Source organism: Aurantivibrio infirmus, assembly GCF_054767315.1.
Genome location: NZ_BAAFSK010000002.1, coordinates 519,041 through 680,641, shown reverse-complemented (window position 1 = coordinate 680,641; position 161,601 = coordinate 519,041). Strand labels below are relative to the sequence as shown.

The 161,601-nt window shown below is 43.0% G+C and carries 156 protein-coding genes, 1 tRNA gene and 1 riboswitch (1 of these 158 running past the window's edge); of the genes, 88 read left to right on the top strand and 69 right to left on the bottom strand.

All coding sequences use genetic code 11. From position 1 onward, the window contains the following. The 11 genes from ACYUCY_RS06795 to ACYUCY_RS06745 all read left to right on the top strand — a co-directional run. Positions 1-416, top strand: a 416-nt coding sequence (locus ACYUCY_RS06795; RefSeq protein ID WP_460225703.1) for a GNAT family N-acetyltransferase, incomplete at its 5' end; no start/stop codon positions are given. Between the two features lie 126 nt (positions 417-542). Beyond that, a complete protein-coding gene (locus ACYUCY_RS06790) occupies positions 543-1,454 on the top strand; it encodes a hypothetical protein (protein WP_460225702.1) in 912 nt (303 codons plus the stop codon). 111 nt (positions 1,455-1,565) lie between these two features. Then, positions 1,566-2,087, top strand: coding sequence for a GNAT family N-acetyltransferase (locus ACYUCY_RS06785; RefSeq protein ID WP_460225701.1), 522 nt, complete (start codon positions 1,566-1,568; stop codon positions 2,085-2,087). Between the two features lie 110 nt (positions 2,088-2,197). Then, entirely contained in the window at positions 2,198-2,680 is a 483-nt protein-coding gene (locus tag ACYUCY_RS06780; RefSeq protein ID WP_460225700.1) for a GNAT family N-acetyltransferase, read from the top strand. Positions 2,681-2,700: 20 nt separating this feature from the next. Continuing rightward, on the top strand, positions 2,701-3,051 hold the full coding sequence (locus ACYUCY_RS06775; protein ID WP_460225699.1) for a DUF1801 domain-containing protein: 351 nt from the start codon (positions 2,701-2,703) through the stop codon (positions 3,049-3,051). A gap of 108 nt (positions 3,052-3,159) precedes the next feature. Further along, positions 3,160-3,474, top strand: coding sequence for a hypothetical protein (locus ACYUCY_RS06770; protein WP_460225698.1), 315 nt, complete (start codon positions 3,160-3,162; stop codon positions 3,472-3,474). Between the two features lie 80 nt (positions 3,475-3,554). Further along, a complete protein-coding gene (locus tag ACYUCY_RS06765) occupies positions 3,555-3,998 on the top strand; it encodes a hypothetical protein (RefSeq protein ID WP_460225697.1) in 444 nt (147 codons plus the stop codon). Positions 3,999-4,124: 126 nt separating this feature from the next. Further along, positions 4,125-4,520 (top strand): hypothetical protein, encoded by a 396-nt coding sequence (locus tag ACYUCY_RS06760; RefSeq protein ID WP_460225696.1) that lies wholly within the window; start codon positions 4,125-4,127, stop codon positions 4,518-4,520. A gap of 178 nt (positions 4,521-4,698) precedes the next feature. Further along, positions 4,699-4,914, top strand: a complete 216-nt coding sequence (locus tag ACYUCY_RS06755) for a hypothetical protein (protein WP_460225695.1) — start codon at positions 4,699-4,701, stop codon at positions 4,912-4,914. Between the two features lie 76 nt (positions 4,915-4,990). Beyond that, positions 4,991-5,296, top strand: coding sequence for an NIPSNAP family protein (locus ACYUCY_RS06750; protein ID WP_460225694.1), 306 nt, complete (start codon positions 4,991-4,993; stop codon positions 5,294-5,296). Between the two features lie 46 nt (positions 5,297-5,342). Then, positions 5,343-5,774 (top strand): hypothetical protein, encoded by a 432-nt coding sequence (locus tag ACYUCY_RS06745; RefSeq protein ID WP_460225693.1) that lies wholly within the window; start codon positions 5,343-5,345, stop codon positions 5,772-5,774. Positions 5,775-5,789: 15 nt separating this feature from the next. Here the strand turns inward: ACYUCY_RS06745 and ACYUCY_RS06740 are convergent, their stop codons facing one another. After that, complete coding sequence (locus tag ACYUCY_RS06740; RefSeq protein ID WP_460225692.1) at positions 5,790-6,518, bottom strand: glutathione S-transferase family protein; 729 nt, start codon at positions 6,516-6,518, stop codon at positions 5,790-5,792. 288 nt (positions 6,519-6,806) lie between these two features. Here ACYUCY_RS06740 and ACYUCY_RS06735 point away from each other — a divergent pair, with 288 nt between their 5' ends. Further along, positions 6,807-7,142, top strand: coding sequence for a hypothetical protein (locus ACYUCY_RS06735; protein ID WP_460225691.1), 336 nt, complete (start codon positions 6,807-6,809; stop codon positions 7,140-7,142). Between the two features lie 79 nt (positions 7,143-7,221). Here ACYUCY_RS06735 and ACYUCY_RS06730 read toward each other — a convergent pair whose 3' ends face one another. Beyond that, on the bottom strand, positions 7,222-7,920 hold the full coding sequence (locus ACYUCY_RS06730; protein ID WP_460225690.1) for a glutathione S-transferase family protein: 699 nt from the start codon (positions 7,918-7,920) through the stop codon (positions 7,222-7,224). A gap of 220 nt (positions 7,921-8,140) precedes the next feature. On the opposite strand from ACYUCY_RS06730, the gene ACYUCY_RS06725 reads away from it, so the two are divergent. From ACYUCY_RS06725 to ACYUCY_RS06640, 18 genes are all read left to right on the top strand, one after another. Next, the gene (locus ACYUCY_RS06725; protein WP_460225689.1) at positions 8,141-8,773 is read left to right on the top strand and encodes a LysE family translocator; all 633 of its coding nucleotides are present in this window, start codon (positions 8,141-8,143) and stop codon (positions 8,771-8,773) included. Positions 8,774-8,799: 26 nt separating this feature from the next. Beyond that, positions 8,800-9,354 carry a hypothetical protein gene (locus ACYUCY_RS06720; protein ID WP_460225688.1) on the top strand — a complete coding sequence of 185 codons (555 nt, stop codon included), beginning with the start codon at positions 8,800-8,802 and terminating at the stop codon, positions 9,352-9,354. A 95-nt stretch (positions 9,355-9,449) separates the two neighbouring features. Beyond that, entirely contained in the window at positions 9,450-9,860 is a 411-nt protein-coding gene (locus ACYUCY_RS06715) for a hypothetical protein (protein WP_460225687.1), read from the top strand. A 17-nt stretch (positions 9,861-9,877) separates the two neighbouring features. Then, positions 9,878-10,651 carry a LamG domain-containing protein gene (locus ACYUCY_RS06710; RefSeq protein ID WP_460225686.1) on the top strand — a complete coding sequence of 258 codons (774 nt, stop codon included), beginning with the start codon at positions 9,878-9,880 and terminating at the stop codon, positions 10,649-10,651. Between the two features lie 26 nt (positions 10,652-10,677). Further along, entirely contained in the window at positions 10,678-11,178 is a 501-nt protein-coding gene (locus ACYUCY_RS06705) for a DUF7000 family protein (RefSeq protein ID WP_460225685.1), read from the top strand. Positions 11,179-11,517: 339 nt separating this feature from the next. Continuing rightward, entirely contained in the window at positions 11,518-12,399 is an 882-nt protein-coding gene (locus ACYUCY_RS06700; RefSeq protein WP_460225684.1) for an alpha/beta hydrolase, read from the top strand. 36 nt (positions 12,400-12,435) lie between these two features. After that, positions 12,436-13,899, top strand: a complete 1,464-nt coding sequence (locus tag ACYUCY_RS06695) for a flavin-containing monooxygenase (protein WP_460225683.1) — start codon at positions 12,436-12,438, stop codon at positions 13,897-13,899. Positions 13,900-13,936: 37 nt separating this feature from the next. After that, positions 13,937-14,455, top strand: a complete 519-nt coding sequence (locus tag ACYUCY_RS06690) for a GNAT family N-acetyltransferase (RefSeq protein ID WP_460225682.1) — start codon at positions 13,937-13,939, stop codon at positions 14,453-14,455. Between the two features lie 11 nt (positions 14,456-14,466). Further along, positions 14,467-14,649 (top strand): sterol desaturase family protein, encoded by a 183-nt coding sequence (locus ACYUCY_RS06685; protein ID WP_460225681.1) that lies wholly within the window; start codon positions 14,467-14,469, stop codon positions 14,647-14,649. A 224-nt stretch (positions 14,650-14,873) separates the two neighbouring features. Then, positions 14,874-15,911: a hypothetical protein gene (locus ACYUCY_RS06680; RefSeq protein WP_460225680.1), complete on the top strand. Its 1,038-nt coding sequence runs from the start codon at positions 14,874-14,876 to the stop codon at positions 15,909-15,911. Positions 15,912-16,230: 319 nt separating this feature from the next. Beyond that, entirely contained in the window at positions 16,231-18,654 is a 2,424-nt protein-coding gene (locus tag ACYUCY_RS06675) for a putative Ig domain-containing protein (protein WP_460225679.1), read from the top strand. Positions 18,655-18,867: 213 nt separating this feature from the next. Beyond that, entirely contained in the window at positions 18,868-20,259 is a 1,392-nt protein-coding gene (locus ACYUCY_RS06670) for an NAD(P)/FAD-dependent oxidoreductase (RefSeq protein WP_460225678.1), read from the top strand. A gap of 139 nt (positions 20,260-20,398) precedes the next feature. Beyond that, positions 20,399-21,232, top strand: coding sequence for a DUF4349 domain-containing protein (locus tag ACYUCY_RS06665; protein ID WP_460225677.1), 834 nt, complete (start codon positions 20,399-20,401; stop codon positions 21,230-21,232). Positions 21,233-21,251: 19 nt separating this feature from the next. Continuing rightward, positions 21,252-21,854 (top strand): class I SAM-dependent methyltransferase, encoded by a 603-nt coding sequence (locus tag ACYUCY_RS06660; protein ID WP_460225676.1) that lies wholly within the window; start codon positions 21,252-21,254, stop codon positions 21,852-21,854. Between the two features lie 117 nt (positions 21,855-21,971). After that, positions 21,972-22,505 (top strand): DUF2058 domain-containing protein, encoded by a 534-nt coding sequence (locus tag ACYUCY_RS06655; RefSeq protein WP_460225675.1) that lies wholly within the window; start codon positions 21,972-21,974, stop codon positions 22,503-22,505. A 27-nt stretch (positions 22,506-22,532) separates the two neighbouring features. Next, positions 22,533-23,042 (top strand): GNAT family N-acetyltransferase, encoded by a 510-nt coding sequence (locus tag ACYUCY_RS06650; RefSeq protein WP_460225674.1) that lies wholly within the window; start codon positions 22,533-22,535, stop codon positions 23,040-23,042. Positions 23,043-23,102: 60 nt separating this feature from the next. Then, a complete protein-coding gene (rsgA, locus tag ACYUCY_RS06645; RefSeq protein ID WP_460225673.1) occupies positions 23,103-24,185 on the top strand; it encodes a ribosome small subunit-dependent GTPase A in 1,083 nt (360 codons plus the stop codon). A 25-nt stretch (positions 24,186-24,210) separates the two neighbouring features. Beyond that, positions 24,211-24,936, top strand: a complete 726-nt coding sequence (locus ACYUCY_RS06640; RefSeq protein WP_460225672.1) for a hypothetical protein — start codon at positions 24,211-24,213, stop codon at positions 24,934-24,936. Positions 24,937-24,947: 11 nt separating this feature from the next. On the opposite strand, the gene ACYUCY_RS06635 is transcribed toward ACYUCY_RS06640, so the two are convergent. The 3 genes from ACYUCY_RS06635 to ACYUCY_RS06625 all read right to left on the bottom strand — a co-directional run bounded on the left by ACYUCY_RS06635 (position 24,948) and on the right by ACYUCY_RS06625 (position 26,745). Further along, positions 24,948-25,451 (bottom strand): DUF6644 family protein, encoded by a 504-nt coding sequence (locus ACYUCY_RS06635; protein ID WP_460225671.1) that lies wholly within the window; start codon positions 25,449-25,451, stop codon positions 24,948-24,950. Positions 25,452-25,476: 25 nt separating this feature from the next. Beyond that, on the bottom strand, positions 25,477-26,043 hold the full coding sequence (locus tag ACYUCY_RS06630) for a hypothetical protein (protein ID WP_460225670.1): 567 nt from the start codon (positions 26,041-26,043) through the stop codon (positions 25,477-25,479). A gap of 228 nt (positions 26,044-26,271) precedes the next feature. Beyond that, on the bottom strand, positions 26,272-26,745 hold the full coding sequence (locus ACYUCY_RS06625) for a nuclear transport factor 2 family protein (protein WP_460225669.1): 474 nt from the start codon (positions 26,743-26,745) through the stop codon (positions 26,272-26,274). A 529-nt stretch (positions 26,746-27,274) separates the two neighbouring features. On the opposite strand from ACYUCY_RS06625, the gene ACYUCY_RS06620 reads away from it, so the two are divergent. Beyond that, positions 27,275-27,631, top strand: a complete 357-nt coding sequence (locus ACYUCY_RS06620) for a hypothetical protein (protein ID WP_460225668.1) — start codon at positions 27,275-27,277, stop codon at positions 27,629-27,631. A 156-nt stretch (positions 27,632-27,787) separates the two neighbouring features. On the opposite strand, the gene ACYUCY_RS06615 is transcribed toward ACYUCY_RS06620, so the two are convergent. Next, on the bottom strand, positions 27,788-28,759 hold the full coding sequence (locus ACYUCY_RS06615) for a LysR family transcriptional regulator (protein WP_460225667.1): 972 nt from the start codon (positions 28,757-28,759) through the stop codon (positions 27,788-27,790). A 640-nt stretch (positions 28,760-29,399) separates the two neighbouring features. Here ACYUCY_RS06615 and ACYUCY_RS06610 point away from each other — a divergent pair. Further along, positions 29,400-29,858: a DUF4399 domain-containing protein gene (locus tag ACYUCY_RS06610; RefSeq protein ID WP_460225666.1), complete on the top strand. Its 459-nt coding sequence runs from the start codon at positions 29,400-29,402 to the stop codon at positions 29,856-29,858. Between the two features lie 178 nt (positions 29,859-30,036). After that, complete coding sequence (locus ACYUCY_RS06605; RefSeq protein ID WP_460225665.1) at positions 30,037-30,579, top strand: hypothetical protein; 543 nt, start codon at positions 30,037-30,039, stop codon at positions 30,577-30,579. Positions 30,580-30,650: 71 nt separating this feature from the next. Here ACYUCY_RS06605 and ACYUCY_RS06600 read toward each other — a convergent pair whose 3' ends face one another. From ACYUCY_RS06600 to ACYUCY_RS06590, 3 genes are all read right to left on the bottom strand, one after another. After that, positions 30,651-31,511, bottom strand: a complete 861-nt coding sequence (locus ACYUCY_RS06600) for an ABC transporter ATP-binding protein (protein ID WP_460225664.1) — start codon at positions 31,509-31,511, stop codon at positions 30,651-30,653. 75 nt (positions 31,512-31,586) lie between these two features. Further along, positions 31,587-32,510, bottom strand: coding sequence for an ABC transporter permease (locus ACYUCY_RS06595; RefSeq protein WP_460225716.1), 924 nt, complete (start codon positions 32,508-32,510; stop codon positions 31,587-31,589). 202 nt (positions 32,511-32,712) lie between these two features. Beyond that, a complete protein-coding gene (locus ACYUCY_RS06590) occupies positions 32,713-34,107 on the bottom strand; it encodes a CmpA/NrtA family ABC transporter substrate-binding protein (protein WP_460225663.1) in 1,395 nt (464 codons plus the stop codon). 484 nt (positions 34,108-34,591) lie between these two features. Between ACYUCY_RS06590 and ACYUCY_RS06585 the strand changes: the two genes are divergently transcribed. Beyond that, on the top strand, positions 34,592-35,143 hold the full coding sequence (locus tag ACYUCY_RS06585; RefSeq protein ID WP_460225662.1) for an NUDIX domain-containing protein: 552 nt from the start codon (positions 34,592-34,594) through the stop codon (positions 35,141-35,143). A gap of 19 nt (positions 35,144-35,162) precedes the next feature. On the opposite strand, the gene ACYUCY_RS06580 is transcribed toward ACYUCY_RS06585, so the two are convergent. Both ACYUCY_RS06580 and ACYUCY_RS06575 read right to left on the bottom strand, forming a co-directional pair. After that, the gene (locus ACYUCY_RS06580; protein ID WP_460225661.1) at positions 35,163-36,419 is read right to left on the bottom strand and encodes an SGNH/GDSL hydrolase family protein; all 1,257 of its coding nucleotides are present in this window, start codon (positions 36,417-36,419) and stop codon (positions 35,163-35,165) included. A 74-nt stretch (positions 36,420-36,493) separates the two neighbouring features. After that, positions 36,494-36,895: a hypothetical protein gene (locus ACYUCY_RS06575; protein ID WP_460225660.1), complete on the bottom strand. Its 402-nt coding sequence runs from the start codon at positions 36,893-36,895 to the stop codon at positions 36,494-36,496. A gap of 478 nt (positions 36,896-37,373) precedes the next feature. Here ACYUCY_RS06575 and ACYUCY_RS06570 point away from each other — a divergent pair, with 478 nt between their 5' ends. The 3 genes from ACYUCY_RS06570 (at position 37,374) to ACYUCY_RS06560 (ending at position 39,812) form a co-directional block, all read left to right on the top strand. After that, positions 37,374-37,778 carry a DUF4332 domain-containing protein gene (locus tag ACYUCY_RS06570; RefSeq protein WP_460225659.1) on the top strand — a complete coding sequence of 135 codons (405 nt, stop codon included), beginning with the start codon at positions 37,374-37,376 and terminating at the stop codon, positions 37,776-37,778. Positions 37,779-37,853: 75 nt separating this feature from the next. Then, the gene (locus tag ACYUCY_RS06565; protein WP_460225658.1) at positions 37,854-38,267 is read left to right on the top strand and encodes a YidB family protein; all 414 of its coding nucleotides are present in this window, start codon (positions 37,854-37,856) and stop codon (positions 38,265-38,267) included. A gap of 84 nt (positions 38,268-38,351) precedes the next feature. After that, positions 38,352-39,812 (top strand): mechanosensitive ion channel, encoded by a 1,461-nt coding sequence (locus ACYUCY_RS06560; RefSeq protein ID WP_460225657.1) that lies wholly within the window; start codon positions 38,352-38,354, stop codon positions 39,810-39,812. Between the two features lie 75 nt (positions 39,813-39,887). On the opposite strand, the gene ACYUCY_RS06555 is transcribed toward ACYUCY_RS06560, so the two are convergent. Next, complete coding sequence (locus ACYUCY_RS06555; RefSeq protein WP_460225656.1) at positions 39,888-40,337, bottom strand: DUF3465 domain-containing protein; 450 nt, start codon at positions 40,335-40,337, stop codon at positions 39,888-39,890. Between the two features lie 183 nt (positions 40,338-40,520). On the opposite strand from ACYUCY_RS06555, the gene ACYUCY_RS06550 reads away from it, so the two are divergent. After that, positions 40,521-42,323: an acyl-CoA dehydrogenase gene (locus ACYUCY_RS06550; RefSeq protein WP_460225655.1), complete on the top strand. Its 1,803-nt coding sequence runs from the start codon at positions 40,521-40,523 to the stop codon at positions 42,321-42,323. A 293-nt stretch (positions 42,324-42,616) separates the two neighbouring features. On the opposite strand, the gene ACYUCY_RS06545 is transcribed toward ACYUCY_RS06550, so the two are convergent. The 11 genes from ACYUCY_RS06545 to ACYUCY_RS06495 all read right to left on the bottom strand — a co-directional run bounded on the left by ACYUCY_RS06545 (position 42,617) and on the right by ACYUCY_RS06495 (position 56,233). Next, the gene (locus ACYUCY_RS06545; RefSeq protein WP_460225654.1) at positions 42,617-43,654 is read right to left on the bottom strand and encodes a CsgG/HfaB family protein; all 1,038 of its coding nucleotides are present in this window, start codon (positions 43,652-43,654) and stop codon (positions 42,617-42,619) included. Between the two features lie 68 nt (positions 43,655-43,722). After that, positions 43,723-45,282 carry a PilT/PilU family type 4a pilus ATPase gene (locus ACYUCY_RS06540; RefSeq protein ID WP_460225653.1) on the bottom strand — a complete coding sequence of 520 codons (1,560 nt, stop codon included), beginning with the start codon at positions 45,280-45,282 and terminating at the stop codon, positions 43,723-43,725. 257 nt (positions 45,283-45,539) lie between these two features. After that, positions 45,540-46,109 (bottom strand): DUF3833 domain-containing protein, encoded by a 570-nt coding sequence (locus ACYUCY_RS06535; protein ID WP_460225652.1) that lies wholly within the window; start codon positions 46,107-46,109, stop codon positions 45,540-45,542. A 123-nt stretch (positions 46,110-46,232) separates the two neighbouring features. Further along, complete coding sequence (gene pnp, locus ACYUCY_RS06530) at positions 46,233-48,368, bottom strand: polyribonucleotide nucleotidyltransferase (protein ID WP_460225651.1); 2,136 nt, start codon at positions 48,366-48,368, stop codon at positions 46,233-46,235. A 405-nt stretch (positions 48,369-48,773) separates the two neighbouring features. Then, complete coding sequence (rpsO, locus tag ACYUCY_RS06525; RefSeq protein ID WP_460225650.1) at positions 48,774-49,043, bottom strand: 30S ribosomal protein S15; 270 nt, start codon at positions 49,041-49,043, stop codon at positions 48,774-48,776. A gap of 352 nt (positions 49,044-49,395) precedes the next feature. Beyond that, complete coding sequence (truB, locus tag ACYUCY_RS06520; protein ID WP_460225649.1) at positions 49,396-50,343, bottom strand: tRNA pseudouridine(55) synthase TruB; 948 nt, start codon at positions 50,341-50,343, stop codon at positions 49,396-49,398. A 70-nt stretch (positions 50,344-50,413) separates the two neighbouring features. After that, positions 50,414-50,812 (bottom strand): 30S ribosome-binding factor RbfA, encoded by a 399-nt coding sequence (gene rbfA / locus ACYUCY_RS06515; RefSeq protein WP_460225648.1) that lies wholly within the window; start codon positions 50,810-50,812, stop codon positions 50,414-50,416. Positions 50,813-50,982: 170 nt separating this feature from the next. Continuing rightward, a complete protein-coding gene (gene infB / locus ACYUCY_RS06510; RefSeq protein ID WP_460225647.1) occupies positions 50,983-53,580 on the bottom strand; it encodes a translation initiation factor IF-2 in 2,598 nt (865 codons plus the stop codon). A 29-nt stretch (positions 53,581-53,609) separates the two neighbouring features. Further along, positions 53,610-55,112, bottom strand: a complete 1,503-nt coding sequence (gene nusA, locus ACYUCY_RS06505; protein ID WP_460225646.1) for a transcription termination factor NusA — start codon at positions 55,110-55,112, stop codon at positions 53,610-53,612. Positions 55,113-55,124: 12 nt separating this feature from the next. Next, a complete protein-coding gene (rimP, locus tag ACYUCY_RS06500) occupies positions 55,125-55,631 on the bottom strand; it encodes a ribosome maturation factor RimP (protein ID WP_460225645.1) in 507 nt (168 codons plus the stop codon). A gap of 525 nt (positions 55,632-56,156) precedes the next feature. Further along, positions 56,157-56,233, bottom strand: a tRNA-Met gene (locus tag ACYUCY_RS06495). A 536-nt stretch (positions 56,234-56,769) separates the two neighbouring features. Here ACYUCY_RS06495 and ACYUCY_RS06490 point away from each other — a divergent pair. After that, entirely contained in the window at positions 56,770-57,150 is a 381-nt protein-coding gene (locus ACYUCY_RS06490; protein ID WP_460225644.1) for a hypothetical protein, read from the top strand. 40 nt (positions 57,151-57,190) lie between these two features. On the opposite strand, the gene ACYUCY_RS06485 is transcribed toward ACYUCY_RS06490, so the two are convergent. Further along, on the bottom strand, positions 57,191-57,967 hold the full coding sequence (locus tag ACYUCY_RS06485) for an esterase/lipase family protein (protein WP_460225643.1): 777 nt from the start codon (positions 57,965-57,967) through the stop codon (positions 57,191-57,193). 219 nt (positions 57,968-58,186) lie between these two features. On the opposite strand from ACYUCY_RS06485, the gene ACYUCY_RS06480 reads away from it, so the two are divergent. Then, complete coding sequence (locus ACYUCY_RS06480; RefSeq protein WP_460225642.1) at positions 58,187-58,507, top strand: hypothetical protein; 321 nt, start codon at positions 58,187-58,189, stop codon at positions 58,505-58,507. Positions 58,508-58,547: 40 nt separating this feature from the next. On the opposite strand, the gene ACYUCY_RS06475 is transcribed toward ACYUCY_RS06480, so the two are convergent. The 8 genes from ACYUCY_RS06475 to bioB all read right to left on the bottom strand — a co-directional run bounded on the left by ACYUCY_RS06475 (position 58,548) and on the right by bioB (position 65,792). Next, positions 58,548-58,853 carry a hypothetical protein gene (locus ACYUCY_RS06475; protein WP_460225641.1) on the bottom strand — a complete coding sequence of 102 codons (306 nt, stop codon included), beginning with the start codon at positions 58,851-58,853 and terminating at the stop codon, positions 58,548-58,550. A gap of 125 nt (positions 58,854-58,978) precedes the next feature. After that, on the bottom strand, positions 58,979-59,215 hold the full coding sequence (locus tag ACYUCY_RS06470) for a DUF3094 family protein (RefSeq protein ID WP_460225640.1): 237 nt from the start codon (positions 59,213-59,215) through the stop codon (positions 58,979-58,981). A gap of 157 nt (positions 59,216-59,372) precedes the next feature. Further along, a complete protein-coding gene (locus tag ACYUCY_RS06465) occupies positions 59,373-61,175 on the bottom strand; it encodes an acyl-CoA dehydrogenase C-terminal domain-containing protein (RefSeq protein ID WP_460225639.1) in 1,803 nt (600 codons plus the stop codon). Positions 61,176-61,596: 421 nt separating this feature from the next. Continuing rightward, positions 61,597-62,466 (bottom strand): putative metalloprotease CJM1_0395 family protein, encoded by an 870-nt coding sequence (locus ACYUCY_RS06460; protein ID WP_460225638.1) that lies wholly within the window; start codon positions 62,464-62,466, stop codon positions 61,597-61,599. A gap of 14 nt (positions 62,467-62,480) precedes the next feature. Beyond that, positions 62,481-62,756, bottom strand: a complete 276-nt coding sequence (locus ACYUCY_RS06455) for a hypothetical protein (RefSeq protein WP_460225637.1) — start codon at positions 62,754-62,756, stop codon at positions 62,481-62,483. Between the two features lie 84 nt (positions 62,757-62,840). Next, positions 62,841-63,536: a dethiobiotin synthase gene (bioD, locus tag ACYUCY_RS06450; RefSeq protein ID WP_460225636.1), complete on the bottom strand. Its 696-nt coding sequence runs from the start codon at positions 63,534-63,536 to the stop codon at positions 62,841-62,843. 21 nt (positions 63,537-63,557) lie between these two features. Continuing rightward, a complete protein-coding gene (bioF, locus tag ACYUCY_RS06445; protein WP_460225635.1) occupies positions 63,558-64,766 on the bottom strand; it encodes an 8-amino-7-oxononanoate synthase in 1,209 nt (402 codons plus the stop codon). A 48-nt stretch (positions 64,767-64,814) separates the two neighbouring features. Next, the gene (gene bioB, locus ACYUCY_RS06440; protein WP_460225715.1) at positions 64,815-65,792 is read right to left on the bottom strand and encodes a biotin synthase BioB; all 978 of its coding nucleotides are present in this window, start codon (positions 65,790-65,792) and stop codon (positions 64,815-64,817) included. Between the two features lie 238 nt (positions 65,793-66,030). Here bioB and ACYUCY_RS06435 point away from each other — a divergent pair, with 238 nt between their 5' ends. Beyond that, positions 66,031-66,798, top strand: coding sequence for a double zinc ribbon domain-containing protein (locus tag ACYUCY_RS06435; protein WP_460225634.1), 768 nt, complete (start codon positions 66,031-66,033; stop codon positions 66,796-66,798). Positions 66,799-66,891: 93 nt separating this feature from the next. Here ACYUCY_RS06435 and ACYUCY_RS06430 read toward each other — a convergent pair whose 3' ends face one another. After that, positions 66,892-67,332 (bottom strand): hypothetical protein, encoded by a 441-nt coding sequence (locus ACYUCY_RS06430; protein ID WP_460225633.1) that lies wholly within the window; start codon positions 67,330-67,332, stop codon positions 66,892-66,894. Between the two features lie 654 nt (positions 67,333-67,986). Here ACYUCY_RS06430 and ACYUCY_RS06425 point away from each other — a divergent pair. The 3 genes from ACYUCY_RS06425 (at position 67,987) to ACYUCY_RS06415 (ending at position 71,260) form a co-directional block, all read left to right on the top strand. Then, positions 67,987-69,015 carry a serine/threonine protein kinase gene (locus ACYUCY_RS06425; protein WP_460225632.1) on the top strand — a complete coding sequence of 343 codons (1,029 nt, stop codon included), beginning with the start codon at positions 67,987-67,989 and terminating at the stop codon, positions 69,013-69,015. Positions 69,016-69,201: 186 nt separating this feature from the next. Continuing rightward, positions 69,202-70,020: a serine O-acetyltransferase gene (gene cysE, locus ACYUCY_RS06420; protein WP_460225631.1), complete on the top strand. Its 819-nt coding sequence runs from the start codon at positions 69,202-69,204 to the stop codon at positions 70,018-70,020. 70 nt (positions 70,021-70,090) lie between these two features. Then, positions 70,091-71,260: a class I SAM-dependent RNA methyltransferase gene (locus ACYUCY_RS06415; protein WP_460225630.1), complete on the top strand. Its 1,170-nt coding sequence runs from the start codon at positions 70,091-70,093 to the stop codon at positions 71,258-71,260. Between the two features lie 22 nt (positions 71,261-71,282). On the opposite strand, the gene ACYUCY_RS06410 is transcribed toward ACYUCY_RS06415, so the two are convergent. From ACYUCY_RS06410 to efp, 6 genes are all read right to left on the bottom strand, one after another. Beyond that, positions 71,283-72,065, bottom strand: coding sequence for a TetR/AcrR family transcriptional regulator (locus ACYUCY_RS06410; protein WP_460225629.1), 783 nt, complete (start codon positions 72,063-72,065; stop codon positions 71,283-71,285). A gap of 91 nt (positions 72,066-72,156) precedes the next feature. After that, positions 72,157-73,527, bottom strand: a complete 1,371-nt coding sequence (locus tag ACYUCY_RS06405) for a DUF1302 domain-containing protein (RefSeq protein WP_460225628.1) — start codon at positions 73,525-73,527, stop codon at positions 72,157-72,159. Further along, on the bottom strand, positions 73,527-74,348 hold the full coding sequence (locus tag ACYUCY_RS06400; protein ID WP_460225627.1) for an outer membrane lipoprotein-sorting protein: 822 nt from the start codon (positions 74,346-74,348) through the stop codon (positions 73,527-73,529). Before ACYUCY_RS06400 ends, ACYUCY_RS06405 begins: the two co-directional genes overlap by 1 nt. Positions 74,349-74,395: 47 nt before the next feature. Next, on the bottom strand, positions 74,396-76,792 hold the full coding sequence (locus ACYUCY_RS06395) for an efflux RND transporter permease subunit (protein WP_460225626.1): 2,397 nt from the start codon (positions 76,790-76,792) through the stop codon (positions 74,396-74,398). A gap of 242 nt (positions 76,793-77,034) precedes the next feature. After that, positions 77,035-78,006 carry an EF-P lysine aminoacylase EpmA gene (epmA, locus tag ACYUCY_RS06390; RefSeq protein WP_460225625.1) on the bottom strand — a complete coding sequence of 324 codons (972 nt, stop codon included), beginning with the start codon at positions 78,004-78,006 and terminating at the stop codon, positions 77,035-77,037. Between the two features lie 61 nt (positions 78,007-78,067). Continuing rightward, a complete protein-coding gene (gene efp / locus ACYUCY_RS06385) occupies positions 78,068-78,637 on the bottom strand; it encodes an elongation factor P (RefSeq protein ID WP_460225624.1) in 570 nt (189 codons plus the stop codon). Positions 78,638-78,681: 44 nt separating this feature from the next. Between efp and epmB the strand changes: the two genes are divergently transcribed. The 3 genes from epmB (at position 78,682) to ACYUCY_RS06370 (ending at position 83,811) form a co-directional block, all read left to right on the top strand. Beyond that, on the top strand, positions 78,682-79,704 hold the full coding sequence (gene epmB / locus ACYUCY_RS06380) for an EF-P beta-lysylation protein EpmB (protein ID WP_460225623.1): 1,023 nt from the start codon (positions 78,682-78,684) through the stop codon (positions 79,702-79,704). Positions 79,705-79,823: 119 nt separating this feature from the next. Then, entirely contained in the window at positions 79,824-81,560 is a 1,737-nt protein-coding gene (locus tag ACYUCY_RS06375) for a hypothetical protein (RefSeq protein WP_460225622.1), read from the top strand. 157 nt (positions 81,561-81,717) lie between these two features. After that, positions 81,718-83,811 carry an EAL domain-containing response regulator gene (locus ACYUCY_RS06370; protein ID WP_460225621.1) on the top strand — a complete coding sequence of 698 codons (2,094 nt, stop codon included), beginning with the start codon at positions 81,718-81,720 and terminating at the stop codon, positions 83,809-83,811. Between the two features lie 162 nt (positions 83,812-83,973). On the opposite strand, the gene serB is transcribed toward ACYUCY_RS06370, so the two are convergent. Further along, positions 83,974-85,191 carry a phosphoserine phosphatase SerB gene (gene serB / locus ACYUCY_RS06365; protein ID WP_460225620.1) on the bottom strand — a complete coding sequence of 406 codons (1,218 nt, stop codon included), beginning with the start codon at positions 85,189-85,191 and terminating at the stop codon, positions 83,974-83,976. Between the two features lie 324 nt (positions 85,192-85,515). Between serB and ACYUCY_RS06360 the strand changes: the two genes are divergently transcribed. The 3 genes from ACYUCY_RS06360 to pyk all read left to right on the top strand — a co-directional run bounded on the left by ACYUCY_RS06360 (position 85,516) and on the right by pyk (position 89,349). Beyond that, positions 85,516-86,706, top strand: coding sequence for a hypothetical protein (locus ACYUCY_RS06360; protein ID WP_460225619.1), 1,191 nt, complete (start codon positions 85,516-85,518; stop codon positions 86,704-86,706). A 39-nt stretch (positions 86,707-86,745) separates the two neighbouring features. Continuing rightward, positions 86,746-87,705, top strand: a complete 960-nt coding sequence (locus ACYUCY_RS06355; protein WP_460225618.1) for a hydroxymethylglutaryl-CoA lyase — start codon at positions 86,746-86,748, stop codon at positions 87,703-87,705. A 228-nt stretch (positions 87,706-87,933) separates the two neighbouring features. Next, on the top strand, positions 87,934-89,349 hold the full coding sequence (gene pyk, locus ACYUCY_RS06350; RefSeq protein ID WP_460225617.1) for a pyruvate kinase: 1,416 nt from the start codon (positions 87,934-87,936) through the stop codon (positions 89,347-89,349). A gap of 115 nt (positions 89,350-89,464) precedes the next feature. Here the strand turns inward: pyk and ACYUCY_RS06345 are convergent, their stop codons facing one another. Then, a complete protein-coding gene (locus tag ACYUCY_RS06345) occupies positions 89,465-90,388 on the bottom strand; it encodes a hypothetical protein (RefSeq protein WP_460225616.1) in 924 nt (307 codons plus the stop codon). Positions 90,389-90,989: 601 nt separating this feature from the next. On the opposite strand from ACYUCY_RS06345, the gene ACYUCY_RS06340 reads away from it, so the two are divergent. Beyond that, positions 90,990-91,331, top strand: a complete 342-nt coding sequence (locus tag ACYUCY_RS06340; protein ID WP_460225615.1) for a hypothetical protein — start codon at positions 90,990-90,992, stop codon at positions 91,329-91,331. A 392-nt stretch (positions 91,332-91,723) separates the two neighbouring features. Beyond that, on the top strand, positions 91,724-92,194 hold the full coding sequence (locus ACYUCY_RS06335; protein ID WP_460225614.1) for a TlpA family protein disulfide reductase: 471 nt from the start codon (positions 91,724-91,726) through the stop codon (positions 92,192-92,194). A gap of 2 nt (positions 92,195-92,196) precedes the next feature. On the opposite strand, the gene ACYUCY_RS06330 is transcribed toward ACYUCY_RS06335, so the two are convergent. The 8 genes from ACYUCY_RS06330 to ACYUCY_RS06295 form a co-directional block, all read right to left on the bottom strand. Then, positions 92,197-92,562, bottom strand: a complete 366-nt coding sequence (locus ACYUCY_RS06330) for a DUF2750 domain-containing protein (protein ID WP_460225613.1) — start codon at positions 92,560-92,562, stop codon at positions 92,197-92,199. Between the two features lie 90 nt (positions 92,563-92,652). Further along, entirely contained in the window at positions 92,653-94,485 is a 1,833-nt protein-coding gene (gene atzF, locus ACYUCY_RS06325) for an allophanate hydrolase (protein WP_460225612.1), read from the bottom strand. Continuing rightward, positions 94,482-98,192: an urea carboxylase gene (uca, locus tag ACYUCY_RS06320; RefSeq protein ID WP_460225611.1), complete on the bottom strand. Its 3,711-nt coding sequence runs from the start codon at positions 98,190-98,192 to the stop codon at positions 94,482-94,484. The genes atzF and uca overlap by 4 nt, the downstream gene beginning before the upstream one ends. Before the next feature lie 90 nt (positions 98,193-98,282). Continuing rightward, a complete protein-coding gene (locus ACYUCY_RS06315; protein WP_460225610.1) occupies positions 98,283-98,921 on the bottom strand; it encodes an urea amidolyase associated protein UAAP2 in 639 nt (212 codons plus the stop codon). Between the two features lie 75 nt (positions 98,922-98,996). Next, positions 98,997-99,710 (bottom strand): urea amidolyase associated protein UAAP1, encoded by a 714-nt coding sequence (locus tag ACYUCY_RS06310; protein ID WP_460225609.1) that lies wholly within the window; start codon positions 99,708-99,710, stop codon positions 98,997-98,999. 88 nt (positions 99,711-99,798) lie between these two features. Then, a complete protein-coding gene (locus ACYUCY_RS06305) occupies positions 99,799-100,602 on the bottom strand; it encodes an ABC transporter ATP-binding protein (RefSeq protein ID WP_460225608.1) in 804 nt (267 codons plus the stop codon). A gap of 3 nt (positions 100,603-100,605) precedes the next feature. Next, the gene (locus ACYUCY_RS06300; RefSeq protein WP_460225607.1) at positions 100,606-101,430 is read right to left on the bottom strand and encodes an ABC transporter permease; all 825 of its coding nucleotides are present in this window, start codon (positions 101,428-101,430) and stop codon (positions 100,606-100,608) included. 171 nt (positions 101,431-101,601) lie between these two features. Beyond that, positions 101,602-102,690 carry a putative urea ABC transporter substrate-binding protein gene (locus ACYUCY_RS06295; protein ID WP_460225606.1) on the bottom strand — a complete coding sequence of 363 codons (1,089 nt, stop codon included), beginning with the start codon at positions 102,688-102,690 and terminating at the stop codon, positions 101,602-101,604. A 101-nt stretch (positions 102,691-102,791) separates the two neighbouring features. Next, a riboswitch (guanidine-I (ykkC/yxkD leader) is annotated at positions 102,792-102,982 on the bottom strand. Positions 102,983-103,429: 447 nt separating this feature from the next. Here ACYUCY_RS06295 and acnA point away from each other — a divergent pair. From acnA to ACYUCY_RS06260, 7 genes are all read left to right on the top strand, one after another. Further along, positions 103,430-106,087 (top strand): aconitate hydratase AcnA, encoded by a 2,658-nt coding sequence (gene acnA, locus ACYUCY_RS06290; protein ID WP_460225605.1) that lies wholly within the window; start codon positions 103,430-103,432, stop codon positions 106,085-106,087. 78 nt (positions 106,088-106,165) lie between these two features. Continuing rightward, entirely contained in the window at positions 106,166-106,402 is a 237-nt protein-coding gene (locus ACYUCY_RS06285) for a DUF3303 domain-containing protein (protein WP_460225604.1), read from the top strand. A gap of 51 nt (positions 106,403-106,453) precedes the next feature. Beyond that, entirely contained in the window at positions 106,454-107,839 is a 1,386-nt protein-coding gene (gene fumC / locus ACYUCY_RS06280) for a class II fumarate hydratase (RefSeq protein WP_460225603.1), read from the top strand. A 253-nt stretch (positions 107,840-108,092) separates the two neighbouring features. Further along, entirely contained in the window at positions 108,093-108,806 is a 714-nt protein-coding gene (locus ACYUCY_RS06275) for a pseudouridine synthase (RefSeq protein ID WP_460225602.1), read from the top strand. Positions 108,807-108,906: 100 nt separating this feature from the next. After that, on the top strand, positions 108,907-110,094 hold the full coding sequence (locus ACYUCY_RS06270) for an alpha/beta hydrolase-fold protein (protein WP_460225601.1): 1,188 nt from the start codon (positions 108,907-108,909) through the stop codon (positions 110,092-110,094). A gap of 335 nt (positions 110,095-110,429) precedes the next feature. Beyond that, entirely contained in the window at positions 110,430-111,005 is a 576-nt protein-coding gene (gene efpL, locus ACYUCY_RS06265; protein ID WP_460225600.1) for an elongation factor P-like protein EfpL, read from the top strand. Continuing rightward, positions 111,002-111,379 (top strand): PH domain-containing protein, encoded by a 378-nt coding sequence (locus ACYUCY_RS06260; RefSeq protein WP_460225599.1) that lies wholly within the window; start codon positions 111,002-111,004, stop codon positions 111,377-111,379. The genes efpL and ACYUCY_RS06260 overlap by 4 nt, the downstream gene beginning before the upstream one ends. Before the next feature lie 157 nt (positions 111,380-111,536). Here the strand turns inward: ACYUCY_RS06260 and ACYUCY_RS06255 are convergent, their stop codons facing one another. The 5 genes from ACYUCY_RS06255 to ACYUCY_RS06235 form a co-directional block, all read right to left on the bottom strand. Continuing rightward, the gene (locus ACYUCY_RS06255) at positions 111,537-113,120 is read right to left on the bottom strand and encodes a methyl-accepting chemotaxis protein (protein WP_460225598.1); all 1,584 of its coding nucleotides are present in this window, start codon (positions 113,118-113,120) and stop codon (positions 111,537-111,539) included. Then, the gene (locus ACYUCY_RS06250) at positions 113,117-113,632 is read right to left on the bottom strand and encodes a hypothetical protein (protein WP_460225597.1); all 516 of its coding nucleotides are present in this window, start codon (positions 113,630-113,632) and stop codon (positions 113,117-113,119) included. The genes ACYUCY_RS06255 and ACYUCY_RS06250 overlap by 4 nt, the downstream gene beginning before the upstream one ends. A 318-nt stretch (positions 113,633-113,950) precedes the next feature. Then, positions 113,951-114,817, bottom strand: a complete 867-nt coding sequence (locus tag ACYUCY_RS06245) for an EamA family transporter (RefSeq protein WP_460225596.1) — start codon at positions 114,815-114,817, stop codon at positions 113,951-113,953. A 192-nt stretch (positions 114,818-115,009) separates the two neighbouring features. Next, a complete protein-coding gene (locus ACYUCY_RS06240; RefSeq protein WP_460225595.1) occupies positions 115,010-115,390 on the bottom strand; it encodes a hypothetical protein in 381 nt (126 codons plus the stop codon). Positions 115,391-115,644: 254 nt separating this feature from the next. After that, positions 115,645-115,896: a hypothetical protein gene (locus ACYUCY_RS06235; protein WP_460225594.1), complete on the bottom strand. Its 252-nt coding sequence runs from the start codon at positions 115,894-115,896 to the stop codon at positions 115,645-115,647. 126 nt (positions 115,897-116,022) lie between these two features. On the opposite strand from ACYUCY_RS06235, the gene ACYUCY_RS06230 reads away from it, so the two are divergent. Further along, the gene (locus ACYUCY_RS06230; protein WP_460225593.1) at positions 116,023-116,472 is read left to right on the top strand and encodes a nuclear transport factor 2 family protein; all 450 of its coding nucleotides are present in this window, start codon (positions 116,023-116,025) and stop codon (positions 116,470-116,472) included. A 70-nt stretch (positions 116,473-116,542) separates the two neighbouring features. Here ACYUCY_RS06230 and ACYUCY_RS06225 read toward each other — a convergent pair whose 3' ends face one another. Beyond that, positions 116,543-117,574 (bottom strand): alpha/beta fold hydrolase, encoded by a 1,032-nt coding sequence (locus ACYUCY_RS06225; protein ID WP_460225592.1) that lies wholly within the window; start codon positions 117,572-117,574, stop codon positions 116,543-116,545. 407 nt (positions 117,575-117,981) lie between these two features. Between ACYUCY_RS06225 and ACYUCY_RS06220 the strand changes: the two genes are divergently transcribed. The 5 genes from ACYUCY_RS06220 to ACYUCY_RS06200 all read left to right on the top strand — a co-directional run bounded on the left by ACYUCY_RS06220 (position 117,982) and on the right by ACYUCY_RS06200 (position 123,418). Continuing rightward, positions 117,982-118,392, top strand: coding sequence for a hypothetical protein (locus ACYUCY_RS06220; RefSeq protein ID WP_460225591.1), 411 nt, complete (start codon positions 117,982-117,984; stop codon positions 118,390-118,392). 615 nt (positions 118,393-119,007) lie between these two features. Further along, complete coding sequence (locus ACYUCY_RS06215) at positions 119,008-120,939, top strand: outer membrane protein assembly factor BamB family protein (protein ID WP_460225590.1); 1,932 nt, start codon at positions 119,008-119,010, stop codon at positions 120,937-120,939. A 98-nt stretch (positions 120,940-121,037) separates the two neighbouring features. Then, positions 121,038-121,622 carry a YceI family protein gene (locus ACYUCY_RS06210; RefSeq protein WP_460225589.1) on the top strand — a complete coding sequence of 195 codons (585 nt, stop codon included), beginning with the start codon at positions 121,038-121,040 and terminating at the stop codon, positions 121,620-121,622. 30 nt (positions 121,623-121,652) lie between these two features. Then, complete coding sequence (locus ACYUCY_RS06205) at positions 121,653-122,294, top strand: YceI family protein (protein ID WP_460225588.1); 642 nt, start codon at positions 121,653-121,655, stop codon at positions 122,292-122,294. A gap of 182 nt (positions 122,295-122,476) precedes the next feature. Further along, positions 122,477-123,418: a 2-hydroxyacid dehydrogenase gene (locus tag ACYUCY_RS06200; protein ID WP_460225587.1), complete on the top strand. Its 942-nt coding sequence runs from the start codon at positions 122,477-122,479 to the stop codon at positions 123,416-123,418. Positions 123,419-123,492: 74 nt separating this feature from the next. Here the strand turns inward: ACYUCY_RS06200 and ACYUCY_RS06195 are convergent, their stop codons facing one another. Then, positions 123,493-123,678, bottom strand: coding sequence for a hypothetical protein (locus ACYUCY_RS06195; protein ID WP_460225586.1), 186 nt, complete (start codon positions 123,676-123,678; stop codon positions 123,493-123,495). Between the two features lie 62 nt (positions 123,679-123,740). Here ACYUCY_RS06195 and ACYUCY_RS06190 point away from each other — a divergent pair, with 62 nt between their 5' ends. The 5 genes from ACYUCY_RS06190 to ACYUCY_RS06170 all read left to right on the top strand — a co-directional run bounded on the left by ACYUCY_RS06190 (position 123,741) and on the right by ACYUCY_RS06170 (position 128,666). Next, positions 123,741-124,916, top strand: a complete 1,176-nt coding sequence (locus ACYUCY_RS06190; RefSeq protein WP_460225585.1) for a hypothetical protein — start codon at positions 123,741-123,743, stop codon at positions 124,914-124,916. A 71-nt stretch (positions 124,917-124,987) separates the two neighbouring features. Continuing rightward, positions 124,988-125,272, top strand: coding sequence for a hypothetical protein (locus ACYUCY_RS06185; RefSeq protein WP_460225584.1), 285 nt, complete (start codon positions 124,988-124,990; stop codon positions 125,270-125,272). 313 nt (positions 125,273-125,585) lie between these two features. Continuing rightward, positions 125,586-126,518, top strand: coding sequence for a DegV family protein (locus ACYUCY_RS06180; RefSeq protein WP_460225583.1), 933 nt, complete (start codon positions 125,586-125,588; stop codon positions 126,516-126,518). A 25-nt stretch (positions 126,519-126,543) separates the two neighbouring features. Beyond that, positions 126,544-126,735: a hypothetical protein gene (locus tag ACYUCY_RS06175; RefSeq protein WP_460225582.1), complete on the top strand. Its 192-nt coding sequence runs from the start codon at positions 126,544-126,546 to the stop codon at positions 126,733-126,735. A gap of 296 nt (positions 126,736-127,031) precedes the next feature. Next, the gene (locus ACYUCY_RS06170; RefSeq protein ID WP_460225581.1) at positions 127,032-128,666 is read left to right on the top strand and encodes a PKD domain-containing protein; all 1,635 of its coding nucleotides are present in this window, start codon (positions 127,032-127,034) and stop codon (positions 128,664-128,666) included. A gap of 110 nt (positions 128,667-128,776) precedes the next feature. On the opposite strand, the gene ACYUCY_RS06165 is transcribed toward ACYUCY_RS06170, so the two are convergent. After that, on the bottom strand, positions 128,777-130,102 hold the full coding sequence (locus ACYUCY_RS06165; RefSeq protein ID WP_460225580.1) for a hypothetical protein: 1,326 nt from the start codon (positions 130,100-130,102) through the stop codon (positions 128,777-128,779). After that, a complete protein-coding gene (locus ACYUCY_RS06160) occupies positions 130,099-130,761 on the bottom strand; it encodes a PspA/IM30 family protein (RefSeq protein ID WP_460225579.1) in 663 nt (220 codons plus the stop codon). Before ACYUCY_RS06160 ends, ACYUCY_RS06165 begins: the two co-directional genes overlap by 4 nt. A 144-nt stretch (positions 130,762-130,905) precedes the next feature. Between ACYUCY_RS06160 and ACYUCY_RS06155 the strand changes: the two genes are divergently transcribed. Then, complete coding sequence (locus ACYUCY_RS06155; RefSeq protein ID WP_460225578.1) at positions 130,906-131,631, top strand: helix-turn-helix domain-containing protein; 726 nt, start codon at positions 130,906-130,908, stop codon at positions 131,629-131,631. 529 nt (positions 131,632-132,160) lie between these two features. Continuing rightward, positions 132,161-133,279: an alpha/beta hydrolase family protein gene (locus ACYUCY_RS06150; RefSeq protein ID WP_460225577.1), complete on the top strand. Its 1,119-nt coding sequence runs from the start codon at positions 132,161-132,163 to the stop codon at positions 133,277-133,279. Positions 133,280-133,350: 71 nt separating this feature from the next. Here the strand turns inward: ACYUCY_RS06150 and ACYUCY_RS06145 are convergent, their stop codons facing one another. Further along, entirely contained in the window at positions 133,351-134,802 is a 1,452-nt protein-coding gene (locus ACYUCY_RS06145) for a serine hydrolase domain-containing protein (protein ID WP_460225576.1), read from the bottom strand. Positions 134,803-135,141: 339 nt separating this feature from the next. Between ACYUCY_RS06145 and ACYUCY_RS06140 the strand changes: the two genes are divergently transcribed. Continuing rightward, complete coding sequence (locus tag ACYUCY_RS06140) at positions 135,142-135,618, top strand: hypothetical protein (RefSeq protein ID WP_460225575.1); 477 nt, start codon at positions 135,142-135,144, stop codon at positions 135,616-135,618. Positions 135,619-135,685: 67 nt separating this feature from the next. Here ACYUCY_RS06140 and ACYUCY_RS06135 read toward each other — a convergent pair whose 3' ends face one another. Next, positions 135,686-136,765 (bottom strand): cellulose-binding protein, encoded by a 1,080-nt coding sequence (locus ACYUCY_RS06135; protein ID WP_460225574.1) that lies wholly within the window; start codon positions 136,763-136,765, stop codon positions 135,686-135,688. A 3-nt stretch (positions 136,766-136,768) separates the two neighbouring features. Then, positions 136,769-137,452 (bottom strand): hypothetical protein, encoded by a 684-nt coding sequence (locus ACYUCY_RS06130; RefSeq protein WP_460225573.1) that lies wholly within the window; start codon positions 137,450-137,452, stop codon positions 136,769-136,771. A 554-nt stretch (positions 137,453-138,006) separates the two neighbouring features. Between ACYUCY_RS06130 and ACYUCY_RS06125 the strand changes: the two genes are divergently transcribed. The 8 genes from ACYUCY_RS06125 to ACYUCY_RS06090 all read left to right on the top strand — a co-directional run bounded on the left by ACYUCY_RS06125 (position 138,007) and on the right by ACYUCY_RS06090 (position 148,266). Then, positions 138,007-140,931, top strand: coding sequence for a TonB-dependent receptor domain-containing protein (locus ACYUCY_RS06125; RefSeq protein WP_460225572.1), 2,925 nt, complete (start codon positions 138,007-138,009; stop codon positions 140,929-140,931). A gap of 224 nt (positions 140,932-141,155) precedes the next feature. Beyond that, a complete protein-coding gene (locus ACYUCY_RS06120) occupies positions 141,156-141,842 on the top strand; it encodes a hypothetical protein (RefSeq protein ID WP_460225571.1) in 687 nt (228 codons plus the stop codon). Positions 141,843-142,002: 160 nt separating this feature from the next. Further along, complete coding sequence (locus ACYUCY_RS06115) at positions 142,003-143,880, top strand: outer membrane protein assembly factor BamB family protein (RefSeq protein ID WP_460225570.1); 1,878 nt, start codon at positions 142,003-142,005, stop codon at positions 143,878-143,880. A 271-nt stretch (positions 143,881-144,151) separates the two neighbouring features. Then, positions 144,152-144,457, top strand: coding sequence for a c-type cytochrome (locus ACYUCY_RS06110; RefSeq protein ID WP_460225569.1), 306 nt, complete (start codon positions 144,152-144,154; stop codon positions 144,455-144,457). A 155-nt stretch (positions 144,458-144,612) separates the two neighbouring features. Beyond that, positions 144,613-145,002 carry an MAPEG family protein gene (locus tag ACYUCY_RS06105; RefSeq protein ID WP_460225568.1) on the top strand — a complete coding sequence of 130 codons (390 nt, stop codon included), beginning with the start codon at positions 144,613-144,615 and terminating at the stop codon, positions 145,000-145,002. A 53-nt stretch (positions 145,003-145,055) separates the two neighbouring features. Next, a complete protein-coding gene (locus ACYUCY_RS06100) occupies positions 145,056-145,499 on the top strand; it encodes a YtoQ family protein (protein WP_460225567.1) in 444 nt (147 codons plus the stop codon). Positions 145,500-145,645: 146 nt separating this feature from the next. Beyond that, positions 145,646-146,500, top strand: a complete 855-nt coding sequence (locus ACYUCY_RS06095) for a methylated-DNA--[protein]-cysteine S-methyltransferase (protein WP_460225566.1) — start codon at positions 145,646-145,648, stop codon at positions 146,498-146,500. A 182-nt stretch (positions 146,501-146,682) separates the two neighbouring features. Beyond that, on the top strand, positions 146,683-148,266 hold the full coding sequence (locus tag ACYUCY_RS06090) for a PGAP1-like alpha/beta domain-containing protein (RefSeq protein WP_460225565.1): 1,584 nt from the start codon (positions 146,683-146,685) through the stop codon (positions 148,264-148,266). A 51-nt stretch (positions 148,267-148,317) separates the two neighbouring features. Here the strand turns inward: ACYUCY_RS06090 and ACYUCY_RS06085 are convergent, their stop codons facing one another. The 6 genes from ACYUCY_RS06085 to pspF form a co-directional block, all read right to left on the bottom strand. Then, on the bottom strand, positions 148,318-148,536 hold the full coding sequence (locus ACYUCY_RS06085) for a helix-turn-helix transcriptional regulator (RefSeq protein WP_460225564.1): 219 nt from the start codon (positions 148,534-148,536) through the stop codon (positions 148,318-148,320). A 1-nt stretch (position 148,537) separates the two neighbouring features. Further along, positions 148,538-149,047 carry a hypothetical protein gene (locus ACYUCY_RS06080; protein ID WP_460225563.1) on the bottom strand — a complete coding sequence of 170 codons (510 nt, stop codon included), beginning with the start codon at positions 149,045-149,047 and terminating at the stop codon, positions 148,538-148,540. Positions 149,048-149,296: 249 nt separating this feature from the next. Then, positions 149,297-149,869, bottom strand: a complete 573-nt coding sequence (locus ACYUCY_RS06075; RefSeq protein ID WP_460225562.1) for a response regulator transcription factor — start codon at positions 149,867-149,869, stop codon at positions 149,297-149,299. Between the two features lie 27 nt (positions 149,870-149,896). Further along, positions 149,897-151,201, bottom strand: coding sequence for a sensor histidine kinase (locus ACYUCY_RS06070; RefSeq protein ID WP_460225561.1), 1,305 nt, complete (start codon positions 151,199-151,201; stop codon positions 149,897-149,899). Positions 151,202-151,461: 260 nt separating this feature from the next. After that, complete coding sequence (locus ACYUCY_RS06065) at positions 151,462-153,627, bottom strand: TonB-dependent receptor plug domain-containing protein (protein WP_460225560.1); 2,166 nt, start codon at positions 153,625-153,627, stop codon at positions 151,462-151,464. A gap of 148 nt (positions 153,628-153,775) precedes the next feature. Further along, positions 153,776-154,876 carry a phage shock protein operon transcriptional activator gene (gene pspF, locus ACYUCY_RS06060; RefSeq protein ID WP_460225559.1) on the bottom strand — a complete coding sequence of 367 codons (1,101 nt, stop codon included), beginning with the start codon at positions 154,874-154,876 and terminating at the stop codon, positions 153,776-153,778. A 221-nt stretch (positions 154,877-155,097) separates the two neighbouring features. Here pspF and pspA point away from each other — a divergent pair, with 221 nt between their 5' ends. The 7 genes from pspA to ACYUCY_RS06025 all read left to right on the top strand — a co-directional run bounded on the left by pspA (position 155,098) and on the right by ACYUCY_RS06025 (position 158,375). Then, positions 155,098-155,820, top strand: coding sequence for a phage shock protein PspA (gene pspA, locus ACYUCY_RS06055; RefSeq protein ID WP_460225558.1), 723 nt, complete (start codon positions 155,098-155,100; stop codon positions 155,818-155,820). Positions 155,821-155,876: 56 nt separating this feature from the next. Continuing rightward, positions 155,877-156,092 carry a hypothetical protein gene (locus ACYUCY_RS06050; protein WP_460225557.1) on the top strand — a complete coding sequence of 72 codons (216 nt, stop codon included), beginning with the start codon at positions 155,877-155,879 and terminating at the stop codon, positions 156,090-156,092. Between the two features lie 98 nt (positions 156,093-156,190). Continuing rightward, positions 156,191-156,343, top strand: a complete 153-nt coding sequence (locus ACYUCY_RS06045; RefSeq protein WP_460225556.1) for a hypothetical protein — start codon at positions 156,191-156,193, stop codon at positions 156,341-156,343. A gap of 97 nt (positions 156,344-156,440) precedes the next feature. Then, positions 156,441-156,689, top strand: coding sequence for a hypothetical protein (locus tag ACYUCY_RS06040; protein WP_460225555.1), 249 nt, complete (start codon positions 156,441-156,443; stop codon positions 156,687-156,689). Next, complete coding sequence (locus tag ACYUCY_RS06035) at positions 156,676-157,422, top strand: PspC domain-containing protein (protein WP_460225554.1); 747 nt, start codon at positions 156,676-156,678, stop codon at positions 157,420-157,422. Before ACYUCY_RS06040 ends, ACYUCY_RS06035 begins: the two co-directional genes overlap by 14 nt. Positions 157,423-157,484: 62 nt before the next feature. Further along, complete coding sequence (locus ACYUCY_RS06030; protein WP_460225553.1) at positions 157,485-157,715, top strand: hypothetical protein; 231 nt, start codon at positions 157,485-157,487, stop codon at positions 157,713-157,715. Positions 157,716-157,727: 12 nt separating this feature from the next. Then, on the top strand, positions 157,728-158,375 hold the full coding sequence (locus ACYUCY_RS06025) for a DUF1707 SHOCT-like domain-containing protein (protein WP_460225552.1): 648 nt from the start codon (positions 157,728-157,730) through the stop codon (positions 158,373-158,375). A gap of 58 nt (positions 158,376-158,433) precedes the next feature. Here ACYUCY_RS06025 and ACYUCY_RS06020 read toward each other — a convergent pair whose 3' ends face one another. Both ACYUCY_RS06020 and ACYUCY_RS06015 read right to left on the bottom strand, forming a co-directional pair. After that, the gene (locus tag ACYUCY_RS06020; protein WP_460225551.1) at positions 158,434-160,272 is read right to left on the bottom strand and encodes a carboxylesterase/lipase family protein; all 1,839 of its coding nucleotides are present in this window, start codon (positions 160,270-160,272) and stop codon (positions 158,434-158,436) included. A gap of 84 nt (positions 160,273-160,356) precedes the next feature. Beyond that, a protein-coding gene (locus tag ACYUCY_RS06015) for an MFS transporter (RefSeq protein WP_460225550.1) crosses the window boundary here: on the bottom strand, positions 160,357-161,601 show its 3' portion. The gene runs 3 nt beyond the window's last position; the window shows 1,245 of its 1,248 coding nt (coding positions 4-1,248); the start codon falls outside the window, past its right edge; the stop codon is at positions 160,357-160,359.

The following is a 161,601-nucleotide window of genomic DNA, read 5'->3' as shown; positions in this document are numbered from 1 at the left end:
GGAATACTAGGTATCTGCGCATGGAAGTAAAACATTCTCCGCCCGACATAGAAAGCTACTTGCGTTTGAGAAAGATATCTGGCCTTAGAGAAAGAACGCGAGCGGCCGCGGAAATCGGCTTAAAAAATAGTTTATTTGCAGTAACCTTACTTGACGAAAAAGGTGAAGTTATTGGTATGGGTCGTGTAGTTGGCGACGGTGGTTGTAACTTTGAAGTAGTTGATATTGCTGTTGATCCTAACTTTCAAGGCCAAGGGTTAGGGCGAAAAATCATGGAAGAAATAATGGAATATTTAAAAGAGCATGTGCCAGAACAATCTTATGTTTCGCTCATCGCAAATACCCCTTGGCTTTACGAAAAGTTTGGTTTTGAGTATTGCGCTCCAAAGTTTCATGGCATGCAAATAAAATGGTAATTCCTAACAAAGCAACCCAGCGCCCCCAAACCGCAAAAAGCGCGGTTTGCGGCGGACTCGCTACACTACCTTTCGCTCGCCGCTGGTTGCGGCGTTATGTGTTCAAGCCAACGGGGTAATTTAATAATGCGTAAATTTTCTGTCTACGTAGTTATATTCCTTCAGTTTCTTTTAGCGAGCGTTGTGTACTCGCAGTTTGAGCCAACAAGCGAAGAATTGGAGTTCTCTGAGGTATGGACAAAAAGTATTTCCGAAGGAAGCCCAGAAGAAGACGTTTTATTAGCCGCTATGCTTTCCTTGCGTGATGATAGAAGGGAAGCTTTAGACTACCTCTCAGTGCCTATGAAATCGATTCAAAATAAGAAAATTAGACTTAGTTTTCTCGCTGTTTATTGTCTAGTCCAGGAAAGTGTACTGGAGATTTGTGAGGACAATGATTTTGATAGGCAGCTCCAAACTATTGACGCAGACAATATACAACCTTACTTGTATTCGATGGTAAAACAAAGAAAAGATGATGACGCACTTGCTTCTCTACGCCGCGCAAATAATACAACTTCTACCAATGATTACTTGTTCGACAAAATTAATTTTGCTCGTGAAAAACTTGCATCTATTGGTTATCCAAAAGACCGTATAAATTATGCAGCAGAAAACCTTACTGGCGTTCTTTCACTTTATGGTTTTTATTTGAAAGTGCATTCTGTATGTAAAGAAAAGAGCGTAGTGAATGAAAGCTGGAAGCAAAACTGCTTATTACTTGGTCGTCGACTTGAAAGCTATACAAATAAAAATGCATACCAGTATTCTTTTAGCTTTGCGATAATAACGGACTCATTGGGGAAGGCACCTGAAGAAGAAAAAGAAAGAGAAGCTGTTTTGAAGCGAAAAATAGCGTTTGGTAAACTTAGAGATTTAGCCTCTGAAAAATTCGAATGGTGGTCGAACCGGGCACTGACAAGCGACGAATACTACAAGGATATAAATGAATTGGGCGAAGTGCAAGCGATCAGAAAAGCTGTCGAAGAGAGTGAGTAAGCACATAACAAAGCTAGCCAACACCGGCAGTGCAAAAAGCGCGCTGCCTCGACTCACTTCGCGATGCTCCGTTCGTGGTTGCTAGCGGCGTTATGCAACTTTAGGGAAGTCATGGACATTGAAATAAGAGTTCCTAATCCAGACGAAATTGAAGCTGTTTCAAAAATTTCAGCAGCTACTTTTGTGCTCGCGTGCCCATCTAGCTCTGGGAAAGATGAATTAGAAAAATACATATCTAGCAATCTTTCACCCACAATTTTTCAAAAGGCATTAAATTCCAGTTCAATATATTTAATTTCTGCTTTTGCAAATGGTGAAATGGCAGGTTTTGCAACGGTCTTGCTATCTAGTGATTGCTCTCTAAACTCTCGTATCGTGGCTACATCTGAAATTCAAAAGCTTTATGTACTTCCCAAATTTCATGGTGCCTGTGTGGCTCAAAAGCTAATGGGCGCGGCATTAAACCATTTAAAAAATATGGGCATAGCCAATGTCTGGCTTGGTGTGTATAGCAACAATCTCAGAGCAAAAAGGTTCTATTCAAAATATGGGTTTTCTGTCGCGGGCGAAACGCAGTTTAAAATGGGCAGCGAAACCCACCTAGATCATATAATGGTGGCCAGCATTGCATAACAAGCCAAAGCACTATTAGCTGCAAAAAGCACGGCGTGGACTCGCTACACGTTGTTTCGCTCACCCGTGTTTGGAGCGTTATCCGAACCGCGAATCTAGCAGAGTGGCAAGTGGAAATTAGATTAGCTACAAAATCAGATGCAGAGCAAGTAAGAAAAATAGCGTACTCTGCAATGCACACTTTTGGTCTTGTACCTGATCCAGAAGGAATCGATATCGAAGTTGGACGTTTCGGAGAAAGTTTTGAAGGAGCGCTTCTACAACTCGTTGCATGTTGTGGCGATGAAATATTGGGTTGCATCAGTCTTAGTCAAAAAGATTCGAAAACAGCAAAGATTTCGGGTTTCTACGTCGATCCTAGCCATCGAGGTAAAGGTATCGGTGAGAAGCTTTTGGTGAGCACTATAAGACATGCGCAGAAGATTCCACTGAGTGGCATCTATTTGGAAACCTGGGACAAGATGGAGGCTGCAGTTCGCCTTTACGTCAAGTTCGGCTGGTATCGTGTGAGTGATCCTCCAGAAGAAAGTGGCGCCCAGCGTGCATATTACCTATCACTAAATACCGATAACAAACCGCTCCATTTAGCGTAAAACTCTCTAGGACGAGTTATATGGAAAAGAAAGTTAAAGACTACCTGAAAAATATAAAAAAGGACACGAAGCGTGAGGACTGCCTTGCTCTAACTAAATTAATTGAAGATGAATCAGGTTTTAAGGCTAGAATGCAGGGTAGAATCGTAGCATTTGGAGATACATTCTTAATTGGGTTTTTACCGAGAACTCAAGATATTTCTATTTACCTTGTTGGCGACCCCTCAACAGTTAAAAAAGACCTCGATGTATTGGGAAAACACAAACGAACAAAATGTTGCCTATATATAAATAAATTAGCTGACATCAATGAAAAGATACTTAGGAAAATAGTAAAAAAGTCCGTGTCAGCGGCAAAAAAGGTAGCTTAAAATGGCGCGCATAACAAAGTTAGCAACACCGGCAGCGCAAAAAACGTGTTGCCTCGACTCACTACGTTTCGCGCGCCCCTGCTTTGGGTGTTATGCATAGGGTGAGAAGTGAATAACCTTGAAAAGCTAATAGCCCTCGCTATGTTATTTGGGCAACCAATATTTATCTTTATGGCTATTATGGGAGCTGGAAGGCCGGACTCTCCAGCTAATTCGGTTTTTAATGTGGCTTTACCCGTTATAGGAGCATTAAGTTTAGCAACAGTTTTCATAACTATACGGGATATGTATAAAAGAGATTTTGAAAATCCAAACTCCAAACTAAATTGGATTTTAGTTTTTTCATTTACCGGAGGTATCGGATTGATTTTTTATTTGTATAAACATGGGTTTAAACCGAGAACTTCTGAGTTAAATATATAAAAATTTTTCGCAATCGCAGGCACCGGGTAATTTTTTTCGCTACGCTCCAAATTTTCCCGTGCTTTAGGCGTTAAGCCAATATGAGCATCGAACAAATGTCAAATAAGCTGTGGAAAAGTCTCGCGTATACATGTATGGGTATACTCTTAATTTTCATATTTTCTTTTTTGCCACTGAATAAGAATGGTGGCTTATTTGAGTTCAGCTTGATTATTCTTTCTCTTGCTTTGGTCGTATTCGGATTTTTTCTTTTAGTTTCGGGGCTCGTCGAAAAATTACGAATGAGATTCGAATATATGTCAGGACGTATGGCATTGATTCATGTGATGGCTGGCCTTTCTTTTGCCCTCGGCCTAATTATGTTCTTTTGGTTTCACGGAAGAGAGATTGCTGAAGCAAAATGGTATCAATACTATTTTTTGGTAATGCCAACATCAGCCTATGCTATGGCACTTTTAGTAATGATTACCCACCCAATTCAAGCACTAAGAGACAGTGAAAGCAGTGAAAGCAGTGAAGAATAATAGCTTAACAAGTAAGCAAGAAGGGCCTACGTAAATCATGGCCTTGAAAGGCGGGCCATAATTCACATCGACCTCTTTTTACGGCATTAAGCGGATAAAACAATAAGAAGCGAGGAATCATTTAGAATGTCAACACAAAACCCATACACCACACCTACTGCAGATATCCAAAACAATGACAATTTTGAGTTTAGCGAGCGCATGGAAAAAATGGCTGGAGGGCAAAAACTCGTAATTTATGCTGTACTTTTATATTTTATCGCCGCTAGTTTACGTTTAGTGATTGGGCCGTTTGCATTTATTTTATTGTTTATATCTTTAATAATATCTCTTATTGGCCTGTATAAAGTTTTGTCTGCACGTCAAAATCATATTGCTGTTAAAATAATTTTATTTGCACTACTTTTTGTTCCGCTAATAAACATTTTGGTTCTTCTTAGTATAAACAGTCGGGCAACTAAAAGCCTCAGAGAAGCGGGGTACAAGGTTGGTTTTATGGGGGCCTCAAAGCAAACTGCCTAACAAAGCAAATCACTATTCCCCGGTAAAAAGCCGCCAGCCAGGACTCGCTTGACACGTTCCGCTCGCCCGTGTTTGCGGCGTTACGATCAGATAAGAACTAAACAACAAAACTAAAAAACACCCGTTTATTGTCAACGAAATTTTATTTTTCAATGTTTGTAAACACCAGGAAGCAGTCATGAAATTAAGAAGCCTTAGTGCCAGCATAATATTCATTTCACTTTGTTGCGGCTGCTCGAATCAACAAGTTTACGATTCCGTTCAAAATAACCGTAAGTTCAATTGCCTGAAAGCACCAATCTCCGAATATGAAGAGTGTATTCAACAATATGAAATGTCTTATGCCGAATATGAGGCAGAGCGTGAGAAGTTGTTAAGCGATAACAATCCTTAAACTTCAGACAAGGTCGTTTTTAAACTGCTGAATTCTACCCTCGATACATAAACCCTTACTTTTTTAGAGAGACACAATGATCACATGCTATCTGAAGTATAAAGTTGACCCATTCAAGCTGAAAGAATTCGCGCATTATTCGAAGTTATGGATTCCATTGGTTGAGAAATTTGGCGGCCAGCATCACGGGTATTTCCTACCCCATGAAGGGCCAAGTGATATCGCACATGCTTTGTTCTCATTCCCAAGCCTTGCGGATTATGAAGACTATAGAAATAAAGCCAGCAGCGACCCGGAATGCCAAGCAGCTATGAAGTACTACGCGGAAACAAAATGCTTTTTAAGTTTCGAACGATCGTTTACAAAACCAATATTCAAATAATTGGAGAAGGCAATATTAAGAATTTATCAAATATAGAGGCTATATAATGGAAGCAAAAACATTATTAAAAACACTCAAAGAGGCTTCACCATTTGATTTGTTTCTAATTTCTTTTATCGCTTTGCCCTTTGTTTTTGATGCCTGGCTAAGGATATTAGAGGAATTGGAATTTAGCCAGAATGTGAAGACAGTTTCGCTTGGGGTTGTACTATTGGCCTATGTGATCGGTATCGTTGCGATGTTGGTCGGATCTAAAAAAGAAAGGCGGCGGGATACAGCAAAGGATCAAATAATTCACTACTTAAAACGGAATTCATTGGAAATGATGCGACTTATAACCATTAGAGAAAAAATTAATGGGAATTACGACGATGATTTTCTGAACTCACTCCCTAACACTTATCCCGAGGAGATAAGACGCACGAAACTGGAAGGCAACGCTCCCGGTTTAGGTAGGATACTTGACTCCCAACAATAAAAATATTAATTGCAATCAGCGATAAGCCTGATAAATATCTTTTGCCCATTGCAATTGCGGTCCCATCGCGGTCACTTCGGATTGCAATGGCTCTGGCAGTGCTTCTGGCCAATCCAAACCATATTTAGCAGGCATAAACAGTGGCGCCAAGAGTGCCGCGGCACTTAGATCTGCTCGTGTAAATTGTGTACCCACTAAAAATTCTTTACCTACTAGCGCTTCATTCAATCTTTTAAGTGCTTTTTCAATATGTTGTTTTGATTTCGCCGCGCTCTCTTCGTTTACTTCCATATAACTTCGCATTTTTTTCGACAGTTTTGAGAACATAAAACGCAACATGGGTTTTGCCCAAAAAGGCCCTCCGCTTGCGAAAAAACCAATCACCGGATCTGGTTTTTTTAATAAAGTGTGATAAACGTAACGACGTACATGGAGACCAAATTCATTATCTAGGTAACGCTCCCATTCCAGCGCTGCCTGTACATCAAGGGATGACGGCGGTGATAGCTTCTTTTGTGGAAACTTATCGTCCAAATAGCTAATAATTTTCCCAGAACCCTGTATAAATTTTCCATCATGCTCAAGCACTGGGACTGAAGAATTGTTGGCAACTTTTGTTGTAGTCTTTACGTGAAGCCCTGGCAAAAGATTCACCTTTTTATACTCTAATCCTTTGTAATCGAGAGCCCAGCGTACTTTTTCGCAAAAGTGAGAAATAGGAAACTGATAAAGTACTAGCGCCATGATTAACCTCGTCTATGTCAAATAAGATGTGCTGTTCTACCACATTTACACTCGGTTTCCATCTCTTATTTTCAATAGACGGACTAACTTTTTCTCTACACCTGAAATACGTTGTAAATTTGATATTGGATTGGTTGGCCCTACCTTTTGTAGTCGACTATATATTTAATATTTACTATTCCTTACGTGACTCAGATATCGCGCCACACTAGGATTTTATAGCTTAAGTTTTACGGCATGCGTCAAATCACACAACAAAATACGTATCTACATTCGGAGAGTTAACCAATGAAAATACAATTCAAATCGCTCATTATTTTAGCGTCGATAGTTCTTTTTACCGCTTGCGCTTCAACTAAAGTACAAAGCCCAAAAGAAGTCATCATAGGAAAATGGAATGTAGATGCTCAAGGTATGAGTGTGGTAATAGACATCAACGAAACACAAATGGAAATAATGGGTATGGGCATGACCTTTGACTACAAGTGGGCGGAAGATAATAAACTTGCCTTGTCCGGCCAGATGGGAAACATGACGGCGGATATCGCCATCATTGATGAAAACCAGTTTACTTTGACGTCCGCTGAACAGGGAACCCAGATTTTTGATCGAGTTGAAGAATAAGACCTAGAGCTAAGTACTCACGTAAACGATCAACGGGGTAGTATTGCCCCTACCCCGTTTTTTGTCAGTTAAATACTTTTCAATAATATTCTTTCTGAAAGCGATCACAAAAATCAACTAGGGAGGGATAGGATCTCGCCCGTTTATAAAATGGGTTATCAAAATCGGCTAAGATGAACGAAGACAAAAAAGCAAAGGCCGTAGCATCAAAAGACGATACCTTATCGCCGAAAAAATATTTTTTATTCCCCAGCATGCTTGCTAAACTTTTTAACGAATGCTCAAAAATCTGCAACATCTCGTCTTCGGTATGACGACCGACACCCTGTTTTTTAAGCGCCGACTTGACACCTGAGCGAGCAATTATCGGAACGATATATTTCATTGGAATCGGCATCTTGCTAAAAAATGCCTTACTGATGATCGGCCAGGTGTCCTCTCTTATCCAGCGTGAATAAACAACAAACCAGTAAAAGTTTTCATCTAACGATTTAGTTAGCAGGTGGGCCACCCCACGCTGCTCTTCAGTAAGATCCTGATCAATTGTAAGTTGATACTTATCTTGCAAATATTCGCAGATAAAATAGGAATCCGGAATTATTTGACCATCGTCCTCGATCATTGGCAGCTTACCCTTGGGTGCGCGCCGAAAAGCACTAAAATCGTTTACCAGCTCATAAGGAAGCCCCGACAATCGTAAAAATGCATCGACTTTCGCGACGAAAGGACTGGGATCGACAAGCCCAAATGCTGGACCAAAACCGTAAAGCTTAATCATCTGATAATTCCATTTGTAAGTTGAAAGAATAGCTAGGCTACCTGACATTACTGTCAGCTTCTGTCAGTAGTATCGCTGTTTTCACTATTTGACAGCAGCTTTTTTCCGAGGACAATACTACTCAATTTCCCGCTTGCCTGAATTAAGTATTTGTAGCGTAACCTATAAGCTTCCCATCCTTAAACAGGCACGACCCACGCCTCACCAACAAGGAAACTGAATGATGGACATACTTCAGATATTTAGCTTCATCGTGGTGGCAACCTTACTGGTGATATCACCTGGCCCCAACGGGGTTCTTATTGCCAGAACAGTCCCTATTGCAGGTAGAAATGCTGGCTTTGTAAACATATCTGGCTTTGTCGCGGCTTTTTGTCTGCACGGCAGTCTTTCAGTTCTAGGAATATCAATATTACTGGTTCAATCTGCACAACTATTTCTCGTGGTCAAATTATTAGGTGCAATTTATCTATGTTGGATTGGTATCAAGTCTTTAATTAGCGCTTGGAGATATGATGCCACCATCGACATTCAGAGCCAGGCCTATACGAAACCCAAGCTAGGTAACGCCTTCATCGAGGGGTTTTTGACCAATGCTCTTAACCCGAAAGTCTCGATGTTTTATCTCGCTGCATTTCCACAGTTTATTTCAGCTAGTGCTCCCACATCTTCAGCATTTCTTTTAGTATTCATCCACGCACTGATAAATATTCTTTGGTTCTCGGGAATGATTGTATTACTCGCAAAACTGAAAATCGTTGGCTCTAGTGTAATATTTCAGCGCGCGATAAAAACTATTACCGGTTGTGTATTTATTGGCTTCGGCGCAAAACTGGCTACGTTAAAACCCTAAAGAACTCTAAAAGGCACATTATGTCTATGCGATTATTACTATTTTTTGTTATTACTATTTTCACTTTTAACACCTTTGCAGATACTTTTGAATTTGAAAAATGTGGGATTCAAATAGATTTATTGGGCCAATCTACTATTCAAGAACAAACCGTCCCCTTGAACCCTGAAAACACAGCACACATAAGCAATCGAACTAGCGTGCAAGAACTTGCGGAGGGTAGGCTTGTTACCGCGGTGATGTGTGTATTTATCACCGGCGAAGCTGACGCTGAGAAACGTGCCTTTCAGCCCGCGCAATCATTACAGCAAATGATTGCGCGCATGGAACAATCTGGAATTACCGTTGCAGACAGTAAACTGTTAGATGCCGACCCTGATGAAAGTCATCGACGCGGTTTTGAACTCGACGCGAGCCAAGCTGGCCAGCCTATTTACGCGAGAGGCATGTTTATTCAGAAGCCGGATGAAATGTTGTCTTACTCTGTTTTCGTATTGGGCTCTTCCCGAATTAAGGCGAAAATGGTTAAAGAATTGCGAACAACGCTCGCAAGTATCACACCAATACCAGAGAGAAACTAACTTAGGTGTTCAGGAATCGAAAACTCTCAAGACATCGATCATAAGCTCCAAATACAATTTTACATCCCGGATATCATCACAAGGAAAAATTAGCGATGTACATACCTCAAAATTTCGCCCGTATCCTAATTTTATGTTTTGTGTTCCTAATTCTTCCCACCGAAGCTTATAGCCAAAGTAAAGAGCAAGCCCCCGAGCCACAGGAAACCGTAAAGACTAGAGAGTACATGCGCGGTTCCTGGTATAGCCCCGAATGGGAATATGGATTTGCTATTTCGGATTACACAGCGACGATCACCGAGTGGAACAATACTTACAACCCTCAAGATAAAAATGGCCGAGGCGATGTTGTTCTAAAAAATGTAAGCTATTCAGAAACCGGGTTCACTGCGTCACATCTTTTTTATGATGGCAGCTGGATTGATGTTACGGCGGTAATGGTTGATGAAAATACAATAAGATTATCCGGCCGCAGAGAAGTGTGGGAGATGACGCGAAAAAATTAACTAAAGGGAATAAGGTTATGAAACTCAAGGTTTTATTTTTCTTTTCAATGGTATCTTTTTCTATTTCTGGCCACACAAACGAATCGATATTTTTTCTCGGCTCTTCTGAAAAAAATCCGACAGGTTCCGCCGCCATTTCAGGCGAAGGTTTAGTCGCTTCTTATAATTTCGAAACCTACACCGATGACGGCGAGTTAAAAGACTTCAGCGCTTTCGCTAACCACGGAAAAATTAAACAGAAAAATGAAACAACCGGATTGTTTGGCAAAGCCCGCATATTCGAGACCTTAGAAGATGTGATTGATTTACCCGAAAGCGCCAGTCTTGATTTAGATGGCCCGCTAACCATTACTGCTTGGCTACAACTCAGCAAGTCTAATATGCATCAGCATATTTTGTCCTGCGATGACATCTACGTATTGTGGACGACGGAGCAAGATCAATATCGACTTGCCGATACGCAGGGGCACGGATTTGTCACTAACCCCAACACCACGAACACGGGACAGTGGCATAGCGTTACTGCTGTGCTTCATGCAACTCGAGGTGAGGCGTTAAATGGGAACAACATCAAGATCTACATTAATGGCCAAGAAATCGAAGGTAAATATTCGACGCCCTGGTCCCCCGCCAGCTTAAAGCCAGAAAATGGCTGCCTTATCGGCGCTTCATCATCGCTATCGCAAGCTCACCAAGAATTAGAGTTCAAGGGCATTGTAGACGAGCTCCAAGTTTTTTCGAGAGCGCTAAGCGACGCAGAAATTAAAGCCTATGCAAACCGTAAACGATAATTGCCGACGAGATTAGAGAACATAAAATGACTGAATTTTCAGAAGCCATGACGGCATACAAAAAACAAATGGCAAAAGGCAAGCTACCGATAGCCTACAAGGGCCTAATGGAATATTTGATGGGTTTACGAACTCAACTGAAAAATAGTCATCCCGATTTTTATGTGTCGGGAAATTTCTATCAAGGTTACATGGATATGACCTACTTTTCATTTACACCAAACTCATTCAGAAAGAGGAAGCTTAGAATTGCGATTGTTTTTGTTCACAGTACTTGTGAATTCAAGATCTGGCTGGGTGGAATCAACAAAAAAGTCCAAGCCGAATATTGGAAACTGTTTAGAAGCAGAAAATGGAACAAGTACAGTATCCCAGAAACGCTAGAAGGCGCGGAATCTATCATAGAATCTAAGCCGATCCCTAACCCAGACTTCAGCAACTTAGCCAAACTTAGCAAGCAGATCGAAAAACAAACTTTGACCTTCGCGCGCGATATCGAGAATTTTTTGGGCAGTACTAAGCGTTAAATTTTTTTATTCACAAACTATTTTTCACGGCTAAAGCCTCTTCCGATACCAACTACCAAGCCTATAAAACATTCCTTAGCCAGAAAAACATCTCGGTGTTATATCGATTATTTATGCTTGGATATAAATCGATGTGTCTTTAGATGAAGCTGACAATAAAAACAGAAGATCGTGTGGTTCGATGAGACTAAGAGCAACTTTTCTGTCGTAAAATATTTTTTGTAGATTTATACTGCCGTCACTTACTTGGCCAATAAAATATAATTTAACAAAAGATATAGTTGGCGAGCCGGCTTTATAGTTTTCACTACAGTCCCACAAAAATAAAAGGACATGACGATGGCGACCCAAGAAATTGATGCGATACGCACGTTGCTAAGCCATTCTCCGAAGCCAGAGTCTTTAGCGGAGTTTCGAAAATCCTACGACGGCTTTGGGACGCTTTTTCCAATACCTAGTGATGTCGAATTCCAAACTGAAAATATTTCCGGCTTACCTGCCGAGTGGAGCACAACACCTGAAACCAATCAAAACCGTGTGATTTACTATTTGCACGGCGGCGGTTACGTCATCGGCTCGCTTACCAGCCATCGGCCACTGGTTGCAGAGTTAGGCCGCGCAGCGAGAGGGCGAACATTGGCACTGGACTACCGGCTTGCACCTGAGCATCCCTTTCCTTCAGCTGTTGATGATGCGATCGCTGGTTACACGTTTTTATTAGACCAAGGCATTGATGCCTCTTCTATTGCTATCGCCGGTGATAGCGCTGGTGGAGGACTTGCTATCGCGACCATGCTTGCAGCGAAAGAAAAAGGATTCCCTCAGCCAGCTTGTGCGCTTTGCATTTCGCCTTGGGTTGATCTCGAAAACGCCGGTGCATCGATTACAACTAAAAAAGATGTAGACCCTTTGTTACAGGGCGAGCTGTTATCGCAATGGGCGCACGCTTATTTGGGAGACCGTGCAGCGAGAACTCCCTTAGCATCGCCACTCTATGCAGACTTAAGCGAATTGGCACCGCTCTTAATTCAAGTAGGTAGTGATGAAGTGTTACTCGACGATGCGATTCGTTTAGCTGCACATGCAAAAACTGAAAACGTTCCGGTTCAGCTCGAAACCTGGCCAAATATGATTCACGTATGGCATCACTTCTACCCGATGCTAGAGGATGCAAGAAAGGCACTGGCAAGCGCCGGGCATTTTATTCGCGAACACACCTAGGTAAAAATTTATAGTTAAACGTTTTCGGAGTTTTTAATGAGTAAAAAATTTAGCGTTGCAGTAATTGGTGCAGGACTAGGCGGCCTTTGTGCCGGCATCAAACTTAAGCAAGCTGGCTACAACGACATAATCATTTTGGAAAAAGGCGAAAAAGTTGGTGGCACCTGGCGAGATAACACTTACCCAGGTTGCTGCTGTGATGTGCCCGTCGCTTTGTATCAATTTTCTTTTGCTCCCAGTTTGGACTGGAATTACATTTACCCCCGCGCGAATGAAATTCAAGCGTATACCGAAAAACTCGCGGATGACTTTGGCCTGCGACCCCACCTACATCTCAACGAAGAAACACAATCAGCGGTGTGGGACGAAGCTCGATCGCTTTGGGTCATTACGACCAGTAAAGACCAAACTTATGAAGCCAACGTTCTTATTCCTGCCTTGGGTCAACTAAATCGCCCGCAAATTCCGAATTTTGAAGGTAGAGAAAGTTTTCACGGTACGGCTTTTCATTCTGCGCGTTGGGATCACTCTATAGACCTGAAGAATAAAAACATTGCGGTCATTGGCTCCGCTGCAAGTGCGGTACAAATCATTCCAGAACTAGCAAAAGTCGCAAAAAAATTGACGGTATTTCAACGGACACCGAACTGGGTAATCCCCCGCCTCGACAAAGCTATTACTGATGAAGAAAAAGCTTTGATTCTGACGGCGCCACACGTGGCAATGTTGAATCGTGAGTTAATTTATGAGAACGCCGACCATTTATTTTGGCAAGTATTTAGCTGGACCCAAGAAGGCCGCGCCGCATTCACTCGCACTGCAATGGATCATTTGACACAACAGGTATCAGACGCAGAACTCAAAAGTAAACTTATCCCCGATTACCCTATCGGTTGTCGGCGTGTGTTAATCGCCGATGATTATTATCCAGCCTTAACAAGATCGAATGTAGAACTCGTTACCGATAAAATTGCCAAGCTCACAGAGAAGGGAATCGAAACAAAGGACGGCGAACATCATGACGCTGATGTCATCGTTTATGCCACCGGTTTTGAAACAACCGAATGGCATTGGTCGATGAAAGTTCAAGGTAAAGACGGAAAGATATTGAGTGAAGAGTGGCAAGAAACACCGCAAGCCTATCTTGGAATTAACGTCGCAAACTTTCCTAACATGTTTATTCTCTATGGCCCTAACACTAACTTAGGCCACAATTCGATAACTTTTATGCTCGAAAGACAAGTTGAATACGCTTTACTTGCGCTTGAAGAAATGAGAGAAAAAAATATAGCGGCGATAGAAGTAAAACAGAATACGCAAGAGCAATACAACCGAGAACTGCAAGATGATCTCGCGAAAACAACCTGGGCCGATCCGCACTGCAACTCTTGGTATAAGAACGATCAAGGTCACAACACACAAAACTGGTCATCTAATACACGTGATTACGCTAAAATCACGCAGCAGATAAACCTGGATGACTATCTCCTACGACCTTAAACTAGCGCATGCCAAAATAGATAAGCTAACGAGTGTTATGGATATTCGTGACTATCACAGTTCTGAGAATCACAGTTCTGAGAATCACAGTTCTGACAATCAAAGTTCTGACTACCGTGATATAGCGACACTCTTTCATGACGCGATCCATAGCATAGACACGAGAATCTATTCCAAACAACAACTCGATGCCTGGGCACCCTCTCCTATCGACTACGAACATTGGCGATTGAGACTCGACATTAAAAAACCCTTTATCGCGGTAATAGATAAGCTTGTCGTTGGTTTTATCGAGCTCGAAGAAGATGGTCACATCGATTGCTTATACGTCCACAAAGATTACCAACGGCAAGGGATCGCAAAAAAATTACTGACTCACCTTTGTGAAGTCGCAAAGCGAAAAGGCATCCGACAATTAAACGTTGAAGCCAGCATACTTGCCAAACCTCTTTTTGAATCTTTTGGTTTCAAACATTTGGGAGAAAACACTGTCCATCTTCGAGGACAGACGCTTACCAATTACAAAATGGTTCGCCATATTGAAATGCTTAAATAGAAAAATCAAAAATGGGGTTACGTGTAACGAGTACGATATTCTTACACTCTAATTTCACTTTGCGACCAAAAAACTTTCTAGGCAAACAGCTTTCTTTCTATCCAAACTATCACTCCGCACACCATTTATCGGGTAAGGTTAATTTTGGATTTGTTGCTTCTTTGTGGGATCGTCTTTTTAAAACCACCTTGTAGAAATGGTCATCTTGCAAATCTTGAGCAAAACAATCACTTACCTATTTGGTGCCTAAAGCAAACTACCTGTTCTTCTTTCTCGACCGCACTATAAGCGTTACTTCTATCCAAATATTGGGCGAAGTTATTACACCTAGAATTACCTTTCGTAATGTAGATGATCGCCTGGATTCAATGACTGATTACGATTACTATTCGGATCTAGAATAAATCAGGAGAAAACAATGGCTCGCAAAAATTGCAAGAAACTCGTTTTTATATTTGCACTATTAACGGCTTTTACAGCCGCAACATCCGCAAAAGATGCCAAACGACCTGAACTCACTGGTATTTGGACAAACGCGTCTCTAACCAATCTAACTCGTCCTCGCGGCGTCACTAAATTAATTCTCAGCCAAGAAGAAGCTGAGCAGCAAGCTGCAGGAACCGCAGTGGCCGGTATTGCACCTGAAGAAGCGGCGGACGATTCTGTTGTCGACCCCGATCAAGGCGCGCCAGAAAAAGGGGGGCGTGATTTTGGACTGCGTGGCTACAATTCTTTCTGGACCGATCCCGGCTCGTCTTTGGCCTTGGTTAAAGGACAATACCGATCTTCTTATATTGTTGATCCTGAAAATGGTCAGATACCTCGCTTAGCCAACCCTAAAGTTAAATATGAAGACCGTGGTTACGGAGTGAGATACTTGACCGGCGTCGGTGGAAACTCCGACCCTGAAGCCCTGCCCTTAGGTGAGCGCTGCTTGATAGGCTTTGGCAATACTGGCGGTCCGGGTATGCGTGGCACGCTTTACAACAGTACCTACCAATTTGTCCAGACTGACGATCACGTCATGATCATGGTTGAGATGGTTCACGACGCGCGCATTATTCCAACTTTTGCTTCTGCAGAAGAGGCAAGAGCAAATCATCGGCCAAATGTTATTAAGCCTTGGCTTGGCGATTCCGTTGGTTGGTATGAAGATGGTGCTTTAGTCGTGGAAACCATTAACTACAAGCCTTTGTATATGGAACAAAATTCAACGCCAATTTCTGAAGGGGGAAAACTCACCGAGCGTTTTAGTCGTTATTCTGATTCAGAAATTTTTTATCAATTTACTATTGATGATCCCAATATTTATAGCCAACCTTGGACGGCGGAGTTGAGCTTTTACGCGACTGAAGGCCCGGTATTTGAATATGCCTGTCATGAGGGCAACTATTCTATGGAAGGTATCCTGGCTGGAGCGAGACTTAAAGAAAGAGAAGCCGCGCAAAACAATTAGTCACTCAATGTTGAGTTGATAGGAATTATTGGCGGTAGGTGTGTTTTTTAAAAATCAATTACCACAAGCCTGATAACTATTACTAACAACCACCCCAAATAAATAAAAAAGCAATCTTGCATTGAGCGGATTGCTTTTTTTATGCCTGTTTCGTGTCACTACCTTCTCAACAGTGCCATGTCCCCCTGCCCCGCATGTACACGACTGTCATCGTTAGGTTCACTTATTTGAGATGAGGGGATCGCGCGGTAAATCACGCTTAGGTAAATAGAACGGAAATATTTCGTTAATAAATTTACTTATCGAAAGGAGATTCGAGATGCGTTTAAATAACTCAACCTTATCAATTGGACTGATGACTACTATTTTAGTCACTGCCTGTGGTGGCGGGGGCGGCGGTAGCAGTGGTGGTGGTAGCGCGACCCCTCCGCCTCCCCCAGCACCTGCAGCTAACACCCCACCAACGATTTCTGGCTCACCAATTAGCGCCATTGAGATAGGCGAGACTTACTCCTTCACGCCAACGGCCGCTGATCAAGATAACGATACATTAACGTTTTCCGTCGCTAACGAGCCCTCTTGGCTTACTATCGACCCACAAAGTGGTGAACTTAGCGGTGTTCCCTCGGTAAAAGACCTGGGGTCTTTTAGCGATATTGTCATTTCTGTGTCAGACGGATCTGTCTCAGCAGCACTTTCAGGATTTAGTGTTGACGTTGCGCCGCCAGTGCTTGGCGAAAACAAGTTCGTTAGCGAAGGCATTAAAACACCAGTAGATACCGGAAATCCGATGACGACGGGTTATGTTGCTGAAGGAACCATGGTGATCGATTTTCCCGGTGAAAGCATTCGTCTAGAAGAATCGAACTTGCAATTAGAGTTTGATGAAGAAGGTAACTTAATCGATCTATTCGGCGATACGCTTATTCCGCAAAAAGTTTCAGACAATCTCGCTATAACCGGCAATGTAAAAGCCAAAGTGGGTTTGTACAAAGGCTCAGAAATAAATGCCGATCCTGACTTAGATATCGATGTAAAAGATGATTTTTACTACTTCGTTTATTTTATTGGTGTAAGCACAGAAATTGTGGTCGGTGATCGCGATGATCCTAATTTTGGAAAATCGATTACTTTGGATCTGCCTCTGGGTGGCGAAATTTTAATGATCGTCGATCCCTTAGATGTTTTTACTTATTACTATGCAAACACCCCCGCTGGTGAAATTGGACACGGTGAATCTGACAACGGTTTTATTCCTTTTATTCCAAAAGAAAACTTTGTTGGTTTGGATGAATTTGACGGACATATTATCGATCGCGCGGGTTTCGGTATTGGTTTTAAAGTATTTGATTTCTTTAATATTTCAGGTACTCGAATTATTCATCAACCAGAATTCGGTGAGATCGATTGGGACGATCCGCTGAATTCACCCATCGAATATAAAGCCGGATTTAATGGCGATGCCTCATTCGCATTTGCGGTTCTCGGCGTGGGTTTATTCGATTTTTCCTTAGCGACAACCAGTGCTAGTTTTGATGCAGGTTTTGATCGTCAGCATGTTGCAATGCAAACTACAATCGCCCCTGATGTAAGTTGGCAACCCTCTTGGTTTCCGATTTTGCCGACAACGGAAATCATTGGTAGTTGGTTAATCGACGGCAACGGCGATTACTCTGCGCTGCTATCCGGCTCTTACCAATCAACCATACCCGCCGCAAACATTTCTGGTGCCATGTCTATTGATGCAAACGGCGTTACTTTAGCGGGGCAAATTCCAGATGGCGCTTTACCACTAACAGTTAGCGCTAATTTTCTAAACGACACAGCGACTTACAAAATTACAACGACGGTTGACGTCGGTAATGATGTCACAGGTGCAGTGAACCAAGCACTCGATCGTGAGTTAGAAAAATTAACCGATGCACTAGCTGATCTTGAACAAGCAACAGCTGATTATGAACTGGAATTAAGTCTAAATGGTTTACGATCAGCGTTACCCACTATTGTTGATGCCGTCGTTTCTACACTCAATGGCGTTCCCGATACGGTTTATACCAGCGTTCGCCAAGGTGTTATTGATTACGTTGACAACTATGAAACCTGCGTCAATTTGGGATTGGGGACCGTGTGTAGTAATCCTTTAGATCCTTTAGTGAATCAAGCCTCGGTCGGAACAACGGCGGGAAATACTGCACGTAATACCGCAAGAACGAAAATAAAACCTTACGTCGATGCGCTCGAAGAAATTAAAGCCTTATCACTTAGTGCTGACGATGAGCAATACAAAGCAGGTATAAAAGCGGCTTTACTCAAGATTTATAACAATCGTAATTTTGATCAGACCATTACGGTCAGCGTCTCGTTACCTTTAGGTCTTACCAGAAACTTCAGTAAGCGCGTAAATTTTGCAGTGCTCGACACTCAAACCGCAAACCGCGTAAAAGCTGCCCACGACAATGCGCATAAAATTCAAGAGACCAGCGACTTGAAAATTAGCGCACAACAAATCTTCGACGCAATACCGAGTGATGCAATAATTTCGCAAGCGAAACAAGACGTGCAAGATGGCCTCGCGCAAATCCCAGTGTTTAAAGGTGCCGCGTTCACGGTAAGTAATGGCAGTTATTCTGCACAAGTTTTGCTGGGTGACGAGGCTTACGATGTCGACATTAACGTGCTCAGCCCGGTGGAATTGTTGCAAGGTATAGGTGATCTTATCGCCGAAAATCTCACTGCAAATTAATCACAATAGAGACAGGGTATCGACGGTTTAGCCAGCGCCGATACCCGAGTTTCATTAACTCAGTTAATCCCTTCCAATAAAAACGCTACAATCTCGATTTGCCCTTCTGAACTCCCTTCCCTTCGGTTACACTCCTTCATTCCGTTTCACAACAAAACGCATGCAGTAGTTCAAAATCTACTGATCATTTAAGCAATTTATCTGGGTAAAAATATGAAAGCGACGGATTATTTAGTTGTTGGTTGCGGCGCTTCGGCAATGGCATTTATCGACACCATGTTAAATGAATCCGATGCGACATTTACCGTAATCGACCGTCGTCATATGCCTGGCGGACACTGGAACGACGCCTACCCCTTCGTTCGCTTACATCAACCCTCCGCTTATTATGGTGTCGCGTCACGAAATCTTGGCCGCGGGCGAATCGACAAAACCGGATTCAATGCGGGCTTCCATGAGTTGGCGAGTGGCATTGAAGTGACTCACTATTTCCATAGCTTGATGCAAGAAGACTTTCTTCCCTCAGGGCGCGTCGAATACTTCCCGTTGTGCGATTACCGAGGCGATGGTGAGTTCGTTTCGCTGCTTTCTGGTGAGCGTCATCGACGCACGATTAACAAAAAACTCGTCGATGCGACATTGTTACACACCAACATCCCCCTTACTCACACGCCGCAATTCAGCGTCGCCGACGGTGTGGTTTGTATTCCCCCAAATCATCTCCCTCGACTCGCCAGCAATCACCAGCAATTCACCATTCTCGGCTCCGGAAAAACAGGAATTGATAGCCTGACATGGTTGCTCGAAAACGGCGTTCCGCCTGAAACAATTACTTGGGTTATGCCACGTGACCCTTGGCTGTGGAATCGCCGTATCACTCAGCCCGGCTTAGATTTTTTTAACGACGCTTTAGGTGGAATCGCCAAGCAATATGAAGTAATCGCCAAAGCTGAATCAGTACGCGCCTTGTGCGAAGGAATGGAAGCAAACGGTACTTGGTTACGGCTCGACCCAAACGTCTGGCCCAGCATGTATCATGGCGCGACCATCACCGAAAAAGATTTAGAACAACTGCGACGAATTAAAAATATTATTCGCCTCGGCCGAGTAAAAAATATCGAACTCGACAAAATAATTCTCGATAAGGGCGAAGCGGCGAGTGGCTCTGACAGACTTTACATCGACTGTACCGCCAGAGCATTACCTAAACCTGTCGATAAAAATCTACCCGTGTTCGGCGATAAAATAATTTCTCTGCAAATGGTGAGAAACTTTCAACCGTGTTTTAGTGCAGCCATGATTGGTCACCTAGAAGCGACCTTAAACAGCGAAGAAGAAAAACAAGCGTTATCCTCAGTCACAGCAATGAGTGATACCGTCGAAGATTGGATAGAGGCGGAAGCCGTATCGATGATCAACCAAAACAATTGGAATAATCATGATGCGACTAAACGGTGGTTACGACAGTGTAGATTGAATGGCTTCGCTTCAACTATTGCACAAGTCAAAGAAGATGATCACGACAAGCTAGCAATTCTTGGACGCTTATCGGAATTTGCTTTTCCGGCAGTCAAAAACCTAAGTCGACTTGCTAAACAAAACTAGAAACCAAAAACAACAGGCGGATGTTTATTGCTGAATCTTGGTAAATTTTTTGTAAAAAAACGACGGTCGCATAAAACTTAACGATCAGAATGTTACAGTCTGACCTCCTTCGAAGCCCAGATTAAAAGGTCTATTAGTTATGAAGATTAGAATACTTTGCAGCATCGTAATCTGTTTGGTTCTTTTTGGCTGTAGTTCAGACAATTCTGAGTTGGCCAACTTTAGCGCTGAAAAACCCAACGCTCCGATGATGAGAGAGATGGACGCGCTGAGACTGCAAAAAGAAAAAAACCCCTTTCTCGCGTATGAACACAGCATCTCAGCAACGATCGAACGAGCACAATTAAGTGTTGTCTACAACAAACTCATCGAAACCTGCATGAACGATGAGGAACACATCTGCACCCTGATGAACTCCAACCTCAGCAGTGGCGACTACGGATCTGGGTATTTACGCTTGCGTGTCGCGCCTGCAGGCGTACCGCAATATCTTTCCATCGTTTCCGAGGGTGGCGAAATTTCGAATCAGTCCGTTGGCGTTGATGATCTTGAACACGCTATTGTTGATAGCGAAAAGCGTCTAAAGATGCTTTATGACTACCGTGATAAGTTAGAAAAACTAGAAACGACTATTGAGAATGATGTCGATGCGCTGATTCGGGTCGCATCAGAATTATCCACCGTACAATCGAATATTGAATATGCTGTAGGCCAAAACGCCAGTCTATTACAACGGGTACAAATGGATATCGTCAATATTTCGCTGCATGCGAAACACTACGATTCTTTTTGGCGACCCATTAATGAGTCGCTAGACAGCTTTGGTGAGAACTTATCAGAAGGGATTTCAACCGCTTTGACTGTGACTGCGTTTACCTTGCCATGGATAGCAGTCTTCATACTATTATTCCTAGCAGTCAGATTTTTCTGGAAAAAGAAAACACCTAAAGCTATCAATAACAAATCCAAATAGTTATTCCAGGAATTAACAAATGAACAAAGATTTTTTTGCACATAAGGCGGATAGCTACGAAAAAAATCGTAGCCGAGTCGCTAATGTTGAAAACATTGCTAATGCAATACTCGACAAGGTCAAACTGAATAAAGCTATGGTACTGATGGATTTCGGATCAGGAACGGGACTCCTACTAGAAAAAATCGCGCCTACAGTGAAAAAGATTACCGCCGTCGATATTTCCGCGTCGATGAATCGGCAACTAGCCGAAAAACGAGAATTAATTGAATGCGAGCTGGAGATATTGGAACTCGATTTAACAAAATCGACACTGGATCAGCAGTTCGACGGTATTATATCTTCGATGACCATGCATCATGTGCAGAACATTGATGCAATGTTCGTTCGGCTATACTCCCTACTACGTAGTGACGGCATCATAGCAATTGCCGACTTGGATCTAGAAGACGGTAGTTTTCACACGGAAGATACCGGCGTGTTTCACTCGGGTTTTGATCGTCAAGCTTTCATCGAATCTGCCGCAAAAGCAGGCTTTAAAAATTTGGTAACTAGCACGGCGAGTACGGTACACAAAGAACAAGGTGATTACACCGTGTTCTTACTGACCGGCGAAAAATAGAATTATTTCGATAACACTCATTGTCAACTGGGAATAGATGAGCCTTGGTTGAATTGTCAGCTAAATTGGTTTATATAAACGTCTACTCGACACTCAAAACAAACGCTAGGTTACAGCATGTCTCTCTCCCTTCAAGAACAACTCCTAAAAGCTAAACTGGTGAGCGAAAAGCAAGTTAAAGAAACACAAAAACAGCAGCGAAAAAAGAAGAAACAAGCAAAGGGCCAGAAAGAAGTTGATGAGCTAAAGCTTAGCGCTCAGCAAGCATTATTAGAAAAGGCTGAAAAAGCAAAATTACTTAATCAACAAAAAAACGCAGCTGCTGAAAAGAAGGCTTTGCAGGCACAGATTAAGCAACTTATTGAGCTCAATAAAATTAACTGTCATGACGGCGAGTTAGCCTACCAATTTGTTGACGATAAAAACATTAAGAAGATTTTGGTCAATGAGTCGCTTCAAACACAGCTAACGAAAGGCATTATCGCAATTGCAAAAAATGGAAACACGTATGCGATGGTACCCAAAGTCATTGCTGAGAAAATTTCTCAACGTGACAGTTCAGTTGTCATTGTTCAAAACACATCTGATCAGCATGAAGATGACGACGATCCCTATGCAGATTATAAGATTCCAGATGATCTTACGTGGTAGCTATATAATAAAAACTCGACTCAAACGATGAGCATAAAATTGCGCCATTTTACACGCAAGGATGAAATTTCACTTGCACATCATGCCGACAACCCGAATGTAGGACGCTACCTGAGAGATAGATTTCCATCCCCCTTCACCCTTTTGGACGCACGCTGGTGGATAGAAGAAGGTCATTGTGCGGAAGGAAATCTTAATTTCGCTGTCGATCTAGACGGTATTTGTATCGGCAGCATTGGTATTACTTTTTCAGGTGACTCGAACTGCGGCCAAGCTGAAATTGGCTTTTGGATCGGCGAACAATATTGGCGGAAAGGATACACAGCATTGGCGATTTCCGAATTAATTACCTACCTAACTGAAAACACTGACTTTAATACCATCGTTGCTCATGTCGCCGCTCCAAATATTGCTTCGATGAAGGTTTTAGAGAAAGCCGGTTTTAGCCTTAGTCGCGTCAATAAAAATGCAGCGGAAGTAAAGGCAGGAATTTTTGATCAACATGTTTATCACCTAACTATCGAGAATCCGAGTTAAGCATCGCCCTAATTTTTTATTTCGACAAGATCTGTAAAAACCAAACCATTTTCGAATGATATGAATGAAATAAGCAACACTATCAAGCAGCTGGGATTCGACGAATGGTTTCAAGATCGTACGGACACCAAAGAACTTGCGCTGCATGACATTGCAAGAGTCGTCTCAGCTCATAAAGAAAGCTACGTTATTTCAAAAGGTGATACTGAAATTTACGCCGAGCTTGCCGGCAGACTACTTTATACGGCGGATTCATCTTTAGATCTTCCAACGACTGGCGATTGGGTTTATGTAGACTGCTATGATGATGACAGCCACGGCATCATTCACGGTTTACTGCCAAGAAAAACGCTTCTAAGAAGGAAGACAGCGGGAAAGAATGTTGATTTTCAACTAATCGCAGCGAATATCGATGTCGCTTTCATTCTTCAATCACTCAACGAAAATTTTAACTTGCGGCGATTGGAACGATACTTAGTGATGGTAAACGAAAGTGAAATTTCGCCCGTAGTTCTGCTCAGCAAATCGGATCTTAACCCAGCCGAAGATACGAAACAAAAAATAGCAAGCATTCGCGAAATTATGCCCGAAGTCCCAGTTATCGCCTTTAGCAACGAGAACGGTGAAAACATCGATACGATTAAAAATTTGTTTATTGCTGGTAAAACGTATTGTCTCTTGGGATCATCCGGTGTCGGAAAAACGACCTTAGTCAATAGTCTTAGTGGTGAAGTAGAGTTAGCGACGCAATCTGTAAGCGAAAAAGAAAGTAAAGGCCGGCATACCACCACTAATCGACAGCTTATAAAGCTAGCGCTTGGGGCCAATTTAATTGATACACCAGGAATGCGCGAACTAGGTAACTTATCGAATGAAACGGGGATAGAAGAAACCTTCTCTGACATCGTAGCACTCGCTGAACAGTGTAAATTTGGCGATTGCCAGCATAACAATGAAAAAGGCTGTGCCATATCAAAAGCAATTAATATTGGCCAGCTCGATATCAACAGATACAATAACTATTTAAAAATGAAAAAGGAATCCGCGTTCAACCAAATGTCCTATGCGGAAAAAAAGAATAAAGATAAGAATTTTGGAAAACTGATAAAAAAGACCCTGGCTGATAAGAAAAAACGACGCTAGCCATTTATTTCAAACGTGGGAATTCATGAAAAAAACAAGGATATTTAAACCCAGTGTCGATCAACTCGACTCATTACATATCGTCAATACAATTGAGCGCTTAAAGAGACGAATTGGCGAACGCTTCCCAGGTTCCGGCCTTAGTCGAGTTTGTAACAACTTCCTTGGCATATCGAAGAAAACTAAGTCGCGCATAGCTTGGATAGAAAAACCCAATATACCGTTGCGAGTAGGCATAGCCACTTTCGTTGCCGCCGCAGTAATTTCGTTTATTTATAGCATTACCTTGGTAGATTGGAATTTGGATGTTGATAATGGTGCGGAGATAATTCCTTTGCTGGAAGCGCTCTTAAACGACATTATTTTAATTGGCGCGGCTTTATTTTTTCTATTTTCCATCGAGGTCCGCATTAAACGCGCGCGATCTTTAGAAGCATTGCATGAACTAAGAAGTATTGCCCACGTGATAGACATGCACCAGCTCACCAAAGATCCATCAATAGTTACCTCTGCGGACCCGTCGTTACAAACACCCTCCTCGCCGAAACGAGAAATGACTGCCTTTCAGCTCAAGCGTTATTTGGATTATTGTTCAGAAATGCTTAGCTTAGTAGGCAAAGTCGCTGCGCTTTATTCAACCGGCTTTCCCGATTCCGAGATTGTTAGCGCTGCCAATGATATCGAAGATCTATGTACTAGCTTGAGCAGAAAAGTGTGGCAAAAAATTGTTGTCATTAATGCAGACAGTTAACGGTAAAGTTATTAACACCAAAAACACCAATGATAAGGCGGACGAAAATAAGTAATTAAACGTCCACCCACGATTACTCCTGTCCAACACAACAAAGAAATCATCGCAAAAAAAACGGCTCGATTGGGTACTTTAGCAAGTGAATCCGTTTTATAAAGGAATTGCAAAGTAGAAGTGTTAAAACACAGCATATTAATCCCAGCGAGCGCAATACACATCATCTTAGTTTGAAAAGCTGGGTTATAAGCGTATTGATCAGGTGCACTCAAAAAAAACATAAGACCGGTAACAAGATTAAGAATAAAACCAGCCACGCCGAAAGGAATAAGTTGGTGCAAAACTTTATAAGGAATGCCCTTACCTAGACCTAGCATTCGCAAATCAAATACACCAACAGCGCCAATCAAAAAACAAAGACCTATGAAGTGGAGTGATTCTACGATAGGCCATCCCCACTTCGTATGCATAAGATCATAAATACCACTCGCACTGGCAAAACTTACAATCGCATCCATATATATCCTCTAATCTTCAGCTCAGCTAAAAATAGTCAGACGCTAGCAATACTGAATGGGTATACGCCAAAAAACGTCCCGCAAAAATGCTGCTAAGCCATAGTAGTAGACTCGCAATCGCGTAGAGCTTTAATCTAGATTCTTGAAGAGCTACCTGATCGACTGAACCCGTTTGAGCCAAACCGTTTACATCTGCCGAAGAACTCTCTCGATCTGTATTCTCACTCGCGGTTAAATACGCCAGGAAAACCTTTTGATAAATTGTTAAAGCAAAAACAATGCAAAAAAGTTTTACATAAAACACGGGATTGGTTAACGCTTTAGCGGGGTAAGCAAGCAGTAATACTGATCCGGACAGAATGGCGGCAACCACTCCTGGCCACATTACTGCCATAAACTGTTTCATCAAGGACAGCGGTATCAGTTTCGCAACACCAAGAACTCTTAGGTTAAACGCTATATGAGTGCCCACCACTACCGCCAAGGCGAGTGAGTGGATAATCAGAAATAAAAAAAACGCCCACTCTGATTCCCGTGCCCAGACGCTGATGCCACTCGCTTCGAGATTTGATAGTAAACTTAGAAAATTCATATCGATGTCATCTCGCTTCAATGCGCAACTCACACTAAACGCTACGATCTACATTGTATTTTGATGCCCGATGGATTTTAGATTGAAACTAGTATTTATTATTCTTTTTGTTTTGGAATACCAAATCAGGGATTTTCAATATGACAGCATTCACCCTGCTTATCGATGGAATCGAGAGGCTCTTTTGGTTCGAATGTCGAGCCTCTCTAATTTGAGTACTGAATTTACTTATTTTGTCGCTGCAGCTGGAACTGCATCAGCCTTGGTCGTTCTTTTGCTGAAGCGCCAACCGTCTGCGGTTTTCACCAACGAATCCGCATAAGTTGCCGTCGTCATTATGCTAGTAGGCTTAGTACTGATATCCAACAACATAAGATAGACCGAACCGCTTGCTGTCTTACCATCGCCAGTTATTCTTAGATTTGAATTCCAGTGCTTACGAGTTAGGCCATTCATACTGCCTACCCAGCGCTCGATAAAACCTACCAAGGCGTCGTGACCGGTAAAATTATTGAACACACCATCTGGCGTGAAGGTGGCGGCATAGCCTTCGGCGTCACCAGAATCGATGGCAATATTGTATTGTGCGTACAACTGTTCAATCTCCATATAGTCTTCTGCGGTAAGTCCTGCAGCGTAGGCGGGAGATATGGATACTAAGGTAAGTAAAGCGAGTATGGCGATAAATGGTGCTGATTTCACGAGTTAAGCTCCTATTTTTGTAATGTATATTTTAGTTATTTTTATCGAAGTGGGAAAATTTCTGTCGCGACATCATACATCGTCTCAAAGATAAAAATCACCACATCCAGACAATAATTTACCCTTCTAAGTTGAAACAGGTTTGTTCCGGCGAACCCTGTGAATCAAGCAATCAAAGTTCTTTATATCTCCCGATAAATATCCCGCCAAGTATCACAACCCGCTAGGTTTCTGTATCGGATACAAGACTCACGATTAGGCTACATATTTATTTCAGAAAAGAAACCTGAGAAAAGTAGTGTGCCAAGTACCTTGCTAATATATCTCGCCTTTTTTTGTCGCAGTTGTGTGTTCCATTTTTAAAATCAAATTGATTAGCAATGCATCTTCTTTACACGATAAAAAAATCTAATCTGCTGTTTAGAACATGTCGTTTGATACAACCAAGACCAATCTCTACTATTTACCTAACGCACGATAAACGTTTTATCGATTTCTCTCACATTAAACTACCCATATGGTGAAGCCCATGAATACACGACTTAATTTTTCATTGATTGCAATTATACTTTTTTATTTGTCAGTCCCACCGAACGCCATGGCCGCAAAACGCACAGTCTATGGCGAGCTACTTGACAACTGCACCAATGCGATTCTCGGTAAGCATCCAGCCTCAGAAATGGCTCTTGTCAAAAAAACTCAAGTAAGCGGGGGTAAATACAAATTCTGGATCGATATTAATGGTTCAAACAACCAAAAATTAAAGGCTTATTGTGAAGGAAAGATGAGAGGCGGGAAAATTAAAAATATCGCCATTGGTGAAGGTACGTGGCGTAACGATCGCTTAATAAGCGAAACCAATACACTGCTTGAAGACAACAGCTAAAGGTATTAAAAATTACAGAGGGGCACGCACTTTTTACTTCCCCCATTTCGTGTCTCTCTTTTTTTAGATACTATAATTTATATAATATTTTTTATTGTTAACTTTAATTCTCATTGTTAATTATCACTAGGACTTTCCAAGAAGGATATCCAACTACTAACTAGATGGGTGTTCAAAAGCATAGTGGCCGAGAATGCTGCCTGTTTCTTTTTGTATATACTCTCTCATTTTTTTTATTGGATCATCATCCCAGCTAGATTCAGGTGCAATAAAGTAATAATAGGTCTTATCAGACATATGCTTTTTGGGGCGATCTTCAAAGAGTTTTACCATATAAGTCTGATGTTTCGGGCTATTAAATATCATCGGGTCAACTAAAGCGATACCCTGACCTTCTCTCACCGAACCACAAAGACTTTCGACACTGTTACAGACGATCCCACGCGTCGTGTTTAATTCTTCGACGCCGTAACTTAAGGCCTTTATCGTCCAAGTTGTATAATCCCTAAAATGCAAAAGATTAAAACCTCCAAGATCATTTAGCGTCTCGGGTACTCGAATTACGCCATTTTTGTCTTTAAGAAGGTTTGGATTACAAACACAATACAGCTCGGAATCCATTAAAAATTGTTTTCTCAGCTTATTTTTATCTAGAAGTTTAAAGGCTTCTTCCATTTGCTCTTCAAAAAACACTCGTATCACACAATCAATTGAATCGGTAGAGAAATCGATCGACTCAAGTGATGAATGTAGATTGGTAACGATGTCAGGATTATCAACTTCAAATTTCGTTAATCTAGATGCCAGCCAACCTGACGCAATCGCTGGTGGCGCACTGATCCGCAGGGGTTTCCTATCATCTTGTTTTAATTCCGCAATAATTTTTCCAACATCAGAAAATGCTTTTTCTAAAGTTGGCAGTAATTTTTTACCTTCAAAAGTAACCGTAATTCCGCTTGCGGTACGGTTGAATAATATAACGCCTAAATGATCTTCAAGAGTCTTAATCTGTTGGCTTACCGCACTAGGCGTTACAAATAGTTCTTCACTGGCTTTCTTAAAACTATGCAAACGCGCGCACGCTTCAAAAACGCGCAAGGCATTTAATGGAGGAAGTGATTGAGACATTAAACATTCGCTTCTGTAATTTAGGAAAACTAACGCCAACACAAGTAAAACTGTACAGCGTTAAATTTAAACTTATCGACGATTTAAGTATAGCCGCTAGCATATGCAAATTTAATTTCCAGGTCGCCAGCTGAATTGTATAGAAATGTATATTTGTGACTATTACAACTGTCAAAGCCTAGTCGACTTCAGAGGGGTTATATAAAAATTTTAAATTTGGCGCAAGAATTGTTAGCGGCTTTCTATCTATAGGTTTATAGACATTTATTTTTATATTTTAAAACATAGTTTTTTCAGAACAAGGGATTAGTTTTTTACCGATTATTTATATTTTAAAGTTAGTGCGTTCTTCAGGCGCCCGACGAAGAAGCTTAAATTAAATAAAGCAATCTGCTCCGTACGCTTAAGTAATTACCGCGAAGAAATAACATTATAATAAGTATGGACGTTTTAACTATAAATGACTCAAATATTAGATACTGCTAAGATTAGCCACCCCTCAAGATTTGACAGCTGCTTATAAACATTGGCCTGGGGTGCGTTACAAAATGTCGATTTAGAATACTCATGCACTAGTGCAATAGCCTCTCTAAATCGGCTACGAAATTCATTCACTAATATCAATGTAAGGAAAGGACTTATGGGTTTGTTCACGCGAAGTCGCGGTTATCACCGAAATAACCATGTCAAACTATTCTCTATCATCACCTTAATTTTTAGCTGTAGTATTTTTGCCCAGGAAATTGCTCGGACGCCCGCTCCAGAAGGTGCTCGGGTTTATTTTATTTCCCCTCAAGATGGCGCTACGGTCGGTCGAGAAGTTGTTGTGATTTTTGGGCTTGAAGGTATGGGAGTCGCACCCGCTGGCATCGATAAAGAAAACACCGGTCACCACCATCTTTTGGTGGATCAAGCTGAACTTCCAAATTTAGATCAACCGCTGGGAAACCCACCCTTACATTTTGGTGGCGGCCAAACGCAAACAACATTGAATCTAGAGCCCGGCACACACACTTTGCAGCTAATTCTTGGCGACAAGTTTCACATTCCTCACCAGCCTCCCGTGCTCTCGGAAAAAATCACTATTACAGTGAAATAAACCAACCATTCCAAGGCGTTGATCACCAGCTCAGCGCCTCTTCAATACGACCTGCGACCCGATACTTCGGCGCTACGCGCCAAACCCCAACTACCGTGAAAATTCCTTAGTTTCGTTCAGCTTTGATTCAGGCTGCCCCCTCCATAATCCTTGCTAACTACTTAGATTGGAGTTGGTCATGAAAACAGCAAGCGCGGTATTGGGGTTACTCTTAGTCAGCGTAATAACAGGATGTGGCGGTGGTGGTGGCAGCAGCGATGAAGTTTTCGTTGTGCCATATAACCCACCTTCTCTGGAAGCCTTTCATGTTGTCGATAGTTTAGGTGTGAGTTCCGAGGATTTTATCGATCCCTTCCTTGTCCTCAATCCTTACATCGATGGTGGGCAATTTGAGATCTATTGGGATGTTCTGAACGAGTACGACTATAGCGTCGAGCTAAGAATCAATGATGTTCCTTTTATTGAAGGCAGTCGCTTTGTCAGCAGTGATTATTGCGGTATAGGCTTAGATTGTGATCTTAGCGGGATTCAATTTTGTGAATACTACGCCGACTTCAGCATGTCTTGCGATCCGCCGGGCACTAGCAATCCGAATCAAACTGTTGTCCGTTTCGACGATATGATTTCCACCGTGCCACAGGATATGTATTTGATTTTGGATATATGCGATACCGAGTCAGATTATTGTGAATATCGGGTACAAGAAGTATCTCTTGAATAATACCTCGATCACTAGAATCTACCACAGCGAGTTAAGCGTATTTAAAATCACACTTAACTCGCTGTAATTTTCTAGGCAGCGTTGGTATTAGATTCACTCGCTGACTCAGACAAATTGGTTTTCTTTGGTGGCGCACCTATGGTTTCCACTTTACGCTGTTTCTCATAAAGGAATCTCAATACAGAACTTCGTAAGCGTGTGTATTCCGGGTCTTGTGCCAATGCTAATCGATCCCGAGGCCTTTCTAATTTAACATCCAAAATTTCTCCGATAGTCGCGGCAGGTCCATTGGTCATCATTACAATCCGGTCCGACAATAAAACAGCTTCGTCAACATCATGAGTAATCATCATCACCGAGTTATTTAACTCGGCTTGAATCTCCATTAAAGAATCTTGCATATGTGCACGAGTCAATGCATCGAGTGCGCCAAAGGGTTCATCCATTAACAAAATATCTGGTTGCATTGAAATTGCTCGGGCAATGCCTACGCGCTGTTTCATGCCACCGGAAATTTCACCGGGTCGTTTATGCATCGCGTGATCCATATGCACAAGATGTAAATTATGCTCAACCCATTCCTTAATTTCTGCTTTGGTTTTAGTTTTTCCAAACACTTGTTTAACTGCCAGCTCAACATTTTGATAAGCAGTTAGCCAAGGCAACAAAGAATGATTCTGAAAAACTACGGCGCGTTCCGGGCCCGGTTCGCTCACCTCTTTACCGTTGACAATAACACCACCGACGCTGGCTTTGTATAAACCGGCGACGATATTTAGCACTGTTGATTTACCACAACCTGAATGGCCGATTAAACTAATAAACTCACCTTTCTCTAATTTTAAATTGACACCTTTTAGAGCGGTGAAAGGTCCTTTCGGCGTCGGAAATTCCATATCTACGTGGCTAATGTCGAGTATTGGCATGCTCATTTTTTTCTCCCGTCGTCAAGTTGACGTTCTTAGAATCTAAATTCTTTTGAAATTAATTTAATATCGGTATAAAAATTAGTTGGCAGTCGACTTGTCCCAAGACAGAGATCTTTGTAAAAGAAGCATGCCTCTATCCAGTAAAAATCCGATAAAACCGATAACAACGACCGCGGCCATTATTCTTGCGAGAGATTCAGAACTACCGTTTTGAAATTCATCCCAAACAAACTTACCCAAGCCTGGGTTTTGCGCGAGCATTTCCGCTGCGATCAATACCATCCACGCGACACCTAAAGCTAATCGCATGCCAGTAAAAATCATTGGCACCGAAGCAGGCAGAACAATCTTTTGAACATGCTTAAGCGCCGGCAGGCGTAGCACTTTGCTCACATTAACTAAGTCGTCGTCGATAGACGCAACACCAACCGAAGTATTGATAACCATCGGCCATAAACAACATAGGGTTACAGTAATCATCGAATTGATAAATGCTTTCGGCACGACTGGGTCGGGTGTTATGTATAGGGCACTGACAACCATAGTAACCAATGGCAACCAAGCCAAAGGTGATACCGGTTTAAATATTTGAATGATGGGATTCACTGCGCTATTTAATGTTTTGCTCAGTCCCGTTACGATTCCAAGTGGAACGGCAATAATGACAGCCAATAAAAACCCGCTCATTACTGTCACTAAGCTCGTAAAAATCTGATCTAAAAATGTTTCCTTACCGGTATAGGCTCTAATTTTTGGCTCATAGCTAGGGTCTTTGGCAACACGTTCAGCGTTCCTTTTTTCTTGCCGATCATAAAAAGCGCCTGCTTTTTCCCGCTCCGCATTGTGTTCTTGGTACAGGGTTTTAAACTGTTCGGCGACTGCCAGCGGCCCAGGAAACTTCCCGAGCGAGGTATCGATATTACTTGCGGCAATAGACCAAAGAAAAAGGAAAAATAATATCCCGACCATCGGAAGCAATACTGCCTTGGCCGTCGCAGGCATATTAAATTTTATACTCGCAATCGAGCTTCTAATAAAGTCAGTTTTAGCCGCCGTTGCTGATTGGGTAATCATGCTAATCTCCACCTCGTTGCTTTCTCCACTTTTTCCAACATTTTTCTGCCCGCTACTCAATTTTTAAATTACTGATAAGAAACAAGGAAACCTTCGGCTCTGAAGGCTTCCTTATTCATCACGTCTAAAGCTATAACTTATCGCCTTGTTTCAAACCAATTGGAAATTTGTTGATGTATTCATTCGGTTTAGTGCCATCGTAAACAATACCGTCAATAAAATGGGTTTGCGGATCACGATATCCATCCTCGCTGGCGAAATCAGGGAACTGGTCGGCACTGGCCTTTTTCTCTGCAATCAGAGATTTTGCAGCAAGCGCATAGATATCTGGGCGATAGACTTTCTTCGCCAAATCTTTGTACCACTCGTCAGGCATATCATCTGAAATCTGCCCCCAGCGACGCATTTGCGTTAGATACCATATTGCATCTGAGTAATATGGATAAGTCGCGTTGTAGCGGAAAAACACATTGAAATCTGGCACCTCACGTTTATCGCCTTTCTCGTATTCGAAAGTACCAGTCATGCTATTTGCAATCACATCGTAATCGGCTCCGACATAATTAGATTGCGATAATATTTTTACTGCTGCAGGGCGATTCGCGTTGTCATTTTCATCTAACCAAATCGCCGCACGAATTAAGGCTCGTGTTAGTCGAATAGTTGTGTTCGGATATTTTTCTGCAAATTCAGAACTGATTCCAAAAACTTTTTCAGGGTTATCTTTCCAAATTTCATAATCGGTGACCACCGGAACACCTATGCCTTTAAACACGGCTTGTTGATTCCAAGGTTCACCAACGCAGTAACCGTAGATCGTCCCCGCTTCTAAAGTCGCTGGCATCTGAGGTGGTGGAGTAACCGATAAGAACGCATCGGCGTTTAGTTGACCTGATACATCGCCCTTGTGAGGTGCGTAGTAACCGGGATGAATTCCGCCGGCCGCGAGCCAATAACGCAATTCATAATTGTGCGTAGACACTGGAAATACCATGCCCATGTTAAAAGCTTTGCCTTCAGTTTTATATTTTTCAACAACCGGTTTTAGCGCATCCGCTTTTATCGGGTGAACTGGGCGGCCGTCTGCCATTTTCGGGATATTGGGTTTCATCTGCTCCCAAATATCATTCGAAACCGTAATACCATTGCCATTTAGATCCATCGAAAAAGGCGTAATGATATGGGCCTTAGTACCATACCCCATGGTCGCTGCGATTGGCTGCCCCGCTAACATGTGAGCGCCATCAAGTCGTCCATCAATGACACCGTCTAATAAAACTTTCCAGTTTGCTTGTGCTTCGATCGTAACGTATAGACCTTCTTCTTCGAAGTAACCATTCTCGTAAGCAATGGCAATGGGAGCCATATCCGTTAGTTTGATAAAACCAAAAGTAAGTTCTTCTTTTTCTGGGTAACCAATTTCTTCAGAAATTACATTCCCGGCGAATAAAATACTTGTTGTAAAAAGTGCAGTTAGGCCCGCAATTAACTTGCTTGTTTGAGACCTGGTTTTCGATAAATTCATCGCCTCCCCCTATTGGATACGAGTAATGGTTATACGCTGAATGCGTCCGACATCGTCTGTAATGTCACAGCAGGGGTATTGCAACGGGTATGCCAACGAGATGGAATTTGCGAAAATTCGCTAATTCAGTCGATTTTGGGAAATGATGGTGCAACGGTTATTTCATTTGCACCGAAATGAATTCACAATTCGCCATGATTTTGAAATTGAGTGACTGAAAATAGTGCGGCACCCAAAACAGCGCATGACTTTGGATATCACAATATTCATGGTGTTGAGTTATTTCGGTGCGAGATTCCCTATAAAGTGGCCCCAATAGTGGCTTCCACGCACCGTTCTGGGAGCACAAATGATTCAAGCACCCACTTGTACCCTTATCAAATACTAAATTTTTTGAAATTAGGAAGATGGATCTACGGCGATATTTGTTGTGTTATCTCCTATACAATCACTCGACCTAGCCCTATTTTATTTCGGTATCAAAATGAAAAAGATAAAAGAAAGCGCATGGCAACAGCTCAGTTCAAAATTAATTTACGACAACCCTTGGATTCGAGTGAACCACGATGAAGTGAAACGCCCCAACGACAGCGAAGGTATTTACGGTGTCGTGCATTTTAAAAATCATGCTGTGGGAATCATTCCGATCGATGGGGAGGATAATACTTGGCTCGTCAAACAGTCTCGCTACGTTTTAAACGAGAGCACATGGGAAATTCCCGAAGGCGGCGCGCCACTGGCAGAGGATCCTTTAACAGCAGCAAAGCGAGAACTTGAAGAAGAAACCGGATTAGTTGCAAAACACTGGCGAGAATTAATCAGCGTACACCTTTCGAACTCTGTGACCGATGAAATGGGCACAGTTTATGTCGCTACTAAGTTAAGCCAAGGACAGCAGGCTTTGGAAGAAACTGAAGACATCGAACTAAAAAAAATCCCCATTGACGAAGCAATACAATGGGTATTAAACGGCAAGATTACTGATGTCCTGTCAGTTACCGGTTTACTAAAAATCGCACTCGAGCGAAAAACTTAGAAAATTTATCGCTAGCTAATTATTCAAATAAACTTAATTCGATAATTTCTGCCATATCTTTATAACCCATATCATTCGGGTGTAAGTTATCGCTGGTAATCGCTTCGCGCATACTTTGTGGGTTTTGCGGGTCGCGTGTTGCTTTTTCGAAATCTATCACACCATCATACTCACCGCTGTTTCGTATCCACTCATTAACGGCCAGACGGGTTTCTTCTCCTTGTTCCGAATAATAAGCCGCCCCTTGATAAGGTAACAAGGTAGCGCCGATGACTTTGATATTTCGGGCATGGGCTCTCGCGATTATTTGTCGGTAACCGGCGATCAACTCCTCTGGTGCTATTTTTTTATCGAGTCGCGAAGCCATTCCAATATCGTTGATGCCCTCTAATACAACAATATGGCTCACACCGCTAAGAGCGAGTACGTCACGTTCAAACCTTGCTTGCAGATTCTCACCAAAAAATGGCAGCTGTTCCGACAACACTCGATTGCCGCTGATACCAGCATTACTCACCGCAAATCTTAAATTTCCGTGGCTATCGATGAGACGTTTTGCAAAATGATTTGGCCAGCGGTTGTTACTATCTATTGTTGATCCATAACCATCAGTAATTGAGTCGCCGACGGTTACGATCGTACTAATCTTATCTGAGCTCAATACATCGACGGCAACTAAGTAATACCAACTGGCTATCGCCTTGGCATCAATCATTTTTTTTGACTGCGCCTGATTTCCATTGGCGAGCCAACTCTGCTGATTTGCATTTCTATGGTGAGTACTTGGCCCCGTAGCTTTCGGAAGATACAAACTCACACTTAAATTACTCAATTGTGGAACTGCCATTTCCACTGGATCGCTGAAAGCGACGGCGCCTCTAGGAATAATTACAGATTTTTGCTGGCCAAATGTTAAATCTCGCAAAGACTTATCATCGATCTCATCATTATTTATTTGTAATGCAATATTCGCAGCGCCAATCTCCAACGGTTTATTTCCGTGAACATTGGATAAACGAATACGAAGGTGATTTCCACCCGCGCTGCTATGGATTATCTGCCTTAAAGTTTGTTGATTAAATTCTTCTGTTGCTTGGCTAGCCGCGTCACTACTTGGGCCTTGCGTCGGCAAAGAACTCGGCGAAGCAGACCAAGTTGTCACCCAATGAGTGTCTGAAATTTGCGCCAGCAATTGAGTAGGCGTACAAAGTAAGAAAAAAAATAACGCGAGAAAATATTTTGTGGTTGAGTACCGAAAAGATTTAGTGCTAAACATTTATATGCCTTTTATTGTTATCTATTTTTAATAGTGTTTGTATTTGTTAGCGAAGTGAATGCTTATTTAATATATTAACCGTAACTTTTCTTCTCCATCGATTGATGAATCCAATATCGTGCCGCTTCGACCGTGTAAAAATATTTTAGACTGACGACTTTTTCATTTTTATACAGCTCCCACATATCCATCATTCCGTAAAAACCATGTCGGGGTAGCACGATTGCAAAACAAAAATCCGCTCGCTTTTTGTGATTCGCTTGCCGATCAAGTAATGCAATCTCTTGGAGTTGTTCCGGAGTGAATTCAACCCGCTCAACAGCGGAAAAATCGATAATCTGGTAACGTACGTTCTCGTAGTCAAAAGACTGGTAATGGGACCTTGTTCGCTCGACCAGCTGGGCACCTTCTATCGTACCACTGTGGGTATAAACGATACCCTCTCCGTTTTCCTCATAACTAACTTTAATTTGCATGATATATATCCGCCAATTCGTTAGTTATTGATATGCTCTGAACTGATATCAATAACCGAACATTCTCACTGACCGACATCTCACTGACCCAGTTCGAGAATACTAACACCATTAAAATAATGTGAATATCAAATAGTGGAAAATTAGCAGACTACCCATATCACGTGTTTAGACGGTGTATTCATCATGATTAATTCATTAGGCGATTATCAGTTCTTTTTCGAGAATTCAAGCCACTCGGCAGTCGTTAAACTCCTCATATTTGACGATCTTTTACAAATCGCTATCGCAGATCAATGGTATTTTTGAGATCATGATTTCCAAACAAAGCGGTTATACTATTTCGTGCGTAGCCAAGCTGATTAATAATAGCCATATATTCACTGGCTAAATTTGACTACGAAGAAATTCTGAATAACAAGTTTATAACGCACCTGAATATACCTTTAACACTAACTTTTACTTTTGGGAGAATAATATGAGCAAGATTGAAGATATCGAAGGCATTGGACCAGCTTACGCAGAAAAACTGGGCAACGCTGGTATTAAGACTATCGAAGGCCTATTGAAGGAAGGAGCAGAAAAATCAGGACGTAAATCGATCGCTGAGAAATCAGGGATATCTGACACGCTCATTCTGAACTGGGTTAACAAAGCTGATCTATGCCGAATCAATGGCGTTAGCACTCAGTATGCAGACTTACTAGAAGAAGCTGGCGTCGATACAGTACCAGAGCTCGCTCAACGCAATGCTGCAAATTTGACTGAAAAAATGAAAGAAGTTAACGATGCCAAAAACTTGGTTCGCAAGGTGCCTAGTCTTAGCGACGTCGAGAAATGGGTAAACCAAGCAAAAGATCTACCAAGGGCTGTCAATTACTAAAATTATTTAGATAGCAAATTTTATTACGGCGCTTTTGGCGCCGTTTCTTTTAAAAATTTATTTAGGAAAAATATTATGGATATTATGAAATTAGGAACCCAGCTTCTCGCAAGCAAGCTAGGTGGCAGTTCAGCCAACACTGATTCTAATGCGCTCAGTGGCGCGCTCAGTGGCTTATTGGGAGGCTCCGGAAACAACCTAGACGTTGGTCAACTGGTGTCGAAATTTGCTACGAAAGGCGACCTATCATCTGCACTTGGCTCATGGCTGGGTGATGGCGACAATGCTCCAATTTCTGACGACGCGGTAGAGTCTGTTTTAGGAGCCGATAAAATAAGCGAGTTCGCCAACAAGCTGGGAGTTGATAAAGCGACCGCCACATCGAGCCTTTCTTCCATCCTGCCATCCCTTATAGATAAATCTAGTAGCGGTGGAAAGCTGATGGATAACGCAGGCGACCTTCTCGGAATGGCAAAAAAGTTTTTTTGAATCTTGTAATTCTTAACCACCCAATTTGCTACCCAAGGAAGGCGTAGCTTTACGAATAACTCTTCTTATAAGTAGGGGGCAATTATGGAGATCTTAGAAACACTGCAAAACTGGTGGACCACATACAACCCCGCCATTCTAAATTTTTTTCTAGCACTTACCTTTCTCATTGTTTTTTATATTGTCGCCCGAATAGCCCGTGCGGTAATACGAAAATTAATGCTCAAGTCCAACTTAGACAATAAATTGCTTGAAACGATAGGTGCTGGAAAAGATTTTCCGATAGAAAATATCGCTGCGGGTGTTGTGTTCTGGATTATTCTAGCCTTTGGTTTACTCAGTTTCTTTGATCGCATGGATTTAGATATCGTTGCGCAACCCATTAACACTCTTCTTAGCGAAGTTTTAGAATTTCTACCAAAAATTGGCGCCGCCATTGGTCTGTGTATCGCAGCATGGATTATCGCCAGTCTAGTCAAGGTAGGAATCACAAAAGCTGCAGAATTCGGAAAAGTTGATGAACGATTAAATAACTTGGATTCGGAATCCGAGGAAAATGTCAGCGTCGCTCATTCGATTGCTACCGCCGCATATTGGTTCATTTTCCTTTTATTTCTGCCGTTGATTCTTGGCGCGCTTCAGATGGAAAGCTTAGTGAAACCCTTGCAGGATATGTTCAGCAAACTTTTCACCTACCTTCCCAATATTTTCTCCGCCGCGCTTATTTTCGTGATTGGTGGTTTTGTAGCGAAAATTGTTAGAAAAGTATTAACTAGTCTATTGGCTGCAGCAGGCGCAGACAATTTAAGTGAGAAGATCGGATTGAAACAATCGATCTCGACGCTAGTCGGAACCCTCGCGTTTACATTTATTTTATTATTAGTGATCGTGCAATCGCTTGATGCGTTAAAGATTGAGGCCATATCTGCACCCGCAAAAAATATGGTGGAAATTATTTTCGCTGCGGTTCCGGGTATTTTATCTGCGGCTCTCGTTATTGGGATTTCATTTTTTGTTGGTCGACTACTTGCTGGATTGGTTTCGGACCTTCTCGCTTCCGCTGGTTTCAACCAGCTAATTAAACAAGTCGGCGTTCCGGTATCAGAAGCGCGCCTCCCGAGCCAGTATGTTGGTCAATTGGTTCTAATTGGTGTATTGCTGTTTGCTATTCTCGGAGCAACTGAGCTAGTTGGCTTCGAGCCATTGAGTGTAATCATCAGCTCACTCATTGAGTTCGCTTTCCAAGCAGTTTTAGCGGCAGTAATTTTGCTATTGGGAATTTTAATTGCTAACAAAGTCGCCGATATCGTTGCCGGAACAAATATCTCTGCCCTCACCGCATCCATCGCTCGCGCCGCTATTATTGTCCTTGCTTCAGCAATGGCACTCCGCCAGCTTGGCGTTGCGAACGACATCATCAATCTAGCATTTGGCATAATGCTCGGCGCTATTGGCCTCGGTGTCGCGCTCGCGATAGGCTTAGGTGGAAAAGAAGTTGCTGGAAAGGAATTAGAGTCGCTAGTGCAACGCTTGAAAAAGAATTAATTTTAGATTTTCATAAGGAGTTTACCGAGCGCCTAAAAACCGCTCGGTTTTTTTTGCTTCTAAATTAATTTGAGCCTATTGATACATTTTTCCTTGATATCTCAACCACCCGTCAGCATGACGACCTCGCGGGTCCCGATGAGTCCAATGCACCACCCCACCTTGCGAGTTCCATTCATACTCGCCATAAAACTCAAGTATGTCCCCCTCCTTTAAGGAATTAATTCGTGGAGCTAAATCGATATTGTGAGCAATGAGTAGAGTCTGCTCGGGAGACAGTCGAAGCAGAATCCTTTGATGCCGACTACCTTCATTGTCATCTGGCAAAATCCGAATCACAGTCCCTTTGCCTCGCACTTGGACATCGCTATCCTTATTATCAAAGGCGTTTTTAATGAGCTCATTCTGGCTCTCAAGACCTTTTTGCCCTTCAAAGAATAGTTCTTCGGAATACCGGTCAACCAGAACGACTAGCGCCAATACAAATATCAAGTAAACAATATTAAGGAGTTTCTTTTTGGGCATATCTGAATTCAACTTATTAATTTTGTGTCGTTTTTCATGCAGAGGATACTACACCATGAATACCATTTGTTTTTAAATTGCCATTTGAAGCATGTTATAATTTTTTCAATTTTGCGAAGATAAATTAAGCGAGCACAATAATATATCAACGTAATTATCATCGATACATAATTAGGAATAATAATGAGCAAACTGTTAAATCCTCGCGACATTGATTTTCTTTTATATGAGTTTTTAAACACTGAAGCCCTGCTCAGTAGACCGCGTTACCAAGAACATTCACGCGAAGTATTTAACGCGACGCTCGACACCGCAAGAACCATATCAGAAAAATACTTTGCCAATCATAACGCTAAAGGTGATGCCAACGAACCCACCTTTGACGGCAAAAATGTTTCACTTATCCCGGAAACAAAAAAAGCGTGGGACGCCTTCGCTGAAGCTGGCTTCCTCGCTGCTCACTATGATTTCGAAGCCGGTGGTATGCAAATGCCCGAGATTATATTACGGGCCGCCATGGCTTATTTTAATGCCGCCAATGTTGCGACAACAGCCTATCCATTTTTATGTATCGGTGCGGCTAACCTCATTAACTCGTTCGGCAGTGAAGAACAGAAAGCAAAATTTCTCCCGCCTATGCAAGATGGACGTTTTGCGGGAACGATGGCCCTAACCGAACCCAATCAAGGCTCTGCCCTCGCTGATATTAGTACCACCGCGAAATTGAATGATGATGGCAACTACCGAATTTTTGGGCAGAAAATGTTTATCTCCGGTGGCGATCACCCGCTTACCGAAAACATTGTGCACATGGTACTCGCAAAAGTCGAAGGTGCTCCAGCAGGTGCCAAAGGGATTTCTTTATTTATTTGTCCTAAATTTTTGGTCAATGACGACGGCAGTTTAGGTGACCGTAATGATGTCGCTTTAGCGGGCCTGTTACACAAAATGGGATATCGCAACACCACGTCAACGGTTTTAAGCTTCGGTGAAACCGGTGGCGCTATTGCGTATTTAGTTGGCGAGCCGCACAAAGGTTTGCAATATATGTTTCAAATGATGAATGAAGCACGCATAGGTGTCGGTCTCGGTGCCGCTGTATTGGGCTATCAAGGCTATAACTACTCGTTGGAATATGCCCGCACGCGATTGCAAGGACGACAGCCTTCGAACAAAGATCCTTTATCTAAACAATGTGCCTTGATCGAACATGCGGATGTTCGCAGGCTTTTACTTGCACAAAAAGTTTACGCTGAAGGCTCGCTAGCAATGTGCTTGTATGCCAGCGCGCTTTTTGAAGACTCACATACTGCCGCAAGCAAAGAAGAAAAAGAACAAGCCCTGTTACTATTAGATTTAATTACGCCTGTCGTGAAGTCGTGGCCCTCAGCCTATGGTCTTAAAGCCAACGAACTGGCCATCCAAATTCTTGGCGGCTCTGGATATGTTCGAGAATATCCCGTAGAGCAATATTATCGCGACAATCGTTTAAACCCTATTCATGAAGGTGCCGAAGCTATTCACGGTATCGATATATTGGGACGCAAGGTAGGAATGAATAATGGTGCGGTATTAAAATTATTCGTCAGCTCAGTAGAAAAAACGCTTGGCGATGCTAAAGCGATTTCGACAACTAAGAGCCTAGTGGAACCCTTGCAAAAAGCATTAGAACTTTTGCGAGAAACTACTACGATTTTACTAACGAAAATTAAAGAACATCCCGATCTAACGCTAGCCAACGCAACCGTTTATCTAGATTTTTTCGGTCGTGTGGTCGCCGCCTGGATTTGGCTACAGCAAGCGATCTGTGCAGCGAAGGCCTTGGCCAGTTTAAGAGAAGGGAATAATGATTCACAATTTTATTTAGGGAAAATACAAGCGGCCAAATTCTTTATGCAATGGGAATTACCGCAGACCCAGCAACAAGCTGAATTATTAAAAAGCTTTGACCCTGTACCCTTTGACATGAAAGATGAGTGGTTCTGATAATTCTTAATCGGGAAAGCCGAGCATAACGACACTTGAAATAATTGATTGTTGAGTTGATTTTAGATATTGCGAACCAACTTGCAAAGCTTCCTAGAATCGACTGATATCGATATTCAATAAATTACGATTCGTTTCAACAGTACTATGATTCGTTAATTCCAAAACACCAAACGAAACGTAACGAATTGAGTTGCATACATCACCAAGTTCACGTTTAGAAAAGGGTTTTGGCAGATATACTCAAACTCTAGCATTCGATTTTAGAACAATTAAAAAAATGAAATCTTATTCTAGCGCAATTGTTTCGACAATGTATCCGAGTCAATTTGCATTTTCTTAGTTCTCGCTATCGCCGTTTCAATCTGATTATCAGGCTTAAATAAAAATACTTTAGCTTGCGAATATAATGACAGTGCTTTTTCAAAGTCTTGCTCCAACTCACGACAAACACCAAGATTATAATAAACCGCAGGGGATTCCTTATAAGCCGATTCTGCAAATTGGAACTGCTCACAGGCTGCATCAATCAAATTGTCACCCGCTAATTTAAGACCATTTTCAAAATACTGGTATGCAGCAGGATTACCTTTAAGGCCACTTTCATCTTCTTTCATTAAATCTATTGTCACCCACACTTCATATGGTGCGACATCATTTCGCATTTTATTAATCGCTTTATCCATTGCCATAGCCATCATGTCGTTATAAGCAATACCGCTCTCACCCTTATCGGCACAATAAGAGTTTTCAACTCGACCATCGTAGGACTTAATAAACACGATATCGCCAGTTTCGACATTTATAGCTCTAATTGAATATTCAAATTTCGATTCGTCGTTACGACAGGAGGCTTGATAATTTCGATACTTCGTACAATCGCCGTCATCGTTTTCAACAATGCAAGACTTACGATCCTCTTTGTATATCGAAGAATTAAAGGAGGGGCGAGAAACCTGCCCAGATAAAACCGTGTCGACGCCCGAAAGCCTTCCTAAGGTCATGGAATCTTCTGGATTAATAACGCCTGACTCAGCTTGTAAATTGCGCTCACGTAAAATCGTATCAAATAGCTCTCTGTCAACCAGGGTGAAATACGGTTTTCCTTCGACATGAATGCCCGCTAAATACGACTCTAATTTGGCAGTGAACTGCCTGTCACGATCACCACCGAACTGCATTAACGCTAGTTTTTTTGCCGACGCAATTTGTGGTACTTTTGCAGGCATAACGACACGCTGCTTGACCGAAGGGGTTGCACAAGCGACCAAAAAAAGTAAAGACGTAACAATTAGGGCCACAAAAGAGCTTATTGATTTATATTTATTCATAGCAATTCCATTTATCGAATATGTATTTACTGGGAGCCACTAAATAATGCTACTCGATTATCACAAACTCACTTAATGATAAAAGCTTCAGCATGCTCGACCTCCCCCACTTCGGAAGTATCGGGCAAGGTAGTCATTAAGCTAAATATTTCCTCTTGAAACTCGTGTTGTTCCGACAAACGGCTGGTTAACGCTTGTGTAGCTTGCATTTTCCAGACTGTATTTCCTGTTTTAGTGTCATCAATCTTCATCGCGATACCCGCTTCAACACTCGGTGATTCAGCAAAATCTGTACTGTATTGATCGGTATCACTAAGATTATTTTTGGAGGTTGAACGCAAACCAAAAGAAAATTTCAACGCAAGATCTGGATCGTTTTCAACGATTTTGTAACCTCGGTTTTTTACTTCCGCCACGATCGCTTCATTTAATCGCTCTTTCATATCTGGCCTATGCTCGACGCTAATTTTTTTTGCTTCTATCGATATTGTCCGGTAACGATTAAAATCGATCGTGTGATCACACCAATCACTCACGTTAGAAAATATTTGTTCTTGATAAATACTATCAACCATTCGATAACGTAATTTAAGATCTACTTGGGAATCCGCTAAACGATTTGCCTCTTCCTTGGTAATTTGTTTTTGCTGAACTAATTTAAAAAGCGCATCATCAAAAGTTTGACAAGTTTTACCATGCTCCTTACTCATAGTTTCTTTTAATAAATGTGTTTCACCTTTCTCAATTAGAGAAGCGATATGCATATTATTAATTAGCAACTCTACAGCTGGTATACGCGGCACGTTGAGCCCTTTCGCCAAGCGTTGCGCAACCACGGCAATCAGATGCGCCGCGACATCTTGATAAATTCGTTGGTGGGCATCGGCGGGAAAAAAGTTTACTAATCTGTCGATTGCTAAATTTGCTGAGGACGCATGTAATGTGGCCAAGCAAAGGTGGCCGGTTTCAGCAAAGCGTAAAGCTTGAGTTGCTGTTTCTTGATCGCGAATTTCGCCAATAACGATGACATCAGGTGCTTCTCTTAAAGCAAACTTTAATGCATCCGTATAACTTTGCGTATCAACGCCGATTTCACGCTGACTAACCAATGACTGTTTATGGTAGTGAACGAATTCGATTGGATCTTCAACCGTTAAAATGTGCCCTTGACGATTTTCATTCCGATAATCAATCATCGAAGCCATCGTTGAAGATTTTCCCGTACCAGTAGCACCAACGACCAAGAACAAACCTTTTTCTGCCATCACTAAGTCTTTTAAAACATCCGGCAAAAATAATTCATCAATCGACGGGATAATATTTTTAATGTGTCGGGCCACCAAAGCCAAGGCGCCCTTCTGACGATAAATATTCAGACGAAATCGTCCGCCATTGGTTATTTGTAAGCTGACATCAAGCTCCAAATTTTCTTCAAAACGTTGTCGTTGTTCATCATCTAGCACTTCCAGGATGAGCCGTTTAATTTGGCCTCCATCAAGAGGTGTAGGTGTGACTGTTCGAAGCTCTCCATTCACTTTGAACGTTGGTGCTGCACCAACATTGATATAGAGATCAGAGGCCTTTAGTACGGCCATGCTCTCAAGCATGTTGTGAAGATCAGTCATCATAGTGTGGCGCCCCAATCAACATATAGCCGAAATCAATTGGATGCTTTCGGCTTGATTTATCGACCTTATAGATGGATTTTTTACTTATTATTGGAATTTATGGAGCCTATTAAGCCATAAGCTCAAGATTCACTCAACAAATTTGCCTGAATAACTCACAGCAATCGCTAGTCTAATGCCGTTGTGGAAGGGTGTCAGAAGAGCAGGTATTCAACTACTCGCTTGGTCTTTATGAAATTTTCAAACCTTTGATAAGACTAACTACTTTCTTCCTTTTTTTTGTTTATTACGATCAAGATCGAGCCAACCTTAACACCAAATTTATACATGCCTGACTCATTAATTAATGTGTCGCTATTAACCAGATACATTCGATCGTCGATCTTGAGATCAATACTGCCGTCGTTATAAGGAACTCGTAAAACGTAGTCTAAAAATAAGCTATTGCCTGCGTATTTAGCGGAACCTTTGCCAATAACATCACCCGCAGTCGCTACAAATGTCGACTCACCCGATGGTACTAGTGTCCAAATACGTTGTTGCATTTCTCCATCATCAAATAAAAAATGTTCATCCAGGGTTCCGACACCACTTTCCCAATTTGCGTCGATGGATGCATTAAAATAGCGTATCACCTTGCCCGATCGATTTTTAACAACACCGTGAGCACTTAGCTTTCCCTCAAAAAATTCTTGCGGTATTAGTTTTAGGTTTGCTGCAGAATAGTCATCTACACTGACGCCACTGCATGCAGCCAATAAACTTGTTAAGGAAATTAGCAAAAAAGAAGATCGGCTGGTTTGCGTGAAAAGACTGGGCTTACTCATGTGTTTTTCCCGTAATTTGTAGAATAATCAACATTACTACTCTATACGTTCGAAAAAACAGTTTAGATCAGATATAAAAAATCCCGCTTATTAGCGGGATTTTTTTGTAGAGAAATAGTCAGCTTATTCGCTAGCAGGTGTTTCTTCCGCTGGCGTTTCTGGTGCGGGATTCTCTTCTTTGGTAGCTTCTTTAATCGAAAGCTTGATGCGGCCTCGATTGTCTACGTCTAAGCATTTCACTCTGACAACTTGACCTTCTTTAAGATAATCGGCCACGCTGTTGACACGCTCCTCAGCAATTTGTGAAATATGAACCAAACCATCTTTACCGGGCAGGAATGTAACAAATGCACCGAAATCAACAACCCGTGCAACAGTACCTTCATAGATGCGGCCAATTTCTGCTTCAGCAGTAATTTCACCAATTTTATCCATAGCAGCTTTTAAAGATTCCGCGTTGTCGCTATACACTTTAATCAGACCGTCATCACTAATATCGATCGAAGCACCGGTTTCTTCAGTTAAAGCGCGGATAGTTGCTCCACCTTTACCGATGACATCACGGATTTTATCAGGATCAATTTTGATGTTTTCAAAACGCGGTGCATTGTCGGACACTTCCGTTCGAGCTGTCGCGAGAACTTTATTCATTTCGCTAAGAATATGTAAACGAGCATGCAACGCTTGCTCTAAAGCAGTTTCCATAATCTCTTCGGTAATACCTTCGATTTTAATATCCATCTGCAAAGCAGTAATACCTTGAGCGGTACCCGCGACTTTAAAATCCATATCGCCTAGATGATCTTCATCACCAAGAATATCGGTTAAAACAGCATAACCGTTTTCTTCTTTCACTAGACCCATTGCGATACCGGCAACAGGCGCTTTTAAAGGAACACCCGCATCCATCATCGCCATACTAGAACCACAAACCGACGCCATAGAGCTTGAGCCGTTTGATTCGGTAATCTCACTCACTACGCGAATTGTGTAGGGAAAATCTTCTTCAGTTGGCATAACCGCAGCAACACCGCGACGCGCTAAACGACCGTGGCCAATTTCACGACGACCTGTGCCACCCATGCGCCCAGCTTCACCTACTGAATAAGGAGGAAAGTTGTAATGCAACATAAAGTTATCGCGACGCTCGCCTTCTAATGCATCAATTATTTGCGCATCACGGGCGGACCCTAAAGTCGCCACCACTAAAGCCTGGGTTTCGCCGCGTGTAAACAATGCGGAACCATGTGTTTTTGGTAGTACGCCCACTTCGGTAGTAATTGGACGAACCGTTTTGAGATCACGACCATCGATACGTGCTTCGCCGGCAACAACGCGCGTACGAACGATATTTTTTTCGATAGAAGCAAATATGCTTTTCACGTCGTCAGCAGAATAACCACTCGCCTCTGTCGCAATTTCTTCGACCGCTTGCGTACGTAGTTCACCTAAACGATCGTAACGTTTTTGCTTATCAGTAATTCTGTAAGCCACGCCGATGGAGTCTTCGAAATATTGCGCGACTTTGCCTCTTAATTCTTCATTACTTTCTGCAGCTTGCCATTCCCAACGTGGCTTACCCGCATCGCGCGCTAATTCTTGACAAGCTTGCACTACTACTTGCATTTCTTGGTGGGCGTATAGAACCGCACCCAACATGATATCTTCGGGTAATTCGTTCGCCTCAGATTCAACCATCAATACGGCGTCACTAGTTCCAGCGACAACCATGTCTAGCTCGCTTGAAACCAACTCTTCATAACTCGGGTTAAGCAAATAACCCTTCTCAGAAGTAAAGCCTACTCGCGCACAACCAATAGGACCGTTAAATGGAATACCTGAAACTGACAAAGCCGCTGAAGTGCCAATCATTGCGGCAACATCTGGGTCGTTGGCTTTATCAGTAGAAATGACGGCACAAACAACCTGCACTTCATTCATGAATCCTTTTGGAAACAATGGGCGAATGGGCCGATCAATTAAGCGTGACGTTAAGGTTTCTTTTTCAGTGGGTCTACCTTCGCGTTTAAAGAATCCACCGGGGATTTTGCCGGCCGCGTATGCTTTTTCTTGATAGTGAACAGACAACGGGAAAAAATCTTGCCCTGGTCTGGTGTCTTTTGCTCCCACCACCGTACACAATACGGCTGTTTGTCCAATGGTAACGAGTGCTGCGCCTGTTGCTTGCCGTGCGATTCGGCCCGTTTCGATTGTTACGGTCTGATTACCGTATTGAAATGATTTAATTACGGGATTCACAATAGTATCCTTTTCTTGATAATTTTAATGTTTGTCTAATTTAATTTTCAGTTTCGATTTCAAATATATCTAAAAAAATAATTTTAGTTCACTTACGTTTTGAACAGTTACGTGCTCAATGGCTTACTTAGTAGATACCCAAGATTAATTTTGCCAAAGCTGTATATTCAAAATGACAAATTAAGCGGGATCTTCTTTCAAACTTAACCATTAACTTACGAACGATGTGTTCGCGAAAGCAGCAATGGTGAAGAAAAAATTCTACAAATGTTCTGCTTTTTATTATTAACACCTTACCTAATCGTTATCGAACCACCAAAAAAAATAGTTTAATGTCAACTAGATAAGAATATGAATACTAGAACAGAAAAACAAAAGGGATTCGCAATGCGAATCCCTTTTTTATTAACGGCGTAGACCAAGTTTTTGAATCAAAGCGGTGTAACGCGATGCATCTTTGCCTTTTAGATAGTCTAAAAGCTTACGACGCTGGTTAACCATTCGAATCAATCCACGACGAGAGTGGTGATCGTGCTTATGAGCACCAAAATGTTCTTGTAACTTGTTAATGTTTGCTGTGAGTAACGCAACTTGTACTTCTGGTGAACCAGTGTCGCCTTCCCCTTGTGCATTGTCTTTAACAATATTAGCTTTTTCTTCTGGACTTAATGACATTTTTACTACCTTTATTAATCGAGTATCTCTCGGCTAAGCTTAAAAGTTACTTCTTTTTTAGCCAGGCCAAATAATACTCGCAACATGCAAAATGGATGGTCAACAGACTCTGTTAACTCATCCCCCTAATTCAGCCTTACCCGTGCATATTTACAGGAGGGCTAACTGACAATTAATTTGCTTACGCAAACTAATCTATTTATCGACCGCGTTTAGCTGGCTTTCTCGAAGCTAAAACAACCTAAATGCAACAGGTTGACTAAGCAACAAAAAAATCTATATCCAAGATATTTAGCCGAAACACATGTCTCTAAATTCTACTTTCTGGCTCTTCTTCAACAAAAAGGCGATTTTAATTCAGAACTACCAAGCGCTTAGGAGCTACTCGTCCATCATCACTAATCTGCCCAAGCCCCAAGAAAATCGAGGCTGAAGAAAAAACACGCACCATACCACCTTCTTCGGCAATTCGGTAGACCTCTGAGACCATCACCGCCTGCCCTTGCATGAAGTAGAAGGCATTCTGCTCAGGCAATTCCACTGACGGTAAAGAGCGGACGGGTGTATCAGTTGGTAGCAAATGATGATCGAGAACATTCACCTCTTGGTCAGCCAATTCAGCGACTAACTCATCAAGAGTCAGCGCGTCTTCGACTTTAAACTCACCGGATTGTATCCGATGCAGTTTTTTTACATGAGCGCCGCAAAACAATGCCTTACCTAAATCTTCCGCGATAGAACGAATATAAGTGCCTTTGCTGCACAATATTTCCACGTCTATCTCAATGGCACTATTTTCTAGCTGCCGAAAGCCCAGTAGTTCAATCTTATCGATTCTTACGGGTCGCGGTTTACGTGCTATTTCCTTGCCTTGGCGTGCCAATTTATACAGTGGCTGCCCTTGGTGTTTTAGCGCCGAATACATTGGCGGCACTTGCTCAATATTACCGTGGAACTCAAGCAACGCATTCGCCACCGCTTCTTGGGTAATCGCCGAGCAGTCGCTCAGCGCTAGAATTTCCCCATCTGCATCTCCGGTCGTCGTGGAGCTGCCTAATACAATTGTCGTTTGATAACCTTTATCCGCATCCAACAAAAATTGTGAAAACTTGGTGGCTTCACCAAAACACAGCGGTAATACCCCCGTTGCCAGAGGATCCAAACTACCGGTATGCCCCGCCTTCGCCGCATTAAATAATCGTCTGGCGCGTTGCAACGCGTTGTTTGAACTCATCCCGCCGCTTTTATTCAGCAACAGCACGCCATTAATTGCTCGCCCTTTGGGTTTTTTTGGCGGCACAACTTACCTCACTTGTTTGGATTGACACAAACAAACTATCGGCATTGCGTTAACTCGAATAACAGCAATTTTAGTCACTGCTCGACTCAGAATTATCACTGTGATTTTCTTGATCTTTTGAGACAGCACGATCGATCAATTGACTTAACTTTTGGCCTTCAACAGAAATCTTATCGTACACAAAAGAGAGCCGCGGCGTCGTCCGACTGTTTAAGGTTTTCGCAAGTGCTGAGCGCAGATAACCTGAAGCATTATTTAAAATCGAGATTGACTCTTTTACTTCTTGTTCAGAATCTCGCCCGATAAACGTAACGTATACACGAGAGTTCGCATAATCACGACTAACATCAACTTGGTTTATATTCACAAGGCCAAGTCTCGGATCAGAGATATTCGCTTGAATAATTTGCGCAAGACTTCGCTGAATTTGATCAGCAATACGCACGTTTCGGCTAAATTCTTTTGGCATGAAATCGTTTTTTCGGTGATGGAGAAAAATAAATATAGAGAAGCGTTACTGGTAAGGCTTAAGAAAAAATAGGCGCTCTACTAAGCGGAGCGCCTTTTAACCGCATAAATATAGTAATTTAAATCTAACGACACAAATTACTTTGATTTTACTAATTCGAGAAAAGTGGTTTAAAGCTCTCGTGCAACTTCTTTAACATCAAACACTTCGATTTGATCACCCACTTTAACATCGTAATCTTTAACGCCAATACCACACTCAATACCGTTGCGAACTTCATTGACATCATCTTTAAAGCGACGCAAGGAATCTAGCTCGCCTTCATGGATAACAACATTGTCACGCAGTACACGAATCGGCTTACTGCGATGAACCGTGCCTTCAACAACCATACAACCAGCCACCTGGCCAAACTTTGGTGATCTAAACACTTCACGAACATCTGCAATACCAACAATTTCTTCAACGCGTTCGGGAGAAAGCATTCCTGACAAAGCGCTTTTCACGTCATCCAGTAACTGATAAATAATACTGTAGTAACGCACTTCAATGGATTCTTGTTCTGCCATTTTTCGTGCAGAAGACTCAGCTCTTACGTTGAAACCAATAACAATTGAACCGGTAGTTAAGGCTAGGTTCATATCGTTTTCAGTAATGCCACCCACACCTGCAGTGACAATATTAACGTTCACTTCGTCATTACCAATATCTAAGAGCGCAGATTGAATTGCTTCGAGAGACCCTCGAACATCGGCTTTTAGGACAATGGTTAAAATTTTCTTCTCGCCCTCATCTAAAGACGAAAACATATTTTCTAATTTACTTGCTTGCAACCGCTGCAATCTTTCTTGTTTTTCTTTTTCCGAACGATGAAGTGCAACCTCTCGCGCTTTTCGCTCATCAGGAACAACGACAAAAGTATCACCTGCTGCTGGTGCCGCATCTAAACCTAAAATTTCTACCGGTGTTGAAGGACCAGCACTTTTCACTTGTTCACCGCGTTCATTATTCAAGGCTTTAACACGACCAAATGATTGACCAGCCAAAAGAATATCGCCGATATTCAAGGTACCCTGTTGAACCAAAATTGTTGCAACAACACCACGGCCAACATCAACACGGGACTCAACGACAACACCGCGTGCAGGCGCATCAATTACGGCAGTTAGTTCTTGCATTTCGGATTGCAACAACACCGCGTCCAGTAAGGCATCAATGCCATCACCAGTATGAGCAGATACTTGGATAAACTGTGTATCACCACCCCAATCTTCAGGGATTACATCTTTCGCCGCTAATTCATTTTTTACCCGATCCGGATCGGCCGCTTCTTTATCGCATTTATTAATCGCGACAACGATGGGCACGCCGGCTGCTTTCGCGTGACGAACAGCTTCTTCTGTTTGCGGCATCACACCATCATCAGCGGCAACAACAAGTATTACCACGTCCGTACACTGCGCACCACGAGCTCGCATTGAAGTAAAGGCAGCATGTCCGGGTGTATCTAGAAACGTGATTTCACCATGACCTGTTGACACTCTGTAGGCACCAATATGCTGAGTGATCCCACCCGCTTCACCAGAAGCCACTTTTGCTTTACGGATGTAATCTAACAAAGAAGTTTTTCCGTGATCAACATGACCCATTACGGTAACAACAGGTGCACGCGATACTTTTTCAGCATCATTAGAAATGGTTTCTTCAAGTTTCTCTTCAACTTCATTACCAGTGAGTAATTTAGCCGTATGACCCATCTCTTCTACTAACAACTGCGCGGTTTCTTGGTCAATCGCTTCATTGATGGTGGTCATTACGCCTAATTTAATGAGGCGTTTCATAACCTCACCCACTTTTACTTTCATACGCTGTGCGAGTTCCGCAACAACAATAGTGGGAGGCAGCTCTACTTCATGAATAATTTTTTCAGTTGGCATTTTAAACTTATGTTTATTGACCAACTTAATTGCTGGCTTGGGCTTTTTCGGTGTTGCAGGAATTAAATCGGCTGCGCTAACACCTTCAAGCTCATCCGTATCGTTAAGAACTTCTTCAACCAACAAATCTATGCGTTTAGCTTTTTTAGGACCTGCCACCCCTGCACGCTTGGTTTTTTTGTGGCGCAATTCACCTTCATCATCAGGTGCAGAATGTTTATCTTTGCGCTTGCCATGCTTGCGTTCGTCATCATCTTGCGCTTTTTGCGCTTCGGTACGCGGCTTACTGTCTTTATCGCTTGAAGGCTTAGCTTTTGACGCTAATTCTTTTTCGGCGAGCGATTGACGCGCTTTTTCTTCAGCTAATTGCTTCGCTGCTTCCTCTTCTTCGCGACGGGCTTTCGCTGCGGCTTGGCGCTTCACCTCAAAATCTTCAACAACAGGCGTATCCGCCGAGGGAGTCTCCACTTTAGTAGCAACAGGAGCTTCTGCCACCGACTCCGCTTCTTTAGCGGCTTCTTCTATTTCGGAAGCATCGCGTTTCACATAGGTGCGCTTTTTTCTAACTTCTACGTTCACTGTTTTGCGAGCGCTACCACTTCCCGTTTTTAAGGTCGTAGTGGTTTTTCGCCGCAAAGTGATTTTCTTTGGCGCAGCGTCATCGTCGCCATGACTACCCTTTAAAAAGGCGAGCAGTATTTGCTTCTCTTTATCGGAAACGACTTGTTCAGCGGAGTCGTGCTTTAAGCCAGCTTCTTTCATTTGGCTTAGCAGCCTCTCGACGGAGGCACCTACCGATTTGGCGAGCTCGCTTACTATTACTTCAGCCATTCTTTTTCCTCAGTCTCGTTAACTTGCTACTACTGATTGCCTTCATTAGCTTGCGCTTCTGCAAACCAAGGCTCTCTTGCTTTCATAATTAATGCGCTAGCACGCTCTTCATCCATGCCGTCTACGTCAAGTATTTCATCAACAGACTGCTCGGCAAGATCTTCCATCGTAGTAATGCCACGACTCGCTAATTTGAAAGCAGTTTGTTTATCCATTCCTTCCATTCCCAACAAATCTTCTGCTGGTTCTTCGAGTTTCTCTTCGCTTGCTAACGCTTGCGTTAGCAATGCGTCTTTTGCTCGTGCGCGTAATTCTTCAGAAATTTCTTCATCAAAACCTTCGATCGATAACATCTCTTCGAGAGGCACATATGCAACCTCTTCCAAAGAAGTAAAACCTTCTTCTACAAGTACAGTGGCAACATCTTCGTCGATGTCGAGTTTTTCCATAAACACTTGTAAAGTACTACCAGATTCTTCTTGCTGCTTAGATTGCCAGTCATCAACGCTCATGACATTAATGTCCCAACCCGTCAACTCAGAAGCCAGGCGAACGTTTTGTCCACCCCGACCTATCGCCATCGCTAAATTGTCTTCGGCCACAGCAACGTCCATTGAGTTACTGTCTTCATCGACAACGATCGATTCAATTTCAGCGGGAGCCATCGCATTAATAACAAATTGTGCGGGGTTATCATCCCACAAAACAATATCGATTCTTTCGTTTGCCAACTCGTTAGATACTGCTTGAACACGAGAGCCTCGCATACCAACACAAGCGCCAACCGGGTCAATTCGGCCATCGTTTGTCGATACGGCAATTTTTGCGCGCAGTCCAGGATCACGAGCAGCGGCTTTTAATGCAATAACTTCTTCGGAGATTTCCGGTACTTCAATTTTAAATAACTCAATCAACATGCCCGGAGCTGAGCGACTCAAAATAAGTTGAGGGCCTCGCACATCAGATTTAACTTCTAGCAGTAGCGCCCGCATGCGATCGCCGACACGAAAAATTTCTCGACCTACTAACTGATCGCGAGCCAACAAGCCTTCTGCGTTATTTCCTAAGTCAACAATAATATTGTCACGTGTAACTTTTTTAACCGAACCACTGATTAGTTCACCAACGCGATCTTCATATTCTTCAACAATTTGCGCGCGCTCGGCTTCTCGAACTTTCTGCACAATCACTTGCTTCGCAGTTTGTGCAGCTATTCTACCAAAGCCAACATTCTCAACTTGCTCTTCGTAAGTATCATCTGCTTTTAATGATGGATCTTTTTCGTGCGCCTCTTCCAAAGTGAATTCTGTACCGAGCGCCGCCATAGTGTCATCATCTCTCACCAACCAACTACGGTAAGTTTCATAATCACCAGATTCACGATCAATCACGACTCTAATTTCTGAGTCTTCGTCGTAACGTTTTTTAGTTGCTGTCGCAAGTGCAAGCTCAATCGCTTCAAATATTACTTCACGATCAACACCTTTCTCGTGTGATACTGCATCGACAACCAGCAAAATTTCTTTGTTCATGCCTTAACCTCGTTAATCGCTCTTTGTGTTTGCATCCGTTTTAGCCTTTGAAGACTTTGCAAAATTAGGAACGACATTAGCCTTGTCTATGGACTCAATTGGCAATAGATACTCATGATCATCTACCAAAACTTTTACTTCATCATTTTCAACGCCGACTAACAACCCCGTGAAATGTCGACGATCTTCAAACGGTACCCTTAACTTAACTTTTACTCGCTCACCGGCAAATGCCGCATATTGCTCAATGGTATACAACGGCCGATCCATTCCTGGAGTTGATACCTCTAAGGTATATTCCGACTGTATAGGGTCTTCTACATCTAACACGCTGCTAACCTGGCGACTGACTTTTTCGCAATCAGATAAGCCAACGCCATCCTCTCGGTCTATATAGATTCGCAGAGTGCCATGACCGCGACCGCTAGAGTGGTACTCTAAACCCCACAACTCACAATCCAGAGATTTCACGACGGGCTCCAGCAACTCTACTAAGTGCTTCGAATTTCCTCCACCCATTACTGCTACGCCTATATTTCTAACTCAAGTATTCAATGACAAAATCACCCGAACTAGGAGATTTCGACCAATCTATTTATAAAACAAAAAATGGGCACGTAGCCCATTTCACACAGTACCTCGATCTAAGCATTCAAGTGCTCCACACTCGATTGATCGCAAAGTACTTAAAATCTTGGCAGCAGGATATTTAATTTGTAGATCCTGCAAACGAAAAAGCCCCTAATATAGGGGCTTCAAAGTTAGCGTTTCTACTTTAACTCACTGTTACCTAAGTAATCAGTAGTAGCAGTAACGCTAGGAATAAATGTCGATCGCCATAAAACGATCTATGCCCCGGCTTAGCCGGCCAGCTTAAGAAGCGGAACAAACCCGATTCTCACACTGCACCAAATCCCTCGGCTATTTAGCTATTCAACTGGTATTAAAAAGCTATTCGCCTTTCGCCCAGCAGCTCCGCTGGGCCTAATAAAGAGTTAAATCCGATTTCTAGGGTCTTCTCTCTACAAGGCTTGTATTCTAAATTGGTAGCGGGGGCTGGATTTGAACCAACGACCTTCGGGTTATGAGCCCGACGAGCTACCAGGCTGCTCCACCCCGCATCAAATCATCAAAACTTTCACTTTGAACCGAAGGTCGTAACCTTCGACTCTCTACAAGGTAAGGAGCCCAACGAGCTACCAGGCTGCTCCACCCCGCATCAAATCATCAAAACTTTCACTTTGAACCGAAGGTCGTAACCTTCGACTCTTTACAAGGTAAGGAGTCTTTAACATTAACAGACTACCCCATCTCCCAGTGAGGACATACCTCAACTAAGGCGGAGCATTATAGGGAGGCAGTTTAATGGGGTCAAGGAGCAATAGTCCTCTAAAAATATAATAAAAATCAGTTGCTTCTCTCTACCTCTGGGCACTTAGGCAGCGCTAGTAATTCGCTTCACCCAAACCAGGCATTCACCCATGACTAATGACGCAAAATTATCATCATCCACCCTGCTCAGGAACTAGGTTGATCGCCGTATTCAATTCTAAACTCACTATGCTAGAGTTTTCCGAGGTTCTGACTTTGGAAAGCTGGCCTTACTCGGGCCAATTCAAATTCAGACTTAAATCTAACGACTCTAAAGGAAAGGAAAATGAAACATACATTCAAGATAATTCTCTTTTGTCTAATGGGCATGTTTTTGGCTTCAGGAGTAGCACATGCCAATGATAAGGAAAACCAAGATACCCGCGCTGAGGTGAGCCAGAATATACCTGCGGACAACGTGCTCTCCAAGGTCAAAGTAGGCATGAACAGTGCCGAAGTTATCGAAATTTTAGCGCCGCCAGATTTAAAAACGAAATACCAAACGGGCAAACGACATATACCTTTTGCCGGCAGATTCCTGAATGATGCACGGAGAGAGTCTTGGTTTTACGAAAAAACTGGGCATATCGTACTATCGAAAAATAAATACAGCGGCGTCTACTCGGTCATCGAAATTGGATACAATCCAGAGCAAACACTCCCATAAAATCGCTCCCAAAACGTCGGTATCGACAATCTCGATTTAGCTAATTAGGAGGTTGCGCCAACCTCCTACTTTTTTCAAAAAATCCGTTTTTTAGAAAATAAATTGTCTGCTGAATAACTGATTCTGAGCGCAATATAAACGTGTGACTTTCTGGCAATTCGATCTTGTCTGCCATTTCCTTAAGCTCTGTACTCTTTACCGACACCTTACCATCATCAGGCCCAGGGATTATCCACGAAAAAATGAAATTCCAGGACTCATTGCCCGCAATAATGCCAATGGTCCCGGGCACTTCGTTTAATTGAGCGATTAAACCTTCTTCTTGGGTGCCTAATTCGAGTGCGGCAGCCCCCAGAATCCATTTATACACAATCGTACCTGACAACACATCCGCGACCTCACTGCCATGATTCGGAGGCGCAATCATTACCACCTTATCCAATTCGAGGATTTCATGATCTTGCAAGTATTGACGAACCATGATGCCTCCCAAAGAGTGGGTGACAAAATGAATTGCGGTGACGTCCGCAGCTCGACAATAATCCAAAGCGGGGTCTATCGCTGATTCTGCCAATCCTGATATGTTGCCGGAAGATGAGCGATAAGGGCTGTTCCAGACTTGATAACCTTGCACCAACAGCGAAGATTCCATCTTTTGGAACGAGCGTTTAGTGCGACCCATTCCGTGCAACAAAACAACGCACTCAGTATTATTTTCAACCTTTACTGAGAAATGCTCATCAGCCTGAACCGACGCTAATGGCGCAGAGGTAAATAACAAGGTTAAAACCGAATAGAACCAACATTTTTTCATCATTCACGCTCGAAATTTCAAAAACTTTAAAGCCTCACAACTTAAACAAATCTTACTTCCAGGTCTCGTATTCCAAAAATAGACTCAAATAACGCGACTCAGAGTATTAAGAAAGTGGGAACACACTAAGCGAACCGGTCATTCCTTAACATTAAACGAGCCAGGGTCTATACTGACTGATACTTCGTTATTTAAAAAATTAAGGAAATTTGGTACCTAGTTTTGAAGATTGCAAAATCGAAAGCACAAGAACGGAATGAAATCGAATCTCAAATCAATCGATTTCTGAAGAATGGCGGCAATGTGAAATCCATTGAGTCTGGCGTGAGTGGTCGAGAAATTGGTAGCTACAAGTTAGCACCCGTAGCATTTAGTGAACCAAAAGAATCTAGAACCCCCCTAACTGATGAAGTAAAAGCCATTGAAGCAAGGAAATCTCAAAAGCGCATCCCAGCATCTGCGCAAAAACCCAAGCGTCCACGAAAAGTGCTCATCACCGATGATTTCGGCGAACCATTACGATGGAGCTGGACCGATTCGTAAATCCAAGATTAAAACTTAGATCAGTTAAGACACCAACAACTCAATTCGACTCGCGCTGCAATTTAGCGATACTTACCGCCTCTTCAAACACTTCCGAAATAATTGGTTGTGCCCATTCGTGGGGATAGGAGCTATTCATTACTTCAAGGAAGACTTGTTTTTCACTTTCGGATTTATCTAACAAATAGGTGAGAAAAGTATAAAGTTTATCCGTAACTTCCGTAATCAATGATTGCAGCTCCTCTTCGGTAAGCCGACCGTCGGAGACATAATCATCCAACACTGTTTTGCGAACACAATTAACTGACATCAATAATGCCATATGTTGGATAACTTGAGCGTCCATTAAGATGGTCCTCTTGATTCACGTTACATTTATTAGCGCTTTATTTTAATTTGTTATTTTTATTATCACGCTTAGGACGTGGTACTTAAATAATAATGCAGCGGCCTGAGAAGATAGCGAAAAAATCAAATCACGCCAGACAGTCTTGCTATCAACAAACTAACGCCGCTTAAAACTGACAGAACAATTACCAGCCCAACCAACAACAACAAAGGCCTAAAAGGTCTACGCTCAATATCGTTGTAACCAGTCGACGTGAACGCATCGACACGAGCTTGATCTTCATCAGACAACTTCTTTTTGGTTTCTTGTGGTGCTGGATTTTTGTCAGATAGCTTATTAATCATTTGCTGGTCTAACATAATTCACCAAGCCTTTATATTTGAATTGATTCTAAACAACCGAGATAGGTGTCGCACACTATAAAGATTCAGAGACCAAACGGCCACCGATTTCGGCACATCCATGAACGAAAAAGCCCTAGAAACTAGGGCTTGAGAAGAGAACTTTTAAAATCGATTAATTTCCCGCGATTCTGCCTTCATCGATAGACATTAGCGAATCAACGCCATCTTGAATGGTTGCAGCCAAAGACAAAGTTCTCGGCAATACACGACGGAAATAAAATTGTGCCGTTTGCAATTTGGCTTGGTAGAACTCGGCCTCATCGGAACTATTGGCTAGAGCTTGCTGAGAGACCCGCGCGGCTTGCGCCCAGAAAAACGCTAGGGTGATGTAGCCAGAGTACATCATATAATCCATTGCAGCACCGCCGAGCTCATCAAGGTTTTGGCTCGCTCGCATGCCGACATTCATCGTGAGATCAGCCCACTCTTTATTAAGCTTAGTCAAGGGCTCGATGAATTCTTTCATCGCTTCATCATCAGCATTGGCTTCACAAAACTTATGAATTACTTTGGTGAATTTTCTCAAAGTCTGGCCTTGGTTACTAAGAATTTTCCGCCCTAATAAATCCAACGCTTGAATACCATTGGTGCCTTCATAAATCATTGCAATACGGGCGTCTCTCACATTTTGCTCAACGCCCCACTCAGCTATATAACCGTGACCGCCAAATACTTGCATTGCCAAGTTGGCGCCTTCAAAACCCACTTCGGTCATAAAACCTTTTGCGATAGGCGTCATCAATGCCAACAGTTCATCAGCTTCTTTGCGCTCTTCTTCGTCTTCCGAATATTCCAGTACATCTAACATCTGCGCGCAGTAATGACCCAGCATTCGGCTTCCTTCTGCGAGCGCCTTGGTAGTAAGCAACATGCGACGAACGTCAGGATGAACGATGATCGGGTCAGCAGTACCGCTGGGGTTTTTTACCCCCGATAAAGAGCGCGACTGTAAGCGCTCTCGTGCGTATTTAGTGGCGCTTTGTAAGCCTGCTTCCATGTGAGCCAAGCCTTGAAACGCAACGCCTACTCGAGCCGAATTCATCATGGTAAACATGTAGCTCAAACCCTTGTTGAGCTCACCGACCAAAAACCCTTTTGCTTCATCGAAATTCATAACGCAGGTTGCATTGCCGTGAATTCCCATTTTGTGCTCCAAAGAGCCGCATGCGAGCTTATTTCTTTCACCTAATGAACCATCTTGCTTTGGTAAAAATTTCGGCACGACGAATAAGGAAATACCTTTTGTACCTTCTGGTGCATCAGGAGTTCGCGCAATGACCAAATGAACGATATTTTCCGCCATGTCATGCTCGCCGGACGAAATAAATATTTTTGTTCCGCTGACGTGATAACTGCCATCGGCTTGCGGTTCCGCCTTAGTTCGTAACAGACCCAAATCGGTGCCACAATGTGGCTCAGTTAAACACATCGTTCCGGTCCATGCGCCGGTCGACAGCTTAGGCAAATATAAATCTTTCAAATCCTTGTCGCCGTGGGTTTCTAAACTCACTTTTGCACCATGGCTCAGCAGGGTATACATAGACCACGACCAATTCGCTGTACCCAGCATTTCATTCATCATAATACCGAGAGAAACGGGTAAACCCTGGCCTCCATACTCCACCGACGATGACAAACCAGGCCACCCACTTTCTACGAACAACTCATAGGCTTCTTTAAAGCCGTCTGGAGTCTTAACCTCGTCACCGTTGAGCGTACATCCTTGCTCATCACCAATTTGATTAATGGGTTGTATCTCGTTTTCACAAAATTTTCCGAGCTCTTCTAAGATGGCATCAATCATGTCAGGCGTTGCGTCTTCGCAACCAGGTAAGCGAGACCAAAGTGCTGGGAAATCCAAAACTTCATTACGCACGAAACGGATATCGCGCAGGGGAGATTTAAAATCTGACATACCAATTTACCTCGAGACTTCTAAATAATTTGACGGCTTAAATAACACATCGTCAACGCGTTGCTATGAAAGTAAGTTGAGAATATCTAGGCTTGGATGTGGCTTCCTAAATCAACTGACCAGTTACGATTCGTTTAACTATAGAAGAGAAACGATGCAGAACAAAGAGTCACAGTCTAAACGATTAAAAAAAGTGACGAAATACCTATTTTTGGTCAAATTACAAGATTTTACATCGCTTAGACAGGTAAAGCGGACACCCCAGACAAGAGGCTATCTACGCTTACTGAAAATTAGGATAGCAATATTCACTCCACAAGAATGCGCACTGAATAGATTTACGAGAGAAATGGTACTGCTGGCTTTAGGGTTTGAAAGGAAGTAGGAAAAACGAGCTTACTTCATTGAGGCGGACATATGTTTAAGCGCTGGCTTTAATAATGCTACCGCTGGGTAGGGTATTTTTCTCCAGGCCGATATCGAGCAAGCGTTGATTTAAGGCATTTATCTGTCGATTAGCGTCGGCGTTTACCGCTTCATTCTGGTCGACTTTTTCTGCGTTTTTTTCTTCTAGATGGGATTTAGAGCCAAGAAATGAACTATCAGTTTTTACTTCGGCGGTTGTTCGTTCTTCCACTCCGCTCTCTTTTTCCTCGTTGAGCTTTTCAATTTGAATTTCTGCCAACTCTTGTCGAGCCTCGAACTCCATTTGGGTCGCATTGGCGGCGACCCGTCGATCTTGTGGTGAAGGATCTGCTGGAGCGAGCGCGGCGCGTTTTATTTGTTGGGCCTTGCTGATCGTTGCCTGTGGATCACCGGAAACTGCGCCAGTGCTAATGGATACTTCGCCAGATACCGCGTAACTGACTCCATCTGGTCCTCGCTCATATTGATAAACCGGTGCACCGGCATATTGACCGCCTACTGCAGCGTGGGCACGCTCATGATTTCGCACTTCACGATCTCGAGATGCTAACTCGCGAATTTGTTCTTGCTCAACTAAAAGCTGTTGTCGCTCTTGCCTTTGTTCGGCAGAAGCATCTTGGCTTTGAGATTGAGAGGAATTTTGTTGTTCGGATTCAGGCTTATCTTCGATTGGTTTTCCAGTATCTGGGATTACTGGTTTTTTAGTATCTCGATTTTCAGTTTTTGCACTATCCGCAGACTCAACAATTGCCTTCAGAGAACTATTTTTACTGTCGGTGTTTTCTTCGCCTACAGCTTGTTTTGCCACCGGACTAAAGGGGCTAACAGCGTTGGCAAAATTTGATGGCACACTCGTAATATTCACAGCAAAAACTCGCTTTACGTTTTGATGTTCAAAATTGTACCGAGCATCTGATCGGCAGATTTTACTAACTTCGCAGAGGCATCAAACACATGTTGTTCGAATTGCATATTAATAATCGGTTCTGCGATATCAATAATAGTACTTTCATCACGATCAACCGTTCCAGCGCGAACAATGTCATTTGCCGATTTGGCAATTTCATTTTGACTGTGGCGCATACCATTCAGGCCGGTTTGTAATACTGAACCAAGCTCCATATCTACCTCATTAGTCTTTTTAAACTCCCACATCTTCACTGCATAAGTGTAACTAGATGATGCTCAAAAAACACTCTGATTTGGCTGCAAGTCGCTATTTTATAAGACAAATTACGATTAAGAACCTTGATCTTCCAACAGTATGTCTATATCTATTGCAGGAAGCGATGAATTTGCCGAAAGGCGCGTCAAGAAAGGAATCTTTGCGATTAGAGGAGCGGGTATTCGTGACTGAAGTGACAAAATATTGTCATCATAAAAGTCCATTTTGTTTTGCGGAGAATTTGCTATCCAACCGGCCAGTTTGAGCCCATCTCGCTGAATTGCCTCAACCGTTAACAGTGTGTGATTTAAACAACCCAGGCCCATTCTCACCACTAAGATAACGGGAAAGTTTAGTTCTTTCGCAAGATCGGCCAAACTTTCTCGCGAGTTTAATGGCACTCGCCATCCACCAGCGCCCTCAACAAGCGCGAAGTCATGAGGCTCTAATAATGCGCCGCGGCAGTAACCCGCCAACTGCCGAACATTTATTTTTTTTCCGGTTAATTGTGCTGCGATGTGTGGCGCAATAGCAGGCAACAACGCCACCGGGTTTACTTGCTGATAAGGCAGCTCAACGGTCATCGCCTCTTGTAGTAATAAAGCATCGGAATTTCGCAAACCTTTTTCCGTCTGTTCACATCCCGCCGCAATTGGTTTCAAGGCAACTGTTTTTAAACCTTTATTTTTTGCAGCGAGCAATAACGCTCTGCTGACAAAAGTTTTACCAACATCTGTATCGGTACCAGCAATAAAGTAATTTGACTTCACAATACCTCACTCATACTGCTCTTATAGCAGAAAACTTTCAGCTGAGACTTCCGCCCGCAGACAAGCATGCAACTCCATTAACAAGTCGTCCACCTGCTCCAAGCTATGATCAGCGTTAAGAGAAATTCGCAAACGACCCATGCCTTCAGGGACAGTAGGTGGTCGTATAGCACCCAACCAAAAACCTTTCTGATAAAGCCGTTCAGCGATTTTAATAACCTGCTCGTTGCGTCCTAATAAAATGGGTTGAATGGGTGTTATCGAAGGCATGATTGGCAGCCGTAACGTTTTCGCCACCAAAGTGAAATGTCGAATATTGTTTTCTAAATTTTTTCGGCGCCAAGGTTCTGTTTTAATAATCTCCAGAGCCATACGGCTCGCAGCGGCCGTCGCTGGCGGTAGCGCAGTAGTATAAATATACGTTCGCGAAAACTGTAGCAATGACTCGATAAGATCATTCTCGCCCGCAACAAAAGCTCCCGCACTGCCACACGCTTTGCCTAAGGTCGCCATTAAAATAGGCAATGCATGTTGATCACAATTAAAGTGTTCAGCAATGCCTCCCCCGTTCGCACCTAAAAAACCAAAACCATGAGCATCGTCCACCATCAACATTGCTTGATGGCATTTTGCTAACGCAACTAATTCGTCTAGTGGTGCAATGTCACCATCCATACTAAACACGCCATCGACAACGATCATTTTTTTTACTGCCGATGATGCCGATAACAATTTATCAAGCTTACCCATATCGTTGTGAGGGAATCGACGATGTGATCCGCGACTGATAAAAGCCCCATCCATCAATGATGCGTGATTTAACTGATCGCAAAAAATTTCCGTTCCGGAATGAGTGAGCGCGTTGATGGTCCCCATGTTGGCCATATAACCATTCGAGAAAAGCAAGGCTCGATCACGATTAACGAAGCGCGCCAAAGCCTCTTCTAACAACTGATGCTCGCGATGATGCCCGCAGACAAGATGTGATGCTCCACTACCAACGCCATATTTTTGTGCGGCCTGAGTGAACGCCTGAATCAGTTTGGGATGATTGGCCAAAGACAAATAATCGTTGCTACAAAATGAAACTTTCCGAGCGCCATCGACAACAACAACGGAACCCTGAGCCGTTTGCAGCTGCTTACGCACCCTAAAACTTTTATCTGTTTTTCTTTGCTGAAGCTTTTTTGAAAAATCTATAGGAAAAACCGTTTCGCTGTTCAGCGACATGAGGCAGAACCCTTAAAGAAAAAGGTATCGACTATCTGACACATGAAACTAAGGTGTTGAAGCATCATAAAACTCGGCAGCAGATATTCTAGCGCCGAAAACCTGTTCCATCGGTTCATTCGATTTCCGCTTCAATGTTTCTGCTTCTAAGCCCAAACGTTTAAACAAACGCTGATCTTTATCCGCGTCAGGATTTTTAGTTGTTAATAATTTTTCACCATAAAAAATTGAATTCGCCCCCGCCATGTAAGCCAAAGCTTGCGTCGAATCGTCCATGTGCTCCCGGCCAGCGGCAATTCTTACATAGGACATCGGCATCAAGATTCTCGCTACCGCAATCGTTCGTACAAATTCTAGAGGATCCACATCCGCCGCATTTTCTAATGGGGAACCTTTCACTCGCATCAATAAATTTATCGGCACAGATTCCGGATGGGGGCGTAAGTTCGCTAACTGCTGTAACAATCCCGCGCGATCTTGAACTGTTTCTCCCATTCCCAAGATGCCGCCACAGCAGACTTTCATCCCGGAGGATCGAACATTGTCCAAAGTATCGAGTCGATCTTGATAGGTTCGTGTAGTAATTATTTCCCCATAGTATTCCGGCGAAGTATCAAGATTGTGATTGTAGTAATCTAAACCGGCGGCGGCCAAAGTGTCCGCCTGTTGTGCATCTAACATACCCAAGGTCACACAACTTTCTAAGCCGAGACTTTTCACACCTTCAATCATCTTTACCAGATACGGCAATTCTTTTTCCGGTGGCGATCGCCACGCTGCACCCATACAAAAACGTGTCGCCCCTTTCGCTTTGGCAGCCTCGGCTTGCGCTATAACCTTTTCAACCTCTATTAATTTTTCTTTTTCTAAACCCGTATTGTAATGGCCGCTTTGTGCGCAATATTTACAGTCTTCAGGGCAAGCTCCGGTTTTGATCGAACACAAAGTGCTAATTTGAACCTTGTTGGGATCGAACACTTCGCGATGAATCTGCTGAGCTTTAAACAGCAAATCGTTAAAGGGCATAGCCAATAAGGCAGTGATTTCGTTCCGTCGCCAATCAAAACGTAAAGGTTGACGAGTTTCGACGTTCGGCTCATCTGAGGATTGAACAACTGGCGACACTGAGAGGCTATCAAATGACTCTGACATACGATTCCTGGAAGCTAAGCAGAATTTGGCTGTGGTTAGTTGATTTGTATCAGGGCACAATGGTACCGATAAGAATCTTTCTGTCAACCAATCAAGGATGAAATGGTTAACGATGAAGACTAGCCTTTTCTCAACATTTACCGACATCATCATCCCCAGAACTTGTTTCCTTTGCGGCGAGGCTGCTGGATCACCGGGAAATCAGAGTATTTGCACCCCCTGTAGAATGGATTTGCCTTGGCTTGTGAACGCTTGTCAGCAATGCGCTTTGCCTTTGCAAAGGGATGAATCTTTCCCAGAAAATCCGCACGATGATGAGCAGGCGATCTGTGGCGAATGTTTAAGGCGGGAGCCCAGTTTCGATCGGTGTTTTGCGCCTTTCCTGTACCACGCCCCCGTCAGTAAAATGATTCTGCAGTTTAAGAACTATCAAGATTTAACTCGCGGGAAAATCCTCGGCGATTTGCTCATTGAATCACTTACTCACCAACCATATTTCGAATTACCTGAACTCATTGTGCCCACGCCTTTACACTGGCGACGTCAGTTATTCCGCGGCTTAAATCAGGCGGCTTTTCTTGCCGAACGAATTTCTTTAGCACTCCAACTGCCTCTAGCTCACGCGATTACACGAATTCAAAATACGCCGAAGCAACAGCATTTAAGTCGTCGTGAACGAATTAAAAGTTATCGAAAAGTATTTCACTGTGATGAGAAATTAGTGAGAGGGAAAACTGTCGCCTTAGTTGATGACGTTGTTACGACTGGAGCGACGATCGAGGCAATGAGCGCCTGCTTAAAAAAGGCTGGCGCGACAAGAGTGTTGGCATGGACGATTGCACGGACACCTGCAACGCATCTTACAAAACTTTCAAAATAGAGCTTAAGAGATAAGGCTTCAAGAACCTTTGGTATGAGACAAAGGTCCTTGGAGCGATAGAAGTTTATTAAATAACTATTTAACAACCACTAATTAATGGCTGTGCGATCGAATTTTATCAGTCGAAAAATCCATTGGTGTAATGGTTTTTGCGTTTTCGTTATCAATCACATCGGGAATTTCAGTTAAATATATTGTTGTTTTATCTGGGTCAACACGTTTGGTGCTTTGATCCTTTAATACTTTCATAATTCGCGCGATCGCATTATCTGCAATTCTTTCTCGAACAATTTCTTCATCATCCCAATAAAACTCGATGACCGCATCATACTGCGTGCCTCGCCCCATATTTTGGCGAAAACGCTCTTCTAAGTCAGGCAAATGAATTGACAGCGTGTCCGCATAACGAGTTGGCTGAAAAAGATCGACAAGCGAATCAATTTTTTCTTTATGTTCTTGGCTGCGCCAATAGTTTCTAAAATCGCTGGACGAAATTTCCGCGCGCCGCACAAAACAAAACATCAATCTCATCATGATAATTCCCTCGTAACTTTTTTTGTGAACGTTTTTTATGTAAACGTTTTTTGGTATGAATGTCTTTTTTTATAAATACTTTTGGAGATCACCGAATTTGGACGAGCGACGGCGCATCACTAGATTACGACCACTCAAAAAATGATGCTGACTCCGTATCAGCTTTAAGTCATTCGCAACTCAATAACTTCTTGCCTCTTCAATAGTCCAAACTAGTGGTTTAGTGAAGTCGATGTCTATGGAAAGGGTATGAACGTCAGTGCCGATGGATAGGCGGTTGTTTTGCATGTCAAAACAAAAAGATCTTATATAGGAAATACCAATGATTACAGGACAATCACACTAAATGGAATATCGCTAAGCGCCAAGTAGCCTTTCTTCGAATAGCGTCCTTTAGTGAACATCCCTTTAGACGAGGAATAACCGTCACAGTGTCCAGCAATTATTAATGGCTTGTTGAAATGTGTCGCTGAGCTAGCAAGTGCAGGGCAACATTAACGTGGAATGAGATTTTATGAGTGATAAATCGCGGACTTAAAGGGGCTTATAGCATCGTCATTACCAGGCAATGAGATTTTCGACAGCCTGCTAGTAGCTAAGCTGTTTTTAGAAGCGGATAATGTCGTCTTTATAAATTCTACACAGTTGATTGACATGAGTAATGAGTCCAAATTACACCCTTATGAGGGCTTGATTCCCGATCGCATCATCGATGCAGTGGAAGCTCAAGGATTTACCAGCGATGCACGAATACTGGCCTTAAACAGCTATGAAAATCGCGTGTACCAGGTGGGGGTCGAAGATGGTTCTCCTTTGATCGCGAAATTTTATCGTCCTGAGCGCTGGAGTGATGAGCAAATCCTTGAGGAGCACAATTTTACTCTCGAACTAGCTGCACTTGATATACCCGTTGTTGCCCCGCTACAAATTGCTTCAAACCCCAACGACGAGACCAGTATTACTACCCTGTTTAATTTTGCCGGTTTCAAATTTGCACTTTACCCGCGACAAGGTGGACATAGCCCCGAGCTAGATCAACTCGATAATCTCGTTATTCTTGGTCGCTTTCTTGGTCGTATTCATGCCGGTGGCAAGCAAGACGTGTTTCAGCATCGCCCCAGCATCGATATTCAAAGTTACGGCATTGATAGCGTAAGGTTTTTAAATGGCGAATCGACGGGCGAGCCTTTTATCCCCGCTGAATTGCTCGATGCCTACAATAGCCTGTCTCGCGACTTGTTGGAGCGTATTCGAACTCGCTTTACCGCCACGCCCTATCGCGAAATAAAATTACATGGCGATTGTCATCCTAGCAATATTTTGTGGCGTGACGAACACGCTCACTTCGTCGATTTTGATGACGCTCGCAACGGCCCTGCGATTCAAGATTTATGGATGCTAATTTCCGGCGACAGAGACCAGCAAAGTTTACAAATGAGCACAATTTTAGAAGGCTATCGCCAGTTTTACGATTTCGATTTGGCCGAACTTAGCTTAATTGAAAGTTTGCGGACCTTGCGGATCATGCATTATGCCGCCTGGTTAGCGAGACGCTGGGATGACCCAGCATTTCCAATGAATTTCCCTTGGTTTAATACCCAGCGTTATTGGTCAGATCATATTCTGGAATTACGCGAACAACTCGCCGCAATTGATGAACCGCCCTTACAAATTATTTTTTAATGCATTAACAATAATTTGGACATTAAGTGACGTTTTACTATCAATTTCAAGTTCATTTCCTGTTACCATTCGGCCCTTCCTCGCGTATATTGCGGTCATTATTAATCGGTCTATTCGTCTACTAGCAGTCAATGAGTAGCGGCCAACAAGCAATATACAACTAGCAATATAATAGCTGCCCAAATTATGAAAGCACTTAACCAAGCTAATACCGCAGATACCGTATGGGAAACTGTCCGTAAAGAAACTGCAATTCAAGCTGCTGGTGAACCGGTACTCGCTAGTTTTTTGCACGCGACAATTTTAAATCACAGCAGCTTGGAAACGGCGCTTAGTTTTCATCTCGCAAACAAGTTAGATAGCCCAACCTTGTCGGCGATGTTGATACGCGAAGTCATTCAAGAAGCGCTCGACTCCGATTCAACAATCGGATCTGCAGTACGAGCTGATTTAATTGCGATTAAGACTCGTGACTCCGCGTGTAATTCCTTGAGCGTACCGTTTCTGTTTTATAAAGGTTTCCACGCTTTGCAGGCTTACCGTATCGCTCATTGGCTTTGGACTAAGAAACGCGAATCACTTGCCCACTTTATTCAAAATCAAATTTCTGTGGTTTTCGATGTCGATATTCATCCTGCGGCTAAAATTGGCGAAGGTATTATGCTTGACCATGCCACTGGTATTGTTATTGGTGAAACCGCAGTAGTTGATAACAACGTATCGCTAATGCAATCAGTCACCCTCGGTGGCACCGGCAAGGAATGTGGTGACCGTCACCCTAAAGTGAGACAAGGGGTGCTCATCAGTGCGGGCGCAAAAGTTCTCGGCAATATCGAGATTGGCGAAGGCGCGAAAATCGGTGCGGGCAGCGTAGTGCTAAAATCTGTTGCTGCTCATACCACTGTGGCTGGCGTTCCCGCGGAAGTAGTGGGCAAACCTAGTTCATCACAACCCGCGCTGGATATGAATCACCAACTTAATTGCGATATGGATTGCGACGAATAAATTCTAGAAGGCAAAAAATTCTGAAACGAAGTCGATCGCTTTTTAGTGGAGCTTCAGCAATGGATATTTCATGTCAGGTGCTCCTGCTAAAAAAGGAGAGATTTTTACCGCGACGGTTCGCGATCTAGCAAGCGACGGTCGCGGTATCCTTTCTCACCCCTCGGGTTTAACAATTTTTGCTGCCGGTGTCTGGCCGGGTGAAACCGGCAATTTTCGCTTTACCGGCCTACGAAAGAAAATTGGTAGCGCTGAACTAGTACAGCTCAGCGACGCTTCTCCCTTTCGAACATCAGCCCCTTGCCCCCATCACGGCAATTTTGAAGGGGACTGCGGTGGCTGTCCCTGGCAATTTATCGACTACAAGCAACAACTCGCAGCTAAACAGCGACGAATTGAAAAAGTTTTATCGTTTGTACCGAAAGAAACGATTCAAGAAATTATTCCCGCACCGGACCAACTCCAATATCGCAATCGCGCGCAATTTAAAACTAATGGCGAAGAGATTGGTTTTCTAAGTGCCCAAAGCCACGCGCTGGCTCCAATTAACGACTGTATTATTCTCAGCGAAAAAAATCGCAAAACGCTTCGAGATTTACGATCGACGCTGCCGAATCGAAGATGGAACCCAGGGAAAAATCAGAAGTGGACAACAATCGATATCGATGAAAGCGTCGACCAAGACGGCGTCGCCGTTAATTCGCGACTACCTTTTCGACAAAGTAATGACAAACAGAACGAGAAAATGCGTGAATGGCTGAAGAACAAGTTAAAGCAGTGGCCAAGCTCTGGCACCGCCTTGGAATTATTTTGTGGCTCCGGGAATTTTACCGACGTCATTGCGGCGGAAAATTTTGATCAAGTGATCGCTGTGGATGCTGTAGGCGAAGCGACTCAAGAACTCACAGATAAACATTTAGCGAATGTGAAAGTGGTGAATGCCAATTTGTATATTGAGGGAGCATTCCCAAAAATTTATAGCGCAGATAAGACAAGTCGTAACGACATTACAACCTTGATTCTTGACCCCCCCAGGGAGGGCCTAAAAAATACGGAGGGCTTGTTTAGAAAAAAACATAGAATTGAAAATATATTTTATATTTCTTGCGATCTGGCAACGTTCGCTCGCGATTTAAAATATTTTCATGAGCAGGGATTTAAGGCGCGCGAGATCCAAGCGATTGACATATCCCCCCATACGCCCCACGTGGAATTGTTGGCGCATTTGAGTCGAAAAAAATAAAAAACGGATAGTAAAAAACGATTTAATCAGAAGCCACTAATTTAAAACAATTGCAAGAACACATTCCTTTTACCAATACATCGATTTGATCTGAAATAATCTGCCGCACTCTTTCATTATCTAATTCTAAATATTTCTCCGGCCAATTCTGGCAACGAGCAGTCCCTTCTATCGAACCACCAGATAGCAGTAACACCAAGCCGTGAATATTTGACCATGCCATAATGCACGCTTTCGCGACAGAGTCTTCATCAAATTCCACTTCATACTTTTTGAAAATTCCTTGTAACTGACTTTTAAGCTGCTCTTCGCTACGGCAAGCAGTTTGAACTAACTCGTCTGTCATGGCTTCTGCCGGCAATGCATAACTGAACAACACTTCAAACTGAGAAGGGAATTCTTTAGAAAACATATAATAGGCGTAGCCCAATTCTGCCAAGCCTTGCTCTGGGTCACTTTCGTCCGTACATTTTTCTTCTAGATAATTATTGAATTGCTCGAAGCTCTCCATTTTTATTGCTGCAATGAGTGCGTCTTTGTCGCTGAAGTGATTGTAAACTGCTGTGGGCGTGATTCCGATTTCCTTCGCGAGTCTCCGCAAACTCAAACTATCAACTTTTTCAGTTTTAAGAAGCTCTTTCGCCGCAGCAATCAAGGCGCCCTTAACATTGCCGTGATGATAAGGCTGGTTAGGCTTTTTTCCTTGGGGGTTTTTAGGTTGAGGGATCATAGTTACCTTCTTCGCTGCATGGGTAAGAACTTGATAAAACAATACATCACTTACCTTCGCTACTGGGTTCGGCATATTCGCTGTATAAACAAGTATGTTATAAAACACTTTTATTTATATGCTAGGGGCTACGCGAAACCTTCTTGTTATTCTGAACCGTATTATCTTAGTGCTGAAAACTATACGCTAACTGTAATTGCAAAACATCATTATTTCTAAAATTTCCCAACAATGAACTGGCGTCGGCGCGATAGTCGACCCAGAGCAATCCAAATTCGAGAGCATCGGACCATTCATAATCCACCGATAGCCTTGCGATTCTGCCGTTATCATCGGGCAATTGGCTCCAGACGCCAAGGATTTGAATTCTATCATTCATTCCATCCCACCGAAAACGTCCGCTAAAACCCAATTGATTACGATCAACTTGCAAACGTGAATCGTGGTCCATGGTATTAATGTAGTCCGCTTCAAATGTTAGAACCCACTGGTTCCAACCCGAATACTCAATTCCCGCGGCGAATAAAAACTGATCCTTTTCGAGCCAGCCATTAGTAAATTGAAAAATCGAATTTCCATTAGGCTGTAACGCCTTATCAAAATGCACTCCCATATCTGAAAACACCAACCATGAACCGCCAGTCCAGTTTACCGACATGCCCAAGGCTTTAAATCTGTCCTGATTAAATTCGACCAGAGTTTGCATACCTATAAAATCAATTGAATCTACTGAAAGACTATTTTCATTGACATCAGCTATCACGATACTAAAGTCACCGCTTTGATAATGCGTAGATGCTCTTATCAAAAACTCCAATTCATTATCCGGATCTTGACTACTTAGATAAATTCCGTTGTTTCTAAAATTCACATATGGATCGAACTCGTCTAAAGCCGGAGCGATGTCATCGCTACCGGCTTTAAATGTGACAACGCCATCAAACACCCAAGAAGATTGCGATAAACTAGTCAGCAAAGCAGGTACTGGCAAACGTAAGTCTTCTAAATCTTGTTGGCCGAAAGTAAAACGGTCTTGAGTGTTAATTAAATCCACAACTCGTACGTTTTCTGCTTGTCCCCACGCCAATACTTGCTGCCCGCCTTTCAAGTAAAGAGAATCCGTAAACTGAGACTCCAGATAAAAATCTTTTAATTCGAAGCGAGTTTCAAACTCATCAACTTCGTCTTGATGAAAGCTGTCTTCATCTTTTAATTGGTAAATAGCGTCCGCGGAAATTTTTGCGCTCACGCGCATCGCCAAAGCATCACCCAATTGCCAGTCAAGGCGAGAAAAAACGCTGGTTTCTACCTTGTTAAAATCAGCATGTTCTCGGCTAAAAGCTTGACCCGGGTCTTTCAAACCATAAGCAACTTTTTCCTTTAGCCAACCAGTAATTGACCAAGGCTTATCTGAGATGCTTGCATTCGCTGAATCGACATCGACCTCTATATCACTGAAAAAATCATCCTGTGCCAAACTCAGCGATGGGGTGAAAGCGAAAGCAAGAAAAAAAATCAGCAGTGGGCGTGCCAACACTAGTTAGTTCCCCGCTGCATCGTTTCGCTTTTAAACAAGTCATCACTAACGTCTTGGTTATATACAATTTCATTAATTTGCAGAACGCTTGCATGTTCACGTTTATCGTTCTTCGTAGTGATCATCTGTAATTTTTTCGGTGTCCAAATGCCATCGATTTTTTCGATCTCAGTAGCGCTAAAATATTTTATTTTCTTGCCTCGTTTTACCCAAATTTTCCCCTTCACTCGTACAAAGTTGTCTTTTCTCACCCAGGTTTCACTATTTAAATAGCCAGTGCTTTCAACAACCATGTCATACAATTCTGGTTTGGGGCTTATCGCAATCACCCAGCAATCATGCCCATCGACCATCTCGCTTTGGTTAATAAAAGAATAGTCGTACCAACTCAATTCTAGGCCATTAATATCGGAGTAAGTGAAATCGCTACCCAAAAATGCATCCGATTTATCACCCGCCGCAATTCGTTTCACTTGCTGCAAGGCAGGAAGATATAACCAAGAATCATCTTCCCTTGCCTCTTCGTCCCAGTCGTAATTTAAATACGCCGTGCCTTTGATATCAGCGGGTGACTGGAAGAACGATATGCTTTTAGTGTTATCTTCAAAATCTTTTCGATAGCCAATCAAATTTCGTACCCGCTGACGATTTTTTTTATCAATTAGAATCATCGTGCTGTTAGTGATGGATGTGTCACCATCTTCTCTATCGTCAACTAACTTCATCACCTCTGCGGCTGACAGAGTATCTAGTGCCTCTGCATTTGAACAAATTGATATCAACAAAGCGATGATGGTGATAAAACATTTTTGAACTGTCATAACTACACCTTTTTACCCTTCGGGGAATTCTCCAATCGAAATTATGTTTAAATATTTTCTTGTGCCGAAATCGACGACAAGTCTTGCTGCTTTGCAGCGGTGTCTAACTTGGTATTTTTGGGCGACGGCTTTTCATCAGCTTCGCCATCAATCCAAAACAAAATGGCAGGGAGAAAAATAAGATCGCCAATCAATGCTAGCAACATAATGCAGGCACCAAAAATTCCAACAAATATAATGGGAACGAAATTCCCAAAACCTAACACACTAAAGCCCAACACCAGCACCAGAGATGTAAACACGACCGCACGACCGGACTCTGTCATTGCACGATGAACAGCATCGTAAGTAGTGGCACCGGCTTTCTTCGCGTTCAAATAACGACTCATCACATGAATCGCATCATCAACCGCAATACCCATCGTCATCGCACCTACAATCATCGTACCCATATCGAGATAAATACCGAGCAGGCCAACAATACCGCCGGTTAAAAGAATTGGCACAATACTGGGAATAATCACCAGAATTCCGTATTTAAATGAGCGAAACAAAACGATGAAACAACCGCCGATTACTAACAAGGCAATGCCAAACGACTTAAACATGCCTTCACTGGTATAGCGATCTTGAGCATTAAACAAAACCATGCCGCCGGTTAACACCGTTGAGAGATCACTAAATTCCGTATCCAATGCGGAATAAATAGTCTCTAATTCGATGGACATGTCAGATGCCCGCATATTCACTACGGGAACGGTAAGACGAACATATCGATTGTCGAAATCTTTAATATCTGTCAAATCTTCTTCCGGCCCAGAATTCTCGTACAAAAAAAGCATCTGCGCCGTCATCTCTTTGCTGTTTGGTAATTGATAAAAGTCCGGGTCATCGCCATTAAGTGATTGGTTAATCTTCTTTAAATAATCACCTAAAGAATTAATTGTTCCCAAGGCATCGCGGGATTCCAAAAAGCGCTCAAAGTCATCTACACGGCGTAAAAAATCAGGGTCTTTAACGCCGTCCTCGCTACCAGAATCGATGATCGCTTCAAAATTAACAACACCTTGATAAGTTTCATCGAAATAAACCATATCCACGCGAGCGGGATTTTGTTCTTTAAAGTAGTACAAGAAATTACTGTCGACTTTTATCTTCGGTACGGTGAATAACGCGAACAACAACAGTAAGGCACCAATCCACAACAAGGGGTTTTTGTAACGGTAGGTAAATTTAGGAATCGCCGCCGTGAAGCGAGACACCAGTCCACCTTCAACTGCTGCGGCCGTTTTCGCTGAAAACCCTTTACTAAAACTTAACAAAGCCGGTAACACTGTCATCGCGAGAACAAACAAAAGCAAAGGGCCGATCGCACCAAGCACCGCAAATTCGCGGACAGGAACAATTTTTGTAATTGCCAGAGCAGAAAAACCTGCCGACGTTGTGACCGCAGTAAAAAATGCCGGCTTCCACAATCGACGAATCGATTCTTTCGCCGCTTGCTGGGGCTCAACACCATCGTTTCGCCGATGATAAAACTCGACCAATACATGAACCGAAACACCAATACCGACAATTATCATGGTGGGTACTAAAGCGGAATCAACGGGTGAATGAGGAAAACCGAGTACGCTTTGAATTCCGATAACATAAACAACACCACCGCCGATGACGAGCCAGGGAAAAACCGTTCCGCTAAAGGATCGAAAGCTAACGAACAAGGTAATTAGCATGAATAACGCCATTAAAGGGTTAAGGAGTTGGCTGTCCGCACGGGTATAAATTTCGAAACTCGCATTAATTAAAGGCTGGCCAGAGTAGCGAATGCGATAACCCAGATCGTTTAAACCCTGCTCTTCTACAAATGCGTACAGTTCTCGCACCAATTCGGTTTTATGTTCTGCCGTATCACGTTTGTATTCGACTCGAGCGGCAATTCTCGTATCTTGAAAATCCTCAGTGATCAAGGTACCTAAAGCGAGTTGCTCGCCAGCCATGATTTCGCGAATTTCATTGAAGCGTTCGGGCTGTTCCGCTAAGTCATCGAGATCACCGACGAGATCATCAGTACTTAAACTGTTGTCATCGGCATGGGTGTATTGATAGCGGGTAATGGATCGGACCTGGGTAACGTACTCATGGTTTTCAAGAAACTCTGTCAGCTTTGCAACCAATGCTAAGGTCTCTGGCTCGAAAACGTCTTGATCTTGTTCGCGCGCGGTCACGCCTACGACCAGATATTCATTGTCGCCAAACAATTCCAGTAGCTCTTCAAACGCTAATAAGTTGGGGTCACCCTCGACAAAATATCGCTCGGTTGTATTGTCGAAAGGAATACCTCTCCCAACAAACAAAGCCACCACCAACAAAGCCAACGAAATAAAAATAACAAGTAATCGATTCCCTATAACAAAATCAGCCCACAACCTAGTTAGTCCATTCATTCCCTCAAACCCTCTCTTATTAGCAAAGCCGCAGCTTTTGAAATATATAAAGCCCCAGACTGAAATCAACTTCTGAAGCTTTATCTATCGACAATAAAAACATTACCCCAAAATGAAAATTAACGGCGTAAAGTTTACGGCGTTAAATTAACGCTGTAAAGATTAATCTTGACGACTTTTTAGAAAGGACAATAGGGATCGCCCGTACAAAGACTTACCCTAATCTTGGCTAGATAGGGTACTTAAAGGCGTGTTACAGGAAAAGAGAGAACATCTTTAATATGAGGTGAATTCGTTTTTAGCATCAATAAACGATCCACCCCCAGTGCAACACCCGCACAATCAGGCAGCCCGGAGGCAAGCGCTTGGATCAATTGGTCGTCGCTATTAATCTCCGCGAGACCGAGTTCCTTGCGTTTCTGCTGGTCATTATGGAATCGCTGTTCTTGCTCTTTCGCATCAGTCAGCTCCCAATAGCCATTGGCAAGCTCCACCCCATTTACAAAAACTTCGAATCGACGCGCTACCTTAATGCCATTCTCAGCAGTCGTAATTTTAGCGAGTGCCGCCTGGCTCGCTGGATAATCGAAGACGAAAATAATTCCGTCAGTTAGACCTGGCTGAATCACATGACTAAACAGCGCGTCCAGCCAAGTATTCCGATCTTCATCCTGCCAGTCGCAATCAAGATGTTTCTTAGCAAGAGATTTTAAATCTACCAGACCGGCAAGATGAGGGTCGACTCCAAGGACTTTTTGAAAGATCTCGCGATAAGAAATAAATGAGCAAGACAAGCCGAGCATACTGACCAGGAACTCCCCAACCTCCTCCATCAAACGATGATCATCAAAGCCTGGCATATACCACTCAAGTAGAGTGAATTCAGGGTTGTGAAAACGACCAACTTCTTCTTGGCGAAACGCTTTTGTCAGCGCAAAAATTGGCCCGCTCCCCGCTGCCAATAAGCGTTTCATAAAAAATTCTGGCGAGGTTTGTAGGTAATATTGCGTATCTTGAAATTCAGTACGGAAAGACTGAATGTGGGGGTCTGTGGTGCCACCGATACCCAGTATCGGCGTTTCAACTTCTAGATAGTTTCGTCGCGCAAAGAAGCGACGAATATCTTTATAAAGCTGATCTCTAGCGAACAAGGCCGATAAGGTTGCAGTAGGAGTCCAATCGACCATGAGCACGCTTTCTTTAAAATCTAACAATTTAAAAATTGCTGTTTAATCAGAGATAAACCCGTTAAAAAACAATCTCTATATTCAAACTCTACTCTTTGGCGCGATTTAAATATTCGCCCGTTCGAGTATCAACTTTTACCACTTCACCTTGGTTCACAAATAACGGTACTTTAACCACTGCTCCCGTGGCCAGCTTGGCGGGTTTGGTTCCACCTTGCGCGGTATCGCCACGAATGCCCGGGTCGGTTTCAACAATTTCTAATTCGACGTGATTAGGCGGTGTCACCGCTAAAGGCGCGCCGTTATACAAAGTAACAATGCATACATCCTGCTCTTTTAACCACAGCGCAGCATCACCCACCGAAGCAACATCGGCTTGATACTGTTCAAAGGATTCAGGCTCCATAAAATGATAGAATTCGCCGTCGTTATAGAGATACTCCATATCGCGATCGGTGACATCCGCTCCTTCGAGTGATTCGCCGGATTTAAACGTTCTGTCCCAAACTCGGCCAGATTTTAAATTCCGCAAACGAACACGGTTGAAAGCTTGGCCCTTGCCCGGCTTAACAAATTCGTTTTCCAAAATATTACAGGGGTCGCCATCAAGCATGACTTTCAGACCACTACGGAATTCATTGGTAGAATAACTCGCCATTATTTCCTCGACTTTCTATTTATTCAGATTTTCAAAAGGCGCATATGATACCCCGAACTGTCCCACTATGGCAGATCCAGACTTGGCAAGAACAACTAAAGAACGTAATCAAAGATCCGCAAGAGCTTTGTGCTCTATTGAATCTGGATTGCGATCAGCTGATCACAACACATGGACAAGGCCTTAACAAAGCAAATCAGCAATTCATCTTGCGCGTGCCCACGCATTTTGTTCGGCGCATGGAAATCGGCAATTTGCACGACCCCTTACTTCTCCAGGTGCTGCCGCAAGCTCAAGAAATAGTAGAACACCATGCCTATAGCCAAGACCCTCTCGAAGAATCCAAGGCTTACAAAGCTCAGGGGATAATCCAAAAATACCCTGGACGTGTATTGCTGTTAGCCGCTAGCGCCTGTGCAATACATTGTCGCTATTGCTTTCGACGTCATTTTCCCTATGAGGAACATCGTCCTAGTAAAGCCGCTTGGGAGGAAAGTCTCGCAACCATACGAGAAGACGAAAGCATCAAGGAAGTTATTTTCAGCGGCGGTGACCCACTTGCGGCGAATGATCAACACCTTAGCTGGCTCACAGATAAAATTGCCGCGATTGATCACGTCGACACCCTAAGAATCCACACCCGCCTGCCTATCGTGATTCCTGAGAGAATCGATGAACATTGCCTAAAATGGCTTAATCAAGATCGACTGCAGGTCATCATGGTTGTCCATTGTAATCACGCTAACGAAATTGATGAGTCCGTCGGCGACGCCATCGCCAAAGTTCGCCAACTTGGGATTACCGTTCTAAATCAATCCGTGCTGCTAAAAGGAGTGAACGATTCCCTAGATGCATTGCACACTTTAAGCAAAAAACTGTTTAAAATCGGCGTTTTGCCTTACTATCTCCACCTTTTGGACAGAGTTGCAGGCACGAATCATTTCGAAGTTCCGATGGAGCAGGCATTATCGCTTCATCAAGATCTTCGCAATAGCTTACCGGGGTATTTAGTTCCGAGGCTGGCCCAGGAAATTCCAGGGCGTTCTGCAAAACAGATTTTGAATTAATTAGGCGCTAAAGGAATATCCCAGCGTCTTTCGCGCGCTCTACCTACCCGTAGTGATCAACAAGGAAAGGGTATTGGGAAGACTATACTGATAACCAAGGAAGAATTTAAGTTAATAAGATGACATTAGAAGAACAACTGACACAACAACTCCTCCGCTTCCAGCTACCTCAACAAGTTCTGGAAAACCTATCGTTCTGTCTAAACAATAAAGCATCGACGGTAAAAGGCTGGGTGGAATCCTTGCCTGCGACGAGAATTAACCACACCAGTGTTTTGCTCTATAAGGCACTCCCTGAAATCAGCCGTTTAAAAACAAACCCTGAATCACGCTTAGATATGCTCGACGCCTTGCGACCGTATATCCATCAATGCATTCAAGGCTTGGCAAAAGATTTTTTAAACAAACCATTAATCCTTCCAGAAGGCCCTTTGAAAGCAGCCGTTGTTGCGCAAGCGTTACAAAAGCACATGAACAACGGTTATTGTGTTGCGCTACGCGAGTTAAGTACGAAGTTCAAAGACGGGAAAAGCCCGGATTTAAAATTAGAGTTTGCCTGTCATCGCGCGATTACCGGTTTTGGCTTGCTCTTATTTCGCAGTCACCAACTGTATACGCAAATCCCTCATGGATTATGGAGAGATTTTCATAACCTATTCAAAATTGCAGAGCTGCTAAAAATAACGGATCGCCCAATCGAAGACCCTTTACTGAAGGACAGCAAAGCAAGCACGATCAGCCAAGTATATCTACGGGTTTTATTGCTGTGTTGCGCTCGGCCCAATCAACTACAACCTAGCGAAGTATCTCTTGTTTATGATGCGCTCGAAAACTGGGTGCAATTTGGCAAGCTGCTTCCAAACGGTGAGCAGAATCCTGACAATCTCTTTTTGACGAATCTGAGCGCCGATAGTGGGCCCATGTACAAGTCACGTTTTATGGGCTCTTCTCAAGATGACATTCGTGAAGTCGATATGAAGCAGCTGGTCATCGCGCTGGATAAGCAATACCGAAAAGGTGAAAGCAGCGAATCCGATATTCTGGTCATTCCAAAGCATATAAGCGCGGGCCTGGTGGATCATTTGTTGCGAAGTTGGAGCATCACACAGCAACGGAGCTTTGATCGCCAAACCCGTAGTGACAAAGTCGACGTCACCATCGGGCTCACTAATCTACACTTCCACATCGCAAATGGCATGAGCTTTGATGAATTTATCGGCGAAGGCGATGATGAAGAAATTGATCTTGACGCATTCTCCAATGATCCCTGGGGCGTAAGTGCCTCGTCGGATGATGACGATAATGCCGATGGCTACCCTAGCCATTCAGTGCAAGCGATTGATTCGAGCCCAGGAGGATATTGCATAGAATGGCGTGACATTGTGCCTGGGCAAGTAAGGGCGGGAGACGCAATAGGGCTCAAAGAACAAGGCAGACACCGCTGGGGGCTAGGCGTTATACGCTGGATTCAGCAGCACCGAGAAGTCACCAAAATGGGTATTCAATTGCTCGCCCCCAAAACCACACCTTACGCCGCGGCTAGAGAATTACCCGGTGGCGACTATGGTGACTATATGCGTGTCTTAATGCTCCCCGAATTAAAAGCCGCAAATCAACCGGCGACATTATTAACCGCCAATGCGCCTTTCCAAGAATACGGTAGGATTCTGCTCAACAACCAAGGGGAAGTTCGACAGGCCCAGCTAAGTCGACGATTGTTTTCAACCGGCTCGATCAGCCAATTTAGTTTTAGATTCTTAGATGAGGCTGCGCCCCAGCCAGCCCAAACCGAAGAGCAGGTAACGGACGATACGGAAACCGAACAAAATGATTTTAGCTCGGTGTGGGACGATTAACTAAACTACACTGATATTTAAGGCTTTTTTTGCTAATGTCTTGGCGTTTCGCGAAAGTGCCATTGGCTAGAAGCAAGCGACTAGAGTAGACTTAACGGGTTTTTTCGGTCAGTCTAAGAACGCCAAAACACCGCAAATTGATTTATAAAGACACAGCATGAACCCCAACGATACGATTCGCTTACTCATACTCAACGATTCTCGAAAAGAAGCAGAACGCTTGATCAGCATGTTGCGTAATGCCGGTCGCCCTACGCGTGCCCAACATATCGAAAGCGAAGAAATACTGACCAAATTATTACAAGAACAAGCCTGGGATCTATTGATCGCTCACGACAAAACCCAGAACGTCCCTCCGCAAAATGCCATCAAACAAATTAAACGCTTAAGCAAAGATGTTCCGGTGATCTTGTTGTGTGACGAAGAAGGTTCACAACCTGTTGTCGAAGGTTTGAAAATGGGTGTTGTCGACGTGGTTCGACTCGATGAGGACCAACATCTACTCCTCGTCATTCAACGAGAAATGGAAAACCACGAACAACGTCAGTTACGCCGCCGATCTGATCGACGTTATAAAGAAGCTGAGCGACGAAGCCAGCAACTGCTCGACAGCTCGCGAGACGCAATCGCCTACGTGCAAGACGGCATGTACTTGTACGCTAACGAATCTTTTGCGGAATTATTTGGTTATGAAGATCGCGACGATATCGAATGCATGCCGGTGATCGATATGATCGACAAAGCGGATCGCGATAACGTTAAATCTTTCATGAAAGAATTTAGCCTACGCGGCGATGACGGTGAAAGTGTCAATTTACAATTTCGCGGCACCAAACAAGACGAATCTGTTACTAGTGTATCGATGGAAGTGGCCAACGCTACCTTTGATGAAGAGCCGTGCATTCAATTTTTAGTCAGCGCCAAGCACGAAAATAACGAAGAGCTTGAAGCGCAAATCAACCAGATCAAACATCAAGATGTGACTACCGGCTTACACAATCGGCAGTACATGGTTAATCGCCTCCAGCACTGTATAAATACTGTCGCTGAATCTAATACCACCAGCGCTTTATTAACAATTGAGATCGACAAATTTGAATCTATTCAGTCTTCAATGGGCGTCAGTGGCTCAGATTTAGTATTAAGCGATATTGCCGTCGCCATCAAAGAGCATTGTCCAAATGCCGATACAATTTCTCGATTCAGTGACAACGCGTACTCAATACTCCTTAACGAAACCAACGCAGATAAAGCCTTAGAACTCGCCAACTCACTTTGCAAAAAAGTTGCTGATCGCATTATCGAAGTTGATGGTCGAACCTTACAAACAACCCTGAGCATCGGTGTGACGCTCATTAACGAAACTACAAGCAACACTGAAACTGTCATTGAACAAAGCATAAAAGCACTGAATTCAGTGCGATCGAAAAACGAAGGGGAAGGCGTGGGAGACGGCGCATCACTTTTCGAACCCGAAGTTTCCGCCGACGCAAACAAAGGCATGGCAACCAATGTTCAAGCTGCTCTCGATAAAGATCAGTTTCGATTACTATTCCAACCTATTATTAGTTTGCGCGGATCGGAAGAAGAATATTACGAAGTACTGTTGCGCATGGTAACCGATGAAGGAGAGGAAGTTTCACCCTATAAATTTTTAGACGCCGCCGAAGAAATCGGTGCGAACATTAAAATTGATCGCTGGGTGATACTTGAATCTATTAAAGTTTTATCGAATCATCGAAAAAAAGGCAACAATACAAAATTGATTCTGAACTTAACTCGCCACACCATGTGCGATGAATCAATCGTTCCCTGGCTCGCGGTGGCTTTTAAAGCAGCAGGTCTATCCGCTGACTCAATCACCTTCCAACTTAGCGAAGCCGATGTCACCAATCATTTGAATGCAGCAAAAGCGTTTGTTGATGGCTTAACGGAAATGGGAGCTGGCAGCTCAATAACAAATTTCGGTTGCTCATTGAATCCATTTAATGCCTTGAAACACGTATCAACAACTTACATCAAAGTGGACGGCTCGTTTACCTTAGACATTCAAAATAATAACGAAAGCCCTGAAGCGCTGACCAATATTCTAAAAGAAATTCACGAACATAACAAAATCACCATCGTTCCTTTTGTCGAAAATGCGAGCGTTCTTTCAACGCTTTGGCAAGCAGGCGTGCATTATATTCAAGGCCATTATTTACAAGCGCCCTCCACCGACATGAATTACGACTTCAGCACCGAATCCTAGTGAATAGGGGCATATTATTCCGCGCGGTGTTGCTCCACACTCAATTTTTTATTTCCTTCGTGTAAACTCAGATTTTCTGCGGGGTGCTGAATTGCTAGCGAAAAAGCTATTGGTTATTCAAATCGTCCATAGATTTTAAATTCTAGGATTTACAGTAGGAGCTTAATTTACGCCTTCTCTGTCACGAAAGCCTAATAGATATAAAATTGCGTCTAATCCGAGATTTGAGATTGAGTGGTCAGCGGAGGCTTTGACAAGCGGCTTCGCTCTAAACGCAATACCTAAACCGGCAATACTTAACATCGGCAAGTCATTCGCACCATCACCCACTGCAATGACTTGTTCTAATGAAATATTTTCTTTCGCTGCCAACTCTTTAAGCAATGCAGCTTTTTTGTTGCCGTCAACGACGTCACCAACCACACGACCGGTAACTTTGTCATCAACAATTTCTAGCTCGTTGGCAAAAACGTAGTCGATTGCCAACTTTTCCTTTAAATAATTAGCGAAATAAGTAAAGCCGCCTGACAAAATTGCTGTCTTGTAACCGAGCTTGTTAAGAGTATTAATTAATTGCTCTGCGCCTTCAGTTACAGGGAGGTTTTCAGCAATACTTTTCAATACTGATGCATCCATGCCCTTCAACAAAGCGAGGCGCTTCGAAAAACTTTGAGTGAAATCCAATTCGCCCGCCATCGCTTGCTCGGTAATTTTAGCAACTTGATCGCCAACGCCAGCGGCCTTGGCTAACTCATCGATAACTTCTGCTTCCACTAAAGTTGAATCCATATCGAAACAAACTAAGCGGCGGTTTCGCCGATAAATATTATCTTCTTGGCAAGCGATATCGATATCCATGCGACTCGATAACTCCATAAAATCCGATCGCAATGCTGACAAATCTTGAGCCTCGCCGCGCACAGAAAATTCAACACAGGCTTTAGATTTATCGCTGCAAGTATCCAACTCCACACGCCCCGACAAACGACTAATATTATCAATATTTAAACCATGCTTGACGACAACGGCTGTCACTTCTGAAATATGTTTTGCGCTTAATTTTCTCACCAACAGCGTTACGATTTGCCTTGGCTTACCCTGATGACCAACCCATTCAATATAGCTCTGCTCGGAAATGGGTTGGAATTTAACTTGCAGTTCGAGTTCGTGTGCACGAAACAGCAAATCCTTAAGGATAGGCGACGACTCACTACTGGTTGGAATCTCGACAAGAATTCCCAAGGTTAGGGTATCGTGAATCACCGCTTGACCAATATCGAGAATACTCGCCTCGTAATTCGCCAAAATTGTCGTCACCGCAGAAGTCACGCCCGGCTTGTCATTACCCGATAAGGTAATCAATAATAATTCTTTCGCCATGAAAAACCTTGTTGCCTTAGTCAGTGTTCGTGTTGGCAATTAACGCTAATACTTGTCTTGATTTCGAACGCTGCGTCCAAATCTGAGGCGGGAAGATTATCATATTTAATCGGGCTTGTAAGATAGCTCGCAATTCAAAATTCCATTTGACTGAAGCAAGTTTTATAGGAAAAAAGCAATTGAATTGTCTTTTCTGCGATATCGCAAGCAGATCAATGTTACTTAGCGATAAATTTAACATTATAATACCCCGCAAATTCGGCCTGCCTTTACGACAGACTTCGCTATCCCGTCATTACCAAAGCAATAACAGCAGACTTAACAATGACTTCCGACAACGCCTCACTGACCTTTTCTCGTCCCTTGTTATTGCTTTGCAGCGGGATCATCATTGCGACGATCATTAGTGCACTGCTTTGTCAGCGTATTATTGTGAACAGCCTGAATAATAGAAGCGCCCAATATGGGCAAGCGCTCGCCAATTTAGCGGCGCGACAGGCCATCGATGCAACTCTCAATCACGATCTGGTTAGCTTGCAAGTCATTCTTAGTGATGTCGCTGAGAATCCAGACATCGCAAACGCGACAATTCACGATGTCGAAAATAACTTATTGGTTCAAGCTGGCAGCCGCTCAAATAACAATCGGCGCCTCGGTAAAAATCAGCGAAACTTTACCGCCGCAATCACCTTGCATAACAGCATCGCGGGCTATGTAACCGTTACTATGGATTTCACCTCCATCAACCAAGTGCAACTTGAAGTCTATTGGCTGTTTGGTTTTATGGCGGTTTTGCTCATCGCGTTATTATTTAGCGCCCTCTATTTCGGACGATCTTGGGGAGACCCGATCACGATATCAAGAGCAGTGATTCCAATCATTAATACACCAACGAAAAAAACTGATGAAGATATATTTGATGAAGAAGACCATAACGAACAACTATTGCCCCCTCCAGCGTTTCCTCGAATTGAATTAATTTTACAATTTAATAATTTAAAAGCGTTATCCGGGCAATTAAATAGCAAATCGTTTCGCTCCATAGCGCATCGCATCGAACTCCAATTAAAAGGTGTACTCGCACTTTATTCTGGCCAACTCATGCAAATGGATTCCGAGCAGGCAAAAATTGCCTTCTACCCGAGAGAATCCACCGCAGACGCTACCTTTAACGCGCTTTGCTCCGCTCGCTTGATGTTAATGCTCAATCGTGATGCAGCAGGTATTCAACTCGAACTTGCGGCGGTTATAGTCGAGCGAAAATCTGAAACCAGTGTTTTGAAGAATCTGCAATATCAACTTGTTGAAATCGAGGATTTAAACGAATTATTAAAATCCGCTGCCAATGGTCAACTGTTTGCGGAAACAGAATTGATGCGGGATGAAGAACTAAATGATCGTATTGAAACGCTTGACGTTGAGAACTTCGAAGAAGTGTTGGAAGTTAGTGATTTTAAAGATCCGTATAAGACTTTACTATCAAAACAGCTAGCCCAATTACAAGCCAACAATTAATTTACCCACAAAGCTAAAAGAATTTATTAGCCAATACCCTTGAGTAATATTGTGGACTCCCCAAACCCCAAGTCACTTTCCAGCAGCATTCCGCAGTCCGTCAACATTGTTGAAGTTGGACCTCGTGATGGCTTGCAGAACGAAGCACTAAAAATTAGTCTCGACGCCAAACTGAACTTAATCGCAGGCCTTGTTGGTGCAGGTCTAAAAAAAATTGAAGCTGGTAGCTTCGTAAACCCTAAGGCCGTACCGCAAATGGCGGACAGCGATAAGCTATTTTTAGCGCTCCCGCAACACACATCGGTTGTTTACACTGCCTTAACGCCCAACTTAATTGGCTTTGATCGCGCATTAGAATGCGGCGTCAAGGAAGTTGCAGTGTTTGCTGCGGCAACAGAATCGTTTTCTCAACGAAACATCAATTGCTCCATCGCGGAAAGCTTTTCTCGTTTTGCACCACTGATTAAAAAATCCATCGCCAATGGCATCCCAGTGCGAGGATATATATCCTGTGTTGTTGGCTGCCCCTATGAAGGTAATGTTGATGCACAAGCCGTCGTTAAGATAAGCCAACAACTTTTGGATGAAGGTTGTTATGAAATTTCTCTCGGCGACACGATCGGCGTTGGCACCGCAAAGCAAATCACTAGCCTGCTCCACGAGTTGAACAAGTCTATACCCACTAATTTATTGGCCATGCATCTTCACGACACCTACGGTCAAGCCCTCGCAAACACTTATGCGGCTTTACAGATGGGGGTGAGTACTTTTGACAGCGCAGTTGCTGGTCTTGGTGGTTGTCCCTTTGCCAAGGGCGCTACTGGGAACGTCGCGACAGAGGATTTAGTTTACCTCTTAGACGGATTAAATATTCAACATGGTATCGATTTAGAACGTTTAGTCACAACGGGACAAGACATATCTGATTATTTACAGCGTCCCTACGCGAGCAAAGTAGGAAACGCCTTGATAGCACGACGAAAATCAGACGCAAGCTGAACGCTCTTTACAACAAGAGTGCTATTTCCGAATTCATAGGGATTTAATTTTTTCAAGGATTTTACGGTTATGCTTGTAATACATTAGCGACTAAATAGTTTTTTTAGAAAAAAGAACTAAAAAATTCGCGTCATCATTTAATTCTCGTAGCGATCCAAGAACAAAAAGCTTACACTTCATAACCTTTCTGCCATCCCTCACAGTCGTTACAAGAGTCACGAAAACCTTATGCGTAAAACCAAAATCATCTGCACTATTGGCCCTGCAACCGACAGCCTAGACATGCTCGAAGCGCTTTATCACGCGGGTATGAATGTCGTACGTCTTAACATGTCCCATGGCGACCATGAATCGGCACTAAAAGTTATAAAATCTATTCGCACACTCAACAAGAAAATTGCCCACCCTATTCCCATATTGATGGACACCCAAGGCCCAGAGATTCGTACCGGAACGCTCAATAACGATTTAAACCTACACGCTGGTGACGAAATCTCCATCGTCGCCCGAGGCCTTGTCGACGTAGAAGAAACCTCGATACCGATTAATTACGATGACCTTATTAACGACGTCGGCATCGGCGATCGTATTACCGTCGACAACGGCTTAATAAACCTACAAGTATTAAGTAAAGAAGAAAGAGTTATGCGCTGCCAGGTAATTGATGGAGGTGTGCTTAAAAGCAAACGTCACGTCAACCTTCCCGGCGTCCGCGTCAACCTTCCCGCCATTACCGATAAAGACAGACTCGATATCGAATTCGCTATCGAGCAAGAAATTGATTACATCGCTCTCTCTTTTGTGAGGGAAGCTAAGGACATAAAACAGTTACGGGAATTACTCGGTAACAAAGCCACCAAAATTAAAGTGATAGCAAAAATTGAAGACCAAGAAGGCGTGCGCAATATTGAAGATATTATTCGCGAAGCCGACGGAGTCATGGTTGCAAGAGGTGATTTAGGTGTTGAAGTTGAGATTCAAGATTTACCCAATATTCAACGTCACATCGTTCGTCGTTGTGCGGAACTGGGTAAGCGGGTAATCGTTGCGACACACTTATTGGAATCGATGATTACCAACCCAATTCCAACGCGAGCAGAAGTTACCGATGTGGCAAATGCGGTTTACGAAGGCGCCGATGCAATAATGTTAAGTGGCGAATCGTCTGTCGGCAAATATCCAATCAAATGTGTTGAGTACCTCGACAAAATTAGTCGTACTTCTGAAAAAAATCCTGGCTTATCTTTTACAGATAATCTTATTCGCGATACTGACAAACAACACATTGCAGCAGCAGCGGCAGAACTTGCAGACTCACTAGGCGCTGTCGGTATTGTGGTGATAACTCGACGAGGCTTGATGGCAAACTATTTGACTAACTGCCACCCTAACGCGCCTATTCTTGCCTTCACCAACGATAGTCGCACACGTCGCTTGCTTGCATTGAATCGCAATGTATCTTGTTATCGCATTCATTTTTCGAGCGTACCCGAAAAAACGTTAAACATTGCTTTTGCGATATTACGCAAGCGTGAAGGTTATAAGGAAGACGATAAGGTCGTTGTGGTTTCGGATGTTATTAGCGGAACTGGCGTAGATGCTATTCAATTGCGCCTGCTGTCTGTGAATACTCAGGAAGAATAAACAAGTTACGATGTGTGAATTTTTTATCGGCTAGTGTTTATCCATCAAATCCTAGCCTTTCTCTTTTATTCTTTTATCTACATTTGTGTTCTTGAAATTACATAATAACCATAATCTAGAACTGGTAGCTAACGCCAAACTGCAACGCCGATGAGCGCCAATTCGCTTCATTGAAGCGCGTGTATTGCACAGTGTTATCAATGAAATATGTTTTGCTTGTACCGTCTTCCGTTTGCCACGCCCCACTCATCCAATTTAGCTGTGCTCGAATCTGGCGAGTGATTGCGTAAGCCACTCCCAATTGAATTTGTTGCCCGCTACTTTCTGCTTCATGAGTAAAACTTTTTGGCTGCTGAAAGTTTTCACGTAAATTCCAACGCCCCTCACCCGAATAAAAGCCTTTAAAGTATTGATAGCGCGCTGACAAAGTCCAACTCGATATCGAAATCTGATAATCCGCTGCTAACCAATGGCTCGACCAGGAACTGTCATAGTCTGAATCCAAACTGGCAAGACGTTGGTTTAAAGAATCGATACTCGCACTCGAACCAAAGAATTGCGGCTCCGCAACTAATTGTTGCCCTTTCTGCAAGTTGATCATTTGCTCTTGTTGTTGACCGCCGTACACCATCGCCAACGATTGAGTGAAAGGTACCAGGCGATTCGGATGAAGTGTGTATTGCAGCCCAACACCTATATTGTATTCGCGCGTACCATCACCCCGTATGTAAGATGTCGATTTTGAATACAAGCCATTGCGATTGTCTTCAGCAAAATCAGAATCGATAGCTTGTCCATTTTCGATTTCGCCACGACTAAAACCGCCTTCGAGCAAAACACGAAAACCGTCTACTGGAGCGGCAAAAGAAATGCCGACGTTTAAGCCAGCTTGATAGGTACGGATATTATCGAAATTTAACTCGGACAGAACATTAGGCGTTGCATTGGTACTCATATCGCTACCAATATTCCAATCTAACTGTCCTGATCCATGCCCCAAAAGAGGCTGCAAACTCAATACAAGCGCCGATAACAGCATATCGAATACCTCAAAAAATAATCCATTTACAGAAATAGGCTAGGCACTTAACAAAACGGCCTGAGCTCTCGCGCCTTAATTCTTGGTTTCTCCGTGACAAGCATTCGAATGACTTGCGTCATTTTTTCGACATAGGTTGAGATATATCTGCGATCTTTAGAATGCGCACTTTTTGAGAAAAAGTTATAAGGAGTTATTACTCTTAGTCAAAATATGCACAGAATTATAAAAGTGTGACGTAGTTCAACCTACAAAAAGTGTATAAACGGGAGCCCCAAAACTACCAACGGTCAATTACGCCAATAAGCAAACCACTCAGGAAATGCATTGTGATGGCGATCAAGGTTCTTATAAATAAAAATTTACAAAATCACAATATAAGCTTTATTGACAGTTTCGAAAAAAGCGCATCTAGGCTTTCTAAGCCATTGAAATTACTTAATTATTTTTTCAGATTAGTGGCAAATACGAATTGAATTGTGATGCTATTCACAACAGCCCGAGAGCCCCTATGTTGTAATCGATAGTCCCTAATTCGAATTACAAGAAACGCATATAAGAAAGACAAGTATTCGTAAAAATCACCCATAAGGGGCAGCCAATGTCGATCATCTTGCAAGATGGCAATATCGTTTGCGGTAAGGAAGTGAGTTTTTTAAACCGCGATGAAGTTGAATACCCTCAGCTTATGAGGCTTCAATTAGATTTCGATTTTCGAGTGCTAAGTCTTACCGCAATGAACGTCTCCGCAAACGCAGCAAATAATTCCTCTGAAAGCCCCACTCCAAAGGGTCAGTACCTGATTACCTTCAACACCTATCGACAACAAGATGTGCCCACTATTACCCCAGTGTTTCCATCCCTCCCCGAACTTGAGCAATATGCCAATGAGAACATTGTCGATATTTTAAACAAACTAGTCGTCGACTCTCTTGAAGATTAGCCCGCTAAGTCTCCCATCCCCACACGAAGCTATACAAAAGCGATGGCTGGAAAAACCTCTTCCATTGGCTTGAACCTCAGTTTTTACAAGACTATATTTAAACCCACCCATTCTTGGTGGGTTTACGTTAGAATTGCGCCTATTTACACATCCTTCGGGAACAAAGTTTTACGTGGCTGATCATAAGTTTCAGCCGAATTTTGGTACTTTGACATATCCATAAATTCAGTCAGATTGAAGGCTTACCAAGACCAATACTTGTGACCCTTTAACGAAAAAACACCACGCTAGTAGGCCTATAGTAGATGATCCAACGTCGTTCCCTTCACATGTCCTTCGCGAGATGCCGCATTAACCCATTCCGTTCCAATACACTCTTATTGGTAACCTTAATGAGTTTAGTTTACTGCCTCAGTGGTGCCGCCAATGCGGGCAAATCTCTGCAGGTAGGTGATAAAGCGCCGAATTGGATATTAGCAACAAGCAATGGCGAGACTATTTCTTTTTATCAAAACAGCGTCGGTAAAAAATCTGTGATTTTATTTTGGGCGACCTGGTGCCCCTATTGCGCAGAAATAATGCCTAAACTAGAAGCCTTGCAAGAAGAATTAAATGATTCATCAGTGCAATTCTATGCGCTAAATATTTGGGAAGACGGCGATGCACTCGCGGCGATCCGTGAACGCACGCAAAGTTTTACGTTTTTATTAAAAGCGGACATGGTAGCCAAGCGCTATAACGTTCAATCTACACCGGGTGTTTATGTCGTGGGAGAAGATAGAACGATCCAATACGTGCGAGAAAAAAATACCAGCGTTGAACAAACTTATCTTGAAATAAAACAATTACTTGAAAGCAAATAAAATTAGTCACCTAACTCTTCTTCAAACTCTTTTAACAAATCCAAGGGTTCTATTTCTATACCTTCGAGTTCTTCTGTCCAGTTAACACCAGAAAGAATGACATCAGAGTGCATTCCTGGTAACCAATCATCAAAAAACTCTTCCAATGAAACGGCTACCACTTTGTATGCTGCCCACTCTTCTTTGCAGTGCGCTTCAGCAAATTCGGGTTGCGACCAAAACGGCATAACTTCCGCTTCTTCATATTTTTCAGAGGGACAAAGCGCCCAACCCTCTGGGCCTTCTAGCCCCCACACACAACCCTGCTGAATCGCTTCGGTAATAAAGCGCTCAAAATTTTCATCGGGATCGTCACTCAATACTTCCATTAGCGCCTCTTTGTCTTAGAAATAATTTTTCTCAGGGTTTTCCAACACCCAAGCCGAGAAGTCTAAACAAAAAAAGCAGGTATTAAAAGATTAACTCCCTTGCGCAATATAATGCTTCCAAGACTTCAATTCAGTAATCTCTTTTGCACCCTCTAATCCACAGGGTTCACAAATAAAACCACTTTCCCAACGGCCATCCGCCAACTGAACTTTACCTATGCCTAACGGTTGCGGAATCTCCGCTACGAAAGATCCAAACTCTTCACGAGGCACCGACCACACTTCTACATCAATCGCAGCGCCAGATTGCTCATCACGAATTAATCCTGGTCGAAACGGAGGCCCGCCCGCAAGCGCATAAAAACGATAGGCGGGATAAGTCGTCGTTGATTCTATGAAGGTCGCACCGCGTTCTTTTAACTGCCAGCTTAATGGCAGGCCTTCTAAGTGCGCACCGCAAACCACAACGGGGATTGAAGCATAAGGTGCCTTCACGAAAGGCGTCGTTGATTGATCTGAACTCAATCGACGATCTAGCGACCCGGAATTTAATTGAAGTTGATTTTCAATATTCGCGGCAATGGACAGTAAACGCTTATCTGTCATGGCACGGTGAAATAGCGTCACGCCGAAACCTACTTTGTTTTTATAAAAACCAGTGGGTACAGCAATACCCGCACAATCCAATAAATTCATAAAATTGGTGTAATAACCCATGTTTGAATTTAACTGAATAGGGTCATCTAAAACCTCGGCAATGGAATAATACGTCCCATTGGTGGGCGTCACTATGCAGTCAACTTTTTTAAACTCCGCCAAGGCTTTTTGATAATAGGCTTGTAACTGATAAAAAGCAGAATAAGTATCCGGCGCAGTAATCGCTTCGCCTTTACCGACAATGGTTTTAATCACCGGCAGTATGCTATCTGGGCTTTTTTGCAAAAGCGCTTTAATTGCCAGAAAACGTTCACTCACCCACGGGCCTTCATATAAAAGGCGAGCGGCTTCTTTAAAAGGCGAGAAATCTATCTCGATAAATTTTCCACCCGCATTTTCAATAGCACGCTTGGCATCTGCAAATAAACCTTGCGCTTCTTCATTATCAAAAAATGCTAGATCTCTAGCAGCAGGAACACCTACGCTAAAGCTGGGAACATATTCTGTGAAATATCGAGAACCATTGGCGTAGCTATTTCTGCGACTATAGGGATCTTCACTATCAAATTTCGCAGCAACATCAAATACTGCATTCGCATCGTGAGTGTTCAAAGCAAAAACACTCACACAATCCAAACTTTTACAAGCGGGAACCACGCCACGATTACTAAGCAAGCCGCGACTGGGTTTTAGTCCGACAATATTGTTGAGTGAAGCGGGTACACGCCCCGACCCTGCCGTATCTGTTCCCAAAGAAAAACTCACCCAGGTTTTTGCTACGGCCACCGCAGAACCCGCACTGGAACCACCAGAAATAATGGTTTCATTTAAAGCGTTTTTACACGGTCCCCAGGGTTCTGGTGACCGCGTTCCGACTAAGCCCGTTGCGAATTGGTCCATATTGGTTTTACCCAAAGGAATCGCACCAGCGTTAATAAGTTGTTGAACAACGAAAGCAGAATCATCTGGCGTGTAAGAAAAATCGGGGCATGCCGCGGTTGTAGGAATTCCCGCAAGATCAATATTATCTTTTATCGCAAAAGGTATACCGTACAAAGGTAGATCGTTGGGCGATTTACCACGTAAGGCCTCGAGAAAAGGCTTGATTTCTTCTGCATCCAATAAATGAATCCAAACAGGATTAGATTGTTCATTTGCACTTTCTTCTAATAAAAACTCGATGAGTTGAGCCGGTGTAAAATCCTTATGCAAATAATGTTGCCGCAAACCAGTAATGGTCATGTTTAGCGTTTTTCGGCTAATCACTTTGTATCCCCTTGATGATTACTCTCTTTTATTATCGCCAATACCTGCCCAGCGTTAATTTGCTGGCCTTGCTTCTTGCTAATACTTTCTATGGTGCCGTCACAGTTTGCGATCACTTCAATTTCCATTTTCATTGATTCGACAATGCAAACCACCATACCCTCCTTAACCGTATCGCCTTCACCTACCTGCCATTGCCAAATATTTCCCGCGACATGGCTTTCGATTGCGCTACACCCTTCCGGTATAGCGCTAGTATCTTCGTCGCCACCCGGTTCAGATTGACTCTGAAAATCAATTTGCCCACTGGCAACCCAACGCTCCAACTCTTCATCAAAAGCGGCGTTCCGATTTTCGGTAAATTCATCTATAGAATCTTTATGAGCATCCAAGAATTCTTGATAATCCTTTAAGTTAAAAGACGATTCTTCTATTTTTAAGGGGAAGTGGCCGCGGGGAAAATCTTGTCGGATTTTTTTCAACTCCTCTGCACTCACTTCGTAAAAACGAATTTGATCAAAAAATCGTAGTAGCCAAGGTTTTTCAAATTCCTTAGTGCACCGCCCTTCTTTTCTAGACTCTCTATTTTTAGGAAAGCGATTCCACATTTGCAAAGTGCGACCAATGAACTGGTAGCCGCCCGGCCCCTCCATTCCATAGACACACAAATAAGATCCGCCAATACCCACAGAATTCTCCGCTGTCCAGGTTCGGGCGGGATTATACTTTGTCGTTACCAAACGGTGCCTTGGATCTAAAGGCGTCGCAACGGGGGCGCCCAGGTAAACATCACCTAAACCCATCACCACATAACTTGCATCGAAAACAATTTTCTTGACCTCTTCGATGGAATCCAAACCATTAATGCGTCGAATAAACTCAATATTACTCGGGCACCAAGGTGCATCTTTACGAACAGACTGTGTATATTTTTCGATAGCCAAACGACAAGCCTCATCATCCCAACTCAGAGGGATATGAACGATTCTTGAAGTCACGTTGATCTCTTCGATGGCTTGCAATTGATGCTCTGAATCTTTTAGTACACCTAACAGTTCTTCAATAGGCAGAATAAAATTATCATAATGAACTTGTAGGGATCGTATGCCCGGGGTCAATTCCAATACTCCGGCCAAGCTTTTTTCTTGCAAATGCAACATCAATGCATGGGCACGGAATCGTAATCGAATATCAAGTTCCAGCGGGCCATACTCTATCAACAAATATTTATCACCCGCTGCACGATACTTAACAGCAACGCCATTCTGCTCTTCACTCAACTCATCTAGCACCGTGCTCAAAGAACCTAAGGGTCGATCAATTGGCTTTGGTAAATCGTCCGGCACTTTTAGTTCAAGCAAACTTTGTTTCTGTTTGCTTTCAATTAATTTCGCATCGTCGTGGTTTACGGGAATAAAAACTATTTTATCTCCCGCTTTTAATTGTCCTAGCTTCCAAAGATCCGCACTAATGACGGTAGCAGGACAAACGAAACCACCTAGCGAAGGCCCATCGGGGCCGAGAATAACGGGCATGTCGCCGGTGAAATCAACACTACCAATTGCGTAGGCATTGTCATGAATATTCGAGGGATGCATTCCCGCTTCTCCACCGGTTGCTCGCGCCCAATTTGGTTTGGGGCCAATTAGGCGAACACCGGTACGACTGGAGTTGTAATGCACCTCCCAATTAGCCGAGAAAAACGTTTTGATATCATCGTCAGTAAAAAAATCAGGCGCACCGTGAGGGCCATAAATAACGCGCAATTGCCATTGGTTGGAAAATTCTGGAATCATTTCCCCATCAAGAGCGACGTTTATATCTGAAACGTTTTTATCAAAGGTAATATCTGTATTCTGCTTGCTTAAACGCTTGCTCAAATGAAGCGTATCGCCGATCCGCAAAGCCCGACCGCTAAAGCCACCAAACTGACCTAAAGTAAAAGTCGACTTTGACCCCAAATAATCGTGACCTTCAAAACCACCTTCAACTAATAGATACGCTCGTGTTCCAGCCTGCCCAACCTTCCCAATTTTTAATACATCCCCAGCTTTAATTTGTAACACTCGCCAAAAATCAGCGGGCTTACCATTGATACTTGCGTCCATCTTCGCGCCCACTAACGCAATTCTTGTAGCGCAATTAAATTGCAAAGTCGGGCCATTCAAAGTCAATTCTAAACCGGCTGCTTTCTCGTCGTTTCCTAACAAGCGATTACCAATTTGAAATGAATAGTAATCAAAAGGTCCTGAAGGGGGGACACCCACATCCCAATAGCCAACGCGAGCAGGATAATCCTGAATCGTTGTCATGGTGCCAGCATTAATAACATCGATGGTGTTTGCTATGAAATTAAAATCGTTTAGAAAACGAGTATGAATCTCGCCTTTGACAAAAGTAGAACTTTGCAGGATGGCATGGCAATAAGCGATGTTGGTTTCGATACCTTGAATCGTGGTTTCAAGTAAGTTTTTTTCTAATAAGGTAATCGCCTTGTCTCGATCTTCAGACCAGCAAATTAATTTTGCGAGCATTGGATCGTAGAAAGGCGACACTTCCAAACCTGCCTCTACCCAACTATCCACTCTCACTTGCTCAGTCGAGGTTTTATTTGCGTCGGGAAATTCAACGGCACATAACAATCCCGCGGAGGGTAAAAAATTCTTAGTCGGATTTTCTGCATAGATACGCGCTTGAATTGCATGTCCCTTCGCTTGGATACCTGCTCTTGCTGCACTCAGGTCACCCAATTCCCCAGCCGCGAGCAAGAACATCCATTTAACGAGATCGACACCGTAAACCAATTCACTAACGCCATGTTCAACTTGTAAACGAGTATTCACTTCCAAAAAGTAAAAAGTGTTGTCGCTTTGGTCAAAAATAAACTCAACCGTACCGGCGTTACGGTAATTCACCGCTGCGACTAAAGTCTCAGCAACCCGATAAAGTTCCTCTCTAAGCGAATCTTTCAAATTGGGAGCTGGGGTTTCTTCGATAACTTTCTGATTCCGACGTTGTACGGAACAATCTCGCTCACCGAAAGAAACCGCCTTACCCTTACCATCACCGAATATTTGAACTTCAATATGTCTCGCGAATTCAATATATTTCTCAACAAACACACCGTCGTTAGAAAAATTATTAGCGCTTAAGCGTTTAACACTGTCGAATGCTTGCCGCAACTCATCATCACTGCGACACACTTGCATGCCAATACCACCGCCTCCAGCGGTACTTTTCAAAATAATCGGATAGCCAATATCTGACGCGGAATTTATCGCCTCTTCAACATCAAGCAGTAATTCAGTACCGGGCAATAAAGGAACGCCGTTAGCTTCAGCGAGGCTACGCGCGGTATGCTTTAAACCGAAGGCCTCCATTTGTTCGACAGTGGGTCCAACAAAAGTAATTTTCTGCGCTTCACAACGCTCAACAAATTTTGCATTTTCGCTGAGAAAGCCGTAACCCGGGTGCACTGCCTCCGCGCCGGATAGCTTTGCAATGGCTAATACCTTATCTTGATCTAAATAGGTTTGTGCGGCATTGCCTTCACCCAGGCTATATGCCTCGTCGGCAGCACTAACGTGAAGAGAATCGATATCCGCTTCCGCATAAATCGCTACCGACGTAATGTTCATTTTTTTTAGAGTGCGAATGATACGAACCGCAATAGCACCGCGGTTGGCAATAAGAACTTTTTTAAACATATTCGAAGGGTTATACGAGGGCGGGTCGTCCCGCGTTATTAATTATCTTGTAAGTCGTCTCACAAAATATTTATTCAGTATGGCTAAATTTTAGTGCCAAATAAGTAGTTCTATCGGCGTGGGATTGTAGCCGTTACAAGGGTTATTCAGCTGCGGACAATTGGAAATCAAAACAATCACATCCATTTCTGCTTTCAATTCGACATATTTTCCCGGTGCTGAGATACCGTCTTCAAATGTTAAGCCCCCCTCGGCGGTAACCGGGACATTCATAAAGAAATTAATGTTATGGGTGATATCTTTTTTGCTTAAACCATAATCTTCGTTTTCTGCAATTGCCAACATCCAAGAATCTCGGCAAGCATGCATACAACGTTTTTCTAAAGCATAACGCACAGTGTTACTTTCTGTCGCGCAAGCGCCACCTAGTGTGTCATGACGTCCACAAGTATCCGCAACAATCGTTAGCATCGGTTTGGCAAGATTAGAAAGTAGCGTCGTGCCCGCTGTTAGATACACGTTACCTTGCTCGCGAATGGTATCCATCGCACTATAACGTTCACTGACATCGCGGGCATTGTAAAACAAGGTATCGGCAGCTTGATTACCTTCCAAATCTAAAATTCGAAACGTCTCGCCAGCTTTTATTTCACAAATATAATAATCACCGGCACGAACGGTTTCACGTTTATAGGCATCGGACTCTTTTAGTTTACTTACTTTAATCATTTCTTTTATTCCGACCATTCAACTATTTTCATCAGGCATTTAGTTTGGAGATAGTTTTTTGACCATTGCCAGACTTCAATCCAAATAATAAAGGCGGTTATTCTCAAAGCCACGCTTATTCTCCGGCCTAAAGTTCATGCAATAATCATCATCTTGGACAGAATCAGATTTAAAAATCTTAATGTTCACGGGAATGCGAGGATACTGTTCTGCTTGGTTCAAAGGATGCGGGCAAGTATGAAGGATTACTAAGGTGTCCATTTCAAAACGCAAGGTGACAGCTGCACCAGGCTTTTTATTCTGAGCATCTAGAGAAAGGTTCCCTTCAGCATCGACTTCAACCTTGCTAAACCAATTAACATTGGCTGCCATATCCTGTGCACCTAAACCGTATTTCGCTAATTCAACTAAAAAACTATCATAGCCATTTTGCTTCCAATCATTACGATCGTTCTGATAATCCTTCTCACCCCAGCGTTTAGCGATGCTTTGTTTATTTGAATTTCCAGATACGGTATCGTGCCAACCAAATGAATCGTCAACAATTGAGCAAAAGATTCTACCCATATCGGAATATAAACAGTTGCCACGACTTAATTTGAAGGTATGTTGGCACTTAAGCGTATCCGGTGCATTGTATTTCTCTAGCAAATCATTAGGGTTGTAAAACAACATCCCAACATTTGCACCACCTTGCTCATCGGTAATGGTTAAACTGCGGCCTCGAGGAATCCGCAACGACCAATGGCTAGCAGCCGGAACTTCATATTCGTATAAGATATTTGACATGATTTATCCGTTTTCTCTTTTCATTTTTTCTCTATATAATTTTTAACAAAAGCTCTCTAAGCTCTGTTTTGCGATTTTAATACATAGATCATTCAGAAAATTCTTTTTGATGTTCGGCAATTTTGGACGCCTTTTCTATTGTTTCATCAATTTCCTCGAAGGCTTCGTCATCGACTTTACCCACTGGAAAATCATAAGTAATTTGTGCGCCGTAGGCGTTTGGGGCATGGGGATCGTAGCGATCTTTATCAAAGACCCATAATCGGGTACCGAGATAAAACCCTTCTTTAATATCATGGGTAATCATAAAAATAGTGAGCTTGTATTTTCGCCACAATTTCAATACTAATTGATGCATGTCTTTACGAATCCCTGGATCAAGCGCGCCGAAAGGCTCATCGAGTAACAGAATTCTCGGCTTCTTAATCAAGGCTTGCGCCAAGGCTAAACGCTGTTGCATTCCCCCGGACAACTCATGAGGATACTTATTAACAGCGTGACCTAAACCCACCGCCTCAATCATCTCCATAGCTTCTTGTTTTGCTTTGGCTTTTTTTCCGCCAAATAAACGCGACATGATAAAACTTTGTTCAAACTCTTTGCCCAACATGACATTTTGCAGAATCGTTAAATGAGGAAAAACAGAATAGCGTTGAAAAACGATGCCTCGCTCTTCCGTTGGCTCATCAGCAATGGGCTTATCATCCAGCAAGATCGCGCCTTTACTAACGCTTTCGGTACCCAATAGCATTTTTAAAAAAGTTGTTTTACCACAGCCGGAAGCGCCGACGATGGTAACAAACTCGCCCTCTTCAACCGTATTACTGATTTGTTCCAGCACAACTTGGTCACCGTAATCTTTCCACAGATTTTTTATTTCAATAAAAGCCATGACTTACCCCCCCGCTTCCTGCGCATGAAACCAGGGATACAAACGACGAGAAAGCACTCGCAATAGAAAATCAATGAGGAAGGCTAAAATTGTTATCCACAACACATAAGGCAGAATCACATCCATTGAAAGATAGCGCCTTACTAAAAATATTCGGTAACCCAATCCATCGGTGGCAACAATTGCTTCAGCGGCGATTAAAAACAACCATGCAGAACCCAAAGACAGGCGAACACTGGCCAGTAAACGTGGCATCACCTGTGGCAAAATCACACGCACAATGGTTTGCCAAGAATTGGCTCCTAGGGTCTGCGCTTTTATAATTTGCTCCCTAGGAATTTCTAAGGTACGTTGTTGCAGATCACGAATTAAAAAGGGCGTAATCCCCACCGCAATCAACACGACCTTCGATAATTCTCCTAAACCAAAGACAATAAATAACACGGGGAGAATAGCCATGGGAGGAATCAGAGAAATCGCAGTGACCACGGGAGACAACTTAGCCCGCGCATAAGGAATAGCACCATTTAGAACGCCAAAAAATAAAGCGATGCACGAACTCACTCCGACACCGATGGCTAAGCGACGCAAACTGCTTTTGGTATCCTTCCACAATAAATAATCACCGGTACGCTTATCCGGCTCAAAGGCCATACGATTAATCGCAGTCCCAAAGGAAGAAAACGATGGTAAAAGTTTATCGTCTGGGTTTTCTGCCAAGCGCGCGTTCGATGCCGATAAATAAATCAGAAATAGAATCACGAAAGGAATGAGACCCAAAAACCAGCGCGCCGATCGGCTAGGCAGTTGATTTATTATTTTTTTCATAAAGACAACTTGATAGCTTTAAAATATCGAACGACCACAAAATCCACTCAAATAGGCGGGAGATTTTTACGCTAGCAAGGAAACATCGCGCACAGAGCCTGAGTTTACACGAAGTAAATGAAGGTTCGAGCACGATGATGACGCCGCTAGCGTGAAAATATGCGCCTATTGCTACAGCGCGCCTTCAGCTGCCATTTTCATATAGGTTGGATCAAAGCGCAGCTTCACGTTACCCGCGCTTCCATAAATACCCGCAGGCGTTTCAATACCAATAAACTTCGCGTCGGCAGCACCATCACCGAGAATCCCGTGATCAAAAGAAAATTCGGCAACGTATTGCATGGTCGTTTTCAGTTGCTCACTGTTCACGAAAGTTACCGCGTCAGCGGGCTTATAAAACATTTTTGTCGAAGCAAGTTGCGCTTCGTATCCCGCCAAATCCGTACCAGAGGCCGTACCCATTTCAGTACGTGCCGCTTTGCCCGCAGCGTCATCCGCACTCATCGTCGCCATTATTTCATACCAAGCGCCGACTAGTGCTTTACCGAAATTTGGATTTTCTTTTAAGGTTTCAGTGTTTACCACCATCAAGTCGATGATCTCGCCAGGAATTTTTGAAGAGTCATATACTTTTGTGCTGTTCGGCATTGATGTAATTTCGCTGAGCAAAGGATTCCAAGTAACAACCGATGTCACATCATTTGTCGAGTAGGCTGCAACCATGTCGGCGTCGGAGGTATTGACAACAGTGAGATCTTTTTCAGCAAGACCAACTGAATCTAAACCACGAGCTAATAAATAATGGCTCACACTCAATTCAACTAAGTTAACGTTTTGGCCTTTAATTTCGCTCAGGGATTTTTTACCTTTAAGTACAATACCGTCATTGCCGTTAGAAAAATCGCCAACCACTAGTGCGGTTGAGTCAACGCCACCGGCAGCAGGAATAGTTAGCGCATCCATGTTAGTCATGGTGCAACCATCAAATTGGCCTGCCGTGTATTGATTAATTGATTCAACGTAATCATTGATTTGCACAACATCAATTTCGATGTCGTATTTGTCGGCCCATTTTTTTACGATGCCTTTTTGAGCGCCGTAATCCCATGGCATCCAGCCAACATAAATAGACCAGCATACGCTGAATTTATCTTTTTCAGCGTATGCTGGTGTAATCGCAAAAATACTGACTAGTAAAGTGAGAAAAAAGGCAAAAGATTTGCCGAGGAAAAATGTACGAGTGCTCTTACTAATGGTCATAGTTAACCTCCAAGGGGTTACACGTTGTTGTTGTAGAGGATCCATTGGCAAGCGCCATGGCGGTAATATTCTTATTTTCAACAAATAAGAAAATACCTTTAACCTCCCGGGCTTTTATCCCGCCGTGTAACCTTCCCGCCACATCCTGGTGGCTACTGCAATAGCAGATCTAGTTGAAACCAATTCACCTAAATCTAGAATTGAGCAGAAGGTCGATAGCTCTCGGACCAGACATCTTTAACTCACAAAAAAAACAAACGGAGTAAAGATCGGAACCCTAGCGATCTATTGATATAGATGTAAAAAACTAAGTAGTGGAGCGCGTTCAAAGCAAGGTATTAAATTTTGCATTAAATACTGAGACCGCCCTATCGTAAAAAGCCTGCCTCACAACACCTCAGGAACCAAGGTGGCTGCCATTGAATCCTCTTACCTAATGACAAGGCAATCGGTATGCCAATCGAGCTAAGCCTAGGATTCATGGTACTTAAGGCAAAAAACGGCAAAGGAATCTCGCAAAAAAGCTGAAGTTATTGCACCAAGTGTGATCAAATGCACCAACATTGCACACGAGTAGATTCGATAGTCGCTAAAACTCAAGACTAGAAGAAAACATCGCAATCCATCAGACTCAACTATCGATTAAACTTCGTAAAACCAAGGAAATTAGTATTCTGGCGGCTTGTGTGCGCCAATAGGGTAAAAAAGACAATTTGAACCACTAAAACCGGGAGACAATATGAAAGTCGGTACAGATTCGCTCAAGACTCGACGCCAACTCAACATCAACGATACCAACTATCACTACTACAGCCTCGATGTACTGCGCCAAAAACATCCTGGCATTTCTAAACTCCCCTACTCCATCAAAACCCTACTAGAGAATTTATTGCGTTTCGAAGACGGCAGTTCCGTCACCGTTGCGGATATAAAAGCAATTATCAACAGTGTCGACAAAAAAACTGATCACGAAATTGCCTTCCGCCCCGCGCGGGTTCTCATGCAAGATTTTACCGGCGTACCTGCCGTAGTCGATCTCGCCGCAATGCGCGATGCCGTAGATAAAGAAGGAAAAGATCCGTCGGTTATTAACCCCTTAAGCCAGGTTGATCTCGTCATCGATCACTCGGTAATGGTTGATAAGTTTGCCAGCGAAAGCGCCTACAAAGAAAACGTCGACATAGAAATGCAGCGCAATCTTGAGCGCTATCAATTTTTACGCTGGGGGCAATCTGCTTTTGATAATTTTCGTGTCGTACCGCCGGGTACCGGTATTTGTCACCAAGTGAATTTGGAATACCTCGCCAAAGTGGCTTGGTCGAACACAGTAAATGGTGAGACTTTTGTTTATCCCGACACCTTAGTCGGCACCGATAGTCACACCACAATGATTAATGGTCTCGGTGTTCTGGGTTGGGGTGTGGGCGGAATCGAAGCCGAAGCCGCCATGCTTGGCCAACCGGTTTCTATGTTAATTCCCGACGTTGTTGGTTTTAAATTTACGGGCAAATTAAAGGAAGGTATTACCGCAACCGATTTAGTCTTGACTGTCGTAGAAATGTTACGCGCTCATGGCGTGGTCGGAAAATTTGTGGAATTTTTTGGCGAGGGTTTAGATCAGTTACCCTTGGCTGACCGGGCCACAATCGCCAACATGGCGCCAGAGTACGGTGCAACCTGCGGATTTTTTCCCGTCGATCAGGAAACTTTGAGCTACTTACGTTTGTCCGGTCGCGATGAACAATCCATTGATCTCGTCGAGGCCTATTCTAAAGCCCAAGGATTGTGGCGCGACGAAAGTGAAGAAACAGTTTACGCAAGCACATTAGAATTAAATTTATCGTCCGTTGTACCCAGCATGGCGGGGCCAAAAAGGCCACAAGATCGCGTGCCTTTAAATATTTTGCACGAAAAAATTGCCGAGATAATTGAACTAAGCGGCCATCCTAAGACGGGTAAGGATATTCCCGTTTCTGGTGAAGACTATTCTTTATCGGATGGTGACGTGGTTATCGCCGCAATTACTTCTTGTACTAATACTTCCAACCCCGCAGTGATGATGGCCGCCGGTTTAGTCGCGAAAAAAGCGATTGAACTCGGTTTAACTCGCAAGCCTTGGGTGAAAACCTCTCTCGCTCCCGGCTCAAAAGTTGTAACCGATTATTTGGCCAAAGCCGGTTACCAACAACACTTGAATGATCTCGGTTTTAATTTAGTCGGTTACGGTTGCACAACCTGCATCGGCAACTCCGGCCCACTGCCAGAAGCAATTGATAAAGCCATTGACGACGGTAACTTAACCGTATGTTCAGTTCTCTCCGGCAACAGAAATTTTGAAGGTCGAATTCATCAAAAAGTTCGCGCCAACTGGTTAGCCTCTCCTCCTTTAGTCGTTGTTTATGCTTTAGCAGGCACTTTAAAAATAAATATCAACGAAGATCCTATCGGCAAAAACAACAAAGGCGAAAAGATTTACTTGAAGGATATTTGGCCTAGTAATAAAGAAGTCGGCGATGCCGTCGCATTGGTTAGCAGTGAAATGTTTAACAAAGAATATGCTGACGTTTTTCGAGGTGATGATGAATGGCGTAGCATCTCCGTAGCCGAAGGCAAAACTTATCAATGGCAGGAAGAATCTACTTATATTCGCAACCCGCCATTTTTCGTTGATAATGATCCCTCTGCACAACTGGCTGATGTAACGGCGGCCAATATTCTTGCGTTACTCGGTGATTCAATTACAACTGATCATATTTCCCCGGCTGGTTCAATCGCGGAAGATAGCCCCGCCGGTTTGTACTTAAAAGAACACGGCGTAGATAAAAAAGATTTCAATTCCTACGGTTCACGTCGCGGTAATCACGAAGTGATGATGCGCGGCACCTTCGCCAACATCCGCATCAAAAATGAAATGTGCCCTGGTGTCGAAGGTGGTTATACCAAGTTCACCCCGACAGGCGAACAAATGTCAATTTACGACGCCGCCATGGCTTACCAAAAAGCGAATCGGCCTTTGGTGGTTATTGCCGGTAAAGAATATGGCACCGGCTCCAGTCGGGATTGGGCCGCAAAAGGTACTCGCTTGCTCGGCGTTAAAGCCGTCATCGCCGGAAGCTTTGAACGTATTCACCGCTCAAATTTAATCGGCATGGGCGTATTGCCTTTACAATTCCCCGATCATGCGGATCGTCTCAGCTTGGATCTAGACGGCACGGAAACTATTGACATAACAGGCATTGGTGCTTTAACACCCGGCGCCCATGTAGAAATCACCGTGCATAAAACTGACGGTTCGCAATTAAGTGTTAAAGCCATTAGCCGTATCGATACTGATGACGAAATGCATTACTTCCGTAGCGGCGGGATTTTGCAGTATGTATTGTCGCAACTCGCTTAAAAATTCTGAATACTGGTATATTTTTACGCTAACAGCATATTCAGAGAATTCTTAAATTTTGAATTCATAGGGAAAAATATGAAGCAGTACATGGTTGAGGAACATTTCAAGCCCGGCTGTTTTGATGAAGTCTATAAACGCTTCAATGAAAAGGGCCGCATGTTACCGGAAGGGTTGTATTATTTAAATTCATGGGTAAATAAAGAAAAGAGTATCTGTTATCAACTGATGGAAACCAATGACGTATCGCTGTTCTCGGAATGGACGAAACATGCAGCAGACTTAATTGATTTCATAATTGTGCCTATTGACTAAAAATATATCTATTAGGTACCGTTTGAGTTGCTTAAAAAAGGAATAGACATCGTGTCTACAAGAAAAGAGAAAGATTCGCTAGGTGAAATAGAGGTTGATAACGAAGCTTTGTGGGGGGCACAAACGCAGCGCTCTTTAGAAAACTTCCGAATTGGTTCACAGATTTTTCCCAAGCAGTTTATTCACAACTATGCGCAATTAAAAAAAGCCGCCGCACTTTCAAACCACGAACTGGGAAAACTCGACAAAGAGCGTAGCCAACTGATCGTTAAAGCCTGCGATGAAATTATTGCGGGTCAACATGATGAGCAATTCCCACTGGCCGTTTGGCAAACCGGCAGCGGTACACAAACCAATATGAACCTCAACGAGGTGATCGCCAATCGCGCCAATGAAATAGCTGGAAAAAAACGCGGCGGTAACAAACCGATCCACCCAAACGACCACGTGAACTTATCACAATCGTCCAACGATACTTTTCCCAGCGTCATGCATATGTGCAGCGCAATGTTAGTCACACAGAACTTACTACCTGCCCTGACCAAACTCCTCACTGAGCTAAGGCTAAAAGCAGAAGAGTTCGATGAAAAAATAAAATCCGGTCGCACTCACATGATGGATGCAACACCGGTCACTTTAGGGCAAGAATTTTCAGCCTACGTTAATCAATTGGCCTTTTGCCACAGTAAAATAAGCAGTAGCTTGCAAACAATCTACCCACTCGCTATTGGCGGCAGCGCAGTGGGTACAGGTTTAAATACCCACCCTGAATGGTCACCAACAATTTGTAAAAAAATTGCCGCGCAATGCAACTTACCTTTTACTAGCGCCGACAATAAATTTTCTGCCCTCGCGTCCCACGGTCCACTCAGTGAATTACATGGCCAATTAAAATTGTTGGCCACAGAATTATTTAAAATCGCCAACGACTTACGCCTAATGGCCAGTGGCCCACGTTGCGGACTGAATGAAATCCAACTCCCCGCTAACGAACCCGGAAGCTCCATCATGCCCGGCAAAGTAAACCCCACCCAAATCGAAGCCCTCACCATGGTATGCCTACAAGTCATCGGCAATGATAGTGCGGTAACAATGGCGAACACCCAAGGTCATTTCGAACTCAACGTCTACAAGCCATTGATTATTCACAACGTTATCGAATCTATCCAATTGCTCAGTGACGCGATAAATAGTTTTACCAACAATTGCGTAAAAGAAATTCGAGCCAACGATGATAAACTTCAACACTATGTCGAGAGCTCGCTCATGTTGGTAACTGCATTGACTCCGCATATTGGTTATGACAATGCAGCAAAAGTTGCAAAGTTAGCTTTTGAAAATAACATCACTTTAAAGCAAGCGGTGTTGGACTTGGGTTTAATGAGCGAGAAAGAATTTGAAGGCAGGATTGATGTTGAGACCATGCTAAGGGTTTGATTTTTATAAACCTATACAACTGAAGTAGGTTAACATTCAAATAATTATAATATTGATTCTAAAATCCGATTTTTTACCTTGAAGCGAAAGACGAAGAAAAAATATTCAAACGCCTTCGCTTCAACAAATCCCATCGAATCGAGAACTTAAATTTTTTACATATAAACTAAAAGAGCAATTTTAAAATTCGAATATGGTGTCGCATCTTGCTAAAATTGCTCCCTCCTTACAATCATGAAACTGAGTGTTAAACATGCGCCTAAATAAATTCATCGCCGAAAGTGGGTATTGCTCTCGGCGTGAAGCCGACATACTCATCACGGAACGACGTGTCACCCTGAACGGAGAGGTCGCTCAAACTGGTGCAAAGTGGCTAGAAGGAATGTTAGTTTTTATTGATGGCGAAGAGATAAAACTAAAAGCCACGATTCAGGGCAAGCGAAAACATGTCTATATCGCGCTCAATAAACCGGTGGGGATTATCTGCACCACCGATCAGAACGTTGATAACAACATCGTAGATTTTGTTGACCACCAACATCGAATTTTTCCTATCGGCCGGCTCGATAGAGGATCAGAGGGACTAATTCTTTTGACCAGTAACGGCGATATCGTGAATAAGATTTTGCGACAAGAAAATAATCACGAAAAAGAATATTTGGTCGGGGTAAATAAAGCCGTAACGGAAGATTTTTTACGCGGAATGGCACGCGGAGTACGCATACACGGGCAGATGACCAAACCGTGTAAGGTAAGGCGCCTAGCCAAGTACGGATTTCGCATTACGCTAACTCAAGGCCTTAATCGCCAAATTCGCTTAATGACCGAAACTTTTGGATACAGGGTAACGGAGCTAAGGCGTATTCGTATTATCAACATCCAACTAGGAAAATTAAAAATTGGCGCTAGTCGGAACCTTACCGAAAATGAGCTGGCGGGTTTACTTCCGAATTTTACCGACTGGTAAACTTCGGATGTAGATTACCCTTAAGATTCTAATGTTTATTTTTATAGTTATTATTTTTACTCGGACCTATTAGTATTTGTTGCCAACGAGGATTGCTATCATGATTTCTAGTCGCGCATATATGCTTTCCGTTGTCCTCTTCTTAATTCTCCCTGGCTATCTATCTGCGATAGAAGTGCAAGAAAGAACCAACGCACTTGTTATTGGCAATGCGCTAACAATACAGTCAAAAATATTAAACGAAGAGCGTCCAATATGGGTTTATCTACCCAAGGATTACAAAACCTCCCCCAACAAAAAATATCCTGTTCTATACATGCTGGATGGTGCTTTTCATTTTCATCATATTACCGGAGCAGTTGATGTGCTCGCGGAGCGAAATCGCATTCCCGAGATGATTGTTATCGCAATTCCCTATATCGACTACGATCGCCGCGACCGCGATCTTTCGCCAAGTTCTGTTGACGGCAGACCTCCTGTTGCTGCAGCTGATAAATTTGTGGCATTTTTAAAAGAAGAACTGATTCCCTATACAGAAAAAAACTATCGTACTGCTGCATATCGAATGCTGTTTGGTCATTCACGTGCCGGAATATTCAGCATCAATACCCTAATAGAAAAACCAAATCTTTTTAATGCTTATTTCGCAATTAGCCCCGACTTATCTTGGGATAGCCGTCTACTATTAAAAAAAATGGAAGCCTTCTCCATCGAAGGACCAAGCTTCAACAGAAAGCTTTATGTTAGCGCAGCAGACGGAGACCATGAAGATATAACAACATCGGTTGCTGCATTTGTCGAGCTTCTCAACGAAAAGGACCCTACGGGACTAGAGCTGAACTACAGTTACCTGAAAAATGAAGATCACGGCTCGATAGTCCATCGCGTTTTTTACAATAACATCGAAAACCTTTTTTCTGACTGGCACCTTTCATCTGATAAAATTGAAAAGATGTCATTCGAAAAAATGAAAGAATATTACGGCGATTTATCTACTGCATTCGGCTACAAAATGGAAGTTCCAACCTGGGCTGCATTAACCCTCGCCCAAGGTTTAATCGCTAAAGGAGAAAATGATAACGTTAGGGAAGTTGCACAATTCATTCTGGAACAAGACCCAAACGAAGCACAAGCACACTTCACGATTGGCTACATCCATTTAATGAACGGAGAATTAGAATTAGCCAAAGAAAAACTTGAGACCGCCAAAAACCTAGTCGATGAAAGCGACACGTATTATCGGCTGTATAGAGACTACCTGAAGCGAATATCAAAAGATCACGAATAAGAACCCAATCAACAAGCATATTTATGTTCAAAGAAATAGCTGAAGAACAGTATTTCTTACAAGTATAAACCTAGAAGAAAAAGCCTTAGAAGCCAAAAACATGTCCTTTCATAGGGTATTTTTTGCCGCTATAACGGTTACGCCCGAATCCGTTGGTTTCGGGATTATCCTTCATGTTATGCCACAATAAATTGGTTCCTTGACAGGATACTACCTAAAACAACCGACAGTTATTAAATAGCTGTTGTTCGAAAACTGAGATAATATAGCCATCATTTAATTAGTCTATCTACGCTAAGAACAAGATTTTTATCAACTTTATACGGGATTATTCAATGCCAAAAGCCAGTGAAATTAAAAAAAATACCGCTATCGAATTCGATGGTAAGACCTATATGGTGAGGGATATCGAACGCTCTGTTCCTCAAGGCAGAGCTGGAGGCAGCCTCTACCGGATGCGTATGTATGATGTCGTTTCCGGTAACAAAGTTGACGAAACTTTCAAAGATTCAGAAATGCTTAATCTGGCCGACTTAGTCCGTAGGCCAGCAATGTTTTCTTATGTCGATGGAGATGAATACATATTTATGGATCAAGAAGATTACACGCCCTACCACTTAAAGAAAGATTCGATTAGCGACGAGATTCTTTTTATCAATGAAGAAACGACGGGTGTTCAGGTGATTCTTGTTAATAATGCACCCGTCGCTTTGGATATGCCTTCTCACGTTGAGCTGGAAATTGTGGAAACCGATCCATCAATCAAAGGCGCGTCCGCGACTTCACGAACTAAACCCGCAACACTTTCAACAGGTTTAACTGTAAACGTACCTGAATATATATCGACAGGTGAAAAAATTAAAATTAACGTTGAAGAAGGAAAATTCATCAGCAGAGCGGATAGCAAATGATTGATTTTGAAAATTCTGAGGTTTTTAAATTAAAGCCCATTGAAGCAAAAGATGTTCGTGATGAGTTCCACAAATTTCTCATCGAGAGTGAAGTCATCATTGCTGCATTTAAAACGGTTCGAGATCAATTGGTATTTACCAATAAAAGAATTATTGCAGCAAATGTACAAGGTATTACCGGATCAAAGGTTGATTACACATCCCTACCTTATAGTAAAATCCAGGCTTTCTCTGTGGAAACGTCTGGGACCTTCGATCTAGATTGCGAAATAGAAGTTTATATTAGCGAACTCGGCAAGGTAAAATTTGAAGTTAAAGGTTCCTTCGATCTCATTTCCTTCAACAAGCACGTCAGCGAATATGTTCTTGCTTAAAAATTCTACCTGGTAGTGACCTGTTCTCAAGAAAAGAACACTTAAATAGAGAATAATCGGAATTCGATATTTATTCTTTGAAGAATATTTCTACGACAAAATAAACATTTGAGCTTAGAGACACACTGCTATTTCTTCTACAGGCTAGGCGACCAAATTACAACGTAAATTGCGCGACGAGTTTATTGAGGTTTTCCGCAAGCGTGGTTAATTGCCGGTTGGCTTCCGAACTTCTCGCAGCGTCCTCGGCGTTTAGTTGTGAGAGTTTAGATATGTCTGCAACATGATTACTAACCACTTTTGTGACAGTAGTTTGTTCTCTAGAACCCACTGCGATCTGAGTATTCATCTCACTAATAACGTTGAGACTCTTACTAATCGCCACGATGGATTGCCCGGTACGTTGTACTTTATCAACACCCTGCTCAGCGATTTCCTTACCACTGCTGATTGCATCCCAAGCTTTTGTCGTCCCAGATTGTAGTCGATCTACCAGGTGCTCAATTTCCGTTGTCGATGCTTGTGTACGACTTGCAAGAGATCGAACTTCTCCTGCAACAACCGCAAATCCACGACCACTTTCCCCGGCACGTGCCGCTTCGATAGCCGCGTTTAGCGCGAGTAAACTAGTTTGCTCTGCAATACCGTGAATCACATCCAGTATTTTACTGATATTGCTACTGTCTTGCTCGGCGCGTTCAATCGTATCAGAAGCCAATTCAATACTTTTTGCCAATTGGTTAATAGTACTGATGGTTTCGTTAACGTTCACTGCACTTTGGTTTGCTTCCTTGGCGGTTTCCTGAGTCGCTCGCTCGGCTGCTTCAGCGTGATTATTTACCTCTTTTATCGTTGCGTTCATTTGCGCCATCGCGGCCTCAACCTGATCGGTTTCAGAATCTTGTTGCTGCGCTCTTTTTTGATTGTTGCTGGTAATATTGGACAATGTGTCTGTAGCCCCTTGAAGATTCTCAACAAGCTGGTAAGCATGGTTGATAATTTCTTCTACTCTTCCCAAAAAATCATTAAAGGTTCTGCCCATGCTATCTATTCCCGCAAAACCAGATTTGGTACTCACTCTCATACTGAGATTAAGCGAGTGACTAATATTTTGAATTTGATTCGTAGTTTCAGAAATCGGCCCAGAAATCCTACGACCAACAAAAGCAGCAATAAAAAATGCAACGGTAAGAACAGCAATCATAGGCAAAAATATTTTACTCAGTATTTTTAACCTTAAACCTTTTAGCTCAGCCGCAGAAAAAACGGCTGTTATCTGACCGCCATTCTCTACGCCAGGAAGACTGGAATTTATGACGAGAAGATATTCTTTTTTATCAATATAAAGTTCATTCTTATTTTTTAAGATTGATTCGATACGACCATCGTTTTCCTGCTCTTGGTAAGTGTGTACGATTTTTTGTGGCGGTCTTGCCTCAGCAAAGGCATTCGCTTCAAATGATTTCGACATTCCTTCGACATGAAGGTAAAGTGGCTTAGCAGAAGAATAAAGATTTTCTGCGTCACTGTTACGCAGCTTCATGATGTTAGCGCCGTTTATACTTCGGGTCGCCAAACTAATGATAGGGTTTAAGGCAGCTTCAGATGTCTGAATTAATTTTTCCTGCTCAGCCTCTTCTAAACTGCTGTATAAAATTACCCCCAAGGGCAAAGCAGTCACAAATGCCACTCCCATCAAGGATAAAAGTAAAATATAACTAAGTTTAGGTCTGAGCTTCATTTAGTCGCTGTTGCACACTGTCCACTAGCACAAAACGCTTTGTAACCGGTATGGCATGTTCTGCAGGTCGCAGTGCCCAAAGCTGCCGATGGATTCTTAGCGGTGATATCCGAACCGTCTTCCGTAAAGACACCGTAAGTTGGTTCCCCTTTCTTATGACCAGTAACAAACAGTATCTTCAGCTCTGTAAAGTGAAGCACCATCGCTGGCCCATCTTTCATTTTGCCGTTTTTACTCTTAAAGTTTTCAACTTCTGCAGGTTTTACCAAAACTAAAGCTTCTCCGGGCCCTTCGGGACGGACATTACAATACGTCTCGACCGTTTCTTGATAGATAGGAGGAAGGCTACTTACATCGGCATCACAACCAGGAAGACCACCTATCTGCGTGAGCGGCGTTGAGATCGATGTCCATGTGCGCCAATCTTTTGGGAAGGTCGTTTCACTAGCTGCAAAGCAAATGGCGGGACTCGTAAGTAGGGTAAACCATAAAAAAAATTTCACCGTCTTCATCAGATAGCCTTTAAATTGTTAATGGAAATTAAGCCTTCAATTTTTAAGTCGTTATTTGAGTGTAGAAGCAGAAATTACTTCGCGCTAGTTAAGGTTATATTGAGCCGTTTCGATCGAGCACGGTATATAAGCTTGAAGAACACTAGGCGCTCCAAGTATCTAAAGGCATATAAAAGAAAAAAATATATGGAGCGATAGCTAGACGCTTTAGTTATATTTGCAACGCTCGAAAGAGGCTTAGGTCGAATACAGGAATAGCTCAAGTGAATAATTTCTTGGAGTAAAACGTGTGTTGCTTGGCCGTCCCAATTCTTAAAGTTATAAAGACGCCAAGCCAATCATTCCAATACCCAATAAGATGACCGTGCTCATGATCACCCGATATCTGGAAAATTTTTCTCGAATCAAAAACGCAGAGATTAACAATGCAAATAGAACACTGGTTTCTCGCAGTGTCGATACCAAACCAATCGGGCTTAAAGTAAAAGACCAAACCACTAAGCTATAAGCAATAGCAGAAATAAAAGCAACCAGAATTCCCGGCTTCCATACCTTTACCAAGGTTGTGCTCAACTGACCTCTGCGTCGAACGAATGCAATGCTGGTTACAATAAAACCGTCGAAAAAAAACGTCCATGCAGTAAATGAAAATGCATTCCCCGATACTCGCGCGCCGAGACCATCAACCAGACTGTAGCTAGTGATAAAAAGACCGACTAATAATGAAAGGCCCAACCCAATGGAGGAAATTTTTGTTCTGCCCTGTTGTACATTTTTACGCGGACTTTCCAAGGCGAAAGCTACAATACCACCAACGATTAAAAACATGCCTAATAGTTCTTGCCCGCTAACCACCTCACCAATAAATACAAAGCCTAAAAGCGCAGTAAGCAAAGGCGCGGAACCGCGAGCAATGGGATAGATCTGACTAAAATCGCCGTGTCCATAGGCTTTTACTAGCACCAACATATAACCCGCGTGGATCAAAGCAGATGCAGCCAAGTATGGCCAGCTAGCTTTTTCAGGAATAGGAAGAATAAACAACAGAGGTGTTACAAGAAGAGCAGTACTCGCAGTAATCACTGCCATGATGGCGAGCCGATCACCACTTACTTTGATAAGCGCATTCCATGTCGCATGTAACAATGCCGCGAACAAGACGACTGAAAAAGTAATCAGCGACACAGTGATCCTTAAAATCTGGGTAGCTTAATAGCCTGCACGTTGTCTTAATTTAAAAAATAGTAGAGGGAAGACCCGCACGAACAAGGTTTCACCGGTATGATGATTGTGGCAATTAAAAAAGGCCCACGCTTCTTAACACCTGGGCCTTTTTAAATTATTTAGTACGACATTATAAAATTCGCACATTGATACTTACTGCTTACGAGTACCGTTCACAGCCATTTGGCCAAAATCGGTGTCGAAATTTCCGGTGAGATTATCCCCGTCAACGGCGCCGACAAACGATAGGCTAATTTGCTGACCACCCGCATCAAGTGTCGCGGAAAATTCAATATTATTGTCTGTATATGTCACACCCTGAAATGCTGCGGGTGGCTGACCTTCTGCACCAGGGGCTTCGATCATCATGGTGCCAGAACCGTCTTCAGCAAAGGTAAGTGTGCCGGGTAACTCACCGATGGGTGAATCCAATTTAACATCCCATGCACCGAGAACTGGGTTTTGCGGCGTTGATGCGCAGGCGGCCAAAAAGACAAGTGCTGAGACGACAAAGATTTTGAGACTTATTTTCATATTATTCCCCAAGTTTCTGGTTGATAGATTGCAACTACACCTACGAAATCGTACGCGCGAACGCATGGGACTCTAGCACAACTTTACCTACGATTAAAATCGAGAATATTGTTTATTTACCCTTTCTAACGATACAAATCTACATAAAACACGGCATGGGCATGAAAGCACTCGCATCATTCTCGACATCTCGAACCAATCTTTTACTCTCTAAGCAATCAGTAATCGGCAGTCACAAAAACCGTTATTTATTTCTAGCCACCTCTTCCCTCGCCACTCTCAATCGAGTTAATAGCATCTAAAAATAATGGCTTATAATCAAAGCCCGGTATCGTTTTTGCTGACTCCTGCTCCGTTTGCAGTGCTGCACTTATCGCATCGCTCTTTAGAATCAATTTAAAGTTAGCTGCAAGTTTAGATTTCTCATCGATATACTGACCACCATAGTTAAATTTCACCAGATTCGAAGCTAGTATAATATCCGCAATCGAAAATTGATTTTCCAAGATAAATCTTCGGGCTTATTGTTAGTTATCCGAACGATAAAAAACTAAAATTAACCCACCTTCTCAACTAATTTAATCTGAAGTATTTATACTGACCTTTTTAATTTGATTTGGAAATTATGTCTGATGAAATATTTATCATTATTTTTAGCATTTGCAAGCATCCAACTTTTCGCCGCTGACGCTAACGACCCAGGAAAATCATCTACATCCAATAGCGGAGTTAACAAAGAATTTGCACTAGAGTTTGCCAACGATTGGATCGAATCGTGGAACGCGCATGACCTAGAGAAAATCCTTTCGCACTACGCTGATGGTTTCGAAATGAATTCACCCGTTATTCGCGGTCGTCTTGGAATTGCAAACGGTAAACTTATCGGAAAACCAGCAATCGGCGAATACTGGAAAGGTGCACTAGAGGCAAATCCCGATTTACACTTTGCACTTAAAAATGTTTTTACTGGCCCCCTCTCAATCACGATATTGTATGAAGGTAGTCCGGGTCGTTTGGTCACCGAAACATTTATATTTAATGACCAGCTACTCGTTGAAAATTCCTTCGCCAATTATGAATAGCAAAAAAATAAAAAAGGTTAGCAACCTTTCGATCGCTAACCTTTTTAATTCGTTATATCTTTCTACTGCTTTATTTCCAGTCACTCGCTGGCTTTTTCGGGTCTGATTTCAAAAACCGAATTAAATCTTTATTAAACTGGTCAGGAATCTCAACATGCGGCGCATGACCAATATTTGGGTACAAAAGCAAAGCTGAGTTCTGCAATTGATCGGCAACGTTTTTTGCTAAAGTGGGGAAATCCGCCACTAAACCATCTTTTTCTCCCCCCATCACTAAAGCTTTAGTTTTAATGTGTTGCCAATCATAAACGACGGGATCCTCATACAACATTTGCCCTTGCAGTCGTCGCACCATCACTAAACGCGGCCATTCGCCACTCATTGTTTGGCCATACTGACGCTTCACGTATTTCAAATGTGCTGGCGGCCAATCCCCCGGAAAATAACGGCGATGTCCCGCCAAAATACCTCGGTAGCTAGAAGGCGATAACTCTGCAACATAAGGGTCTCGCCAAGGGCGCCCCTGACGCTGATCAGTCAAACCGATTTGATTGACCATCACCACATGAGTTGTCATATCCGCGTACATCATTGCAAAACGACTTACCACCATGCCACCCATTGAATGACCGACAATGGCAACCTCTTTAATTTCTAACTCGTCCAACAAATCTTTCATGTTGGCGGCAACAAAATTAAAGTCATAAGGGATTATCGGTTTTGAGGATTTACCATAACCAATCCGATCAACCGCCAATACTCGAAACCCTTCTTCAGACAAGGCCTTGATCACCACCTCATAGGCTTCTGAATAGAAGTTCATCCCGTGTTGAATCAGCACGGTCTGACCATTGGCTTTCCCAGCCGGTGCGACGTCCATATAGGCCAACAACATATCTTGCTTAAAACGGTTTAACTTCAAGAACTTAACAGGATAAGGGTATTCGATCTCTTCAAAGTTCGCAGACACCGGGCCCCAATCCGCCGGTGGCTCAGTTGGCGGTGTCTTGGGCCAATCATCTGCCGCAAACACCGTGGTACTCGCCAAGCAGGCGAGTAAAGCGAAAGAAATCGCTCGATAATATTGCCGTGGATTAAACATAATCAATCTGCCTTTTATTGTTTTATAGCTACGTTTGAATGGATAGTTTTTACGATATATCCAGATGGGTTTCACTTGCCTACGTCCAGCGGTTTAATTCGAGTGATCACTACACAAGTCACCCACTGCACTTGGAACGGGTAAAACAGATCTTACCTAAGCTAGCGTGGTGATACCAGTCGGTCGCGATTCGCGAAGAAAGGGTGCGGATGTCTGGACGGTTTGTTTCAAACAAGCAATCCAATAAGCTCGATCGAAAACAACTTCTTGGCAACACGGTAATTTCTCATAGGGACGGCGTCCCATTTACTGTTCAATCGTCAACACCGAATGTGAAACACCAAGCTTAAAAAATTAGTAGAATAAACCAATGCCAAAATATTATGGCCATAAAAAGAGAATAAAAGATGAAAAATTTTGTCATTGCAACAATTCTGATTTTACTTCCACTCTCGGTTTACGCTAACAGCGAATTCATCTCCGTAGACTTGCCATCACTTAAAAAAGCTGCACTCGATGCCGCGCTTATAAAAAATCCGCAGATTGAGAAAAATGATTTAAATTTTAAGAGTGAAATTCTCACCTTACAGTGCCGACAAGAGAACCTCTCTACGCCGAACGAAACAATATGCGCAGGTCGTTTTTCTTTTAAAATAAAAAGCAGTTACGACAGCATAATCACCCGCTTAACAAACGATATATGTCAAGAAAAATATACGGAAAATTTTATTCATGTTGATATAAATTCAGTGGGTTTGATAAGTGCTGGACCACCGCTACAAGTAAGCGGGACGAAAACCTCGAAGTGTAAAAATTAAAAACGACTTCTTTCCTAAAGTACTTTTTCTTCTAAATTGCTTGGTTGAATAATAATATTCCTCTCTGAATCATCTCGGCATTAATGATTAAAAACCGCCGTCGGACGGTTGTTTAGTCAATTAAATTAATCATTGACGTATAGGCAGAAAACCCGCTGTGTAGATGAGCACTGTAAGGAAAGGTAAAACAAACAACTTTTCGCCGTAATATCTTTCCAATCCCTGAACAACTAAATGATTAGTCGAGCAAACATATTTAGCTACAAGGGTCTTTACAAAAAATTATCACTTCTGAGGTAAATGATTTTGAGTTCAAGCCTTAAAGAATTGTCAATTATCTTCATATTCTTTAAAGCGAAGTGATTAGACTTGCTTGAGGAAAACAGATTGTTTATTCTTCGTCCGCCCTATCCTTGGCTACTATCATATTCACTATTTCCGCTTGGTTTTACCTCGGTAGCCGGACGGCACAGCCGACTCGGCTTTAGGCATTGTGGTCAACTATTCGACATAACAATCCACGCTACGATTTAACAGGCGGCAGCTCGCTAACCAAGCTGTTAACTCATAAATAGGTGCACAGGGTCCAAAAGACATGACTTCGGAGAATTCAAAATGATAACAACAAAACGATTGATACCCTCAATTATCGCCAGTGCCTGCGTCCTTTTAACTGCACCAGCGGTTTGGAGCCAATCCGGCACCGATGTCAGCAAAGGGGATTGGCCCGATTATAACGGCAACATGGCTGCTCAGAGCTATTCACCTCTGGACCAAATCAATGCTGATAATGTCGAGTCCTTAAAGCTCGCATGGCGTTTCTCGACAGCAAAATTTGGCCCCTCCCCAGAATACAACAACACCTCAACACCATTAGAAGTCGATGGTGTGATCTATGCGACTATGGGCTCAACTCGCAACGTGGTCGCTCTTGACGCCACTAACGGTCAAGTATTGTGGATGTGGCGCCCACGCGACGGCGAAAGATTCAGTACCGCACCACGCAAAGGCGCTGGTCGCGGCGTCGCTTTCTGGGCAAAGGGCGACCAACAGCGTGTTATGACCATCACTCCCGGATTCTTCTTGGCCTCTCTCGATGCTGAAACCGGCCTTCCCGACCCTAAATTCGGTGACAATGGCAAAGTCGATCTATTTAAAGGTCTACGCAACGCCAATGCTGATGGCTACGATGACATCGATATCGGCTCCTCGATGCCTCCTTTCGTGATGAACGACGTCGTGGTTGTTGGACCCGCACATAAAGTGGGAATGCGTCCTCGCTCAAAGACTAATGTTGTCGGTGATGTACGAGGCTACGATGCCCGCACCGGCAAGCTACTTTGGACTTTCCATACTATTCCCAAAAAAGGTGAGTTTGGTTTCGATACTTGGCTAGATGATGGTGTGAATTTCACAGGCAATGCCGGGGTTTGGGCACCAATGTCTGGTGACCCTGAGCTTGGCTTGGTTTATCTACCCGTCGAATCAGCGACTGGTGACCGTTATGGCGGTGATCGACCAGGAAGCAATCTGTTTGCGAATGCGGTTGTTGCTGTAGATATTAAGACCGGCAAACGTAAATGGCATTACCAATTAATACACCACGACATTTGGGACTGGGATAACCCTGCAGCCCCCGTACTCGCAGATTTACCCAATGGCCGTAAAATCGTTATGCAGGTCACCAAGCAAAATTGGGTTTACACCTTTGATCGTGAAACCGGCGAACCCATTTGGCCAATTGAAGAAAAACCCGTTCCTGCCGGTGATGTACCCGGTGAATGGTATTCACCAACACAACCATATCCGTCGAAGCCCGCTCCATTTGATCGTCAGGGCTTCACTAAGGATGACTTGATTGATTTCACGCCAGAGCTCTATGCCGAAGCCGAAAAAGCCATCGAAAAATTCCGCTTAAGCCCTAATCTATTCACACCCCCATCGTTGAAAGAATCACCTGACGGCACGGTTGGTGTTCTGAGCCTTCCTTCTGCAACGGGTGGAGCAAATTGGGAGGGTTCGGCTCTCGACCCCGACACCGGGATTCTCTATATTCCTTCGCGAACAGCGTTATCCGTTCTAGCCGTTGGTAAAGACGAGAAATCCGATATCGATTACAGCGCCGCATTTGGTGCACGAGTTCCGCGAGTTCAGGGTTTGGAAGTCGTCAAACCGCCCTATGGACGTATTACCGCAATTGATATGAATAGTGGTGACCACGTTTGGCAAGTCGCCAATGCTGACACCCCTGAAGGGATCACCAACCATAAAGCGCTTAAAGGTGTTGATATTCCTCGTACGGGTGTCCCTACTCGTTCCGGTATCGTCCTTACTAAAACCTTATTATTTGTTGGCGAAGGGGCTGGTGGCGGCACTAAGTTGTACGCACACGATAAGAAGACCGGTGAAATTGTCGCAAGAATTGAATTACCAGCGACCCAAACCGGTGTACCAATGACTTATGAACATGATGGCAAGCAATACATCGCAATGTTTGTCAGCGGCGGAGGCAAACCTACCGAGTTAGTGGCTTACGCCCTCCCCTAAACCCTTTAATAATTACTAACAGGCGCTTCGACAAAACGTATTGTTTAGTAGAAGCGCCCAGCAACAAGATTAAATTTTTATCAGGAGTATCAAACATCATGCGAACCTCGTTTTATCGAAACATCTCTGCGGCTATGGCCACACTTTTGCTATTTGTGGGCGTGCAGGCACAAGCGGCTACTTGGGCACTCGACCCCGGCGAATCTCAAGTCTTCTTCAAATATTCTTATAAGGGCACGCCTTATCAAGGCGAATTCAAAAATGTCGAGGCGACTTTTAAGATTGACCCGATGAGCCCAAGCGCTTGCGATTTTTCGGTAACCATTCCTATCGCCGATATCAGCCTTGACTCTGATGAAGCGAAAGATTACTTGCTTGATATCGAATTGTTCGATGTCGATCAATTTCCAACGGCCACCTTTAAAGCCACCAAGTGCCGTTTAGAATCAGGCAGCGCTTTCGTAGCTGATGGCTCGTTAACGATTCGCAATAAAACCAACCCCATCAGCTTTCCTTTTAATCTCGACATCGAAGTTGTCGATGGTCAGGTGCGATTTCATTTAACCAGTGAAGTGACTATCCAACGTTTAGCTTTTGATGTGGGTCAGGGTTATTGGGCCAACACCGCTGAGATACCCAACGACGTTGTCGTCTCAGTCGATGTCTACGCTGGCCAACAGTGATTACAAGTTTATTATTAATAGGTTAATTCAATGTTTACAAAATCATTAAAAAAAATCCAACAGTTATCAGTGATCCTGATCTGTTCCGTGTTGTTAATATCATGTGATCGTATCTTAGCACCGGGTTTTGAAACAGAAATGCAGGAAATTAGTGGGGGCAAATTCGCACTCGATAAAGATCATGCGACTTTGTTGTTTAAAATAAATCATTTGGGCTTTTCGACCTACATTGGTCGATTTAACGATTTCGAAGCGTCACTGGATTTTGATCCCGAAAATGTAGCGAACTCCAGTCTCGAAGTTATTATCGACGCGGCATCCATTGACGTTGATAACCCAGAGTTTGCCGAAGACCTTCGCGGCAAAGATTGGTTTAATGTAGAACAGTTTCCACAGATAGTATTCCGAACCACATCTTTGCTAGAAACTACTAGTGAAAGCTCGTTCGTTTTCCAAGGCGATTTAACCCTGTTAGAGACAACTGCTCCAGTAACGCTCAATGTGAATTTCCATGGTGGCGGCCGCAATTTCTTAACACGGAAATACACTCTCGGTTTTTCTGGAAGTGCTAATTTCAAGCGTTCAGATTTCGGTTTGGATAATATGGTTTCTTTCGGTGTAGGTGATGACATCGAATTAGAGATTCATGTGGAGTTTCAAGACACAGAATAGACAAACGTGAATACGGATTAAGTATTTCTTTTTAACTAAAGAGGGAGCTATTAAGCTCCCTCTTTTTTTACCTGTCGTTTATTGCTTCCCCGACTGGAATCTTGTCACAGTTTTGCCCGTAGCCAAGGTCAACAAAGCTAGTTACTATTATCCCTATTTTTATTTTCAAGATTATAAACATAATGAACAAACCAACTCTGCTTATCGTTAATAATTTCGACCCGCCAACTATCAAAATATTGGACGCTGCTTACACCACGCATAAACTATGGGTAACGCGTGACAAAGCTGAACGAGAAGAATTGTTGAGCTCGATCGCCCCACATTGCACTGCTCTCGCAAGTGGAAATTTCGCCAACGCAAAACTGATAAACAGCTTGCCAAATTTAAAGATGATCGCCAACTTCAGCGTCGGTACCGATGGTATTGACTTAGCGCTTGCAAAAGAAAAACATATAAAAGTTAGCAACACACCAGACGTATTGAACGATGAAGTGGCGGATCTAGGTATTGCATTAATGCTTGCGGCGCAACGTCAACTTGTCACTTCCGATAAATTTGTTCGTGATGGCCTTTGGTTAAAACAGCGCATGCCCTTCGGTCGCAGCCTTAAAGGCAAGATACTTGGCATTGTCGGCATGGGCCGAATTGGTGAAGAAGTCGCTAAACGAGCGCTTGCTTTCAAAATGAATATTGCGTATCACAATCGACATCAAAAAGACGTCCCCTATCAATATTTCGAGAACCTCCTTGAGCTTGCCAAGTACAGTGATGTATTACTCAACGTTCTACCGAGCACTGTCGAAACGAAAAAACTGATCGATCAAGAAATTTTGCGCGCGCTGGGTAGCGACGGAACGTTTATTAATATTGGTCGCGGCGACACTGTCGATCAAGATGCTTTGATTGAAGCCCTACAAACAAATGAAATCGCCGCGGCGGGATTAGATGTCTATATAAACGAACCGAAAGTACCTGCGGAATTAATAGCTTTACCTAATGTTGTCCTTACACCCCACATAGGCAGTGCGACACTAGAAACTCGAGCGGCGATGGGTAAACTGGTAATCGATAATTTGGATGCGTATTTTAAGCAAAGACCGTTATTGACCCCTGTTATATAAAGATCAAAAAAAATGCTGTTCTCATTTAAAATTACAGATGAGAACAACATTTTTTAATGGGTGTCTTTTATTAACTATTTAGCCGACAACTTCTCTCCTTCCTCACGCCCCGTCTCATGATAAGTCAAATAGCCAATAAACATTTCTTCCCAGGTTTGTTGTCCACCATAGGCGATTGCCGAGGGATCAAAATTTCCCACCTGATTTTCGGAATTGTCAAAAGCACCGCTAATTAAAACACGAGAACCCGCCGGTAACACTTTAGGCTCAGTTAAACGATCGGAATTGAAATGACAAAGAACGCTTAGTTATTGTTTTCATAGTGAAAATTCCTCTTGACGGGATTGGTCACCGATCTTTGTTAACGACCAACGATAGTGCAGTTGACCTAGGAATTCAATGCAATTATTGTTCTTCACCAGATGCCGGCACCTTAGGTGACACGCTCTTCACAAACAGTCATGACAATTCGCGAGACAATAAAATGAAACGAATACGCGTAATACTCTCTTTATTCGCCATCCCTTTCTCAATGATGAGTGCAGCACAAGCGGTGCTGACAGATTGCCAAAGCAACGATGATTTTATCTGCGCGATGTCGAACCCCGAAGACTTGCTTTCAATTCCAGGGTCATCTTATGTAATGATTTCAAACATGGAAAACGCCGGTCATCTCTATGTAACAAATACTGACGACCTTAGCAGCCAGCTCTCTTTTCCCAGCGACACTGCCAAACAAGTTCACGACAAAGAAAAATTTCCCAGCTGCCCCGGTCCTTTAACTTCAAATTTCCGGCCTCATGGTTTAGCTTTGCGCGAAGGTGAGAACGGGATTCATACCCTTTATGTGGTGGGTCATGGAGATCGCGAAGCGATTGAAGTTTTTCAACTCAATGTAAATGCGGCGCCGAAATTAACTTGGCAAGGTTGTGTCATCGCTCCTGAGAAAGTTAGCCTAAATTCGGTCGCGCCATTGCCAAACGGCGCCTTCGCCGCAACAAATTTTAATTTGGCAGGTGGAGAGGTCTGGGAATGGCAGCCGACTTCCGGCTGGGCCAAAGTTCCAGGTAGCGACATGTTAGGGCCCAACGGTTTAATCACTTCAAAAGATGGAGAATGGTTTTACATCGGGGCTTGGAATGATGAAGCGCTAGTACGATTGTCACGAGGCAAACAACCGCCGGAAAAACAAATGGTGAAAGTCGACTTCCATATCGATAACGTGCGCTGGGGAATGAACGAGACAATATTGGTTGCCGGACAAAAAGGCGTTCGAGAGAACGTCGGCGCATGCCTTCGACAAGGCCTTTGCGATAAAGCTTCAACGGGGGTTGCCCTTATCGACGAACAAACATTAAGTGTCGTAGCGAGTAAAGAATTACCAGTAGGTGATAAATTAAAACTGGGAACCGTTGCTATTAAAGTGAATGGCGACATCTGGGTGGGCGGCATCGGTGGTAGTACTCATATTGGGCGTTTTACTTTTAACCAAGACTAGGTGTATTGCAGGAATATATTTTGGGCCCACAAATAATCAGCATTAAATAACTTCATCTGCGAGAGATATGCATGTTTAAGAATTTTTTTGGAAAAAATAATCACTTGGCAAAACGTTGTCAGGAATATTTGAGCAATGGCCCACCCGCTCATATGACTGATTACGTACCCGAGTCGATCACGGAGATCATCATAGCCCACGGCGCTCAAAAGAAAACCCTAGACCCAGAGTTAAGAGAGATCGCCGGCATCATCCTAATTGAATCAGAAGACTTAAATCAAATAGCTGATTCTGATATACGACGATATATGATTTCCGGTGCAGAGCTCGTCGAAGAAGTACTTGGTGCTCAATAATTTGAGCCAAAATATAACTAGAATTGGTCATTTTGCGAATTACCAAATCAGCTACGTAATGAAATAGATCTTAATTCACAGAGTTGTGTTCAAACCGTTTTTCAAGTTTAAAGGGATTCCGCACCCTTCTCGCCACGACCATTTAGCATTGTGATTCATCCGCCCAGCTCATGACGTCTGCAAGACTTCAGGAATTACTCATAATATTGACTACTGAAATGCTAAGAGGCTAATAGTTACGCTGAGGGCAAAGCGACTATTCGAAATCAGTTTCTAGCATCACATAATAACTCTCTCTATTTTTGGGTGACCTATGACAGACTCAACAACAAAAACTACTATCATCGTCGACTCGGCTTGCAGTCTGCCAACCTCGATTTGCAATAAGTATAACGTTTCATTCGTACCACTCACTTACACCGTCAACGGTGAAACTCATCGCGACCCTTGTAGCCCTAAAAAGAATGTTGAGTTATTTCAGTCCGACACACTGACCAGCAAAAACGATGTAATAACGACACCTCCGTCTCCAGAAGATTTTGAAAGCGTCATTAATAAAAAAATTGGCGAAGGCTATAATCGAATTATTGTTCAAACTGTTAACCGCACCCAAGGCGACACATACAACAACGCCAACTTAGCCGTTTCTAAAATCAGCAAATCGCTTCCAGATAAAAGCACTACCGTTCGTGTGATGGATAGCCGAACTGTATTCGCGGGCCAAGGTTTAATGGCAATCGAAACAATTCGGCGTTTGTTAAAAGATAAAAATCACGACGAAGTTCGTCGCAAAATGGATTCATTATCCGAAAAAATTCACACTTACATTATTCCTAGAGATATTGTTGTCGCCCGTGCACGCGCCGCTTCTCGAAACGAAAACAATATCAGCTGGATGCAAGCTAAAGTTGCCAGCACTCTGGGCATATGCCCAGTGGTCTGCAACTCCAATGATTCATCTTACGTACCCAAAAAAATTCGCGGCTTTAACAACGCCGCAAAAGAATTATTTGAACACGCTTGCTCAAGAATACTGGAAGGCCTACACAGCCCAATTATTACGCTAAACTATGTCGGCTCTCTCGACGACCTGAAAGCCTTACCGGGTTACGATGAACTAAGCGACTTAGCTGCCGAGAAAAAAATCACTCTGGTGCCTTCCGTGGCAAGTATTGCCGGTGGTGTTTACTCTAGCGTCGGTTCGGTCTCACTATCACTAGCGACTGATCCCCACGAGTGGACTTAAATGTTAAAACGAAAGAGATAATAAGATGTCACAAAAAGAACCCGGGCTGGAACAAGACGTACTAACGGCACTAAAAGAAACCTGGGAAAAGTACCCCGAGCTGAGATTATCTCAGCTCATTATCAACGCGATATCGCCAACTAAACCAGAGCATATGTTTTATCTTGAAGACAGCAAACTATTAGCGTTATTAAACGATTTTAAGAATCGGCACTGAATAATGGAATAGTAACCACCTTTCTAGGACCCCTGATCGATAACTAGTAAGATCGAACTACTAATCCCTCCCATTATTAAGCCCAATCACTATTTTCCCCTCACTTGATTCACCACAAAAAACTTTGTCAAATATTGTCAAAGCGCCTTCTCTCATCCGTCCAATTCCAATTAAGAAAAAGGCTTTGCGTAGCTTTTTCTTAACTCCACGGTTTTATGCCTTTAATACAAAAATTTAAAACCTGCGGAATTTCATCGCGAACTTAATATTAAAAATCCAATTACGGAGTTAAGACTATGAGGAATGGAACAAGAAGAAATAATTTAGTGTTTCCTACATTGATCGCCAGTTTGGTGTTCGTCACCGCGTGCAGGGATGATGGGGGAATCCCCGGAGGTTCAGGGGGTGGTTCTGGTAGCAATACTCCACCAACGGCTGATGCCGGTGCAGATCAATCAGTAAATGAAACAACAACGGTTAATCTGACAGGAGTAGGATCTGACCAAGAAGGTGCAGTCACCTACCAATGGGTACAGAATAGCGGGCCCAGCGTCACAATTAACAATAGCACCAGTGCAGCCGCTTCATTCACTGCGCCTGATGTAAACGCAGATTCACTCATTACCTTACGCTTAACGGTTTTTGATACCGATGGCGCGAGTGCGAGCGATACTGTCGACATTACGGTACTCGACCAATCTCCTCCGCCTAACACCCCACCAACAGTAAACGCGGGTGCCGATCAGTCGGTGATTGAAATGAGCAATGTGACCTTAAGCGGAAGCGGCACAGATGCCGAAAGCACGGTGAGCTACCAGTGGTCCCAAACGACCGGACCCACTGTTATCATCAGCAATCCAACGTCGGCTTCTGCTTCTTTTACTGCCCCGAATGTCAGTGCCGATACGACCTTAACTTTTCAACTTTCGGTAACAGATGCTGGCGGATTAGTTGCAACTGACTCCCTCGATATCACAGTCAGCGATCAAGTAACGACTCCCGGTACTAGTTTTACTCACCGCGTAAAAACCATGCGTTATGACTATGACAATAATGGCATCTTTGAAGGCGTCGCTGTTCATGACTACAATCCCGACGGCACCTTGAATTCGATTACTTACACCTATACCGACGATGGCGTGGCGGACACTGATTTTATTAGTTTTAAACTCGGGCCCTTTATCGAAATCACGGAGAGTGAAACTCAATCTTTCTCATATGATGCCAATAATTTATTAGAATTTTGGGATATTAATTCAACGAACAAATCCTCTAGAGTTACCTACACCTGGAATGGGGAAAGCGCTTTTAATTCTGTATTGCTTGAAACATTCAACATGGGTAATCAGGAAAGCGCCCTGGAATTTATAGGATCTTATAGCGGGGGCTTACTTGATACGGCATCGGGCACGGTTAATTTCCCCGTGATGCCAAATCCCCTTACTCAAGAAATTGAATTAAATTATGACGCTCAAGGTGTTTTGCAAAGTGATCTATGGACTGTTGCGCAAGGCGGAACCATTGCAACCCAACTGCAACGTGATTTCACTTGGGATGCGAACGGCGCAATCGACCTTACCGTGAGTACCGACCCACGTCCTGGTGCAACGTATCAAGATTCCAGAGATTACGAGTATGTAAATAATCAAATAGCGAGAGTTGAATCGATACTACCCTCGAATCATTATTTCTGGCATGAAAATTTTGACACCAACAATTTATTCGTCAATAGACAAATAGATCTTAATGTTGACGGCAGTATAGAAGGCCAGATTGATATTGAATGGGAAGCTGGACCCTGCCAAGAAGTTGTGTTTTGGTTGCCGAGGACAACACCGGATACACGTAAGAGAACCGCAAACCCATCACCGTTAATTAGTCTTGGTGACGGTCATGGTGTGTTCCTTACTTGTGGTACGGCGACGCCTTAAATATAGGGAGGGGGAAATTAAGGGATCAAGAGAAAGTAAAATTATGTTACACACTTTCCTTGATCCCTTAGCCATTTGTATTTTTAAGTTTAGCGATCAATTGTCGCGTTCTAGTATGACCAATTTATATAACGCTGCTTATATTTGTATAAAGATCCGCTAACGTTGTTGCTGGATTCAAGCAACGAAGCGAACACAATTGCAATAACGCCAACGACAACCAAGGCTACCCAATACCCGAAATCGAAAAACTGTAGCCCATGTATAAACAAATCGACGATACCAACAAAGGACAATACAACACCGCCTATAAACAGAGAGCGCTGTTTTAGATAATGGCTCGCAATAATTCCCGCCAAACCGACAGACAAACCAACTAAGGCATTGCCTAAACCACCAAATACCATCAAATTTAACAGCACACCGGCAACTAAAATAATCACTGCAATAATCCTGTATAGCTCAGCAATTGTTTTTGCACGGTGCGCAACTTCATAAGTCATGCCAGCGGCAATCGCACTTCCTATTAACAGTGCAATAGATTCCGGCGCTCCAGAATTCAACGAAGCGAAACCTCCACTAACACCAGTCGCTATGGCAACGAGTACCGATGTAAGCTCTAAACCTATGCTCCACGTCGATAGGCCGTTGATAAACTGTGAGCAATGTCGGAGTGCGATAAACAGCATGGCTAATATCCCGGTATAAACAAATAAATCTGGAGAGTACAACCATAAGTTTCTGCCCAGCAAGATTCCTACCGGTAAAAATTGCAACAACACTGAAATCATTCCTTCAAATGTTTTTGACTCAGTGCGTTGACGAGCTGTTTTGGATGAAACAAATAATGTATAAACACCCAAACCAGACGCCATCAGCAATACCCAGAATGGATCACGAACTGGCAGCAGTAGAGCCAAGTTACCCATCACAAACAAAGTACTCAATGATTTGCTCATCCCGCGCGCGAGTGCTCTAAAACCAATAAAAATAACCGGGATTAGAACCACAAGCGCTGCGATACTTAATTGCAATGCCGCTGACAAATCACCAACCGACCAAGCAACAAAACTCGGATAATCCAGCGGATTGGCGTCGCTCATTCCTGAAAAAATAAATGCACCAAGAATGGCGAAATTTACTGGCACCGAAACTAATGAGAGCATTAACAATAATCGAGGACTTTTTCCTTCACGAAAAAAATACCCACTTGTTAAGGCAATAATTGTTAGTAGCCCGGTATGAGCCAACAACATCATATAGCGAAATAGATCCCCGCTACCCTCCCAGCCTCTAAATAAAAAGGTGTAGAGAGAAAACAATACTGCCGCAGCGCCAAACCCTCGTAACAGACCGGGCATCTTCGCCAACCAACCTTGGCTCTTCGTTAGCATTTCGCTTTCTTTTTCACAATCAATTTGGTTTTTGATGTTCATTGATCACCTCCTTGAATTTTATTTTCCTTAAGTAACTCCGCTAATTCACTGCGCAATTGCAGCTCATTTTCTTCACTGAGATATTCCTGCTCCAACTCATCGACATCAATAGCTGGATCGACCAACGTTTCACCCTGAGAAATTTTAATTTCCCAGCGATCAAAACTATTTTCGACTTCACCCAAGATTAGATTGCCCTGCTGATCAATTAGCTGCATCGCCTCTGCGGTGGATTGACGCGCTCGCAACATTTCATGCTTTTGAATCATCGCATTGAGATCCTCTTCGCATTGCGTAATATTTTCACTCATTCGACGAATACTCTGTTGGTACTCATCCCGCATTTGATTCAACTTCACAAGCTGGCTGCGATTGTCTTGACGCCGCTGTAGACATGCTAAAGCTTGAGCTTCGTTTCTTGATGCTTCTTTTACGGCGCGTTGAGTCCACCGTCGTTCGTTGATAGACAGCTGGGCAATTTGTTCACGTAACGCTTGCTCGCTGTTTTTAAGACGGCGGGATTGCACCTTAGCCGCAGAGATTTTTTTCTTTTGCTCCACGATGGCCGCTTGAATTAAAGCGTCGTGATTTTCGATCTCCCCCACTAAAAGGTCGATCTTGGCGTAGAGACTTGAAAAGGTTCTTTTTAATAATGTCATGGGGATTTCCTCCTTGTTAAGACGAGGAGGAGTATTAAGTCCATCAGCTGTAAAATATACCCATTTATCCAATGTATACCTTTTATCGACTATTGGTATATTATTTGTAGACTTTTACGCCTTATGAACCCGGAGTCAGTAGATATGGCCGAGACACCCGCCGTCATTAACAACTTAAAGTCAGCCCTCCGCCGCCACCCTCTTACTTACGCAGAAGTGGCCGTAGGCTTGGACATGAGCGAAGCCAATGTAAAACGAATGTTTGCTTCTGAGCGCATCACCTTAGATCGTATTGAAGCCATTTGCCGATTAATAAACATGGACCTCAGCGATCTATTTCAACTCTACGAAGAATCTCGACAGCGAATCGAGCGCTTAACGGAAGATCAAGAACAAGAACTCGTAGCTGACACCAAGCTATTACTCGTCGCGGTTTGTGTTCGCAATGAATTGAACTTCGAAGAAATATTAAAAAACCACCATATAGGAGAAAGTGATCTAATTCGCTGCCTTGCCAAACTCGATAGGTTAAAAGTGATTGATTTGTTACCAGAAAATAAAATTAAACTGCGTGTGGACCCTAATTTTACTTGGATACCGAAGGGGCCCATTGAGCGCTTTTATGAAAAAGCCATTGAAAAAGAATTTCTATCCGGAAATTTTGATCAACAAGGCCGTTTGTTTTTATTCGGATTATTGAGCGAAAAATCGCAAGCAATTATTCATAACCGACTGCAAGTATTATCACAAGAGTTCATTCAACTTCATAAGCGAGACAGACAAATTCCCTGGGACAAACGAAAAAGTGTAGGCTTAATAATGGCATTCAGAGAATGGGAATTCTCGATTCTTGCTCCCTATGTGAAATAGTGCACCCCAACAATATTATTCTTTTATGCGCCGATTTTTTTGAACGACAAGCGGCACATACTTGACTCGATAGCTAAGAGCCTACCAATTTAGAAAACAGTTTTATTATTGATATGCCCACATCATGAGAAGCTTCACAACATAAAACAGAAATCGTTTTCAATTTTAACCAGGGATTATTCTGCAGTCCGCTTGGACTGTTTTCATCTCGATTACCTTGACACGTTCGTGTTTTTTTCCGGTAAACTTCCACCTGGTTTTTACCTGCAAGCAACCGGCGTTCTGCAGGTAAATTCTGTATATATATTACAGTCCTTTACTCGAAGCGTTTGGCAACTTAACAACGCCAGTGGTAATCTTAAGCCGTTTTCAACGGGTGAATAAAAATTATAAGCCCCAATGTAAAACATTTTTTAATCGATTGATTCATATCAATAGACTGACTCCTTAAAAAACCACTGATACGCTAGCTTAAAAATAACAAGCAATAAATATAACCATTTTATTTGGCTACAGGAGAATACTTCCAATGTCTTCATTCAAATTTCTTATCAAAAAAATCGCGTGGCTTACGACGCTCACATTTGGCGGTGTCGGTGCAGCTATGGCACAAGGTACTTTACTAGGCGTTAACTGTAATGCGCCGGAACCTGCTTGGCATTGTCCGGATGCAAATTGTGAAAGTGGCGTTGTTACTCAACCTGGCAATAACGTTGAGCATCTTACGCGTCGTATGTTCTTTCTCGATTGCCCAGCGGATTATAAAAAGGGTGACAAAGTTCATTTAGTTATGAGTTTGCATGGCGGCGGTTCTTATGCAAATTGGCAACGCAACTATTGGCCGGTCATGGATGTAAAAGATAAATACAAATTAGTTATCGTTACACCGGGATCACCTTACCGCGCATGGGACGCAGGTGATGACAAATACTTAGAAAATATTGTCGACCTAGTTGTTGGTACGATCGGTAAAGAAAACGTTGAAAGCTTTATCATGGCAGGCCATAGCTGGGGCGGAGCGACGTCTAGCCGTATCGTTTGTACCGATTACTGGAAGGACAAAGTTGACGTGAGAATTAGTTTGTCTGGTGGACGAGTAGGCCCAACGATCACGCCAGAGGGTTCAGAAGGTTTTGGTTTCGGCGGTAGACCGGTTTGGCAAAGTGGTCAAACGCAAGAAGCAGCCCCAACTCGCCCACGTCGTCCACGCCCTGACGCATCAGGCCCTCCCGGCGGCGCATGTGATTATTCATTTATCTATTCAGTGGGTGAATACGAAAATATCCCCGCCAAAGAATCGCCTTTAGCAGAAAAATATTCTTGCGATGCCCGTATTGAGCATGAAGAAGTGCTCGATCAAAAACCTGGTTATGTATGGGACGCTACTCGCCAAGATCCCGGTACCGATGCGTGGGGCCATTACCCTCGTTCAGGCCGCGCAAAAGTGTATGAGTACCCGAACTGTAAAGACGGCCGTGTGGTTGCCGATGTAGTTAAACTCATGAAAGGTCACACGGAAGGCTACGAGCCCAACATCACTGACAAGATCATCGAAATTGCGCTGTCAGCGAAAGGTGGAAAAATTAAAAACGGCAGTTGGACACCGCCAGAACCACCTGCACCACGTCGCGGCTTGTTAGGTGGATAAGTACTTCAGGATTTAAATAACAGTAATAAAAATGCCAGCGTATTGCTGGCATTTTTTTTAGCGTCTAAGGGCTATTCAAATACTGCAGCAATGTCCGCAGCAAATTTGGTTATCGAAATCCTACTTCTCCCATCGTAACCACGTCGGACTACCACTAAATTTTTCTCAGGAATAATAACGGCGTATTGGCCTTGACCTCCCGCTGGAGAGTAGGCTTTATCTGGCAAACCATCCATTCCATCATAAATCCAGAACTGGGCACCATAGCGCGCGCCCGAACCCGCAGGCTGTACCGGACCTTTGGTGCTAACATACTCATCCCAACCTTCCGGTAAAATTTGCTCGCCATTCCATTTACCTTTATTTAAATACAACAAACCAAAGCGCGCAAAATCACGAGCCGTACTGTAGGTTTGCCCCGACATTAAAAAATCGCCATTCCAATCACTTGAGGGCACCGTCCGAGTCATACCGATTTTCCAAAACAATTCGGTAAATGGCATCGCCCAAAACTTTTCATCGTTGTTTATTTTTTCGCGCACAGCACGCACCAACAACATGGTATCCGGCGGGTTATATAAAAAGCGCGTGCCAGGCATAGTATTTAAAAAATTAGTTACCGCGGTGCCTTCTACTGTCGTGCCATTAGAATAAATATCGGCTTGCGGACTTCCATTCCCCTCACCATAAAGCCCGCTACTCATATGCAATAAGTGCTCAATACTAATTTGTCCACGGGGATCACCAGGACGGCGCCACGCTTTTAATGCACCGGGCGCTTTGATATCGAGTCCATGTTTTTTTACCGCAATGCCAACTAAAGAAGATGCAAAACTTTTCGCCGCAGAATGCGTTTGCGCACCTTTGTGCTTATCAAAATTTAAGGCGTATTTTTCCGCGACGATTTTCCCGTCTTTTACAACAATGACACCCCAAGTTGTTCCACCATAGGCTTCTTGATCAAAAGCCTTTGCTACTACCGTATCAAGTGCTGCTTGCTGTGATGCTGGCAAACTTGCAAGCGCATTTTGATCGCCCAGCGGCCAAGGTTTGTTATCCAAATTCGGCGGGCGAATATCATCCTTTACCTGCGGGAGATATTTTGCACTTTCCTTCGTTGCTCCAACCGGCAGTTGCGTACAACCCAAAACCGGCCGCCAAACTACGATTCGCGGCGGCATAAGATTGTCATAAGTTATCGAAACGGTTTTGTTTTTTTCATCAATGTCGGTGTTAAATTTTTCTGCATCATCAGCGCGCAAAGGGCTACTTAAATCAATGTCCTCCATCGTCTGGTTGGCGCTCCACAAACCACTACAGATGGCAATCGCTCGCGTCGCCGCTGCGGACGATGCGAAATAACGCGGCGTATCTGGCCTGCCTCGACCCAGGCCAGTTGCCTGACGAGAATTGGTCGCCGTCGACTGCGAACTTTGCGCTGCCTGTTCTTGAGTTTGTGCGGTGCAGGATACACACAATGACAACGTTATCGTCGCCATTACGTAGCGATTAAGCATGCTCATAAATACTCCTTAATTTTTATTTTTATTGTGAAAAAAAATAATTTTTTGGCCCACACCAACAGATATCGAAGTGATTGCAGCAGCCATGTTTGAAGTAATTCCAATCTAAATCGACAAACCCCAACCACACTTCAGCGCCAGCTTGTCATTTGACACCAACTAGTTTGCACAACAAACTAGTTGGTGTGACTATAAATGTGTGGTGATAGAAATGCAAAGTATGCAATGATGCGCTGAACAACTAGTCCGACATCAAGCAAAGCCTTGGTGATCAGAGCAGGCATTGTCGTTGGCCCGTACGACTATACCAACCGTTTTGTTTATTGGTTAAGGAAGCTTATGGCGGGTGGAGAATGTGTACTACCAGAAAATATATCAGTCCCGCTTAGCCTCATCGACGCCCGCGATTTAGCCAACTTTGTAATAGCCTTGGGCGAAAGAGGAGCAACCGGCATCTATAATGCTACGGGAATGCAAAACGGCCTTACTTTCGAAAACTTTTTAAAGTGTTGCCAAAAAATTTCTAATCAAACAACACAATTCGTAACACTGAGTGAAGATTTTATTAATGAACAGGAAATAAAATACTGGGAAGAACTACCGCTTCTGGTGCCCAAAGCAGTTCAAGGGATTTATTGTATTGATGACAAAAAGGCGGTAGCCAAGGGATTAGAATTTAGAACTCTCGCTACTAGCCTCGCAGAAACCTTGGAATGGATTCTACATTCTAATCCAAACTTCAAAATTAAGGTTGGCATAGAACGGGAAAGGGAAATCGATTTGATTTCTGTCTGGAGAAAACTAGGCGATGCATAAGATTAAAGGGTATTACCAGCAAGAAAAAAGGTCTCGAACACAATCTTAGAGACCTTTTTTGAAGTACTTAAGCTTTATCGTATAAATGTGGCAGAAAAATGTTATTTAACTTTCCAGCTTCGATCAATTTTCGAGTGACATCTATAAAAGTAGCCGGATCTTTTTCTAACAAGCTTAAACGCGCAACAAATTCATCCAAAAATGGCTCGGCAAAAACATAAATCATATCAATTCCATTCAAGCTGTTGCGTAAGTAACGCCAGGTTTGCGGGCATTTCTCTTTAAGCCTACGGCTCGCCCCGGCAGCAGTTCCTAAAAAGCCCTGCGCTTGCAATAAGGTCACCAAGACTCCCGTCAATCCTTTCGGAGACTTTGCTCCGGCAACTTTTATCTTTATAAAATTGCGATACAGTTTCGATTGAGCGATAGACACGGCCAAACGGGTCGCAATTGTTAAGGCAATAATCGTTGCTACTCGCGTTGCGACCGTTTTACCTATTTGCTTCCCAGCAAACCTTTGCACCCCCGCAGAACTCAACATTGCCACTACGTCAAGGGCTTCAACATCAGACATTGCGGGAATCAGCCCCTTACTGATTGCCTGCTTCAATAGACCCAAAGCAGAAGTATCTTCAAAGATAAGCTTGCCCTGACTAATCGCTTCCTCCGTTACCCAATGCGGAATTGAGGCCATATAGGTATCAACTACTTTAATGATGAGTTGAGTGAGCGGATTATCAACCAAATTAAGATCGTAACTTAGAATACCTTCGAGCAAATCCTTAGCAAGATTAAAAATCGCTTGATTTTCCGCACCGACGGTATAGATCTTATCCATTCCACCTAAACCGAGACCTTCACCAGTACGCTGTACGCCCTTACCCAGGCCATATGTTGTTCGGGCGGAACCATCAACAAGACCAGCTACAAAAGGGCTTAATGAATCCAGGGTTTTGATCACATCCATGTATTTCGCTGGTCGATCCAACACTCGATAGCCAGGATGATGGCAACCAAAATTACACTGATCCCATTCGATTTTCCTGTCTTCCGGTGTTTTGAAAAAATCTATATTTGAGGTGCTTCTCGCTTGCTTATTGTCTAAGTAAGTCTGCACGCCAAGTCGTGCAATGATTTCTCCATCCATGTTTTATCTCCCGTGATTGATTAATTGCTGCAAAATTTTCTCGAAATCATTTTCTAATATTCGAAACTCTGCTGGAGAAGCCTCCACTACAACAAAGCCTCGACCACCATTTTTAAAATCAACTGAATAAAATTCTTTTAGGTATGATGCATCGATACCAGCCATATCAATATTAGCGAACTCGCGTATCCCAATTAAATCCAAGCGTGAAATTTCCGTCACGGTCGGTGTAAATTCTTTTGATGACAAAACGGCAAACGCTTGCGAAGTTTTATTGTACTGAGTCGTATAGGCCTCTAAACCAAGCGTTTCAGATTTGGATAACGACTCGACTTGTGTTTTTGAAAATAACTCAATATTTAACAAGGCATCGCCTACCGCATCTATTGATATAACTCTGCTTCCATTGGGTTGCTGCCTATCGTAAGCCACGCTCCACCCTTCTGGGATAATCAAATTTAACCAAGAACTATCGATTTCACTTAAAGCAGATAAGGAAGCGGGACCTGTACTAGAAGCCTGCTGAAGAGTATGTTGACTGGATGCGGTCTTTGTTGAAGAAATTTCAACCGGCGAGGTTTCCCTAGAACAAGCCGTAAGAACTATAACTAAACACGAAATAACTATAACGGAAAACAAAAGGGTCCAGAACAATCGGTGCGTCGTCGATGTTGTTTTTGTGTACATCCTTGTGCCTTTACTTCCACTCTCATCGCCACCCAAATTTAGCTGACGGCATAAAACTTTATAGATAGAAACATAATCTAAAATTCCATTCAACTCGTGCCGGCTGGCTGTTTCAATTTTGAGATATGCGTTACAAAAAAATAATTTATAATTTTTTTATGGCCTAATTACTGAACATTTTTTTCGCCAAATAAAGCTCCAAAATTACTCGCAATCTATAACAGCTATCCTTTTAATCTTCAGCATAAAAAACATTTGCTAAATGTACTCAGTGAATATTTCCTTATCCTTTTGCTTCAATATTAAATTTAAAAATTAAACACTAAAAAAGTGACTTACTATTCTCACCTAGGTGTCTCTAACCACATGATTTGAACGGGGCTCATATAAGCAATGGTTGTTGGCCTAGCCCTTTCGGGCTAAAGCCGAAAAGAATATTTACGCGACAGCGGTCTATAGATATTTAAACTTTACACAATTTTCTCCACGAAAAATTGAGGGGGCCCCTGCACTATTCGTCCAACCGCTATCAACTAATAGATTGGGGGTTCTTCATGAATACAAGTTTATCCACGCACAAACACAAGATTTTGAGTTTAGCGATATTTGCCTTACTAAATCCGCTGGCTTTTAAAGCCCTGGCTCAAAGCGATTCAGCAATATCAGCTATCGAAGAAATCTCTGTCACCGGGTCACGAATTCCACGCCGAGACCTCACCGCTAACTCCCCTATTTCCGTAATCGATCAAGAAATTATTCGTTCGGCTAATGTCACTAACATGGAGGAATTTTTGCGCGATCAACCGCAATTCGTCGCCGGCGTGGGAGCAAACTCAAATAATGGTAATGATGGCTCAGCTACCGTTGATCTGAGAAATTTAGGCGAAGAACGTACCTTGGTATTGGTCGACGGTAAACGCTTCACTCCCTACGATTATCAGGGTTTCGTTGATCTCGGCATGATTCCAACAAGCTTAGTGAGCCGAGTAGAAATTGTAACGGGGGGTGCATCCGCCGTTTACGGAACCGACGCAGTTGCCGGTGTCGTCAATTTCATAATGAATGATGAATTTGAAGGCGTAGAGTTTAATGTCTCGACTTCACAAACCGGTGAAAACGATGCTAAGCGCCAAGACTACAGTTTGACCTTGGGCAAAAATTTTGCGGATGGTCGAGGTAACATCGTTTTCAATATGGGCTACACCGATCAAGATGCCCTTACTCAAGCTGAACGGCCTTTCGGCGAGGAAACCTTAGATGATCTATTAAGTCCCGTCGGTAGTGCGACCGTCCCCGGTGGCTCAGTTGCCGATGGAAGCTTTCCTGGCGATGCCGAAGAAGGTTTTGTGCAATTCGATCCGATGGGAAATACGGTATCCTTTTTTAACACATTTAATTTCAACCCATTTAACCTTTATCAAACACCCCAGAAAAAACAAACCGCAACGATATTGGGACACTTTGATTTTACGGATTCTTTGACGGGCTTCACTCGAATCTCCTACGCAAAAAATGAGATCAATACCATCATTGCGCCCACCGGAACGTTCTTTAATAACTATTCAATCGATTACCTCAACAACCCCTACTTGGGTGCCGGAGCAGTCGCACGTTTTACCACTGTCGACAACAACGAATGTGATGATCCCGTATTCGATGCAAACGATGTTCTGGTTGGTTGTAATGCTCTCGCCGCCACTGCGGGTGATGGTATTGTCGATATATCTTTTGGCCGACGATTAACTGAACTAGGTACTAGAGATTCGCTTTATGAAAACGAGGCCACTCAGTTTGTATTTGGTTTAAACGGAAACCTTGGCGAAACCATGGAATGGGAAGCCTTCGCACAATATGGCAAAACCGACCGAACCCAAGCATTTTTAAATGATGTTTCAAGTGCGCGAGTAACAGAAGCGCTAAGCGCGGTTGACAACGGGGGTACGATCGAATGCAGTAGCGGTAATCCGGCCTGCAGTCCCGCAAATTTATTCGGTGCCGGCAATCTTAGTCAAGCCGCCGCGCAATATATTCGCCTTGACCTCTCTGAAGTTAACGACACCGAACAATTTGTATTAGGCGCAACACTCACTGGAGAAACTGGTTTCACTATTCCTAGTGCCGAGTTACCACTTTCTTATTCTTTTGGTTTCGAATACAGAAATGATGAAGCACAAAATAAACCTGATGCGAACTACGATGTTTATAGCGGTGGCGACAGTATCGGTTTTGGTACCAGCTCACCGGTTGATTCTGAATTAAAAATAAAAGAAGTTTTCGGCGAATTAATGATTCCGGTTTTAGATAACGTCAATATTGAAGCCGGGGTTCGTTTTGCACAATACGAAAACACGGCCAATACAGTAACAGGAAAATTCAATAATGATTTTGATAATACCAGTTACAAAATTGGCGGCGATTGGACAATTGTTGAAGGCTTAAGAGCCAGGGCAATGTTTCAACATGCAGTCCGAGCACCAAATTTAAGTGAGATCGGTTTGCCGCTAACACCAAGCACGGGAGATCTCAATGTCGACCCTTGTGAAGGTAGTAATCCTGTTGGAAATCCTCAGCTAACCGCTTTGTGTATCGCAACCGGCGTACCCGCGGGTTCAATCGGAACGGTGAATAGTATTATTTCCGGACAGATTAATAACTTCCTCGGTGGCGATCCAAATCTTGAACCAGAAGAGGCAGATACTTATACACTTGGCTTGGTGTACACACCCAGTAACATTCCGGGATTGGAACTGTCATTAGATTATTACGACATCACAATCGAAAACGTCATTACTCAGCTTGCTGAACAAGAAGTGGTAAACGGTTGTTATAATCAAGAGCAAGTTGCGACCGGTCCATTATGTTCACGGATTTTTCGAAACCCTTTGAATGGTTCATTACAAGGTGGTAACGATACCGGTGTTAGCGTATCGCTATTAAATTCTGCGGAAGAAAGCGTAAACGGCATCGATTTCGCAGCAAATTATGCTTTAGATTTTGAAAACGCAGGCAGCCTTAAGTTGGCATTACTTGGTACCTATACTTTCGAACATGAATTTCAATCAGCGAAAGGTACGGCCGCCTATGATTGTGTGGGGCTCGTTGGAAATACTTGTATCAGTCCTGATCCAAAATTTCGCTGGACACAAACAACAACTTGGGAGTTCGAAGAATTTCAACTCAATTTAACTTGGCGTTATCTGGACGATTTGCAACAAGATGAAATTAAATTGGGTGGCGCCTCAAAAGCTGATTATGCGGAACCTGACATTTCTTCCTATAGTTATTTTGACCTTTCCGCCTCATTTACCTTTAACGAGAATTGGAAGGTTCGCATGGGAATCGATAACATGTTCGACAAAGAACCACCCATCGTGGGCAACGACTACGGTGGTACTTTAGAGAACAGTGGTAACACCTTCCCCGCCACGTACGACCCTCTGGGTAGAGCCTTTTTCCTAGGTTTGAATGTAAACTTTTAGGCTTTAACCACCTCCACAAGAACGCTTAAGCCCCGGATCTCGGGGCTTTTTTTTTACTGAAAGTGACTTTTGTAAAGGTGGCGACTATTTTTTATGGAATTTTCGTATTTTCACTTCGCAGCCGAATAAGCTATTCTCTGCATCCCGTAATTAACTACACGGACGAGATCTTTTCAGGATCACGAGCCAGCGTAAAGACCAATTTAAATAAGGAAGGCAAGGTGATGAATACAATAATTGATGCAAGGATGTCTGCTAAATTTTTGAGAAAAACTACTGTTTTATTTATAAGCACTTTACTGTCTACCCTGCCGCTCTATTCATTCGCAAACGACGGCGACGTGATCGATATTGCCAACACCGATGAAAGTGTTATCGAAGCTCAATCAGTTAAATTAAACGAGAATACTTCTGAGGTTATTGATAATTTTTCCGAGATTAAAAACCCAGAAATTTTAGATTTAGAAAGCGAAAAAAACTCACCACAAGAGATAGAAAAACCCTCTTTGACACAAAGAGTAATGCCTGTTTATGGAAACTGGTGCGGCGCAAATCACCCTAAAGATATGAGCCTTGCCGACGAACCTATCGACCTACTGGACCAAGCTTGTAAAAAACATGACCATTGTTATGAGAATGAGGGTTATTTAAGTTGTTCTTGTGACAACGACATTAATCAAGAATTAATTCAGGGCTTAAATGAAAATAAATTTGGCAAGACAGAAGCGGTTTATGCCCGCTCGTTTCATTTATATTTTAATGGCTCGCCATGCAATGGTGACCACAGCACAAAAGTAGCGCCCTCTCGATTGCTTCACAATGTGGTTAAAAAGGCCAGCGATAGAACCGTCGACGTAATCACATCGCTTCCGGTTATCGGAAACAAGATCGAAGAAAAGCTTTCGGATTAGATTAGACCTGAAGTAAGTATTTCAGCGGTGAACAAAACACCGAGAGAGTTCTCGGCGACCTCGTTTATTTCTCAGATTTACCTTAATTAACCTCGTAGCGCATATTCAAACGAATCTTCAGGAGGCAATATTAGCGCTTAAGTTCACGAGGGAATTCTAGATGACCATAACTAAAATAATCACTTGCCTATCAGGGATGTTTATGGCGTCGCTAGCCTACACGCAAACTAGCGCCACCGACGCCAATCAAGATTCAACACACCCCGGCAGCAAAGTGTATAACACTCACTGCGCGGCCTGTCACAACAACCCAGAAGCAACGCGCGCGCCTGCCCTATCAAGCTTAAAGAGGCTCAACAGTTCCACTGTGGAATACGCCATAAATATTGGCTATATGAAAATTCAGGCGAAAAATTTAAATGCAGAAGAACGGGTACAACTCGTCGAATGGTTAGCGCTTGGACAAGAAGATACCAATGCCTGGCTCGAAACTGCAATGTGCGGGAAGGATGTCGCCAATATCGATCCACATGCAAAACCGATTGCGACCACTTTTGGACTCGGCGATAAAAATCTACGTTTTCAAAGTGCGGAACAATCTGGTCTAAAAACTAAGGACTTCGCCAATTTAGAACTCGCTTGGGCGGTCGCGTTTCCACAAACTCCGACGATGCGATCCCAGCCTGTCGTCGCTGGCTCAACACTTTTTATTGCAACCGCCGATGCGGGAAAAATGTTCGCATTAGATACGCAAAGCGGATGCGTAAAATGGCAATACGAATCAGCTTTACCCTTACGCTCATCACTAAGCTACGGTGAGATAGAAAAAGGTAAACCCGTTATCGTTGCTGGGGATACCACAGGATCGGTTGTCGCCGTTGACGCAAGCACCGGCGAGCAACTTTGGCGCAGCGATATAAAACTTCATGAATCAAACAGAATTACCGGAACACCGGTCATTTACAACGGCCGCGTTTTCGCGCCTTTATCTGCAGTTGAAATTAATTACACGCGTGAAGATAGTTACGAATGCTGCAAAGCACATGGTGCTGTTGTAGCACTGGATTTAAAAAGCGGTGAAAAATTATGGGTTGGCCATACCATGCCAAACGCAACTAAACGAAAATTAAACCGCGCCGGTGCACAATTATGGGGGCCTTCAGGAGCGCCAATTTGGAGTTCACCTTCTATCGATGAGAAGCGAAATGTTCTTTACATCGGTACCGGTGAAAATAATTCCTTACCCGTAACGAATACTTCCGACGCAATTATTGCTTTTGATCTTGATACCGGTGAACAAAAATGGGTTTTTCAAGCAACACCGAAAGACGCCTGGAACTATGCATGTCGACGCGGAGCCAACTGCGACTTCGGTGACGAAGCGACCGTGCTCGATTATGATTTCGGTGGTTCCGTTATGATTACGCAAAGAAAAGACGGCAGCGACTTACTTGTTGTCGGTCAAAAATCAGGAACCGTATGGGCACTTGATCCCGACAAAAATGGTGAGCTAGTTTGGTCAACACAAGTCGGACTCGGCAGCGCTATGGGCGGCATTCATTGGGGCACCGCAACAGATGGAAAATTAGTTTTTGCACCCAGTAATGATCGCCCCGCTTCAGAAAGCCGTCCCGATGCAGAACCTGGCTTACATGCTTTGGATTTGGAAACTGGCGAACGTGTGTGGAGTTATGCTGCAGTCGGCGATTGTAGTGGTGATAGAAAAGAACGCTTTCCCGCTTGCGAAAACCGACTCGGTTATTCTCCAGCCCCAATCGTCGTTGACGGCGCAGTTGTGCAAGGCTCGGTGGATGGAATCCTCCGAGTGTTCGATGCAAAAAATGGCGAAATTTTATGGAGCTATAACACTGTAAAAGATTTCGATACCGTCAATGATGTAGAGGGCAATGGTGGCTCCCTCGACTCCGCACCGTATATTGCCGCAAATGGTACGCTCTTCGTGCAATCAGGTTACTCGCGTTTTGGTCAAGCAGCCGGCAATGTTTTATTAGCTTTTCGACCAAAATCAGCAGAATAAAAATTACAAAAAGTTTTTAAGAAAATTCAATAAGCTACGCCAGAATATCTATTCCGATGAACAACTTCGGCCTTAGGGTCGAAGCTATTCATTCCTGGGGGTAAGCGACACATTGAATAAATCGCCCTCCTGCAAAAAATAATCGGATCAACTCACGAAATCATATTCGGAGAAGCTACTGATGGGCTGTTGTTTTAAATCAATAGATTATTTGGATTTTGTATTATATTGATCAAAGTTGCCTTGTATTTACCCTTAGGAGAGTTGTCGAATGAAATCTTTGGTTCTTTTGGTGCTTACTTTTGCTAGCTTTGGACTCTGCGCACAATCCAACACAGTTAATATCGATAACCTAATAGCACGATGCTCGTTATGCCATTCTTCAGCAGGTTTACCGGGGATGGCGGGATGGCCGGCGATTGCAGGGATGGAAAAGCAGCTAATCATCGGCAAGCTCAAAGGGCATCGGGCGGGGATCGTTGAAGACAGCACAATGAAAAAAGTAGCCAGTGATTTAAGTGATGAAGACATCAATGCCGTAGCGGAATATTTCTCTAAACTACCCATAAAAAAATAACCTAGCTATCTGCCAACATTCCTGTTTTGAATAGCCATATTGGCTGGTGTCATGGCTTAACGAGCAAGCATTATAATTAACGGTTAATTTAGCTGGCTTTTCCTGTTAATCTTCTCGGCTTTCTTTCTAAACACATCATCATCCGGGGAAGTCTTATGGAACTTGTTGCAATCGTCATTGCGCTGGCACTTATTGAATATATCGTTTTTAGCGCCCTTGTCGGTCGAGCCCGGGCAAAATATAAAGTACCCGCACCTGCGATGAGTGGTGATCCTATTTTTGAACGCTTCAATCGTGTCCATCAAAATACTCTGGAATCGCTGATAACTTTCATCCCCAGCATTGTATTATTTGCTTATTACATTAGACCCGACGTGGCCGCAGGTCTTGGCGTAGTCTTTATTATCGGTCGAGCACTTTACTTAAAAGGTTATGTTAAAGATCCGAAATCAAGAGAACTAGGGTCGATGCTCAGCGGGCTTCCTATCGTTATTTTATTACTCGGCGGATTGGTCGGCGCCGTCTTAAGTTTAATTAACCAATAAACAAGTAATAATTTAGAAAACTTTCATAAATAAAATTACTAAATGAGGATGCCGTGGATTTTCAAGTTTATTTATCCGGAGAAATTCATACCGATTGGCGAGAAAAAATAATCAATGGATGCGAAGCATCAGACTTGAGTATTGAATTTACTTCAGCAGTTACTGACCACGATGCCAGCGATGCTGCCGGTGATTTACTCGGTACTGAAAACAATCCTTTTTGGCGGGATCATAAATCGGCAAAAGTGAATGCAATCCGCATTAGAACGGCCTTAGAAAACTGTGATCTCGCAATCGTGCGTTTTGGAGACAAGTACAAGCAGTGGAACGCGGCATTTGATGCTGGCTATTGCGCTGCACTTGGCACACCTTACATTACCCTGCACGATCAAGCGATTATCCACCCCTTAAAAGAAGTTGATGCCGCAGCGATGGCATGGGCGACGACGCCAGAACAAGTCGTAGAGATATTGAAATATACGCTGACAAAGAAATAAAAGCAGGGAACGTCTAGCAAGAATCGGGTTGATTCGACACCTCTAACAATCCATCATCCTCAAGTATTTTATTCATCGAACGAATCGAATGGGGCCCTCCTCGTTACCAGAATACTTAACGTCGATTCTTCTTACTTGAGGCTTTGATGAGCAATTATTTGGAACAACATACCAACTATCAGCGCATAGCTAAAGCTATTCACTATCTCATCGCGCATCAACAATCTCAGCCACAACTCAGCGAATTGGCACAGCACTTAACTATAAGTGAGTTTCATCTGCAACGCCTATTTAGCGAATGGGCAGGCGTATCGCCAAAACAATTTCTTCAATTCTTAACCAAAGAACACGCAAAGCAAATGCTGAAAAATAATTCAGTTCTTGATGCAGCACTGTTGAGCGGATTAAGTGGTAGCGGAAGACTTCACGATCTATTGATCAGCTGTGAAAGCGTCACCCCTGGCGAATATCGCCGCTCCGGCGAAGGGCTAACAATATCTTACGGCACCCACCCCTCTCCCTTCGGTTATTGTTTTATCGCCAGTACGCATCGAGGCATTTGCAAAATATCTTTTTTTGATGCAAAAAACGAGGAGAAAAAGGTCCTACAGGAATTACAAAATGAATGGGAAAATGCCGACATTATTGAGAGTCAAGACAAAACCAAAAAGTTATTTGAAAATATTTTTTTACCAAACAACGATAAACGTGAGCTAAAAATTGTTCTAAAAGGCAGCCCCTTTCAACTAAAAGTATGGGAGGCTTTGTTAAAAATTCCACAAGGACAAATCAAGTCCTATCAACAGGTCGCTGAACAACTAGGAAGCCCCACTTCTGTTCGCGCCGTCGCATCAGCAATCGCTAAAAACAATATCGCATTGCTTATACCTTGCCATCGAGTAATACGCGCTACCGGGGTACTTAATAATTATCGCTGGGGAGATGCCCGAAAAGCGGCAATGATTTGCTGGGAAAGTAGCCGTTTTTTGGCACCGCATTAGTCTTTTCTTGCTTGAGCTCATTCGCTTTGTCTCCTATCTATATTGAACTTATTGGCTGAAATTGGACTTACACAAATAATTTGACGCACATCAACCCAATTCGCACCCAATACTTTTATTTAAAACCTCCAAACTGTAATATCTCATCGCCTCCCATAGCTACAATGAAATTCGGAATAAGAATGAGACAATGCATATTATTTGCGCTTACTATGGTATTACTCTGTGGCTGTACCCTGGTGAAATACGCATCAATACAAGAAGCGTATTCACGAGCGCAAAGAACTGAACCCCGCCAAAAAAACTTAAAACATATGATTGACCAAGAAACGTATTATGTGATTGGTCGCGCCCTTGACGAAACCTGTGATTGCCCGTCCGCCTCCTTAGCAATTGCAGCTTATTCAGATAAATTTCAAAAAAACGAGCTCGTCGATGTTATGTTTTTTACTAACGCCGGCACTCATTTCGGTTTAAATCTTCCAGCAGGAATTTACCAGCTGATAATTTTTATGGATAGCAACCATAATTCGATGTTTGAAAATAACGAAATCGTGGGACAAAAAATCGTCACTCTAAATAAAATTACAGCACCGGATAACGTTATTGATAAAGTCGAAATCGCGCTAAACACTCCTATAACAATTAGTGAAATCGAAAGCGTTGCAAAAACCACAGAAATCAAATCCCAAGAATCATTTTTTTTCCCAAGCGGAACAATCCGAAGCTTTGACGACGAAATCTTCGAAACCGGCATGGGAACTTTGGGCATGTATGAGCCAGCCGCTTTTTTGGATAAAGCAAAAACGCTTTTTTTTGCACTTGAAGAAGACGTTCCATACAAAATCCCGGTTGTTTTTGTACACGGAATCGGCGGGAGTGTCCGACAGTTTAAACCTATTGTCGATAAACTAGATCGTAATCGATACAAACCCTGGTTTTTTTATTACCCTTCCGGCAGTGATCTAAATCAACTGGCAAAAACGTTTTATAGCGTTTTTCTTTCTGGTCAAGTTGCACGCCTCGACGAGACACCTTTAATTATCGTCGCGCACAGCATGGGTGGGTTGGTAGTAAGAGAGGCAATCAATCAGTATGAGAACAACGAGAAGGAAAATACTATAGCATTACTATTTACCATTGCTAGTCCATTGAATGGACACACAGCCGCAGCTTTAGGTGAAAAACACAGTTTTATTGTTCTCCCCGCTTGGCGGGATCTAAATCCGGGTAATCCATTTATAAAAAATCTATTTCGAAAATCCTTACCCGAGTCTATCAATTATCAACTCTTATATGCTTACAACAATATCAGCACTTTAAAATTCGGTGAAAATAGCGATGGAGTCGTAACATTGTCCAGCCAATTGCGCCGGGAAGCACAAGACCAAGCGACAGAGCAATTTGGCTTCGATGATACCCACTCAGGAATTCTTGAAAACGATCATGCCATAGATTACATTCTGAATGCGATTTACCAAGTAAAAGGACCTTATCCAGAATCCCATTTAGAAATACTGTTTAAAGGCGGTTACGATTTACCAGAAGATCCCTCCATTGATCCTCTTTCGCGATACATAATTCGGATTTCTGGGAGATACATGAGTGCTCTTGTTGACGGAGAAATTGAATCTATACACCCACTTCAAACACAATTCATTAACTCCGCAAAAGGCAATATAAAAGCGGCAACAGATTTAGAAAAGTCTTGGATTATTTTTCAACAAAAATACCCTGAACTCATTAACTCGAGTAGCTCGCGGTAAAAAAGACAAATAACAAATGCGTTCAAAAAACCAGAGCTAACCAAACCGTTCTTAATCTTCCTCAGGATAAGAAAATACTTCATCAAGCCGAACACCAAAAGCGCGAGCAATTTTAAATGCTAATTCTAATGATGGAGAATAACGATTTGCTTCCAAAGCTAAAATCGTCTGCCGCGTGACCCCTACGGCTTCAGCCAAAGCCGCTTGGGTCATTTCATTGTTGTCAAAACGCAGCCGCCTAATATTATTTTCGATTTTTAACTTCGCCATATTAATAACCTCGTCGATAGCGAAACAGCTGCGTTAAAGATTTTGCCATTGAACTTATAATTAACGAAAGAAATAATAAATGTATGAAAAACATGGGCCTTAGACCCGCATAAATTGAGTCGTCTAATCCATGAGCTCTCCCAAAAAAGGATTGTGGGAATGTATAACTAATAACAATATGGCCAATAATCATCACAATACAGAAGCCCAAAACGCCATAAGCAATCGTATTTCCATTTGCAGCAATTCGTAAGTCTCGCTCATCGGAGATATCAGCTTGTACTTTCGGCCCGGAAAATATTGAAAGCAAAATGTAGATCAATATGGAAAGAACAATCGAAAGTACGATGACTTCGACCACAATCTTGGCTATCACCGGGTCTCCAGAAAAAAAGCCTCCGGGAACCTTCAACACATTAACCAAGTAGTAGACCGTCGCAAACACATTGGTCAATAGCTCGACCCAAACGTATTTTTCCTTATACGAAATACTCTCTAAAAAAGCCCTCATATACCCTCCTACCCTTTCTAGATTGATTAAACTATCACCAAGTACAACAAAGTTGACGAAATGTAATATATTTCATACTTATTGTAAAGTAATTATGACAGGTGATCAGCTAGAAAGGATTGTTCAAAGCAAATGGGTGGGAAGCCAGGGTATTTACGGTCTACAGCGATTGAGCTGACGCCCGAGGGGGCTTAAAGGAATGTGCGGACCGATTCAGGCTGAATTAAGTACAGAATGATAATTTTTCCGCTACTCGCGCACCGGCCGTTTTTGAAGCTTGCGCTGCAAGGTTCTACGGTGCATTCCTAAAGCCCTCGCGGTCGCCGAAATATTACCGTCGTGTTCTTGCAGCACTCTTTGTATATGCTCCCATTCCAGGCGATCAACGGATGGCGGTTTCGAAGCAAGGTCCACCTTGCTGGGGCTTGCTTGCCCTCCAAAAGAACTGATTATTTCCTCTACGTCGGCAGGCTTACACAAATAATTTTTTGCACCCAGTTTAATCGCCTCAACCGCCGTCGCGATACTAGAGTATCCCGTCAACATCACGATCTCGAGCTTGGGTTGAATTTGCAGTAGCTTGGGAATCAGTTGTAGACCAGAGCTCTCCGCAAGTTTGAGATCTACAATCGCCTTATGAAATGTTTGCTCTTCACAAACTTGCAGAGCTTGATGATCAGAATGACTTTGCACAACGATAAAACCATGACGTGTTAAAGCCCGTGCGAGAATCATTGTTAGTGATTCATCGTCGTCAACTAATAGAATAGTTTCTCCAGTACTACTCCCGTCATTGCTATTGGTATTTTGGTTTGTGTTCATAGAGTTTTTTTGCGGAAAATTATTGTCTTAATGTTTTTGGTCTATTGGCAAGCTAATTTCCAAACGTGTACCGTTCGGCACTTCGTCCAGGAGTTTAATTGATCCACCATAGCGACTAATGGTTGCGTTCGAAAGAAACACCCCAAGCCCCATGCCCTTTCTTTTATTGGTTACAAAGGCCTGACCAAGTTGCTGCTTTATATCTGGCGCAACACCGGGTCCGTCATCGACAATAACGATGCTTAATGTATCGGCCGTCCAAAACATTTGCACACCGACTTTGTTCACACTGGCATCGGCAGCGTTATTAAGTAAGTTTATAATTGCTTGTTCAACCGTAGAGTGGAATCGTAAGCAGCGCTCAGCATCTGTCTTTTGAATTTCCACATTGGCCACGACATCGGGTCTCAACACTTGCCAGCGCTCAATAATTCTTTTGCAGTAATTCGTTATTTTTTCTTCCGACTCATTTAAGGCCTGATCTACTTCTGCTTGTTTTACCAAATCCTTAAGAGTATGACTACACAAGTCGACTTGCTCTTGCAGCATATCTAAATCTTTTTCCAGTGCGGCGTTATCTTTGTAGTCGTGGGCCATTTCATTGAGCAAAAGTTTTATCGTTGTTAATGGGCTACCAAGCTCATGTGCGGTACCGGCAGCCAATGTCGCAACAGCGAGAACTTGCTCATCGCGTAAGTTTTCTTCTCGGTAATCATTAAGTTCTTGCTGTTGTTGCTTTAGCGCATGAGACATTCTTACAACAAAAAATGTTATCAAACTCGCACTGACAATAAAGTTAAACCACATTCCGAGAATGTGTGCGTTAATCGGCGAACCCGTCGGCATTTCATGTTCGCTTGCATGGCTCATATCCATACTCGCAAAGGGTCCGATATCTGGAATGGGGACATGGTAAAACAACAACAGGGTATAGCACGCAGCTGACAACGCCGTTAGCCAGCCTGTATAGCGCCAAGGCAAAGTGGCACTGGCGATACTCAAGGGCACCAGATAATACGAGACGAAAGGATTACTCGCGCCACCTGAAAAATAGAATAAAAAGGTAACTCCTATAATATCGAGAAGAATCTGTAAGAAAAATTCCAAAGGCTTTACAGCCCAGACTTTTTTTAATCGTAACCAAGTAGCAATATTAAACAAGAAGATTAAAAAAACGATTATGAAAAATACGAAATACGGGAGCTCAAGTTGTAGCTGAAAATACCCCACTCCCATCCCTAATACGAGAGTGAGTAGTAGCAACCAGCGAATGAGCAACAGCCATCTCAGATTCTGTTTTGGGGCAACTAAGGACGAAGCATTTGAAATCATTGGAGAAGTGTAAACTGCTAACGAGAGTTTGCCTAGTGATTGAGCAGCGATTAGATTTTAGCTATCAACAAACTCGTGGATCAAAGAAGTGGGGCCTTGACTCAATCAATATAATAGTTAGCAATTATGTCGCAAGAAAACATCAAGGCTAAAAAGTCACTTGCCGTAAGAACGCATTCTATCCGGCAAGTGCAACTCTGTTAAAACTAGCAGTAGAAATTCAATTAAACACTCAAATCAGTAAATATTTAGAAGCTGTATTAGAAACTATAACTAAGCCCGACGCGAACGCTTCGACCCGTGCCTTTTAATCTGTCACCACGCGCTATATCAGCATTCGCAACTCGATTGTAGCCATTCAAATGAACCGCGTGATTCTTATCTAAAAGATTATCCACACCGAAAACAAGTTGGAATTTTTCGCTAGCAAGCCAGCGCGCATTTACATGCAGCAAGCCATACCCAGCAGTAACTTGTTCGTTGTTGTAACTCGCCACTTTATCCTGCTCTGCAACAAGCTCTGAAGTCACACTGAAATCGAAAGTTTCATAATTCACACCCACGGTTACTGTGTGGTTCAGCGGAGCTATACGATACAAGTCGTCGTTAACATCTTCACGCTGCCCTCGGACATAACTCAGCACGCCGCGGTAATAAACTGTATCGCCAATCGCACCGTTATAACCCAAGTCTGCACCATAAAAACTGGCATCAACGTTATTAAATTGCAGTGCGTTAGCGCCACCCATCATGTTGGACACGGTGTTAATTTGTGCGGCAAAAGGTGAGTTAATCTCAGTGGTGCCCTGAATATAATCTTCTACATCACGATAAAAAACTTGAAAAGATAAATTAGTATTGGCAACGGCGTAATCCAGACCGACATTTATTTCATTCGCAACTTCACTATCAAGTTCCAAATTACCAATATAATTTCTACCATCGGCAAGCCCACCGGTTGCTTGCAGTGGTGCCCAAAGATAAAGAGCCTGGTAACTCGGCGCTTGCGTTTTGCGCGCAAAGCCGAGAGAGAAATCAGCTTGATCACTTAAAGAAATTGCCATTTTTGCAACAGCATCTAAATTGTTTTCCTCGACTATTTTATCCGCTTGATTAAAGGCCATGATGACCGGCATTAAATTCATCGCAACCATCATTGGCGCACCGGCGGCACTTGCATTGTCTGCGCTAGCTTCAAATTGATTCTGTCGAAGCCCAAGCTCCCACGAAACGCTATCGCTCACTCTAACCCACTCGGCATACAAGCCAAGAATGGAACGATTTGCATTATTGAAATTACTTAAAGAGAAAGCGGGGTTTGTCGGATCGCTAATTGTCGAATCGTAAACTGAGTCTGAATAATCAAGTCCGAAAGATATATCACCACTCGCTAATGGTCCGCTTAACTCAAGGCTGGCAGTTTTATGAGCACCTTCAGCAAAATTGAATCGATTCATAGGCATCATCATCATGCCCATCATCATTGTGGGCGCTTGTCGATGAGAGAAGTTATCCATACCATGTTCGACACGATTTGATCCCGCACCGAAGTCCACGACCCAATCATTTATATTTAGATAAGCATTCCCTTGCACAGACTTACCGTCAATAAAAATAATATCCATCGGCAGTGCGGCGGTACCGGTATCTTTTGTATTGATTCGTGTAGCATCGAGAGAAAAACCAAAGTTATCGCCTTGAAAACCATAAAAAGTATTTACGCGATTGCGACGAAAGAAAGTGTTAGGAATTTCATCATTACCTTGAAAATCGACGTCATCGCCTTCTTGGGCGCTGACAGACACACCAACTTTGTGATTTTGATTGGCGATAAAACCTAAAGCGCTGGAATGAGTTCCATCACCATTGGAGTTATAAAGTGTATTCGCTTGCAAGTGAGTTTTTATTTCCGAATCATCAGAAAAACTGCCCTGCTGACTTTGCACGTTAACGTGCCCGCCTGCGGTTTCTTGCCCAGAACTTACCGAAGCAATTCCACGGCTCACCGTTAAACTTTTTAAATTCGCTCCTGGCACCATCGATACCGGCGCATCCATCGCGTTTGGACCACTAGCATTAATAGGCATGCCATCAACAACGACATTCACTTTGTCGCCATTGGAGCCTCGATACTGTGGCAATCCCGTTAAGGGGCCATTTCGACTTATATTCGCGCCAGGCACTACTTTTAGAAATTCTCCGGTATTTGCAACTCTAATCGCATCACCTTGCAGCGTGATACGACTTTCAACCAACTGAGATTCGCCAACGATAACGATTTCGTCAATTTCTTGTTCAGCGGAACTAGCAATTGCACTAAAGCCCAAACTGGCAATCGCAACTCCGAGTGACAGCTTGCAAGGTGTTAGACGCTGGTGTTTTACCCAAGGTGTTAGACGTTGGTGTTTTACCTTAGAAATATTCATGGTGACCCTCTTTAATTAGGCCACCAATGATACGGACGCGGGTGCGCTCGAGGAATGTGACAAATTGTCGCAGTTAGGGGGTTACAGGTTAAGATTTGCAATCAAATAACAAGAAAAACCCTTCAGTAAAAAACAATTATCCATTCTTTTAGTTAATTGCGTATTTACGCAGGTAGCCTCGCAGTTGGTGATAGGTCAAACCAAGCTTCTCGGCTGTTTTTCTCTGATTAAATTGACAGGACTCATAAGCGTAGCGAATCAGTTCCGTTTCGTAATCACTGACGCGCTGCTTTAAGTCGATCGCCTCACCGGAAAGGAGAGACTTTAATTCCGAGGGCTCTTCGCCGGCCTCCTCTTCAGTCAAACCATAGCCAGTGAATTCATCTTCAATGAGAGCCTGCCGCTTTAACTTTGTGATCGCATTGTTTTCACCGCCCTCAACATCTTCACGATGGATATGTGATAGCGGCCGATAAGGCGAGTCAAATGGATCAAAAACAATCGTATCTATTTCTGCTTCAGCATCGGCTTTGTAGACGGCTCTTTCTACGACATTCTTTAATTCGCGAATGTTACCCGGCCATTCGTAGTCGACAAGCTCTGCCATAGTCTCCACGTTAAATCCCGGGAAATACTCCCGGTGCAGCTGCTTTACCATTTCAGTGGCGAAGAACTCAGCTAATAAGGGGATATCGTCTCGCCGAGCCCGCAGAGGGGGAAGTGTAATAACATCGAAGGCTAGGCGATCAAGAAGGTCACTGCGAAACTTATTCTGCTTCGCCAAAGTGGGTAGATCTCCGTTAGTCGCTGCCACCAATCGAACATCAAGCTCTAAAACCTGATTCCCACCGACGCGAATTAATTCGCCATATTCAATTAAGCGAAGGATTTTTTCCTGCACGCGAACGGATGTCGTCGCGAGCTCATCAAGAAACAAGGTGCCGCCATCTGCCCGCTCAAAATAGCCCTTATGTTGCTTGGTTGCACCGCTAAATGCGCCGACTTCATGACCAAACAATTCTGACTCCATCAAGCTTTCACTAATCGCCGCACAATTAACTTTTAAGTAGGGCTGCCCCCAACGCTCGGATAGATAGTGAACCCGCGCAGCGATCAGCTCTTTACCCGTACCTCGCTCTCCCACGATTAATACGGGTTTGGTCAATGGGGCAATTTGCGAGACTTGCTCTTGGACTTCAAGAAAGCTAGAAGACTCGCCAATCATGCGCTCGGTTCGGTCTGCGTTCATGGTGGCTATTTTTACCACATATTAGCTTTTTAAACCAACTGTTAGCCTTTAAGATCACAGAAATTATCGGTCAAATAATGTTCTTTCAATTTTTAATTCTTAAATATCAATAGGTTAAGCGTGTTTTGAAAAGTTGGCACGCCCCCTGCAATATTACAAACATGTTAGGGAATTTAACCAACTAACAGTTAAAACAGTAATCCATGCTAACGAGGTGAACCATGGGCATATTTTCAAGATTAAGCGACATCATCAACGCGAACATTAACTCTCTTTTAGATTCGGCTGAAAACCCCGAAAAAATGATTCGCCTAGTGATTCAAGAAATGGAAGAAACACTTGTAGAAGTTCGAACCAGCTCAGCCAAACTTCTTGCCGAAAAAAAGGAACTTGTCCGACGTAACGAAAGGCTCGTTAAGCAAGCAGAAGACTGGGAACGAAAAGCAGAACTTGCGCTAAGTAAAGATCGAGACGATTTAGCTAAGGCTGCACTCATTGAGCGTGAAACAGTCAATGATCTCATTGAAGTTGTTGAGCAAGATCTCACCAAACTAGGTGAAACACTGGATCGCTTAACGGAAGAAGTGGAGCAGTTACAGTTAAAACTAAACGATGCGAAAGCTCGCCAGAAAACCATTGTCATGCGCACACGAGCAACGCAAACGCGGGTAACAGTCAATTCGAAATTAAACAGTCGCTCTGTCGATGATGCGATCGGCAAAATGGAATACTTCGAGAAAAAGATCGAGCAAATGGAAGGTCAAATCGAAGCAGACAACATGGGTAAATCCAGTTTACGTGACGAATTTAACGAGCTCGAAATGCACGACAAGATCGATCAGGAGTTGCAAGCACTTAAGGATAAAGTGAAATCCCGCAAGGAACCAGCAACACCAAAAACAAGCACTAAAGCGGCAAATGAAAACACCGGCTCGGAAGAATAAGAAGTTCTTGGAAGAGTTCGCGTAAGAATAATCATAATCGATAGGGAGGGAGGGCAATGAAACCACTTGAACATTTACTACCGGCGCTGTTGTTGAGTATTTCGCTCAGTGTGCTGACTGTTCAAGCATTGGAAAATGGTTCGATAAAAGTATTCCAAACCACTATTCCACATTGCTCACTCAATCAAGATACAGGTAGTTCGCAAGCAACCGTAGTACAAATTGGCTTTAAAACCAATCGCTTCAAATGGGAAAACTGTTTAGGTCAATAGAGTCGAGTTTGATTCTGACCGAAAACACAAAAACATTTACTTTAAGCAAACTAACTTTAACTACACATACTTTTAACCAAAAAATAGAGAGGAATATCATGAAACTAATCACACCAGATCAAGAAGCAAAAATTCGTTTACGCTACGAAATTATTACTTCATGCATTCTAGCCACCGTTATTGTTGGTGTTGCCATGTACTTAACATCACCAATCTCTTACGGCTTGATAAATGGCGGAGTAATCGCCTAGAACAGGCTTGCAATGAACCGGATATCTATTGAAAATAAGCCGGTCAAACAATAACCCATAACATAAACGACACGTAAATCGGGCAAGGAGAACAACAATGAGTAGTGCTGGAATAGTCGCATTGGTCACCGTCGTAATGATATTCAGCATTCCAATTGTTGCCATTTGGGCGAGTGTTGTAAAAACACGTTACAAGGCCCTGCAAAGCAATGTGACTAATGTAGAGAGAGACCAACTCCAACGCCTTACCAATATTGCCGATTCATTAGCAGAAAGAATCGAGACTCTTGAAGCGATTCTCGATTCAGAAGTACCCGACTGGAGAGATGATCATGACAAGCAATGAGACTTTTGGAAAAAGAAAATTATGTCTCGACTCTGAGAATAAATGGATACTAGGGATTTGCGCGGGTATAGCGAAATATTTTGAGATTGAAACAACATTTGTCCGAATAGCATTTATTATCGCTCTATTTACTTTTCCTTATATCATTCCAATTTATATTGTCATGTATTTTTGCTTGACCAAAGAAAGTAAACCTTTGCGAGCCTTTGGCGAAACAATCTCAAACAACCGAGTTGGACGACATTTTCGAGAAGTAGATTACAGTAAACGCCTATACAAAAGCCGCAGTGATCGTCGTATCTCAGGTGTTTGTGGTGGTATCGCTGCCTACATTGAAACCAGCTCATTTTTAGTTCGCATGGTGTTCGTATTAGCATTACTGTCAGGTGGCCCATTTATTGTTCTAGTCTATTTCGCTCTTGCGATAATTTTGAATAGAAATCCAAATGAAGAGGACAGCCAAAGAAGCCGTCGCTATAGACGATATAGAGGTTGTGGACAACGATATAACAGTGCCGCAGATACGGCGAGAGATTATAAAGAATCAAGCTATGGCAAAAATTCATATTCTCGACGACGCAGATATCAACAAGAAACCGAACAAACTTTTGACAAAAGAGATTTAAAAGAAACTACTGGAAAATTTGATGAACTTGAGGAAAAGCTTCGTCGCCTTGAGGCCTCGATTACCTCAAAGAAATTTAAACTACATACTGAATTTAAAAATATGTAGAAGGCATATAGATAGAAAGTTGGACATATAAAAATTGTAACTATATAGGCGGGAGAATATAGATGGGAGAATTAGCACTAATTTTCGGTTTTGTAATTTGCATAATGGGCATGAAACATTACTACGCTTACAAAACGAGAATGACTGATATTGAAGGCAGGATCGACAACTCTGAAAAAATTAACATGCAAGAAGAAATGGCGAGCATCAAACATCGTCTTGTCGTCTTAGAAAAAATTGTCACCGACAAAGGCTACCAATTACACGACGAATTCGAACAACTCAAATCATAAGCGGAATATGCCATGTCAGTTAATAGCGCGGATCAACCCCTAGAATCGCTTAGAGAACAAACCATCGACCAACTGATTATGAATTATGGCCATGGGAAACTATCTCTTGAAGCCTTTGAACGACGCTTGGATCAAGCTTTAGATGCGAAACGACATGACGATCTTTCAGTATTAAGCAACGATTTAGTACTTGAAGTTGATTCCGACTACATCGCCAAGAAAAAGGAAGAACTGGGTTTTAATAGTGACGCTACTGACGATGAGGAAGTCGATTACTTAATCAGTATTTTTAGCGGCACCAAACAAGGCGGTACACAAGAGGCAGCAAAGAAATCCCGCATGATTAACTTCTTTGGTGGTGGCACTCTGGATTTCAGTGAAGCAAAATTCACCAGCGAAAGAATAGAGGTCCAGAATTTTTGCTTTTTCGGAGGTGCAGATATTATTGTTCCGGAGAATGTTAATGTCATCACTAAAGGGTTTTGTATTTTTGGCGGGATTGATAATCGTAGCTCTTCTAGCAAATCAAAAAGCACTACCATTATTATCGAAAACTTTATCTTTTTTGGCGGAGTAAAAATAAGAATAAAGCGTAATATAAAAGAAAGGTGGATGGAATTTAGCGCAACGGTTAAATCTATTTTTGGACAAAACGAATAAAAACGGCCACCCTTGGGTGGCCGCTATGCTTTAGATACCCTATGTCAACTTAGGCAAGCTAGTTCCCACAACCCAATGCCTCATATTCTTCTCGATCAAAATTTCCCATACGTAAAAAAGTTGCGCGATAAGTAGAGCACTTATTCGCTGCGCTAGAAAAGGTATCATTCATAAATTCACTTTTAATACTGTCGGCGCTTACTTCCAAATTCGACATGCGAACCCCACCGTCTTCTTCAGTATCCAAGATCATCATTTTTGCTTCACCTGGTTCATTTTGCCAGGCTTTCCACTCTGGCAAACTTCCCTCTCTACCCTTCCCGGGAGATCCTGTATAAGCGAAGTTGGCCCAGTAGGAACCCATACGACTTGACAACAAATCTCGTGATTCATTTCGCGAAGGATCATACATCGTTTCTTTCGGAATAAATCCTACGTCCCAATTGTTGAAAACAAACGCCATCTCTGTCGCGTGAGCAGCGCCGACAGCGATACTAAGGTCAGTGCCGTTGGAGCTTGCTTCTTCGTCCCAGTCAAAACGGTAGGTGTAAACATTGCCAGCTTGTAAAGGCGACATCAGCCGCGCCAAATCATCAACACCACGTAATTTCCAAGCATCTGATTGATATTTGGCGATACGAATATATTCGTCAGGATCGTCTTCCAATAAAGCCATCATCGTCGGCTCACGAAATTGATAAATTCTCAACTCATCACGGTTCGTACCCAAAATGATCGGTACTTGGTTGTATTCCCCCTTAGCCAATTGTTCTAAAGGTGGGGTTTCGAGAAATACGCTGCCGTCGGTAAATTTTTTCGGTGCAGGATAATTTCTCGTCGCTTCCGGATTATAAAGTGTTAAAAATTCTGCAGCGCTTTGGCTATAGAGTAATTCCTTTATTTCTGCGTCGGACATTGCCATCTGCATGTCTTTTGCCGTTTCTCGATCACTTGCTTTCCCGTCGCGAATTAAAATTTTGTTCACAATTTCTCGTGAGCTATGCGCATGTCCGGGCGCTTCATCGTCAACAAAGTTCGCGCCCTGCTCCATACTGGTTGTGCCAACACCACCACTTTCAACAATCGCCTTATGAAACAAATTGTTTGCCATCGGAGAAGTCACTAGGCTCATCACATTACCGGCGCCAGCCGACTCACCAAAAATAGTGACGTTATTTTTGTCACCGCCAAAAGCAGTAATATTATCTCGTACCCACTCCAAACCACTTATCGTATCAACGGTGCTCCAATTACCACTGGCTGCCGCACCACTCGCGCCCTCTTCTAGTACGGCGGGATGCAAGAACCAGCCTAGTGGCCCCAAACGATAGTTAACTGCAACCACAACAACATTTTGCGTTTCCGCTAAATTGCTCGCATCGTAATCACCCGCATAACCGCTGTTATTACCACCGCCAAAAATCCAATACATTACCGGCAATGGGTTTTCAGGTGAGGCGGTTGTGGGTGCATAAACTGAAAGATATAAACAGTCTTCATCGCCAACCACTTTGTCACCATCAAGGTCTTCTATACCTGCAGAAAGCGTTGAAACAAATTGTGGGCAAGGCTGAATCGTTTTATTTGCTTCGAAAATTCCATCCCACGGATCAATTGGCTGAGGCAGTTTCCAACGCAATTCACCCACGGGTGGTTTCGCAAAGGGAATACCTAACCAAGCATAACTACCATTTTCTTTAATGACGCCCTTTAAGTCGCCTGAAACAGTTGAGCGCACCAGAGGGTCTGTCAATTGGGATACCGGATTCGCACTTTCAATAGCAGCTGGTGATTCATCGTTAGAGCTACTACACCCGACAAGCCCCACCACCATCATTAACATAATCAAGGGTAAGCTTGTTACAGAAGGAATTTGATAATTAGAAAACAAGGACATTGTCATTTCTCCTATTGTTATGTTTTTACTTTTTGTTTTTTTCCTACCACCATCAACACGGGTTTTTTCACATTCTATTCAGCTTTAGCGCACAACTTGTCTTTCATCAGGAATCAGCCACCAAGTCGTACAGGCTGCAATAATTAAAAAACACAAAAACAAATAAAATGCGATTGTGTAAGTGCCGGTAAAATCGTAAATCAAAGCAGCGACTGGGATACCCATTAAATGCAAAGGCAACATAGTTGGTCGCGTTAATCCCATCACTTTGCCAAATTCGCCGCGACCAAACAAAGAGCTAATAATCATGGCGTGCAATGGAATAACTCCACCCATGCCAAAACCAAAAATAATCGACGCAATTGTAATAAGCCAATACTGCTCAACAAATAATAACATCGCAATACCAATCCATTGCGTGGTGATGGTAATAATAATCGCCGATTTGTTATTTGCACGCTCAGATAGAATTCCAAAAAATATTTTGCCGAATACGCCAGCAAAAGCGCCTACGGCCAAAATATTTGCCGCTTGAAAACTACTAAAACCCAAGTCCAATGTGAAGGCAACCAAATTGAACAGCGTCGCGCTCATTACGCAAAAGATCAATCCAAAGGAAATGGTTACGGCCCAAAATGATTTTAATTTCAACACATCGCGCCAAGAGATTTTGGGTACAACGGGAGGTGGCGAAGTCGATTCTGGTACGGCGATTCTGGCACGGCCATCGGGTTCTAAATTTTTATCTTCAGGCGAATCAACAACTAAAAACCAAACAATAGGCATCACAATGACAAAAGTCGCAACGCTAAATATTTCTAAACTTCCACGCCAGCCATACTGCACTATTAGCCACGTTGTAATGAAGGGCATAATCGTACCGGACAATGACACCCCCATCGTTGCGATTCCCAGCGCGGTACCACGTCGCACCACAAACCAATTCGCCACCAATTTTGCTGTTGCGAGCTGCCCCATCATGCCTGTGCCAACTGCCGTTAAACAAATTAACACGATGTAAAATTGCGTCATCGATTGAACTTGGGATAGCAGCGCAAAACCCAAAGTACTAATACAAACGCCGATCGCCATAATGCGTTTAATTGAGTATCGATCGAGTGCATTGCCCACCCAAGGGGCCAAGATAGACGCGACACCATTAACTAGTGCTATACCCATGGCGACACCGAATCGCGATCCACCACCGAGCTCTTCAGTTATCGGCAAATAGAAAACGCCATAGCTGTAAAAAAAGAAACCGACGGCAATAAAATCCACCCAAAACGCCGCAGTAACGATAGTCCAGCCGTAAAAGATTCGGGGCGATGA

Excerpts from the sequence above, each read along its gene's own strand:
- ACYUCY_RS06240 (WP_460225595.1), bottom strand. The coding sequence starts at position 115,390 with ATGAAAATAAGTCTCAAAATCTTTGTCGTCTCAGCACTTGTCTTTTTG.
- ACYUCY_RS06655 (WP_460225675.1), top strand. The coding sequence starts at position 21,972 with ATGTCTCTCTCCCTTCAAGAACAACTCCTAAAAGCTAAACTGGTGAGC.
- uca (WP_460225611.1), bottom strand. The coding sequence starts at position 98,192 with ATGTTTAAAAAAGTTCTTATTGCCAACCGCGGTGCTATTGCGGTTCGT.
- nusA (WP_460225646.1), bottom strand. The coding sequence starts at position 55,112 with ATGAACAAAGAAATTTTGCTGGTTGTCGATGCAGTATCACACGAGAAA.
- ACYUCY_RS06020 (WP_460225551.1), bottom strand. The coding sequence starts at position 160,272 with ATGTCCTTGTTTTCTAATTATCAAATTCCTTCTGTAACAAGCTTACCC.
- ACYUCY_RS06740 (WP_460225692.1), bottom strand. The coding sequence starts at position 6,518 with ATGGCGCTAGTACTTTATCAGTTTCCTATTTCTCACTTTTGCGAAAAA.
- ACYUCY_RS06360 (WP_460225619.1), top strand. The coding sequence starts at position 85,516 with ATGACTTCCGACAACGCCTCACTGACCTTTTCTCGTCCCTTGTTATTG.
- ACYUCY_RS06700 (WP_460225684.1), top strand. The coding sequence starts at position 11,518 with ATGGCGACCCAAGAAATTGATGCGATACGCACGTTGCTAAGCCATTCT.
- ACYUCY_RS06600 (WP_460225664.1), bottom strand. The coding sequence starts at position 31,511 with ATGAGCATGCCAATACTCGACATTAGCCACGTAGATATGGAATTTCCG.
- infB (WP_460225647.1), bottom strand. The coding sequence starts at position 53,580 with ATGGCTGAAGTAATAGTAAGCGAGCTCGCCAAATCGGTAGGTGCCTCC.
- rpsO (WP_460225650.1), bottom strand. The coding sequence starts at position 49,043 with ATGTCATTAAGTCCAGAAGAAAAAGCTAATATTGTTAAAGACAATGCA.
- ACYUCY_RS06550 (WP_460225655.1), top strand. The coding sequence starts at position 40,521 with ATGAGCAAACTGTTAAATCCTCGCGACATTGATTTTCTTTTATATGAG.
- bioB (WP_460225715.1), bottom strand. The coding sequence starts at position 65,792 with ATGCCCTTTAACGATTTGCTGTTTAAAGCTCAGCAGATTCATCGCGAA.
- ACYUCY_RS06345 (WP_460225616.1), bottom strand. The coding sequence starts at position 90,388 with ATGCTGTTATCGGCGCTTGTATTGAGTTTGCAGCCTCTTTTGGGGCAT.
- ACYUCY_RS06665 (WP_460225677.1), top strand. The coding sequence starts at position 20,399 with ATGAAGATTAGAATACTTTGCAGCATCGTAATCTGTTTGGTTCTTTTT.
- ACYUCY_RS06435 (WP_460225634.1), top strand. The coding sequence starts at position 66,031 with ATGAAGACTAGCCTTTTCTCAACATTTACCGACATCATCATCCCCAGA.
- ACYUCY_RS06575 (WP_460225660.1), bottom strand. The coding sequence starts at position 36,895 with ATGCAAATTAAAGTTAGTTATGAGGAAAACGGAGAGGGTATCGTTTAT.
- ACYUCY_RS06470 (WP_460225640.1), bottom strand. The coding sequence starts at position 59,215 with ATGTTAGACCAGCAAATGATTAATAAGCTATCTGACAAAAATCCAGCA.
- ACYUCY_RS06720 (WP_460225688.1), top strand. The coding sequence starts at position 8,800 with ATGCGATTATTACTATTTTTTGTTATTACTATTTTCACTTTTAACACC.
- ACYUCY_RS06785 (WP_460225701.1), top strand. The coding sequence starts at position 1,566 with ATGGACATTGAAATAAGAGTTCCTAATCCAGACGAAATTGAAGCTGTT.
- ACYUCY_RS06705 (WP_460225685.1), top strand. The coding sequence starts at position 10,678 with ATGACTGAATTTTCAGAAGCCATGACGGCATACAAAAAACAAATGGCA.
- ACYUCY_RS06725 (WP_460225689.1), top strand. The coding sequence starts at position 8,141 with ATGATGGACATACTTCAGATATTTAGCTTCATCGTGGTGGCAACCTTA.
- ACYUCY_RS06090 (WP_460225565.1), top strand. The coding sequence starts at position 146,683 with ATGAGACAATGCATATTATTTGCGCTTACTATGGTATTACTCTGTGGC.
- ACYUCY_RS06165 (WP_460225580.1), bottom strand. The coding sequence starts at position 130,102 with ATGAACATCAAAAACCAAATTGATTGTGAAAAAGAAAGCGAAATGCTA.
- ACYUCY_RS06045 (WP_460225556.1), top strand. The coding sequence starts at position 156,191 with ATGAAACTAATCACACCAGATCAAGAAGCAAAAATTCGTTTACGCTAC.
- ACYUCY_RS06040 (WP_460225555.1), top strand. The coding sequence starts at position 156,441 with ATGAGTAGTGCTGGAATAGTCGCATTGGTCACCGTCGTAATGATATTC.
- ACYUCY_RS06135 (WP_460225574.1), bottom strand. The coding sequence starts at position 136,765 with ATGGATGGAGAAATCATTGCACGACTTGGCGTGCAGACTTACTTAGAC.
- ACYUCY_RS06570 (WP_460225659.1), top strand. The coding sequence starts at position 37,374 with ATGAGCAAGATTGAAGATATCGAAGGCATTGGACCAGCTTACGCAGAA.
- ACYUCY_RS06425 (WP_460225632.1), top strand. The coding sequence starts at position 67,987 with ATGAGTAATGAGTCCAAATTACACCCTTATGAGGGCTTGATTCCCGAT.
- ACYUCY_RS06430 (WP_460225633.1), bottom strand. The coding sequence starts at position 67,332 with ATGATGAGATTGATGTTTTGTTTTGTGCGGCGCGCGGAAATTTCGTCC.
- ACYUCY_RS06685 (WP_460225681.1), top strand. The coding sequence starts at position 14,467 with ATGGGGTTACGTGTAACGAGTACGATATTCTTACACTCTAATTTCACT.
- ACYUCY_RS06710 (WP_460225686.1), top strand. The coding sequence starts at position 9,878 with ATGAAACTCAAGGTTTTATTTTTCTTTTCAATGGTATCTTTTTCTATT.
- ACYUCY_RS06650 (WP_460225674.1), top strand. The coding sequence starts at position 22,533 with ATGAGCATAAAATTGCGCCATTTTACACGCAAGGATGAAATTTCACTT.
- ACYUCY_RS06690 (WP_460225682.1), top strand. The coding sequence starts at position 13,937 with ATGGATATTCGTGACTATCACAGTTCTGAGAATCACAGTTCTGAGAAT.
- ACYUCY_RS06185 (WP_460225584.1), top strand. The coding sequence starts at position 124,988 with ATGTTTAAGAATTTTTTTGGAAAAAATAATCACTTGGCAAAACGTTGT.
- cysE (WP_460225631.1), top strand. The coding sequence starts at position 69,202 with ATGAAAGCACTTAACCAAGCTAATACCGCAGATACCGTATGGGAAACT.
- ACYUCY_RS06475 (WP_460225641.1), bottom strand. The coding sequence starts at position 58,853 with ATGGACGCTCAAGTTATCCAACATATGGCATTATTGATGTCAGTTAAT.
- ACYUCY_RS06540 (WP_460225653.1), bottom strand. The coding sequence starts at position 45,282 with ATGATGACTGATCTTCACAACATGCTTGAGAGCATGGCCGTACTAAAG.
- ACYUCY_RS06150 (WP_460225577.1), top strand. The coding sequence starts at position 132,161 with ATGTCTTCATTCAAATTTCTTATCAAAAAAATCGCGTGGCTTACGACG.
- ACYUCY_RS06210 (WP_460225589.1), top strand. The coding sequence starts at position 121,038 with ATGCGAACCTCGTTTTATCGAAACATCTCTGCGGCTATGGCCACACTT.
- ACYUCY_RS06025 (WP_460225552.1), top strand. The coding sequence starts at position 157,728 with ATGTCAGTTAATAGCGCGGATCAACCCCTAGAATCGCTTAGAGAACAA.
- ACYUCY_RS06305 (WP_460225608.1), bottom strand. The coding sequence starts at position 100,602 with ATGGCTTTTATTGAAATAAAAAATCTGTGGAAAGATTACGGTGACCAA.
- ACYUCY_RS06285 (WP_460225604.1), top strand. The coding sequence starts at position 106,166 with ATGAAGCAGTACATGGTTGAGGAACATTTCAAGCCCGGCTGTTTTGAT.
- ACYUCY_RS06375 (WP_460225622.1), top strand. The coding sequence starts at position 79,824 with ATGACATTAGAAGAACAACTGACACAACAACTCCTCCGCTTCCAGCTA.
- ACYUCY_RS06310 (WP_460225609.1), bottom strand. The coding sequence starts at position 99,710 with ATGTCAAATATCTTATACGAATATGAAGTTCCGGCTGCTAGCCATTGG.
- ACYUCY_RS06035 (WP_460225554.1), top strand. The coding sequence starts at position 156,676 with ATGACAAGCAATGAGACTTTTGGAAAAAGAAAATTATGTCTCGACTCT.
- pspF (WP_460225559.1), bottom strand. The coding sequence starts at position 154,876 with ATGAACGCAGACCGAACCGAGCGCATGATTGGCGAGTCTTCTAGCTTT.
- ACYUCY_RS06065 (WP_460225560.1), bottom strand. The coding sequence starts at position 153,627 with ATGAATATTTCTAAGGTAAAACACCAACGTCTAACACCTTGGGTAAAA.
- ACYUCY_RS06330 (WP_460225613.1), bottom strand. The coding sequence starts at position 92,562 with ATGGAAGTATTGAGTGACGATCCCGATGAAAATTTTGAGCGCTTTATT.
- ACYUCY_RS06160 (WP_460225579.1), bottom strand. The coding sequence starts at position 130,761 with ATGACATTATTAAAAAGAACCTTTTCAAGTCTCTACGCCAAGATCGAC.
- ACYUCY_RS06250 (WP_460225597.1), bottom strand. The coding sequence starts at position 113,632 with ATGAAGACGGTGAAATTTTTTTTATGGTTTACCCTACTTACGAGTCCC.
- ACYUCY_RS06180 (WP_460225583.1), top strand. The coding sequence starts at position 125,586 with ATGACAGACTCAACAACAAAAACTACTATCATCGTCGACTCGGCTTGC.
- ACYUCY_RS06075 (WP_460225562.1), bottom strand. The coding sequence starts at position 149,869 with ATGAACACAAACCAAAATACCAATAGCAATGACGGGAGTAGTACTGGA.
- efpL (WP_460225600.1), top strand. The coding sequence starts at position 110,430 with ATGCCAAAAGCCAGTGAAATTAAAAAAAATACCGCTATCGAATTCGAT.
- ACYUCY_RS06215 (WP_460225590.1), top strand. The coding sequence starts at position 119,008 with ATGATAACAACAAAACGATTGATACCCTCAATTATCGCCAGTGCCTGC.
- ACYUCY_RS06455 (WP_460225637.1), bottom strand. The coding sequence starts at position 62,756 with ATGTGGGAGTTTAAAAAGACTAATGAGGTAGATATGGAGCTTGGTTCA.
- ACYUCY_RS06745 (WP_460225693.1), top strand. The coding sequence starts at position 5,343 with ATGGAAGCAAAAACATTATTAAAAACACTCAAAGAGGCTTCACCATTT.
- ACYUCY_RS06610 (WP_460225666.1), top strand. The coding sequence starts at position 29,400 with ATGGGTTTGTTCACGCGAAGTCGCGGTTATCACCGAAATAACCATGTC.
- ACYUCY_RS06585 (WP_460225662.1), top strand. The coding sequence starts at position 34,592 with ATGAAAAAGATAAAAGAAAGCGCATGGCAACAGCTCAGTTCAAAATTA.
- efp (WP_460225624.1), bottom strand. The coding sequence starts at position 78,637 with ATGGCGAGTTATTCTACCAATGAATTCCGTAGTGGTCTGAAAGTCATG.
- serB (WP_460225620.1), bottom strand. The coding sequence starts at position 85,191 with ATGGCGAAAGAATTATTATTGATTACCTTATCGGGTAATGACAAGCCG.
- ACYUCY_RS06630 (WP_460225670.1), bottom strand. The coding sequence starts at position 26,043 with ATGAATTTTCTAAGTTTACTATCAAATCTCGAAGCGAGTGGCATCAGC.
- ACYUCY_RS06695 (WP_460225683.1), top strand. The coding sequence starts at position 12,436 with ATGAGTAAAAAATTTAGCGTTGCAGTAATTGGTGCAGGACTAGGCGGC.
- ACYUCY_RS06080 (WP_460225563.1), bottom strand. The coding sequence starts at position 149,047 with ATGAGGGCTTTTTTAGAGAGTATTTCGTATAAGGAAAAATACGTTTGG.
- ACYUCY_RS06070 (WP_460225561.1), bottom strand. The coding sequence starts at position 151,201 with ATGATTTCAAATGCTTCGTCCTTAGTTGCCCCAAAACAGAATCTGAGA.
- acnA (WP_460225605.1), top strand. The coding sequence starts at position 103,430 with ATGAAAGTCGGTACAGATTCGCTCAAGACTCGACGCCAACTCAACATC.
- ACYUCY_RS06640 (WP_460225672.1), top strand. The coding sequence starts at position 24,211 with ATGAAAAAAACAAGGATATTTAAACCCAGTGTCGATCAACTCGACTCA.
- ACYUCY_RS06140 (WP_460225575.1), top strand. The coding sequence starts at position 135,142 with ATGGCGGGTGGAGAATGTGTACTACCAGAAAATATATCAGTCCCGCTT.
- ACYUCY_RS06675 (WP_460225679.1), top strand. The coding sequence starts at position 16,231 with ATGCGTTTAAATAACTCAACCTTATCAATTGGACTGATGACTACTATT.
- ACYUCY_RS06145 (WP_460225576.1), bottom strand. The coding sequence starts at position 134,802 with ATGAGCATGCTTAATCGCTACGTAATGGCGACGATAACGTTGTCATTG.
- ACYUCY_RS06220 (WP_460225591.1), top strand. The coding sequence starts at position 117,982 with ATGAAAAATTTTGTCATTGCAACAATTCTGATTTTACTTCCACTCTCG.
- ACYUCY_RS06790 (WP_460225702.1), top strand. The coding sequence starts at position 543 with ATGCGTAAATTTTCTGTCTACGTAGTTATATTCCTTCAGTTTCTTTTA.
- ACYUCY_RS06560 (WP_460225657.1), top strand. The coding sequence starts at position 38,352 with ATGGAGATCTTAGAAACACTGCAAAACTGGTGGACCACATACAACCCC.
- ACYUCY_RS06225 (WP_460225592.1), bottom strand. The coding sequence starts at position 117,574 with ATGTTTAATCCACGGCAATATTATCGAGCGATTTCTTTCGCTTTACTC.
- ACYUCY_RS06775 (WP_460225699.1), top strand. The coding sequence starts at position 2,701 with ATGGAAAAGAAAGTTAAAGACTACCTGAAAAATATAAAAAAGGACACG.
- ACYUCY_RS06535 (WP_460225652.1), bottom strand. The coding sequence starts at position 46,109 with ATGAGTAAGCCCAGTCTTTTCACGCAAACCAGCCGATCTTCTTTTTTG.
- pyk (WP_460225617.1), top strand. The coding sequence starts at position 87,934 with ATGCGTAAAACCAAAATCATCTGCACTATTGGCCCTGCAACCGACAGC.
- ACYUCY_RS06175 (WP_460225582.1), top strand. The coding sequence starts at position 126,544 with ATGTCACAAAAAGAACCCGGGCTGGAACAAGACGTACTAACGGCACTA.
- ACYUCY_RS06205 (WP_460225588.1), top strand. The coding sequence starts at position 121,653 with ATGTTTACAAAATCATTAAAAAAAATCCAACAGTTATCAGTGATCCTG.
- ACYUCY_RS06155 (WP_460225578.1), top strand. The coding sequence starts at position 130,906 with ATGGCCGAGACACCCGCCGTCATTAACAACTTAAAGTCAGCCCTCCGC.
- ACYUCY_RS06275 (WP_460225602.1), top strand. The coding sequence starts at position 108,093 with ATGCGCCTAAATAAATTCATCGCCGAAAGTGGGTATTGCTCTCGGCGT.
- ACYUCY_RS06735 (WP_460225691.1), top strand. The coding sequence starts at position 6,807 with ATGAAAATACAATTCAAATCGCTCATTATTTTAGCGTCGATAGTTCTT.
- ACYUCY_RS06125 (WP_460225572.1), top strand. The coding sequence starts at position 138,007 with ATGAATACAAGTTTATCCACGCACAAACACAAGATTTTGAGTTTAGCG.
- ACYUCY_RS06260 (WP_460225599.1), top strand. The coding sequence starts at position 111,002 with ATGATTGATTTTGAAAATTCTGAGGTTTTTAAATTAAAGCCCATTGAA.
- ACYUCY_RS06085 (WP_460225564.1), bottom strand. The coding sequence starts at position 148,536 with ATGGCGAAGTTAAAAATCGAAAATAATATTAGGCGGCTGCGTTTTGAC.
- rimP (WP_460225645.1), bottom strand. The coding sequence starts at position 55,631 with ATGGGTGGAGGAAATTCGAAGCACTTAGTAGAGTTGCTGGAGCCCGTC.
- ACYUCY_RS06095 (WP_460225566.1), top strand. The coding sequence starts at position 145,646 with ATGAGCAATTATTTGGAACAACATACCAACTATCAGCGCATAGCTAAA.
- pspA (WP_460225558.1), top strand. The coding sequence starts at position 155,098 with ATGGGCATATTTTCAAGATTAAGCGACATCATCAACGCGAACATTAAC.
- rsgA (WP_460225673.1), top strand. The coding sequence starts at position 23,103 with ATGAATGAAATAAGCAACACTATCAAGCAGCTGGGATTCGACGAATGG.
- ACYUCY_RS06620 (WP_460225668.1), top strand. The coding sequence starts at position 27,275 with ATGAATACACGACTTAATTTTTCATTGATTGCAATTATACTTTTTTAT.
- ACYUCY_RS06370 (WP_460225621.1), top strand. The coding sequence starts at position 81,718 with ATGAACCCCAACGATACGATTCGCTTACTCATACTCAACGATTCTCGA.
- ACYUCY_RS06120 (WP_460225571.1), top strand. The coding sequence starts at position 141,156 with ATGAATACAATAATTGATGCAAGGATGTCTGCTAAATTTTTGAGAAAA.
- ACYUCY_RS06300 (WP_460225607.1), bottom strand. The coding sequence starts at position 101,430 with ATGAAAAAAATAATAAATCAACTGCCTAGCCGATCGGCGCGCTGGTTT.
- ACYUCY_RS06315 (WP_460225610.1), bottom strand. The coding sequence starts at position 98,921 with ATGATTAAAGTAAGTAAACTAAAAGAGTCCGATGCCTATAAACGTGAA.
- ACYUCY_RS06400 (WP_460225627.1), bottom strand. The coding sequence starts at position 74,348 with ATGACAGTTCAAAAATGTTTTATCACCATCATCGCTTTGTTGATATCA.
- ACYUCY_RS06050 (WP_460225557.1), top strand. The coding sequence starts at position 155,877 with ATGAAACCACTTGAACATTTACTACCGGCGCTGTTGTTGAGTATTTCG.
- ACYUCY_RS06680 (WP_460225680.1), top strand. The coding sequence starts at position 14,874 with ATGGCTCGCAAAAATTGCAAGAAACTCGTTTTTATATTTGCACTATTA.
- ACYUCY_RS06730 (WP_460225690.1), bottom strand. The coding sequence starts at position 7,920 with ATGATTAAGCTTTACGGTTTTGGTCCAGCATTTGGGCTTGTCGATCCC.
- ACYUCY_RS06765 (WP_460225697.1), top strand. The coding sequence starts at position 3,555 with ATGAGCATCGAACAAATGTCAAATAAGCTGTGGAAAAGTCTCGCGTAT.
- ACYUCY_RS06670 (WP_460225678.1), top strand. The coding sequence starts at position 18,868 with ATGAAAGCGACGGATTATTTAGTTGTTGGTTGCGGCGCTTCGGCAATG.
- rbfA (WP_460225648.1), bottom strand. The coding sequence starts at position 50,812 with ATGCCAAAAGAATTTAGCCGAAACGTGCGTATTGCTGATCAAATTCAG.
- bioF (WP_460225635.1), bottom strand. The coding sequence starts at position 64,766 with ATGTCGCTGAACAGCGAAACGGTTTTTCCTATAGATTTTTCAAAAAAG.
- ACYUCY_RS06030 (WP_460225553.1), top strand. The coding sequence starts at position 157,485 with ATGGGAGAATTAGCACTAATTTTCGGTTTTGTAATTTGCATAATGGGC.
- ACYUCY_RS06490 (WP_460225644.1), top strand. The coding sequence starts at position 56,770 with ATGAAACATACATTCAAGATAATTCTCTTTTGTCTAATGGGCATGTTT.
- ACYUCY_RS06590 (WP_460225663.1), bottom strand. The coding sequence starts at position 34,107 with ATGAATTTATCGAAAACCAGGTCTCAAACAAGCAAGTTAATTGCGGGC.
- ACYUCY_RS06105 (WP_460225568.1), top strand. The coding sequence starts at position 144,613 with ATGGAACTTGTTGCAATCGTCATTGCGCTGGCACTTATTGAATATATC.
- ACYUCY_RS06615 (WP_460225667.1), bottom strand. The coding sequence starts at position 28,759 with ATGTCTCAATCACTTCCTCCATTAAATGCCTTGCGCGTTTTTGAAGCG.
- ACYUCY_RS06635 (WP_460225671.1), bottom strand. The coding sequence starts at position 25,451 with ATGGATGCGATTGTAAGTTTTGCCAGTGCGAGTGGTATTTATGATCTT.
- ACYUCY_RS06395 (WP_460225626.1), bottom strand. The coding sequence starts at position 76,792 with ATGAATGGACTAACTAGGTTGTGGGCTGATTTTGTTATAGGGAATCGA.
- ACYUCY_RS06760 (WP_460225696.1), top strand. The coding sequence starts at position 4,125 with ATGTCAACACAAAACCCATACACCACACCTACTGCAGATATCCAAAAC.
- epmB (WP_460225623.1), top strand. The coding sequence starts at position 78,682 with ATGATACCCCGAACTGTCCCACTATGGCAGATCCAGACTTGGCAAGAA.
- ACYUCY_RS06595 (WP_460225716.1), bottom strand. The coding sequence starts at position 32,510 with ATGCCTGCGACGGCCAAGGCAGTATTGCTTCCGATGGTCGGGATATTA.
- ACYUCY_RS06255 (WP_460225598.1), bottom strand. The coding sequence starts at position 113,120 with ATGAAGCTCAGACCTAAACTTAGTTATATTTTACTTTTATCCTTGATG.
- ACYUCY_RS06565 (WP_460225658.1), top strand. The coding sequence starts at position 37,854 with ATGGATATTATGAAATTAGGAACCCAGCTTCTCGCAAGCAAGCTAGGT.
- ACYUCY_RS06660 (WP_460225676.1), top strand. The coding sequence starts at position 21,252 with ATGAACAAAGATTTTTTTGCACATAAGGCGGATAGCTACGAAAAAAAT.
- ACYUCY_RS06230 (WP_460225593.1), top strand. The coding sequence starts at position 116,023 with ATGAAATATTTATCATTATTTTTAGCATTTGCAAGCATCCAACTTTTC.
- ACYUCY_RS06415 (WP_460225630.1), top strand. The coding sequence starts at position 70,091 with ATGTCAGGTGCTCCTGCTAAAAAAGGAGAGATTTTTACCGCGACGGTT.
- ACYUCY_RS06545 (WP_460225654.1), bottom strand. The coding sequence starts at position 43,654 with ATGAATAAATATAAATCAATAAGCTCTTTTGTGGCCCTAATTGTTACG.
- ACYUCY_RS06755 (WP_460225695.1), top strand. The coding sequence starts at position 4,699 with ATGAAATTAAGAAGCCTTAGTGCCAGCATAATATTCATTTCACTTTGT.
- ACYUCY_RS06130 (WP_460225573.1), bottom strand. The coding sequence starts at position 137,452 with ATGTACACAAAAACAACATCGACGACGCACCGATTGTTCTGGACCCTT.
- ACYUCY_RS06200 (WP_460225587.1), top strand. The coding sequence starts at position 122,477 with ATGAACAAACCAACTCTGCTTATCGTTAATAATTTCGACCCGCCAACT.
- ACYUCY_RS06750 (WP_460225694.1), top strand. The coding sequence starts at position 4,991 with ATGATCACATGCTATCTGAAGTATAAAGTTGACCCATTCAAGCTGAAA.
- ACYUCY_RS06580 (WP_460225661.1), bottom strand. The coding sequence starts at position 36,419 with ATGTTTAGCACTAAATCTTTTCGGTACTCAACCACAAAATATTTTCTC.
- ACYUCY_RS06295 (WP_460225606.1), bottom strand. The coding sequence starts at position 102,690 with ATGACCATTAGTAAGAGCACTCGTACATTTTTCCTCGGCAAATCTTTT.
- ACYUCY_RS06555 (WP_460225656.1), bottom strand. The coding sequence starts at position 40,337 with ATGCCCAAAAAGAAACTCCTTAATATTGTTTACTTGATATTTGTATTG.
- ACYUCY_RS06340 (WP_460225615.1), top strand. The coding sequence starts at position 90,990 with ATGTCGATCATCTTGCAAGATGGCAATATCGTTTGCGGTAAGGAAGTG.
- ACYUCY_RS06170 (WP_460225581.1), top strand. The coding sequence starts at position 127,032 with ATGAGGAATGGAACAAGAAGAAATAATTTAGTGTTTCCTACATTGATC.
- ACYUCY_RS06485 (WP_460225643.1), bottom strand. The coding sequence starts at position 57,967 with ATGATGAAAAAATGTTGGTTCTATTCGGTTTTAACCTTGTTATTTACC.
- ACYUCY_RS06605 (WP_460225665.1), top strand. The coding sequence starts at position 30,037 with ATGAAAACAGCAAGCGCGGTATTGGGGTTACTCTTAGTCAGCGTAATA.
- ACYUCY_RS06110 (WP_460225569.1), top strand. The coding sequence starts at position 144,152 with ATGAAATCTTTGGTTCTTTTGGTGCTTACTTTTGCTAGCTTTGGACTC.
- ACYUCY_RS06115 (WP_460225570.1), top strand. The coding sequence starts at position 142,003 with ATGACCATAACTAAAATAATCACTTGCCTATCAGGGATGTTTATGGCG.
- ACYUCY_RS06410 (WP_460225629.1), bottom strand. The coding sequence starts at position 72,065 with ATGCCGAACCCAGTAGCGAAGGTAAGTGATGTATTGTTTTATCAAGTT.
- ACYUCY_RS06335 (WP_460225614.1), top strand. The coding sequence starts at position 91,724 with ATGAGTTTAGTTTACTGCCTCAGTGGTGCCGCCAATGCGGGCAAATCT.
- ACYUCY_RS06715 (WP_460225687.1), top strand. The coding sequence starts at position 9,450 with ATGTACATACCTCAAAATTTCGCCCGTATCCTAATTTTATGTTTTGTG.
- ACYUCY_RS06465 (WP_460225639.1), bottom strand. The coding sequence starts at position 61,175 with ATGTCAGATTTTAAATCTCCCCTGCGCGATATCCGTTTCGTGCGTAAT.
- ACYUCY_RS06270 (WP_460225601.1), top strand. The coding sequence starts at position 108,907 with ATGATTTCTAGTCGCGCATATATGCTTTCCGTTGTCCTCTTCTTAATT.